The 230,686-nt window shown below is 60.2% G+C and carries 196 protein-coding genes, 2 tRNA genes and 3 pseudogenes; 109 read left to right on the forward strand and 92 right to left on the reverse strand.

Annotated features, from left to right (window positions below; genetic code table 11):
* Nucleotides 1-155 precede the first annotated feature (155 nt).
* A complete protein-coding gene (locus ACM6JM_RS06880) occupies nt 156-1,700 on the forward strand; it encodes a class I SAM-dependent methyltransferase (RefSeq protein WP_074690700.1) in 1,545 nt (514 codons plus the stop codon).
* Nucleotides 1,701-1,862: 162 nt separating this feature from the next.
* Nucleotides 1,863-3,395 (forward strand): diguanylate cyclase, encoded by a 1,533-nt coding sequence (locus ACM6JM_RS06885; protein WP_414881525.1) that lies wholly within the window; start codon nt 1,863-1,865, stop codon nt 3,393-3,395.
* Here the strand turns inward: ACM6JM_RS06885 and ACM6JM_RS06890 are convergent.
* Both ACM6JM_RS06890 and ACM6JM_RS06895 read right to left on the reverse strand, forming a co-directional pair.
* Nucleotides 3,374-4,498 carry an alkene reductase gene (locus tag ACM6JM_RS06890; RefSeq protein ID WP_414881526.1) on the reverse strand — a complete coding sequence of 375 codons (1,125 nt, stop codon included), beginning with the start codon at nt 4,496-4,498 and terminating at the stop codon, nt 3,374-3,376. The genes ACM6JM_RS06885 and ACM6JM_RS06890 overlap by 22 nt on opposite strands.
* A gap of 118 nt (nt 4,499-4,616) precedes the next feature.
* On the reverse strand, nt 4,617-5,294 hold the full coding sequence (locus tag ACM6JM_RS06895; protein ID WP_163974773.1) for a type 1 glutamine amidotransferase domain-containing protein: 678 nt from the start codon (nt 5,292-5,294) through the stop codon (nt 4,617-4,619).
* 210 nt (nt 5,295-5,504) lie between these two features.
* On the opposite strand from ACM6JM_RS06895, the gene ACM6JM_RS06900 reads away from it, so the two are divergent.
* Complete coding sequence (locus ACM6JM_RS06900) at nt 5,505-6,089, forward strand: TetR/AcrR family transcriptional regulator (RefSeq protein ID WP_414881527.1); 585 nt, start codon at nt 5,505-5,507, stop codon at nt 6,087-6,089.
* 145 nt (nt 6,090-6,234) lie between these two features.
* The gene (locus ACM6JM_RS06905; RefSeq protein WP_414881528.1) at nt 6,235-8,361 is read left to right on the forward strand and encodes a TonB-dependent siderophore receptor; all 2,127 of its coding nucleotides are present in this window, start codon (nt 6,235-6,237) and stop codon (nt 8,359-8,361) included.
* Between the two features lie 52 nt (nt 8,362-8,413).
* On the opposite strand, the gene ACM6JM_RS06910 is transcribed toward ACM6JM_RS06905, so the two are convergent.
* The 4 genes from ACM6JM_RS06910 to ACM6JM_RS06925 form a co-directional block, all read right to left on the reverse strand.
* On the reverse strand, nt 8,414-9,370 hold the full coding sequence (locus ACM6JM_RS06910) for a 2-hydroxyacid dehydrogenase (protein ID WP_011333660.1): 957 nt from the start codon (nt 9,368-9,370) through the stop codon (nt 8,414-8,416).
* Nucleotides 9,371-9,402: 32 nt separating this feature from the next.
* Complete coding sequence (locus ACM6JM_RS06915) at nt 9,403-10,167, reverse strand: SDR family oxidoreductase (protein WP_085610192.1); 765 nt, start codon at nt 10,165-10,167, stop codon at nt 9,403-9,405.
* Between the two features lie 39 nt (nt 10,168-10,206).
* A complete protein-coding gene (locus ACM6JM_RS06920) occupies nt 10,207-10,899 on the reverse strand; it encodes a fumarylacetoacetate hydrolase family protein (RefSeq protein WP_039771001.1) in 693 nt (230 codons plus the stop codon).
* Nucleotides 10,900-10,998: 99 nt separating this feature from the next.
* Nucleotides 10,999-12,348 (reverse strand): MFS transporter, encoded by a 1,350-nt coding sequence (locus ACM6JM_RS06925; RefSeq protein WP_064595597.1) that lies wholly within the window; start codon nt 12,346-12,348, stop codon nt 10,999-11,001.
* A 585-nt stretch (nt 12,349-12,933) separates the two neighbouring features.
* Here ACM6JM_RS06925 and ACM6JM_RS06930 point away from each other — a divergent pair.
* Nucleotides 12,934-13,866: a helix-turn-helix transcriptional regulator gene (locus ACM6JM_RS06930; protein WP_414881529.1), complete on the forward strand. Its 933-nt coding sequence runs from the start codon at nt 12,934-12,936 to the stop codon at nt 13,864-13,866.
* Nucleotides 13,867-13,870: 4 nt separating this feature from the next.
* Here the strand turns inward: ACM6JM_RS06930 and ACM6JM_RS06935 are convergent, their stop codons facing one another.
* Both ACM6JM_RS06935 and ACM6JM_RS06940 read right to left on the reverse strand, forming a co-directional pair.
* On the reverse strand, nt 13,871-14,809 hold the full coding sequence (locus ACM6JM_RS06935; RefSeq protein WP_323151376.1) for an AraC family transcriptional regulator: 939 nt from the start codon (nt 14,807-14,809) through the stop codon (nt 13,871-13,873).
* A gap of 21 nt (nt 14,810-14,830) precedes the next feature.
* Nucleotides 14,831-15,664: an oxidoreductase gene (locus ACM6JM_RS06940; RefSeq protein WP_039771007.1), complete on the reverse strand. Its 834-nt coding sequence runs from the start codon at nt 15,662-15,664 to the stop codon at nt 14,831-14,833.
* Between the two features lie 206 nt (nt 15,665-15,870).
* Between ACM6JM_RS06940 and ACM6JM_RS06945 the strand changes: the two genes are divergently transcribed.
* Nucleotides 15,871-16,839, forward strand: a complete 969-nt coding sequence (locus ACM6JM_RS06945) for an alpha/beta hydrolase (protein ID WP_103386300.1) — start codon at nt 15,871-15,873, stop codon at nt 16,837-16,839.
* Between the two features lie 11 nt (nt 16,840-16,850).
* Here the strand turns inward: ACM6JM_RS06945 and ACM6JM_RS06950 are convergent, their stop codons facing one another.
* On the reverse strand, nt 16,851-17,729 hold the full coding sequence (locus tag ACM6JM_RS06950) for a LysR substrate-binding domain-containing protein (RefSeq protein ID WP_039771013.1): 879 nt from the start codon (nt 17,727-17,729) through the stop codon (nt 16,851-16,853).
* A 104-nt stretch (nt 17,730-17,833) separates the two neighbouring features.
* On the opposite strand from ACM6JM_RS06950, the gene ACM6JM_RS06955 reads away from it, so the two are divergent.
* From ACM6JM_RS06955 to ACM6JM_RS06970, 4 genes are all read left to right on the forward strand, one after another.
* On the forward strand, nt 17,834-18,259 hold the full coding sequence (locus tag ACM6JM_RS06955; protein WP_039771195.1) for a VOC family protein: 426 nt from the start codon (nt 17,834-17,836) through the stop codon (nt 18,257-18,259).
* A 113-nt stretch (nt 18,260-18,372) separates the two neighbouring features.
* Nucleotides 18,373-19,632, forward strand: coding sequence for a cation:dicarboxylate symporter family transporter (locus tag ACM6JM_RS06960; RefSeq protein ID WP_039771015.1), 1,260 nt, complete (start codon nt 18,373-18,375; stop codon nt 19,630-19,632).
* Between the two features lie 110 nt (nt 19,633-19,742).
* Complete coding sequence (locus ACM6JM_RS06965; RefSeq protein WP_103386299.1) at nt 19,743-20,846, forward strand: alkene reductase; 1,104 nt, start codon at nt 19,743-19,745, stop codon at nt 20,844-20,846.
* Between the two features lie 73 nt (nt 20,847-20,919).
* Complete coding sequence (locus ACM6JM_RS06970) at nt 20,920-21,300, forward strand: nuclear transport factor 2 family protein (RefSeq protein ID WP_414881531.1); 381 nt, start codon at nt 20,920-20,922, stop codon at nt 21,298-21,300.
* Between the two features lie 40 nt (nt 21,301-21,340).
* On the opposite strand, the gene ACM6JM_RS06975 is transcribed toward ACM6JM_RS06970, so the two are convergent.
* Nucleotides 21,341-23,200: an ABC transporter ATP-binding protein gene (locus tag ACM6JM_RS06975; protein WP_414881532.1), complete on the reverse strand. Its 1,860-nt coding sequence runs from the start codon at nt 23,198-23,200 to the stop codon at nt 21,341-21,343.
* Between the two features lie 164 nt (nt 23,201-23,364).
* Between ACM6JM_RS06975 and hchA the strand changes: the two genes are divergently transcribed.
* The 3 genes from hchA to ACM6JM_RS06990 all read left to right on the forward strand — a co-directional run bounded on the left by hchA (nt 23,365) and on the right by ACM6JM_RS06990 (nt 27,963).
* On the forward strand, nt 23,365-24,243 hold the full coding sequence (gene hchA, locus ACM6JM_RS06980) for a glyoxalase III HchA (RefSeq protein ID WP_074690713.1): 879 nt from the start codon (nt 23,365-23,367) through the stop codon (nt 24,241-24,243).
* Entirely contained in the window at nt 24,240-24,959 is a 720-nt protein-coding gene (locus ACM6JM_RS06985) for a PA1136 family autoinducer-binding transcriptional regulator (RefSeq protein WP_103386297.1), read from the forward strand. Before hchA ends, ACM6JM_RS06985 begins: the two co-directional genes overlap by 4 nt.
* 121 nt (nt 24,960-25,080) lie before the next feature.
* Nucleotides 25,081-27,963 carry an ATP-binding protein gene (locus ACM6JM_RS06990; RefSeq protein WP_414881533.1) on the forward strand — a complete coding sequence of 961 codons (2,883 nt, stop codon included), beginning with the start codon at nt 25,081-25,083 and terminating at the stop codon, nt 27,961-27,963.
* Here ACM6JM_RS06990 and ACM6JM_RS06995 read toward each other — a convergent pair.
* From ACM6JM_RS06995 to ACM6JM_RS07005, 3 genes are all read right to left on the reverse strand, one after another.
* Entirely contained in the window at nt 27,950-28,564 is a 615-nt protein-coding gene (locus ACM6JM_RS06995) for a response regulator transcription factor (RefSeq protein ID WP_064595622.1), read from the reverse strand. The two genes, ACM6JM_RS06990 and ACM6JM_RS06995, sit on opposite strands and share 14 nt — an antisense overlap.
* Nucleotides 28,565-28,642: 78 nt before the next feature.
* Complete coding sequence (locus ACM6JM_RS07000) at nt 28,643-29,014, reverse strand: response regulator (protein WP_007958533.1); 372 nt, start codon at nt 29,012-29,014, stop codon at nt 28,643-28,645.
* Entirely contained in the window at nt 29,014-30,975 is a 1,962-nt protein-coding gene (locus ACM6JM_RS07005; protein ID WP_414881534.1) for a PAS domain-containing protein, read from the reverse strand. The genes ACM6JM_RS07000 and ACM6JM_RS07005 overlap by 1 nt, the downstream gene beginning before the upstream one ends.
* A 339-nt stretch (nt 30,976-31,314) precedes the next feature.
* Here ACM6JM_RS07005 and ACM6JM_RS07010 point away from each other — a divergent pair, with 339 nt between their 5' ends.
* Nucleotides 31,315-32,280, forward strand: coding sequence for a quinone oxidoreductase family protein (locus ACM6JM_RS07010; protein ID WP_414881535.1), 966 nt, complete (start codon nt 31,315-31,317; stop codon nt 32,278-32,280).
* Here ACM6JM_RS07010 and ACM6JM_RS07015 read toward each other — a convergent pair.
* Nucleotides 32,267-33,496, reverse strand: a complete 1,230-nt coding sequence (locus ACM6JM_RS07015; protein WP_414881536.1) for an MFS transporter — start codon at nt 33,494-33,496, stop codon at nt 32,267-32,269. The two genes, ACM6JM_RS07010 and ACM6JM_RS07015, sit on opposite strands and share 14 nt — an antisense overlap.
* A gap of 216 nt (nt 33,497-33,712) precedes the next feature.
* Here ACM6JM_RS07015 and ACM6JM_RS07020 point away from each other — a divergent pair, with 216 nt between their 5' ends.
* From ACM6JM_RS07020 to ACM6JM_RS07035, 4 genes are all read left to right on the forward strand, one after another.
* Nucleotides 33,713-35,047: an epoxide hydrolase family protein gene (locus tag ACM6JM_RS07020; RefSeq protein WP_414881537.1), complete on the forward strand. Its 1,335-nt coding sequence runs from the start codon at nt 33,713-33,715 to the stop codon at nt 35,045-35,047.
* 86 nt (nt 35,048-35,133) lie between these two features.
* Nucleotides 35,134-36,177 (forward strand): alpha/beta fold hydrolase, encoded by a 1,044-nt coding sequence (locus ACM6JM_RS07025; RefSeq protein ID WP_210709458.1) that lies wholly within the window; start codon nt 35,134-35,136, stop codon nt 36,175-36,177.
* A gap of 24 nt (nt 36,178-36,201) precedes the next feature.
* The gene (locus ACM6JM_RS07030) at nt 36,202-36,711 is read left to right on the forward strand and encodes a cytochrome P460 family protein (RefSeq protein ID WP_103386289.1); all 510 of its coding nucleotides are present in this window, start codon (nt 36,202-36,204) and stop codon (nt 36,709-36,711) included.
* A gap of 24 nt (nt 36,712-36,735) precedes the next feature.
* The gene (locus ACM6JM_RS07035) at nt 36,736-37,512 is read left to right on the forward strand and encodes an alpha/beta fold hydrolase (protein ID WP_414881538.1); all 777 of its coding nucleotides are present in this window, start codon (nt 36,736-36,738) and stop codon (nt 37,510-37,512) included.
* Nucleotides 37,513-37,558: 46 nt separating this feature from the next.
* On the opposite strand, the gene ACM6JM_RS07040 is transcribed toward ACM6JM_RS07035, so the two are convergent.
* Nucleotides 37,559-38,773 carry a CynX/NimT family MFS transporter gene (locus ACM6JM_RS07040; RefSeq protein WP_074690720.1) on the reverse strand — a complete coding sequence of 405 codons (1,215 nt, stop codon included), beginning with the start codon at nt 38,771-38,773 and terminating at the stop codon, nt 37,559-37,561.
* 133 nt (nt 38,774-38,906) lie between these two features.
* On the opposite strand from ACM6JM_RS07040, the gene ACM6JM_RS07045 reads away from it, so the two are divergent.
* From ACM6JM_RS07045 to ACM6JM_RS07055, 3 genes are all read left to right on the forward strand, one after another.
* Nucleotides 38,907-39,722: an AraC family transcriptional regulator gene (locus tag ACM6JM_RS07045; protein WP_039771046.1), complete on the forward strand. Its 816-nt coding sequence runs from the start codon at nt 38,907-38,909 to the stop codon at nt 39,720-39,722.
* A gap of 134 nt (nt 39,723-39,856) precedes the next feature.
* Nucleotides 39,857-40,606 (forward strand): creatininase family protein, encoded by a 750-nt coding sequence (locus ACM6JM_RS07050; protein ID WP_039771048.1) that lies wholly within the window; start codon nt 39,857-39,859, stop codon nt 40,604-40,606.
* A 65-nt stretch (nt 40,607-40,671) separates the two neighbouring features.
* Nucleotides 40,672-42,090, forward strand: coding sequence for an aldehyde dehydrogenase family protein (locus ACM6JM_RS07055; RefSeq protein WP_074690721.1), 1,419 nt, complete (start codon nt 40,672-40,674; stop codon nt 42,088-42,090).
* A 66-nt stretch (nt 42,091-42,156) separates the two neighbouring features.
* Here the strand turns inward: ACM6JM_RS07055 and ACM6JM_RS07060 are convergent, their stop codons facing one another.
* The 3 genes from ACM6JM_RS07060 to ACM6JM_RS07070 form a co-directional block, all read right to left on the reverse strand.
* Nucleotides 42,157-43,590: a catalase gene (locus ACM6JM_RS07060; protein WP_074690722.1), complete on the reverse strand. Its 1,434-nt coding sequence runs from the start codon at nt 43,588-43,590 to the stop codon at nt 42,157-42,159.
* 136 nt (nt 43,591-43,726) lie between these two features.
* Nucleotides 43,727-44,143, reverse strand: a complete 417-nt coding sequence (locus ACM6JM_RS07065; RefSeq protein WP_074690723.1) for an organic hydroperoxide resistance protein — start codon at nt 44,141-44,143, stop codon at nt 43,727-43,729.
* Nucleotides 44,144-44,183: 40 nt separating this feature from the next.
* The gene (locus tag ACM6JM_RS07070) at nt 44,184-44,588 is read right to left on the reverse strand and encodes a hypothetical protein (RefSeq protein ID WP_074690724.1); all 405 of its coding nucleotides are present in this window, start codon (nt 44,586-44,588) and stop codon (nt 44,184-44,186) included.
* Nucleotides 44,589-45,400: 812 nt separating this feature from the next.
* Here ACM6JM_RS07070 and ACM6JM_RS07075 point away from each other — a divergent pair.
* The 6 genes from ACM6JM_RS07075 to ACM6JM_RS07100 are packed head-to-tail and all read left to right on the forward strand — an operon-like array spanning nt 45,401 to nt 69,377.
* Entirely contained in the window at nt 45,401-54,409 is a 9,009-nt protein-coding gene (locus ACM6JM_RS07075) for a non-ribosomal peptide synthetase (protein ID WP_134333831.1), read from the forward strand.
* The gene (locus tag ACM6JM_RS07080) at nt 54,406-58,518 is read left to right on the forward strand and encodes a non-ribosomal peptide synthetase (protein ID WP_134333830.1); all 4,113 of its coding nucleotides are present in this window, start codon (nt 54,406-54,408) and stop codon (nt 58,516-58,518) included. The genes ACM6JM_RS07075 and ACM6JM_RS07080 overlap by 4 nt, the downstream gene beginning before the upstream one ends.
* Nucleotides 58,518-67,613, forward strand: coding sequence for an amino acid adenylation domain-containing protein (locus ACM6JM_RS07085; RefSeq protein ID WP_372240805.1), 9,096 nt, complete (start codon nt 58,518-58,520; stop codon nt 67,611-67,613). Before ACM6JM_RS07080 ends, ACM6JM_RS07085 begins: the two co-directional genes overlap by 1 nt.
* Nucleotides 67,610-68,293 carry a hypothetical protein gene (locus ACM6JM_RS07090; protein ID WP_081353136.1) on the forward strand — a complete coding sequence of 228 codons (684 nt, stop codon included), beginning with the start codon at nt 67,610-67,612 and terminating at the stop codon, nt 68,291-68,293. Before ACM6JM_RS07085 ends, ACM6JM_RS07090 begins: the two co-directional genes overlap by 4 nt.
* Nucleotides 68,286-68,492 carry an MbtH family protein gene (locus ACM6JM_RS07095; RefSeq protein WP_074690728.1) on the forward strand — a complete coding sequence of 69 codons (207 nt, stop codon included), beginning with the start codon at nt 68,286-68,288 and terminating at the stop codon, nt 68,490-68,492. Before ACM6JM_RS07090 ends, ACM6JM_RS07095 begins: the two co-directional genes overlap by 8 nt.
* Before the next feature lie 15 nt (nt 68,493-68,507).
* Nucleotides 68,508-69,377 carry a TauD/TfdA dioxygenase family protein gene (locus ACM6JM_RS07100; RefSeq protein ID WP_039771066.1) on the forward strand — a complete coding sequence of 290 codons (870 nt, stop codon included), beginning with the start codon at nt 68,508-68,510 and terminating at the stop codon, nt 69,375-69,377.
* A 43-nt stretch (nt 69,378-69,420) separates the two neighbouring features.
* On the opposite strand, the gene ACM6JM_RS07105 is transcribed toward ACM6JM_RS07100, so the two are convergent.
* From ACM6JM_RS07105 to ACM6JM_RS07125, 5 genes are all read right to left on the reverse strand, one after another.
* Complete coding sequence (locus tag ACM6JM_RS07105; RefSeq protein WP_074690729.1) at nt 69,421-70,110, reverse strand: hypothetical protein; 690 nt, start codon at nt 70,108-70,110, stop codon at nt 69,421-69,423.
* A complete protein-coding gene (locus ACM6JM_RS07110; protein WP_074690730.1) occupies nt 70,079-71,119 on the reverse strand; it encodes a GSCFA domain-containing protein in 1,041 nt (346 codons plus the stop codon). Before ACM6JM_RS07110 ends, ACM6JM_RS07105 begins: the two co-directional genes overlap by 32 nt.
* A 37-nt stretch (nt 71,120-71,156) precedes the next feature.
* Nucleotides 71,157-71,672, reverse strand: a complete 516-nt coding sequence (locus ACM6JM_RS07115; RefSeq protein ID WP_039771072.1) for a GNAT family N-acetyltransferase — start codon at nt 71,670-71,672, stop codon at nt 71,157-71,159.
* Between the two features lie 166 nt (nt 71,673-71,838).
* On the reverse strand, nt 71,839-72,252 hold the full coding sequence (locus ACM6JM_RS07120; protein WP_074690731.1) for a cupin domain-containing protein: 414 nt from the start codon (nt 72,250-72,252) through the stop codon (nt 71,839-71,841).
* 30 nt (nt 72,253-72,282) lie between these two features.
* Nucleotides 72,283-73,038 carry an SDR family oxidoreductase gene (locus ACM6JM_RS07125; RefSeq protein ID WP_074690732.1) on the reverse strand — a complete coding sequence of 252 codons (756 nt, stop codon included), beginning with the start codon at nt 73,036-73,038 and terminating at the stop codon, nt 72,283-72,285.
* Between the two features lie 251 nt (nt 73,039-73,289).
* Here ACM6JM_RS07125 and ACM6JM_RS07130 point away from each other — a divergent pair, with 251 nt between their 5' ends.
* On the forward strand, nt 73,290-74,858 hold the full coding sequence (locus ACM6JM_RS07130) for a winged helix-turn-helix domain-containing tetratricopeptide repeat protein (protein ID WP_414881539.1): 1,569 nt from the start codon (nt 73,290-73,292) through the stop codon (nt 74,856-74,858).
* A gap of 16 nt (nt 74,859-74,874) precedes the next feature.
* Here ACM6JM_RS07130 and ACM6JM_RS07135 read toward each other — a convergent pair whose 3' ends face one another.
* The 4 genes from ACM6JM_RS07135 to ACM6JM_RS07150 all read right to left on the reverse strand — a co-directional run bounded on the left by ACM6JM_RS07135 (nt 74,875) and on the right by ACM6JM_RS07150 (nt 78,712).
* Nucleotides 74,875-75,399 (reverse strand): hypothetical protein, encoded by a 525-nt coding sequence (locus ACM6JM_RS07135; protein ID WP_414881540.1) that lies wholly within the window; start codon nt 75,397-75,399, stop codon nt 74,875-74,877.
* Nucleotides 75,400-75,472: 73 nt separating this feature from the next.
* Nucleotides 75,473-75,727 carry a hypothetical protein gene (locus tag ACM6JM_RS07140; RefSeq protein ID WP_039771078.1) on the reverse strand — a complete coding sequence of 85 codons (255 nt, stop codon included), beginning with the start codon at nt 75,725-75,727 and terminating at the stop codon, nt 75,473-75,475.
* 225 nt (nt 75,728-75,952) lie between these two features.
* On the reverse strand, nt 75,953-76,591 hold the full coding sequence (locus ACM6JM_RS07145) for a response regulator transcription factor (RefSeq protein ID WP_074690961.1): 639 nt from the start codon (nt 76,589-76,591) through the stop codon (nt 75,953-75,955).
* A gap of 153 nt (nt 76,592-76,744) precedes the next feature.
* Nucleotides 76,745-78,712 carry an alkyl/aryl-sulfatase gene (locus ACM6JM_RS07150; RefSeq protein WP_414881541.1) on the reverse strand — a complete coding sequence of 656 codons (1,968 nt, stop codon included), beginning with the start codon at nt 78,710-78,712 and terminating at the stop codon, nt 76,745-76,747.
* A 105-nt stretch (nt 78,713-78,817) separates the two neighbouring features.
* Between ACM6JM_RS07150 and ACM6JM_RS07155 the strand changes: the two genes are divergently transcribed.
* The 4 genes from ACM6JM_RS07155 to ACM6JM_RS07170 all read left to right on the forward strand — a co-directional run bounded on the left by ACM6JM_RS07155 (nt 78,818) and on the right by ACM6JM_RS07170 (nt 81,564).
* Entirely contained in the window at nt 78,818-79,741 is a 924-nt protein-coding gene (locus tag ACM6JM_RS07155; protein ID WP_414881542.1) for a LysR family transcriptional regulator, read from the forward strand.
* 91 nt (nt 79,742-79,832) lie between these two features.
* The gene (locus tag ACM6JM_RS07160; protein WP_414881543.1) at nt 79,833-81,059 is read left to right on the forward strand and encodes an S-type pyocin domain-containing protein; all 1,227 of its coding nucleotides are present in this window, start codon (nt 79,833-79,835) and stop codon (nt 81,057-81,059) included.
* Between the two features lie 8 nt (nt 81,060-81,067).
* A complete protein-coding gene (locus ACM6JM_RS07165) occupies nt 81,068-81,322 on the forward strand; it encodes a colicin E3-like toxin immunity protein (RefSeq protein ID WP_064384113.1) in 255 nt (84 codons plus the stop codon).
* Nucleotides 81,323-81,330: 8 nt separating this feature from the next.
* Nucleotides 81,331-81,564 carry a hypothetical protein gene (locus ACM6JM_RS07170; protein WP_289205126.1) on the forward strand — a complete coding sequence of 78 codons (234 nt, stop codon included), beginning with the start codon at nt 81,331-81,333 and terminating at the stop codon, nt 81,562-81,564.
* A 36-nt stretch (nt 81,565-81,600) separates the two neighbouring features.
* Here ACM6JM_RS07170 and ACM6JM_RS07175 read toward each other — a convergent pair whose 3' ends face one another.
* A complete protein-coding gene (locus tag ACM6JM_RS07175) occupies nt 81,601-82,932 on the reverse strand; it encodes an amidohydrolase (RefSeq protein WP_414881544.1) in 1,332 nt (443 codons plus the stop codon).
* A gap of 193 nt (nt 82,933-83,125) precedes the next feature.
* Between ACM6JM_RS07175 and solA the strand changes: the two genes are divergently transcribed.
* The 6 genes and pseudogenes from solA to ACM6JM_RS07205 all read left to right on the forward strand — a co-directional run bounded on the left by solA (nt 83,126) and on the right by ACM6JM_RS07205 (nt 90,357).
* Nucleotides 83,126-84,289 (forward strand): N-methyl-L-tryptophan oxidase, encoded by a 1,164-nt coding sequence (solA, locus tag ACM6JM_RS07180; protein ID WP_414881545.1) that lies wholly within the window; start codon nt 83,126-83,128, stop codon nt 84,287-84,289.
* 249 nt (nt 84,290-84,538) lie between these two features.
* Nucleotides 84,539-85,912: an AAA family ATPase gene (locus ACM6JM_RS07185; RefSeq protein WP_414881546.1), complete on the forward strand. Its 1,374-nt coding sequence runs from the start codon at nt 84,539-84,541 to the stop codon at nt 85,910-85,912.
* Nucleotides 85,899-86,534, forward strand: a complete 636-nt coding sequence (locus ACM6JM_RS07190) for an HNH endonuclease (protein ID WP_414881547.1) — start codon at nt 85,899-85,901, stop codon at nt 86,532-86,534. Before ACM6JM_RS07185 ends, ACM6JM_RS07190 begins: the two co-directional genes overlap by 14 nt.
* Nucleotides 86,535-86,696: 162 nt before the next feature.
* Complete coding sequence (locus tag ACM6JM_RS07195; RefSeq protein ID WP_414881549.1) at nt 86,697-88,976, forward strand: diguanylate cyclase domain-containing protein; 2,280 nt, start codon at nt 86,697-86,699, stop codon at nt 88,974-88,976.
* A 116-nt stretch (nt 88,977-89,092) separates the two neighbouring features.
* Nucleotides 89,093-89,269: pseudogene (locus tag ACM6JM_RS07200) on the forward strand (N-methyl-L-tryptophan oxidase); the annotation flags it as partial.
* Between the two features lie 227 nt (nt 89,270-89,496).
* Complete coding sequence (locus ACM6JM_RS07205) at nt 89,497-90,357, forward strand: TIR domain-containing protein (protein WP_414881550.1); 861 nt, start codon at nt 89,497-89,499, stop codon at nt 90,355-90,357.
* 187 nt (nt 90,358-90,544) lie between these two features.
* Here ACM6JM_RS07205 and ACM6JM_RS07210 read toward each other — a convergent pair whose 3' ends face one another.
* Complete coding sequence (locus ACM6JM_RS07210; protein WP_414881551.1) at nt 90,545-90,997, reverse strand: hypothetical protein; 453 nt, start codon at nt 90,995-90,997, stop codon at nt 90,545-90,547.
* A 223-nt stretch (nt 90,998-91,220) separates the two neighbouring features.
* Between ACM6JM_RS07210 and ACM6JM_RS07215 the strand changes: the two genes are divergently transcribed.
* Entirely contained in the window at nt 91,221-93,053 is a 1,833-nt protein-coding gene (locus ACM6JM_RS07215; RefSeq protein ID WP_414881552.1) for a hypothetical protein, read from the forward strand.
* Between the two features lie 351 nt (nt 93,054-93,404).
* Here ACM6JM_RS07215 and ACM6JM_RS07220 read toward each other — a convergent pair whose 3' ends face one another.
* On the reverse strand, nt 93,405-93,767 hold the full coding sequence (locus tag ACM6JM_RS07220; protein WP_074690741.1) for a DUF6124 family protein: 363 nt from the start codon (nt 93,765-93,767) through the stop codon (nt 93,405-93,407).
* Between the two features lie 571 nt (nt 93,768-94,338).
* Here ACM6JM_RS07220 and ACM6JM_RS07225 point away from each other — a divergent pair.
* Nucleotides 94,339-95,553 carry an aldose 1-epimerase family protein gene (locus tag ACM6JM_RS07225; RefSeq protein ID WP_074690742.1) on the forward strand — a complete coding sequence of 405 codons (1,215 nt, stop codon included), beginning with the start codon at nt 94,339-94,341 and terminating at the stop codon, nt 95,551-95,553.
* A 388-nt stretch (nt 95,554-95,941) separates the two neighbouring features.
* A complete protein-coding gene (locus ACM6JM_RS07230) occupies nt 95,942-97,348 on the forward strand; it encodes an amino acid permease (RefSeq protein ID WP_414881553.1) in 1,407 nt (468 codons plus the stop codon).
* Between the two features lie 59 nt (nt 97,349-97,407).
* On the opposite strand, the gene ACM6JM_RS07235 is transcribed toward ACM6JM_RS07230, so the two are convergent.
* From ACM6JM_RS07235 to msrA, 3 genes are read right to left on the reverse strand one after another with little or no spacing between them, the layout of a single operon-like run.
* Nucleotides 97,408-98,034, reverse strand: a complete 627-nt coding sequence (locus ACM6JM_RS07235; RefSeq protein ID WP_414881554.1) for a DUF4157 domain-containing protein — start codon at nt 98,032-98,034, stop codon at nt 97,408-97,410.
* A 47-nt stretch (nt 98,035-98,081) separates the two neighbouring features.
* The gene (locus ACM6JM_RS07240; protein ID WP_414881555.1) at nt 98,082-98,486 is read right to left on the reverse strand and encodes a hypothetical protein; all 405 of its coding nucleotides are present in this window, start codon (nt 98,484-98,486) and stop codon (nt 98,082-98,084) included.
* Between the two features lie 15 nt (nt 98,487-98,501).
* Nucleotides 98,502-99,008: a peptide-methionine (S)-S-oxide reductase MsrA gene (msrA, locus tag ACM6JM_RS07245; protein WP_011333723.1), complete on the reverse strand. Its 507-nt coding sequence runs from the start codon at nt 99,006-99,008 to the stop codon at nt 98,502-98,504.
* Nucleotides 99,009-99,096: 88 nt separating this feature from the next.
* Between msrA and ACM6JM_RS07250 the strand changes: the two genes are divergently transcribed.
* Nucleotides 99,097-99,423 carry a hypothetical protein gene (locus tag ACM6JM_RS07250; protein ID WP_158248858.1) on the forward strand — a complete coding sequence of 109 codons (327 nt, stop codon included), beginning with the start codon at nt 99,097-99,099 and terminating at the stop codon, nt 99,421-99,423.
* A 7-nt stretch (nt 99,424-99,430) separates the two neighbouring features.
* Here the strand turns inward: ACM6JM_RS07250 and ACM6JM_RS07255 are convergent, their stop codons facing one another.
* The gene (locus ACM6JM_RS07255) at nt 99,431-99,967 is read right to left on the reverse strand and encodes an N-acetyltransferase (RefSeq protein ID WP_414881556.1); all 537 of its coding nucleotides are present in this window, start codon (nt 99,965-99,967) and stop codon (nt 99,431-99,433) included.
* Nucleotides 99,968-100,105: 138 nt separating this feature from the next.
* On the reverse strand, nt 100,106-101,707 hold the full coding sequence (locus ACM6JM_RS07260; protein ID WP_074690964.1) for a sensor domain-containing diguanylate cyclase: 1,602 nt from the start codon (nt 101,705-101,707) through the stop codon (nt 100,106-100,108).
* 219 nt (nt 101,708-101,926) lie between these two features.
* Between ACM6JM_RS07260 and ycaC the strand changes: the two genes are divergently transcribed.
* On the forward strand, nt 101,927-102,559 hold the full coding sequence (ycaC, locus tag ACM6JM_RS07265; RefSeq protein ID WP_007958138.1) for an isochorismate family cysteine hydrolase YcaC: 633 nt from the start codon (nt 101,927-101,929) through the stop codon (nt 102,557-102,559).
* An 88-nt stretch (nt 102,560-102,647) separates the two neighbouring features.
* Here the strand turns inward: ycaC and ACM6JM_RS07270 are convergent, their stop codons facing one another.
* Nucleotides 102,648-103,637, reverse strand: a complete 990-nt coding sequence (locus ACM6JM_RS07270) for a zinc-dependent alcohol dehydrogenase family protein (RefSeq protein ID WP_414881557.1) — start codon at nt 103,635-103,637, stop codon at nt 102,648-102,650.
* Between the two features lie 126 nt (nt 103,638-103,763).
* Here ACM6JM_RS07270 and ACM6JM_RS07275 point away from each other — a divergent pair, with 126 nt between their 5' ends.
* From ACM6JM_RS07275 to ACM6JM_RS07285, 3 genes are all read left to right on the forward strand, one after another.
* Nucleotides 103,764-104,645, forward strand: coding sequence for a LysR family transcriptional regulator (locus ACM6JM_RS07275; protein WP_414881558.1), 882 nt, complete (start codon nt 103,764-103,766; stop codon nt 104,643-104,645).
* Between the two features lie 107 nt (nt 104,646-104,752).
* Nucleotides 104,753-104,827, forward strand: a tRNA-Arg gene (locus tag ACM6JM_RS07280).
* Nucleotides 104,828-104,851: 24 nt separating this feature from the next.
* Nucleotides 104,852-107,128 carry a hypothetical protein gene (locus ACM6JM_RS07285; protein WP_414881559.1) on the forward strand — a complete coding sequence of 759 codons (2,277 nt, stop codon included), beginning with the start codon at nt 104,852-104,854 and terminating at the stop codon, nt 107,126-107,128.
* 77 nt (nt 107,129-107,205) lie between these two features.
* On the opposite strand, the gene ACM6JM_RS07290 is transcribed toward ACM6JM_RS07285, so the two are convergent.
* From ACM6JM_RS07290 to xylA, 4 genes are all read right to left on the reverse strand, one after another.
* Nucleotides 107,206-108,342, reverse strand: coding sequence for a sugar ABC transporter permease (locus tag ACM6JM_RS07290; protein WP_414881560.1), 1,137 nt, complete (start codon nt 108,340-108,342; stop codon nt 107,206-107,208).
* Nucleotides 108,343-109,899 carry a D-xylose ABC transporter ATP-binding protein gene (gene xylG / locus ACM6JM_RS07295; RefSeq protein ID WP_163974857.1) on the reverse strand — a complete coding sequence of 519 codons (1,557 nt, stop codon included), beginning with the start codon at nt 109,897-109,899 and terminating at the stop codon, nt 108,343-108,345. It lies immediately after the preceding gene.
* A gap of 79 nt (nt 109,900-109,978) precedes the next feature.
* Nucleotides 109,979-110,980, reverse strand: a complete 1,002-nt coding sequence (gene xylF, locus ACM6JM_RS07300; protein WP_085667231.1) for a D-xylose ABC transporter substrate-binding protein — start codon at nt 110,978-110,980, stop codon at nt 109,979-109,981.
* Nucleotides 110,981-111,122: 142 nt separating this feature from the next.
* Nucleotides 111,123-112,439, reverse strand: coding sequence for a xylose isomerase (xylA, locus tag ACM6JM_RS07305; RefSeq protein WP_163974859.1), 1,317 nt, complete (start codon nt 112,437-112,439; stop codon nt 111,123-111,125).
* A gap of 202 nt (nt 112,440-112,641) precedes the next feature.
* On the opposite strand from xylA, the gene ACM6JM_RS07310 reads away from it, so the two are divergent.
* Nucleotides 112,642-113,817 (forward strand): XylR family transcriptional regulator, encoded by a 1,176-nt coding sequence (locus ACM6JM_RS07310; protein ID WP_414881561.1) that lies wholly within the window; start codon nt 112,642-112,644, stop codon nt 113,815-113,817.
* An 8-nt stretch (nt 113,818-113,825) separates the two neighbouring features.
* On the opposite strand, the gene ACM6JM_RS07315 is transcribed toward ACM6JM_RS07310, so the two are convergent.
* The 5 genes from ACM6JM_RS07315 to ACM6JM_RS07335 all read right to left on the reverse strand — a co-directional run bounded on the left by ACM6JM_RS07315 (nt 113,826) and on the right by ACM6JM_RS07335 (nt 120,333).
* A complete protein-coding gene (locus ACM6JM_RS07315) occupies nt 113,826-115,088 on the reverse strand; it encodes an NAD(P)/FAD-dependent oxidoreductase (RefSeq protein WP_414881562.1) in 1,263 nt (420 codons plus the stop codon).
* Entirely contained in the window at nt 115,078-116,670 is a 1,593-nt protein-coding gene (locus ACM6JM_RS07320) for an aldehyde dehydrogenase (NADP(+)) (protein ID WP_414881563.1), read from the reverse strand. The genes ACM6JM_RS07315 and ACM6JM_RS07320 overlap by 11 nt, the downstream gene beginning before the upstream one ends.
* 80 nt (nt 116,671-116,750) lie before the next feature.
* Entirely contained in the window at nt 116,751-117,698 is a 948-nt protein-coding gene (locus ACM6JM_RS07325; protein WP_039771114.1) for a dihydrodipicolinate synthase family protein, read from the reverse strand.
* A gap of 54 nt (nt 117,699-117,752) precedes the next feature.
* Entirely contained in the window at nt 117,753-118,679 is a 927-nt protein-coding gene (locus ACM6JM_RS07330) for a 4-hydroxyproline epimerase (RefSeq protein ID WP_103386251.1), read from the reverse strand.
* Between the two features lie 22 nt (nt 118,680-118,701).
* Nucleotides 118,702-120,333, reverse strand: coding sequence for an APC family permease (locus ACM6JM_RS07335; protein WP_064595752.1), 1,632 nt, complete (start codon nt 120,331-120,333; stop codon nt 118,702-118,704).
* Nucleotides 120,334-120,556: 223 nt separating this feature from the next.
* Between ACM6JM_RS07335 and ACM6JM_RS07340 the strand changes: the two genes are divergently transcribed.
* Both ACM6JM_RS07340 and ACM6JM_RS07345 read left to right on the forward strand, forming a co-directional pair.
* Entirely contained in the window at nt 120,557-121,324 is a 768-nt protein-coding gene (locus ACM6JM_RS07340; RefSeq protein WP_414881564.1) for a helix-turn-helix domain-containing protein, read from the forward strand.
* Nucleotides 121,325-121,391: 67 nt separating this feature from the next.
* Entirely contained in the window at nt 121,392-121,664 is a 273-nt protein-coding gene (locus ACM6JM_RS07345) for a hypothetical protein (protein WP_103386249.1), read from the forward strand.
* 56 nt (nt 121,665-121,720) lie between these two features.
* Here the strand turns inward: ACM6JM_RS07345 and ACM6JM_RS07350 are convergent, their stop codons facing one another.
* Nucleotides 121,721-122,149: a hypothetical protein gene (locus ACM6JM_RS07350; protein ID WP_414881565.1), complete on the reverse strand. Its 429-nt coding sequence runs from the start codon at nt 122,147-122,149 to the stop codon at nt 121,721-121,723.
* A 143-nt stretch (nt 122,150-122,292) separates the two neighbouring features.
* Between ACM6JM_RS07350 and ACM6JM_RS07355 the strand changes: the two genes are divergently transcribed.
* Nucleotides 122,293-124,419, forward strand: coding sequence for a TonB-dependent receptor family protein (locus ACM6JM_RS07355; protein ID WP_414881566.1), 2,127 nt, complete (start codon nt 122,293-122,295; stop codon nt 124,417-124,419).
* A gap of 42 nt (nt 124,420-124,461) precedes the next feature.
* On the forward strand, nt 124,462-124,989 hold the full coding sequence (locus ACM6JM_RS07360) for a hypothetical protein (protein WP_039771126.1): 528 nt from the start codon (nt 124,462-124,464) through the stop codon (nt 124,987-124,989).
* A 40-nt stretch (nt 124,990-125,029) separates the two neighbouring features.
* Here the strand turns inward: ACM6JM_RS07360 and ACM6JM_RS07365 are convergent, their stop codons facing one another.
* The 12 genes from ACM6JM_RS07365 to ACM6JM_RS07420 form a co-directional block, all read right to left on the reverse strand.
* Nucleotides 125,030-125,785, reverse strand: a complete 756-nt coding sequence (locus tag ACM6JM_RS07365; RefSeq protein ID WP_414881567.1) for an ABC transporter ATP-binding protein — start codon at nt 125,783-125,785, stop codon at nt 125,030-125,032.
* Nucleotides 125,779-126,840, reverse strand: coding sequence for a FecCD family ABC transporter permease (locus ACM6JM_RS07370; RefSeq protein ID WP_074690759.1), 1,062 nt, complete (start codon nt 126,838-126,840; stop codon nt 125,779-125,781). The genes ACM6JM_RS07365 and ACM6JM_RS07370 overlap by 7 nt, the downstream gene beginning before the upstream one ends.
* Nucleotides 126,837-128,024 (reverse strand): ABC transporter substrate-binding protein, encoded by a 1,188-nt coding sequence (locus ACM6JM_RS07375; protein ID WP_414881568.1) that lies wholly within the window; start codon nt 128,022-128,024, stop codon nt 126,837-126,839. The genes ACM6JM_RS07370 and ACM6JM_RS07375 overlap by 4 nt, the downstream gene beginning before the upstream one ends.
* A 64-nt stretch (nt 128,025-128,088) precedes the next feature.
* Entirely contained in the window at nt 128,089-130,503 is a 2,415-nt protein-coding gene (locus ACM6JM_RS07380) for a TonB-dependent siderophore receptor (RefSeq protein WP_414881569.1), read from the reverse strand.
* Nucleotides 130,504-130,596: 93 nt separating this feature from the next.
* Nucleotides 130,597-131,574 (reverse strand): FecR domain-containing protein, encoded by a 978-nt coding sequence (locus tag ACM6JM_RS07385; protein WP_039771136.1) that lies wholly within the window; start codon nt 131,572-131,574, stop codon nt 130,597-130,599.
* Nucleotides 131,575-132,090, reverse strand: coding sequence for a sigma-70 family RNA polymerase sigma factor (locus tag ACM6JM_RS07390; RefSeq protein ID WP_039771138.1), 516 nt, complete (start codon nt 132,088-132,090; stop codon nt 131,575-131,577).
* An 84-nt stretch (nt 132,091-132,174) separates the two neighbouring features.
* Nucleotides 132,175-133,359 carry an aminotransferase class V-fold PLP-dependent enzyme gene (locus ACM6JM_RS07395; RefSeq protein WP_414881570.1) on the reverse strand — a complete coding sequence of 395 codons (1,185 nt, stop codon included), beginning with the start codon at nt 133,357-133,359 and terminating at the stop codon, nt 132,175-132,177.
* 14 nt (nt 133,360-133,373) lie between these two features.
* Nucleotides 133,374-134,618, reverse strand: a complete 1,245-nt coding sequence (locus tag ACM6JM_RS07400) for an MFS transporter (protein ID WP_414881571.1) — start codon at nt 134,616-134,618, stop codon at nt 133,374-133,376.
* A 13-nt stretch (nt 134,619-134,631) separates the two neighbouring features.
* Nucleotides 134,632-136,485 (reverse strand): IucA/IucC family protein, encoded by a 1,854-nt coding sequence (locus tag ACM6JM_RS07405; RefSeq protein WP_414881572.1) that lies wholly within the window; start codon nt 136,483-136,485, stop codon nt 134,632-134,634.
* 45 nt (nt 136,486-136,530) lie between these two features.
* A complete protein-coding gene (locus ACM6JM_RS07410) occupies nt 136,531-137,679 on the reverse strand; it encodes an NAD/NADP-dependent octopine/nopaline dehydrogenase family protein (RefSeq protein WP_085667215.1) in 1,149 nt (382 codons plus the stop codon).
* A gap of 28 nt (nt 137,680-137,707) precedes the next feature.
* Nucleotides 137,708-138,751: a PLP-dependent cysteine synthase family protein gene (locus ACM6JM_RS07415; protein WP_039771145.1), complete on the reverse strand. Its 1,044-nt coding sequence runs from the start codon at nt 138,749-138,751 to the stop codon at nt 137,708-137,710.
* 14 nt (nt 138,752-138,765) lie between these two features.
* Complete coding sequence (locus ACM6JM_RS07420; RefSeq protein ID WP_414881573.1) at nt 138,766-140,160, reverse strand: Y4yA family PLP-dependent enzyme; 1,395 nt, start codon at nt 140,158-140,160, stop codon at nt 138,766-138,768.
* 588 nt (nt 140,161-140,748) lie between these two features.
* Between ACM6JM_RS07420 and ACM6JM_RS07425 the strand changes: the two genes are divergently transcribed.
* From ACM6JM_RS07425 to ACM6JM_RS07555, 27 genes are all read left to right on the forward strand, one after another.
* On the forward strand, nt 140,749-141,636 hold the full coding sequence (locus ACM6JM_RS07425; protein WP_052266598.1) for an HpcH/HpaI aldolase/citrate lyase family protein: 888 nt from the start codon (nt 140,749-140,751) through the stop codon (nt 141,634-141,636).
* Between the two features lie 15 nt (nt 141,637-141,651).
* Nucleotides 141,652-142,053, forward strand: coding sequence for a ParB N-terminal domain-containing protein (locus ACM6JM_RS07430; protein ID WP_414881574.1), 402 nt, complete (start codon nt 141,652-141,654; stop codon nt 142,051-142,053).
* Nucleotides 142,054-142,213: 160 nt separating this feature from the next.
* Complete coding sequence (locus tag ACM6JM_RS07435) at nt 142,214-144,418, forward strand: TonB-dependent receptor (RefSeq protein WP_414881575.1); 2,205 nt, start codon at nt 142,214-142,216, stop codon at nt 144,416-144,418.
* A gap of 90 nt (nt 144,419-144,508) precedes the next feature.
* Entirely contained in the window at nt 144,509-144,880 is a 372-nt protein-coding gene (locus tag ACM6JM_RS07440; protein ID WP_074690768.1) for a fe2+ zn2+ uptake regulation protein, read from the forward strand.
* 206 nt (nt 144,881-145,086) lie between these two features.
* Entirely contained in the window at nt 145,087-146,043 is a 957-nt protein-coding gene (locus ACM6JM_RS07445) for an AraC family transcriptional regulator (protein WP_414881576.1), read from the forward strand.
* A gap of 141 nt (nt 146,044-146,184) precedes the next feature.
* Nucleotides 146,185-147,540 carry a benzoate 1,2-dioxygenase large subunit gene (gene benA / locus ACM6JM_RS07450; RefSeq protein WP_414881577.1) on the forward strand — a complete coding sequence of 452 codons (1,356 nt, stop codon included), beginning with the start codon at nt 146,185-146,187 and terminating at the stop codon, nt 147,538-147,540.
* A complete protein-coding gene (gene benB / locus ACM6JM_RS07455; protein ID WP_414881578.1) occupies nt 147,540-148,028 on the forward strand; it encodes a benzoate 1,2-dioxygenase small subunit in 489 nt (162 codons plus the stop codon). Before benA ends, benB begins: the two co-directional genes overlap by 1 nt.
* Nucleotides 148,029-148,074: 46 nt before the next feature.
* Nucleotides 148,075-149,082 (forward strand): benzoate 1,2-dioxygenase electron transfer component BenC, encoded by a 1,008-nt coding sequence (gene benC, locus ACM6JM_RS07460; RefSeq protein ID WP_414881579.1) that lies wholly within the window; start codon nt 148,075-148,077, stop codon nt 149,080-149,082.
* Between the two features lie 27 nt (nt 149,083-149,109).
* Nucleotides 149,110-149,871 carry a 1,6-dihydroxycyclohexa-2,4-diene-1-carboxylate dehydrogenase gene (locus ACM6JM_RS07465; protein ID WP_414881580.1) on the forward strand — a complete coding sequence of 254 codons (762 nt, stop codon included), beginning with the start codon at nt 149,110-149,112 and terminating at the stop codon, nt 149,869-149,871.
* A gap of 22 nt (nt 149,872-149,893) precedes the next feature.
* On the forward strand, nt 149,894-151,015 hold the full coding sequence (locus tag ACM6JM_RS07470; RefSeq protein WP_414881581.1) for a muconate cycloisomerase family protein: 1,122 nt from the start codon (nt 149,894-149,896) through the stop codon (nt 151,013-151,015).
* Between the two features lie 18 nt (nt 151,016-151,033).
* Complete coding sequence (gene catC, locus ACM6JM_RS07475) at nt 151,034-151,324, forward strand: muconolactone Delta-isomerase (protein WP_039771165.1); 291 nt, start codon at nt 151,034-151,036, stop codon at nt 151,322-151,324.
* Nucleotides 151,325-151,365: 41 nt separating this feature from the next.
* Nucleotides 151,366-152,280 (forward strand): catechol 1,2-dioxygenase, encoded by a 915-nt coding sequence (gene catA / locus ACM6JM_RS07480; protein WP_103386238.1) that lies wholly within the window; start codon nt 151,366-151,368, stop codon nt 152,278-152,280.
* Between the two features lie 321 nt (nt 152,281-152,601).
* Nucleotides 152,602-153,117, forward strand: a complete 516-nt coding sequence (locus tag ACM6JM_RS07485; protein WP_064381961.1) for an Hcp family type VI secretion system effector — start codon at nt 152,602-152,604, stop codon at nt 153,115-153,117.
* 127 nt (nt 153,118-153,244) lie between these two features.
* Nucleotides 153,245-156,151, forward strand: a complete 2,907-nt coding sequence (locus tag ACM6JM_RS07490) for a type VI secretion system tip protein VgrG (protein WP_414881582.1) — start codon at nt 153,245-153,247, stop codon at nt 156,149-156,151.
* A complete protein-coding gene (locus ACM6JM_RS07495) occupies nt 156,148-160,869 on the forward strand; it encodes an RHS repeat-associated core domain-containing protein (RefSeq protein ID WP_085667206.1) in 4,722 nt (1,573 codons plus the stop codon). The genes ACM6JM_RS07490 and ACM6JM_RS07495 overlap by 4 nt, the downstream gene beginning before the upstream one ends.
* Before the next feature lie 8 nt (nt 160,870-160,877).
* Nucleotides 160,878-161,318: a hypothetical protein gene (locus ACM6JM_RS07500; RefSeq protein WP_074690776.1), complete on the forward strand. Its 441-nt coding sequence runs from the start codon at nt 160,878-160,880 to the stop codon at nt 161,316-161,318.
* An 86-nt stretch (nt 161,319-161,404) separates the two neighbouring features.
* Complete coding sequence (locus tag ACM6JM_RS07505; RefSeq protein WP_039771176.1) at nt 161,405-161,668, forward strand: PAAR domain-containing protein; 264 nt, start codon at nt 161,405-161,407, stop codon at nt 161,666-161,668.
* Between the two features lie 183 nt (nt 161,669-161,851).
* On the forward strand, nt 161,852-162,904 hold the full coding sequence (locus ACM6JM_RS07510) for an isopenicillin N synthase family dioxygenase (RefSeq protein ID WP_414881583.1): 1,053 nt from the start codon (nt 161,852-161,854) through the stop codon (nt 162,902-162,904).
* A gap of 27 nt (nt 162,905-162,931) precedes the next feature.
* Nucleotides 162,932-163,741 carry a MetQ/NlpA family ABC transporter substrate-binding protein gene (locus tag ACM6JM_RS07515; RefSeq protein ID WP_074690779.1) on the forward strand — a complete coding sequence of 270 codons (810 nt, stop codon included), beginning with the start codon at nt 162,932-162,934 and terminating at the stop codon, nt 163,739-163,741.
* Nucleotides 163,738-164,538 (forward strand): methionine ABC transporter ATP-binding protein, encoded by an 801-nt coding sequence (locus tag ACM6JM_RS07520; RefSeq protein ID WP_074690780.1) that lies wholly within the window; start codon nt 163,738-163,740, stop codon nt 164,536-164,538. Before ACM6JM_RS07515 ends, ACM6JM_RS07520 begins: the two co-directional genes overlap by 4 nt.
* Entirely contained in the window at nt 164,535-165,206 is a 672-nt protein-coding gene (locus ACM6JM_RS07525; protein WP_414881584.1) for a methionine ABC transporter permease, read from the forward strand. The genes ACM6JM_RS07520 and ACM6JM_RS07525 overlap by 4 nt, the downstream gene beginning before the upstream one ends.
* Nucleotides 165,207-165,214: 8 nt before the next feature.
* Complete coding sequence (locus ACM6JM_RS07530; protein WP_414881585.1) at nt 165,215-166,771, forward strand: sugar ABC transporter ATP-binding protein; 1,557 nt, start codon at nt 165,215-165,217, stop codon at nt 166,769-166,771.
* The gene (locus tag ACM6JM_RS07535) at nt 166,764-167,789 is read left to right on the forward strand and encodes an ABC transporter permease (protein ID WP_074690783.1); all 1,026 of its coding nucleotides are present in this window, start codon (nt 166,764-166,766) and stop codon (nt 167,787-167,789) included. Before ACM6JM_RS07530 ends, ACM6JM_RS07535 begins: the two co-directional genes overlap by 8 nt.
* A gap of 31 nt (nt 167,790-167,820) precedes the next feature.
* Nucleotides 167,821-168,876 (forward strand): substrate-binding domain-containing protein, encoded by a 1,056-nt coding sequence (locus ACM6JM_RS07540; RefSeq protein WP_074690784.1) that lies wholly within the window; start codon nt 167,821-167,823, stop codon nt 168,874-168,876.
* A gap of 9 nt (nt 168,877-168,885) precedes the next feature.
* Nucleotides 168,886-169,551 carry a sulfite oxidase-like oxidoreductase gene (locus tag ACM6JM_RS07545; protein WP_103386228.1) on the forward strand — a complete coding sequence of 222 codons (666 nt, stop codon included), beginning with the start codon at nt 168,886-168,888 and terminating at the stop codon, nt 169,549-169,551.
* A 390-nt stretch (nt 169,552-169,941) separates the two neighbouring features.
* A complete protein-coding gene (locus ACM6JM_RS07550; protein ID WP_414881586.1) occupies nt 169,942-172,329 on the forward strand; it encodes a TonB-dependent receptor plug domain-containing protein in 2,388 nt (795 codons plus the stop codon).
* Nucleotides 172,330-172,371: 42 nt separating this feature from the next.
* Entirely contained in the window at nt 172,372-173,757 is a 1,386-nt protein-coding gene (locus tag ACM6JM_RS07555; RefSeq protein WP_414881587.1) for an APC family permease, read from the forward strand.
* Here ACM6JM_RS07555 and ACM6JM_RS07560 read toward each other — a convergent pair.
* Entirely contained in the window at nt 173,733-174,194 is a 462-nt protein-coding gene (locus tag ACM6JM_RS07560; RefSeq protein WP_414881588.1) for a DUF3574 domain-containing protein, read from the reverse strand. The two genes, ACM6JM_RS07555 and ACM6JM_RS07560, sit on opposite strands and share 25 nt — an antisense overlap.
* Before the next feature lie 390 nt (nt 174,195-174,584).
* Here ACM6JM_RS07560 and ACM6JM_RS07565 point away from each other — a divergent pair, with 390 nt between their 5' ends.
* A complete protein-coding gene (locus ACM6JM_RS07565; protein WP_074690788.1) occupies nt 174,585-175,094 on the forward strand; it encodes a hypothetical protein in 510 nt (169 codons plus the stop codon).
* 69 nt (nt 175,095-175,163) lie between these two features.
* On the opposite strand, the gene ACM6JM_RS07570 is transcribed toward ACM6JM_RS07565, so the two are convergent.
* From ACM6JM_RS07570 to ACM6JM_RS07585, 4 genes are all read right to left on the reverse strand, one after another.
* Nucleotides 175,164-175,754: a helix-turn-helix domain-containing protein gene (locus ACM6JM_RS07570; RefSeq protein WP_162130482.1), complete on the reverse strand. Its 591-nt coding sequence runs from the start codon at nt 175,752-175,754 to the stop codon at nt 175,164-175,166.
* Between the two features lie 53 nt (nt 175,755-175,807).
* Nucleotides 175,808-175,969, reverse strand: coding sequence for a hypothetical protein (locus ACM6JM_RS07575; protein ID WP_166673434.1), 162 nt, complete (start codon nt 175,967-175,969; stop codon nt 175,808-175,810).
* 145 nt (nt 175,970-176,114) lie between these two features.
* Nucleotides 176,115-177,146, reverse strand: coding sequence for an NADPH-dependent aldehyde reductase Ahr (ahr, locus tag ACM6JM_RS07580; protein ID WP_414881589.1), 1,032 nt, complete (start codon nt 177,144-177,146; stop codon nt 176,115-176,117).
* Between the two features lie 54 nt (nt 177,147-177,200).
* Nucleotides 177,201-177,443: a hypothetical protein gene (locus ACM6JM_RS07585; RefSeq protein ID WP_414881590.1), complete on the reverse strand. Its 243-nt coding sequence runs from the start codon at nt 177,441-177,443 to the stop codon at nt 177,201-177,203.
* Nucleotides 177,444-177,606: 163 nt separating this feature from the next.
* Here ACM6JM_RS07585 and ACM6JM_RS07590 point away from each other — a divergent pair, with 163 nt between their 5' ends.
* The 3 genes from ACM6JM_RS07590 (at nt 177,607) to ACM6JM_RS07600 (ending at nt 179,228) form a co-directional block, all read left to right on the forward strand.
* Nucleotides 177,607-178,254: an ATPase gene (locus ACM6JM_RS07590; RefSeq protein WP_236191262.1), complete on the forward strand. Its 648-nt coding sequence runs from the start codon at nt 177,607-177,609 to the stop codon at nt 178,252-178,254.
* Between the two features lie 86 nt (nt 178,255-178,340).
* Nucleotides 178,341-178,682 carry a hypothetical protein gene (locus ACM6JM_RS07595; protein WP_414881591.1) on the forward strand — a complete coding sequence of 114 codons (342 nt, stop codon included), beginning with the start codon at nt 178,341-178,343 and terminating at the stop codon, nt 178,680-178,682.
* A gap of 153 nt (nt 178,683-178,835) precedes the next feature.
* Nucleotides 178,836-179,228 (forward strand): DUF1801 domain-containing protein, encoded by a 393-nt coding sequence (locus ACM6JM_RS07600; RefSeq protein ID WP_103387378.1) that lies wholly within the window; start codon nt 178,836-178,838, stop codon nt 179,226-179,228.
* Nucleotides 179,229-179,279: 51 nt separating this feature from the next.
* Here the strand turns inward: ACM6JM_RS07600 and ACM6JM_RS07605 are convergent.
* The 3 genes from ACM6JM_RS07605 to ACM6JM_RS07615 form a co-directional block, all read right to left on the reverse strand.
* Nucleotides 179,280-179,354, reverse strand: a tRNA-Gln gene (locus ACM6JM_RS07605).
* Nucleotides 179,355-179,583: 229 nt separating this feature from the next.
* Nucleotides 179,584-179,790, reverse strand: coding sequence for a hypothetical protein (locus ACM6JM_RS07610; protein ID WP_039773079.1), 207 nt, complete (start codon nt 179,788-179,790; stop codon nt 179,584-179,586).
* 139 nt (nt 179,791-179,929) lie between these two features.
* Nucleotides 179,930-181,267 carry a 2-hydroxycarboxylate transporter family protein gene (locus ACM6JM_RS07615; protein ID WP_414881592.1) on the reverse strand — a complete coding sequence of 446 codons (1,338 nt, stop codon included), beginning with the start codon at nt 181,265-181,267 and terminating at the stop codon, nt 179,930-179,932.
* 131 nt (nt 181,268-181,398) lie between these two features.
* On the opposite strand from ACM6JM_RS07615, the gene ACM6JM_RS07620 reads away from it, so the two are divergent.
* Complete coding sequence (locus ACM6JM_RS07620; protein ID WP_414881593.1) at nt 181,399-182,316, forward strand: LysR substrate-binding domain-containing protein; 918 nt, start codon at nt 181,399-181,401, stop codon at nt 182,314-182,316.
* 39 nt (nt 182,317-182,355) lie between these two features.
* Here the strand turns inward: ACM6JM_RS07620 and leuD are convergent, their stop codons facing one another.
* The 3 genes from leuD to ACM6JM_RS07635 all read right to left on the reverse strand — a co-directional run bounded on the left by leuD (nt 182,356) and on the right by ACM6JM_RS07635 (nt 184,929).
* Entirely contained in the window at nt 182,356-182,964 is a 609-nt protein-coding gene (leuD, locus tag ACM6JM_RS07625; RefSeq protein ID WP_285414062.1) for a 3-isopropylmalate dehydratase small subunit, read from the reverse strand.
* A gap of 3 nt (nt 182,965-182,967) precedes the next feature.
* Nucleotides 182,968-184,389, reverse strand: coding sequence for a 3-isopropylmalate dehydratase large subunit (gene leuC / locus ACM6JM_RS07630; RefSeq protein WP_414881594.1), 1,422 nt, complete (start codon nt 184,387-184,389; stop codon nt 182,968-182,970).
* Nucleotides 184,390-184,512: 123 nt separating this feature from the next.
* Complete coding sequence (locus ACM6JM_RS07635) at nt 184,513-184,929, reverse strand: RidA family protein (RefSeq protein ID WP_103387375.1); 417 nt, start codon at nt 184,927-184,929, stop codon at nt 184,513-184,515.
* Between the two features lie 134 nt (nt 184,930-185,063).
* Here ACM6JM_RS07635 and ACM6JM_RS07640 point away from each other — a divergent pair, with 134 nt between their 5' ends.
* Nucleotides 185,064-186,011: a LysR family transcriptional regulator gene (locus ACM6JM_RS07640; protein WP_039773086.1), complete on the forward strand. Its 948-nt coding sequence runs from the start codon at nt 185,064-185,066 to the stop codon at nt 186,009-186,011.
* 69 nt (nt 186,012-186,080) lie between these two features.
* A complete protein-coding gene (locus ACM6JM_RS07645) occupies nt 186,081-187,241 on the forward strand; it encodes a radical SAM protein (RefSeq protein WP_074690795.1) in 1,161 nt (386 codons plus the stop codon).
* On the opposite strand, the gene ACM6JM_RS07650 is transcribed toward ACM6JM_RS07645, so the two are convergent.
* Nucleotides 187,223-188,110: a LysR substrate-binding domain-containing protein gene (locus ACM6JM_RS07650; RefSeq protein ID WP_039773090.1), complete on the reverse strand. Its 888-nt coding sequence runs from the start codon at nt 188,108-188,110 to the stop codon at nt 187,223-187,225. The genes ACM6JM_RS07645 and ACM6JM_RS07650 overlap by 19 nt on opposite strands.
* Nucleotides 188,111-188,247: 137 nt before the next feature.
* On the opposite strand from ACM6JM_RS07650, the gene ACM6JM_RS07655 reads away from it, so the two are divergent.
* The 4 genes from ACM6JM_RS07655 to ACM6JM_RS07670 are packed head-to-tail and all read left to right on the forward strand — an operon-like array spanning nt 188,248 to nt 192,483.
* On the forward strand, nt 188,248-189,300 hold the full coding sequence (locus ACM6JM_RS07655; RefSeq protein ID WP_414881595.1) for an agmatine deiminase family protein: 1,053 nt from the start codon (nt 188,248-188,250) through the stop codon (nt 189,298-189,300).
* 3 nt (nt 189,301-189,303) lie between these two features.
* Nucleotides 189,304-190,212 carry an N-carbamoylputrescine amidase gene (aguB, locus tag ACM6JM_RS07660; RefSeq protein ID WP_414881596.1) on the forward strand — a complete coding sequence of 303 codons (909 nt, stop codon included), beginning with the start codon at nt 189,304-189,306 and terminating at the stop codon, nt 190,210-190,212.
* Nucleotide 190,213: 1 nt separating this feature from the next.
* Nucleotides 190,214-191,317, forward strand: coding sequence for an extracellular solute-binding protein (locus tag ACM6JM_RS07665; RefSeq protein WP_414881597.1), 1,104 nt, complete (start codon nt 190,214-190,216; stop codon nt 191,315-191,317).
* 47 nt (nt 191,318-191,364) lie between these two features.
* On the forward strand, nt 191,365-192,483 hold the full coding sequence (locus ACM6JM_RS07670; protein ID WP_414881598.1) for an agmatine deiminase family protein: 1,119 nt from the start codon (nt 191,365-191,367) through the stop codon (nt 192,481-192,483).
* 3 nt (nt 192,484-192,486) lie between these two features.
* On the opposite strand, the gene ACM6JM_RS07675 is transcribed toward ACM6JM_RS07670, so the two are convergent.
* Genes ACM6JM_RS07675 through ACM6JM_RS07685 form a run of 3 tightly spaced genes read right to left on the reverse strand, consistent with a single transcriptional unit; the run spans nt 192,487 to nt 193,711 of the window.
* On the reverse strand, nt 192,487-192,882 hold the full coding sequence (locus ACM6JM_RS07675; RefSeq protein WP_414881599.1) for a RidA family protein: 396 nt from the start codon (nt 192,880-192,882) through the stop codon (nt 192,487-192,489).
* A gap of 24 nt (nt 192,883-192,906) precedes the next feature.
* Nucleotides 192,907-193,401 (reverse strand): PaaI family thioesterase, encoded by a 495-nt coding sequence (locus ACM6JM_RS07680; protein WP_074690801.1) that lies wholly within the window; start codon nt 193,399-193,401, stop codon nt 192,907-192,909.
* A 55-nt stretch (nt 193,402-193,456) separates the two neighbouring features.
* A complete protein-coding gene (locus ACM6JM_RS07685) occupies nt 193,457-193,711 on the reverse strand; it encodes a FecR/PupR family sigma factor regulator (RefSeq protein ID WP_074690802.1) in 255 nt (84 codons plus the stop codon).
* A 224-nt stretch (nt 193,712-193,935) separates the two neighbouring features.
* Between ACM6JM_RS07685 and ACM6JM_RS07690 the strand changes: the two are divergent.
* Nucleotides 193,936-195,846: pseudogene (locus tag ACM6JM_RS07690) on the forward strand (tyrosine-protein phosphatase).
* Between the two features lie 29 nt (nt 195,847-195,875).
* Here ACM6JM_RS07690 and ACM6JM_RS07695 read toward each other — a convergent pair.
* Both ACM6JM_RS07695 and ACM6JM_RS07700 read right to left on the reverse strand, forming a co-directional pair.
* Nucleotides 195,876-196,844, reverse strand: coding sequence for an AraC family transcriptional regulator (locus ACM6JM_RS07695; RefSeq protein ID WP_414881600.1), 969 nt, complete (start codon nt 196,842-196,844; stop codon nt 195,876-195,878).
* A 123-nt stretch (nt 196,845-196,967) separates the two neighbouring features.
* A complete protein-coding gene (locus ACM6JM_RS07700; RefSeq protein ID WP_041475232.1) occupies nt 196,968-198,644 on the reverse strand; it encodes an MFS transporter in 1,677 nt (558 codons plus the stop codon).
* Nucleotides 198,645-199,079: 435 nt separating this feature from the next.
* Between ACM6JM_RS07700 and ACM6JM_RS07705 the strand changes: the two genes are divergently transcribed.
* Nucleotides 199,080-199,322 carry a hypothetical protein gene (locus ACM6JM_RS07705; RefSeq protein ID WP_414881601.1) on the forward strand — a complete coding sequence of 81 codons (243 nt, stop codon included), beginning with the start codon at nt 199,080-199,082 and terminating at the stop codon, nt 199,320-199,322.
* Nucleotides 199,323-199,406: 84 nt separating this feature from the next.
* On the opposite strand, the pseudogene ACM6JM_RS07710 reads toward ACM6JM_RS07705, so the two are convergent.
* Nucleotides 199,407-199,538, reverse strand: a pseudogene (locus ACM6JM_RS07710) (transposase); the annotation flags it as partial.
* Between the two features lie 82 nt (nt 199,539-199,620).
* On the opposite strand from ACM6JM_RS07710, the gene ACM6JM_RS07715 reads away from it, so the two are divergent.
* Entirely contained in the window at nt 199,621-199,965 is a 345-nt protein-coding gene (locus tag ACM6JM_RS07715) for a hypothetical protein (protein ID WP_134333794.1), read from the forward strand.
* A gap of 158 nt (nt 199,966-200,123) precedes the next feature.
* Nucleotides 200,124-200,354, forward strand: a complete 231-nt coding sequence (locus ACM6JM_RS07720; protein WP_039773112.1) for a hypothetical protein — start codon at nt 200,124-200,126, stop codon at nt 200,352-200,354.
* 862 nt (nt 200,355-201,216) lie between these two features.
* On the opposite strand, the gene ACM6JM_RS07725 is transcribed toward ACM6JM_RS07720, so the two are convergent.
* A complete protein-coding gene (locus ACM6JM_RS07725) occupies nt 201,217-201,600 on the reverse strand; it encodes a DUF6124 family protein (RefSeq protein WP_414881602.1) in 384 nt (127 codons plus the stop codon).
* 452 nt (nt 201,601-202,052) lie between these two features.
* On the opposite strand from ACM6JM_RS07725, the gene ACM6JM_RS07730 reads away from it, so the two are divergent.
* The 4 genes from ACM6JM_RS07730 to ACM6JM_RS07745 all read left to right on the forward strand — a co-directional run bounded on the left by ACM6JM_RS07730 (nt 202,053) and on the right by ACM6JM_RS07745 (nt 206,057).
* Complete coding sequence (locus ACM6JM_RS07730; RefSeq protein WP_414881603.1) at nt 202,053-202,484, forward strand: DNA methylase; 432 nt, start codon at nt 202,053-202,055, stop codon at nt 202,482-202,484.
* Entirely contained in the window at nt 202,481-203,212 is a 732-nt protein-coding gene (locus ACM6JM_RS07735) for a DUF72 domain-containing protein (protein ID WP_414881604.1), read from the forward strand. Before ACM6JM_RS07730 ends, ACM6JM_RS07735 begins: the two co-directional genes overlap by 4 nt.
* A gap of 101 nt (nt 203,213-203,313) precedes the next feature.
* Nucleotides 203,314-203,694 (forward strand): RidA family protein, encoded by a 381-nt coding sequence (locus tag ACM6JM_RS07740; protein WP_085649081.1) that lies wholly within the window; start codon nt 203,314-203,316, stop codon nt 203,692-203,694.
* A gap of 374 nt (nt 203,695-204,068) precedes the next feature.
* Nucleotides 204,069-206,057 (forward strand): peptidase U32 family protein, encoded by a 1,989-nt coding sequence (locus tag ACM6JM_RS07745; RefSeq protein WP_007955412.1) that lies wholly within the window; start codon nt 204,069-204,071, stop codon nt 206,055-206,057.
* 60 nt (nt 206,058-206,117) lie between these two features.
* Here ACM6JM_RS07745 and ACM6JM_RS07750 read toward each other — a convergent pair whose 3' ends face one another.
* Nucleotides 206,118-207,428 (reverse strand): MFS transporter, encoded by a 1,311-nt coding sequence (locus ACM6JM_RS07750; RefSeq protein WP_085611848.1) that lies wholly within the window; start codon nt 207,426-207,428, stop codon nt 206,118-206,120.
* Nucleotides 207,429-207,924: 496 nt separating this feature from the next.
* Here ACM6JM_RS07750 and ACM6JM_RS07755 point away from each other — a divergent pair, with 496 nt between their 5' ends.
* Nucleotides 207,925-208,950: a GlxA family transcriptional regulator gene (locus ACM6JM_RS07755; protein ID WP_414881605.1), complete on the forward strand. Its 1,026-nt coding sequence runs from the start codon at nt 207,925-207,927 to the stop codon at nt 208,948-208,950.
* A 21-nt stretch (nt 208,951-208,971) separates the two neighbouring features.
* Here ACM6JM_RS07755 and ACM6JM_RS07760 read toward each other — a convergent pair whose 3' ends face one another.
* Nucleotides 208,972-210,036 carry an alpha/beta fold hydrolase gene (locus ACM6JM_RS07760; RefSeq protein ID WP_414881606.1) on the reverse strand — a complete coding sequence of 355 codons (1,065 nt, stop codon included), beginning with the start codon at nt 210,034-210,036 and terminating at the stop codon, nt 208,972-208,974.
* 211 nt (nt 210,037-210,247) lie between these two features.
* Complete coding sequence (locus ACM6JM_RS07765) at nt 210,248-210,442, reverse strand: PLDc N-terminal domain-containing protein (protein WP_039773123.1); 195 nt, start codon at nt 210,440-210,442, stop codon at nt 210,248-210,250.
* A gap of 167 nt (nt 210,443-210,609) precedes the next feature.
* Between ACM6JM_RS07765 and ACM6JM_RS07770 the strand changes: the two genes are divergently transcribed.
* The 4 genes from ACM6JM_RS07770 (at nt 210,610) to ACM6JM_RS07785 (ending at nt 213,115) form a co-directional block, all read left to right on the forward strand.
* Nucleotides 210,610-211,446 (forward strand): AraC family ligand binding domain-containing protein, encoded by an 837-nt coding sequence (locus tag ACM6JM_RS07770; RefSeq protein ID WP_414881607.1) that lies wholly within the window; start codon nt 210,610-210,612, stop codon nt 211,444-211,446.
* Between the two features lie 52 nt (nt 211,447-211,498).
* Nucleotides 211,499-212,095: a LysE family translocator gene (locus ACM6JM_RS07775; protein WP_414881608.1), complete on the forward strand. Its 597-nt coding sequence runs from the start codon at nt 211,499-211,501 to the stop codon at nt 212,093-212,095.
* A 105-nt stretch (nt 212,096-212,200) separates the two neighbouring features.
* Complete coding sequence (locus ACM6JM_RS07780) at nt 212,201-212,896, forward strand: tRNA (adenine(22)-N(1))-methyltransferase (RefSeq protein ID WP_414881609.1); 696 nt, start codon at nt 212,201-212,203, stop codon at nt 212,894-212,896.
* Between the two features lie 54 nt (nt 212,897-212,950).
* Nucleotides 212,951-213,115 (forward strand): DUF2986 domain-containing protein, encoded by a 165-nt coding sequence (locus ACM6JM_RS07785; protein WP_064595861.1) that lies wholly within the window; start codon nt 212,951-212,953, stop codon nt 213,113-213,115.
* A 27-nt stretch (nt 213,116-213,142) separates the two neighbouring features.
* Here the strand turns inward: ACM6JM_RS07785 and ACM6JM_RS07790 are convergent, their stop codons facing one another.
* The 6 genes from ACM6JM_RS07790 to ACM6JM_RS07815 form a co-directional block, all read right to left on the reverse strand.
* Complete coding sequence (locus ACM6JM_RS07790; protein WP_414881610.1) at nt 213,143-215,521, reverse strand: DUF3772 domain-containing protein; 2,379 nt, start codon at nt 215,519-215,521, stop codon at nt 213,143-213,145.
* Between the two features lie 117 nt (nt 215,522-215,638).
* On the reverse strand, nt 215,639-216,328 hold the full coding sequence (gene arsH, locus ACM6JM_RS07795; RefSeq protein WP_064595868.1) for an arsenical resistance protein ArsH: 690 nt from the start codon (nt 216,326-216,328) through the stop codon (nt 215,639-215,641).
* A gap of 11 nt (nt 216,329-216,339) precedes the next feature.
* The gene (locus tag ACM6JM_RS07800; RefSeq protein ID WP_414881611.1) at nt 216,340-216,810 is read right to left on the reverse strand and encodes an arsenate reductase ArsC; all 471 of its coding nucleotides are present in this window, start codon (nt 216,808-216,810) and stop codon (nt 216,340-216,342) included.
* Between the two features lie 9 nt (nt 216,811-216,819).
* Nucleotides 216,820-217,167 (reverse strand): metalloregulator ArsR/SmtB family transcription factor, encoded by a 348-nt coding sequence (locus ACM6JM_RS07805; RefSeq protein WP_064595873.1) that lies wholly within the window; start codon nt 217,165-217,167, stop codon nt 216,820-216,822.
* Between the two features lie 118 nt (nt 217,168-217,285).
* Complete coding sequence (locus ACM6JM_RS07810) at nt 217,286-217,906, reverse strand: LysE family translocator (RefSeq protein ID WP_064595875.1); 621 nt, start codon at nt 217,904-217,906, stop codon at nt 217,286-217,288.
* Between the two features lie 43 nt (nt 217,907-217,949).
* Nucleotides 217,950-218,417 (reverse strand): metallophosphoesterase family protein, encoded by a 468-nt coding sequence (locus tag ACM6JM_RS07815; protein WP_414881612.1) that lies wholly within the window; start codon nt 218,415-218,417, stop codon nt 217,950-217,952.
* Nucleotides 218,418-218,536: 119 nt separating this feature from the next.
* On the opposite strand from ACM6JM_RS07815, the gene ACM6JM_RS07820 reads away from it, so the two are divergent.
* The 4 genes from ACM6JM_RS07820 to ACM6JM_RS07835 all read left to right on the forward strand — a co-directional run bounded on the left by ACM6JM_RS07820 (nt 218,537) and on the right by ACM6JM_RS07835 (nt 223,457).
* On the forward strand, nt 218,537-219,370 hold the full coding sequence (locus ACM6JM_RS07820) for a VWA domain-containing protein (RefSeq protein ID WP_414881613.1): 834 nt from the start codon (nt 218,537-218,539) through the stop codon (nt 219,368-219,370).
* A gap of 2 nt (nt 219,371-219,372) precedes the next feature.
* Nucleotides 219,373-220,104 (forward strand): hypothetical protein, encoded by a 732-nt coding sequence (locus ACM6JM_RS07825; protein ID WP_414881614.1) that lies wholly within the window; start codon nt 219,373-219,375, stop codon nt 220,102-220,104.
* Nucleotides 220,105-220,112: 8 nt separating this feature from the next.
* Nucleotides 220,113-221,786, forward strand: coding sequence for a protein kinase family protein (locus ACM6JM_RS07830; RefSeq protein ID WP_414881615.1), 1,674 nt, complete (start codon nt 220,113-220,115; stop codon nt 221,784-221,786).
* A 231-nt stretch (nt 221,787-222,017) separates the two neighbouring features.
* On the forward strand, nt 222,018-223,457 hold the full coding sequence (locus ACM6JM_RS07835; protein WP_414881616.1) for a hypothetical protein: 1,440 nt from the start codon (nt 222,018-222,020) through the stop codon (nt 223,455-223,457).
* A 144-nt stretch (nt 223,458-223,601) separates the two neighbouring features.
* Here the strand turns inward: ACM6JM_RS07835 and ACM6JM_RS07840 are convergent, their stop codons facing one another.
* The 5 genes from ACM6JM_RS07840 to ACM6JM_RS07860 form a co-directional block, all read right to left on the reverse strand.
* A complete protein-coding gene (locus ACM6JM_RS07840) occupies nt 223,602-223,964 on the reverse strand; it encodes a DUF6124 family protein (protein ID WP_074690824.1) in 363 nt (120 codons plus the stop codon).
* A gap of 442 nt (nt 223,965-224,406) precedes the next feature.
* Nucleotides 224,407-225,324 carry an AraC family transcriptional regulator N-terminal domain-containing protein gene (locus ACM6JM_RS07845; RefSeq protein WP_414881907.1) on the reverse strand — a complete coding sequence of 306 codons (918 nt, stop codon included), beginning with the start codon at nt 225,322-225,324 and terminating at the stop codon, nt 224,407-224,409.
* Nucleotides 225,325-225,405: 81 nt separating this feature from the next.
* Complete coding sequence (locus tag ACM6JM_RS07850; protein WP_103387268.1) at nt 225,406-225,663, reverse strand: Atu4866 domain-containing protein; 258 nt, start codon at nt 225,661-225,663, stop codon at nt 225,406-225,408.
* Between the two features lie 19 nt (nt 225,664-225,682).
* On the reverse strand, nt 225,683-225,901 hold the full coding sequence (locus ACM6JM_RS07855) for a hypothetical protein (RefSeq protein ID WP_414881617.1): 219 nt from the start codon (nt 225,899-225,901) through the stop codon (nt 225,683-225,685).
* Between the two features lie 177 nt (nt 225,902-226,078).
* Entirely contained in the window at nt 226,079-226,843 is a 765-nt protein-coding gene (locus ACM6JM_RS07860; protein ID WP_011333890.1) for an SDR family NAD(P)-dependent oxidoreductase, read from the reverse strand.
* Nucleotides 226,844-227,128: 285 nt separating this feature from the next.
* On the opposite strand from ACM6JM_RS07860, the gene ACM6JM_RS07865 reads away from it, so the two are divergent.
* Complete coding sequence (locus ACM6JM_RS07865; protein ID WP_103387271.1) at nt 227,129-228,073, forward strand: helix-turn-helix domain-containing protein; 945 nt, start codon at nt 227,129-227,131, stop codon at nt 228,071-228,073.
* Nucleotides 228,074-228,253: 180 nt separating this feature from the next.
* A complete protein-coding gene (locus ACM6JM_RS07870; protein WP_064595909.1) occupies nt 228,254-228,988 on the forward strand; it encodes an SDR family oxidoreductase in 735 nt (244 codons plus the stop codon).
* A 69-nt stretch (nt 228,989-229,057) separates the two neighbouring features.
* On the opposite strand, the gene ACM6JM_RS07875 is transcribed toward ACM6JM_RS07870, so the two are convergent.
* A complete protein-coding gene (locus ACM6JM_RS07875; RefSeq protein WP_414881618.1) occupies nt 229,058-229,975 on the reverse strand; it encodes a bifunctional helix-turn-helix transcriptional regulator/GNAT family N-acetyltransferase in 918 nt (305 codons plus the stop codon).
* A 251-nt stretch (nt 229,976-230,226) separates the two neighbouring features.
* Here ACM6JM_RS07875 and ACM6JM_RS07880 point away from each other — a divergent pair, with 251 nt between their 5' ends.
* Nucleotides 230,227-230,673: an anti-virulence regulator CigR family protein gene (locus ACM6JM_RS07880; protein ID WP_011333836.1), complete on the forward strand. Its 447-nt coding sequence runs from the start codon at nt 230,227-230,229 to the stop codon at nt 230,671-230,673.
* The last annotated feature ends 13 nt before the right edge of the window (nt 230,674-230,686 follow it).

The raw sequence follows: 230,686 nt of genomic DNA on the forward strand, positions 1-230,686 counted from the left end.
GGCTCGGCCAATTCTCGATTTAGATTCTTGAGGAAGCGACGCTGCAGGTGTTTATCCAGTAGGGCGTTTGCCTGATCACTTTCCTCTTGTGATACGCCATGGCTACCCCGTATAAGAGCGACTTTCACTTCCGATATAAGAAAAAGGGTGCACGCATGAGCAATGCCTGGAACGAGGGATATTTCACGGACGAAGGCTACACCTACAGTTATAGCCGGGAAATCAATCCGGTTTTCCAGCGTTATTGTCTGCTGTTGCGCGGATTCGCCACGCTGGAGAGTAGCGACGGCTACCACTGTGAGCTTGGTTTTGGTCAGGGTGTTTCGATCAACATCCATGCGGCGGGTAATCCGGGCTCTTATGTCGGCACCGACTTTCACCCAGGTCAGGCGTCCCATGCCATTGCTCTGGCCAGCGACTGGGGCAGCGATGCGCGACTGTATGACGACAGCTTCGAGCAGTTGCTGGCCCGTCATGATTTGCCTCAGTTCGACAGTATCAGCCTGCATGGCATCTGGACCTGGGTCAGCCGCGATAACCACAAGTTGATCGTTGAATTCGCCCGTCGTCATCTCAATCCTGGTGGTCTGCTGTACGTCAGCTACAACTGCTTCCCGGGCTGGTCGCCCCAGGCACCCTTGCGCCAACTGTTCAGCCTGCACGACCGCTTCGCCAGTCAGGCCTCTGCACGTCCTGATCAACGTATCGACGCTGCGCTGCAGTTTTCAGAAGCGCTGCTGGCTGCAAATCCCAAATATGCCAACTCGGCGCCAGGGTTGGACGCCAAGCTGCAGAGCATCAAGGGCCAGGATCGCCAGTACGTCGCCCATGAGTATTTCAACCGCGATTGGAACTGCATGTATTTCACCGACGTGGTTGATGCCCTGGCGCCCGCCAAACTCGATTACGCCACGACAGCCGTGCCGCTGGACTCCGTCGATCCGCTCAACCTGACCGCCGAAGGCATGGACTTTCTGGAAGGCATTGAGCACCCGGTCATGCGTGAGCAGGCGCGCGACTATTTTGTGAACCAGAGTTTCCGCCGGGATCTTTATGTGCGCGGCGCCAACAGACTATCTGCTACCGAGCACCGCGAGCGTATGCTCAGCACGCGCTTCGTCCTGTTGCAGGCAGCCGACAGCGTGCCGGCCAACGTCACCGGTCCGGCAGGCGCAGCTACGCTGCAGGCAGAGATTTACGGCCCGGTACTCGCAGCACTGGCGGATGACGCCTATGTGCCGAAGACCTTGCGGCATTTGCTGGATCTTTTGCCCTCGCTGGCCTATGGCGATGTGGAACAGGCCCTCAACGTGTTGATCGGCATGGGGGCCGTGGCGCCCTGTCAGAGCGAAGCAGCCGAAAAACTGGTGCAGGCCCGCTGCAATACCCTCAACCTGCAGCTTTGCAAGCGTTCGTTGTATGGCCACAAGATACAGACCCTGGCGAGTCCGGTGACCGGAGGTGGGGTGACGGTCAGTCGCTTCCAGCAGTTGTTCCTGATATCGATCAAACAAGGCAAAAAACACCCGGCTGAATGGGCACAACTGGCATGGGGCATCATCGGCGGCCAGGGCGAAGGTCTCCTCAAGGACGGCAAGGCCCTGACCACCGCGGAAGAAAACCTTGCCGAATTGACCGCGCAGGCTCAAGCGTTTGCCGAGAGTACGCTGGTGATTCTCAAGGCTTTGAAAATCGTCTAGTCGAGAGAGGGACGGCAGGATGCCCTCGCGTCGCCTGCCGTCGACCAGACACTTCGGATTCTTGCGCAAAACCAGAACAGCACCGCGGCGGACGCGCGGTCGATGTAATGCCCCGATCAAATAATAGCGGTGACGGAAACCGGACTTTCCATAGGTACTGAAGTGAAGCGTGATACTCACCTTGTAATGCTCTTGCTGTTGGTAATCGGCTGTTCCCTGGCGTCGCTGACCATCTGGAAGATACTGGGCTCTCGGGATCGAGCACTGGATGAAGTCAATGTCCACGGGTTGAACCTGACGCAGGCACTTGCGACGTATTCCGAAGGCATTGTCCGGCAGAGCTCGCTGCTTCTGCTCGGACTCGTCGAACGTCTGGAAACCGAAGGCAGTGGCCCAGCGCAAATCGAACGGCTCAAGACTTTGATCAACCGGCAGCGACCGCTGATGCCGCAGCTCAGTGGCATCACTATCTACGACAACAAAGGTCACTGGTTGATGTCATCCAACCGACCGATTCCTGTCGGTGCCAACAGCAGTGACCGTGCCTACTTCATTCATCACCGTGACGATCCATCTCGCGAACCCTTCATCGGCCCGCCCATCCGCAGTCGCTCGAATCAGGAGTGGGTGATCACGATCAGCCGGCGTTTCAATGACGATCGCGGAGAGTTTGCCGGTGTGGTGTCGGTCACCCTGGGGGTGGAAAACTTTCTGCGTCTGTTCGGCCAGCTCGATATTGGGCAGGAGGGCGCCATTGGCTTGTCCTACACCGATGGCACGCTGCTGGTCCGTTACCCTTTCCGTGAACAGGACATGGGGCGCAACTTCTCCAATTCGCCGATCTATGCGAAGTACCTGGTGGACAAATCGGTTGGCACTGCATCCTTCACGTCCAGTCTCGACGGCGTGGAACGGCTCTATGCCTTTCGCAAGAGTGAAACGCTGCCGCTGATCACTACGGTTGCGCTCGGTAAGCGCGAAGCCCTGGCGGCGTGGCGGTTTGAAGCGTTGTTGTCGATCGGTGTGGTTACCACATTGCTGGGGCTCACCGGCGTCATTGGCTGGTTCCTGATCCTGGATATTCGTCGCCGGACGCAGGTAGAAGGAGAGTTGCGCGATACCCAACAACAGTTGCTCGGCACGAACCGGCAACTTGAACTGTTGGCAATGAAGGATGCGCTGACAGGCCTGGCCAATCGGCGATGTTTCGATCAGACCCTGGCGATGGAAGCGCGCCGGGCGAAGCGTGACGCAACTTCGTTGGCGTTGCTGATGATTGATCTCGACTATTTCAAACTGTTCAACGACGCCGAGGGGCACGTCGCCGGCGACGCCTGTCTGCAGCAGGTGGCCAAGGTGCTTGAGACCTGCGTGCGCAGGCCATCGGACCTGGTGGCGCGTTACGGAGGGGAAGAAATGGCGGTGATCATGCCCGATACCGACAGTGACGGCGCAGCGGTCGTGGCGCAAATGATTCTGAAACGATTGGCGCAAGAGCCTATCGCTCACCGGACCAGTCCATTCGGCCGAGTGAGTGTGAGTATCGGCATCGCGGCCGCCACCGGGTCGCAACTGGACACGGTACAAGGCCTGATCGCTGCGGCAGATCAGGCGCTGTATCAAGCCAAAGGGGCGGGCCGCAATCAGCTCGCCAAAAGTGTCGCCAGCGAAAGCTACTCTCCGTACACCGGGTAATCCACATAGCCTTCGGCATGGCCGCCATACACCGTGGCCGGGTTCAGCGAGTTCAGCGGCCAGCCATTGGCGATCCGCGCGGGCAGATCCGGGTTGGCCATGAACGGGCGACCGAAAGCCACGAGGTCCGCCTGTCCGGATTCAAGCAACCGCGCACCGCTTTCGGCGTTGTAGCGGCCCGCGTAGATGATCGCGCCGCTGAAGGTGTCGCGTACCGCTCGACGGAAGGTTTCCGGCATCACTGGCGCGTTGTCCCAGTCGGCTTCGGCGATGGACAGGTAGGCAATGCCGACGTCCTGCAGCACCTTGATCGCTTCGATGTAGGTGGTGTGCGGGTCATCCTCGACCATGCCCAGATAAGTCCGCGCTTCATCGGTGGTGGAGAACAGCGGCGCGAAGCGCACGCCGACCTTTTCCTTGCCGATGCATTCGGCGACGCCGCCCACCACTTCGCGCAGAAAGCGCAGACGGTTATGCAGCGAACCGCCGTATTGATCGGTGCGCAGATTGCTGTGGGCTGAGATGAACTGGTTCACCAGATAACCATTGGCACAATGCAGTTCGATACCGTCGAAACCGGCGTCCATGGCATTGCGCGCCGCCTGGATGTAGAGCTGAACCAGTTCCTGGACTTCCTCGGTGGTCAGTGCGCGCGGTGTGGATGGCGGAACCAGAGCGCCCACACCGGGCGCGGTTTCGATGAACACACTGACCCGGTCGGTGGCGATGGCGGAGGCCGACACCGGGGCGTCACCATTGGGTTGCAGGGCAGTATGGGAGACGCGACCGACATGCCATAGCTGCGCGAAAATCACGCCGTCACTGGCGTGGACAGCCTCGGTGACCTTGCGCCACCCGGCGATTTGTTCGGGAGTATGAATGCCTGGAGTCCAGGCGTAACCCTGGCCACGGGGTTCGATCTGGGTGCCTTCAGTCACCAGCAAACCGGCACCGGCACGTTGCTGGTAATACTCGGCCATCAATTCATTGGCGACATTGTCCGGTTGAGTGCTGCGCTGACGAGTCAGGGGTGGCAGGACGATGCGGTTTTTCAGGGTGTGGCGGCCCAAGGTGACGGGTGTAAAGAAACTGCTGTGGTTCATGGAAATACCTTGTTCATGGCCTAATTAGACCAGTCGACTATTCTAGTGACGAAAAAAGAACACCGTGCAACGCACACACGGTGTCCGGATCAGTTGTTCGAGGATGTAGCGGAAAGCTTCAGCCCAGCAGCTTCAGCAGTTTTTCGGCGACAGCTGCCGAGCTGGCAGGATTCTGGCCGGTCACCAGTTTTCCATCAGTCACTACATGAACCTGCCAGTCGGCAACTTTGGAATAGCGGCCGCCAAGACGCTGGAACTCGTCTTCGATCAGGAACGGCACTACGTCCGTCAAACCGACGGCTGCTTCTTCGGAATTGGTGAAACCGGTCACTTCGCGGTGCTGGATCAGCGGTTTACCGTCTGCGTCGACGACATGACGCAGCACCCCCGGCGCATGGCAGACGAAGCCATGGGGCTTGTTGCTGCGCGCGAAGGCTTCGATCAGGGCAATCGAATGCTTGTCTTCGGCCAGGTCCCAGAGCGGGCCATGGCCACCTGGATAAAACACCGCATCGAAATCTTCGGCGCGGACGTCGGCCAGGCGACCGGTGTTCGCCAGTGCCTGCTGCGCGGTGGGGTCCTGGCGGAAACGGTCGGTTTCAGCCGTCTGAGCATCGGGCTCGTCGCTCTTCGGATCAAGCGGCGGCTGGCCGCCAGCGGGAGAAACCAGGGTGATGTCGGCACCGGCGTCCTTGAAGGCGTAGTAGGGGGCGGCGAACTCTTCGAGCCAGAAGCCGGTTTTCTTGCCGGTGTTGCCGAGTTGATCGTGGGAAGTCAAAACCATCAAGATTTTCATAGAGCACCCTGGGTTGGTCTGGCAGCGTTCATGAGCAAGGGATTCGCACAGGATCGGCACCGGGAAAAAGTTTGTCGGGGCGCAGCATAGTTTCCAATTAGACCAGTCGTCTAGTAATTTTTTTCTCTGAAGCTTTTTCATGGGCAGGTGTGGCAAACTCGCGTTCCTTTGAGATAAACGACTGGTCTATTGCCTGGTAATTCGTGCCCCATGAAACCGACCTACGACGACACCCGCCAACATTTGCTCGACACCGGCCACCGGATGATGGCCGAGAAAGGCTTCACCAGTGTCGGCCTGAACGAGATCCTGCAGACCGCCGGCGTGCCCAAGGGTTCGTTCTATCACTACTTCAAATCCAAGGAACTGTACGGCCACGCCTTGCTCGAGGATTACTTCGTCGACTATCTGGCGGACATGGAGCGACGCCTGACGCTGCCCGGCCTGAGCGCCCACGAACGGCTGATGGATTACTGGCAGGGCTGGCAGGATCGCTGCACTCTGGAAGGCCATGGCGACGAATGCTTGGTGGTGAAACTCAGTGCCGAGGTGGCTGACCTTTCCGAAACCATGCGCCTGACCTTGCGTGATGGTGCAGAGCGAGTGGTGGCGCGCATCAGCGAGTGCATCGAACAGGGCCAGGTCGAAAAAAGCTTGCCTGAGGGCGATGCTCGGCAACTGGCTGAAACCCTGTATCAGCTTTGGCTGGGGGCCAGTCTGCTGAACAAACTGCAACGCACGGGGCAATCGTTGGGTACGTCGATGGCGACCACGAAGCGCCTTCTGAGCGTGTGAGAAAGCAGTAGACGCAAGCGGTCGAGAGTCAGCCGCACAAACGAATGGGAATGCCTATCAATTGCGCGGCGGGTGGTATACCATCCGCCGCGTTTTGCTGGCAGTTATCCCCTTCGTTCTGGCCTATCTGTAAGGTTCTCCCCCCATGCGTCGAACTCTGCTGTCCATCTGTGTGTTGCAAACGTTGTCTCCCTTTGCGTGGGCCGAGCCATCCGATTCAACGGCGTCAGTGCTGGAGCTGGAGGCAACCGATGTGGTCGGTACCGCGGATTACGAAAGGGCAGACAGCCCGGTACACGGATATCGCGCGACCCGTTCGGCCAGCGCCACCCGAACCGATACCTCGATCCATGAAACCCCGCAGTCGATCAGCGTCGTCACCAAAGATGCGGTCGAAGACATCGGCGCCACTCGGCTGCAGGATGCACTGGATTATGCGGGCGGAGTAGGGCGAGCCAACAATTTCGGCGGCCAGGGACTGACCACGTTCACCGTGCGCGGATTTACCACCGGCGAGTTCTACCGTAATGGTTTCCCGATCAACCGCGGCTATCCGAACATGCCGGATGCCAACACCATCGAGCGTCTGGAAGTCCTGCGCGGGCCGGCGACCATGCTCTACGGCCGTGGTGATCCGGGCGGTACTTTCAATGTCGTATCCAAACAACCGTTGCCCGAGCGCACGATCACACTCGGCAGCCAGTTGAATGACCAAGGCATGCGGCGGGGTACGCTGGATGCTTCCGGCCCGCTTGATGAAGAGGGGCGTCTGGCCTATCGCCTGAACGTGTTGGGCGAGGGCGGCGATACCTTCCGCGATCACGTCGAAACCGAACGCTACGGCGTGACCCCGGTACTGACCTGGCAAGCCAGCGATGACACCCGAGTGATCTTCGAGGGTGACTTCATGCGCAACAACCATCCGCTGGACCGGGGCGCGACGCGTTATCCCCGGCAGATCGGCACCGCCTCCCGCGACACCTTCTTCGGTGAACCGGACGCCGGCAAGTTGCACAACGACAACAACATGGCGCAATTGCGCTTCGAGCATGTGCTCAATGAAGACTGGACGCTTGGCGGTGGCTTCCAGTGGCTCGACGGAACCTTGCAGGGCAATGCCATTGAAGCCAACGGCATTGCCGCCGACGGCCGGACCCTGGGACGAAATTTCAACTACCGCAAGCTGGAGTGGACGGACAAGGACACCCAACTCAACCTGACCGGTCACTTCTCCACCGGCGGCCTGCAGCACACATTGCTGACCGGTATCGAATACGAAGATTACGACTACCAGTCGATCATCCAGCGCTCCAGCGGCGCGGTGAGTGCCTATCCGATCGATATCTTCAATCCGGTGTATGGGCAGCCCCGTCCGGCACTGACGCGCACCCCGACCCACGACAAGGAAAATCTCAAGACCTACGCCGCGTTCGTACAGGATCAGGTGGCCCTGACCGATCGGCTGAAAGTCCTGGCCGGCGCACGTTTCGAACGCTTCGAACACGACTACGAAACCTACGTGCCCGGCGGCAAAAACTGGCAGGCCAGCGACAATGCCGTCACGCCCCGCGTCGGTGTGACCTACGACCTGACCGACACCCTCGCGGTCTACGCGGACACCGCGCGTTCCTTCAAGCCCAATACCGGCGCGAGCCGACAGGGCGGGGGCTTTGAACCGGAGAAAGGCAAGTCCTGGGAGATGGGCGTCAAATGGGAAGCGCTGGATCATCAGTTGAGCGTTGACGCGGCGATCTATCAGATTGAAAAGCGCAATGTCCTGACCACTGACCCGGTGGACTCGACTTTCAGCGTGGCTGCCGGGGAAGTGCGCAGCCGAGGGTTTGACCTCAATGTCGCCGGCAACCTGACCCCCGAGTGGCGTGTCATCGGGGGGTACGCCTACGTCGATGCCGAGGTGACCAAGGACAACGTGATCCGCTCCGGCACGCGACTGATGAACATCCCGAAAAACAGCTTCAGCCTGCTCAATGTCTATGAGTTCCAGGACGGTGCCCTCAGTGGTCTGGGTCTGGGAACAGGCCTCAAATATGTCGATGAGCGCGCCGGTCAAACGGCGAACACCGCGTTCTCGATGGGGAGCTATACCGTTGTCGACCTGCTCAGCTACTACAAGGTCAATGACAAGGTACGCCTCAACCTCGACCTGAAGAACCTGTTTGACCGTGACTATGACGAGGGTGCATTCGGTAACGTCTACGCCTATCCGGGGGCACCGAGAACGGTGCAGGTCGGCATTTCTTACACGTTGTAGTCGGGGTCTGGAATCTGTCATCGGGGGCTGCGGCCCCCGATGACTGTAAGGCTCAGCCGGTCACGCACCCTTGCGGAGTCTTTCCGGCAAAACTGTCCACCAGGCTCGCCACAACCATCTCGCCCATGCGGGTGCGGGTCTGCAGGGTCGCGCTGGCGCGGTGTGGTTGCAGCACCACCTGTTCCTGGGCAAACAAGGCTTCAGGTACATTGGGCTCATCGACGAAAACATCCAGCGCCGCACCCGCGATCTCACCGGCCGTCAGGGCCGCCACCAGATCGGTTTCATTGACCAGTTTGCCGCGCGCCACGTTGATCAGGTAGCCGCCCTTGCCCAGGGCCTGCAGCACCGAGGCATCGATGATGGCCTCGGCCTTGTCGGCGGCCGCCGCTAGAATCAGCGCATCACTGTCGCGGGCCAGTTGCTTGAGGTCGGCGATGAAGGTGTGGCTGACATCGCTCATCGGTTGCAGGTCGGTGTAACTGATCGGACAGCCAAACGCGGCTGCCCGGGTGGCGACCGCTCGGCCGACCCGGCCCATGCCCACGATGCCGATCCGCATGCCGGACACTTGCCGCGCCAAAGGCAGCGGTGCCAGTGGCGTCGGGCTTTGCGGCCACTGGCCCGAACGAACGTAACGGTCACTGGTACACAGCCCGCGACACACGGCGATCAGCAAACCGATGGCCAGGTCGGCCACGTCTTCGGTCAGTGCGCCGATGGTCGCCGTCACGCGAATTCCGCGATCCCGGGCGTAGGCCAGATCAACCGCATCGGTGCCGACACCGTTGACCGCCACCACTTCCAGTTTGGGCAGTTGCGCCATCAGCGCCTGGCTGATGCCCGTGTGGCCACCGGTGATCACGCCGCGAATGTTGGCGCCGTGTTCCTGCAAATACGCCGCTTTGTCGGCCTGCTCGAAATAACGCCTGATCGTGAACAGTTCGCCGAGACGGGCATTGATTTGCGGAATCAGGATCGGGCTGAGCTGCAAGACTTCTGGCTTCATGTAAACCTCACTTACGCAATAAAAAAGCCGGCTCAACCACGGCCGGCAAACGGCATGGCAGTGGCCATGACGGTCATGTTCAGGACGTTGGCCGACAGGGGCAGACCGGCGATGTAGCGCACGGCGTCGGCGACATGCTTGACGTCGACCATCGGCTCCACGGCGATGCTGCCGTTGGCCTGGCGCACGCCTTTGGTCATGCGCACCGACATTTCGGTCAAGGCATTGCCGATGTCGATCTGGCTGCAGGCGATATTGAATTCCCGACCATCCAGCGCCAGTGACTTGGTCAGCCCCAGCACCGCGTGTTTGCTTGCGGTGTACGCGCTGCTGAAAGGACGCGGGGTGTGTGCCGAAATCGAACCGTTGTTGATGATGCGTCCGCCTTGGGGCTGTTGCCGGCGCATGAGCCCGAACGCGCCACGGGCGCAGAGAAAAACCCCGTTGAGGTTGGTGTCGATCACGTTTCGCCACTGCTCGAACGTCAGCTCATCCAGCGGTACGGCGGGGGCATTGACCCCGGCGTTGTTGAAGACCACGTCCAGGCGTCCGTAGACTTCGGCAATGGTTGCAAACAGCTGATCGACACTGGCGGGGTCGCGTACATCGGTAGGCACCGCCAGGGCTTCGCGGCCTTCGCTGGCCGCCAGATCGACCAACGCCTGCAAGGGTTCGGGCCGGCGCCCGGCCAGCACCAGGGTGTATCCGTCGGCCAGCAGGCCCAGTGCAACCGAACGGCCGATCCCGCTGCCGGCGCCGGTCACCAGGGCAACTTTCAAGGATTGAGTGTCAGACATCTTGTTGTTCTCCTTTTTTCCAATCACTTAAGGACAGACTCAAGGCCGTGGGCCGACGCGCATTTCGAGTTGGCCAATGCCGTCGATCCCGGCGCTGATGACGTCGCCGGGTTGCAAGACATCGACGCCGGCGGGGCTGCCGGTCATGATCAGGTCGCCGGCCTTGAGTGTTACGGATTGCGAGATACGGCTGATGACTTCACTCACCGACCAGATCTGGCTGTCGAGACGATCGCGCTGGCGTTCTTCACCGTTCACGCTCAACCATAATTCCCCTTCGAGCCGGCCGGTCCGAGTGACCGGCACAATGGCGGTCATCGGTGCGGCGCCGTCAAACACCTTGGCACCTTCCCATGGCAAACCGTCGCGCTTGGCCAGGCGCTGTACGTCACGACGGGTCAGATCCAGGCCGGCGGCGTAGCCCCAGACATAGGCCAGCGCCTGGCTCTCGGGGATCTGCGCGCCGCCTTCGCCGATGGCCACGACCAGCTCGATTTCATGGGCGAACTCTTCGGTCAGCGACGGGAAGATCACTTCGCCGGCAGCGTCGACGACACTGCTGGCCGGTTTCATGAAGAACACCGGTGGCTGGCGCGGCTGGCCCAGGGTGTCCGGCCACGGGTAGTTGCGGCCGACGCAAAAGACGCGTCCGACGGGAAAGCGTTGCTCGCTGCCGACAATTGGCAAGGTCACTGGCAGATCCGGGGTAAAGACGTATTCGGTCATGTTCATCCTGCTGGAAGTCCTGTGTGAGAGTGCAGCGTACGGCGGCAATCGCTGGCGAAGTTGGACGAAAGCCGCCTCCAATTGGAGAAAACAGTTGTTCTGGCTTCAGCGCGTTTTCAACTCGATGCGGTACAGGCGACCGAGCAGCAATGAGTAGGAGAGGGTGCCGATCAGCGCCACGGCACCGATGAACCAGAACGCCCAGGCGAACGAGCCGGTGGCGTGGACGATGGCGCCGATCACGATCGGGGTCACAATGCCGCCGATGTTGGCGGCCAGGCTGGTGATCCCGCCGGTCAGCCCGATCAGTTCCTTGGGCGCCACCTCCGACACCGCCGCCCACGAGGACGACGCGATGCCCTGAGCGAAAAAGGCAATGGTCAGCACGGCGATGCAGATGACGTTCGAGTCGGTGAAGTTCACCAGCACGATCGACATGCCCAGCATCGACCCGACTACCAGCGGCAATTTCCGGGCGAAAGACATTGAATAACCACGACGGATCAACAGGTCGGACACGATGCCGGCGAGCAGGATGCCGACCGTTGCGCCCACGAAGGGCATCACGGCAAAGATCCCGGCCTTGATCGTGGTCAGATGGCGTTCTTCAATCAGATAGGTCGGGAACCAGGTGAGGAAGAAGTACAGCGCCGAGGTGCTGGCGAACTTGCCGATGCAAATGGCCCAGACCTGACGGTAGCTGAACAGCTCGGCGATCTGCCGCCAGTTGAAACGAGTGCGTTCCTGGCTGCTCTTGACCAGTCCGCCACCGGCCTCGATGTATTTCAACTCCTCTTTGCTGACCTTCTTGCAGTTCAGCGGATCGCGATACAGATACAGCCACAGCACACCGAAGACGATGCCGAGCGCGCCGGTGCTGTAGAAGACATGGCGCCAGTCAAAGGTTGTGGCCAGCCACAGCAGGGCACCGGTAAACAGTGCCGTTCCCAGGTACTGCCCGCAGACGTAAATGCTGCTGGCAAGGCCCCGTTCCCGCGCCGGGAACCACACGGTCACCGCACGGCTGTTGGCCGGAAATGCCGGCGCTTCCATCGCCCCGACGGCCAGGCGCAGACCGAACAGCGAAGCGAATCCCGTGGCGAAGCCTTGAAACACCGTGACGGTCGACCAACTGATCAGTGAAACCCCGTAGGTGAAGCGCGAACCGAAACGGTCGGCGATAAATCCGGCCGGCACCAGAGCGAGTGCGTAGGTCCAGGCAAAGGCAGAGAAGATCAGCCCCATTTCGATCTTGTCCAGGCCCAGGTCCTTGGCCATGAACGGGGCGGCGATCGAGATGTTCACCCGGTCGATGTAATTGATGATCGTCGCAATCAGCAGCAGCGAGAGCATGAACCAGCGTCGCCGCGTCGGCAGTCGCCGGGATGACACGGCGTCCCTGTCGGCGGCAATCAAGGGGGGCGCGGTGGTTTGAGAGGTGTGCGAATTCGACATGAGTGGACCTCGTTATTGTTAGAAGTGTCGAGTTGTTTGCGGACAGCCGACGCCGTTGCCCGCTGTCCGCAGGCAAGGCAATCGAAGTTGAAACGATTGGCACAAACGGCCAGGGTCAGACGTTCAGGGACGTCTTCCGGCTGGCATCGTCGGTAAAGGATGGGGAGGGGCGGCGGGGAGCAATAGCGGATTCATGACGTGCGCACCTTCTGTTGTTTTTGAAAGAGGTTGGGCGTGGGAAATACAGTGGTCGTACAACCTCTCGAAATCAATCAGGGTGTTAGATCATTTTTTCCGGAGAAGGGCGCGTCGGATAAACCTGTCCAAAAAATCCACACAGTGAATTTTCCGGATGCTCTCTGGTTTGTTTTCTATCCGACTGTTTTTAAACGGAAAAAACAATGACTTTGCGGTCGCGTTTTTTGGACAGTGATCATTGGCAGTGGCGGTGTAGAAAAAACACTGAGTCTGGTGTCATCGTATGACTGCTTGAAGGGTCGGCGACGAACCTTCAAGATGAACCACGCCGATTACTCGGCAACGCCAGGAAAACCTGCCCAAGTACCTGTCGAGGATGCTCAACAAATGACGTCACAATGCCGTGTGCCCACCTACGTCATGCAGCAACGCAGCGAGATGATGGATTTCTATATTCGTGACAAAAAAGGTCGCCGCGCCGAGACCAGCCCGCATCGACACGAATACTTCCAGATCCAGATCAACCTCGGCGGCGACACGGTGCAGCACATTGGCAATGCGGTTCGACCATTTCCGCGTAACGCACTGGCATTCATCCTGCCGCACCGCGTGCACGTGATTCCGCATCCGGCGGACAGCAATTTCATGGTGATCAACTTTTCCCAGACCTTTCTGTTGCCGCATTTGCAGTGCGACCCGATGGATCTGGAGGAGGTATCGATTCTCCTGGCGCCCGAACTGTCGCCGTTCCGCTTTCAGGAACATCTGGATTTCATTCTGGGGAATGAGGATTTCAACGAGGTCTGTGGCCTGATCGAACAGATGCGCAGGCTGGACGAGAATCGTCAGTTCGGTACACGCGAAGTGCTCAAGGGATTGCTGCTGCAACTGGTGGGCAAGGTGTGCGTCCTGTATGCCGAACCGCTCAAGCGCCTGGCGGAAGAAAACGCAGCACAGGCCAGTCGACGGGATGCACTGAGCCGGATGTTCGAGTATCTGCGCAAGAACATTGCCGACCCCGATCTCAATCTGATCAAGGTCGCGGCGGCGACCTATCTGTCACCGACCTATCTCACGCACTGGCTGCGCAAGGAAATCGGCAAGACCTTCACCGAGCTGGTGCTGGAACGCAGAATGCACGCGGCGCGCAATTACCTGCTCAATGGAACCCGGCCAGTGGGCGAGGTGGCGAGGCTGTGTGGTTTTGCGGATGAAGCTTATTTCTCCCGACGTTTTCGCCAGATCCACGGCCAGCCACCTGGACAGTTCCGCCGTCGGCAACTGGACCCCGACACCCCGCAGTCACCTGTAGAGGCCTGATCGGCTAATGCGACGAAACATAATCCGAGGACGACGTCGGCGCAGGCAACGCGTACGTTGCCTTCATCCACTCAATCTCCGCTTGCGGCGTTCGGCCGAAAAAACGTTTGAACTCGCGGCTGAACTGCGAAGCGCTTTCATAGCCGACACTGAACGCCGCCGCTGACGCAGTCATGGCGTGGCGCAACATCAGCAGACGCGCCTGATGCAGACGTGTCGACTTCAGGTATTGCATGGGCGAGGCGTCCGTCACGCTGCGAAAATGCAGGTGAAAACTGGGCACGCTCATGCTCGCTTCGCGGGCCAGTTGCTCGACGTCCAGACGCTCCTGATAGCTGCTGTGGATCTTGCGGATCGCCCGCGTCACCTTGCCGAAGTGCCCTTGCCGATTGAGTGCGGCGCGCATCGAGCCGCCTTGTTCGCCGGTCAGGATGCGGTAGTAGATTTCCCGCAACAGCGACGGCCCCAATATCTGCGCCTCACCCGCAATACTCATGGCTTCGAGAAAGCGCAGTGTCGATGCGCGCAGGCGGTCGTCCATCGGCGAGGCGAACATGCCCTTGGGTGGCGCATCACTCGGGCCGTGAACCTCATCCACTTGCTGCATCAGCTCACTGGCCACCTGGAAATCGAGTTGCATGTAGATCGCGAGCATCGGTTCGGCTTCCGAGGCATCGGTCTCCATGGTGAAGGGAATCGGAACCGACACCACCAGGTAATGCTGGGCGTCATAGACGTAGATGTCATCGCCCAGATACCCGCGTTTCTGTCCCTGACAGAGAATCACGATGCCGGGGTCGTACAGCACCGGCGTGCGGGTCAGTGGTCGGTTCGAGCGCAGGAAGCGTACGCCCTCCAACGCACCGAGGTTATAGCCCTCGACCGGAGCCAGCGTTTCCATGAGCTGCACCATGCGCGAAGTGCTCGGGTCGGCCTGTTTCATCGGGTTCTCTCTGTGGGCCGTTCAATGGTCGGTGGAGCGGCTCAGCGTTTCCCATTGATCGATCTCGCTGGCGGCGCGTTTCAACTTGTCGCGCACCAGGTTCAATGCATCGCTGCCCAGCAACAGATGCGCTGGCGGAGCAGGGCTGGCGATGATCTGCAACATCGCCAGCGCCGCTTTGCGCGGATCACCGAGTTGCTTGCCGCTTTTGTCTTCGCGGGCCTTGCGCACCGGATCGAAACTGGCGTCATAGTCGGCGATGCTGCGCGGCGTGCGCTGCATCGAACGACCGGCCCAGTCGGTTCGAAATGAACCCGGTGCGACGGCGGTCACGAAGATATTGAACGGCGCCAGTTCCTTGCTCAGGGTATCGGAGATGCCTTCGAGCGCAAACTTGCTGCCGCAGTAGTACGCGATACCCGGCATGGTGATTGTGCCGCCCATCGACGTGATATTGAGAATATGGCCCGCCCGCCGCTGGCGAAAGAACGGCACAAACGCCTTGGTCACCGCGACCGCGCCGAACACATTCACGTCGAACTGGCGGCGCATGTCCTCCAGTGGCGATTCTTCGAAAATGCCTTCGTGGCCGTAGCCGGCGTTGTTGACCAGCACATCGACCGGACCGTGGGTCGCTTCGACGGTCGCCACGACGCCTTCGATGCGGTCGAAGTCCGTGACATCCAGCAGCACGCCGTACGCGTTGCCGCTGGACAGCGCCTGAAAGGCTTGCAGGTCGGCTTCGTTGCGGACGGTACCGATGACGCGGTGGCCGGCAGCCAGCGCTTCCTTGGCCAGCGCGTGGCCGAAGCCGCTGCTGACGCCGGTGATGAAGAGGGTTTTGGTGGTGGTCATGACGGGCTCCAGTGAATGCGGTTTCAGCTCATGGTATCCATCGAAGAAACACTCACCTATGTCGGTTTGTCTTTGATCATTGCCTATTCCTATCAACGGGGCGAGATGACGGCCGATGAACTTTTTGCGTAGCTCCAGGCATCCAGGCTGGAACAGACCGCAACCGCTGATATCCTGCGCAACAACCGCCGATGAGCCAGGACGAAATGAAGACATCAACCCGTTGGCCCGCAGACGATAACGAGTTGGCGCAATTGCGCGCGTTCAACCGCAAGCTTGCCCGGCTGCCGCGCTTTCGTATCCGCAATCGCATCACGCCACGGGCGATTCAGTTGCTGTTGCGGCTAAGCCAATTGGGCGGCGCAAGAAAGTTGCTCAAGCACGGGCTCGAGGCTGAACGAAAAGTGGTGGGTGTCGACGGCGCATCAGTGCCGGTGCGGATTATTCGGCCAAAGACAAAGGCCAAAGGCGTGGTGCTGGATTTTCATGGTGGCGGCTGGGTCATCGGCAACGCGCAGATGAACGACCCCCTCAACGTTGCCATGGTGAAAGCCTGCGACGTAGCAGTGATCTCGGTCGACTATCGGCTTGTGGTCTCGACTCCGATCGAGGGCACCATGCAGGACTGCCTCACGGCGGCCCGCTGGCTGCTGAGCGATGACTGCCGCGAGTTTGCGAACCTGCCCGTCATCGTCGTGGGCGAGTCGGCAGGCGGCCACCTCGCCGCCGCGACCCTGCTGCAACTCAAACAGTGGCCGGACCTGCTCGAACGGGTGAGCGGGGCGCTGCTGTATTACGGCGTCTACGACCTTACCGGAACCCCCAGCGTACGCAGCGCCGGGCCCGATACCTTGCTGCTGGACGGGCCGGGGATGGTTGAAGCGCTGCAAATGCTCACTCCGGGATTGAACGAGGAAGAACGCCGGCAGGCGCCGTTGTCACCGCTGTACGGTGACTTCACCGGTTTTCCGCCAGCGTTGATGTTCGCTGCGGAACTGGATCCGCTCAGGGATGACACGCTTGAGTTGGCTGAACGTTGGGGCAGAGCGGCGGAAGTGGAGGTGCACCTGTTGCCGGAAACCGCACATGGTGTGATTCATTTTCCGCTGGGGTTGGCGGGGAGGGTGCTCGGGTATAGTCGTGCGTGGGTTGCGGGGCGGCTTGTTGAGGGGTGAGCCATCGACCCTCACTCAGCCGCCACCTTGAATTGCTCGAGAATAAGTTCAGCCAACGTCCTGACAGGCTCGGTGAAACTTCGCCGAGGCCTGTGCACCAGTCCGATATCACGATGGAAAGTATGCTGGCCCAGATCGAGCGCCCGCACCCCTGACGGCCATTGCTGATGGGTGGCCGTCTGCGGCACGAGCGCGACCCCTACGCCATTCTCCACCAGCCTGATGATGGCCTCCAGCTCATCCAGCTCAGAGACTTCACGCAAAGTGAAATGCATCTGTCGCAGGAAACGATCGACCTGCCTGCCGCCGAATGAAGAGCGGTCATAGCGAATGAACGGCAGGCTTGAGAGCAGTTCGATCCAGTCTTCTCCCGGTACGTCCTTGGGCACGATCAGACGGTAGGGTTCAAGCGCCAGTGTGGTCCAGCGCAGATCGCTTTGAAGCGAGAAGGGCGGCCGAATGATCGCCGCCATGTCGATTTCGCCAGTATCCACCAGGTTCACCAGCTCCATGGAAAGACCGGGCACGACACGCGTTCGGCATTCCGGGCACTGCTGGTGAAACCTGGCGAGTGCGTCCGGGAGAAACGATCGCTGGACTGAGGCGATTGCGCCGACGTTGACCAGAATGCGGGTGGAAAGACCAACGGTGGTCGATCCCAGGTTGTCGTAAAGACGAAGCAGCTCCTGCGCCTGAAGCAGGACTTGCTGGCCCATCCTGTTGAGGTGGGCCGAGCGTCCTTTTCTGTCGAATATTTCAAAGCCAAGTTCGGCTTCCAGACGTTGAATCTGGGCGCTCACCGCTGCCTGGGTGAGGCCGATCCGGTTGCCGGCCGCAGCGAAAGTGCCTTCCCGGGCGACGGCAATAAGGGTCTTGAGTTCTTTGATCATTCACAAATATTAGTTGTGTTTCTGAGAAATATATATTGATTTTTTTGCTGTCAGTGTCGCCCTACGATGTGCTCATCAACCACAAAAAACGTATCGGAGTCCTGATGAGCCTTTCACCCTTTCACCTCGCCATCCCCGTTTACAACCTGGCCGCAGCCCGCACTTTTTACGGTGAGGTCTTCGGCCTGGAAGAGGGGCGTTCCAGCAACCAGTGGGTCGACTTCAACTTTTACGGGCACCAACTGGTGATTCACGAGCACCCGAAAACCGCGTCTCAGGAAAGCGTTCACAGCAACCCGGTCGACGGGCACGACGTTCCTGTTCCTCACTTCGGCATCATCCTGGGATGGGAAGAGTGGGAAGCGCTGGCAGAGCGCCTCAAGTCTTTCGGTACCGAATTTGTGATCAAACCTTACATTCGATTCAAAGGACAGGTTGGCGAGCAAGCCACCATGTTCCTGTTCGACCCTTGCGGCAATGCCCTCGAATTCAAGGCCTTCAAGGATATGAGTCAGCTCTTCGCCAAGTAAGAAACGCAATGGCACAACGGCGTTGTGCCATTTGATCTCAAGTGAGCTGGAAGCTCATGACTCTAGCAACTGCCGATTGATGCAGTCCTTTCATTCCAACAAGAAGGCTAGACATGAAACGTATTCCCCTGGTGTGGCAAATCGTTGCCGGGCTGTTGCTTGGCGTGCTCGTTGGTTGGTACTTCAATACCCATCCGCAGTATCAGTCGTGGGTCAGCACGGAGATCCTGAAACCGCTTGGCGATATCTTCATCAAGATGATGAAGATGGTGGTCGTGCCTATCGTGTTCTGTTGCATGATCCTGGGTATCGCCGGAGGCGGGGATAACAAGTCGTTCGGCCGGATGGGCATCAAGTCGCTGGGCTATTTCTTTGCGATCACCGGTCTGGCCATCGTGATCGGCCTGTGTTTCGCGAACCTTTTCGAACCCGGTACGGGCACCGATATTTCGGGCATCGCACACGGTGCTGCCGCCATCACGATGGAGCCTTCGAAGGGCGCGCTCGTGATTGTGCAAAACATCGTTCCGGATAACGTTCTGGTGGCGATGTCCGAGGCGAAGTTGCTTTCTGTGCTGTTCTTCGCGGTGTTGTTCGGTGTCGCGCTCAACGCATTGCCCAGGGAGAAAAGTGCACCTGTGGTTGCGCTGGTCCAAGGCATTTCGGATGCGATGTTCAGGATCGTCTCGATCGTCATGGCCTATGCCCCGATAGGGGTGTTCGGCATGATCGGTGCGACCGTCGCTACCTTCGGTTTTGCCTCGTTGTTGCCCCTGCTCAAGTTGATTGGTGTGGTTTATCTGGCGCTGATCGTCTTCGCATTGGTAGTGCTCGGAGGAATCAGTTACCTGATCGGCGAGAACATCTTCAAGTTGATCAGGTATTTCCGCGACGAGTTGATTCTTGCGTTCTCCAGTGCTGCCTCTGCAGCGGTCATGCCGCAGTTGATGAGCAAGCTGGAGAACTACGGCGTACCACGGCGCATTGTCAGTTTTGTGGTGCCAGTGGGGTACGCGTTCAACCTCGATGGAGCGTCGATCTTCCTCGGCGTGGCGACAATTTTCATCGCCCAGCTTTATGGAATCGATCTGTCGCTTTCTCAGGAAATCCTGCTGGTGGTGACCATGGTGCTGACCTCCAAAGGTGCTGCCGGGGTGCCTGGATTCGCCATCGTCATCCTGTCGGCCACGTTGGCGTCTGCCGGTCTCCCGCTGGAGGGCGTGGCACTGATCGCCGGCATCTTCAGGATTATCGACAGCGGCACCACCACCCTGAATGTGTTGGGCAATGCGATCGCGCCCCTGGTGATCGCCAAATGGGAGAGGGTGACTCTTGAGCCTTCGCGCACCCGCCCGGACGTACAAAAGGCCTGACGATCACAAGGAGCACTGACGGCGCTGCACGAGTAAACGCCTGCTGATGTACAGGCGATTTTTTTTCATCAAGTTACTAGACGACCGGTCTGATATTGAGGGTATGCAACATGATTGATAACAGTCGCAACACGGATCTTTTTTCTCCCATGCAAATGGGCGCCCTGCAATTGACCAACCGGATTGTCATGGCGCCCGTGACCCGCAGCCGGATGGCTGAAGACGGCGTTCCGAACGAGTTGCACGCTACATACTACGCACAGCGCGCGAGTGCCGGCTTGATCATTGCCGAAGCGACAAACATTTCGGCGCAGGGACGTGGCTACGCCATGACGCCGGGGATCTGGTCGGACGCGCAGGTGGCGGGCTGGAGAAAAGTCACGGACGCCGTCCATGCCGCAGGTGGCAGGATTGTCAGCCAGTTGTGGCACGTGGGGCGTTTTTCCAGCGTCGAGTTACAGCCCGACGGTGCCGCTCCCGTTGCGCCCTCGGCGATCAAGGCAGAAGGCAGCACCTACACCGAGAACGGCTTTGTCGAAGTGTCGACGCCCCGGGCGCTGGAGACGTCGGAGATTCCCGGCATCATTGAGCAATACAAGCGCGCCGCTGAAAATGCCAGGCGTGCCGGTTTCGATGGCGTGGAGGTTCATTCGGCGAACAGCTATCTGCTCGACCAGTTTCTGCGTGACTCGACCAATCAGCGTACTGACCGGTACGGCGGCACCATTGAGAACCGCGCCCGATTGACGCTTGAAGTCACTGAAGTGGTGATTTCGATCTGGGGCAGTGACCGCGTCGGCATTCGTCTTTCGCCGGTCACGCCCGATGCCGGAAACACACCTCCCGACAGCAATGTCATGGCGACCTACGGATATCTGATTCAGCAGCTCAACCGGCTCAATCTGGCCTATCTGCACTTCGTCGAAGGCGCCACCGCGACCTCGCGCACGGTTCCTGATGGCGTTGATCTGGATGCATTGAGCGCGCAGTTCGAAGGCCCCTTCATCGGCAATAACAACTACGACCTCGAGATGGCACTGGAGCGCCGGGCGCAGGGCCGGATTGACGCGGTGGCGTTCGGGCGCCTGTTCATTTCCAACCCCGACCTCGTGGAGCGCCTGCGTCGGGGCACCGAACTGACCATCGCACCACGCGAGAGCTACTACGGCGGCGGCGCCAAGGGCTACACCGACTGGCCAACGGCTGACCATTGATGTGTGCGCCCTGAACCGGATCGGCGCAGGGCGGCTTGATTGAAAAAACATTCACAGCAAACAGGAGTTCATCATGAGCCATCCAACTTACGTGCAGGAATACAACGCAATCGTCGAAGTGCTCAGCCAGTACAACGAAGGGGGAGCGAAGGCTGACAGCGCCTTAATGAAGCCCGCATTCAATGCTCAGGCGACCATGTTCGGGGTTGACGACGGCAAGCTCGTCGGCGGCGCGATCCAGAATCTGTATGACGTCATCGACAGCGCGTTCCGTCCATCCCCCGAAGCCGAAGCCGCCATCGTTCGCATCGACATCGTCGGCACGGTTGCGAGTGCCCGGGTCGATACCGACAATGTGTCAGGGTTTCGTTTCACCGACTTCTTCAACCTGCTGAAGGTGGACGGCAAGTGGACGATCATCAGCAAGATCTACCACACCCACCCGAGCGTCTGAGCCCTCGTCGTCTGCCCCGACAACACCGGGGCAGCACGGATTACGCCTGATCCATCGCCTCAGTCAGCCCCTGATCCTCACCCAGAAACCCGCCACTCTGATGCTGCCAAAGCCGCGCATAGGTGCCGTTCTTGGCCAGCAGTTCGGTGTGGGTGCCTTGCTCGATGATGCGCCCCTCATCCATGACAATCAGTCGGTCCATCGCGGCAATCGTCGACAGTCGATGGGCAATGGCGATCACGGTCTTGCCCTGCATCATTTCATCGAGGCTTTCCTGGATCGCGACTTCGACTTCGGAATCCAGGGCGCTGGTGGCCTCGTCGAGCAACAGGATCGGAGCGTTCTTGAGCATCACCCGGGCGATGGCGATGCGTTGGCGCTGGCCACCGGAAAGCTTGATGCCGCGTTCGCCCACCAGCGTGTCATAGCCGGTGTGGCCCTGGCGGTCGCTGAGCTGGTTGATGAAGCCGTCGGCTTGGGCATTGGCCGCCGCGCGCTGGATCTGTTCGTCGGTGGCGTCCGGTCGGCCGTAGGCGATGTTGTCGCGAATCGAGCGGTGCAGCAGGGAGGTGTCCTGAGTGACCATGCCGATCGCGCTGCGCAGGCTGTCCTGCGTCACCTTTGCGATGTTTTGACCGTCGATGCGAATCTCGCCGCGATCGACGTCATAGAAGCGCAGCAGCAGGTTGATCAGCGTGGATTTACCGGCACCGGAACGTCCCACCAGACCGATCTTCTCGCCCGGCTGGATACTCAGGCTCAAGCCGTCGAGCACCTGGCGTTCGCCGTTGTAGTTGAAGCTGACGTTGTCGAATTCCACGGCGCCGCCGGAAGGCACCAATACGCCGGCGTCCGGCTCATCCTGCACCTTGGGGCCGCGGGTCAGGGTGTCCATGCCGTCCTGCACCGTGCCAATGTTCTCGAACAGCGACGTCATCTGCCACATGATCCAGTGCGACATGCCGTTGATGCGCAGCGCCATGGCCGTGATCGCCGCCACGGCCCCGGTGCCGACTTCGCCCTGATGCCACAGCCACAAGGCGTAGCCGCCGGCGCCCATGATCAGCCCGACCACCAGCGCCTGATTGACGATCTCGAACTGGCTGACCAGACGCATCTGACGGAAGCCGGTCTGTTTGAAATCCTCCATCGCCGCCCGTGCAAAGTGCGCTTCACGTTTGGAGTGGGAGAACAGTTTGACGGTGGTGATGTTGGTGTAGGCGTCCGACACCCGCCCCGTCATTGATGATCGCGCGTGGGCCTGTTCCTGGCCGACCTGGCCCAGACGGGGCACGAAGTACAGCATCGCCAGCCCGAACAGCGCGACCCAGGCAATGAACGGCAGCATGAGTTTCAGGGCGAAACCGCCGGCCAGGGCGATGATCGCAATGAAATAGACGCCAATGCCCGGTGCGATCTCGATGACGGTGAACAGCACTTCGCGCACGGCCAGTGCGGTCTGCATCACCTTGGTCGTGACCCGGCCGGAAAACTCGTCGGAAAAGAATGAAAGGCTCTGCCGCAGCATCAGCCGATGAAAATCCCAGCGCAGACGCAACGGCAAATTGATCGCCAAGACCTGATGCTGAACCATGGTGCGCAGCGCCACCAGCCCGACACTGGTCAGCAGCACGAGGCCGATGCCCCACAGCACGCGGCTCTCCTGGCCGTTCACATCGCCGCCAGCCTGCCAGGCCGAAAGCAGGTCCACGACCTGACCCAGAAAGGAAAACAACCAGGCCTCGTAGATCGACACACCGGCACTGAGCAACGCCAGCGCGAGGATATAACCGCGAGCGCCACGGGTGCAGGCCCACAGGAACCGCGCCAGACCGACCGGCGGTGGCGGCGCTTCGTCGGGCGGGAAGGGGTCGAGCCGTTGTTCAAACAGGCGAAGCATTGGGGGTCTCCGAATTCATCAGTTGCGGGGATTCTGCCACTTATCGATCACATTGAGGGGCTGCAGGTTCAGTGCATGATCTTTTGAGGGAAAACCCTCATTGTTGTAACGCTGACGCCTTACTAGCATGAACTCCGACGTTGACCCACTCGATGGAGAGCACCATGGCTACCACGCAGACTGACGACAAGCGCCCAACCCCCGATCCGGCTGAGGACAACGCGTTTTTCCCCTCGCCGTATTCCCTCAGCCAGTTCACTTCGCCCAAATCCGATCTCAGTGATGCCGAGTACCCCAACCGTTACAAGGGCGGGCGCTGGAAGGTCCTGATGATCGGCGCGGACGAGCGCTATCTATTGACCGACAACGGCACCATGTTTTCCACGGGCAATCACCCGGTTGAAACCCTGCTGCCGATGTATCACCTGGACAAGGCCGGTTTCGGCTTCGACGTCGCGACGCTGTCGGGCAATCCGGTCAAGTTCGAATTCTGGGCCATGCCCTCCGAAGACGCCGAAGTGAAGGGCTTCTATGAGCAATATCGTGATCAGTTCAAGCGTCCGCTCAAGCTGTCCCAAGTGATCGAAGAAGCGCTGGGCGAGGACTCGGATTACATCGGCGTGTTCATTCCCGGCGGCCACGGTGCGCTGATCGGCCTGCCGGAAAGCGAGGACGTGAAGAAAGTCCTGCAATGGGCCGTCGCCAAGGACAAATTCGTCATTACTCTGTGCCACGGCCCGGCGGCGCTGCTGGCGGCCGGCCTCGGTGAAACAAAAGATTCATGCATCTTCAATGGCTACCGGATTTGCGCCTTTCCCGATGTCCTGGACGCGACAACCCCCGACATCGGTTACATGCCCGGCCACCTGACCTGGAAGTTCGGCGAGCAGTTGCAGGCGCTCGGTGTGGAAATCACTAACCAGGACATTTCCGGGGCCACGCTTCAGGATCGCAAACTGCTGACCGGTGACAGTCCGCTGGCGGGCAACGCGCTGGGCAAACTGGCGGCGGCCGCGCTCCTCAAAGAGGTCACGTCGGGGTGAGCTCCGGACCTGCCGAGGCACTCTTGCGCGCCGCCCTCGACATCGAGGCGGCGCCCACGCTAGTGGCGATCCAGAAGGCCGTTCGCGGTTTTGCCGGGGCCTATGGTTACAATCGGTTCGTCCTGTTCTCCGCCACCTCGGCGTCGGAGGACGTGGTCGAGCGCATTTACTGGGTGGAGGGCGACTGGTTTTGTGATGGCACTGGCGTCGACGCCGAAACCTACGTTCAGCGCTGCCCAGTAACTCGCCACCTGTTGGACGCCCGCGAATCGTTCTTCTGGAGCAAGGTGCAGGAGGAGAGCGGCGAACTTTATCGGCTGGTTCGCGTGCCCAGTGGCCCGGGCGTGCATGGATTGCAGATTCCGGTCTTCGGCCCGCAAGGGCTTGAAGGCGCCATGAGCCTGGGAGGCGAACAGATCGATGCCTCGGCGCGGGTTCGTCTGGCGTTGGGCATGCTCGCCACGGTGGCGTTTCACTCGGCACGACGCTTGCTCGAAGCGCCGCTGGACGAGACAGCCGGGAAACTCTCGACCCGTGAGCGCGAAGTGCTGGCGTGGGTCGCCGCCGGTCGGCGACAGGCCGACATTGCTGCCACGCTCGGCTTGTCCGGCCGTACAGTGGAAAATCACCTGCGTTCGGCCCGTCGGCATCTCGGCGTGGCCACCACCGCTCAGGCCATCAAAATTGCCATTCGCAAAGGGGAAATAAAGGGGTGAGGTTCTCACTCTGCCGGTGCCGTGCTTGAACGACCATGCAAAACTCCTATCATGCAAAGGGCCTGCGCCGGCTGTCTGTAACCGGCGCCGCCCCCTACGTTTTTTAGAGAGATCGATCCTCGTGGAGTCTTTTCCGGACGCATTGCACGAATCCCTCACGACCCAATTCATTTTCGGTCCGTTCTGTGTCGTTCCAGGCAAACGGCTGCTGACCCGCAACGGGGTGGCGGTCGAGATCGGCGGGCGGGCACTGGATCTGTTGATCGCCTTGCTCGAGCAACCGGGACGGGTGCTGTCCAAGTACGACCTGATCGACAAGGTGTGGCCCGACAGCGTGGTGGCCGAAGGCAGCCTGCGTTTTCACATGACCGGCCTGCGGCGGATTCTCGGGGATGGCGAGGAACAGGCGCGTTACATCGCGACCCAGGTGGGCGTGGGTTATGCCTTCGTCGCGCCGCTGGAAAGAAAACAGGCCGCTGTGCAACCGGCGCCCATCGCGACCCGAACTGCCGAGGGCGTCTGCAGTCTGCCGCCCCGGGCGAAACTGATCGGCCGCGAGACCGACCTGCAACTGGTCATCGACCACATGCAGCAACCGAGGCTGTTTACCATCGTCGGCCCCGGCGGCGTCGGCAAGACCAGCCTGGCCATCGAAGTGGCGCACCGCATCGCCGCCCAGGGTTATGAGCGCGTCAGTTTCGTCGATTTGGCGCAAGTGGAAGACTGCGCGCTGGTGCCGTCGGCGCTGGCCCGATCGCTGGACATCCCGGTGCAGGCGGAAGACCCGATGTTTGTACTGCTCGCGCATTTGCGTGAGCAGCGGCTGATGCTGGTGATCGACAACTGCGAACACCTTATCGACGCGGTGTCGACGCTCCTGGAGCAGATCAGCGACACCGCGCCGCAGGTCGGGGTTCTGGCCACCAGTCGCGAGCCGCTGCGGGTGCGTGGCGAACACGTGCACTGGCTCAATCCGCTGGAATTTCCCCGTGAGCCGCAACACCTCTCGGTTGCGGAGTTGCTGGCATTTCCGGCCATCAAGCTGTTTGTCGAACGTGCATCGTCGAGCAACGCCGCGCTGTTGCTGGAAGCGGGCGGAGGGCAAATGATTGCGGACATTTGCCAGCGGCTGGAGGGCATGGCGCTGCCGATCGAACTGGCGGCGATGCGGGTCGCGAGCCACGGATTGAAGGCCACCCACGCGCTGCTCGGCGAGCGCTTCTCCCTGGGCTGGTCGGGGCGCAGAACTGCCGTGCCACGGCATCAGACCCTGCGTGCCATGCTCGACTGGAGTTATGACCTGCTGTCGCTGCAGGAGCGCCTGGCGCTGGAGCGGTTCTCGGTCTTCGTCGGGCCGTTTTCCCAGGAGGCTGCCGCTCAGGTGGTTGCCGAATCGCAACACGAAAGCGCCACGGCGGCGGCGATCCTTGACGATCTGGTGTGCAAGGGGCTGGTCACGGTCGATCACAGCGACTCGACGGATTCGTATCGCTTGCTGGAGATGACCCGTGCCTACGCCCGGGAAAAACTGGCGGCGCGGGGAGAGGCCGAGGTCAATGCGCTGGCGTTCCGGCACGCGGCGTTTTACATGGATCTGCTCGGCCATCTGGGGACTGCGCCCGACGAAATTTTCCGTCACTCGGCGCGTCTGGCCAGCCAGTTGGGCAACGTTCGCGGTGCGCTGGAATGGAGCTTCGGGCCCCACGGCGATCCGGGACTGGCGTTGCCGCTGGCGGCTGCGAGCGCGCCGTTGTTCCTGCATTTTTCCTTGCTGGTCGAGTGCCGCACCTGGTGCTCCCGGGCGGTGGAACTGCTGGAACTGGGGTACTACGGCACGCCCACCGAAATGGAACTGCAAGCCGCGCTCGGTCTGGTCCTGATGTTCACCCGAGGCAACAGTGAAGCCGCCGAAAAAGCCTTGCTCCGGGCGCAGGACATTGCCGTCGCGCTGAACGACTACGGCTCACAGCTGAGGTTGCTGGGCCGCTTGCAGATATTCTACGAGCGCATCGGTGATTTCCCGTCGTCGCTGGCCTGGGCGGAGCAGGCCGCGGTGGTCGGCAACATCCTCAACGAGCCCGCCGCCATCGCGATTGCCGCATCGCTGACCGGCATCTCCCATCATCTGCTCGGCAATCAGCGTCTGGCCCGCCAGGAACTGGAAAGCTCGCTGCGCAACAGCTTGCCGTCCCATCCCAGCAACACGATTTACTACGGCTTCGATCACCGCAATCGCACGGGCCTGGCGCTGGCGCGGTCACTCTGGCTGCAGGGTTATCCCGATCAGGCCCGGCGCTTGGCCGAGCAGATCGAGGCCGAAGCATTCGCGCTGCAGCATCCGGTCACTTACTGCATCGCCATGGTCTGGATCTTGTGCATCTATATCTGGACCGGTGATCTGGCGAAGGCCACCGCGAGCCTCGAGCGGTTCAGCGCCATCGCCGAAACCAACGCACTCGGCCCTTACATTGCCGCCTGCCACGGGTTGCGAGCGGCGATCGCCATCCGCGCCGAGGAGCCCGGCGAAGCAGTTGCCATGCTGGAGGAAAGTCTGGCGCGGTTGCGGGGCATGCGTTACGAACTGCTCACGACCTCATTCGAAATCGCACTGGCCGAAGGCCTGATTCTGGTGGGCCAACACCCAAAGGCACTGACCCTGGTCGACGGCACCATCGATCACTGCCGCCGAAGCGGTGATGCCTTTGCGCTGCCGGAATTACTGCGAATCAAGGTCGGTATTCTCAAGGTCATCCAGGCCGATGATGAGCAGGCCATGTTGGCGGTTCTTGAGGATTCCATTGCGCTGAGTCGCGAGCAGGGCGCGTGGGCGTGGGAGTTGCGATCATCGATGGATCTGGCCCGGTTCTGGCTTGAACAGGGTCAACCGGATCAGGCCCGGACGTTGCTCGGTGCCTGCCGCGAGCGGGCTTCGGAAGGCTTCGACAGTCTTGATCTGCGTCGGCTGGAAAGCTTCTGGCAGAGCCTGCACGCTACTCCGGCGTAATCAGGGCGGCCATTTTCACCAGGTCCGCCAGCGAACGGGCCTTCATCTTGCGCATCACCTTGCCGCGATGGGCCTTGACGGTGATTTCGCTGATGTTGAGATCGGCGGCAATCAGCTTGTTCAGCCGTCCGCTGACCACCGAGGCCATGATTTCCTGCTCGCGCGGCGTCAGGGTCTTGTAGGCCTCGAGCAGTGCGCGCAGATTCTTTTCCCCCTCAAGCGCCACGCGACTGCTTTGCAGCGCATCGGCCATGGCGCTGAGGATCACCTCGTCGTTGAACGGTTTGGTCAGAAACTCCACCGCGCCGGCCTTCAGGGCCCGCACCGTGCGCGGAATATCGCCGTAGCCGGTGATGAAGATGATCGGCATGTTGTGGCGCTCATCGGCCAGGGCGGTCTGCAGATCCAGGCCGTTCAGGTCGGGCAGGTTGATGTCCAGCACCAGACAACTGGGCACCAGCGCCCGGGGCGCGTCGAGAAAATCCTGGGCGGACTCGAACAGCCGTGGCTGCCAACCGGCGAAGCGGATCATCAGTTCGAGCGACTCGCGCACGGAAATGTCGTCATCAACAACGAATACGACGGGCGTGACATCACTCATCGGTAATGCTCCACGGGAAGGGGCGATTGCGTTGTTCGCGTTCAACATGTCGATTCCTTGTTCTGTTCGGCTTCACGCTCAGTCGAGGGGCAGGGCGGCGCTCAGGGCCTTGAGCAATTGGGCTTCGCTGAACGGTTTGAACAGGCACTCCACGGCGCCACTGTTCAGCAGCTTCGCCTGTTCGCTGGCGTCGCCGTGCGCGGTGATGAAAATCACCGGAATGCGATAGTCACGCCGCAGCAACTCCCGTTGCAGTTCCGGGCCCGACATCCCCGGCATGGCCACGTCGAGAATCAGGCAATGAGTCAGATCCAGATAGGGCGATGCCAGAAAGGCCTGCGCCGAGGCAAACGCCTGCACGGCAAAGCCGAACTCCTTGATCAGGTCAGGCAGTGATTCACGAACCGATTCGTCGTCATCGACCACCGATACGAGCAAATGCGTACCCATCAATCATTCTCCACGGTGCGATCGGCGAGGTCGCGGTTATCGGTTTGCGGCAAGTCCGTCGAATGCGGGATGGCAAAGGTAAACGTCGTACCCGGGCCGTCGTTGGCGCTGGCCCACAGCTTCCCATCGTGGCGCTCGATGATTGAGCGGCTGATGGACAGGCCGACGCCCATACCCGAGCTTTTGGTGGTGTAGAACGCATTGAAAATGCGCTCGATGTCCTGCGGATCGACGCCGTTGCCGCTGTCTTTCACCGCCAGGTAAACGCTCTCGTCCGAGCCCAGACCGGTGCTGACGATCAATTGCCGGGGCCGGCCATGGATTGCACTCATGGCCTCGGCGGCATTCATGATCAGGTTGAGGATCACCTGCTGCAGCTGGACCCGGTCGCCCCTGACCAGCGGCAGGGCTTCGGCAAATTGCGGATGAAGCACCACGCCGTTGCGTTGCAGTTCGCCCAGCAGCATGGCGATGACTTCCCGTGCCGCGTCATTCAGATTGACGTTTTCAAGGGTGATGCTTTTTTTCGAGAACAACGCCCGCAGTCGATTGATCACATCGGCCGCACGGTTGCCGTCGCGAATGGTGCGGCGCGCGGTTTCCCTGGCGCCGTCGACATTCGGCGGGTCGGCGCCGAGCATGCGCAGGCAGGTGCTGGCGTTAGTGATGATGCCGGCCAGCGGTTGATTGACCTCGTGGGCAATCGACGCCGTGACCGCGCCAAGGCTGGCGACCCTGGCCAGGTGCGTCAGTTCCGAGCGCGCCTTGCTCAAGACCTCTTCGGCGAGCCGGCGCTGGGTGATGTCCTGCAGGGCGGCGATGTATTCGAAGCCGTCCGGCGCATGGGCGATCGAGTGTGCCACCAGCCGCACGTATTTCACCGTGCCGTCGGGCATCAGCAGCCGGTGCTCGTGTTCGAAGTCGCGCCCCTTGCGGCGCTGGCGCTTGATCATCTCCCGATGGCTGGAGATGTCGTCCGGGTGCACGCGGCGATAGATCGCCTCGAAGCCGGGCGGGGTGTCCGGGTCCAGTTCAAGGATGCGGTAGACCTCGTCCGACCAGGTGATCTCGTCGGTGCTCACCCGCCAGGAAAACGTACCGGTGGCGCTCAGGCGTTGGGCCTTGGCCAGAAAGACTTCCGCCCGTTTGCGGTCTTCGATGTCGGTGTTTTCGCCATACCAGCGCACGACGCGCCCCGTGTCATCGCGCTGGGGTACGGCACGGATCAGGAACCAGCGGTAAACGCCGTCGAAGCGTCTCAGTCGGGCCTCGTATTCACCGGCGTTGCCCGATTGCAGAATCCCTTGCCAATAAACCGCCAGGCCCGGTGCGTCGTCGGGGTGGATGGACGCCGTCCAGCCGTCACCGCAGGCTTGTTCGACGGACATGCCGGTGTAGTCGCACCAGCGCTGATTGACGAAGCCGACGTTGCCTTCCGGCGAGGCGCTCCAGACAAAACCGGGAACGGCGTCGATGATCCCGCGCAGACGTTCTTCCGACGCGCTGACTTCGGCCAGGGCACTGGCGATCAAGGCCTTGTCCCGGCGGCGCTCATCGATATCGACCTGCAGCACGCACCAGCGGGTGATGGTGCCTGCACTGTCTCTGATCGGCAGGCCGCGCACATGGAACCAGCGATAGACACCGTCGGCGCGGCGAATCCGGTGCTCGTTCTCATAGGGCGTGCCGGTACTGACCGAGTGCATCCAGGCAGCGATGACCGAGGGCAGGTCGTCCGGGTGCACGGTCTCGCTGGCCTGCCAGTTTTTCAGTTCATGCAGCGGGGCGCCGATGTACTCCATGATTTGCCGGTTGACCTGTTCCAGCTCACCGGACGGCGTCATGAAGGCGACCATGGCCGGGATGCTGTCGATGATCGAGTCGATCCCCGGCGCCGGCATGACCGCGTCACCCGCGCGGCCTGGATCGTCCTCGATGACGCGCTCCTGCTCGTTCGTCATACCGATTCTCATTGTGTGCAGTCACCGTTGAACAAAGATGCGCCTTCGGATGGCACTCGCCCATCATACTTTGGTGTCGCCCGTGGCGAATATCGGCCGACATTGCACACTGCGATGGGCATCACAGGTGGCGCTTTTGTAAGCCACTGTATCTACGCCCCCCCAAGCCATACAAGGATGCAAACGGACCTGTCTGCGAAAACGCGTGGATACATCCGCCGCGCAGCCTTGGCCCTGGTTTCAACGTCCTTCGACGTTGAGTGAAAGCAACGTGACGTCCGCGCTCCTGCCACCCGAAAGGCAGCAGGACCGGTCGTCCCGATGACAGGGCAGAACATGATGAAAGCAGTGGTTATCCAGGCCTTTGGCGGGCCCGAAGTGTTGACGGTGCAGGACATTCAACTGGCAGAACCGGGGCCCGGACAAGTCCTGGTCAAGGTCATGGCGGCGGGTATCAATTTCATGGACACCGGTGCCCGACGCGGGCTCGGCGCTGCCTGGGAACTGCCGCTGACGCTGGGTGCAGAAGGCGCCGGCGTCGTCCTGGCCAGCGGCCCGCAGGTGACGGAGTTCGCTGTCGGTGACCGCGTGGCCTGGCATTACGTGCCGGGCAGCTACGCCGAACAGGTGATCGCCCCGGTCAGCCAGTTGGTGCCGTTGCCCGATGAGATCGACTTCGCCACCGCCGCCAGCCTGATGATGCAGGGCCTGACCGCCAGCAATCTGGTGGACAAGGTGCATGCGATCCAGCCGGGTGACGTAGCCTTGGTGCATGCGGCGGCGGGGGGCGTGGGGCTGATGCTGACCCAGTTGATCAAGCTGCTGGGCGGCAAGGTCATAGGCCGGGTTTCTCATGCCGACAAGGTCGAGGCGGTGCTCGCGGCGGGGGCGGACTATGTGGTGATCGGGCGAGCGCAAAACATTGCCGCCCAGGTCATGCGCCTGACCGACGGGCAGCGGGTGAATGTGGTGTACGACGGCACCGGCGCGGAGGGGTTTGCCGACTCGCTGGAGCTGCTGGATTACTTCGGCACCCTGGCCTTGTACGGGCCGTTCATGAACCCGACCCCGCCGATCGATATCTTCAGCGTGCCGCGCAGCATCAAGCTGACGTATCCCTCGGTCATGCACTACGTGCGCAACCGCGAGGTGCTGCTGGAAAAATCCCGGCAACTGTTCGCATGGGTCAGTGCCGGCAAACTGAAAGCCGTGATCGGCAAGCGTTATTCACTGGATGATGCGCAACAGGCCCATCGCGATATCGAGTCGCGCAACACGACGGGCAAGCTGATCATCGTCCCTTGACGCCACGCCAGATCAGCAGGGCCGCCAACACCTGACTACCGGCGAAAAACGTGAACAGGTGTTGTGCGGTCCATCCGGCATCCAGCAGAAACCCGGCGACCACCGGCGAAATGATCGCCCCCAGACGCCCCGTCGCCAGCACCACGCCGACGCCGGTCGTGCGGACCGACGTGCAGAACGCTTGAGGGGCCAGGACATACAGAGCCGCGACTGCACCATTGAGCATCAGCCCCAGCGTGACCGCCACTAGTGTCGCCAGACCGGGGACGCGAGTGGCCGGCAGCATCAATGGCAGCAGGGCGGCGTTGAGCAGCAGAAAACCCGACAGCAAACGTCGGCAACCGTAACGATTGGCCGCCAGACCCAGAAGCAGGGCGCCGAGCATGCCGCCAAACGCCAATAACACCCCGATCCGGGCGCCTTGCCGATCGGTAAAACCGTTGTGGACCAGCAGGCTCGGGGTCCAGCTCATGACGAAGTAAAAGCAGAACATCAGCAGAAAGAGTGCCAGCGCCAGCGATAGAGTCTGTTGCCATTGACCGGGCGAAAACGGCCGGCTGACGTCGTCAGGCGACAGTGGAGGAATAGGCGCGCGGTGTTCAAGTGCCAGAAATGACGGCGATTCTCGCAGCCAGAAGACACCGACCAATGCCGCCGCCAGCGTGATGCAACCCCCGGCCAGAAAGACATACCGCCAGCCCATCAAATCATTCAATACATGGGCCAGCACACCGCCCAGACTGGCGCCCATCGCAAAGGCGAGGGATTGCAGTGCGATCGCCAGATTGCGTCGCTGCGGACCGGCGTGTTCGAACGTCAGCACGTTCGCCCCCACCAGCACTGCCCCCGTGCCGATGCCGGTCAGCAAACGCAGGAACATCAACACGTGATGATCCGGGCTCCAGAACGACAGCAACATGCTCAGGCCGCTGAGCAGCAGGCCGGCGAGCAACAAAGGCCTGCGCCCGAAGCGGTCGGCCCTGGGCGCGGCCAGCAGCGAACCGAGCGCCATCCCGACCAGGCTTGCGCTCAACAACAGGCCCAGTTGCGCGCCGCTCAACGCCCATTCGGCCGCAACCCGGCTGGCGGTGAAGGCCATGGCCATCACGTCGAGTCCGTCGATCACGTTGAACAGCATGCACAGCCCGATCACCCACCACGGCGAAGTGGACGATGGTGTGCCGCTCAGGCGTTCGAGCGCTGTTTCCCCACGCATCCGCGATCCTTGTTCCGCTCTGTGATTCAAATGGGTCTTTTCCCCGCCGCATTCTGCCCGTTAACCGCTGCTGAGTTCGAGCGCGATTTTGCACGCCGGGCCAGCGCGTCATACCAAGGTATCGACCGACACCATCGTGTAATCGCCCCGGTGCCAGCGCAGTGGTCTGATCCGATTGGCGATGCCTTTCGAATAATGACTACAAGGAGATCCATCATGGTTGCGGTTTCGTCCGGTCTTACCTGGCGCCATTGCCTGGCGTCATCCATCAGGGGCGGCGCGCTCGGCCTTGCCGTACTCGCTGGCAGTAGCGGCGTCTGGGCCGCGGATCCGGCGCAAGCCATTCGCCCGTACACCATCCATGTGGACGAAGCGAAATTGAGCGACCTGCGCAAACGCATCGCCGACACTCGCTGGCCGGACAAGGAAACGGTCGGCGACGTGTCCCAGGGAGTGCAACTGGCGCAGGTCCAGGCGTTGGTGAAGTATTGGGGCGACGGCTATGACTGGCGCAAGGCTGAAGCGAAGCTCAACGCCTTGCCGGAGTTTGTGACCACCATCGACGGCGTCGACATCCAGTTCATCCATGTGCGTTCGCGCAATCCCAATGCGATGCCGCTGATCCTCACCCACGGCTGGCCGGGTTCGCAGTTCGAATTCCTCAAGACCATCGGCCCGCTGACCGATCCCGTGGCTTATGGCGGCAAGGTCGAGGACTCGTTCGATGTGGTGATCCCGTCGATTCCCGGCCATGGTTTTTCCGGCAAACCGACCGAGCTCGGCTGGGGCCCTGACCGGGTGGCGAAGGCCTGGGATGTGTTGATGAAACGTCTGGGCTACAGCCATTACGTGTCCCAGGGCGGCGATCACGGCTCGGTGATTTCCGATGCGCTGGGTCGCCTGGCGCCGCCCGGTTTGCTGGGTATCCACCTGAACATGCCGGCCACCGTGCCGCCGGAACTGGTCAAGCCGATCAACAGCGGCGATCCGGCCCCGGCAGGGCTGACCGCGCCGGAGGTGACGGCCTTCAATTCGCTCAGCCAGTTCTTCGGTCGCAACGCCGCCTACGGCGCAATGATGGTGACCCGACCGCAGACCATCGGTTATCTGCTGGCCGACTCGCCCGCCGGCACGGCCGCGTGGATGTATGAAAAATTCGCCGCGTGGACCGACAGCGACGGTCAGCCCGAGAAGGTCCTGAGCCGCGATGAAATGCTCGACGACATCAGCCTGTACTGGCTGACCGACAGCGGGGCGTCGTCCTCCCGTTTCTACTGGGAGAACAACAACAATAACTTCAGCGCCGCCGCGCAGAAGACTGCCGACATCAAGGTGCCGGTGGCGATCACCGTGTTCCCCCACGAAATCTACCGGGCGCCGAAAGTCTGGTCGCAGCGCGCCTATCCGTCGCTGGCCTACTTCAGTGAAGTCAGCAAGGGCGGTCACTTCGCGGCATGGGAGCAACCGCAACTGTTCAGCGAAGAACTGCGCGAAGCCTTCCGGCCACTGCGCGCGGCCGCGCAGAAGACCACTGCGCAGGCAGCCCGCTGACCCTGCAATCCGCAAGCACTTCAACCCTAAGCCCTTGACCACAAAGCCCGGAACCGCCGCCCGGCGGTTCACGAGGGAGACCCGGCATGACTGACTCTAACGCTGTAACCCCATCCCGGCGCGTGCTCGCCGGTTCGATCCTGGCGCTTGCGCTGGGCATCGCCTCGGCATTCGCCAGCGCCGCCGAAGTGCCCGCCGGCAAGATCGACGCCATTACCGCCGGCACCCACGTTTCGTTCGGCGCGCTGAAACACGTCAAGGCCGGATTGCTCGACGTGTCCTACGCCGAAGTCGGTCCCGCCGACGGTCCGGTGGTCATCCTGCTGCACGGCTGGCCCTACGATATTCACAGCTACACCGACGTGGCGCCGGCACTGGCGCAGAAAGGCTATCGGGTGCTGATCCCTTACGCGCGCGGCTATGGCGACACGCGTTTCCTGTCTGCCAAAACCGTGCGCAACGGCCAGCCGGCGGCGCTGGCCAAAGATCTGATCGACTTCATGGACGCCCTGAAGATCAAGCAGGCCGTGCTCGGTGGTTATGACTGGGGCGCGCGTACCGCCGACATCGTTGCAGCGCTCTGGCCCGAGCGGGTGAAGGCGCTGGTGGCGGTGAGCGGTTACCTGATCGGCAGCCAGGACGCCGGCAAGACGCCGCTGCCGCCGGCGGCGGAGTTGCAGTGGTGGTATCAGTTCTACTTTGCGACCGAGCGTGGCCGTCTGGGCTATGAAAAGAACACCCACGACTTCGCCAAACTGATCTGGCAGCTGGCCTCGCCGAAGTGGAACTTCGACGACGCGACTTACGAGCGCAGCGCCGCCGCGTTGCAGAATCCGGATCACGTCGCCGTGTCGATCTTCAACTACCGCTGGCGCCTGGGGCTGATCAAAGGGGAAGCGCAATACGATCCGCTGGAGAAAAAACTCGCGGCATTCCCCTCGATCAGCGTGCCGACCATCACCCTCGAAGGCGACGCCAATGGTGCGCCGCATCCACCGGCCGAGGCCTACGCCAAACGCTTTACCGGCAAGTACGAGTACCGGCTGATCAGCGGCGGTATCGGCCACAACCTGCCGCAGGAAGCGCCGCAGGCGTTCGCCCAGGCGGTGATCGATGCCGATCATCTCTGATTGCCGGCCGAAGGGGATCCGACCATGAAATTCAACCATTGGGCCGTGCTGCCAGCGGCCATTGCGCTCGCGGCACTGGCGGCCACCGGTGTCGCGTTGGGCGAGGCCGATGACGGCGATGCCTCGCCGATCTACGGCGTGAAGCTGCCGAAAAACTATCGGCAGTGGGCGCTGATTGCCCCGGCCCAGGAAGCCGCGCCGCTGGATGAACTGCGTGCGGTGCTGGGCAATGACCGGGCGATCAAGGCTTACCAGAGCGCGACGTTGCCGTTTCCCGACGGCACGGTGCTGGTGAAGCTGGCGTGGAAACACGTGCAGTCGCCGGAATTCGAACCGGCCTCGATTCCGGGGGCGGCCACCACCGTTCAGGTGATGGTCAAGGACTCGCGCAAATACGCCTCGACCGGTGGCTGGGGATTCGGCCGTTTCATCAACGGCAAACCCGCCGACGAAGCCCAGCACCAGACCTGCTTTGCCTGCCATCAGGCGCGGGTGCAGAACCACGATTTTGTCTTCACCCGATACGCCCCTTGAATCCGTCATACGAGGAAACTCCACATGAAAAAAACACTGACAGCGTTGAGCATTGCCGCTGGCCTGTGCCTGGGCGCCAATGCCTTCGCCCAAACCGCCAAACCCACGGTCGTGCTGGTGCACGGCGCATTTGCCGACGCGTCGAGCTGGAACGGCGTGGCGAAGATTCTCGAGAAGGACGGCTACACGGTGATCGCCGCCGCCAATCCGCTGCGCGGCGTCAAGAGCGATGGCGCAGCGGTATCGGCCTTGCTGAGCAGCATCCAGTCGCCGGTGGTGCTGGTCGGTCATTCCTATGGCGGCAACGTCATCAGTGATGCGGCCAACGATCATGCCAATATCAAAGCGCTGGTCTACGTCAGCGCGTTTGCCCCAGAGGCCGGTGAAACCGTCGCCGGGCTGGCCGGCAAGTTTCCCGGCAGCACCCTCGGGCCAACGCTGGCGCCACCCGTTGCGCTGGCCGATGGCGGCAAGGACTTGTACATCCAGCAGAGCAAGTTCCACGACCAGTTCGCCGCCGATGTCCCGGCTGCACAAGCGGCGCTGATGGCGGCTACTCAACGTCCGGTCACCGAAGCGGCGCTGAACGAGCAGGCCGGAACGCCGGCCTGGAAGCACATTCCGTCGTGGTACATCTACGGCGACAAGGACAAGAACATCCCGCCCCAGGCGATGGCGTTCATGGCCAAGCGTGCAGATGCCAAGGCCGTTGAGGTGGTGAAGGGCGCGTCGCACGTGGTGATGGTGTCGAATCCGGCACCGGTGGCGCGGCTGATTGAAAAAGCCGCGGCGGCCAACTGAAACCCTGCGACGTGCCGAGGCGCGTCGCAGGTCTGTCACCCCCCGCTCAGGCAACGGACACCTGCGGCGAAGTTGCCGGTGCCAGTCTGAGCAGGGGGGTGATGCCGAGCATCAACAGCAGTACCGCGAACAGCAAGGTGTACGCCGGGCCGTAGTGTCCGGCGTATTCGCGCAGGGCACCGAACAGCAGCGGCCCGAGCGCGGCGATCAGGTAACCGATGAACAACATGAACACCGTCCACAATCCGGCCTGTTCGCTGGTGCGGGCGTGATCCAGCGGCAAGGTCATGGCCACGGTGAAGCCCATGCCCAGGCCGATGGCCGCGAGCACCACATACAGCATCGGCCAGTACGCCGGCAGGAACGCCATCCCGCCCACCCCGAGCAGGGCCAGCAACGCCGACAGCCCAAGCAAACCGCGCCGGTCGTGGGCCTTGCCCGGAATCAGCCCCGCACCGACGCTGGCCACGGCGAACACCGCCGTAAAAATGCCCAGCAGGACGCCCGGGGAAACACTCGATGTGGCCGCTTCCACCGAGGCGGGCGCCATCCAGGCGAAGAGGGCGTAGACCACGAATTGCCCGGCACCGAAATTCAACGCGATCAGCCAGGCCTGCGGATTGCCCCAGGGCAGGCGTTTGCTCGGGCTCGATGGCGATTTCACGGTGGGCGCCGGTGTCGCAAAACGCCGTGCCATCCACACCCAACTGGCGATGGCGGTGAGGCACAGCACGCTCCAGACTCCGGCGCTGACTCGCCAGTCTTGCGCCAGCTCGGCAATCGGTGCGCTGAGCACCGCCGCGAGGGTCGCGCCCAGACTCAAGCCGCCGGCATAGATGCCCATGAACAGCGCCGGGCGTTGCGCAAAGTGAGTCTTGATCCACGCGCCGGTCATCGCGCCGGCAACCGCAATGCCGATGCTGGCGAAGAACGTACTGCCGAGCAGGAAGAATGCATTCGGCGAGATCGCCCGCAACAAGGTCGAGGCGCCCAACAACGTCAGGGCGACAACCACACTGCGATCGATCCCGAAGCGCCGGGCCAGGCTCGGAACCACCAGCGCGAACACGCCCATGCAGACGTCGGGAATCGAGGTCAGCAGCGCGGCCTGGGTGTAGCTCAACTGGAAGTGCTGCTGGATCAACAGCAGAATCGGCCCCACCGAAATGATCGGCGGCCGCAGGGCGATGGACAGGATCAGCAGGCCGATCACCGCCGTGACGCTCTGCTGGTGGCCGGAGAGATTGCGGGTGATTGCCATGGGAAAGGCCTCATTGATGAACAATGAGCGCAAGGCTAACAATGGACCGGCCATGGCAAATGCCAGGGTTTGTCGCCAAAGTGACAATCGCCGCTTTAACACGATCAAGGTCTGTTTTCAGGAGACTCCAGCGATGAAGCAGGAGGTGCGCAAGATCATCGCCCAGCGTGATTCCGCGCCGCGCAGCGAACGTTATCCCGATTATCAGGACGTGCCGCGAGTGATGACCGTGCTGGTGCGTGATCAGGCCACCGGCGAATACAACGAGCCGCACGTGCATCGGCACGGGCAGTTGCTGTATGCCTCGAACGGCGTGATGCGGGTGGCCACCGAGCGCGGCTTGTGGATCCTGCCGCCGAAACGGGCGCTGTGGATTCCGCCCGGAATGATCCACGACCAGTTGATGCTGAGCGCGGTCAAGATGCGCTCGATCTACATCGAGCCGCAAGCCTGCGCAGAGCTGGGCCATCACTGCAAAGTACTGGAGATCCCCGGACTGCTGCGCGAGTTGATTCTGGCCCTGGCCGAGCAACCGATCGAATACCCGCAGGAGGGCCGTAACGCACACATCGTGGCCCTGATACTCAGTGAGTTGCAGGCGGCGCGGACGTTGCCGATCGAAGTGCCGTGGCCGCTCGACCGGCGTCTGGTCACTGTGTGCGAGGCGATTCTGCAAGACCCCGGTCAAGACCATTCGATCGGTTACTGGGCTGACCGGGTCGGCGCCAGTTCGCGCACGCTGATACGCCTGTTCGTCAATGAAACCGGTCTGAATTTCCGCCACTGGCTGCAGCAGGTACGGCTGGCGACCGCTATCGATCGGCTCGACAAGGGGCAATCCGTCGGGGTGATTGCCCGGGATCTGGGCTACGCCAGCCAGAGTGCCTTCAGTGCGATGTTCAGGCGAGTGATGGGCGAATCGCCCCGTGAATTTCTCGTTCGCGATTAGCGCGTTTCGGCGATTCCGATACCTTCGTATTCTGTCGTCGAAGGGAGGCGGGTGGTATCAATGACACTGCTGTTGCAGGTGCACTGAACACCCAGCCTCGTTCCGCGAGGAACCTTCGAAGAGTGAGAATCCTGATGCTTTTATACCTATCGACCTGGTCCGAAATCGCCCAATTCCTCGAACGCAGCCGCACCATCGTCATCCCGATCGGTTCCAACGAACAGCACGGGCCGACCGGCCTGCTGGGCACCGACTGGATGTGCCCGGAAATCATCGCCCATGAAGCGCAGAAAAACGCCGATATCCTGATTGCCCCGACCTTCAACATCGGCATGGCGCAACATCACCTCGGCTTCCCCGGCACCATCTCGCTCAGGCCCTCGACGTTCATCGCCGCCATCGCCGACTGGACCCGTTCGCTGGCCGCCCACGGCTTTGAAAAGATCTTTTTCCTCAATGGCCACGGCGGCAACATCGCGTCAATCGAAGCGGCATTTTCGGAGCTGTACGCCGAAGCGAGTTTCGCCCGCCGCAAGGCCGGGTTCGCCCTGAAGCTGTGCAACTGGTGGGATCTGGAAGGGGTGAACGAGCTGGCCCGTGACCAGTTCCCGACCGGCCACGGCATTCATGCCACGCCTTCGGAAATCGCCGTGACCCAATGGGCCTACCCCGATTCCATCAAGTCGGCCGACTATTCGCCGCAGATCGCCAATTGGGGGCCGATCCGGGAAGCGGCGGATTTCCGTGCCCGTCACCCGGACGGCCGCATGGGCTCGGACCCGGCCCAGGCTTCGCCGGAAAAAGGCCGGCAACTGGTGGAAATGGCCGCTCGTGGTCTGGTCCAGGAGGTGCAAGCCTTCAGCCGCGAGTCATTACCCGACTGAACCGTCGCCCTGATCAACGCCCGGATGTTCCGGGCGTTGCTGTTTCAACCCTTGGGAAAATCGCCATGTGGACTATCAAGCACAGCTACATCGATGGTGCGTTCGTGCCCGTTCAGGGCCGCGAAACGATCGAATGCATCAACCCGGCGACGGAGTCCGTCATCGGAACGGTCACCCTGGCCAATCGCGAGGATGCCAGGCAAGCCATCGCCGCCGCCCAGCGTGCGCAAGTCACGATGGGCCGCACCTCGAAAGCCGAGCGCATCGACATGCTCAAGCGCCTGCAGGCGGCGGTGCTGGAGAGCACCGAAGAGATACGCGACACCGCTATCGAGGAATACGGCGCACCGTTGGCCCGTGCGCAATGGGTCAGCCAGTACGCCTCGCAATCCTTCGCCAACGCGGCGCAGATTCTCGAAAACTACGAGCTGGTGCGGCCTGTGGGTCGTGCAAGCGTCGTGATGGAACCGGTCGGGGTGTCCGCGTTGTTCGCCCCCTGGAACAGCACCGCCGGTACGGTGTGCAGCAAACTGGCGGCGGCGATTGCCGGCGGCTGCGCCTCGGTCATCAAGCCGAGCGAACTCAGCCCGTTGCAGACCCAGGTGCTCGCGCTCGCCTTGCACCGTGCGGAACTGCCAAACGGGGTGATCAATATTGTCTTGGGCCGTGGCGGCGAAGTGGGCGACGAGATCAGCACCAGCCCGCACATCGCGAAGATTTCGTTCACCGGTTCCACCGCCACCGGAAAACTCATTGCCCGCGCGGGTATCGAGACCATGAAGCGGGTGAGCCTGTCGCTCACCGGCAAGTCGGCGTCCATCGTGCTCGACGACGCGGATCTCGAGGCGGCCATCCCCATGGCCCTGAATGCCGCCTTCATGAACAACGGTCAGGCCTGTGTCGCCGGCACGCGGCTGTTGGTGCCGCGCGCGCTCCTGCCGCAGGTGATCGAACGGGTAAGAGGCTTGGTCGACGCCATAGTGGTCGGTAATCCCCATGATCCGGCGACGGTCATCGGCCCGTTGGTCAACCAGGCGCAGTTTGATCGCGTGCAGGGTTTTATCCGGCGCGGGCTGGAGCAGGGCGCGCGATTGATCGTCGGCGGGGAGGGCCGGCCTTCCGGGCTGAGCCAGGGCTATTTCGTCAAGCCCACGGTGTTTGCCGACGTCAGCAACGACATGGATATTGCCCGGGAAGAGATCTTCGGCCCGGTGCTGTCGATCATCGCTTATGACGATGAAGAACACGCCATCCGCATCGCCAATGCCAGTGTCTACGGATTGCAGGCGTATGTGTTCACCCGCGAGGCGGAACGGGGCCGACGCATCGCTGCGCGGCTGGAGGCCGGTTCGGTGTTGATCAACCGGATCGCACCGGAGCTGCTGGCGCCGTTTGGCGGGGTCAAACAGTCGGGGATCGGCAGGGAATTTGGCGTGTCCGGGCTGGAGGCGTTTCTTGAAGCGAAAAGCATCGTAGAGGACTGACCACGGCAGCAGGGCAAACAGGATCAATCCTGCTTGTCCTGCTTGCCTTGCTTACGCCATTGCGGATCAGCCCAGTGCTTCGATGGCCTGTGCAACACCCGCACCGTATGCCGGATCGGCCTGGGTGCAGTTATCGATGTGGCGTTGCCGGGTCTGGGCGCTGGCGCCATGGATCGAGCGCGCGGTGTTCTCGAACAAGACCTGTTGCTGGGCGGGGGACATGGCCCGGAACAGTGCGCCCGGTTGCGAGAAGTAGTCGTCGTCCTCGCGGTGATTCCAGTGCCCGGCGCTGCCTTTGAGGGCCAGCGGCGGTTCGCTGAAATCCGGTTGCTCGGCCCACTCGCCATAGCTGTTGGGCTCGTAGCCGATTGTGCTTCCCGCGTTCGCATCGGTGCGCATCTGGCCGTCCCGGTGATAGCTGTTGACCCGGCAGCGCGGCGCGTTCACCGGGATCTGATGATGGTTGACGCCGACGCGATAGCGCTGGGCATCGCCATAGGAGAACAGCCGGGCCTGAAGCATTTTGTCCGGTGAGAAGCTGATGCCGGGCACCACGTTGGCCGGGTTGAAGGCCGCCTGTTCGACGTCGGCGAAGTAGTTGTCCGGGTTGCGGTTGAGCTCGAGCACGCCGACTTCGATCAACGGGTAATCCGCGTGGGGCCAGACTTTGGTCAGGTCGAACGGGTTGATTGGGTAGGTCTCGGCGTCCAGCTCCGGCATCACTTGTACGTAGAGCTTCCATTGCGGGAAGTGGCCTTCCTCGATGGCGTTGTACAGGTCGCGCTGGGCGCTTTCGCGGTCATCGCCGATCAGTGTCGCGGCTTGTTGATCGGTCAGGTTCTCGATGCCTTGTTGAGTCTTCCAGGTGAACTTCACCCAGAAACGTTCGTTCGCCGGGCTGATGAAACTGAAGGTGTGGCTGCCGAAACCGTGCATGTGGCGGTAGGTGCGCGGCAGGCCACGATCGCTCATGACAATCGTGACCTGATGCAGCGCTTCCGGCAGTAAGGTCCAGAAATCCCAGTTGTTGCGCGCGCTGCGCATGTTGGTGCGCGGGTCGCGTTTGACCGCATGGTTGAGGTCGGGGAATTTCAACGGGTCGCGCAGAAAGAACACCGGCGTGTTGTTGCCCACCAGATCCCAGTTGCCTTGTTCGGTGTAGAACTTGATGGCGAATCCACGGATATCGCGCTCGGCATCCGCCGCGCCACGTTCACCGGCCACGGTCGAGAAACGGACGAACACATCGGTGGTCTTGCCCACGCTGGAAAACAGCCTGGCCTTGGTGAAGCGGCTGATGTCATGGGTGACGGTGAAGGTGCCGAACGCACCGGAACCCTTGGCGTGCATGCGCCGCTCCGGAATGACCTCCCGATCGAAGTGCGCCAGTTTTTCCAGCAACCATACGTCCTGCAACAGCATCGGGCCCCTGGGGCCGGCGGTCTGTACGTTGTTGTTATCAACCACGGGCGCGCCCGCGGCAGTCGTCAGCTTGTTCATGCGCAACTCCTGGCTTTTGTCGGTTTCCCGCCATCACATCAAAAGCCTTGGGCGCGATCTATTGCACCTTGGTGTCGCCGGATAGTACGAAGGTGTGGTTGGAAGATTGGGCGTTTTGCTGTCGGCAAAAGACGGATCAGGCGAGGGTGATGCTGACCTTGATGTTGTTGCGCGTGGCCTTGGAGTAGGGGCAGTTCTGGTGCGCTGCGTCGATCAGCTGGAGCGCCACTTGCGGTTCGATATCCGGCAGTGACACAGCCAGTTGAGCCTTAAGGAAAAAACCTTGTTCCCCGTGGACCAGGTCGATTTGAGCATCCACCCCGGCCATGGCCGGAAAAACGATCTTGCGCGCATTGCAGGCGTGGCGCAGTGAGCCGAGGAAACAGGCCGACCAGCACACGGCGAACAATTGCTCGGGGTTGGTTCCGGAGCCGGGCGCACCCGGGGGCGACAGCTTGAGATCCAGTCGGCCATCGTCACTGCGTCCTGTGCCCTCGCGGCCGCCTGTGGTGCAGGTATGTGCGGAGTAGAGGGTTTTTTCGATATCGATCATGGGCATTCCCTGAAAAGCATTTCACAGCGTGGAGGGCGGTTCATGTGGCCCGCGTGGGTTCATGACATTCCCGTGCAGATGCACCCGCCAGCGCGTCGGCCGTGGCCACGGCATCAGCGCCGCGATGGCCAAGATTGTCGAGCAGGGTCGAGCGGGCGATTTCGATCAGCCAGGCGCGAAACGGAAAGCTCGGGTCATGGGCGGCCTGTTCCTGGTAGAGCGCCCTGAAGGCTTGCTGGACGAGGCTGCCGGTGTCTTCGCGACGGATCCGCCCAGCCTGCACCTGACCTTCGTAGAAGGCGATGAGCAACGGTGTCACCGTCGCGAACAGCTGTTGCGCCTCACCCCGGCCATGCCGGACGGCGCCCGCGACCAAGGCATACAATTCGTCGTTGCCGAGCCGGTCTGACTCGCACAGGCAAGTGTTGCGATAACCTTCAGCCATGGTCGAATCCCTCGCAAAACCATCGTTCGACTGAGCGCGGCTGCCGGAAAGATTTGCAGGTGGCCCGGCGTTCAGCGGTGAGATTCAAGCCTGCCTTCACAGCCGAATGACTGCCAGTTATGCGTTGTTAGCGCTTGTTAGCGCCCGGCTATCGAGGTAGGTCGCGCGGTGACTTTTTCGCTGGCCACTCAAGACGCTGCAGCGGTTTTCGATGCCCTTGGCCTGCAGGAAACGGCGGTACGGTGTACGAGCATTTTTGACATCCCTGTCCCTTTGCCATCGTCACAACCATGTAGGAAACGTCCGATATTTATTTAGCAAATTTCCTACATTTTGTTTGCCTCCCTAACAAAAAACGTGGTTATTATCCGCCGGCGCTTCGGGTCACAAACCCGGCGCCAGAAGATTGCCGTGTGTCTACAGACCCGGCAGTCGCAGCCGATCGGGACCACCCTGGCGCTGTCATCCCCGCGCAGGTTGTTCCTCGTCGTTGACCCTCAAATGGAAGTCGAGGTTTCAATTGGTCACGCGGTTTGCAATCGTCGATGCAATGAACGGGGCGACGTCTGTCGCCAATGATCCGGCCCACTTTCCAGTTGCCTGCGCCGACCGCGCGGCGGCGTTTTTCTCCAGCCTGTCTCCCCCCGAATTTCTCCGTGTGCCCGCGTTCAACGCGAGTCTGCACGCGCGCGCCGCGCCATCCTCCTGAATTCGAATGACCGTGCCGGCATCTGATGCCGGGGCCTGACTGGCGGGGCATTTTTGTCCCGGCCTGATCACAAAAATAAAGTAGTCATGGACGGTAGCCTCCGATGCTCGATAACACTTCCTTGCGTGGGACGAATCCCGCGCAGCCCGACGTTTGCTCCTTGAAACCGTTCGATGCAGACCTGTGCGTGCACGGCCTGTTTGAAGCGCAGGTGCGGCGCAACCCCGAGGCCATCGCCGTACGCTGGCAGCAGGAGGCGCTCAGTTATCGTGAACTGAACACCCGCGCCAACCGGTTGGCCCATCACCTGCGCAAGCTCGGGGTCGGGCCGGACGTGCCGGTCGGACTGTGTCTGGAGCGTTCGCTGGAGATGTTGGTCGGCGTACTCGCGGTGCTCAAGGCCGGCGGCGCCTATGTGCCGCTGGACCCGGCGTATCCGCAGGCGCGGCTGGCGCACATGCTGGCCGACAGCGCACCGCCGGTGGTACTGACCCACGGCCACGCGCGCGATGTTTTGCGGGCGGCGCTCCAACAGTCGGCGACCACCCCGACGCTGCTGGATCTGGCCGACGCCAGTGATTGGGCTTCGCTCCCGGCAGACAACCCCGATCCTCACACGATCGGCCTGACACCCCGGCACCTGGCTTACGTGATCTACACCTCCGGCTCCACCGGCACCCCGAAAGGCGTGATGGTCGAGCACCGCGGACTGGTTGCGGTGAGCGCTGACTGGGCGCAACTCTATGAGTTGGGCGAGCCGATCAAACACCTGCAAATGGCCGGTTTTTCCTTCGACGTGTTCAGCGCCGACCTGATCCGTGCGCTGGGTTTTGGCGGCACGCTGGTGCTCTGCCCACGGGACACTCTGATGGATCCGCCGGCTCTGTATCGGCTGATGCGCGAGTCGCAGATTGGCTTTGCCGACTTCGTGCCGGCGCTGCTCAATCCACTGTTGGCGTGGGTCGAAGAGACCGGCCACGACCTGTCGTTCCTGCGCACCGTGGTCTGCGGCTCCGACATCTGGACCGCCCACAGCGCGCGGCAATTGCGCAGGCTGTGCGGTGATCGCGTGCAGATCGTCCAGGCCTACGGCGTGACTGAAGCGAGCATCGACAGCACCTGTTTCGAGCTCACCGAAAACAGCCAGATCGACCCAGTGCTGCCCATCGGCCGGGCACTGCCCAACACCCGGATTTACCTGCTCGACGTTGACGGCGCACCGGTTGCCGAGGGTGTCGCGGGCGAGCTGTACATCGGTGGCGTCGGCGTGGCGCGCGGTTATTTGAACCTGCCGCAACTGACCGCCGAGCGTTTCATCGACAGCCCGTTCGTGGCGGGCGAGCGTCTGTATCGCACCGGCGATCTGGCGCGTTACCGGGCCGACGGCCAACTGGAATTCCTCGGCCGCAACGATTCCCAGGCCAAATTGCGCGGCCTGCGTCTGGAACTGGGGGAAATCGAAACCCGGTTGGCGGACATTCCGGGCGTGCGCGAATGCGTGGTGTTGCTGCGCCAGGACAGTCCCGGTGAACCGCGATTGGTCGCCTACTACTGCGAAAAACCAGACTCAACGCTGAGCCCGCGCTCACTGCGCGAACAACTGCAAATCAGCCTGCCGGACTACATGGTGCCAACCGCCTTCGTGCGTCTCGATGCACTGCCGCTGACCGCCAACGGCAAGGTCGATCGGCCAAATCTGCCGGCGCCGGACGTTGAGGCGTTCGATCAGCAGGAGTACCAGGCACCACAAGGCCCGCTGGAAACCGCGCTCGCCGCAATCTGGGCCGACGTGCTCGGCGTCGAGCGGGTGGGGCGTCAGGATCAGTTCTTCGCCCTCGGTGGTCACTCGCTGCTGGTGATGCGCGTGCTGGCGCAGGTTCGTCATGCGCTGGGGCTGGAAGTGGCGCCTTCGACGCTGTTTGCCGCACCGGTTCTGGCGGCGTTCGCCGAACGGCTGCAAGCCAGTCAGGCCGCGGCTCGCCCGGCCATCACAGCCCTTGAACGCACGGGCGCGCAAACGTTGTCGTCTGCTCAGCAGCGCCTGTGGTTTCTGGCACAGATGGAGGGGGGCAATGCGGCGTATCACATGCCGCTGAACCTGCGTTTGCGCGGTTCGCTGAACGTGCCGGCACTGGAACGCAGCTTCAATCAACTGGTGGCGCGCCATGCGGCGTTACGCACGACGTTCATCGCCGTTGAAGGGGAAGGGCGGCAATGGGTTGCGCCGCCTGCGCACAGTGTCCGGCTGACGGTGACTGACGTGCAGGGGCTCGATGCGCAAGAACGCCTGAGCCGCTTGATCGACGAGGAAGGCGCCAGACCCTTCGACCTGAGCCGGGGCCCGCTGATGCGGGTCAGCCTGCTGCGGCTGGCGGCGGATGACCATGTCTTGCTGCTGACCCAGCATCACATCATTTCTGACGGCTGGTCGATGGGTGTGCTCACCCGCGAGCTCGGTCAGCTGTACGCAGCGGCGTTGCAGGATCGCGACGATCCGCTGCCGCCCATGCCGGTGCAGTACGTGGATTACGCGGTGTGGCAAAAGCAATGGCTGTCCGGCGACGTGCTGGAGCAGCAAAGCCGTTACTGGCGCGAAACCCTCACCGGCGCGCCGGTGCTGCTGGAGTTGCCGACCGATCACAAGCGCCCACCCGTGCAGGATTATCTCGGCGGCTTTGTCCCGCTGGTCTTCGATGCCGCCCTGACCGCACGCCTGAAAGCCTTGGGCATGCAGCAAGGCACCACGCTGTTCATGACTCTGCTGGCCGGTTTTTCGCTGTTGCTGTCGCGTCTTTCCGGGCAAGGCGACGTGGTGATCGGCGTGCCATCGGCCAACCGCCCGCAGCAGGAACTGGAAGGGCTGATCGGTTTCTTCGTCAACACCCTCGCGCTGCGCATGACTCAGTCCGGGACGCCGTCGGTGGGGCAATGGCTGCAACAGGCACGGCGAGTGGCGCTGGAGGCTCAGGAACATCAGGACCTGCCGTTCGAGCAAGTGGTGGAATTGCTCAACCCGCCGCGCAGCCTGGCCCACAGTCCGCTGTTCCAGGTGCTGTTTGCCTGGGAACAGGATCAGGATTCCGATCTGCTGCTGACCGGGCTCGACGTTACGCCGGTCGAGAGCAGCCATCACGTGGCCAAGTTCGATCTGCAACTGGCGCTCCATGAGCGCGACGGGCAGATCGTCGGCGGTCTTGAATATGCCTCGGGCCTGTTCGAGCGCGGCACCGTCGAGCAGTTCGGCGAGTACTTGCGCCGAGTGCTGACGCAGATGGTCGAGGACAGCGAGCAGTCGCTGGCCGCGATCAAGCTGCTGAACGCCGAGCAGCACCAGCAAATCGTTCATGACTGGAACCGCACCGCGTGGGATACCGTGTCGTTGCCCGGTTGCGTGGCGCGTTTTGAAACCCTTGCCCGGCAGGCGCCCGACGCCGTGGCGCTGCTCGCCGACCGTGAGCAAATGAGTTACGGCGAACTGAATCGCGCGGCCAACCGCCTAGCGCATTACCTGATCGAACAAGGTGTCGGCCCCGAACATCGCGTCGGCCTGTGCCTGGAACGCTCGCCGCACATGGTCATCGGCCTGCTGGCGATCCTCAAGGCCGGTGCGGCGTACGTGCCGTTTGACCCGGCTTACCCGAGCGAGCGTCTGGCATTCATGTTCAGCGATGCGGCGCCGACCCTGCTGCTGACCCAGTCGAGCCTGATGACCGGGCTGCCGGCCAACGAGGCGAAAGTCTGCTGCCTGGACACAGACGCAGCGCAATGGGCACAACACCCGACGGATGATCCGCAAGTCACGGTGAGCCCGGAAAACCTCGGCTACGTGCTCTACACCTCCGGCTCCACCGGACGCCCGAAAGGCGTGGCCCACAGCCGTCGTGCGCTGGACAACCTGATTGGCTGGCAGCTCGATCAAGCCACGGCACCGCAGCGCGTCCTGCAATTCGCCTCGCTGAACTTCGACGTCTCCTTCCAGGAAATCTGCAGCACGCTGTGTCAGGGCGGCAGCCTGTTGCTGATGACCGAAGACAGCCGCAAGGACCTCGCCGCGCTGCGCCCGACTCTGGTGGCCGAAGGCGTGCAGCGGGCGTTCCTGCCGTTCGCCGTGTTGCAGCAACTCGCCGGCCTGACCGAGGCCGATGCACCGATGCCGCTTGGTGGGTGCGAAATCATCACCGCCGGTGAAGCCCTGCAAATCAACGACGAGCTGCGCGGTTTTGTCCGTGGGCTCGGTGGCGCGCAGTTGCACAACCAGTACGGGCCGACCGAAACCCATGTGGTCAGCCAGTTCAGCCTTGACTGCAACGAGGCCGAGTTCTGGCCGGACGCGCCGCCCATTGGCCGTCCCATCGCCAACGCGCGGCTGTACGTGCTGGACGAGCACTTGAATCCGGTCCCGGTCGGTGTGGCGGGCGAGTTGTACATCGCTGGCGCCTGCCTGGCCCGAGGGTATCTGAACCGTCCGGACCTGACCGCCGAACGTTTCCTGCCGGATCCGTTCAGCGCCGAGCCGGGCGCACGGATGTACCGCAGCGGCGACCTCGCGAAATTCCAGGCCGATGGCAACGTGCAGTACCTGGGACGCATCGACCAACAGGTGAAATTGCGCGGCTTCCGCATCGAACTCGGCGAGATCGACAGCCTGTTGCATCAACAACCCGGTGTGCAGGAAGCCGCCGTGTTGCTGCGCGAAGACGTGGTCGGGGACAAGCGTCTGGTGGCCTATGTGGTCGGCACCGCGACCCCTGAATGCCTGCGTGCCGAACTGCAACGCCAGTTGCCCGAACACATGATCCCGAGTGCCTGGGTTCGCCTGTCGCAATTGCCGCTGACCCGCAACGGCAAGCTCGACCGCCAGGCGCTGCCGGCACCGGAACGCAGCGCCGGGGCGACCTACGAGGCGCCGCGCAATGACACCGAACGGCAAATGGCCGAGATCTGGGCCGAAGTGCTCAAGTGCGAGCGGGTCGGGATCCACGACAACTTCTTCGACCTCGGCGGCCACTCGCTGCTGGCGACGCGGATGATCTACGCGATCAACCAGCGCATGGGCGCGCAACTGTCCCTGAGCAGTCTGTTCCAGACCCCGGTGTTGCTGGATCTGGCGGCGCAGGTGTCGCGTGAAGAGCAAAGCGTTGAACCGGCATTCCTCCAGATCGAGCCGGATCGCAGTAATCGGCATGAACCATTCCCTCTGACCGATATCCAGCAAGCCTACTGGTTCGGTCGTGAGGCCACGGTCAGCCTCGGCGGCGTCAGTGCCCACGGTTACGAAGAACTGCGCATTCCCGAGTTCGACGCCGAGCGTTTCGAACAAGCCTTGAACCGCATGATCCTGCGCCACGACATGCTGCGCGTGGTGTTCCTCAGCGACGGCACGCAACAGGTGCTGGCGCAGGTGCCGACCTATCGCATGCCGCGCAGCGATCTGCGCGGGTTGCCCGCCGATGTGGCGCAGCGCACGCTGGAAGCGACCCGCGAACGTCAGTCCCATCAGGTGCTGGACGCCAGTCGCTGGCCGCTGTTCGAGTTCAGCCTGTCGTTACTCGATGACGGCATCACCCATTTGCACATCAGCCTCGACGCGCTGATCGTCGACGCCGCGAGCACGCAGATTCTCGCCCGCGAACTCATGGCGTTCTACGTCGATCCGAACCTGGAGCTGGCGGAACCGGGCCTGACCTTCCGCGACTATGTGCTGGCCGAACAGCAGCTGCGTAATGGCCGCCGCTACGAGCAGGCGCTGGGCTACTGGCGTGAGCGGGTGACCACGTTGGCCCCGGCGCCGGACCTGCCGCTGGTACGCCAGCCGGAAAGCATCGCCAACCCGCACTTCACCCGCCGCGACCGCGACATGTCGGCGGCGCAGTGGACGCAGCTCAAAGCCGTGGCCAAACAGTTTGCCGTGACGCCATCGGTGATGCTGCTGACCGCGTTCAGCGAAGTGCTGGCGCTGTGGAGCCGCACCCCACGTTTCACCCTGAGCCTGCCGCTGTTCAACCGCATGCCGCTGCACAGCGATGTCGACGAAATCATTGGCGACTTCACCTCGCTGGTGCTGCTGGAAGTCGGTATCGACGGTTCGCAGAGCTTCACCGACAAGGCCCGCGCGGTGCAGGCGCAACTGTGGCGCGACATCGACCATTCGGTGGTCAGCGGCGTGCGGGTACTGCGCGAATTGTCCCAGGCCCGGGGCGTGCAGCAGACGGCGATGCCGATCGTGTTCAACAGCACGCTCTCGGAAGCGGCGCCGGAACTGGCCGAATTCAACCTCGCCGACGCGTTGAACGCGCGGCACATGCACAGCATCACCCAGACCCCGCAAGTGTGGCTCGACCACACGTTGCTGGAGCTGGAAGGGCGGCTGCTGTTCAACTGGGACAGCATCGACGAACTGTTCCCGCAAGGCATGATCGAGCAGATGTTCGTCGCCTATAACACCCTGCTCGACAGCCTTTGCGAGCCGGCAGCCTGGGGCGCGAATACGCCACAACTGCTGCCGCAGGCACGCTTGCCGGCACCGGTCGACCGTCAGCAAACGCTGCCATTGATGCACGAACTGTTCGAACGTCAGGCCCGCGCCACACCGGATGCCCTGGCGGTGATCGGTACGCGGCAACTGACGTACGCCCAGCTTCGCTTTGAGGCCCGGCAACTCGGCGCCCGACTGCAAGCGCAGGGTGTCCTGCCGAACCGCTTGGTGGCGGTGGTGATGGAGCGCGGTTGGGAGCAAGTGGTCGCAACGCTGGCGATTCTGTATGCCGGCGGCGCTTACCTGCCGATCGAACCGACTCAGCCGGCGGAACGGCTGCGGCATATTCTGGAACGGGCGGAGGCGAGTCTGGCCCTGACCCAACCGGCGCTGCTCGACAAAATCGAATGGCCGGCGCAGGTGACGGCCATCGCGGTGGCCGATGAAATCTCGAACGATGAACTGCCACTGCAACCGGTGCAGGTGAACGAAAGCGACCTCGCCTACGTGATCTACACCTCCGGCTCCACCGGTCAGCCGAAAGGCGTGGTGATCGACCATCGCGGCGCGGTCAACACCTTGCTCGACATCAACCGGCGCTTTGCCGTCGGCCCGACTGACCGCGTATTGGCGATCTCGTCGCTGAGCTTCGACCTGTCGGTCTATGACTTCTTCGGCACCCTCGCCGTGGGCGCGGCGGTGGTCATCCTCGAACCGCAACTGTCACTCGATCCGGTGCACTGGCTGGCGTTGATCGAACGTCATCGGGTCAGCCTGTGGAACTCGGTGCCGGCGCTGCTCGGCATGCTGGTCGAGTACGTAGAGGGCGAGGGCGGCACGTTGCCCGCCAGCCTGCGGGTGGCGATGCTGTCCGGTGACTGGATTCCCCTTACCTTGCCCGCGCGGGCCTGGGCTTTGCAGCCGGAGTTGCAGTTGATCAGCCTGGGCGGCGCCACCGAAGCGTCGATCTGGTCGATCTATTATCCGGTGAAGCACGTCGACCCGACCTGGCGCAGCATCCCCTACGGCAAGGCCCTCGATCATCAGCGTTTCTACGTGCTGGACGAAGCATTGCAGGTTCGCCCAACTTGGGTCGCGGGTCAGCTGTACATCGGCGGCATCGGTCTGGCCAAAGGTTACTGGCGCGATGAAAAACTCAGCGCGGGCAGTTTCTTCGATCATCCACTGACCGGCGAACGGCTGTATCGCACGGGCGACCTGGGACGCTTGCTGCCGGACGGCAACATCGAATTCCTCGGTCGCGAAGACAATCAGGTCAAGGTCCAGGGCTATCGCATCGAGCTGGGCGAGATCGAAGCCGCGCTCAATCGCCATCCCGGCGTGCAGAGCGCGGTGGTGCGGATTCTCGGCAGCACGCTGGGCGAGAAGCGTCTGGCGGGTTACGTGCTCAAGGCCGATCCGGCGTTGCAGGCCAGCGATTTCAGCGCGTACCTGAGCGACAAGCTGCCGGCCTACATGATTCCGCCGTCGTTCACCTTTGTTGAAGCCTGGCCGTTGTCGTCCAACGGCAAGGTCGACAAGAAACGCCTGCCGGAACCGGAGCAGATCGAGGAACAAGGGCCGGCGCTCGAAGTCGAGGGCCCGCAGGAGCAACGGCTGGTGGAAATCGTGCAGGACGTGCTCAAGCGCGATTCCATTGCCGCCAACGCCAATCTGCTGAACCTCGGCGCAACGTCGATCGATATCGTCAGGATCAGCAACGCCTTGTCCGGCGCCTTGCAGTTCCGCCCGCACGTGGCGCAATTGCTGGCCCAACCGACGCTGCTGCATCTGCTTGGCATGTACCGCCAGAACCGGGCGCGGCAGGATCTGCTCGGCAACGTGCAGCAGGCCTCGGAGCCCGTGCAGGACATCATCGAAGATCCCCAGCAGCGGGCGCAGTTCAAGGCCGAACAGCGTGGACGCCGCGACTTCGCTCAAGCCTTGCCGGCAGTGGCACTGGATCTGCCGCAAGACCCGGCCTTCGCCCGGCGTTTGAGCGATTACCGCTCGGTGCGTCAATACGATCTTCAACCGATCGCCACCCAGGCCTTTGCCCATGTGTTGGCGGCACTGGCCCAGGGGCAACTCGACGGCGAGGTGAAATACCAGTTCCCGTCGGCGGGCGGGCTGTACCCGATTCAGGCGTACCTCTACGTCAAGCCGGATCGCGTGCTTGGCGTGCCCGGTGGCGCGTATTACTACGATCCCCGCCAGCATCGTCTGCTGGCGCTCCAGAGCGGAGCGCTCGACCCGGACACCTACGACTATTTCGTCAACCGTCCGGTGTATGAGAACGCCGCGTTCTCGCTGTTTTTCATCGCCGACATGGCGGCGATTCGCCCGCTGTATGGCGAGCGCAGCCGCGACTTCTGCCACATCGAAAGCGGCGCCATGGCCCAGTTGCTGAGCATGACTGCCGTCGAGCACGGTCTGGGCCTTTGCGGTATCGGCTCGGTCGAGGAGCAGCAACTGACGACGCTGTTCGATCTCGGGCCGAGCCATGAATTGATCTACTCGATGATCGGCGGCCTGCGCACGGCCGATGAACAACACCGCGCGCCAGTCGAGGTGTTTGCCAGCGAGCCTGTGACCGCCAGCCTGGACGATGAAGACATGGAGGAGTTCGAAGTATGAATGCCGATCAATTGCTGGCGTTGTTCGCTCGCCATGGTGTGGTGCTCGAAGTGGACGGTGACAGGCTGCGCTGCAAGGCGCCGCGCGGTTTTCTCACCGAAGAACTGACCCTGGCGCTCAAACGTCACAAACAGGAACTGATCGCCTTGCTCGGCGGGCACGATGACGCGGCGATTCCCCGCCGATCCGGCACGCACACGTCCTGGCCGTTGTCCTTCTCGCAGCGGCAACTGTGGTTTCTCGATCAACTGGAACCCGGCAACCCGTTCTACAACGTGCCGACGGCGGTAACGCTGAAAGGGCAGTTGGACGTCGCGCAGCTGGAGCGGGCGCTCAACCAACTGGTGGCCCGCCACGAAATCCTGCGCACGACGTTTCGCAGCGTCGACGGCGAACCGCGTCAGGTGGTGCATCCGTCGATGCCGCTGTCGTTGTCGGTGACGGATCTGCGCCAATTGCCTGCCGAAGAGCGCGAGCAGCACGTGCGATCCGCCGTCGAGCAGGACGCCCGGGCGCCATTCGATCTGGCCAGCGGGCCGTTGCTGCGGGCGTCGTTACTGCGCGTGGCCGACGATGAATACCTGTGGCTGTACAGCGTGCATCACATCATCGCCGACGGCTGGTCGATGGGCGTGATCCTGCACGAAGTCGCCACGCTGTACGGCGATTATCTGCGTGGTGAAACCCCGACGCTTGCGCCGTTGCCGGTGCAATACGCCGACTACGCCTGCTGGCAGCAACAGCGAGTGGGCGGCGCCGCGCTGGACGCACAGCTCGATTACTGGCGGCGCACCCTGGACGACGCGCCGCTGGTATCGACGTTGCCCGCCGACCGGCCGCGCCCGTTGGTGCAGCGCTATGTCGGGGCCACGTTCAGTTCCTCCGTCGATGGCGGCACCTTGCGCGAACTCACGGCGCTGGCCCGGCAGACTCAGGGCACGCTGTTCAACGTGCTGCTGGGCGCATTGGCGGTGCTGCTGTGGCGCCACAGCGGTCAGCAGGATCTGTGCATCGGCACACCGTTCGCCAACCGCAATCGCCCGGAAGTCGAGCCGCTGATCGGCCATTTCGTCAACACGCTGGTGCTGCGTCAGCGCCTGAATCCACAGCAGACCTTCGCCGAACTGCTGCGCGAGGTGCGTGGCCAGATGCTCGACGTCCACGCCCATCAGGACGTGCCGTTCGACCGCGTGGTCGAAGCCGTCAACCCGCCGCGCGATCCCGGTCATTCGCCGTTGTTCCAGGTGATGCTGGTGTTGCAGAACACACCGGGCAACGCGGTGCAGATGCCCGGCCTGGAACTCGCGCCGTACGGCACCAGCAGCGCCACGGCCAAGTTCGATCTGGCGTTCGAATGGGTCGAGCGGGCAGGGCGGCTGGACTTGCTGGTGGAATACAACACCGACCTCTACGACATCGCGACCATCCAACGCCTGAGCGGGCACTACCGACATCTGCTCGAACAGATCGCCGCCGACGCCAAGCAACCGATCAATGCCTTGCCATTGATGAACGAAGCGGAGCGTCAGCAGGTGCTGGTGGACTTCAACCGCGCCGCGCCACTCACGCAAACGGCGCCCTGCGTGCATCAACTGGTTGAAGCGCAGGCCGCGAGCAACCCTCAGGCCTGCGCAGTGGTCTTCGAGGGCGAATCCCTGAGCTACGCCGAACTCAATGCCCGGGCCAATCGGCTGGCGCGGCACTTGCGCACCTTGGGCGTCGGCCCTGATGTGCGCGTGGCGGTGTGCATCGAGCGTTCGCTGGAGTTGCCGGTGGCGCTGCTGGCGGTGCTCAAGGCCGGTGGCGCTTACGTGCCGCTGGATCCGGATTATCCGTTGGGTCGTCTGAGTCATATGCTCGGCGACAGCACGCCGGCGGTGCTGCTGACCCTTGGTTCGGCGCACGGGATTTTGCGCCAAGCCGTGCAAGGCTCGACCTGGGAAGCGCCGATCCTCGACCTCGAACAAGATGCCGCGAGCTGGGCGTCGTTGCCGGCGGACAATCTTGATCCGCGCCATGTCGGCGTCACCCCGGACCATCTCGCCTACGTGATCTACACCTCCGGCACCACCGGGTTGCCCAAGGGCGCGATGGTCGCCCACCGTGGCTTGAGCAATCTGCTGCTGTGGTGTTTGCAGGTCTGCGGCGAAGCAGGGGCGATGCTGCACAAGATCCCGTTCGGTTTCGATGCTTCGGCCTGGGAGACCTTCTGGCCGTTGGCAACCGGCGGGCGATTGGTTATTGCGCGACCCGGCGGGCATTACGAACCGGCGTATCTGACCCGCGAGGTGCGCGAACGGAAGGTCACGGCGCTGGTGTTCGTGCCGGCGATGTTGCAGCTGTTTCTGGAAGTCGACGAGGTCAGCCAGTGTGGGTCGCTGACCGATGTGTTCAGCGGCGGCGGTGAACTGCCGCCAGCCCTGGCGCGGCGCTTTCAGGAACGTCTGCCCCATGCGCGGCTGCACAACGTCTACGGCCCGACCGAAACCACGGTGATCAACAGCATCTGGACCCTGGAGCCCGGCGCCGAGGTGCCGGCCCGGCAACTGCCGATCGGTCGGCCGATTGCCAACAACCGTTTTTACGTGCTCGATGACCGCGACCAGCCGGTGCCGGTGGGCGTGACCGGGCATCTGCACATCGGCGGCGTTGGCGTCGCTCGGGGTTATCTGGGGCTGGCGCAGCTCAGTGCCGAGCGCTTTATCGACAACCCGTTTGTGGCAGGGGATCGGCTCTATCGCAGCGGCGATCTGGCGCGTTATCGCCCGGACGGTCAGCTGGAATTTCTCGGTCGCAACGATTTTCAGGTCAAGTTGCGCGGCGTGCGCCTGGAGCTGGGCGAGATCGAAGCCCGGCTCGAAGCGTTTCCTGGCATCCGCAGCGCCGTGGTGCTGATGGTCGGCGAAGCAGCGCAGGACCAGCGGCTGGTGGCCTGCTGTGTGGTGGCCGAACCCGTGGACGAAGCCGCAGTGCACGCCCATCTGGCGACGACACTGCCCAGAGCGGTGATCCCCGGCAGCTATCTGTGGCTCGACGCCTTACCGCTGACCGCCAACGGCAAAGTCGATCGCGCCGCGCTGACGGCAATGGCGGATGACGAGATGGTCAACCGTCAGGTCAACCTGAGCAGCCCGCGCGATCACATCGAACTGGCGCTGTACCAGATCTGGAAAAGCCTGTTGCTGGCACCGCAGATCGGCATTCGCGACAACTTCTTCAACGTCGGCGGCACCTCGATCGCCGCGATCAAGATGGCCCATGAAATCAGCCAGCAGTTCGCGGTCGAAGTGCCGGTGCGCGTGGTGCTCAGCTACCCGACCATTGAAGCGCTGGGGGGCTGGCTGCGGGTCGGGGCGAATCCGGCGCTGGCCCAGAGCAACCTGATCGAATTCCGTCGCGGCAGCGGCCAGCACAACGTGGTGTGCATTCACCCGGCGGGCGGCACGGCGTTCTGTTACCTGTCGCTGGCCAAGGTGCTGCCGGATGAAACCGGCGTGTACGGGGTGCAATCGCCGGGGCTGAATCCGGGGGAGAGCACCGAGCCGACGGTCGAAGCGATGGCCGAGGCTTACTTGCGCCAGATCGAACCGCTGACGCAGCAACCGCTGATCCTCACCGGGCTGTCGTTCGGCGGCCTGGTGGCCTATGAAATGGCGCGGCGGTTGACGGCGGCGGGGCATCGTCAGGTGACGGTGGTGCTGCTCGACACCCAGGGCAGCGACGATCCGGGTTTTCGCGAGCAGATTGGCACCGTGGACATGGCCGAATTCCGCGACAAACTGGTGCGTTTCAATGGCATGTACCCCGGCATCGAAGACGCGCAGGTCGAGCGCTACTTCAACATCTACAACCATAACCGCCTGGCCATGGCCGCCTATGAGTGCGCGCCGCGCGCCGGCCGCGTGGTGCTGATCCAGGCGCGGGAAGATTTCAGCCGCCATCAGTTGCATGAACTGCGCGGCTTCTGGCGTCGCCGCGCGAGCAGCGGTTATCTGGCGAAACTGGTCAGCGGCGGGCACTGGGACATGCTTGAAAGCGCGGAAATCCACCGGGTCTCGCAAATCATCCGTCAGGAGCTGCAACGCTTCGACGCGCAGGAGGCGAAATGATGAGTGCGTCCAAAGACATGCCGTTGCTAGTGCGTTTCGCCGAGCAAGTGCGGCGTAATCCGCAAGCGCCGGCGGTGATTGATCAGTCGGTCACGCTGACTTACGCGGAACTGGCCAGCGCGAGCGAACGTATCGCCCGAGGATTGCTGGCGCGCGGTGTCGAACCCGGCCAGTCGCTGGCGTTGTGCATGCCGCGTTGCTGGCAATGGTTGGCGGCGATTCTCGGCGCCCTGAAAGTCGGCGCGGTGGTGGTGCCGCTGGATCGCGCCAGCCCACGCAAACGCCGGGAACTGATGCTGGCGGATGCGGCGTGTGTCGGTCTGATTACCCTGGACGAAGAACCGCTGTGGTCGCCGTCACTGTGGCAAACCAGTGTCGAGGCCTTGCTCGATCAGCCGGACGCTCCGCCGCAAACACTGGCCGAAGACTTTGCCGAGGTGATGTTCCTGTTCTACACCTCGGGCACCACCGGCACGCCAAAAGCAGTCGAGGTGGGTGAGCGCGGCCTGCTGCGTCTGGCGCACACCGACGGCTATATCGAGATTCGCCCGACGGACCGGTTTGCCTGCCTGTCCAACCCGGCGTTCGATGCGTGCAGTTTCGAACTGTGGGCGCCGCTGCTCAACGGCGGCTGCTGCGTGATGATCGCCGACGAGGACGTGCTGGATGCGCGTCGACTGGCCGAGGTGCTGGAGCGCACCCAGGTCGACAATCTGTTCATGACCGTGTCGCTGTTCAATACGTTGATTGCCGAGTGGCCGTCGTGCTTTTCCAGCGTACGTCAGGTGCTGATCGGCGGTGAGCAGATCAGCGCTGCCGCCGTGCGCGGCTGGTATCGGGCCAACCCTGAGAGCCGCTGCCGGATCTTCAACGTCTACGGCCCCACCGAATGCACCACGTTTGCCCTGTGCTGGCCGATCAGCCGCGATTTTGCCGGTGACTCGGCGCCCATTGGCCGACCGTTGCCGGACACCGGCGTGCAGGTGCTGGATGAGCAGCAACGCCCGGTGCCGGCGGGCGAGGTCGGCGAGCTGTATTTGAGTGGCGGCGGTGTCGCCCGTGGCTACCGCAACCGGCGCGAAGAAACCGCTCGCCAGTTCGTCCGTTTGCCCGACCTCGACGGTGGCGCTCAGGTGCATTACCGCACCGGCGATCTGGTGCGACGCAATGCCGAAGGCTTGATCGAGTACCTGGGGCGGGTCGACCGGCAGGTGAAGATTCGTGGCTTCCGGATCGAGCCGGGGGAGGTGGAGCAACGGATCCTGGAGCATCCAGGCGTGGCGCAGGTGTACGTCTGCACCCGGCGTCAGGCGGCAGAAGATCATCAGTTGCTGGCGTTCATCGTGCCTCGCGGGGATCTGGACTATCAGGAATTCGAAAACCATCTGCGGGCACAACTGGCACCGTATATGCGGCCGCATCAGCTGTTCCTGCTGGAGCGCCTGCCGCTGACGGCCAATGGCAAGATCGATCGTGATGGCTTGCTGGCCCAAGGGTTGAGTCCGTGGCATCCAGTCCTGGCGGCTACGGATAACGAAAACGCTTCACCGGCGCTGGACTGGTTGCTGAGTCAGGCCCGCTCGCTGCTCGGCCAACCGGCCCTGAGCGCGCAGGACGACTGGCTGGGCAGTGGCGGCGATTCGCTCAAGGCCCTGCGCCTGCGTTCGGCAATTCGTGTCCACTGGCAGCGAGAGATCGCCATCGATACGTTGCTCAACGAGCCTTTCTCGTCATTGGCCGCACAACTGAGCGGTGAGACGAACGGCGAGTCGATTTACCCACCCGCGCCTCCGATCAGCAGCGCCAGACGCCTGCCGGCCACCGCCGAACAGCGCCGGCTGTGGCTGTTGCAACAACGCTCACCGACCTCGACTGCTTACAGCGTACCGCTGATTCTGCATCTGGCGGCAGGTGTCGAAGTTGCGGCACTGGCCGAGGCTTTGGGGCGTCTGGTGCAGCGTCATGCGGGGTTGCGCACGGCATTTGTGGCGGGTGCCGATGGACTGGATCAGGTAATCGCCGAGCAGGGGCCGACCTGCCGCACCTTCGCGGTCGGGCATTTCACCGAGGACAACTGGCAGGCCTTCGCCGAGCTGGTGTTCGCCGCGCCGTTCGACCTGACCACACCCAACCTGTTTCAGGCCTGGCTGTTGCCGTTCGCCGATGGCAGCTGCCGGCTGTTGCTGAACCTGCATCACATCATCGTCGATGGCTGGTCGGTGAACCTGTTGTTCGATGACCTGACGCAGCTTTACGCCGATGCCCTGCAAGGCCGCGACAGCCTGCAACCGGCCGCCCGATTGACGACGCTGGAGTTTGGCCAGTGGCAGCGCCAGTGGAGCGTCGATCCGCATTATCGCGCCCAGCGCCGCGCACTCGCCGAGTTGCATCGCCGTCAGGAAGAGCCGTCGCCTGCATTGATGCCAATGCGCGAAATCAGCCCCGACGCCCGGTTGCACCGCGAACCCTTGGGCACCCTGCGCAGTGCGGCTCTTGAGCGCTTTTGCACCCAACAACGGCTGACCCGTTTCGAAGTGCTGTTCAGCGTCTTCGCCTGGAGCCTGTACGCCCTGACCGGGTGCGAGCGGCCACGGATCGCCAGCCCGGTGGCCAACCGGCCACTGGCGGAGTTCGAAGACACGGTCGGCATGTTTGCCAACACCGTGCTGATCCCCACTGCCGTTGAAAATGCATTGCCCCTGAGCGAGCAGTTGCGCAAACAGAGTGCCACCGTGCGTGAAGTGCTGGCGTTGCAGGACGTGGCGCTGGCGGATCTAGTGGAAGACCTGCGGCTGTCGTCGAGCCCCTCGCTGTTCGACTTCATGTTCGTGCTGGAAAACACTGACTACGCCGCACTGGCCGACTCGAACCTGCACGCCACGCTGGCATTCAACGAGCAGTTACACGCCAAGTGCCCGTTGACGTTGTTGATGGTGGGCAGCGGTTCGCAGCTGGAATGCTGGTGGGAATATCAGTGCAGCTATTTCGATGCCGAACAGATGCGGGCGTTGAACGCGCTGTTCCGCCGGGGTCTGGATCTGTTGCTGGAAAACCCGGCGGCCAACCTCGAAGATTTGCTCGGTCCGTATCGACGTGGTTTGCCACCGGCCAGCGAGGGGCCCCGAACTGCGCTGCCGTTCAACACACTGGCGGACGGGTTCGAGCATCAAGTGCATTGCACGCCGGAGGCGGTCGCGCTGGTTCAAGGCCAGCACCGCCTCAGCTACAGCGAACTGAATGCGCTGGCCGATACTCTGGCGGCCACCCTGATCGAGCGTCATCCCTTGGCGACCGGGAACGCGCCGCTGCATGTCGTGCTGTTCCTCGATGCCTCGGTAGAACACATCGTCGCCTTGCTGGCGCTGGCCAAACTCAACCTGACCGCCGTGCCGCTCGACCCTGCTTATCCGGTGGCGATCCAGCGTCAGGTGCTGGAGCAGGCGCAGCCTCTGTGTGTGCTGTTCAGCGACGCGACCAAGGCTGCACTGGATGACCTGAACGCCGGACGATTCGCCACCCATCGGGTCGATCTGCGCGCCGATGCCGGAACGTTCGAGCGTCCACGCCACGCTGGCGAACGGCCGCTGTACACGCTGTTCACCTCCGGATCGACCGGCACACCGAAAGGCGTGCAGGTGTCGGAACGCACCCTGTGCAACCTGCTGCAATGGCAGCGCACCGGAGGGCAGTTGCCGGCGAAAGCGGTGACCCTGCAGTTCTCGATGCTGTCGTTCGATGTGTCGTTCCAGGAGATTTTCAGCACCCTGTGCGGCGGCGGCTGTTATCACCTGATCACGCCGCGCTGGCGTCAGGACGCCGAGGCGTTGCTGGATTACATGGTCGAGGCGCGAATCGAGCGCCTGTTTCTGCCGTACGTGGCCTTGCAGCATCTGGCGCAAACCGCCGTGAGTCGGGGCATTTACCCGTTGGCGTTGCGTGAGGTGATCACGGCCGGCGAGCAATTGCTCTGCACCGATGCGCTGCGCAACTGGTTCGACGGCATGCCGCACGCGTCGCTGTTCAACCACTATGGCCCGACCGAAACCCACGTGGTCAGCGCCTTGCGCCTGCCGCCCGTGGCGCGGGACTGGCCATTGCGCGCGCCGATCGGCCATGCCGTCGGCAATGCGCGGTTGCTGCTGGTGGATGAGCACGACCGCCCGGTGCCGATCGGCAGTCGCGGCTATCTGTTGGTGGCCGGGCCGATGGTTGCCCGCTGTTATCTGGCCGATCCTGCCCTGAACGCCGCACGGTTTGTCGAGCTGGCAGACGGCTGTTTGTACTACCGCACCGGCGATCTGGCGTGGGCCGATGCCCGGGGCTGCCTGCATTACCTGGGGCGTGACGATCAGCAGATCAAACTCAGCGGCCATCGTCTGGAACTGGGGCAGATCGAGGCGGCGCTGATGCAGATGCCGGAAGTGGTCAACGCGGTGGTCGCGGTGCAGGCCGATCCGCCACGGCTGATTGCCTGGCTGCAACTCGATGGTCAACCTGCGACATCCGGCGAGCTGGATCGTCAGGTTGCACGGTGGCTGCCGGCCCATGTGCGAATCGATGAATACCGGCGGATCGACCTCTGGCCACGCACCCCCAGCGGCAAGATCGACCGTAAGGCCTTGCCGAATCTGGGCGAGGCGATGGAGCGGCGCAGCACGCCACAACCGGTTGTTCAACTGAGTGCACTGGAACGGCAACTCAGCGAGTTGTTCCAGGCTGTGATCGGCCGTGACATCGAGCCGGAACAGACCTTCTTCGAGGCCGGCGCCACCAGCCTCGGCCTCATGCGTTTGCATGGCCGTTACGCCGAAGAACTGCCGCACAAGGTGACGATGGCCGATCTGTTCGAACACGTCACGGTGCGGCGTCTGGCTGCGCACCTGTCGACGGCGCCGGTGGCAGCGGCGGAGCGTATACGGCAGACCGATGCAGGCCATCAGCCGATGGCGATCATCGGCATGGCGGTCAATGTGGCCGGGGCGCAGAATCTGTCCGAATTCTGGGCCATGGTGCAAGGCAATGAGCTGGGCATCGAGCACTTTGCTGCCGAAGAAGGCCTGGTCGGTGCCCGCAGCCAACTGGCGGGCATGCTCGATTTCGATCCCGAGTACTTCGGCATCAGCCGTCAGGAAGCACGGCTGATGGACCCGCAACAGCGGCATCTGCTGATGGCCTGCGTGCAGGCCCTGCAACACGCGGCCATCGTCCCGTCGGCGGATGGTCCGCGCATCGGTCTGATCGCCAGTTGCGGCGAAACCACGTACTTCCAGCAGATGCTGCGCGAAACCGCCGACGACGATCTGCCGGACGGTTTTCAACTGGCGCTGCACCACGACAAGGATTTTCTGGCGACCAAAGCCGCGTATCACCTGGACCTCAACGGCCCGGCCCTGAGCGTGCAGGCTGCGTGTGGCAGTTCGCTGATCGCCGTGCACCTGGCCAGTTCGATGCTGCGCCAGGGCGACAGCGACGTGATGCTCGCGGCCGGGGTGCTGATCGATCCGACCCTGACCGAGGGCTATCGGCATCGCTCGCAGCACATCTTTTCCGCCGACGGTCTGTGCCGTCCATTCAGCGATGACGCCAGCGGCACCCTCGGCGCCAGTGGCTACGGCGTGGTGGTGCTCAAACCGCTGGCCAAGGCGCGGGCCGATGGTGACCGGATCTATGCGTTGGTCGAAGGCTCGGCGTTGAACAACGATGGCCGGGCCAAGATGAGTTACACCGCGCCGTCGGTGGCGGGGCAGAGCGCGGTCATCCGCGATGCCTTGAACCGGGCCGGATTGACCGGTGCCGACATCGGCTACATCGAGGCCCACGGCACCGGCACCTTGCTGGGCGATCCGATCGAAGTCGCGGCGTTGACCAAGGCTTTCGGCGATGCGCCGGTCGGTCATTGCGCGCTGGCCTCGGTGAAAAGCCAGATCGGTCATTTGGGCGCGGCGGCGGGGGTGGTCGGGCTGATTCGCGCCAGTCTCGCGGTGTTCCATGGCGTGCTGCCGCCGAACCTTGGTTTTGGCCGGATTAACCCGCAGATCGACCTGGAACATTCGCCGTTCTATGTGCCGACCACGTCTCGGCCATGGCCGCAAGGGCGGCGGCGACTGGCCGGTGTCAGCAGTTTCGGGATTGGCGGGACCAACGCGCATGTCATCGTTGGTGCTGCGCCCACGGCGCAGGAAGGGCGGGAGGAAACGTCACCGTTGCTGATGATTTCGGCTCACAGCCGGGCGGAGTTGCTGCGCGATATCGCGGTGATTCGTGAATACCTGCATGCGAACCCGGAACAGCAGACTGCGTTGCTGCGGCACTTGCAGTCAGGTCGCCGGCAGTTGCGCTGGCGCTTCGCAATGGTTTGTGGGACGGGTGAGGCCATTCCATTGCAGCCGACAGCGATCAAGGAAATCACGCTCTCAAGCGCGCAGGTGATCGCCCGTGATCAATCGCCGCAGGAGCTGCTGGACGCCTGGTACGAAGGCGCGAATATCCAGTGGCCGCAGCGCTCGGCACCGCCGCCCTGGGATTTGCCGCCGTCATCGTTCGATCTTCAGTCGTATCGTTTCCAGACGCCTGTAGCTGCTGAACCTGAAGCGCCAGCCCTGGCGCGGCAACCGCTGGCGGACTGGTTCCACCAGCGCCAGTGGGTGCGCACCCGGCGATTGAGCGCGACAGCCACGACCCGATCCCGTGAGGTGCTGATCCTGTGTAGCCATGACGCGCCCGAATCGACCTTGCTGGCGAGCCTGAACACTGTCTATCGGCGCGTGATTCAAGTGCGCACCGGCAATGGCTTCAAGCGCTTGAGCGCGGACCGTTTCGAGCTTGATCCGCTGGACATCGAAGCCCTGAACCGCGTGCTCGCCGAGGTCGCAGAACCTGAACTCGGCGAACTCGACTGGCTGCATGCCTTGCCGCTGGCGGTGTCGGGCGCGGTCAACGAGCAATCGCTGGATCTGGCGCAGTGGGCCTGTCTGGACACGGTCAGTGCGCTGATGCAGGTCTGGGGGCAAACACCGCGCACGACACGGCTGCGGTTGTGGTTGATGTCATGGCAGGCATGCCCGGTGGACGGCGAGGTTCAGCGCCCCGAACTGGCAGCGCTGGCCGGCATCACTGAAGTGGTGCCGCAGGAATACCCGGTGCGTTGCCACTGGCTGGACTGGCCTTCGTCACGCCTCGAAACGCAGGCCGGCGAGTTGGCAGCGTTGCTTGCCGATCCGGTTTCATTGCCTCGGCGAATGGCGGTGCGCGATGGTTACCTGTGGCAGCCACGCTTGCTGCCTCAGCCATTGACCGGCCCAGCAACGACATCAGGGCTTCTGCCGGAAGACGGCACGTTTCTCGTGCTGGGCGGCAGCGGCGGCATCGGCCGGACCTTGTGCGAACACCTGCTGCAGGCGCCTGCACGCCGAGTGGTGCTGCTCTCGCGTCAGGGGCAACTGCCTGCGTCTCTGACGGCTTACGCTTCGCGGATCGACTGCATCAAAGCGGACATCGCCGACCTGCCGCGCTGGCCGCAGGTACTCGATCAACTGGCCGTTCGTTACGGTCGTCTGAGCGGGGTGATTCATGCGGCGGGCGTCGGTGCGGGCAGTCTGATTCGCCTCCGCAATGCCCGACAAATGGCCGAGGCCATGGCCGCCAAGACTCGCGGCATGCTGGCGGTCGAGGCGTTGATCGAACACCTGACACCGGGTTTTGTCCTGTATTGCTCGTCAATGTCGGCACTGTTCGGCGGCGCGGGGCATCTGGACTACGCGGCGGCCAGCGGGGTACTTGACGGCTTCACTCACTATTGCCCGAACCCCGCCGACACTTGCTTGCGACTGGGGATCAACTGGGACATCTGGCGCGACATCGGCATGGCCACCACCAGCAACGGTGGAGACGCCGCGCATCTGGAGCATCTGACGGTTGGCCTGTCGGCGGAAGAGGGCTGTCGGGTGTTCGATCTGGCGATGGCGACGCAGTTGCCTCAGTTGCTGATCTCCACCACCGGCATCGACACGGCGCGGCGGTTTTATCCGGTTCGCCACGGTGCCGTGGCCGCAGCGGTCGAGGCGCCGAAGGGCGTGGATCTGTCGGCGCGCCTGCGTGAGTGCCTGTGCAAGTGGCTCGGTGTGGCCGAGCTGGAAGATGACGATTCGTTGTACGACCTGGGCGCGGATTCGCTGACGCTGCTCGACCTGATCGACGAGCTGCAAGCGGCCACGGGTGAGGTATTCCAGCTGTCGCAATTCAGCCACAAGGTCAGCCTGAGCGAGGTGCTGGGGCTGGTCTCGACCGCCACGGTTGAAGAGGCGCCCCCTGCTGCACCGCACGGCTGGCACGACGCGGTGCGGATCGATCAGTGGCATGCCGGTGCCGGCCGTGATTGGCTGTACCTGATCCACCCGGTGGGTGGCGATGTTCAGGCCTATCGGGAACTGGTCTCGGCGCTGCCGGCGGAGCTGGGCGTTTGCGTGATCGCCGACCCGGCGCTGCGCCTGCCGCAGTTGCCGAACATCAGCGTGGAGGAGCGTGCACGCTGGTATCTGGCGGCGATCAAGGTCCATCTTCCGCACGGCTGCACCTGGCGTCTGGCCGGTTGGTCGTTCGGCGCATGGGTGGCGCAGGCGCTGTGTCAACAGGCCCAGGTCGACGGCTTCAGGCAGCCATTGTTGTACCTGATCGACCCACCCGCGCCGGATGCCGGGGCGCAACTGGCCGGCATCGACGAGCAGACCATCGAGCAGGTGTTCCAGCGCGAGTTCGCCCAGCGCTGGCCGGAGGTCGAAGGGCAGGGCATGGCCGAGGAACGTCAGGCGTATCTGCAACGGCTGACCGTGTGCTGCCGCAATAACATGGCCAGCATGGTCGTCTTCCGACCGCCAGAGCTGGCGACCACAGCGGTGCGGTTGTTCATCGCCGGGCACGCCAATCCTTACGGGCTGGGCAATGCCTGGAATCCGGATGACCTGCAACGCAACTGGCAGGCCTTGCTGCCGCAGTTGCGCAGTTGGCAAACCCTCGACACCGATCACTACGGCATCGTCGCGGGCCGCTGGGCGCGGTTGATGGCCGAAGTCATCGGTACGGATGAGCCGGCGCCATGAATGAACCGATCTCGATGCCGCAATGGTGGCTGGCCTTGACCAAGGTGTTGTGCGAAGCCGAGCCGAACGCGGCCTTGCGCTTGAGGCAACTGCAGGGTCAGGTGCCGTTTCAGCTGTTTCATCGCTGGCAGGCCGACGTGGTCATGCCGATGCTCGGCGAAGCCTTGCCGGAACACCGGCAGGCGCTGCTCGCGTTGCAAAGCCTGCATCAGCGGGCGGCGCTCGGCGTGCTCGGGCGTCAGGGCGAATGGCGGGCCACGCTCAAACCGGTGTTGCTGGCGCTGTATCGCAAGGCCTACGCCTATAACGCGGCGTATGCCAAGGCTCACGCCAGTGCGCTGGCCTACGGCCTCGCACCGGCCAACATCGCCATGATTGCCGAGCACTTCGGCGATGCCGAGGCGTTCGCCGAGTACTACGCGCAACTCAATACCGAGGCGGCCGCCACCGCGTTTGCCCAGGCTCATGCCAGCGCCAATGCCGAGGTGTCGGCCCGGGCTTTCGCGGACGACGATGCAGACACCTGCGCTCAGGTCTGCGGGGCGTCCGTGCGGGTTTACGTCGGGGCCTGCGCTTCGAGCGACGAACAGCGGCAGGCCGCACTCAACCATCTCGCCGCCGGGCTCGACCGGAGTCTGGCCACGCTGCAATCCCGTTCAACAGGAGAACGACATGAATGACGCACACCTGCAATTCGATGTGGTGATCAACGCTCAGGGCCAGTATTCCCTGTGGCCGGCGGGCAAGCCGATGGCCAGCGGCTGGAGCGAGGCGGGGATGCGCGGCGAACGCCAAATCTGTCTGGATTACATCAACGAACACTGGATCGACATGCGCCCGCGTTCGCTGCGCGAGCAGTCATCAGCGTCGTTCCAATAAAAAGGGTGAGGGAACATGGATCAGTTGGCACTCAAGGCAATCGAGCGCATCGCCGCCGAACGGCGCGCGCCGTATCAACACATCACGGTCGAGCGGATCACGCCGATCATCGGCGCCGAGATCGGCGGCGTCGATCTTTCGCAGCCGCTGAGCGACGAGCAGCTCGCGGAAATCCGCCGGGCCTTTCTGGAGAATCACGTGGTGGTGTTCCGCGATCAGCACCTGACGGTGGACGAACACAAGGCGTTTGGCCGGCTGTTCGGTGAGCTGCGGGCGCTGCCGGTGGAGGACATCGACGGCGATGACCCGGAGCTGGTGGTGATCCGCGCCAATGCGCAATCGCGCTATGTGGCCGGCGAAACCTGGCACACCGACGGCACCGCCGATCTGGCGCCGTCCATGGGCTCGATGCTGTACGTCAAGGAAACCCCGGCCATCGGCACCGGCGGCGACACGCTGTTCGCCAACATGCACCTGGCGCTGGAAATGCTGTCGCCGACGATGCAGCAGTTTCTCGGCGAATTGACCGCGATCCATGACGGTGCGATTCCGTGGAAGGGCTATGAGGCGCCGGCCAACCTGCCGAAAACCGAGCACCCGGTGGTGGTTCGCCACCCGGAAACCGGGCGTAAAACACTGTTCGTCAATTCCGGGTTCACCTCGCACATCGTCCAGTTGTCTGGCGGCGAAAGTCAGGTGCTGTTGAACATGCTGTTCGATCTGGTGGCCCGTGAGCCGGTCCTCAGCTGCCGCGTGCGTTGGGCGCCGAACAGTCTGGTGTTCTGGGACAACCGCTGCACCCAACACCATGCGGTCTGGGATTATTTCCCGCACTCGCGGTATGGCGAGCGGGTGACGATTCTGGGGACGCAGCCAAAGGCTTGAGTCTAAAAAAACGGTGGGAGCGGGGGCCGTTCCCACCGCTCATTTACAGACCTTGTTTGAGCAGTTGCTCGACGATCAGCTCGCCAAACGCCAGATTCCCGTGCAACGGGTCATCCACTTCGCAGTACGCCGGAAGCTGAAAACCCTGCTCATCGTTCGCCGCCGCGCGCACGTCGATCAGCTCGATGCCGAGCCCTTGCAGGCGCTCGATCAGCAGCGCCTGCGCGGCCATGAACACCCGCGGATCGGACAACTCTGGCACCCGCTGCGGCGGCAGCACGGCGAACACCTTGAGGTTCATCGCCCGGGCCTGTTCATAGAACGCCAGCGCAGGTTTGGACAAGGTGTCGACGATGGATTCGAACAGGGGACCTGCGAGAAAACCTTCGTCGAATTCGCCGTCCGGTGTCTGGTAGCACGTCCAGTTCGGCGCGGTGGCGAGGTAGTGCAGGCTCAGGCCGAGGGTGCTGACCAGCGGCACCCCGACCTTCGCCAGCTGCGGCACTTCGAAAGGCGCCAGGGCCTGGCGATACAGACGTTCCATCTCGGCGTCCCGAAACAGCACGTCATGGCGGGTCAGGCTGAAAAAATCCACCGCGAAATCCCTGCCGGTGCCCAGCGGGCCGCCGCTGAACGGCAACTCGCGGGCCTGCGCGGCTTTGCCGATGACCCCGGCATGGGAGTCGCCCAGCAGCAGAAACCTAGGCGTAGTAATCGAGCACGGCGTCTTCACAGACAAGCTCCTCGCTGGACACGCAGGTGGAGGGCACGCTGACCGGCGTCTGCACCGGTTGAACCGCATCGAGCCCGGCAAAAAACTGCTGCATGACAAACGCCACGCCTTCGGGCGTGACCTCGCGCTGGTTGGGCTGGTAGAACGCGCCCTTGAACGGTGTGCCGGTGATGATTTCGTAAGAAGGGAAATAGTCGACGTCGTGCAGGTCTTCGCACAGCTGCCCGGCGACGGCGCGCAGCACCGATTTGGAATAGGTGGTGGCGCTCAGCACATGTTCGCCCGTGGCCGTCGCCGTCAGGGGCACCGGTGACACGGTGAGCAGCAGGCGCAGCTGCGGGTTGATCGAACGCATCAATTCCAGCGCCCGCACCATGTCGCCATAGGTGTCCATGAAGCCGAAATTGCAGAAACGGTGCAGCTGCGGATCGAAAGTGCCACGCACGGTGCCGGGGCACACGGGATACACCAGACCCGTCTGACGGTTCTGCCAGGCTTCAGTCAGACCGAGGGTGAACACGAACACTTTGGCTCGGCGCAGGGCGCTGCGAATGGCGTCGAGGGTGGCTTCGCGCGAGGTGAACAGCGCGTCCTCGCTGGCAAAGCCGTCGGGCTCCACGGCGGGGCGGAATGGGTCGAAGAAACGCCCGTCATGGGCCCAGGTTTCGTCGGGTGGCAGGCTCACGCCCAAGGCCCATTCGAGCCATTGGCACAGCATCGCCGGGGTGTACAGATTGCCGGTGCGGAACGAGAACACCCCGTAGTTGTGGGCCTTCCAGTCGGCTGCGGGCAGTTCGGCCGGGGCCGGTTCCGCATCCAGCCAGTTCATGCCGCGTTCGCCCAGCGCCCGGCCGATGTGCTGGGCGAAACACGAGCCGGCGGTGACGATGGCGTCCTTGTTGCCGATCTCGAACTGCGGCGTCCACAGTTGATCGATGTTCAGCGCGGGCTTGTCAGCCACGGCGGTGCGCCAGAAAGCGCGGGGTGGCAGGCATTGATAAGGATTCACGACGAGGGCCTCCTTGGCGGTCGCTGATAAAACGGGGTCAACTGATTTGATAGCGGTAGATCAGGTCGTCAAACCACCGATCTCCAATCTGATAGGCCTGCGGCACGCGGCGCTCGAATACAAAACCGCATTTCTCCAAAACCTTGCAGGACGCGATATTACCGTCGGTCACGGTCGACTCCAATGAGTCCAGGCCGATGGCGGCGGCATAGTCGATGATCGCCTGCCGCGACTCGGTGCCAAAGCCTTTGCCCTGATGCTCGGGCAACAGCAGGCAACCCACCTCGGCATGCCCTGGCGACAGGATACGAAAACCGGTCACGCCCAGTTCCTGCCCGCTGGCCCTGTCGGTCACCACCAGACACAACCAGTGATCCGACTGCGGCCCCCAGGCCGGAAGCCGATGCTCGAAGCCTTTGCGTACCTGTTCTTCGGCAATTTCACCGAACACGTACTGCATGGTCTGCGGCTCGGAATGCAGCCTGAGGAACAGCGGCCAGTCGGATTCGACCATCGTGCGCAGGTCCAGGCGTTGCGTGGCGAGTTCGAGCATCCGCTGCTCCTTGCAAGGGCGGAAAGGGAAGACGGTTTTTTACTGGGTGTGGGGCGAAAGATCAATGTTTTGATCGGCCATGTTTTGCAACGCCGACCTTGAACGCGCCCCTTAGCGGTGCTCTCCGGCAGCCGCGCTGCCGGAGGTGGTTTGGCGTATGGATCGGTTACGGCTTGACCGGTTTGACCAGGTCGGTCTCGTTGCTGTCGAGCACGAACACTGCCAGCAGACGTGACGGTTCGGTGGTGCTGGCATTGGCGCTCACCGCGTGGAAGTCGCCCGGTTGTTCGACGAAGTTTTCCCCGGCCTTGTAGACCTTCTCCGGCCCGTCGCCTACCTTGCTGCGCACGGCGCCCTCAAGCACCGTGGCGTAGATGAACGCGGACTTCGGATGAAAGTGCGCCGGCGAAGAACCACCGGGTGCGTATTCCACCAGCACGCCCTTCATGGATTTTCCCGGAACGTTCGGCAGGGCGCGGTCGAACACCACGGTGACCTTGCCTGCCTGCGGCTCGGCGGCCGAGACGGATGAGATTGAAAGGGCCGCAAACGTGGCGGCCAGCAGGATTCGGCTGAACATGGCAATACTCCTTGAAATAGGTGGGGTGTTTCAGTGCTGGGTCGATTTCGCCAGCCAGTCTTCAAAGCGCGTCGGGCCCAGGCGCGGGTTGCTGCTGCCGGGGGTGAGCGACTGGTCGTCGAGCTCGCCGCCAAAGTAGCGGGCGTGGACGTCCGGGATCACTTTGCGGGTGTCGTGGGTGGCGCGGAAAAAACGCCGGACCAACTCGTCGAGCGGCATGGCTTCGGGACCGGCGATTTCCTGTGTGCCGTTGATCGGCGCTGCCAGTGCCACATCCGTCAGCGCAGCAGCGACGTCGTCAGAAGCCATGGGCTGGATCAGCGCCGGCGACAGGCGCACTTCCTCGCCGACGGTGGCGGACTGGGCAATGCCGCCGACAAATTCGAAGAACTGCGTGGCCCGCAGCAGGGTGTACGGAATGCTCGAGGCCTTGATCAGGTTTTCCTGCGCGACCTTGGCACGGAAGTAGCCGTTGGCAGGCGAGCGCTCACTGGCGACGATCGACAGCGCCACGTGATGGCGAACCCCGGCGGCGGCTTCGGCGGCGAGCAGGTTACGGGTGGAGGTTTCGAAAAAGTCGAGTACGGCCTGGTCTTCCCACGAAGGGGCGTTGGACACATCGACCACCACCTGGGCGCCGTCCATCGCTTCGGCCAGGCCTTCGCGGGTGATGCTGTTGACGCCGGTATTAGGGGAGGCGGCGCGGGCATCGTGGCCGCGTTCGCGCAGATTGTTCACAAGTTTCGATCCGATGAGGCCGGTGCCTCCGATTACGACTATCTTCATGGCATCTCTCCACTTGCCGACCGCAACCGTTGCTGTCGATGTGGGTTGAGCATGCTTGCGGCGCTCGGGCAAATCCTTGTGATGACCTTGGATTTGCCTTGGTTTTTTGTCCAGACAGGCCAATCCGTCGGCAGATGCGTAGACCAATGCCCAGACCGGTGCGACGGCCCAGGGTCTGCCGTATCATTGGGCGCACGACAATCGCCCGCTCGGACACGGAGTCGGGGGCGCCAGACCAGAGAACAGCCACCGTGCAATTTGTGTTTGAAGACTACCTGCTCGACCAGCAGCGCCGGGAACTGACCTGGCGCGGGCAAGTCGTGACTGTCGGGCCGCAGGTCTTTGACTTGTTGCTGTTACTGGTCAGCAACCGTGAGCGGGTGGTGAGCAAGGACGAACTATTGAGCGTCGTGTGGAGTGGCCGAATCGTTTCCGAATCAACCATCACCAGCCACATCAACGCCGTGCGCAAGGCCATCGGCGACACCGGTGAGCAGCAGCGCATGGTGCGTACGGTGCCGCGCAAGGGCTATCGCTTTGTCGGTGAAATCAGCCCGTGCGACAGCCCCGTCAATACGCCTGAAGCGCCTGCGAAACCCGAGGTGGTCGCGACACTCGTCCTGCCGGAAAAACCTTCGATCACTGTCCTGCCATTCCAGAACCTCAGCGGCGACCCCGAGCAGGACTACTTCGCCGACGGCATCGTCGAAGACATCATCACCGCGCTGTCGCGCCTGCGTTGGCTGTTCGTCATCGCCCGCAACTCCAGCTTCACCTACAAGGGCAGGGCGGTCGACGCGCGGGGCGTCGGGCAGGAACTGGGCGTGCGTTACGTACTGGAAGGCAGCGTGCGCAAGTGCGGCAACAAGATCCGCATCACCGGCCAGTTGATTGATGCGTGCAGCGGCACGCATCTGTGGGCCGAGCGCTTCGAAGGCCTGCTCGACGATATTTTCGAACTCCAGGATCAGGTGGCCGAAAGCGTTGTGGGCGCCATCGCGCCGCAGCTCGAGCGCGCGGAAATCGAGCGGGCCAAACGCAAGCCCACCGACAGCCTCGATGCCTACGATTACTACCTGCGGGGCACGGCCAAGCTGCACATCGGCACTCAAGAGGCGATCGAGCAGTCACTGGCGCTGTTCTACCGGGCAATCGAACTGGATCCGGAATTTGCCTCGGCGTATGGCATGGCTGCGTGGTGCCACTTCTGGCGCAAGCTCAACGGCTGGATGACCGACCGGCCCCGGGAAATCGCCGAAGGTGCGCGGCTGGCGCGCATGGGTGTGGAACTGGGGCGCGATGACGCCGTGGCGCTGACCCGTTGCGGTCATGCCCTGGCCCATCTGACCGGGGATGTCGACTGCGGCATCGCCCTGCTTGATCGAGCTCGATTGCTCAACCCCAATCTGGCGCCGGCCTGGTATCTGGGTGGCATCCTGCGCGCCTTGGGTGGCGAAACCGAAGCCGCCATTGCCAACCTTGAACATGCCGTACGCCTGAGCCCGCTGGATCCGGAAATGTTCCGCATGCAGGTCGGGATGGCGCTGGCGCACTTCTTCGCCGGTCGCTTCGAATGTTCGGTTTCCTGGGCCGAGAAAGCGCAGGGAAACCTGCCCAGTCTGCTGGTAGCGGCGGCCTTGATCGCCGCCAGCCACGCGCTCAATGGACGAGCCGACAAAGCCGGGCAGGCCATGGAACGGGTGCGTCAGCTGGACCCGACGTTGCGGGTGTCCAGCCTGCGCGCGTGGTTGCCCATTCAACGACCTGAAGACATTGCCCGGTTTGCCGAAGGTTTGCGGTTGGCGGGGTTGCCGGAGTAAGGGCTCAGCCGGCCAATCAATCCATCGAAAAATGCATTTGCATGTTCATCGCGGCATCGTACTGATTGCTGGCTACCCGGCGTTCGATCAGGCGATCGGAGCCGCCTTCGGCAACACGGCGTTCGATCAGGCGATCAGAGCCTCCTTCGGCTACCCGGCGTTCGATCAGGCGATCTGAGCCTCCTTCGGCTACCCGGCGTTCGATCAGGCGATCTGAGCCTCCTTCGGCTACCCGGCGTTCGAGCAGGCGATCTGAGCCGCCTTCGGCCACCCGGCGTTCGATCAGGCGATCCGAACCGCCCTCGGCAACACGACGCTCCATCAGCCGATCCGCCCCCCCTTCAGCAATCTGGGTCGGCGCCTTTCTGGCCCGGTGCTGTTGCACTGATGAAGTTTCTGAATCCGGAGCACTGGTTTCCTGCCTGTTCGCCACCGGCATATCGGGCAGGCAACTTGCGCCGAATGCATGAGTGGCAACTATCCAGGTGGCTGAAACAATGGCGACGGGTAATACCAATCCAATAGTTTTCATCATGATCATCCTGAGTCGTAGTGGGATTTCGTTAATGACCTTCCGGTTGCAACCAGACAGGTCTGAACTCAATCGAATACTTCTAATGGGAAACTCCATGTTCCTGTGCTGCCAGGCGAATACGGTTGTACGCAATCAAGCGCATGACGTAGCCCAGCTTGATCGCGGTCGGCCCGAGGATCGTCATCCCGTGCGCGCCGACCAGCGTGGGCAAGTTCAAGTGAGCGTCAAACACATAAGCCAGGAAAATCCCCACCATCAACATGCCCAGGCCACCGACCAGCAACACGTGGGACAACTTCAGCACGCGGTACGAGTCTTCAAAAAAGTCATACATGTTGATCAGTCATCCCTGAGTCAATGAGTGGATCGACAAGTGTCGGCGCGCGAGGAAACCACGAAGTCAATAACTTTGCCGGCCGTCGCATTTGATGGAGGGATTTTACTGTTGGCGGTAGGGATCAACCATGTTGCATAAGTTTGGTTTTATCCTGCCAGCGTATGGAGAAGTCATACCAACGTATATAAACAACTCTATGCGCGCCGCATAAGGGCGATACATCTAATGGTTAATGCCCAGACTTTCGGCCATTCGAACCAGATCGGCAAACGACTGCGCGCGCATCTTGCGCATGGCCTGGCTGCGGTGAATCTTCACGGTGATCTCGCTCAGGCCGATGGCACTGGCGATCTGCTTGTTTATCAGACCCGAGACGGCCAGCGCCATCACCGCTTGCTCTCTGACCGTGAGTGTCCCATGGCGTGTGCGCAATTCATTTTGGCGGCGTTCGCACTCGCGGCGTGACCTGTCCCGCGTATGCGCGGCGACCACGGCGTCGATCATTGCCTGCTCGCGAAACGGTTTTTCCAGGAAATCGACGGCACCGGCTTTCATGGCGCGAACGGTCATGGCGATGTCGCCGTACCCGGTCATGAAAATGATTGGCAAATGGATGTTGGCGTCGGCGAGCGCCTGCTGAAAGACCAGCCCGCTGGTGCCTTGCAATCGCACATCCAGCACCAGGCAACTGGGCAGGTCAGGTCGCTGGTATTGCATGAAGTCGGCGACCGATCCGAACAGCTCGACGCGCAGGCCGATGGAGCGCAGCAGGCTGCCAAGCGCCTCACGTAGAGGAGCGTCATCATCAATGATGAAAACGATGGATTCGGGGTTTCGCTCGGGTGCAAGTTCTACGTCCATACGCTGGATGGCTTCGCGGCGATCGGGTTGCGCAGGATGCTGAACAATCCAATGGAAAGCTTTGACCGAGCCTCCGGTTTTCATTGGATTTTGCTTGGGTAAGCGTCCAGAGGCCATCGACCGGGAGTTTGATCAATCGATGGCCTCGGTGGGTCAGTTTCCTGCCCGGGCGACTATCGCAAAATTCCCCGGCGCCTTTTCCAGCAACCCCAGGAATCTCACGAGATCGACCTTGCTGCCATCCACTTTCAGATCATCGGAAGTTAGCGTTTCCTTGAGTCCGGCAGCGCCGCCCAGCAGTTGGACGAACAGGTCCTTGGTGACAGTCAGCGTTGCGTTGGCGTTCGCCGCCGTCGGGCCTTTTCGATAGTGCAGCACGGCGTTCTCGATCCACAGCACGAACGATTCATTCGTATCGGTCAGCACCAGATTGAACGTCCAGTTTTTGCCATCCGCCGCCGGGCCGTCGAGGCTCGCGGCCATGGCTTCGAGGAAGCGTTCGGTGGGCGTCTGCTTCATCAGCTCGATCAGGTCGGAGCGTTTGACGCCCTTGGCCGGCGGGCCGTTGCGCAGCTCCATGGCCGCCGTCAGGTAACTGTTGCGCCAGGTTGCCGATTCCGCCTGATAGCCCATCTGTTCGTACGCGCGGGCCAGCAGTTCCTTGGCGGCGGTGTCGTCGGGTTTGGCGAGCACGGCCTGATCCAGCAGCTCAGCGACCCAGCGGTATTCGCCCTTGTCATAGGCCACGCGCGCGGCCTCAACCACCTTGGCGTTACCTCCCATCAATTCGACGTAGCGCTTTGCCGATTCCTTTGGCACCAGCGGATTCAAGTGGGCGGGGTTGCCATCGTAGGCGCCCAGGTACAGCTGGTAGATCGCCTTGACGTTGTGGCGCAGGTCGCCGTAATAGCCACGGGTGCCGAAGTACGATGCCAGCGAATCCGGCAGCTGGATCTTGTCGGCGATCTCGTTGGGGATGTAGCCGGCGTTCATCAGGCGCACGGTCTGGTCGTGCAGGTATTTGTAGACGTCGCGGTGCTTGGTGATGAATTCGCGGATCCGCTCGTTGCCCCGGATCGGCCAGTTGTGCTGACCGAAATAGACCTCGGTGTCGCCCAGCTCATCCAGGGCGATTTGCATGTAGTCGGACCAGCGCAGCGCATCGCGCACCTTGGCGCCACGGATCGGCAGCAGGTTGTGCATGGTCTGCGTCAGCAGCTCCGCACCGCCGTATGCCTTGAGCGCGGGGATCGAAAAGGTCAGCTCGGCCGGGGCTTCCGCGCCGGGCATGTTGTGGAATACGAAGCTGACGCCGTCGAGTTCCAGCGGCTGGATCGGCTGGTCGATGATCTGCGTTGGCGGCAGGATGCCCATGCTGCCGTAGGCGACGTTTTTGCCCAGCCCGGTGTCGACGATGCCGGTGGCGCCCGGCGTCAGGTTCTTGCCGAACTGATACATCGAACGCCGCGCCATCGCCGGGCCCGCCAGGATGTTTTCACTGGTGGCTTCCTCCATGAAGCCGGCGGGCGCGACGATGGGAATGTTGCGCTGGGCCACTTCACTGCTCGAGGTGATGCCCAGCACACCGCCGAAATGATCGGCATGGTCGTGGGTGAAAATGATCGCGGTGACAGGCTTGTTGCCCAGATGCTCGCGGGCGAAGGCCAGCGCCGCTGCGGCGGATTCCCGGGAGGTCAGCGGGTCGACCACGATCCAGCCGGTCTGCCCGTCGATCAGCGTCATGTTGGCGATGTCGAAACCGCGCAACTGGTAAATCCCGTCGCGGACCTTGAACAGACCGATCTGTGCGTTGAGCATCGCGTGCCGCCACAGGCTCGGGTTGACGGTGGCCGGCGCCTGGCCTTCGACGAAGCGGTACGCGTCGAAATCGATCAGGACATTGCCGTCGGAGCCGAGGATCTTGCCGGTGGGGCGCGCGATGAAGCCGCGTTGGGCATCTTCCATGTCGCGGTTGTCGCTGAGATCCAGGCCCTTGATCGACGCCTGGATCAGCGCGGCCGTGGCGGGCGTGGCGTCGCCGGCTGCGATGCTGGGCTTGTTGTCGCAGCCGGCGAGGGACACCAGCGTCAGGGCGATGATCGTGTAAAGGGTCGGTTTCATTCTTGTTGTTCTCCGAGGGTCGAATGCGCTCCAGCCTAGGGGCAGGGCAGCGATGTATCAAATGCATTGTTTACATCCAGATAATGCGTCGCTAGCATCGCTGGAATGGACCTCAAACGACTGTCACACCTTCTCGCGCTGGCCGATGAACGCCATTTCGGCCGCGCGGCCGAGCGCGTGCACCTCAGCCAGCCGGCCCTGAGCCGCAGCATTCAGGCGCTGGAGAGCGAAACCGGGCAGCGCCTGTTCGATCGCGACACCGGCGACGTCCGCCCGACGCCGGCGGGGGCCTTTCTGATCGAGCGGGCGCGGCGGCTGTTGTTCGATGCCCGGTCGCTGGAGCGGGACATGGCGCTCTACAGCGATCGCCAACTGGGCAGCCTGGCGTTCGGCGTCGGCCCGTTCCCGGCGGCGATGTTGATGCATCAGGTGGTGCCGCGACTGCGCCTGGATCACCCGGCAGTCACCCTGCGCGTTGAAGTGAACAACTGGCAGATTCTCGAAGCGCGGTTGCGTGCTGAAGCGATCGAATTCTTTGTTGCTGATATCCGTAACTTCACCGCGGAATCCGATCTGCTGATCCGTTCGCTGGGCCAGGTCTCGGCAGGCTTTTTCGTACGACCGGAGCACCCGCTGGCCGGACGCCAGGTGTCGATGGGCGAACTGGAAGGCTACGGCATCGCCACAACGCGCCTGCCGGAAGTGGTGAAACTCGAGACCGCCCGAACCCTCGGCATCTCCACCCGCCAGGCGCTGCCCATCGTGTTGGAGTGCGATGATGTGGCGTTGCTCAAGACCGTGGCCGGCTCGACTGACACCATCCTCGGCGTTATCCATGGCGCCGTAGCTGAAGACATTCGGGTGGGGCGTTTGATCGAGCTTCATGTTGTCGACAGGCCGGGGTTTCATTCTGAAATCGGGGTGGTGAGTTTGCAGGGCAGGAGCCTGTCGCCGACGGCTTTGTGTGTGATCGAGGCGGTTGTTGCCGAGATGCAATCCGTTCACGTCGAACAATCCCCACGTTTTTAGAGACGCGTCCTACAGCCCCGATTTTCCTGCTTCGTTAACGTCGTGCAGCCCCTTGCGAGGGGCTGTCGATGCATGAACGAAAGGACAATCAGTGGCTGGTCAAAAGGACATTCCTCGGGTTCCCAACCCACCGGCGGGCGACGGGCATCACGTTACCTACCGCTACATGACGGCCACCGAACTGGCCGATCAGCAAGAACGACAAGACAAGTACGACGCCATGCTGACGAGGCAGGACGCCTTCGAGCGCAGCCGTGAGGTGGCGGCGAACAAGCCTGAGCCGGTGCGCGCGGGCTGCGTGTTTGCCAAGTCGTGCAAGCTGCCGGACGCGATCATCGATTACTCGAATCCGTCGGGGATGGTGCCGACAGACAGCCTGAAGGATTACGGCGAGCTGATTTTGCTCGGTGGCCGTGAGGCCGATGACAGCGGTGGGGTTGAGCTCAAGAAAATCAGCGGCACGGCAATTCCTGCGGGGCTGGGCACTTTTGCCCTTGCCGGTGAGGCGTTCAAGGCATTGCCTGCGATGGCCTCTGCTGCCGTCATCAGCCCGTTGCTCGGGCTGGTGGCGATGTTCATGCCCTCCAACCTGGGCGATAGCGCGCTCTATACCGAAGACCAGTTGCTCGCCCTCAAACAGGCCCGAACCCGCGTGCGCCTGCGCGTTGAACAGCAGGCCGATGGCAGCCTTAAGGGTTACGGCTTCTACACCGGCAAGAATCGCGATTGGGAGATGGTTGATGTCGTGCAGTTTGCTGCACGCGGTAGCCGGTTTATTGCAGACCTTGGCGAAGGCGTTGAGCTGGTCTGGACGCCTGCCGTGGACGGCTCCGACATCCTTGGTATTCCGGCATTGGAGGCTGCTCCGCAGGCGCCGCATATCTGGGTGTATCCGCCGACGAAAGCGGCGGGCGGGATTCTGGTGAATCCGGTTTATCCGCCGGAGTATCGGGATTTCATATTGGTGTTTCCGGCGAACTCCGGGGTTCGGCCGCTGTACATCGTGGTCAACACCTCACGTAAAGGCTTACCGTCAGAGGGGCATAACTATCATAAACCTCCAGAAACAGAAGAAATTACCGCTTTTCCCGGTTTGAAAAAAGCACAGAAAATGAACCCTATACAGGGAGGCGGCGGACTTCGGGAACGGTGGAAGGATGCAAAAGGCAGGAGAATTTATGAGTGGGACTCAAGGCACGGAGAGTTGGAAGTTTATCGTGCAAGTGACGGAACTCACCTAGGCGCGTTTGACCCTTTTACAGGAGAACGACGCGGGGATCCGAAAGATGAAAGAAGCATCAGAAAAAAATACTTGTGAGGTTGATGATGGGACTAAAGCTGAGACTGGAGTGGTACGACAAGCACACTCAACTATGCGAGGGCGAAGAGTACTCCAAGGATTTAGGCGACGATGAAACCGTTTTGAATGCCTTGGGCATCCCAGTGGAAAACAACATAAATAATGGCGGCTTCAATGTAGTCGAAAATTGGACGCCTATTATCCAACCTTACTTTCAACACAATATTTTCCTTACGGCTTACAACTATCAAATCTCGTTTGACTACAGCGACGTCTGGTAACTGACCTTATGATCTACAGAATCGAAGCCTTCGATCAAAAAACGGAGCTCCTAGCGTTCGAGGCGCAGCTTCCCGGAGGATGCGACGACCAGATAGCCGCCGTTATGGGATGGACAACAGAACAGCAAGGTTGGGAAGGCTACGATCTGACGAGTGATCAGATCGCCGCCTTGGAGAAGCTATTGGGAAGGACGGTCTTCGATCCGGCTTATCTCTTCCAACTGAGCTGCAACGTTAATTAAACGGGCCTTTGCCAATCGATCCTTAACTGGAACGAGTCAGCCCCGCTGACCGCGCCCCGGATAATTGAGCACAAACTGCACATGCGCCTTTACCCCGGTGGCCAGTGTCGCGTCATCGGCGGTGAAGTAGGGGCTGTGGTTGTTCGGCGCCTTGCTCATGTCCTGGCCTTCTGGCGTCGCGCCGAGGAACACGAACAACCCCGGCACCTTGCGCGCGTAGTACGAGAAGTCTTCGCTCGGCGACAGCGAGGCGGGCAGGCGCTCGACCTTGCCCGGCGCTGCCACCTCGAGGGCCGGGATCATGGCTTCGGTCAGGGCCGGATCGTTGGTGGTCACCGGCGCATTGTTCACCAGCAGCAGATTGGCCTGGGTCTCGTAGGCGCTGGCGATGCTGTTCACCAGCGGCGGCATCTTTTTCAGGATCGTGTCGCGGATGTCGGCGTTGTTGGTGCGGATGGTCCCGGTCATTTCCACGGTCTCGGGAATGATGTTGGCCGCCGAACCGCCGTTGATCGTGCCGACGCTGATCACGCCCATGCCCTGGGTCAGGTCGACGCGCCGACTGACCAACGTCTGCAATCCGCTGATGATGCCCTGACTGGCGACAATCGGATCGACACCGCTCCAGGGCGCCGAACCGTGAGTCTGCTGGCCCTTGACCGTGATGCGGAACGAGTCGCTGCTGTTGAGCACGGTTCCGGATTTGTAGAACAGGTGCCCGGTCGGATAACCCGCCATCACATGCACCCCGAACACCGCCTCGACCTTGGGCGAATCGAGCGCGCCATCGCGGATCATTGCTTGCGCACCGATCAGGGTATCGGTCTGGAATTCATCGACATCGGCCGCGCCTTCTTCAGCCGGCTGAAACAGAAACACCACCGTCCCGCGCACCTGATCCCGATGCTCGGCCAGCACCTTCGCGGCCCCCAGCAACATCGCGGTGTGGGTGTCGTGCCCGCAGGCGTGCATCACCGGCACGCTTTTGCCGAGTCGCGTGCTGGTGGCCTGACTGGCGAACGGCAGGTTCGTCATCTCCTTGACCGGCAGTGCGTCCATGTCGGCGCGCAACGCCACCACCGGCCCCGGCAATCCGCCTTTCAGCACCCCCACAACGCCCGTCTTGCCGACCCCAGTGCGTACTTCAATGTTCGACGCCTTCAGCCGCTCGGCCACCAGCGCGGCAGTCTTGAACTCAAGATTGCCCAGCTCAGGATGGTGATGAATCGTGTAGCGCAGATCGACGACTTCCTGATTGACCGCGCTCACGGCGCCATCGACCCAAGGCGCATCGGCGGCATGGCTGGCAGTGGCAACGAACGAGGATAGAACGGCGAGGCAGAGTGTGGTTTTGCAGAAACGGATCAAGGCGGGACTCTCTCTTATGGTTTTTATTGGCGTCAGAGGGTATGCCGCGATGCAAGGCGGGACAAACGAGTCTGGCCGGTAATCGCACGGCTTTTGGTTTTTCGCGTTTTTGCCCGAGCACGGCTTTCAGCGGATTGTTTTCCATCGCTTGATCCGCTTCACTGTGGCTCTTTTGCCTGAGCGGAAATCAATCATGGAACGATGCGAAGCACTGGTCATCGGCCTCGGCGCCATGGGCGCGGCCACGGTGTATCAACTGGCGAAAGCCGGGGTCAACGTGGTCGGCATCGACCGCCATCATCCGCCGCACACATTCGGCTCCAGCCATGGCGACACCCGCATCACCCGGCTGTCCGTGGGCGAGGGCGCGCAATACGTGCCCATCGTGCGCAACTCCCACCGCATCTGGCGCGAACTGGAAGCGCTGTCGGGCGAGGCCCTGTTCGAACAGACCGGCCTGCTGGTGCTGACCTCCAGCCCCGACTTCGATCCCGCCGACGAAACCGACTTCACCCTGCGCACCATCGCCCTGGCACAGACCTACGGCATCGAACACGAAGTCCTCGACGCTGCCCAGATCCGCCAGCGCTTTCCGCAGTTTGCCCAGGTGCGCGACGACGCCATTGGCTACTTCGAGCCCGAAGGCGGTTTTGTACGGCCCGAACGCTGCATCGACGTGCAACTCAGATTGGCCGAACAACACGGCGCCACGCTGTACAAGGGCGAGACCGTGACCCACATCAGCTCGGACGAACAGGGCGTCACCGTCACCACCGACCAGCGCACCGTGCGGGCGGACAAACTGGTGGTCACTGCCGGCAACTGGGCGGGCGGCTTGCTCGGCGCACCGTTCGACAGACTGCTCAGCGTCTATCGGCAAAAACTGTTCTGGTTCGAAACCGAGCCTGACGCGGGACTGGTCGGCCACTCGCCCACGTTCATCTTCACTCACGGCCCGGACGACGATTTCTATGGCTTTCCCGCATTGCCGGGGGAGGGCAGTTTGAAGGTGGCGACGGCGCAGTATCACAGCACATCCACGCCTGAAACTCTGGATCGCACAGTCTCGGCCGAGGAAGAACGCGAGATGTACGAGCAGCAGGTGCAGGGGCGGATTGCCGGGCTGACGGATCGGGTAGTGAAGTCAGCGGTTTGCGCCTACACCGTCACGCCGGATCGGCACTTCATCATTGATGAGCATCCACGGTTGCAGCACACGTTGGTGGTGTCGGCGTGCTCCGGGCACGGGTTCAAACACTCGGCGGCGCTGGGGGAGGCGTTTGCGCAGTGGTGTTTGCGGGGGGAGAGTGAGCTGGATCTTTCGTTGTTTTCGGTGGGGCGGTTTGAGTGGGAGTGATGGTGCTTGGGAGTGACTGCTATCGGCCAAAAGCGGCCAGTTCACATGATTATAAAGCTCAGGACAACTCACACGTTAGAACTGTCGCGCGTACATCGCTTGCTGCGCCTCCCCACTGATGGCTAAATGCCAGGATATTGCATGACCTTTGAGCGCTTGTGTCGTAGATTACGGGCAAGCAAGGGCGGAACCAAGCGCACTCCGCTAAGGAAGGTGTTGCATAGCGTAGGCAGACCCCAAGGAGCGTAAATGGAAAGGTTGTTTTATTGTAATTCTGAGCATGGAGTGATCGACCTGGCGATCGAAGGTGATGTGCCAGAATCTCAAAATATCTTCACAGTAATTGTAGGTAAAAACGGTGTAGGAAAAAGCCGTTTGCTATCTGAAATTGCAAAGGCCTGTACTCATGACTATACCGATTTTTCAGATTCTTTGCGGCATCGAACTTCAGACAGTACACCAAAGTTAATTGCTGTATCCACCAGCCCGTTTGATAAATTTCCATCAAACAGAAGATCAACTAGCACGCACGATGTCAACACAAATTATAGATATGTAGGCATGCGCGGCGAAGGACCATTTGGTATATCAAGCGCGGTATCATTATTATCATCCGCTGCCAAGGGATGGCTTGAAAAATTAGCCAGTCTGGACAACACGGCAAATCTACTTGATGTATTCAATTCGCTAAATTTTGAGCCATACGCTGAGTTCGTTTTCAAGCCAGGTTACATCGGAAAGCCATCAGTCGGCCAAGAGCAAAGAGACTTCTTCGGGAACGATATTTTGCGCGAGATTGATGGTCTATTTCTTATGCATGACATTAGCTTGGACGAAAGATACTTTAATCAGCTATCTAACTACAACGAACTTCAACGCAATGACATCTACGATGCCATGATTGAAGTCCATCGTTTCGAAGTTTCTCGTAAAGCTGTCACGTTAGCTGTCGACTTCACCAGCGGAGAATTTTATGCAGGATCTCATTATGCTAGCGGAGGTCTTGCCAAAGCCATCCTAGTACTACTAAGCGCAGGGCTTATGCGGTTGATGGACGTCCGTTTAACGAAGAAAAATTACGGAGCAATGTCTCTCAAGCGTGCAAGCTCCGGTGAGCAGTGTTTGCTTGTAATTATGTTGGGAATCGCCGGTCATATAACTGATAACTCGATCATATTAATTGATGAGCCTGAAATTAGCCTGCATCCAAGATGGCAGGAAGAATTCATTATTATGCTAACAAGCACATTCTCATCATATAGGGGTTGCCAGTTCTTGATTGCCACACATTCACCTCAAATAATTTCGAGGCTGAATGCGGAAGGTTGTTACATAACATCACTTTCGGATCATAGAATTTATAAAGCGTCATACTTTAGTAATCGCTCAGCGGACTACCAACTGGCAGAGTTATTTGATGCGCCGGGCATTATGAATGAGTATATTGCAAGACTTGCTTTTAGTCTGCTTTCAAAAGTGAAAGCTGCCAAGCGCGTAACAAGTGAAAATTCACGCGAACTAAAACAGCTACAACACCTTGCAGAAAATGTTGACCAAAATGATCCAACAAAAGAGTTGGTGGCATCTGTAGTCCAGGTGTGTGAAATCTATGCCGATAATTAATGAGTCGATCGTATACGACGAAGAATGCTTGGCCATTATAGCCGCAAAAAAATCTGACCCTCATTTTACGCATGTCAACTGGGGGGATGATGACTTACAAGACTTGCGATCTAAAGTAAGAAATTACTACAGAAACGCCCAAAGATTAACATGCGTTTATTGTCAAGAGCGGATTGGTGTTAGAGCAGCCCACGCCGCGCCCATTGAACACATTGTACCAAAATCACAATATTTAGCATTTATATTTGAACCAAAAAATCTTTGTGTAATATGCCCCGACTGCAACGAATACAAAGGTAAGAATGAAGTGATGTATGAGCCAGTTATAAAGGGTCCGAGGAGGGTTAGATATCCGACTGTGTCTTCTGCATTTCAAATAGTGCATCCACATTATGATGACTATGCAGCTCATATAATGAAGGCTAATCGTGTTTATATCGACAGGACTCCAAAAGGTCATTATACAATAGGGGTCTGCAAGCTAAATCGTTTTTTCCACTATTTCGGTGCCTGCGACGAATTCATCAATGATGCTGAGCTTGCAGAAGCTAATGACTTGTTTTTCTCAACAGGGACGGTGGACACGCATGCACTTATTCACGACGCTGCGGAAACCCAATGAGTTTAATGGCTCTCTACAGTATTATAAATTGCTAGTTGAAATCTCGGAGGCGCCAAGTATGAGCCGATGCACAATGGCTCATGTTGCCAGCTGCAATCTCAATTGTGGTGGATTCAGCTCGCAGCTCCTTGTTACTTACCAAACAATAATTAAAGTATCCATATGAAAATTGACAAGCTCAGAGCTTTTTACAACGAATTGATGCTGGAGTTTCTTGGCGATTGCGAGTGTGAGCTACACTTTAGCTCGAATAATACCTGGACTAACATACTCACATTTAGAAGCGCAGAAGCAAATGAAGTTCTTTCCTTGGAGAAATCTAGGTTAGAGTCAATTTCTTATCATGCGCCTAACAGCCTGACTGCTTGGTTTTTCATAGCTGACACAAACGTAACCGTATCTTTAACATTTGCAAAATCGCCGCAAATAGAAAAAAGACGAAAGTATCGGGCACGAATTGAAAAAATACTTGAGAGCGCTTCTAATGCGTATAAGGTATCACACCACCCTCTGACTCATCTTCTAGCAAAGGATGAATTTAGGAAAACTTTGATAGCTGAGATGTTGAAGATTTCAGAGCAACCTTCATCTTTTGTAGAAGCACAAGAAAGCAAGCATCCAAGAAAGCTTGCGGTAATGGCGCTAGATATCGACTATTTCAAACAGGTTAATGATACTTGGGGGCATTTGTATGGAGATCAAGTATTAAAAACATTTGGAAAAAGACTTGAGGAGGTTGCGCTAAAAATTGAGAGTGAAGGTCCGTATGAACCGACAATTTACGTAGGTCATCCATCTGGAGAGGAGTTTTTAGTTTTAATTAGTGCCAACACAACTAAAGAGAAATTTCAAATTTGGGCAGATGATTTTAGAACAGCCATTTCTGAAGAGATTCTTCCGACACAAAAAGAGTGGGAATGGCTATCCGAAAGTAGCGATACGTCAGCCCTCAACCTTCCCCAAACTCAAGATAGAACTGTTACAACGAGCATTGGGGTAGCACTCCACAATCATGTTCCGTCATCAGACTCTACACTAGATCCCTCTGCTGCCCTTCTTGATCGGGCTGATACTGCATTGTATCGGGCTAAAGCGGCAGGACGAAACCAAGCAATTTTTTACGATGAGATACTTTCTTCTTGCGGGCGAGTAATAGAGCAAGACTTAAACACTGGCGTTATAGCTATTGATATAGGATCTAACGTTGGCGTTACAACAGGACAAGAATTTAAAGTTTTTAATCCAAAATTTTCTGGATATAAAAAGTTTTCAGTAAACGATGGTAGGACCACTCGAACCTTAGGGACTTACCCCCGAGTAGAAAGCGCAAGAATTGTTGTTTTTGATTGTCAGCCAGAAATATCGTTCGCTTCTATCGATTCGATTGACAATGTCAGTATTAATATCGAGGTAGGATCTATTCTAGAGGCGATTCCCGCAGGTAGTATAGGTCATTTACTTCCAAACTCTTCCAGATACTTTCCCTCTATTAATGACAATCTACGCGCGGGAGGTGCAGAGGCAGTTCAAGATTTTTTGAAAAACAACCCAAAAACTAATAAGCCATATGCTCTTGTTGTTCGCTTTATCCGGGAGCCAGAGTACCTAAGGAAATACGGTACGGCTGCCCTTAACAATGCTCTGGCACGGCTCTATCGATCTGCACAGTCTGAATTTCAAAGCTCGCGCAGCATTGAAGTTTTAGATAGGTCATCGATATGCGTAGTAGGGACAGATAAAAGCTATAACGAGAACTCAATAAATAATTTTGTGGACCGCCTTGCTGACGAACTTCCAGAGCTAGGCGTTTTAGGAGGTGTTTTTTGTAATGATGATCTAAATCTTTTTGCAAAAAAAGATGTGATTTTAGATCCTGTACATGCTATAGAGCTAGCTCGTTTTGCTTCATCCGAGCTGGGCAGGGATCCGCAAGTTAAAGTTAGGCATTTCAATCCAAGTACACCTAATCAAGTTTTCAATGCATTAAGAGAAACACGATCATACGAAATAGCTTACGCTGACTTTGAAAGGCTTATAAGTCTCGGGGTGAAACTCCCTGATATTTATAATCATGGGGGGCTAATTTCGAGCGGTTTAGGGGATCGTCAAAAAGCGCTTAAGCACTATTTAACTGCTACGAAAATGTCTCCTCGAGATTATATTTATAAAACAAACGCCGGAACAGCTGCATACTCTTTGAATGAAGTTGAAATCGGCCTCGAAGTACTCAACACCCTTACTGATGAAGAAGTGGAAAAGGCTAGAATATCTCATCCTTATGGCTATATGTCCTATGCATCACTATTAGCAACGGCAAAATTGAACGGCCTTCAATCATTTAACCATGACCGATTTGTTGCTATGGCACCCGTCGCTCTCGATATGCCAGACATCCTTGAATATGCATCGAAGAATATAAACAAGGCGCTCTCAATGTTTTAATTTTTAATTGCTAGGTCTTCGGTAAGGTACCTTCCGCGAGGGAGGGGCTGGTCTAGAAAAAAGGGGACTAATTTATTTTTCCTTTTTTTTGAAAATAAATCAGTCCCCTTTTTTGGCATTTCATCATTGATGAGCATCCACGGTTGCAACACACGTTGGTGGTCTCGGCGTGCTCCGGGCACGGGTTCAAACACTCGGCGGCGCTGGGGGAGGCGTTTGCGCAGTGGTGTTTGCGGGGGGAGAGTGAGCTGGATCTTTCGTTGTTTTCGGTGGGGCGGTATGAGCGGGAGTGACAACATTCGTGAGGGACTGCTATCGGCCAGAAGCAGGCGCAAGATCGCTCCGATAATGGATTAGTCATAGTTTCCTTAGGCCACGCCTAGTAACGCTGCTAGCTTTAAACGTCTAGCCATGTACCTTTTTTGTACCACCCACCCCAGCTTGCCCACCTCCTCATCGTGACAAGCCAGATTTACGTGGGTAATGTACGAACAACTCTACACAGCCTCATGGGACGAAAATGAAGGTTTTTATTAGCTGGTCTGGCGAAATGAGCAAACGTGTGGGTGAGGCCTTCAAAAATTGGATACCCCACGTCCTCCAAACCGTTGAACCGTATTACACCCCCACCGACATCGAAAAAGGCACTCGCTGGTCACACGACATTGCCGCCGAGCTTGAATCATCGTCTGCCGGAATTTTTTTCGTTACACGAGAAAACTTAAAAAGCCCTTGGTTAGCGTTCGAGGCAGGAGCCATATCAAAGCAGGTTGATGATTCTTTGGTATGCCCTGTATTGATCGATTTAGGCACCAGTGATCTAAACGGCCCCCTCACGCAGTTCCAGGTCACTCCATTTCAGAAGGCCGAGATCAAAAAATTAATTCAAGCCCTCAACAAAGCCAACCCTGACAATGTTCTTAACGAGTCAATTTTGAACCAGGCTTTTGAGAAAAACTGGTCCGATCTAGAAGAGCACGTTTCCGAAATAATCCGCTCGACGAACCCCGACAGTGACGAGCAAGCCAAACGGGACGACCGAGAAGTTCTCAATGAGATTCTAGACCTAACGAGGTCACTAGCAATCCAGAAGACGGGAGGCTTCAAAGCCCACAATGAACTCAATACACTCATTTCCAACTTCTTACTGAGCTTTGATGCCGTATTTAATGCCGACTGGGACCACACTATGATGTGCATTCAAGAAAGCAAGTTCTTTTTCAGCCGAAATGGAACCTTTGTGGAGCCAAAGGTTGCAGATGAGGAGAATAACTGGTCGAACAGAGCAGTACTTCTGAAAAATTACAGAAAACTTCTAGAGTATATTGAGGCACACCAAGTAGATATCGTGACAACGTACCGATCATCAGTCACTACTTAGTACATAGCTGAGCTTACGTTGGAACACTAGTCAAAAAAAGCCCTACAGCCCCCACAAATGTAAGGCTTTAGGACTTTTTTGCATATCGAGATTATAGCTAATTTAGCACTAAGGGGCGTTGTTGGCGTACGATTAGCCACATTCTTGCCCCTTGAAATTTTCGGAAGTACCTTAGCCTTTCGAGCTACTAGAGAGGCATGTGCCCTTGCGTAGTAGTGATGCGGAGTTTTGGCTTGCCACTTTCATTGATATAGGGCTCAAACTCAATCTCTGTACCATCCGCAAACAGAATGCTGTAATCATTGTGCCCCTCTTCATTTACCGTTCCTGACCCTCCCATACTTTTGAAAAGGTCTTGGAGGTAATCGTTCATATGATGGTGGAACTCATCTATCGAGATTTTTGTTCTTGAGGCCTTTAACGCACGAAAAGCAGCTACTGTAGAACGCTGTATATAATATTCCGTATCTGGGCCATTTAAAAGCAGCAACATAATTGCTTCATGTTCATCATCGCTAAACTGATCAAAAAGACTTTTTATCAAAGGGCTCGCAGTTTCTTGATTGATCTCAGACTTTGAATCTCTTAGCTCGTCCCTTACTTTTTCAGCGCATTCGACAAAGAAGCTTTTATAATGCATTTTTTACGTCATCCTTAAATATTAAAGTCATCCATCCAGCATCCTGGATCAGGTCTAGCAGCTCGAATTTCGCAGCTTGCCACGGCTGACAATAGCACGATCAGACCACATGCCAACAGCGATCTACTTCGCCGATTCGAAAAATTCAATCGACTCCGCATACCCTCTTGTATGTCCCAAACAAATTTCACTAGCCTAGTGGACGACATGATGGCGGTAGGCTATGGTGGTTTTCAAGATTTTTAACAAACATACGCACCTGAAAATCTACAAATCTTTAGAAAATAAAACACCAGTCAACTTGGACAAGCTTAAAAAAAACCTTACCAGCTCAAAAATTATAACTAGTATCAATCTAAACATTATTCAATATCAGCACCATAAAACTACCAGCTATGGAATCGCCAACCAAGTCCGGAGAGAGCACAAAATGGCAAATTACACGGAAACTGTAAAGAATATAGCAAGGCACTCAGTTATCAGCGGCGCAGTTGAAGCATTGACAAAAAACCGAACAAATTCAACATTGGCGCGGCGCTCATACGTTCGAGACGTAAAGCAGCATATCCTTAATAAGGATAATTCTTTTGACTCCATTGTGGCCGCGAAACTATCGACATCGACGATCGAAAGATGGGAGTCATTTTATGATTCAATAACACAATCTAGAAAGCCAGAAAATCTCAAGGTTGCATATTTATCAGGACCTAACCCAGAGAACGATTTGCGGGTATTTTGTAGTCTCGGACTTCTTCCAGAAAACATCTGGGCATTTGAGTCCGAAAATTCCACATACAGCGAGGCTGTTATTTCTGCACTAAACTCAGAATTCCCATTTATTAAAATAATTAATGGAGGGCTTGACGCTTTTGTCGAAGCCTCACCCCAGCGTTTTGATATAATATACTTGGATTTCTGTGGCCCTTTACCAAGTAGGGGGAAAAAACAAAAAACACTGACAGCCTTAACAAGAGTGCTCGCAAAGCACTCACTAAATTCGCCCGGTGTTTTGATTACGAATTTTTCGCTGCCAACTGAGGCTCAGGATCCAGTTGGTAGAGCCTTGCTCGCCAAGTTAGTTGCATGCTACTTGTATCCAAAAAGCTTTATAGAAAGCGAAGACAGCGAAAATGATTTCACTGAAGGCCCTATCGCTCAGAGCCTCGATCCTAATGAATGGCATCAAGTTGTATCGGAAAAACTTGACTATTACTATGGGCAGTTTGTTACGCGCCTGCTAATAGATCACGCCAGCTTGATCTCGCCTTATAATAGGTTTCCCCAGCACAACTCTTTGTTTAGTAAATTTTTTGATATCCGAGATATAGCTCCTCTCAAAAAATCCCTCGAAAGTCTTTTTCATTTCGACAAGGACGATGGCGGTGGTGATGTAATCATCGATCCTGACATGTATCCACTTCTTTGGACGCTCGCTGCGCTTGATAAAAGCTTGAATAATAAGGATTTAAATTACCCGCAGTTTATCTTCCAAGATGAAGAGTTCTCAAACTATTCTGATCAGTTTCTCGCCCAACTCGACATTAAAGGAAGCAAAAAAGAGCTGGTTGATAGCATTAAGCTCCTTTCATACTTGTTGTCCGAAGGTCAAGAACAAAGTGAATATTTATCCGAGCAGTTCAAAATTATGTACGACTCACACAAGATTTTCGACTACCATCAATTTTGCGATCTTGTACTTTTTCATCAATCAATAGAGGCTCTTTTTAGGCAGGTTGCAACGCCCTATCATGTAAATATTGAGAAGACGCTTAGGTGGTCATACAAATCAAAAGACACCCCTATGTTTATGGACATGCTGGTGCTAGATGAATGCCGATATCTATACGATTGGATGCCTACTGTGGATATGTTTTCTAAAGCCACAAAGGAAATTGAACGTCAGCTAGCATATCGTTTTGCGCTTGATGCAGTCGCAAAACATCGTCGCTGGTACAACCCAGAGTATTTTTTTGGTACCGCTGTCGTTGATCAGTTTACGGATGGCTTTAAAGCTAAGACGTTGTCCCCACGTGAGTTCATAGAAGGTTGTGATTAACTTGTTGCTGTGCACTTCAGCCAATCTATAAAAAGCTCAAAAAAACCTACCCTTGTTAGCAGCTTCCCAAGCTGATAATGAGGGTACGACTCCCTACATCCGCTCCACTGATTTCAAGGCCTCCGGCCTACCCCGCGTAAGCTAGGTGTCTGTTAATCACATTCGTCATGCGGCGCCTTGTACTTCTGTTTTCGCGTATTTATATCTATCGTGACTATCTTACTTGGAATAACTGCGGTCGCGCGCAAGCGGCAGCTTCTGGCCGATAGCTGCCATTTACCATGGCAGCTACGGCCAACGCTCATTCCCTCTATCGCTGCGTACTATCCGGGCACCACAGAGGGCAAAGGTTTAGCTCTTAACCTCAACATGGTCCAACGCCTGATTCACCGCCAACTCACTCAACATCACCAACTGCGCAATCCCGATCGCAGTCTTGCGATGGGCCGGCTCCAGCGTCGCAGCGAAGTTGTTGAGCATCTCGCTGGCCGATCCCAATGATTCGCTGGCGTTGGCCAGGAGTGATTCGGTGTTGTAGGCCGGGTTGGCCATGTACATGGGGTCGTGTTTGTGATGGCTGCCCATGATCCGTTGCTGCGGTGTGAGGTAGTGATCGAGCGCGCGTTCGGCCGCTTCATTAAGGGTTCGGGAGTCGGGAAATTTGTACGGGGAAACCGGATCGGTTTCCGGTGGGTTCGGTGTTGGTTTGAACATAGATGAATCTCCAGCACTTATTAAATGGGAGTCATCCACTCTCGCTACCAAACGAGGGGTGGCGACCATACGCAGGTTGGTAGACCGGAGCACTGGAACCGGCGCTTCCGAAGAAGCCCTGAGCATGGCCACCATAAATCCAGTCGCATGAATGCAACTGCATGAGGTGACGCAATGCGTCAGCGCTGCGGGCTACCAAACCCGATCACTGTTTTTCAGTGACCCGGAAACGATAAAACCCGCACCCCAGACGCACAAGCCGGCGGATTCTGGCGTAGTCGTAGGCAATGACGCAAGACGCTGTAGCCGTGGGGAAGTAATGCCGGGCGTTTCTAAACACCATTCAAAAAACGCTTAAACACGTTGCCCTCGCCATGTCGAAATCAGACCCCATGCCGCTCCTGAATAAAAGCGGATTCCAGTCTGCGGGATAACGCAATCACATCGATTTCAATTTTCCAGTCCGTACCCATTCTTTCTCGGCACCTACCAGCGCGCATCACTTTTTAAGCTTGATGAATCGTTTCAGCAGGTTTATAAAAACGACACAACTCCAAGAAAGGCTGCTCCCATGACCCCGCTCAAACTCGTTGTTGCCCTCAGCGCACTGTCCGCTGCCTCCCATGCCATGGCCTGGGATTACGTTCTGCTCGACACCGATAAAGCTGCTCAAAACTGGCAGATCACCAGCCAGCAACTCGGCGTGAAAACCGACAAACCCTTCAGCGTCAGCCTGCGCACCTTGCATGGTGGTCGGCAGGAGGGCGTCAGCATTGTCGACATCGATAACGGCACGATGAAACTCTCGGTGGTGCCGACGCGGGGAATGAATGTCTTGCAGGCCTCGGTCGGCGACGTGCGCATGGGCTGGGATTCGCCGGTCAAGGAAGTGGTCAATCCGTCCTTCATCGAACTCAATGGTCGCGGTGGTCTGGGCTGGCTCGAAGGTTTCAATGAGCTGGTGACCCGCTGCGGATACGAATGGGTCGGTCACCCCGGCGTCGACAACGGCGAGCTGCTGACCCTGCACGGCCGGGCCGCCAACATTCCTGCGAACAAAGTCACTCTGCACATCGATGAAACGCCACCGTACGCCATTACCCTGCGCGGTGAGCTGAAAGAGCAGGCGTTCAAGAAAGTCGACTTCTCCGTCGCCACCGAACTGGTCACCGAACCCGGCAGCGTAGTGTTCGCGCTTAACGACACCCTGACCAACAACGGTGACTATCCGAAGGAATACCAGGCGCTGTACCACAGCAACTTCAGCACCCCGTTTCTGGAGCAGGGCGCTCGTTTCGCCGCGCCTGTGAAACAAGTGTCGCCGTTCAACGACAAAGCCAAGGGCGATTTGCCCGAATGGCAAACCTACCGCGCACCGACCAAGGACTACGACGAAACTGTTTACAACGTCGTGCCGTATGCCGATGCCAAGGGCGATACGTTGACCGTGTTGCATAACAAGGCCGGCAGCCTGGGCGTTTCGGTTGGCTTCAATACGCAGACGTTGCCGGTGTTTTCCCTGTGGAAGAACACCGATACCCAACGCCAGGGTTATGTCACCGGGCTGGAGCCGGGGACGAGTTTTTCCTACAACCGCCGTTATCAGCGGCCACTGAACCTGGTACCGACAATCGGGCCGAAGGAACACAAAAACTTCCGCATCAGCTACAGCTTGTTGGCGGATAAGGCGGCCGTGGACAAGGCCTTGAAGCAGGTGAGCGACATTCAGGCCGGGCGGGAGACCGAGGTGCGGCAGACACCGTTGGTTGATCTGACCAAGAGCTGAAGCCGGCGGTCGCTCAACTGTTCAGCGACATCGGCTTGTGAAAAAGGGGACTGATCTATTTTTCCTAAATAAATCAGTCCCCTTTTTTACCACCTTTTTTACCCTTTTTTACCTTTTTTAATTTTGTGAAGGCGCTCTCGAACGGGCCCGAACGCTATTCACCATGTCGAAATCAGACACCGTCGTGCCGCTCCCAGGCTATTTGCGATCAACGCCGGGCACGTAAGGTGACGCATCATTTCATCGCCCTGCGTCGTCGTCCGACCGATTTGTAACGCTGCAGCGCTTGAGGTGCGCCGCTCTGGAGCAGGGCAAGAGGAAGAAATGATGATCGCCTGACACGTCGTCAGTACGCCCAAACGTCGATCACCAGAGAACAACAAAAACAATGAATAGCTTGAACTCGAAGGACTCGAACGGTCAGTTGGCGCAGGGCTTCAAGCCGCGTCATGTCACCATGCTTTCCATTGCCGGCATCATCGGTGCGGGGCTGTTTGTCGGCTCCGGCCACGCCATTGCCGCCGCCGGCCCGGCCGTCTTGCTCGCTTATCTCTTCTCCGGTCTGCTGGTCGTGCTGGTCATGCGCATGCTCGGTGAAATGGCCGTGGCCCACCCGGACACGGGATCGTTTTCCACCTATGCCGATCAGGCCATCGGCCGCTGGGCGGGGTTCACCATTGGTTGGTTGTATTGGTGGTTCTGGGTGCTGGTCATTCCGATCGAAGCGCTGGCCGCCGGGCATGTCTTGAATCAGTGTTTTCCTCAGGTCGATGCGTGGTTGTTTGCGTTGCTGTCGATCATTTTGCTGGTGGTGACCAACCTGTTCAGCGTGTCCAAGTACGGTGAGTTCGAGTTCTGGTTTGCGATGGCCAAAGTGGTGGCGATCATCGGGTTCATCGGGCTGGGTTTCGCGGTGTTGATGGGCTGGATTCCGGAGCGTGAGGCCAGCGGTTTGAGCCGGTTGATGGAAGAGCATGGCGGGTTTGCGCCCAATGGCTTGTCGGCGGTGGTCGGGGCGTTCATCACCATCATGTTCAGTTTTATCGGAACCGAAGCGGTGACCATCGCGGCAGCCGAATCGAGCAACCCGGCGCAGAACATCGCCAAGGCCACGCGCTCGGTGATCTGGCGCATCGGCGTGTTTTATCTGCTGTCGATTTTCGTGGTGATTTCCGTGGTGCCGTGGAACGATCCGCTGCTGGCGTCCGTCGGCTCTTACCAGCGCGCGCTGGAGCTGATGAACGTTCCCAACGCCAAATTCCTGGTCGATGTGGTGGTGCTGATCGCGGTGGCCAGTTGCATGAATTCCTCGATCTACATTTCTTCACGAATGCTGTTCTCGCTGGGTCGACGCGGCGATGCTCCGCAACCGCTGAAAGTGACCTCCGCTGCGGGCGTGCCGAGGGCGGCGGTGATCGCCAGCACCGTGATCGGCGCCGGGGTGACGCTGTTCAGCTATTTCATGCCGGCCGGGTTGTTCCAGTTTCTACTCGCCAGCTCCGGCGCGATTGCGTTGCTGGTGTATCTGGTGATCGCGATCTCGCAATTGCGCATGCGCCGGATGTTGCGTCGGCAGAACGTCGAGCTGACGTTTCGCATGTGGCTGTTTCCGTGGCTGACGTGGCTGGTGATCGCATTCATCTGCGCCGCGCTCGCGGTGATGATGGTGACGCCCGAGCATCGTCTGGAAGTGACGTCGACCATTGGGCTGGCGCTGGCGATTTCGTTTATCGGGCTGGTGACCACGCGGCAGCATGGGCAGGTGAGGGCGGCGGTTACGGCGGGTAAGGCCTAGGTTTTTTCTGGTGCTTGAACGGTGGGGCTGGCCCCGGCATGGACGCAGGGGATGTCCGATCACCGGGCTTCGGCTCGCAGCCAACGTCTGACCTCGCCCTGTATCGCATACGCCGGAGCCTCGACCGCATTGAAATCCTGCGTGTAGCGCTGCGCAAACCCGTCGACTCCCCATTCCTGAAACTGCTGCACGTGCTTCAGTTCGTGCGCCCAGAGCGTGACGTTGTGTTCTGCGGTTTCAGCGTCGCGGAACAGGATGATGTCGATCAGCGTAACCGCTCCGACATCCGGGTTTTGCAGGATGGCCTTGGCGGCGTTGTATTGGCCGTCATTGGTGACTTTGTAGTGCACGGCATCGAGGACGCCGGGGTCATACCAACGCAGCAGTTGCTCCCGGATGTGCGGGGGAATCGGTTTGATCTCGGTGCTGGCGGCTTCGGCGCGGGCCTGGGTCAACGCCAGCGCCAGAGCGGGAGCCGCGATCAGGAACAGGTCTTCAGACAGACGCCCCGGGTCCGGCAGGCAAATGCAGCTGTCGAGGCATACTTGTTTTTCGCCGGCGGGGCAGGTGTCAGCCTGGGCTGGTGCTGCAAGCGTCAAGCAAAGGACCAAGCACAAAAAGGGGGACGCGCCGAAGGCCCCTCGGTGTACGACCCTTTCATTTTGCGTCGCCCCATACATAGGCATTCCATCTACGGGTGGTCAGGTGGCAGATCCGGAGTACTGGTGTTTCTTTACGGTTTTGGCACTCGTGTCATTGCTTCCAAAAGCTGCCCATCAAAATATTCGGTGTCATCACGCTCATCAGCGTCCATGCGCCGTTTCGCCTCAATGAGCATCTGCTCGAAAGCAATATCCTGATTCAGAAAAGTCGCGACCATCAGGTCACTCAACTGCTCGATGGGTGTGTCCCAGGCCTCTCTGCAGCGCTGCGTGAGCCCTGTCGGGGCATCTCCTGACCAAGGGCCTAAAAGTTTTGCGACGGTCAGCTTCGAGGTCATCGGGTCTTGCTCATAAAGAGATATGAAGGGGGGGGGCATTTCCAAGGCTAGATCAAGCTGAGGGGTTGTTGTTGCTCGCACCTCAGGTCCGACGAAGAAAGGGATCAGGCACAACGCGACGAACACCGCGTTGCGCACTGATTACGCTGCACCTCAACCGCGTTTCGGCAGCTTCCAGTTCGGGCGAATGAAGTGGCAGGTGTAGCCATTCGGAATGCGCTCGAGGTAATCCTGATGCTCCGGTTCCGCTTCCCAGAACGGGCCCGCCGGTTCGATTTCGGTGACCACCCGGCCTGGCCACAGGCCTGATGCGTCGACGTCGGCAGCGGTGTCTTCGGCGATATCGCGTTGCTGCTCGTTCAGGTAGTAGATCGCCGAACGATAGCTCGGACCGAGGTCGTTGCCCTGACGGTTGGGTGTGCTGGGGTCGTGGATCTGGAAGAAGAACTCGAGGATCTGCCGATAGCTGATCACGGCGGGGTCGAAGACGATTTCGATGGCTTCGGCGTGGTTGCCATGATTGCGGTAAGTGGCGTTCGGCACATCGCCGCCGGTGTAACCGACCCGCGTCTGCAGCACGCCGGGGTAGCGGCGCAACAGATCCTGCATGCCCCAGAAGCAGCCGCCGGCGAGAATCGCAGTTTCGGTTTGAGTGGTCATGGCATGTCCTTCCTCTCGAATGGGTCGCAGATGTTCCTTGATATGAGGGAGTGTGGGCCGATTCCAAGGTTGAGCCGGTAAATAAATCATGAAGCGCGGGCTTTCGGAATTCTCCTGCTTTTGCTTCACGTCACTGTCTTTGGAGCGCCCGGCGCGGGGCGCGCCAATATTGAAGCGAAAAAAAACCGCCAATCAGGCGGTTTTTTCAAAGCGGGATTCAGGTTCTGCCACCGGCGAGCCAACCATCAGGCTCCATTTCTTTGCCACACGTTGCGGCTACTTTCAAAAAGTGCCGCTGACTAGCGGAAACCCTGATGGGCAAACCGGGCTCTTCGGCACGAAGTCTGGAAGCAAGCGCTGGTTGAGCTTTTGGCTTCTTGTGTTTCATGGACACCTCTCGTGTCTGGTTGCTTGAGTCGATCTTATGGGGGGGCCAGTGGAAAGACAAGGCGGTCAGTCGTGTCAAAATAAAATCCAAGCGTTTGGTAGTAGGAGATAGCACCTGAGTCAGGTTCTTGAACTTCAATTTCGGTACATCCCAGCTTTCGGGCATAGAACTCTGTTGTCAGTAGTGCCATTGGTGCGATCCAGCCTCGCAGGGTATGGGCCTTGCAGGTGTGACCCTGCAAAAGAACGATTTTTATGCAGATTGTGCTTTTTCGTGGCGTTGCATAGCACAAACCGCACAGCTCATCTTCGTACCAGAAAGCCAAGTCCAGACCTTTTGCATCTTTTGTTTTCCACGCAAGTACATCATCCCATGGGTACCCAATGGGCCCGCTCCACTGATGATATGCGTTGATTGCCAAGGGCGTGATCGGGTCGATCCTGAGCAACTGAGCATTAATCCCGGCTGCCAGAGCTCCTGGATCCATGGAAAGTGTTTCATGCGCAAGTTTGCGGGCTTCTGATTTGAGCGTTTGGTTTCGGAGTTCGGTACCTTTGCCTTTTCTTCGCATCGTCTGTGTTCTGTCCGGATCAGGCAGCAGACGGTATCGAAGGCGAGGGCGCCCACGTAATCAGGCGTGAGGGACGGCTGATGTAGGACGCTGCTTATGTACTTGAAGGACGCTGGAATTGGCGGGTGGTAGTTGCTCTCAGCGATCGGTACGCGGCATCGCCGCAATCGGCTGGATTTGCCGGGATGCCTGCGCCGAACACCAGCGATTCCGCCCTTGCTGCTTGGCCTGATAGAGGCAAGTGTCCGCCGACTTGAGCAAAGTAGCCGGGGTCACCGCATCGTCAACCGGATAGCGCGTGGTGATCCCCGCACTCGCGGTGACGTATCCCAGTGGATGCCCGGCATGTTCAAGCTCCAGTGAACGAATGGTCTGCAGAATGTCTTCGGCCACCTGAATCGCCCCGGCGTTGTCGGTGTTGGGCAACAGCACGGTGAATTCCTCGCCGCCGTAGCGCACGGCCAGATCCGAGGGGCGTTTGACCGCTTTGCGGATGCCGTCGCCGACCGCGATCAGGCAGTCATCGCCGGCGGCATGACCGTACTGGTCGTTGTAGCGCTTGAAGTAGTCGACATCGAGCATGATCAATGACAGCGGCGAACCCTGACGCCGGGCCAGGCGAATCTCGTCCGTCAGCGCCGCGTCCAGGCGTCGGCGATTGCCGAGGCCTGTGAGGCTGTCGGTCAGCGCCATGTCGCGCATGGTCTTGTGCGCGGAACGGATCTCCCGTTCCATCGCCATCCGCTGACGCAACTGGCTCAGAACGATGAGCCCGAAACAGGCCAGGACCAGAATCAGGAACACCAGCACGAAGCCGTTTTTCAGCAGGTCCTGGCGCCACGGCGCGATGATGGAGTCACGGGACAAACCGGCCTCGACCACCAGCGGATAGGTGGTCAGCGCGCGATAGCCATAAAGGCGTTCGGTGTCGTCGACCACCGCCCTGATCTGGACAATGCCCTGATTGGCGTTGGGCAGGTAGGTCTTGAAGATCTCGCTGTTCGCCAGGCTTTTGCCGACCACGGAAGCAATGAACGGCCGGCGCACGAGGATCGTGCCGTCGCGCATCGCCAGCACCAGCGCGCCTTTGTCATCGATGCGGAAGTCACCGTAATAGTCGACGAAATAACTGACCTTGACCGTCCCCAGCAGCACACCGGCGAACGAGCCGTCGGGGTTGTTCAAACGCCGCGAGATCGGAATGATCAGGTCATGGGTGGAACGGCTTTCCACCACCTGACCGATGCGCACGTGCCGGTCTTCATGGGTGCGGTGGTACTGGAAATAATCGCGGTCGGCGTTGTTGGCGGTTTCGGGCGTGACCTCCTTGTCGGTCACGATCCACTGGCCGTCCGGGCCGTAGATGAACAGGCCATGCAGCTGCGGCATGATTTTCGACTGCTGGATGAGCAGCTTGTGAATCCGTGCCACATCCAGGTTCTGCAGCCCATCGCCTTCAACCCGCTCGGCCAGCCCCGCAGTCAGCACATCGACCTGGCGGATGGTGTCCTCGGCGTGTTGCGCCGTGGCGCGGGCGAGGTTGGTCACCGAATCGCGCGCGGAGGCAAACACCGAACGGTAATCGCGCCACGTCCTCCAGCTCTCGACGGTCAGAAAAGCCACGACCACCATCAGCATGAAACTGACGGTCAGGCGAAAGGTCGAGCCGGCCTTCACGCCTTGGCGAGGCGCGCGCGGTGTTTCATCTGGGGTGGGCGCTTGCGTGTTGCGTCCGGGCATCAACATTCCCTGGCTGTCGTTGTGAGCGAGTGAACAGTATGACAAGGATCGGGGGGAAGGTCGGGCTGGCTGTGTGATCTGCTCGGCAGTTTGAGCGAATTGTCCGTTTTGAGTTGACGGTTAAACGCTTTTCAGACGATTTATCGCTTTCAGGCGAGTCAGTAATCTGTGCCCATCTTGAACGCAAACGAACTTCCACAACTAAAAAGGGATTCACACATGAGCACTCCAACCTACAACCGCCTGAACAAAGACGACGCCGTAGTACTGCTGGTTGACCACCAGACCGGCCTGATTTCTCTGGTTCAGGACTTCTCGCCAAACGAGTTCAAGAACAACGTATTGGCGCTGGCCGATCTGGCCAAATTCTTCGAGTTGCCGACCATCCTCACCACCAGTTTCGAACAAGGCCCGAACGGCCCGCTGGTGCCGGAACTCAAGGAAATGTTCCCGGACGCGCCATACATCGCCCGTCCAGGCCAGATCAACGCATGGGACAACGAAGACTTCGTCAAGGCGATCAAGGCCACCGGCCGCAAGCAGATCATCATTGCCGGTGTCGTGACCGATGTGTGCGTAGCGTTCCCGACCCTGTCGGCGCTGGCGGAAGGATTTGACGTGTTCGTGGTGACCGACGCCTCCGGCACCTTCAACACCACCGTGCAGCAAGCGGCGTGGAACCGCATGACCCAGGCCGGTGCACAGATGATGAACTGGTTCTCGGTAGCCTGCGAACTGCACCGCGACTGGCGCAACGACATCGAAGGCCTGGGCAACCTGCTGTCCCAGCGCATTCCGAACTACCGCAACTTGATGAACGGCTATGCCGCACTGACGGCGCATCAGAAATAACCGGACGCCGGATAGACGAAAGCCTGCTTTTTTCAAAGCAGGCTTTCGTCGTTTCTACCGCAAACAGTAGAGCAGGGGAATCGTCACCTCAAACTGTGACGACAATCTTCCCGACCTGTTGATTGGCCTCAAGAAAGCGATGCGCTTCCTGAATGTCATCCAGACCAAATGTCCTGGCAATGATCGGTTTCAGCGCACCTGACGCCAGCCCGTCGCCGATGAAAGTCTTGGCGCGTGCCAGGGTGGCCGGGTCGGAGACAATCTCCGAGTAGAGGTAACCCTTGAGGGTCAGGCATTTGCCCAGCACGGTGAACAGCGGGAACGGCGTCGGCTCAGGGCTCAATGCGCCGTACTCCAGCAGGATGCCGCCGCGCGCCATGCTTTGGGTCAGCGGTTCGAACGACGGGCCGCCCACCGGATCGAACACCACTCGCGCGCCTTTGCCGTCGGTCAGCGCCATGACCGCTGCAACCATGTCTTCTTCGTCGCTGACGATCACGTGCGCGGCGCCGGCGTCGAGCAAAGCCTGTTTCTTGGCGCGGGTGCGGGTGACGGCAATCGAGGTGGCGCCGACCATTTTCGCGATCTGGAAGGCTGCCAGGCCGACGCTGCTGGAGGCGGCGGTGACGATCACGAAATCGTCCTTTCGCAATTTGGCCTGTTCGACCAGCGCACCCCACGCGGTGACGTATTGCATCCAGGACGCCGCCGCTTGTTCAAACGACAGGTTTTGCGGGTGTTTGACGGTGAGGTGGGCGGGCACGTTGGCCAGTTCGCCGTAAGTACCCCAGCGCGCGATGTCCAGCGGCGGAATCACGCTGACGGCATCACCGATGTTGAATTCACTGACGTTGGCGCCAACCGCGACCACCACGCCTGCAGCTTCGTAGCCAAGACGGCTGGGAAACTCCGCTTCCTGCAGATAGGCGTGATTGCGGAACATCACTTCGGCGCGATTCAGACCAAAGGCTTTGACTTCGATCTGCACTTCGTCCGCAGCGGGCGCCGGGACGTCGACGTTTTCCAGTTTCAGGACGCTCGCGTCACCGTATTCATGAATCCTGACAATGCGTGCCATCTGTACTTCCTCGGTTATCGATGAAATTGCACCGACTTGATCCGGTGCCATGGACGCCAATTTAGGCTTTGGCCCGCTCCGGATAAAGGCCTAGGATGGCGCAACACTAGAAACAACGAGTTTCCAATGGATCGCCTCACACTCATGGCCACCTTCGTCAAAGCGGTGGAGCTGGGTTCCTTCAGCGCGGTGGCGGACGAACTCAACCTGTCTCCGCAAATGGTCGGCAAGCAAGTGAAGATGCTCGAGCAACATCTGGGCGTTTCGCTGCTCAACCGCACCACCCGAAAGCAAAGCCTGACTGATTTCGGCCGCACCTTCTATCAGCGGGCGAAGCTGATTCTGGCCGACATGGACGCCGCCGAAGAAATGGCCGCCGTGACTCGAGGTGTGCCCAGCGGCCGGTTGCGGATCAATGCGCCCGTCACCTTCGGCGTCAGCACACTGTCGCCGAAGCTGCTGGAGTACATGGTTCGTTATCCGCAAGTGTCGGTGGACCTGACGCTGTCGAACGAACTGGTCGACCTGGTGGACGGCGGATACGACGCTGTATTTCGCATCGGCGAACTCGCCGACAGCGGCCTGAAGGCACTGCCGCTGATGCCCTATCAGATGGTGCTGTGCGCGGCACCGTCCTACCTCGCACGCCGCCCAACCATCACCACGCCTTGGGACCTTCAGGAACATGAATGTCTGGCGTTCGCCTATTCGGACGGCCGCTCGCACCTGCGATTCGAAGGCCCGGAAGGCTGTATCGATGTACCGATTAAAAGCCGATTGACGATTAATCAGGGCGATCCGTTGCTGTCCGGGGCAATGGCGGGGCTGGGGGTGGTGATGTTGCCGCTGGAGCTGGTCAAGGATGCGCTGAGGAGCGGGACGCTGGTGAGTCTGCTGCCGCAGTACAAGGTGCCGGTGTCGCCGATGACTCTGTTGTATGCGCCGGATCCGAGGCTGACGCCGAAGTTGAGGAGTTTTATTGATTTTGTGCGTGCAACGTTTGGATAAGAGCTGCATTGAGTGATGAAGGCTTAACGATCAGAGATTTGTCGCAACAAAATCCCTGAATCCGAGCTTCACATACTTTCGCGACTCATCGACAATGCGCGCTCTGTTCCGGGGTAGTTCAGCGGTAGAACACTCGGCTCCTAACCGGGTGGGCGCTGGTTCGAATCCAGCCCCCGGACCCACTACATAGTAGGTCACAAGGAAGTATGTCCAGGCCTGAGGATGAATCGGGTGCGCTCGGCGGAATAAACGCCGGTTATGCGCACTTTCAACTGTCTCGCGCGCTCACTGCACGCGACAACGACGCCAGTCCGAAAGCACTTGCCCGGATCGAACGCTGGCAAAAGGTTCTCGAAAACCTGATGCATGGCCGTGCACTGTATGGCTCGCGAACACCGTTTGCCGACCTGCCAGAGTGGATCACGCTGGAAGTGGCCACTGGCGGCTTTGCAACGGGTAACCTTCTGGCCGGTGGCGAGCTGACCGCTGATGAGCGCCTGTTGGCGTCATCGATTCCCGGCATTCGAGCGGGTTACGAACGGCTCGATTTGAATAGGTGGCATCTTTCAGACGAAGGCATCAGAACGCTGCAAGAGCGATTGACGAACGAAGACTATCGGATCGATGTACCGGAAGAGGCCGCGTTGCTGACAGTGGCCTGGTTTCTGGGGCAGCAACGCGTCGAAGAAGCCAGGACGTTGATCGAGCAGATCGCGCCTTTCTTCGAACGAGTGCGTTTCTTTCCCGCGGCAGCCAACGAGCGCCCGCTCTCGATGGCTGAAGTTGAAGTTTTCAATGCTGGCCAAATCAGCCTGCGCCTGTCCGTTCTCTCACCCCAGCCTCGCCTTGCCGTTCAAAAGCATGTTGTCGAACGCAGGTTGCCTCTGTACGACGCTGCGGTCTCGCTATTCCTGCTGACGTACAACGATGGTTGGCCTTGCCGGCATTACCCTGAAGGGTGGTTCGAGCGTGCTTCGGTGCTTGGTAAAGAGTTTGACAACGCCACTGAGGCTGATCCCCGTCGTACGGATAATTCCAGTGATCGAGTGACGGAGTTGCTGGCATTGCTCAAGCAATGCTCTATCGATCCTGCATCGCTAACGGGGCGCCAGGTTGGGCGAATTCGCAGAATCGTCGATGACTTTGTAGCCAAGCATGGACACCCTGAGTCCGAAGATCATTCCAGCAAGCGCGCACAGCAGCGTCATCACGTATCAGCTTCGGCACACCATCTGATTGCCAAGGCTGCTTCCGTGCGACTGGCGAGATATCCAGTCTCGGAAGGCATCTCTGATTTCGCGCCATTATTGACGCCGATCACCGACGAAGAGGCTAAGGCTTACTCATTGAAGGTGGGAGAGACCATTCCTCCTTCGATTCGTCGACGCCTCGAACGTTGCCGAAAGGGAACGGTTGCAGAGTTGATTGAACATAGGGTCATTACATCCGCAGATACAGTGGCGAAAGTGCTCCCGGCGATGACGGCGCAAATCTGTAGCGCCGGATATCGAGACGTAGCATTGCGGGCATTGTCTGTCGCTACCTATCGTGCGTTCAGGCGTCGACGCTCTCTATTGTTGCTGAACATGCAGCGTCAGGTGAGAGTCGATGATTTGCCTTGGGTGAAAGCCCTGGAAACCGAATACGAGGCGGGTGCTCTTGCGGTTGAAGGTGCCAGGCAGGCTTTGGTCGAAGCGTCCGCGTTGACCCTTACCGCATTTCCTCAGGCCATTCTGCCCAACAAGTTGCTTCAGGAATTTTCTTCGCTTGCCGAATCGGCCAAGCTGGATCTTCCCTTCGTAGAGGAAATCGCGGCTGATATTTTCATGGGCGCTTTCTCCGGCAAGTTCGTAAAGGCTGCCAAGCGTTCAGTCCGGTTGATGGACGGGTCTCTTTACGCACGCTATTACGATATCGATATGGATGAGTTGGCTGCACTACCCAAGCAGCGGGATTCACGAAACAACAGTGGTGTGCTGGCTGGTTTGTGCGCGCGGCGGGCGAATGCCGACATCGGTAGATGGAGTCCAGCGAACAACGGCACGATCATCGAACAGCAACAAATATTGACCACGCAAAATCTGGCAATCCTGTTTGATGATCTGGACCTGAAGACGCTGTTACATGATCGTTTGGGCTCAATGGCCGAAGCATGTTTCAAATGGATATGCAGTCGGCAGCAGATGCAGATCAAGCTCTACCACGCACGTCTGGTCATGTTGAAGAACACAGCGTATGCGTGGCGCCAGATGATGTTTTACCTGTCGATGCTGGATCAGTCTCGATTGGAGAGTGTGCTTGGAAACATTGAAGTGCACTTTGCCGCTCAACCCAGTGCATTTCAGGGGCGATTTCTTCCCGCCATGATCGGGTTGCGCATGGCGGTATGTGGATGTCGGTTGACTTTGGCTCACCAAGAGCGGGAGGGTTGTAAGGTTTTTCTCGGGTGGGCCACTGAACGGCACTGGCTGATGCCTTCCTAGATATCAGAAAGCTCCAGGCGTAACGAAAAGCCTGCCTTCAGAAGCAGGCTTTTTGCATTCTCAGAGATGCCTTCATTTCAACGCCGCCCAGTCCGCGTACTCACATCCACCCAGACAGCCAACACCAGAATGCTGCCCTTGACGATCATCTGCCAGTAGCTGTCGACGTCGAGCATGGACATGCCGTTGTCCAGGCTGGTGATGACCAGGGCGCCGAGGAGGGCGCCGTAGACTGTGCCGGAACCGCCGCGCATCGAGGTGCCGCCGATGAAGCAGGCGGCGATGGCGTCGAGTTCGCCCATGCTGCCGGCCGAGGGTGAGCCGGCGGCCAGGCGCGCGGTGTTGACCACGCCGGCGAGGGCGCACATCACGCCCATGATCCCGAAGATCCACAGCTTCACGGCCTGCACATTGATACCGGACAGGCGCGTCGCTTCCATGTTGCTGCCCACGGAATAGACGCGTCGGCCGAACACGGTCTGGCTGGTCACGTAGCTGAAGCCGCCCAGCAGGATCAGCAGAAGCAGGACCGGCACGGGAATGCCGTCATAGCTGTTGAGGGTCTGGACGAAACCGGCCAGCACCGCGCCGATCAGCAACACGCGTGCCACGTCTCGCGCCAGTGAATGTGCCGCGAGGCCATGAAGGGCGCGATTGCGTCGCTGTTTCCAGGTCAGGAACAACGTCAGTGCGAACAGCAGGACGCCCAGACCTGCGCCAACCGCATGTGGAAGATAACCCTGGCCGATGTAGACGAGTTCCGGCGACACCGGCGCAATGGTCGTGCCGCCGGTGATCCCCAGCAAAATCCCCCGAAAAGCCAGCATGCCCCCCAGCCCCACGATGAACGACGGAATGCGCAGGTAGGCCGCCATGTAGCCGTTGGCGAGGCCGATCAGCAGTCCGCACACCACCACAAGGCTGAGATTCGCCAGCAGCGGTATGTGATAGACAACATCGAGAATGGCTGCCACGCCTCCGAGCAGGCCCAGCAATGAGCCGACGGACAGATCGATCTCGCCGCTGATGATCACCAGCACCATGCCGCAGGCGAGGATCCCGGTAATCGACATCTGGCGCAGCAGGTTGGAGAGGTTGCGCGGCGTCAGAAATCCGCCCTCGGTCTGCCAGCTGAAGAACAGCCAGATCAACGCCACGGCAAACACCAGTGCGAGCATCTTGTAGCGGGTGAAAAGTTGTTTGACCTGATTCATTTACGCGGATTTCCGATCTTTATTGTTATGGCTGTCAGGCTGGCTGAGTGCGGCGGCGAGCACCTGTTCCTGGGTGAGTTCATGGTTGATGAAGTCACCCCGCAGTTGGCCTTCGCCGATGACCAGGACGCGGTCGGAAACGCCGAGCACTTCGGCCAGTTCCGAAGACACCATGATGATCGACACGCCTTCGGCGGCCAGCATCCCCATCAACTTGTAGATCTCATACTTGGCGCCGACGTCCACCCCTCGGGTCGGCTCGTCGAGAATCAGCACCCGGGGCCGTGTCAGCAGCATCTTCGCCAACACGGCTTTCTGTTGATTGCCCCCGGACAGGCTGGTGATCGGCAGGAACGGGCTCGCGGTCTTGAGGTGCAGGCGCGAAATTTCCCGATCGATGCTGCCCAGTTCGGCTTCGGCGTCGATGCGGGTCAGTTTCGAGAAACTGTCCAGCACGGCCAGGGTGATGTTCTGGCCGACACCCAGGTCGGGAATGATGCCCTGACGCTTGCGGTCCTCGGGCACCAGGCACACGCCGGCGCGGATCGATTTGAGCGGCGTGCGGGTGTCTATGGGTTTGCCGTCCAGCCAGACTTCACCTTCGTGGCGACCGGGGTAGGCGCCGAACAGCGCGGTCACAAGCTCCGTGCGACCTGCACCGACCAGCCCGGCGATGCCGAGGATTTCCCCGCGTTTGAGGCTGAAGGAAACGTCGTCGACCCGTTTGCGTTTGGGGTTGTCGACGTCGTAGCAGGTGATGTGGCGCGCCTCGAAAATCACCTCGCCGATGTCGTGGGGGTCGGTGGGGTAGAGGTTGCTCATTTCCCGGCCGACCATCTGGGTGATGATCTGTGGAATATCCATGTTTTCCATGGCGGTCGTGGCGATGTGTTGACCGTCGCGGATCACCGAAATGGTGTCACACACGGCGGCCACTTCATCGAGCTTGTGGGAGATGTAGACGCAGGCGACGCCCTTGGCTTTGAGGTCGCGGATGATGTCCAGCAACACCTCGATTTCCGAACGGGTCAGGGCCGACGAAGGTTCATCGAGGATCAGCAGGCGCGCCTGTTTGTTCAGGGCCTTGGCGATTTCCACCAGTTGCTGATAACCGCCACCGTACTGCGAAACCGGCAGCGAAACGTTCATGTCCGGCACTTTCAGTTCACGCATCAGAGCTTCGGCGCGGTGGATCATCGCCGGGTAATTCATCCGCCCACCCGGCAGCGTCAGCTCATGGCCCATGAAAATGTTTTCGGCCACCGAGAGGTCGGGAACCAGCGTCAGCTCCTGGTGAATGATGACGATACCAGCGGCTTCCGTTTCGCTGATCGACTGCGCCTTGAGCGGCTGACCGTCCCAGAGGATTTCACCGTCCCAGGTGCCATGGGGATAAACCGCAGACAGGATTTTCATCAGCGTGGACTTGCCGGCGCCATTCTCGCCGCACAGCCCGACGCATTCCCCCGGCCGGACCTTGAGGTCGATGCCATTGAGCGCTTTGACACCGCCGAAGGTTTTGACGATGCCGTTCATTTGCAGCAGGTAGTCGGACATGGCAGAGGCTCATAAGCGGCAGATACGGGACTGAACCCGCAGGAGCAGAACGCCTGCGGGGGGCATCACTCAGTGAGTGTCACTGTCCGGCGATCTGCGCCTTGGTGTAGAAGCCGTCCTGTTCCAGCAGGTCGATGTTGTCCTTGGTCAACGGGGTCGGGGTTAGCAGGATGGTGTCGACTTTTTTGCTGCCGTTGTCGTACTGCGAGCCGTAGGCGGGTTTCTCATTGCGCGCCAGTTGCACCGAGAGTTTGGCGGCTTCGGAGGCAATCAGTTTCAGCGGCTTGTACACCGTCATGGTTTGCGTGCCGGCAATCACCCGCTTGACTGCTGCCAGGTCCGCGTCCTGTCCGGAGATCGGTACTTTGCCGGCCAGTTGCTGAGCGGCCAGGGCCTGAATGGCGCCGCCGGCCGTGGCGTCGTTGGAGGCGACGATGCCGTCGATTTTGTTGTCGTTGCGAGTCAAGGCGTTCTCAACAATGCTCAGCGCCTCGGTAGGGTTCCATTCCTTCACCCACTGCTGGCCGACGATCTTGATATCGCCCTTGTCGATGGCCGGTTGCAGCACCTTCATCTGACCTTCGCGCAACACTTTCGCGTTGTTGTCGGTGGGCGCGCCACCCAGCAGGAAGTAATTGCCCTTGGGCGCTGCGTGCAGCACGCCGCTGGCCTGCATCTCGCCGACCTTTTCGTTATCGAAGGAAATGTAGGCGTCGATATCGGCGTTGAGGATCAGACGGTCATAGGACACGACCTTGATTCCGGCTTTCTTGGCCTCGGCCACGGCATTGGTCAGCACGGTGGCGTTGAACGGCACGATGACGATGACATCGACACCACGGGAAATCAGGTTTTCGATTTGCGAAATCTGCTTCTGCTCGTTGGCATCGGCCGACTGCACGAAGACCTTGGCATCCATTTTTTCCGCCGCTGCGACGAAGTAATCCCGGTCACGGGACCAGCGTTCCAGCCGCAGGTCGTCGATGGAGAAGCCGATTTTCGGATGGGCCGCGTCGGCCATCACCGGTAACGACAACAGCGCCAGGGCGCTGGCCAGCAGTGTGCGTTTTACGTTCTTCATGGTGGTGCGTCCTTTTATTTTTGTTTGAAAGACACGGCCTGACGATGAATATCGGGCTGGTGGAACTGTAGAGAATCAGCAGGCGAAACGGACTACAGATTTGTCGCGCAAATGTCACAGCGTCCGCAGTCCTCATTGGCGATCAGCGATAGATAAACCGGTTGACGACGTTTTCGAGCATTTCCTGCCGACCGCTGACGGCCTGCGGGTTCAGTTCGTTGGCGAAGGCGTGCTCGGCCAGGGATTGGAGATTGAACTCACCCGCCAGCACCGACTGGCCGAAGGGCTGCTGCCAGCCGGCATAGCGTTGGTCCTTGAGCCGTTGCAGCTGGTCGTTCTGGACCATGGCGGCGGCCCGCTCGAGCGATAGGGCGAGGACGTCCATGGCCCCGACGTGACCGTGAAACAGATCGACCTCGTCGAGGCTCTGGCGGCGCACCTTGGAGTCGAAGTTGAACCCGCCATTGCCGAAGCCGCCGGCCTTGAGGATTTCATAAGTGACGAGGGTCATTTCCTCGACGCTGTTGGGGAACTGATCGGTGTCCCAACCGTTTTGCGGATCGCCGCGGTTGGCATCAATGCTGCCGAAAATCCCCAGCGAGACGGCCGTCGCCACCTCGTGATGAAAACTGTGACCGGCCAGGGTCGCGTGGTTGGCCTCGATGTTGACCTTGATTTCCTTTTCCAGACCGAACTGCTGGAGAAAACCGAACACCGTGGCGCTGTCGTAATCGTATTGGTGCTTGGTCGGCTCCTGCGGTTTGGGTTCGATCAGCAGGTCGCCTTTGAAGCCGATCTTGTATTTGTGCTCGACCACCATGCGCATGAAGCGGCCCAGTTGTTCGCGCTCGCGTTTCAAGTCGGTATTGAGCAGGGTTTCGTAGCCTTCGCGACCGCCCCACAACACATAGTTGGAGCCCTTTAGTCGTTGAGTCGCGTTCATGGCGCTGAAAACCTGGGCCGCGGCGCAGGCGAACACTTCAGGATCCGGGTTGCTGGCGGCGCCGGCGGCAAAGCGCGGATTGCTGAAGCAGTTGGCGGTGCCCCACAGCAGCTTGATTCCGCTTTCTTCCTGATGGCGTTCCAGGTGATCGACCATTTGGGCGAAGTGGTTGCGGTACTCCTTCAGCGAATTGCCTTCGGGGGCGACATCCGTGTCGTGAAAGCAGTAGTAGTCGATACCCAGCTTGGAGAAAAATTCGAACGCGGCCTGCGCCTTGCCAATGGCCAGTTCCATCGGGTCACCGGCGTGTTGCCACGGGCGCTTGAACGTCCCGGCGCCGAACACGTCGGAGCCCGGCCAGACAAAGGTGTGCCAATAACAGGCGGCCATGCGCAGGTGTTCGCGCATGGGCTTGCCGAGGATGATTTTGTCGGCGTCGTAATGACGGAAGGCAAGGGGAGAATCGCTGGCAGGACCTTCGTAGCGGATCCGCTCGACATCGGGGAAGTACGGCATTGGCAATGTCCTTGTTGTTCTTGGTTGTTGTTCTCGGTTGTTGTTCTTGGGGCGTGTCCCGATACTAGCAACGGCCCCGTGCCTGCCGATTGCGAAAATCACCAACACGCAGTGCGATTTTGCGTATTGAGATTCGCCCTCTGCGCGCCTAGTCTGTGCAGACCGCCTCTACGGCAAGGGGCCCGGAACAAGCCTGAAAACAATGAAAACCGTACCGCCTGTTCACCGCATCGCCCTGTTGTTCAACGGGAGCAAGATCTATGACCGCGGCATCATCAGCGGCATCGGCAACTACCTGAGCAGCACGCGCGCGTCCTGGGATCTGTTTCTGGAAGAGGATTTTCTCTGCCGCTTGAAGGGCATCGAGCGCTGGCAGGGCGACGGCATCATTGCCGACTTCGACGATCCGCTGATTGGCGAGGCACTGGCCGACATCAAGTTGCCGGTGGTGGCGGTGGGTGGTTCTTATCAGGATGAACGGGCCTATCCCAAAGGCATCCCGTACGTCGCGACCGACAATAACGCGCTGATCACCATGGCTTACGAGCACCTGATCGAGGCCGGTTTGCAACGGTTCGCCTGCTTCAGCCTGCCCGAAGCGCAGGCCAATCGTTGGGCTCAGGAGCGCGAAAAGGCTTTTCTTCGATTGATGCAGCGTGACGGCTTGCACGCCGAGGTCTATCGCGGCATGGGCACCAGTGCACCGCTGTGGGACAGCGCCGTCGAACAGTTGATCGCCTGGCTGCAAAGCCTGCCCAAGCCGATTGGCATCATCGCGGTCAGTGACGCCCGCGCCCGGCAGTTGCTGCAAGCCTGCCTGACCGCCGGCATCGCCGTGCCGGAGCAGGTGGCGCTGATCGGCATCGACAACGACCCGCTGACCCGCAGCCTGACCCGGGTCCCCCTGAGTTCGGTGATCCAGGGCACTGAAACCATGGGCCGCACCGCCGCGCAACTGCTGCACCAGATGCTGCACGGCAAACCGTCAACGGGTGCGCATGTCCTGATCCCGCCTGAAGCGATCAACGTCCAGGTGTCGAGCTTGCATCAACCTTTGGGCAACCCCTACGTGATGCAGGCGCTGCTGTTCATCCGCCAATATGCCTGCCAGGGCATCAAGACCGCGCAAGTGGCGGCTTATGTCGGCGTGTCGCGTTCCTCGCTGGAGTCGCATTTTCGCGCGGTGCGGGGCTGCAGCGTGCATGACGAGATTCTGCGTTTCAAACTGGCGGCGGCCACCCGCGGGCTGGAAAAAACCGACACGGCGATTGCGGACGTTGCCCGCGCGTGCGGTTTCAAATCCGCGCAGTACCTGCACACGGTGTTCCGCCGAGAGTTCGGGTGTACGCCCCGTGAATATCAGCAGGGCGCCAGATAGACGGTCACTCAAAAGCGATCCAGCCGATAGGGCTCGCGCACCGGCAGAATACGAGCCGTGTCCTGCGCCGATGGTGAAACCATCTCTTCCACCATCTCCGCCGTCACCGCCGCCTGCGTCAGCCCCAGATGCTGATGCCCGAACGCAAGCAATACCTTGCCGTCACACACCCGATCGATCACGGGCAGCGAATCCGGCAGCGACGGCCGAAACCCCATCCACGGCGTGGCTGCCTCGACACTCAAATCATCACGAAACAACCCCTTGCTCAATCGATGCAACTGCCAGGCGCGGGCCATGGTCGGAGGGGCGTCGAGGCCGGCGAATTCGACGGTGCCGGCCAGGCGCAGCCCTTCGGACATCGGGGTCATGATGAATTTGCGTTCCAGCGAGGTGACGGGGAAGGGCAGCCGGTTGTGTTCGTGAGGCAGCATCAGGTGGTAGCCGCGCTCGGTGTCCAGCGGGACTTTTTTGCCGGTCAGTGCAGCGGTGAGTTTTGCCGAGTGGGCGCCGCAGGCGATCAGTACCTGGCGAGCGGACAGGGTGCCGCTTCCGGTCATCAGATTGACGCCGTGCTCGTGCAGTTGTCCGCCCTGAACCGCCTGTTTCACAAACTGCACGCCGCTGGCTTTCGCCGCTTCCACCAACTCACGCACGACGCGGTAGGGGTCGATGAAATGCCCGGTGTTCGGGAAAAACAGTCCGCCCTGAATCCGTTCGCTGAGTTGCGGCGCGGTCTCGCGTACCGCTCCGGCCTGCCACCAATCGACTGGCACTTGTTGCTGTTGCATGCGTCGCTGCAGTGCTTCGAGTGCCGGGCGTGAGTCGGGTCGTTCGAACACCAGCAGCGAGCCTTCCATCTTCAGCAGCTCGGGACGCTGGATGTCATTCAACAAGCGGTGCCAGGCACCCAGCGAGCTTTCATTCAGCGCGCGCAACCCGGCAACGGTGCGCTGGAACGGCGCCGAGCGCAGGTTCAGCAACAGCCGCGTAAACCAGGGCAGGGCGCGGGGCAGGTATTTCCAGTCCAGGCGCAGCGGCCCCATCGGGTCCATGAGCATGGCCGGCAGGCGTTTGAGGATCGAGCTGTCGGCAATCGGAAACACCTGCTCGGTCGCCAGATGCCCGGCGTTGCCGAACGAGGCGCCGTGGCCCGGTTCCTGCGGATCGATCACCACCACCCGCAAACCCTGACGGGCCAGGCGCATGGCGCTCGCGACGCCGATGATACCGGCGCCGACCACGGCGATGTCGTGCGGGTTATTCGGCATTTTTCGCGGTTTCCCTTTGGCCATCGAGCAAGCGACGCAGCGACAGTGGATTGGCGTGTTTGAGCGCGATGGGCAACAGGCTGTCGGGAAAATCCTGATAGCAGACCGGGCGCAGAAAACGCAGGATCGCCGCCGTGCCCACTGAGGTGGTGCGCGAATCGGAGGTCGCCGGGAACGGCCCGCCATGCACCATCGCATCGCAGACTTCAACGCCGGTCGGCCAGCCGTTGACCAGCAGGCGTCCGGCCTTGCGCTCCAGGGTCGGCAGCAAGGCGCGGGCCTGTTGCAGATCCTCGTCATCCAAGTGCAGCGTGGCGGTCAACTGGCCTTCCAGCTGTTCGAGCACCTGACGGATTTCAGCGTCGCTGGCGCATTGCACGATCAAGGACGCGGCGCCGAAGGCTTCGGCCTGCAACGAATGATCGGCGAGGAAGTCGGCGGCGTCGGTGATGAACACATGAGCCTGGCCCTGATTCGGTTCCGTCGCTCGCTGGCCGACGGCGGCAATACGCGTTCGGTGGTTTTCCGCGAGGGCATTCACGCTGGATTCGTAGGCGTTGAAGATCCCCGGCGTCAGCATGGTCTGCGCGGGGCTGCGCTGGATCAGTTCGGTGGTGGCGCCAATGAAGGCGTCCAACGCCGGCCCCTTGTGGGCGATGACCAGACCGGGATTGGTGCAGAACTGACCGGCGCCCAGCGTCAGCGAAGCCACAAACCCTTGGGCCAACGCCTCGGCGCGATTCTGCAGCGCTGCCGGAAACAGCAACACCGGGTTGATCGAACTCATTTCCGCGTACACCGGAATCGGCTCGGGCCGGGCTTGAGCCGCTTTGATCAGCGCGAGCCCGCCACTGCGCGAACCGGTGAAGCCGACAGCCTTGATCCGTGGATCGCTGACCAGCGCAATGCCGACTTCGCGGCCGGAGCCGTACAACAACGAGAACACACCTTCCGGCAAATCACAGGCCTTCACCGCGCGCGCCACTGCACGTCCGACCAACTCGCTAGTGCCGGGATGCGCGCCGTGGGCCTTGACGATCACCGGGCAGCCAGCGGCCAGTGCCGAAGCGGTATCGCCGCCCGCCACCGAGAACGCCAGTGGAAAGTTGCTCGCACCAAACACGGCCACCGGGCCCAGTGGGATCTGCCGCTGACGCAGATCCGAACGCGGCATCGGCTGGCGCTGTGGTTGCGCGGTGTCGACTCGCACGTCCAGCCATTCACCGGCCCGTACGGTGCGGGCAAACAAGCGCAGTTGCTGGCAGGTACGGCCCCGTTCACCCAGCAGGCGCGGGCGCGGCAGGCCGGTTTCGGCCAGGGCGCGGTCGATCAGTTCGTCGCCCAGCGCTTCGATTTCGCAGGCGATGGTTTCAATGAATTCGGCCCGTGCCTCGAGCGATGTCTCGCGATAGCGGTCGAGCGCCGCCCAGGCCAGTGCGCAGGCCTGCTCGACATGTTCGGCAGAGCCGCCGGCGTAGGCCGGTTGCAAAGGCGAGTTTGTAGCGGGGTTGATTCCGTGGATGACGTCGCGGTCGCCGGTGAGGGTTTGCTGACCGATCAGCAGTTGGCCCGTCAGAGTCATGGCGCATTCCTTATCAATAAAACAGGTCACGAATAAGGCCCGCCGCCGTGGGTGGCGGCGGGCTTGAGCGCAGCGGCAGGTCAGGCGAAGTTCTGTTCCGCCGACCAGTTTTCGTACCAGTGACGGAACAGCGCGTACTGGGCTTCTGCGTAACGACGCTGTGAGTCGCTAAGGGCATCGGTTTCGTTGAAATGCAGGGTGTATTCCTTGTCGCCGTTGAGCACCATCAGGTGTTTGTAATACAGCACCAGATCCGTGCCTTCGTCGAAGGACGACAGCACCGCCAGCGCCGATTCCAGCTCCCGGGCCTGACGTCGGGCCTTGGCGTCACCCTTGGCGGCCTGCTTGCTCAGGGCCACCAGTTGCAGCACTTCGCGGGGCAGGGCGTTGCCGATGCCGGTGATGGCGCCGGTGGCGTTGCAGTTGACGAAACCGTGCACGACCTGGGTGTCGACACCGACCATCAAGGTCACGTCATCGTCCTTGGAGGTGATGTTTTCAGCGGCGTAGCGCAGATCGGCGCCACCGCCGAATTCCTTGAAACCGATCAGGTTCGGGTATTCACGGCGCAGCTCGAAGAACAGATCGGCGCGGGTGGCGAAGCCGTAGTAAGGGCTGTTGTAGATCACCGCCGGCAGGTTCGGCGCGGCTTGCAGAATCGCCGCGAAGTGGGCTTTTTGCGCCGCCGCCGAAGCGCCACGGGACAGCACCCGAGGAATCACCATCAAGCCCCGCGCGCCGACTTTCGCCGCATGGGCAGCGTGGGACACCGCTTCACGGGTGTTGACCGCGCCGGTGCCGACGATGGTCGGAATCCCGGCCGCCACCAGCCGCGCCACGCCTTCCTGACGCTCGGCTTCGGTGAGCAGCGGCCAGTCGCCCATGGAGCCGCAATACACGACCGCGCTCATGCCGATGTCGATCAGTTCGCGACCCTTGGCCACCAGCGCATCGAAGTCCGGTTTGCGCGCGGCGGTGCACGGGGTCATCAGGGCGGGCATGCAGCCGGTGAAGATGTTGTCGCTCATTATTGTTCTCCTTGGAACGGTCATTCAGAGGGGTTTGAAGTGCAGCGCAGCGGCTCAGATGCCCCACGCGAACGGATCGGTTTCGTCGATCAGCAGCGTGCTGTCGGCGGTCATGTGGGCGCGGCCGGTGATGTAGGGGCGGATGCGATCGCCTTCCCATTCAAAGCGGCCTTCGAACTGGCTGCCGGTGATGCTCGCCTGCACCCAGCGCTCGCCCGGCGCGAGTTTTTCGTCGGCGGCCAGGCACGCCAGTTTGGCGCTGGTGCCGGTGCCGCAAGGGGAGCGGTCGTAGGCTTTGCCGGGGCACATGACGAAGTTGCGGCTGTCGGCCTCGGCGTCATCGGCGAACAGTTCGATGTGGTCGATGACCGCGCCGTCCTCGCCATGGATCCCTTGGTCCTCGAGGGCCTTGAGCATTTTCCAGGTGAGGTCGGTCAGGGTTTCGACGTAGTCCATCGTCAGGGTCTGGCCGTGTTCGGAGACCAGGAAAAACCAGTTGCCGCCGTAGGCGACGTCACCGAGGAAGCGGCCGTACCCCGGCACTTCCACCGCCACCTGTTTGCGTGAGCGATAGGCGGGCACGTTGCCGAGCGTCACGGCACCGTCTTCATGCAACGTTGCGCTGACCGGGCCGACCGGTGTGTCGATCTTGTGCACCCCCGGTGCGATCAGCCCCAGGTGCTGCAGCGATGCGACCAGGCCGATGGTGCCGTGGCCGCACATGCCGAGGTAACCGGCGTTGTTGAAGAAAATCACCCCGCAGGTGGCGTCCGGCGAAACCGGCTCGCAATACAGCGCGCCCACCAGCACATCGTTGCCACGCGGTTCCAGCAGGCAGGCGCGGCGCCATTGGTCATGCTGGTTGCAGAGGGCATCGCGCTTCTCGGCCATGGTGCGGCCCGGCAGGTCGGGAAAACCTTTCATCACCAGACGCGTGGGTTCGCCGCCGGTGTGGGAATCAATGACGTGTATTCGTTTCATGGACAGGTCCCGTTGAGTGATTTCAGTAAGCGCCGGCAGCGCGAGGATTGGCGGCGGAGGCGGGGGACGGCGAAGCGACTTCGCTTTCATCCTCTTCCGATTCCAGACGCAGCAGGTGTGCCGGTACGCCGGTGGCGGCGCCCCAGTAATAGATGCCCATCGCACAGGCTGCGACGACCAGGGTGTCGAACGGATGGGTGAGGATGCCCAGACCACCAAAGGTGCCGAGTTTCGACAGGACGATGGTCACCGCGTAGAAGGCGATCAGCCACGCCGACGAGCGCACTTGGCGGGACAGGCTGAGGTGGGCGGTCGGCACGAAGCGGCCGCAGAGCAGGTAGACGACGAACATCAGGATTTGCAGGCCGAGCAGCCAGGACACGGTGTTCCAGCCCGACCAGTAAACGATCAGCGCAGCGATGATGAACGACACCGGCCCCAGCACGCCCATGCACTTGACCCGGAACGGGCGCGGCATGTCGGGGGCATTGCGACGCAGCGCGGCGACGGTCACCGGAGCCACTGCGTAACTCAGCACCAGCGCGGCGGACACCACGTTGATCAGTGCTTCCCACGATGGGAACGGCAGAGTCCAGAACACCGACAGGGCGAAGGTCAGCCACAACGCCGGACGCGGGATGCCGGACTTCGCGTCGATGTGAGTGAAGACCTTGAAGAAGGTGCCGGTCTGCGCCCAGCCGTAGATCACCCGAGGGGTGGCGTTCATGTAGATGTTGCCGCAGCCGCTGGGGGAGATCACCGCGTCCGCGACGACCAGATACGCCAGCCAGCCCACGCCCAGTGCCAGGGCGATGTCGCGGTACGGCAGGGCGAATTCCTTTGATACCCCGGCCCAGCCATTGGCGAGCAGTTCGGTCGGGATGCCGCCGAGGAAGGCCGTTTGCAGCAATACGTAGATCGCGGTGGAAAGCAGCACCGACAGGATCAGCGCAATCGGGATGGTGCGTTGCGGGTTCTTCACTTCGCTGGCCACCGAAATGATTGGGGTCAGGCCCAGATAGGCGAAGATCACACCGCCGGCGGAGACGGCCATCTCGATACCCGAGAGTCCGAATGGGGCGAAGCCCTGAACCTGAAAGTTTTCCGGTTTGAAGAAGGTGAACAGCACGCCGATCACCAGCAGCGGCACGATGAACTTGAACACGCTGACCAGATTGTTGGCCTTGGCGAAGGTCTTCACGCTGCGGTAGTTGAGCAGGAAGAACACGCACAGCAGGCCGAACTGCACCAGCCAGCCGAGCAGGGTCGGGTCACCGCTGCCGGCCTTGGTCAGGCTCGGAAACCAGGCTGCCGCGTATTGGCGCGAAGCGACCACCTCGATCGCCACCAGACTGGAAAACGCGATCAGCGTAATAAAACCCATCAGGTAACCGAGCAGCGGCCCGTGGCTGTAAACCGGGTAGCGCACCACACCGCCAGCGCGGGGCAATGCCGCGCCCAGTTCGCAGTAGACGATGCCCAGCAGCAACACGGCGAACCCGCCCAGCAACCAGGAAAAAATTCCCGCCGGCCCGGCAATCGCCGACACGTGACTGGCCGCGAACAACCAGCCGGAACCGAAGATCGCCCCCAGCCCGATAAAGGTGAGGTCGATCAATGAAAGTTGTTTTTTGAACTTGCCTTGGCCTGACATGGCATCGCCTTCTTGTGAGTTATTGGATAGGCAGGTGTGAGTCACTGGAACGGCTAAACAGTGAACTCATCGGGCGTCGGGCGATTGATGTTTTGCGCAGCTCCGGATGACGAATTCGGCACAGTTGCGAAGAAAGCCAGCGGCGCTCGACACGCTTCGAACGTTGCTGCAATCTGCACGCGAACGCCTCAGCCCGATCCACTCACCGGGGAAAACCGTCACCATGCAGAACGCATTTGCGATCCTGTGCCAGGGCGATGAGCACAATCGTCCCCACACCCTCGAGGCGCTGTTGGCGGGGGTGGCGCCGCTGTTGCCGATGCTCGACGTGATTCCGAACGCGGCGATCTTCATCAAGGACATGCAGGCGCGTTACGTCCTTGCCAATCGCACGCTGGTGCAGCGCTGTGGGCTGAAAGACCTGAAACCGCTGCTCGGCAAAACCAGTGCGCAGGTATTTCCGGCGCAACTGGGGCCGGGTTATACCGAGCAGGATCGGCGGGTGCTGGAAGAAGGCTTCGTGCTGGAGGATCAGCTGGAACTGCACCTGTACGGCAGTCGCGAACCGGGCTGGTGCCTGACGCACAAGCGTCCGCTGTACAACCGCGACGGCGAGATCATCGGCCTCGCGGGGATTTCGGTGGACCTGCAATCGGCCAGCGAAACCCACCCGGCGTTTCAGCGCCTGGCGGCGGTCGACGAACACATCCGCGCGCATTTCAATCGTCGGGTGACGCTGGGTGAGCTGACCCGGATCGCCGGCATTTCGGTGGCGCAACTGGAGCGCTACTGCAAACGGGTCTTTCACCTTACGCCGAGGCAGATGATTCAGAAAGTGCGGCTGGAACATGCCCATCGCCTGTTGCACACCGAGCTGCCGATCACCGAGGTGGCGCTGCAATGCGGCTACACCGATCACAGCGCCTTCACCCGGCAGTTCAAGGCCTCGACCGGGTTCACCCCGCGTCAGTACCGGCAGGCGACAGAGTAATGAGCGGTTTGCGAGTCATCGCGGCTAGACTGAACAGGTCAGCCCCACTTGCTGCAGGTGAAACGAGATGAGCGAATTCTGGGTACGCCGATGCTCGTATGGCCTGTGCGCGATCCTGCTGACGCTGACGGCGTCCTGTTCGAGCAATGCTCACTATGCGACCACCGGTGATCGCTGCTATGCCAAAGCGGTGCCGACATCAGGGGAGGGTGGTCTCGCGTGGGGAGCGACCCTGGGTATCGCGCAAAAAAAATCCATGAATAACTGCGTGCGCTATGCCGGACGTTCGGGCGGAACGCCCGATACCTGTCAGGTGGTGTTGGCCAAGTGCAAGAATTGACGGGGGACCCAGTCGCCACCTCAAAGGCCGGTGGCGCTGTTGTCTTCAGACCAGCACTACCGCGCGCGTTTCAACGACTGCGAAAGGGCCAGTCTGGCGATCAGTGAGGCAACGTCCTTGGCACCGTAGCAGCGGAATTTGACACTGTAGGCGTCTGTGTCGAGACGGACGATCTTTGTCACGAAACCGCCTTCGACGGTGACCTTGCGGATCGCCGGCATTGGTATCTCGACATCCAGTGTCCCGTCCTGAACCATGCGGTTCATGGCATTGGCATTCAAGTAAACGGCGTTTTCGGTGACGGTGACTCTGCCGCCCACCCACAATCCGCCATAGTGATTTCTGAATCCCTCGAGCACCCCGGCCAGTATGCCGACATTGCCGCTCCCCACGACCTCGTAGAATTCGCCCACATCGTCGTAGTTCAGTTCAGCATCGGTCACCAGAAAGTTGACCATCTTCGACTTCAGAACTTCTTCGGCCATCCCTGCATCTCCTTGTTCAAATCACAGCCCGGCATTTCAGCCGCCTGTTTACCTGACAAAAAACAAAATCGCCATGTGTTCCCTTCGTTCTTTCATACGTCGCAGTTGTCACTGTCCGTTCCCGCCTGTCTGGAGTTCACCCGATGCCTTCGCTGAAAACCCTGCCCGCTGCCTTGCTGGGGCTGGCCCTTGTCTGTCCGGCCAAGGCGCAATCCCAGGGGCTGGAACTGGGGCAAGTGCTGATCGGGGCCGAGGATCAGAGCGGTGACGATCTGTCGGTGGAAGAGGCGAAGGCTCGTCTGGCCCAGGTGCCGGGTGGCAGCAATGTGGTCGATATGCGCCAGCCATTGCAGGGCCGGGTCGCGAGCAATCAGGACGTGCTGGCGTATCAGCCCGGTGTCTATGCCCAGTCGGCGGGCAACGAAGGAACGAAAATCTCGATCCGTGGCTCTGGCATCAACCGTGCCCCCGGCGCCCACGCCTCGGGGCTGTACACGATGCTCGACGGTCTGCCGCTGACCGGCCCCGGCGGCACGCCTTATGAACTGCTGGAGCCGCTGTGGCTGGATCATGTGGAAGTGCTGCGCGGCGCCAACGGTTTTGATCGCGGTGCGCTGGCCCTCGGTGGCGCCGTCGATTACGTCAGCCACACGGGCTATAACGCGCCACTGCTGAATGTGCGCTATGTCATGGGCAGCCACGGTTATTCCCAGCGGCAAGTCAGCTCGGGCCAGGTGCTGGGTGACTTCGATTACTACCTGTCGATGACCGACGCGCATTCCGACGGTTATCAGGATCACACCGCCAGCAAGAGCCAGGGCGTGATCGCCAACTTCGGTTATCGCTTCAATCCGAATCTGGAAACCCGCTTCTACATCCGTCACCGCGAGACCGACAACGACCTCGCCGGGCGGGTGACCAAGCACTCCATCGAACACGATCCACGCGCGGCCAATCCGGCCTACGTAACGCGCAACGACAGCCGCGATCAGCCCGGCAGCACCTTCATCGGCAACAAGACCACGTACTACATCGATGACGATTCGAGCATCCAGACCGGTCTGGTCTATCACGATTACCCGATGGACCTGCGCGAAGGCCCCAATCGCCTGAAAGTGGCGTACACCGATGTCAGCGGCACGTTTGACTACAAGCGCCGCGACACGCTCTGGGGGATGGAGAGCAACAGCACCGTGGGCCTGCGAGTGACCAAACACCTGCCCAACGACGGGGCCAGCGAGCTGGTGCGGATTCCTGTCGGCAACACCGCCGGCTATGCGCCGGGCACTCACATGCGCAACTTTACGTATCAGGGTTCGGATTCTGTCCTGCACGTGGGCAACGATCTGGAAATCGCCGATGACCTGTGGCTGACCACCGGCCTCGCCGCGATCTACACCCGTCGCGAAAGCGCCGTGACCTACCCTGAGGGTGGCGGCAAGACCAGCCTCGGTGACTGGGATTACGCGCCACGTCTGGGCCTGCGCTATCAGGTGACGCCGGACCTGCAACTGTTCGGCAACCTGAGCCGCTCGGTCGAAGCGCCGCATCCGTGGTCGCTGATCTACAGCTCCAACGTACGGTTCCCGGCCGGCAGCGGCGCCGCCACCGGCACCCAGCGCGACCCGGTCAAGCTGCAGAATCAGACCGCGACCACCCTGGAACTCGGCGGCCGTGGCGACAGTGCGCTCGGTGAATGGAGCCTGGCCTGGTACTACGCTCAGGTGCGCCACGAATTGCTCTCGGTATTGCCGGACGCCAACGCGACCACGCCTTACGAACTCAACGCCAGCCCGACCGTGCACCAAGGCGTGGAAGCCAGCCTGCTCAGCAACCTGTGGTCAGCGAACGATGGCGGCAAGTTGAGCCTGCGTCAGGCCTACACCTTCAGCGATTTCCACTACCGCGACGACGACCGCTTCGGTGATAACCGCTTGCCGGGCCTGCCGATGCATTACTACCAGGGCGAACTGCGCTACGACTTCCCGCAGGGTTTCTTCGCGGCGGTCAACACGCAACTGGTCTCGAAAACCGCAGTGGATTACGCCAACAGCTATTACGCCGATCCTTACGCCACCTTCGGTGCGACCCTCGGTTACAACGCACCGAAAGGCGACTGGCAGACCTGGCTGGACATGCGCAACCTGACCGACAAGCACTACGCCGCTACAGTTACGCCGGGCTATGACGATAAAGGTCTGGACGCCGCACGCTCCACGCCGGGTGAGGGCATGGCGATGTATGTCGGGGTGTCGTGGAGTTTGCTCTGAGGGGCAGGCAGTTCCCTATTCAAACGTCTCAAGGACTGGTTGATGGTCGGTAAATACAAGTTTGGTTGGTGTGCACTGTTGGCCGGGTCGTTTGCGCTCAGTGGTTGCACGTCACTGTTCATGGGCAAACAGTACGAGTTTCCCCGCCCGGATGAGCCTTCTGCGACCGTTCGCCTTAAATATGATCGTGGCACAACGCTGGACGCGATGACGTTCAACGAAAAAAGTTGTTATGCCGGCTTTACGCCGCTTTCCTATAACGGCGACTTCATCGAGTCCAAAGTCGCCGTCGGTAAAGAGCTGGTGCTGACTTACCGCGATGTAGTGGGCGGTACTCAGTGCCAGATACCTTTTTCCTTCACGCCTCAGGAAGGCGCTGTCTACACCATAAAGACCGGTTTCTGGAGCGAGACCAAGCCCGGCATCATTCCGGTGTTCAAGTACGACCAGTATCACTGCGGGATCGGTGTAGTGAAAAAGGTCGGCGATCAGGAAAGTGTCCAGCCCATCCAACAATTGCGTATCAAGACCGGTTTCGCCTGCCTGAAATTTCTACCCGTCACGAAATAGCTCTCGGCATCCCTGCGTTTGCGGTTTGACGGTGCAACCCTCAAACAATGTCATCGATCAGAATATGGTGCTGCCCGCGACTGCATTGCTCGATCCGCGCCTCGACCTTGTAGACCGCGCGCAGCATCGGCTCGGTGATGACTTCATGGCTGGGCCCGCTGCCATGGGCCGTGCCACCCGCGATGACCAGCACCTGATCGGCAAAACGCAGCGCCTGATTCAGGTCGTGAATGGCGATGAAGACGATCACTTCGCGACGGCGCGCGAGGGCTTTCATGAAGTTCAACACCTGAACCTGTCGGTGCATGTCGAGTGCGCTGGTGGGTTCGTCCATCAGCAGGATTTCCGGTTCGCGCACCAGCGTCTGGGCGATTGACACCAATTGCTGTTGGCCGCCGCTCAGTTCACCGAGGTTGCGAAACGACAGTTCGGTGATCCCGAGCGCTTCGAGAATCTCGTCCACCAGTTTCAGTTCATCATCGTGAACCGCCCAGTTGGGCGTCAGTTGCTTGCGCGCCAGCAGCACCGATTCGTACACCGTGAGCCGGGCGCTGGCGTTCACGCCCTGGGGCATGTAGCTGATGCCTTGAGTGCCTTTTTTCGAGCCTTCCAGAATCACTTCGCCCGGCCCGTCGATCAGCCCGGCCATGCGCTTGAACAGCGTCGATTTGCCTGCCGCGTTGGGGCCGACGACGGCCACGACCTGGCCGCCGGTAAACGTTGCGGTACTGACGCCGGAAATGATCTCGCGCTGCCCGTAGCGGGCGCCGAGGTTGTCGAGCCGGATCTTCACCATGAGTTTTTCTTACCGTTGAGAATCAGAGAAATGAAGAACGGCACGCCGATCAGTGACGTGACCACACCGATGGGGAATATCGCTCCCGGGATCAGGGTCTTGCTGACCACCGAACTGGCGGACAGGATCAGCGCACCGGTCAGCAACGAGGCCGGCAGGAAAAACCGCTGATCCTCGCCGATCAGCATCCGCGCGATGTGCGGCCCAACCAGCCCGATGAAGCCGATCGTGCCAACGAACGCCACCGGAAACGACGCGAGCAGACTGACCATGATCAGCGTCTGAAAGCGCAGGCTGCGCACGTTGATGCCGAAACTCGCAGCCTTGTCGTCGCCCAGGCGCAGGGCCGTCATCGCCCACGCACGTTTGGCGAAGATCGGCAGGGTGATGAGGATCACCACGCAGATCATCCCAAGTTTCGGCCACGTGGCCTTGGTCAGGCTGCCCATGGTCCAGAACACCACGGCTGCCACGGCTTGTTCGGTGGCGAAAAACTGCACCAGCGCCAATAACGCATTGAAGGTAAACACCAGCGCGATGCCGAGCAGCACGATGGTTTCGGCGGTCACGCCACGACGCATGCTCATGAAGTGAATCAACAGCGCCGAGAGCATCGCCATGATGAACGCGTTGAGCGGCACCATGTATTGCGCCGCCAGCGGAAACAGCGCCACGCCGAAGGCCAGCCCCAGCGCTGCGCCGAAACCGGCCGCCGCCGAAATACCGAGGGTGAACGGGCTGGCGAGCGGGTTGTTGAGGATGGTCTGCATCTGCGCCCCGGCGAGCGAAAGCGCCGCGCCGACAGCGACCGCCATCAACGCCACCGGCAGGCGGATGTCCCACATGACCACCCGCACTTGTGCCGATGCGGTTTCCGGCGAGATCAAAGCACCGAGCACTTCGCTGAGGCTGTAACGGGCCGGGCCCAGTGCCAGATCGAGCAACACGCTGAAGATCAGCAGCACGGCCAGCCCCAACAGAATCAGCCGTTTACGCAGCACCAGCCGCCGGTAGGTGACGCTCTGCACAATCGGTGCTTCGCCCAGCGAACTCATGGCTTGACCTCGGTTTTTTGCAGGCTGACGAAATAGCCCGGTTCATACGGCACCGGCAGGAAGCGCTCGTGCATCTCGCGAAATGCCGCATCGGGATCAAGATCGGCGAACAGTTCCGGGTGGAACCATTTGGCCAATTGCTGAATGGCCACGAATTGGTAAGGGCTGTTGTAAAACTGGTGCCAGATCGCATGAAACGCCTGAGTGTTCTGCGCCTTGATGCCGGCGTAGGCCGGGCGCTGGGTGTACCAGGCCAGTTTGCGCCGGGCTTCGGTCAGGTCTGCGCCCGGGCCGACGCCGACCCAATGGCCCCGCGGCGCAAAGGCTTCCCAGTCGGCGCTGGTAACCACCACATGGTCGGGATTGGCGACGATCACTTGCTCAGGGTTAAGTTGCCCGAAGGTGCTCGGAATGATCCGACGGGCGATGTTATTGCCACCGGCCATGTCGACGAACAGACCAAAGTTCTCGTTGCCGAAACTCAGGCAGCAATCATCGGTATAGCCACCGATGCGCTCGATGAACACGTTGGGACGGGCAGGATGGTATTTCTCGATCACGTCGGTGACGCGGTGGATCTGCTGGTTACGAAAATCGATGAACGCTTCGGCGCGCTCTTCCTTGCCGAACAACTTGCCGAACAGACGCATGGTCGGCTCGGTGTTCTGCATGGGGTTGTTGCGAAAGTCGACGTACACCACCGGGATGCCCAGGGCATCGAGTTTCTCGATGTAGCGGGCATCCTCGGTTGCGTGCTGCGCTTCGATGTTGAGGATGATCACGTCAGGCTTCTGCGAGATCGCCTGCTCGATGTCGAAGGTGCCGCTCTCGAAACCGCCGAAGGTCGGGATTTTCGCGATGTCGGGGAATTTGCGCAGGTAGGCGTTATAGGTGTCCGGGTCGGACTGGATCAAATCCTTGCGCCAGCCGACGATGCGTTCGATAGGGTTCTGCGTATCCAGCGCGGCCACCAGATACAGCTGGCGACCTTCACCCAGAATGACCCGGCGCACCGGCAGGTGAACCTTGACCGTGCGGCCCTGCAAGTCAGTCACGGTGCCCAGTGCCGGATCCGCTTCGCCAGCCTGTACGCGGCTTGGCATCAAGGAAGAAATCGACAAACCCAGCAGCCCGGCGATCAGCAGGGCGGCGAAGGTCTGGCGGCGGCGAAAAACATTAACCATGGTGTATGCCTTTGCAAAAGCCGGATCGGACCACGACGCCAGGCGCCGCTCCGGACCGGACGTTTCAGAAATCGACAGTGGCCGAGAGCAACAAGGTCCGAGGCGCGCCCTGGGAGAACGCGCCGTAGGAGGCGACGCCCGACCAGTATTCACGGTCAAACACGTTCTGCACGGTGGCCCGCAAAGTGGTCGGCCGTTCGGCGATGCGGGTGGCGTAGCGCGCGCCGACATCGAAGCGGGTCCAGGCGTCCAGTTGTTGGGTGTTGGCCTGATTGACGTACTGGGTGCCGGTGTAGATCGCGCCGCTGGTCAATGTCAGGCCTTCGACTTGCGGCACGTCCCATTCGGCCCAGAGGTTGGCTTGCACTTCGGGAACCCCGACCGGTTTGTTGCCACGGTTGGCAGCGACACCGGTTCGGGTCAGTTCGCCGTCGAGCAGCGTCACGCCCCCGATCAGGCGTGTGCCTGTTGCAATCTCGCCCGCCATGTTCAGTTCGACGCCCCGGTTGCGCTGTTCGCCATTGACCGAGAACACCCCGGATGCCAGTTCACCGCTGGGCTTTTCAAGCTGGAACAGGGCGATGGTGGACATGAAACGGCCGTAGTCGAGCTTGACCCCGACTTCCTGCTGGCGCGACACATAAGGGGAAAAGATCTCGCCCGCGTTGGCAGCGGCAGACGGCGCGATGTCACCCTTGCCCAGGCCTTCGACGTAGTTGTAGTAGAGCGAGACGTGGTCCCAGGGCTTGGCGACGATCCCGAACAGCGGCGTGGATTTGCTTTTGTCGTAGGACGTGGTGATTGAGCCTGCCGTGTTGTAGTTATCCGACTTGATGTTCTGCTGGCGCACGCCGAGCGTGACCTGGAGGTGTTCATCGAGCACCGACAGGGTGTCGGCGAGGGCCACGCCCGACAGCTCGCTTTCGGAAACCTTCGGGGTATCCGGCTTGGCGATCGCGGGTTTCGGGCGATCGAGCGGGTGATAGATGTTCGACAGGATCGCCGGGCCGGAAATAATCCCCCGGGACAAGTTATCGCGGTAGCGGGTGACTTGTAGCGCCGTGCTATGACTGATCGGCCCGGTGTCGAACCGCAGCCGCGCACCGGCATCGACGGTGTAGCGCTGGACTTCGAATTTGTAATAGCCGGGGATCGACGAGGTGTCGCCCGCTTCATTGATGATGGTCGGCGTCTGGTCGGACATGCGCGCGACATCCGATCGGCCACCGCCGGCGTGGGCGAACACTGTCAGGTTGTCGTTGAGGTCGTATTCGCCGCCGAGCAACGCCGATTTGTCGCGGGTTTCCGACCAGCCCCATTCCTGGCTGACGCTGGTGCGGCCGTTGGCTGCGGACGGAATCTCCACGCCGGAGGCAATCAGGAAGGGGCGGGATGCGGCGTCGAAACTCTCTTTCTGACTGATCAGGTCCAGGGTGGTGCGCAGGCGTTCGCCCTGGTAGTCGAGGGACATCGCGCCGATACCGACCTCTCGGGATTGCTTGTCGATAGCCGTATCGCCTTGCTGGACGCTGCCATTGATCCGCACGCCGAAGCGGCGTTCTTCACCGAAGCGTCGGCTGACATCGAGGTGGCCGCCGAGCTGGGTATTCAAGGCGTAACTGGTGGTGAAACGAGTCAGGTCTTCGTCCAGTGAACGCTTGGGTACCACGTTGATCACGCCGCCGACACCGCTGTTGGGCGACATGCCGTAGAGCAGGGCGCCGGGGCCTTTGACCAGTTCGATCCGTTCGGCGTACTCGGTGAACACCCGGTAGTTGGAGGCCACGCCGTACACGCCGTCGAACGCCAGTTCACCGAGGTTGCCTTCGCCGACCGGAAAACCACGGATGAAGAACGAGTCGACAATCCCGCCTGTCTGCCCTGTGGAACGCACCGATGAGTCGCGCTCCAGCAAGTCGCCGACGGTGACAGCCTGCTGGTCCTTGATCAGTGTCGAGGTGTAGCTGCTGACACTGAACGGAGCATCCATCGCATCGCGGTTGCCCAGAATGCCAAGGCGTCCGCCGCGGGCGACCTGACCGCCCGCAAGCACCGGCGGCAAGCTGTCGGTGCGCGTGTCGATGCCTTCGACCGTGGTGTCCGACAACGTGACCCGGCGTACTACCAGCGTCCAGGTCCCGTCGCTGCGAGCGACCATCTCCAGGCCACTGCCTTCGAGCAGTCGAGACACCGCTTCCTGCACCGAGTAGCTGCCGGACAATCCAGGGCTGCCGAGGCCTTCGGTGATCGACGGCTGAAACGACAAGGCGATACCGGCGTCCACGGCAAAGCTCGAGAGGGTCACGCCAAGCGGGCCGGGCCCGATGTTGTAGGCTCGCACAGTGACCGCGTCCAGCTGCACCGGCCTGGCTGCCTCGGCGAGCGCGCTGCTGGCCAGGCCCAGCACAACGCTGAGCAACACGCCGCGCATAACGGGCTTTAGCAGACGATCCGCAAGCAAGGGTCGTGCAACGAGCATGAAGGGATGACCCTATGGACGAGGTGGAATGGTTGTTCCTTTCATAGCCAGCCGAGATCAAAAAAAGTATCACCCGTGCGGTGATTTTTTTGCTCAGGCGGGTGAGAGCGTCACCCAGTAACCACTCAAGTGCCCGGAGACGCGCACGGGATAGGTCTGCGCCAGCATGTTCAGCGAGCGTTGGGTATCACTGATGGGAAAGGCCCCGGAAATGCGCAGGTCGGCAATGGCTGGATCGCACCGCACAATGCCTCGGCGATAGCGCGCCAGTTCGACAGCAAAATCCGCCAGCCGCATCTTGTCCGCCATCAGCATGCCCTCGGTCCAGGCGCCAACGTTGCGGTCGGTCGGGTTCAGCGAGCCAAAGGCCTGTGATGAAAAGTCGGTACGTTGCCCGGCGTTGACGATGATCGGCGCGCTCTGTGGGCTGTCGGCCAGCTCGACTTGCACAGCGCCTTCGAGCACTGCGAGTTGGGTGCGCGGCTGCCATTCACGAACGGTGAAGCGCGTGCCCAGCGCCTGCATCCGGCCCTGACGGGTGCTGACCAGAAAAGGTCGAGGCTGCGCGGCGTTGTCCGGCGCAGTCTGCACCAGGATTTCGCCTTCGCGTAAATGGATCAGCCGCTGCCGGGTGTCGAACAGAACGTCGATGGCCGTGTCGGTGTTCAGGGTGATTTGCGAGCCGTCGGCCAGGGTCAGTTCGCGACGCTGCCCGACGGCGGTGTGGTAATCGGCGGACCATTGCTGCGACTGCGCCAGTTTCCAGCTGCCCCAACCGGCGGGTATCGCCGCCAGCAGCAAGGCCAGTTTGCCCAGCGCTGCGCGGCGTTCCGGGTTACTCGGGCGATCCAGCGCCGACATCGCCAGCGACGGCGGCAGGCCGCCGAACTTGCTTTGCAGCAACTGCGCGCGGGCCCACGCCCGGTTGCGCTCGGGGCTGCTGACTTTCCAGTACTCCCACTCCGCACGCTCGGTTTCGCTGAGGTCGTTTTCGCTCAGACGCATCAGCCACTCGGCGGCTTCTTCGAGTATTTTCGGATCGAGCGGCGGTTCACTGCGGCGCGTAAGCATTCATTCCACCAGCATCAGGCACTGCACGAAAGCCTGTTTCATGTAGCGCTTGACGGTGATCAGCGAGACGTCCAGCTGCTCGGCGATGTCGGCGTATTTCAAGCCGCCGATCTGCGACAGCAGGAACGCGCGTTTGACCAGTGGCGGCAGGGTGTCGAGCATCGCGTCGATTTCGTGCAGGGTTTCCAGCACCACGAAGCGCAACTCGGGGGAGGGCACTTCCGGTGCGGGCAAATGCGCGAGGGCATCAAGGTAGGCGCGTTCCAGAGCCTTGCGCTGATACCAGTTGATGAGGATGCCCTTCGCCACGCAACTCAGGTAGGCCCGGGGTTGCTCGATGGTCGTGACTTGGGAGGCGAGGATCCGGGTGAAGGTATCCTGCGCCAGATCCGCCGCATCCATGGCGTTACCCAGTTTTTTCTTCAGCGTGGCGTACAGCCAGCCGTGATGGCCGCTGTACAGCGCTTCGATCACGCGCAGATGGTTGTCGTTGTTCGCGGGAAGGGTTTCGCTCATGGCTGCAGTGTTTTGCAATTGAGAAGTATTCCCAATGCTAGTTTACAAAGAGCCTGCGACGCAAGCGCGAATCAGCATCCGTTTTCAGGCGCGGGGCATTCTCAACAACGTGTTTACCATGGCATCGATTTCATCCTCGGTGTTGTAAGCGTGCAGCGATGCGCGGCTGACTTCCAGCAGGTCCCGTTGCTGCATGTCGAGCATCGTCGAGCGGAAGGTCGAGGTGGTGACGTTGATGCGTTTTTCCTGCACCGCGAGCCATGCCTGGACTTGTGCTGCGCTGGCGTCCTTACAGGTGAAGGTGACGATGCCTGACTTGACCGCGCCCCGATCCTGCGACGTAACACCCGGCACATCAGCCAGACGATTGCGCAGATGCGCTGACAATCGTTGAATGCGCTGCCACATCGGTTCGATGCCTTGCGCCAGGGCGTAACGGGCCGCCGCCCCCATGCCCAGTTTCGCGGCAACGTTGCATTCCCAGTTTTCAAATCGTCGGGCATCGCCTCGGATCTTGAAGGTGTCCGGGGTCAGCAATGAGGCCGCGTGCAGGTCGAGAAACGTCGGTTCGAGGTTTTCGCACAAGGTTTTTTCGACGTAGAGAAACCCCATGCCCCGAGGGCCACGAAGGTATTTGCGGCTGGTGGCCGCCAGCATATGACAGCCGATTTTCTGCACATCGATCGGCATCTGCCCGACGCCCTGGCAGGCATCCAGCAGAAACAGAACCCCGGCCGAGCGGGCGAGGGCGCCGATCTGTTCGATAGGCTGCACCGGGCCGCCGTTGGTGGCGATCACCGGCAGCGACACCAGGGCGACCCGATCATCGCCGAGCATGTCCCGCAGCGCCGGCAATGACACCTGTCCCTGTTCATCGTTGGGAATCACCCTGATCTCGATGCCGCGCTGCTGCTTGAGTTGCAGATAGGGAATGTAGTTGCCGGCGTATTCGGTAGTCGACGTCAGCACCACATCACCAGGCCGCAGCGGCAATGAATAGAAGGCCATGTCCCAGGCGCGGGTGGCGTTTTCGATCACCGCGATTTCATCGGGACGCGCGTTGATCAGTTGGCCGATGGCGTCGTAAACGTCTTCCACTTCCCGGGCCTGTTGCCCGGCGGCTTCGTAACCGCCGATCCGGGTTTCAAGTTGCAAGTGACGGGTTACCGCTTCGATGACTGGATTGGGCATCAGCGCCGCGCCCGCATTGTTGAAGTGAATCAGTTGCTCGACACCAGGGGTGTCGGCGCGCAGTTGTTCAATGTTCAACGAAAACTCCTTGGTCAGTCGCCCGGCGGGATCTGGCTCGGTTGCATGACTATCGGCCGGTAGCGCAACGCAACGATGGGAATCAGCGCGAGGATGTAGGCGAGGCAGACAAACAGGTAGGTGTACTGCAAACCATAGACCTGGCTGAGCAGACCACCGGCCGAGATCCCGGCAATGGACGCGAATTGCGCAGTGCTTTGGGCAATCCCCAGCACATAGCCCTGGCGCGAGCTGTCGGCGGTCTTGGAGATCAGCGCCATCAGCACCGGCGTCGTGGCGCCGAGCAATACGCCCCAGATGAAGTAGGTGCCGACGAATACGATCGGATTACGCGTGACGCCGGCGAGTGCCGTCAGCGCGATGCAGCCGATCACGACATAAGTAATGCGTTGCAAGGTGTCCTGCCGGGAACGGTGCTCGAAGTAACGCGACCACGCGGTTGCCGACAGAATGAAACCCAGCGCCAGCAAGCCATAGCACAGCCCGACCACCGAGTTGCTGACCTCGAACACCGAGCTGACGTACAGCGAGAACGACGTCTGCGGCAGCATCCGCGCCAGCAGCAGGATGCCCATGACACCCAGCAGCGACAGCAGGGGCGTGCCTTGCCAGACGCTGGTGTTATGGCTGGCAGGAGCCGCTTTATCAGCGACCGGCGCTTTCTTCACTGGCGGTACATCCGGCAACGTCACGGCTGCGACCACGGTGCAGATGGCGCATAGCACAGCGGCGATCATGTTGATCCAGAAGAATGTCGCGTAATCGAGGATCAGTCCGCCGACCACTGCGCCGAGCAACGAGCCGACGTTGGTGGAGATCTGCAGGATCGCGAACAGCCGTGCCCGCCGCGAAGGTGCTTCAATGCTCACGCCGTACGCCTGGGCCGGGGCGATGTAGCCGGCGAAGGCGCCTTGCAGGAAGCGCAGGATCAGGATCACCCAGATGTCACTGCACAGGGCCAGCCCAAGCTGGGTCAATGACAGGCCGGCGAGGGCGCGGATCATCATCAACTTGTGGCCGTAGCGGTCGCCGATACGGCCCCAGAATGCACTGGTCAGAATAATGCCCAGCATCGGCCCGACGTACACGGCGATGCTGGCGAAGCTGAAAAGCGAGTCTGAGGAGGTCAGCCCGCGCAGGTGGACAGGCCAGAACGGCCCGCTCATTTCCATCGCGCCCATCGAAATGAGCTGGATCGCGAACAGAAGATAAATCAGGACTCTTACGCGCGAACCCGCGATGGCACCTGCTTGGGTCATGAGTCAGCCTCGGTTATTGAACGACATTGAGCGGGTTGGTCAGCGTGTGCTGAATCCGGTAGTTGGAATACTGCATCATGTGCATGCGCAGCAACGAACGGGTCGGCCATGGATCATTGAGGAAGGCCTTGCGTTCGACTTCCCATAGATCCGGCGCAACACGCTCGCGCACCGCTGCGAACGCCTGCTCGGTTTCTTCACGCAGAATGCCCCACATCCGGTTGTTGTCCAGCGCGTACTCCTTGGTCAGCCACAGGGCCATTTCATGCAGGTGCGTGAGGAAGGCTGCGTCGAGCACGAACATGCGCACCGGCTCGATATCGCCCTCGAACACCGTTGGCAGAATGCCCGGCTGCACATGCGGTTGCAGGGTGTAGCCGCGTCCCTCCAATAATGGCGCGTAGGTCCTGCCATCGCCGAAATCGCGGATCAGCAGACTACGTGCTTTGCCATCCGGGGAAAACAGCACCATCGTGTTCTGCTGGTGCGCTTCGAGCCCGATCCCGTACATCAGGTAGATCGCCACTACCGGATGAGTGACCACTTTGGCGTACTGACGGAACCAGTCTTCCACCTGAGCGGCATTGGCCCGAACGCCGTCGCGCTCGATCAGCTCGGTGAACAGTGGTCGACCGTTGCCCGGCAAGCGAGTGAACAGAGAAGCCACGGTGATCGGCAGACAATCGTCGTTACGCTCGAACGCTTGCTGGCTGGCACGGAACACCACCGACAGATGCCGGCCGGGATGGTCGTCCTGAGTGATCGCGTGCTTGTAACGCAAGCCGATCTCCTCCGGGAAGATTTCCAGGCGTTGCTCGAAACCGTTTTCGACCTCGAGGATCTTCGTGATGACGGTGCTGATGCGTGGCCCCATGTGAATCGACTTGGCTTGCAGGCTGCGCAGCTCGCTGGTCATCCACACGGCAATCGGCAACTTGATCAGCGGCGCGCTCTCATTGAGCACCGGCATCATCGTGCGGTAGGACATGGTCGGCAGGGTCTGGATGTCCGGACCGTCGGTGATGAGAATGCCTTCTGCAATTTCCGCCGCAAAGTTTTTCAGCACGTAAGCCTGCAAATGCCATGAGTGAATCGGTAGCGGCAACCACTGGGATTCGTCCAGGCCCTTGTCGTTGAGCGACGCCTTCCATTGCGCCCATTGCGTTGGGAAGTTACTGGCGAACCAGCTGTGGTAATCGCTGACGTGAGGCATGCTTTCGCTTTTCGCCATGTCGGCCCGCAGCGCGGCAATGCGCAGCGGCACCTGGGCGTTGAACTCCGGTGACAGTTGCTCGACTTCCTCATCGCTGAGGCCCGGTCGCGCTTTCCAGGTCGGATAGTAGGGGTGACCTTCCAGCGAGCCCCACTGGTCGAGAAGGATCGCGGCGTCCTTGGTGCTTGCGTGCTGGCGCAGGTAATCGGTCAGGCTGTCGAGGCCCTGTTCCCGGGCGGCGGCGGCCAGTCGAGCGTTCCATTGCTGGCGATGCTGACGCGCGTGGGCGTCGTTCATCAGGCTGTTTTCCATGTCCGACTTGAGCCCGGCGATGCCTTCATCAGTGGGTTCGAAATCGAAGCTGTCGCGCAGCACATCCAGCAGGTCATGATGGGTGTAGATCACCTGGCGTACGCCTTCATCGGTCATCAGGATCACGTCGCCGTCATTGACCACGGTGTCGGCCGGGCCCTTGGCGATGTTGGAAAAGAACACCTGGGAACGGCCGTCTTTCAGCGCGTACGAGGCCTCGTTGCCGGCCTCGGAGAAGCGCAGACCCGAGCGATCCAGAATGTTTTCGGCAAACAGGCAACGGATCATCCGTCGCAGGGCGTTCTTGCGGGAGTAGGCGATGAGTGTCTTGAAGTCATCCATATCAGCTATCTGCTCGTCGAGAAATTAATGAAAAGTTGAACCCGCTCACGCCGTGCGCGGCCATTGGCTGGGGAAGTAGTCGAGCGCCGAGTCGCGCAGGCCCTGCATGTAGGAAACGCTCCATTGCAGGACTTCTTCGATGTAGGGGACTTTCAGTTCGAAGCGCCGGGCCATTTCCACCAGCAGCACGAGGCCGTAGGCAACGTCTTCGTTGAAGGCGCGGCTTTCGCGCTCGATCACGTAGCCGGCGCGGTTGTCGTCGGCCGGAATCATTGGCGCGAGGATGTCGTTGTAGGCCTGGTTGGTGCGCAGGATCGACAGCATGCTGCTCTGATCGCGGATCTGCTCGCCATAGGCCTCGATGATTTCCTGCTTGAGGGATTTGACCGATGACAGGTCGATGCCCATGCGCTGGCTGATCGCGCTGCACAGTTCCTGACTTTCCTGATCCATGCGCTCCAGAAAATAGGCGCCCAGCTCGGGGCATTCGGTCCACCAGCACATTCGTTGCGGGAAGATCTTGCGATGCCATTGGCCGTAAGGACCGATCAAACCGTAGATCACCGAGCTGTGCATGATCGGGTTGCCTGGTGTCAGGGTGATTTCCAGGTAGTGGTCGAGCATCGTCACACAGGGGCCATAAAGCGTGGTGAGGATTTTTTCCAGGTGCTGCCGTGATTGCGCTGATTCGCGGTCGTGCAGCGCGACATACAACTGGCTCTTGCCGCCGCCCATCTTGACCGACACCCCAGGCTTCAGATCGAACGCGGTGTGCGGCACATCCTTCATTCCCCAGATCACCACATTGGAGCGTTCGCCCAGCGAAGCTTCCGCCAGCCAGTCAAAACCGCAGAAACCCGGGATCGCGCCGACATAAACCGGTTTGCTCGAACTCAAATGCGGCGCGATGGCTTGCAAGGCTTGCGGCCGTGCGTGAGCCGGCACCGTGATGATCACGATGTCGGCGTCGGCAACCACGACGCCGGCGTCGGTGCTGACCCGGTCCGGTCGCGCGCTCAGCGTCGAGCCGTCCGGCATCAGCGCCTGCATCGGCTGGTTGGCGAGGTGCCGGTCGACCACCTCTTGATTATTGGTGAGTATCGAAACCTGAACATTGGGCAACTGTTTAAACAGGATGGCATTCAGATGCCCGGTCCTGCCTGCGCCGCATATGGCGACTTTCAGCGGTTTCATACAGAGACTTTCCTGTGTGGGAGACGCGTCAGGCGACGCTCAATTGCAGGGGAGTGGCGTCGGATTCCAGCCAGCGGGTCTTGCCCAGCCAGCGGTCCAGTTGCGGGGCGACGTCCGGGTCCAGCAGGTCGCGTTCTTCCAGCCATTTGTCGTCGAATACGGTGTGCAGGTACTTCTCGCCACCGTCGGCAATCGGCACCACAACGTTGCCGGTCAGCGTGCCTTTGTGAATCAGCTCCAGCGCCTTGAAGATCGCTCCGCCGGTCGAACCGCCGACCAGCAGGGCCAGATTGCGTGCGATGTAGCGGGCGGTTTCGAACGCCTGAGAATCGGTCACCTGCAAGCCCAGGTCGATGCAGCTGTAGTCGAGCACCAGGCCAACGGTGTCGCCGGCCGGGGTGCCGGTCCCCGACTGGTAGTACGGATAGCCGGGATGGCCGAAGACGATGGAACCGGCCGGTTCGACGGCGACGGTAACGATGTCCGGGTTGTGCAGTTTCAGGCCGCGGGCGATGCCGGTCATCGAACCGCCAGTGCCGACGCAGCCAACGTACGCGCCGATGTGGCCACCGGCCTGGGCGATGGTTTCACGGACGAAGTCGCTGTAGCCGCCGGCATTGGCCGCGTTGTCGGACTGGTTCATGAACACCGCGCCGGGGATCTGCGAGGCGAGTTCGGCGGCCAACCGTTGACGCTCGACCACGGCCACTTCGTCTTCCCGGTACGTGCCGGCGACGAAGCGGATCTCGGCGCCCAGTGCCTTCATCACCGCGATCTTGTCCTGCGCCGCATGGTGATCGACCACCGCAATGAAATGCAGGTCGAACTCCACGGCTGCCATCGCCAGGCCGATGCCGGTGTTACCGGAGGACGACTCCACGACCACACCACCGGGTTTCAACTTTCCGGACTTGAGCGCCGCCAATACCATGTTGCGCGCCATACGGTCTTTAATGCTGCCGCCGGGGTTGTTCTTCTCTATCTTGAGCAAAAGTCGAGCGTTGGTATCCGGAACATCAATGCCCAACATTGGTGTATTGCCAATAAGATCCGAAACTTTATTCAGTATCATCTGGACGTCTTCCCTTAATAGTCAGGTGTGAATGCGTAGTTACCTTCCGTACAACAAGTCGCCGTCAGTCGCCGTGGCAACGGGTGGCGATGAAATTCGTTTTCCAGCAAGTCCATCTGATAACCGGCGGTATTGGCGTAGATCAATAAATCGCCGGTTTGCGGTGTTGTTTCGAAGTTGATCAATCGATGAGTAATCACGTCATCATCCAGGCAACTATGTCCGGCGATGTAGGCTTGCATCGGAACTTGTCTCGATTCTTTCGAAGTGATCAGGATTGGATCGACAAGGTATTCAGATGAAAACCAGGTTTCGCACGCGCTGAAACTGCTGCCTTCGGCGAATATCACAACTTTGTTGTCGGCCAATTGTTTGGTGCGCGTTACGCGAAAGACGGTGATCGCCGCTTGATCCACCAGACTTCGGCCGGGCTCCAGTGCCAGTTTTATATTCTGACTCTTCAAGTAACTGGCAATGGTTTTTTCCGGGGAATGCTCCGACGTCAGGAATAAGTCCAACCACTGGCAAGCCGTCAGACTGCTGCCATAAGGGTAATAAGAGTGGGGTACTCGACGGTTCTGATAATGACCAGGGTTGTTGTCGTTCTGCAAAAAACTGTCGTACTGCCGTGGGTCGACATAGCGCATCGGCAGGCCACCACCGATGTCAATCATGACCGGGTCGAGGCCCATTTCCCTGGCGGCATCGAAGAACCCGGTCACTTCACGGAAGGCCTGTGCCCGGGTTTCGTAGCCGTATCCGCCGAGGTGGAAATGGAAACCTTCGAAGTGCAACGACTCCCGATGTTCCGTCAGCCATTGCAAGCACTGAAACACGTCATCGGCGCCCATTCCGAAGCGGCTCGACGAGCAATTTGTTGGCCTGTAACGCAGCAGGACTCGGGCTTTTGCCGGTGGCGGCGAGGTGTCGAGCAACGCTGTTAGCTCGCTGAATTCCTCTCGGGAATCCACACAAATCAGCGAACCGCCTTGCACCAGCGCTTGATGAAACGCGTTGGTTTTGGCCGGCCCGGTTGCGCACAAATGTTCCGCTTTGGTCCCGGCGCGCAGTGCAGCTTGCAACTCAAACAGGCTCGATACGTCAGTGCCGATGCCCGAAGACGCAGCCGCAGCCAGCAGGCACTGGGACTTGTTGGCTTTGGCGCCGTAGAAAATCGCGCAGTCGACGTCATGCTTTTTCAGCACCGATTGCAGCGCCTGGGCGTTGGCCTCAAAGGCATGTGGCCACACCAGATTCAGCGGCGATCCGTGTTGTTTAACAAGCTCAACAAGTTTTCCTGGTGAATGTTGAAGAAAGTTTTCGATAACAGGATCAAGTAACGGTTTCAGCACTTTTGTGTAATGAGCTTCAGTTGTGTGTTTAACGGGCGGCGCAATTAATTCAGGCATAGAAAACCTCTGGCGTAAATAATCGCCATATGTATGTTGCGTGTTCTTGCTGCTCGTCAGATACGAATGTTTAAAAAGGTGGAGGCGGATAACAGATCCGCTCTGGAATTAAACAAGGGGCATGTTCTTTCATAAAATTTTCACAAATCTGTTTCATGAGAACCCCACTCCTTAAGGCTCAGACAGGCAAGGAGAAGGCCAATAAAATATGGCCTTGTCGCTTTTGAAGTGCCATTGCCTGACATGTAAATGACATCATTGCGCCGAACTTTCGGTGAACAAAATCGCAGGTCTTGATTTGAGTCTCGACCCTGTCAGCGGCTCGAACAATATTGCGAACGGGAACGATTATCAAGTAAGGTTTTCAAATATTTTTGAATGAACACACACAACAGGGGAGTGCGAAGCCGTTTGTTCGCCTGCTCAAGTAAGCGCTCGCGTATTGATTAAAAATTCTCTTAACGCCTTGTTATTCAAGGTGTTGACGATTGATTCAATGCGCCTGAAATCAACCCGGTTTTTCCCCTGTAACAGGTGTTCGAATTTTTTTTGAAAACCCACGACTGAAGCACGCTCAGGAGAGTCCCGATGACTGTTCGTCACAGCACCAACGCTACGCTTCCCATCAGCTACCTGTTCGTTCCCGGCAACCGCCCGGAGCGTTTTTCCAAAGCGGTCGACGCCGGGCCGGACGCGATCATTCTCGACCTCGAAGATGCCGTTCATCCGAACAGCAAAGCCGTGGCCCGGGCGTCGATCTGGGCCTGGCAACAGAGCACGCCTGAAACCGCCTGCCGGCGTTACATCCGGCTGAACAGCGTCGGCAGTTCGCTGTTTCGCCAGGACATGACGTGGCTGGGTGATATGCGCTACCCCGAGCGCTGCGCGGGGATTTTCCTGCCCAAGGCCGAATGCCCGGAGAGCCTGTCCCATGTCGTCGGGCGACTGCTGGAATGGAACCCCGAGCTGCAGATCGTCGCCATCATCGAGACCGCCAAGGGCTTGCATCAGGTTGAGGCGATTGCGGCGATTCCCGGGTTGGCGCGGCTGGCATTCGGTTCGCTGGATTTTTCCCTGGACATCGATTGCAGCCAGATTCCCGAAGCGTTTCTGTTCGCCCGCAATCGCATCGTGCTGGCTTCGCGGGTGGCCGGGTTACCGGCGCCGATCGATGGCGTGACCCCGGCCATCAGCGACATGGCGGTGGTCGAGCGCGACTCGCGTTACGCCCGGTCACTGGGGTTCGGCGCCAAGCTGTGTATCCATCCTTCGCAAATCACTACGGTGCAGAAAGCCTTCCTGCCCAACGCCCGCCAACTGGCGTGGGCGGATCGGGTCCTGAACGCGGTGGCCGGGGGCAGTCACGCGGTGCAGGTCGACGGCGAAATGGTCGATCTGCCGCTCATCGAACAGGCCCAGCGCCTGCGGGACATGGCCAGCCAGTACGCGCTGGTCGCCAACGCGGATGCCTGCTGAAACCGGGGGTGAAGCATGGGACATGGTTACCAGATTGCCTTGCGTGCGCTGTGCGACGTGCGGCAATCCGAGCAGGTCGATCCGCTCAACGTGCAACGTCTGCGCGAGGCGATCATCCAGGCCGGGCATTGGCTGGAACCGATCATCGTCGAGCGTTCCCGGGGCATCGTGATGGACGGCAACCACCGGTTCAACGCAGCGCGGGCACTGGGGTTGAAACGCGTGCCGTGCATCCAGCTCGACTACGCCGACCCACGTGTCTGCGTACGCCACTGGCAAACCGGACAAGTGTTCGAAGTGGCGCAGATTTTCACCACCATCGAGCGTGGCGAATTGTTCCCGTACAAGACCACCCGCCACGCGTTCGACCCCGCACTGCCGGTGGTCTCCATCCCGCTGCACTGCCTGTATGACTGATCGGCGTCGGAGGGTGGGTTTCACTGCCCCATCCTCCGGCGTGTTCCCCTGCGGGCGATCCGCGCAAAAAAATATTCGGCCACGCTGATACTTTTTCGATTGTCGACTGGCAAATAGGAGTCATTACCATTTTCAGCCATTCGAGAAGGACCCAATCGTCATGTCTGTTGCACGCCGACCCTGCAGTGAACGCGCCCTCACACTGGCCATTCGCACCGCGATGCTGAGTTCTATCCTGGCCGCAGGAAGCGCCACTGCCTGGGCAGCCGACCCCAAGCAACCCGAGCAACAGGACGCCGCCGCCACGGAAGGGCTGACGCTGGACACCACCAACGTCAACGCCCGTTACAACGGCGCAACCGCATTGCCGGAAGTTCTCGCCGGAGGGCAGGTCGCCCGAGGCGCAAGGCTGGGGATGATGGGCAACAAAGACGTGATGGACACACCGTTCAGCGTGACCAGCTACACCGCCAAAACCCTCGCGGATCTGCAAACGGTCACCGTGGCTGATGCGCTGGAGCGCGACCCATCGGTGCGCTCCACCGGGCAAACCGGCGGGATTGTCGATTCGTTTTTCATCCGGGGATTTGCGATAGGCGAGGGCAACCTCGGCGAGCTGGCCTATGACGGTGTGTACGGCGTTGCGCCCAACTATCGCGTGTTCACCGAATACGCCGAGCGCGTCGAAGTGCTCAAGGGGCCGGGCGCGCTGATGTACGGGATTTCGCCCAACAGTGGTGTTGGCGGCGTGATCAACATCGTACCCAAACGACCGCTGGCCGAAGACCTGACCCGCTTCACCGGCAGTTACGCGTCGGACTCGCAAGTGGGCGGGCACCTGGACATCAGTCGGCGTTTCGGTGACGAAAACCAGTTCGGCGTACGTTTCAATGGCAGCCTCCAGGGCGGCGACACTGCGGTGGATGATCAGGAGAGGGACCTCAACATCGGTGCAATCGCCCTCGACTACCAGGGCGAGCGCTTGCGTCTGAACCTGGATTTCATCAGCCAGAAAGAGAGCTTCGAGGCGGCGTCGCGCCCGTTCACCATCGCACCGGGCGTCGAGATTCCATCGGCGCCGAACGGCCGCACCAACCTGCCGCAGGACTGGGGCTGGTCGGACACCAAGGAGCAGTCGGCCTTGCTCGGCGGCGAGTACGACCTCAACGATAATCTGACGGTATTCGCCCACGCCGGCGGTGGCCGCTCCGACGTCAAGCGCATGTCCGACCAGGTGCCGCGAATCCTCAACGACGCCGGCGACACCAGCAACATCCCCGGCTATTACAAATTCAACGTCGACCGTTCGACGGCCGACGTGGGCATGCGTGCGCTGTTCGCCACCGGACCGGTCACCCACACGACCACGGTCATGGCGACCCGTTATCAGGATGAGTTGTCCCGGGGCATCAACAACGGCACGGAAATCCGCTCGAACATCTACCACCCGGTGGACGTGCCCAAGCAGTACATCAACTCGCCGAAAGTGCTGCGCATTTCCGAATCGGAACTGTCCGGCATCGCGTTGACCGACACCCTGGGCTTTCTCGATGACCGGATCCAGTTGACCCTCGGCGTGCGCCGTCAGGACATCGAATCGCGTAACTACAATGCTTCGGGTGCGGTCAGCTCCCGTTACGACGACAACGCGACGACGCCGTTGGCAGGCGTGGTGGTCAAACCGTGGGAAGACGTTTCGCTGTACTACAACTACGTCGAAGGCCTGAGCAAAGGTGATATCGCTCCGGGCACGGCGGCGAACTCCGGTGAAACCTTCGCACCCTACAAATCCAGGCAGCACGAAATCGGCGTCAAGTACGAACACGGCACGTTCATGACCACTCTGGCGCTGTTCCAGATCGAGAAGCCGAGCGGCGAAATCGGCGCCAGCAACGTGTTCTCGGTGCAGGCCGAACAACGCAACCGTGGTGTCGAGCTGAGCATGTTCGGTGAAGTGGCGCCGGGCACCCGCCTGATGGGCGGCGTGACCTTGCTCGATGGCGAACTGACGGATTCGGCCACCGCCGCCAACCGTGGCAACAAACCGGTGGGCGTGCCGGATGTCCAGGCCAACCTCTGGGCCGAGTGGGACACACCGTGGGTCGAAGGTTTCACTCTGACCGGCGGCGCGATCTACACCGACAGCCAATACGTCAATCAGGCCAACACCCAGGAACTGCCTTCCTGGACCCGCATCGACGCCGGCGCTCGCTACGCCACCAAGATCGAAGGTCGGCCAACGACATTCCGCGCCACGGTGCAGAACGTGTTTGATCGCGAGTACTGGTCGGGTGTGGCGTCCTATGGCGCTTTCTCCCCGGGCTATCCACGCACGTTGCAGTTGTCGGCGACCGTCGACTTCTGATCCGGGGGCGCACTGTTGGGTGCGCCTTCTTATATATAGAGCTACGCACAGCGGTTGATCACAGAGCCTTCAAGGAAAAGGAGTATTCGAATGTTAACCAGCCCGGCATCGACTTCCTCTGGTACGCCATTGCCGATCCCGAAAGTCCAGCGAGCCTTCGATTTCGAGCGCAGTACCAACGAACATATCCGTGAGCTGCTGCATTATTACGGGCTGCGCACCAGCCTGATCCGGATCAAGGTGATCGATGCCTTGCTGGTTGCCACACGGGAAGGACGCGCCGTTGGCGGGCGCGGGGTGCATGGGTATCTGCAGGCATTTGTCAGCGGCATTCAGTTCATCAGCGTCAGGGAAGTGCTCAAGCGTTTGTGCGAGGAGGGCGTCATCGTGTTTCAGCCCGACAAAAGCTACCGTTTCACCGGCGAGGCCTATGCGATGCTGGAACAGCATGCCGATCGCTGAGTGATCGGGTGTGCCGGCCAGATCAAACCACCTGTTCGCAGGTGGTTTTTTCGTTGGGGGCCGTCAATTCTGATTCGCTGAAAGCGTTCGATCAGCGGACAGCCAAACCTTCGTCCAATTGCCCGATCCGGCACGCCGGCGTACTGTGACCGGTGATGGCGTAAACCGTGACCATCACCATAACGACAAGATCGAGTACCTTGCCCATGGACAGCCGCCTGCTGAGCGACCGCAGCAGCGTGTTTCGCCACGCTGACCCGTATGCCGTCTCCGACTATGTGAACCAGCACGTCGGCCAGCATTTCATCGGCCTGTCCAAAACCACGCATCCGCAAGCCAGCCTCAACCACCGCAAACTCGCCGACCTCGATCTGTGCCGCATCAGCTATGGCGGCAGCGTTCGCGTCACTTCACTTGCACTGGAAACGGTCTATCACCTGCAAGTCCTGCTGCAAGGCAACTGCCTGTGGCGCGGGCACAAGCGCGAGCATCATCTGGTGCCGGGCGAATTGCTGCTGATCAACCCGGACGATCCGGTGGACCTGACTTATTCCGACGATTGCGAGAAGTTCATCCTCAAGGTGCCGGTCAGCGTGCTGGAGTCAGTGTGCGACGAGCAGCGCTGGCTGCATCCTGCCGGCGGCATCCGGTTTCTGCGCAATCATTACCGGCTCGACGAACTGGAAGGCTTTACCAATCTGCTGGGCATGATCTGCCAGGAAGCTGAAGCCAGCGACCCGTTGCTGCGGGTGCAGGAGCATTATGCGCAGATCGTCGGCGGCAAACTGATCTCGCTGATGAACACCAACGTCAGCCGTGAATGCCTGAGTTCGCCGAGCGTCAGTTTCGAGCGGATCCTCGACTATATAGAGCGCAACCTGAAGCTGGATCTGCCCGCCGAACACCTGGCGGCCCAGGCGAACATGAGCCCGCGTTCACTGTACGCCCTGTTCGGGCGCCAGCTCGGCGTGACCCCGATGCAATACATCCGCCAGCGCAAGCTGGAACGCATTCATGCCTGTCTCAGCGACCCGAGCTGCCCGGTGCGCAACCTCACCGAACTGGCGCTCGACTACGGCTTCCTGCACCTCGGGCGTTTCTCCGAAAGCTACCGCCAGCAGTTCGGCGAATTGCCGTCCGTGACCTTCAAGCGCCGCCACTGAAGTCCCGCCTCGAAACAATCTGAAGCACCTGCTGCGCCGTCCTGCACAAAACGGATAGCGCTCTGCAGGATTCGGATATTGCCGCCCGCGTTGCCTCCCTAATCTGACCTGGCCTGAACAATAACAATGGAGGCCCCGGCCATGTCCCTGGGAATCGACTACCTCAATGCCATGCTTGAAGAGGACCCCGAAAAGGGGGCCTACCGCTGCAAGCGGGAGATGTTCACCGATCCGCGGCTGTTCGAACTGGAGATGGCGCACATCTTCGAAGGCAACTGGATCTACCTCGCCCACGAAAGCCAGATCCCCAACGCCAACGATTTTCTGACTACCACCATGGGTCGCCAGCCCGTGTTCATCGCCCGCAACAAGGCCGGTGAACTCAATGCCTTTCTCAATGCGTGCAGCCATCGCGGCGCGATGCTTTGCCGGCACAAGTCCGGCAACCGTTCCAGCTATACCTGCCCGTTCCACGGCTGGACGTTCAACAACAGCGGCAAACTGCTCAAGGTCAAGGACCCGGGCGAAGCCGGCTATCCCGAAGGCTTCAACTGCGAAGGCTCCCACGACCTCACCAAAGTCGCGCGTTTCGAGTCCTATCGCGGCTTTCTGTTCGGCAGCCTGAATGCCGATGTGAAGTCGCTTGCCGAGCATCTGGGCGAGTCGGCCAAGATCATCGACATGATCGTCGATCAGTCCCCTGAAGGTCTGGAAGTGCTGCGCGGTTCCAGCTCCTACATCTATGAAGGCAACTGGAAACTCACCGCCGAAAATGGCGCCGACGGCTATCACGTCAGCTCCGTGCACTGGAACTACGCCGCCACCCAGAACCAGCGTCAGCAGCGCGACGCCGGCGAAGAGATCAAGACCATGAGCGCCGGCAGCTGGGCGAAGAAGGGCGGCGGTTTCTACTCGTTCGACCACGGCCATCTGCTGCTCTGGACCCGCTGGGCCAACCCCGAGGATCGCCCGGCCTACGAGCGTCGTGATGAACTGGCCCGGGACTTCGGCCAGGCCCGCGCCGACTGGATGATCGAGAACTCGCGCAACCTGTGCCTGTACCCCAACGTGTACCTGATGGATCAGTTCAGCTCGCAGATCCGCATCGCCCGGCCGATCTCCGTCGACAAGACCGAGATCACCATCTATTGCATCGCGCCCAAGGGCGAGAGCGCGGAGGCCCGGGCCAAGCGTATCCGCCAGTACGAAGACTTCTTCAACGTCAGCGGCATGGCCACCCCGGATGATCTCGAAGAATTCCGCTCGTGCCAGACCGGTTACGGCGCCGGACGCGGCTGGAACGACATGTCCCGTGGCGCGACCCATTGGGTCGAAGGCGCGGACGCGGCGGCCGAGGAAATCGACCTCAAGCCCTTGCTGTCCGGCATGCGCACCGAGGACGAAGGCCTGTTCGTGCTGCAACACAAGTACTGGCAGGAAACCATGCTCAAGGCCGCCGCCAGCGATAAAAACCTGATCCCTGTGGAGGCTGTGTGATGAGCAACCTCTACGACACCGTGCGCGATTTCCTCTACCGCGAAGCGCGTTATCTGGACGACGGCCAGTGGGATCAGTGGCTGGAACTCTACGCCGCCGACGCCAGTTTCTGGATGCCGGCCTGGGACGACCACGACACCCTGACCGAAGACCCGCAAAGCGAAATCTCGTTGATCTGGTATGGCAACCGTGGCGGCCTCGAAGACCGGGTGTTCCGGATCAAGACCGAGCGCTCCAGCGCGACCATCCCCGACACTCGCACCTCGCACAACCTCAGCAACATCGAGATCGTCGAGCAGGGCGAAGGGCAATGTCAGGTGCGCTTTAACTGGCACACCCTGAGCTTTCGCTTTCAGGTCACCGACAGTTATTTCGGCACCAGCTTCTACACCCTCGACTTGCGCGGCGAACAGCCGCTGATCAAGGCCAAGAAAGTCGTGCTGAAGAACGATTACGTCCGTCAGGTCATCGACATCTACCACATCTGATCGAGACGGCGGCGAGCCGGGCTCGACGCTGTGAGCGAGGTGCACCATGAGTTTCCAGATCGCACTGAATTTCGAAGACGGGGTCACCCGTTTCATCGAGACCTCGGGCCACGAAACCGTTGCCGACGCGGCGTATCGCCAAGGCATCAACATCCCGCTGGACTGCCGCGATGGCGCCTGCGGCACCTGCAAGTGTTTCGCCGAAGCCGGGCGTTACGCCATGGGCGACAACTTCATCGAAGACGCCCTGAGTGACGACGAACTGGCCCAGGGTTATGTGCTGACCTGCCAGATGCGCGCCGAAAGCGATTGCGTGGTGCGAGTGCCGGTCGGCTCGCAGGTGTGCAAGACCGAGCAGGCGAGTTATCAGGCGTCGATCAGCGATGTCCGGCAGCTTTCCGAAAGCACCATCGCGCTGTCGCTCAAGGGCGAATCCCTGAGCAAACTGGCGTTCCTGCCCGGTCAGTACGTCAACCTGCAAGTGCCGGGCAGCGAGCAATCCCGCGCCTATTCCTTCAGCTCGTTGCAGAAGAACGGCGAGGTCAGTTTCCTGATCCGCAATGTCCCCGGCGGCCTGATGAGCAGCTTCCTCACCGGGCTGGCCAAGGCCGGCGACAGCCTGAATCTGGCCGGGCCGCTGGGCAGTTTTTACCTGCGCGAGATCAAGCGGCCGTTGTTGCTGTTGGCGGGCGGCACCGGGCTGGCGCCGTTCAACGCGATGCTGGAGAAGATCGCCGAGCAGGGCAGCGAACATCCGGTTCACCTGATCTACGGTGTGACCAACGATTTCGATCTGGTGGAACTCGACCGCCTCGAAGCCTTCGCCGCGCGCATCCCGAATTTCAGCTTCGGCGCCTGCGTGGCCAATCCGCAGAGCCAGCATCCGCTCAAGGGCTACGTCACCCAGCACATCGAACCGCGCCACCTCAACGAAGGCGATGTCGACGTGTACCTGTGCGGTCCGCCGCCGATGGTCGAGGCCGTCAGCCAGTACATCCGCGAGCAGGGCATCACGCCGGCGAACTTCTACTACGAGAAATTCGCGGCGGCCTGAGTCTTCTTTCTGAATTGCGAGGTTGTCATGAACAACAGATTCGCCAACAAGGTCGCGCTGGTCACTGGCGCGGCGCAGGGCATCGGTCGCCGGGTGTGCGAGCGTTTGCTGGAGGAGGGCGCGCAGGTGATTGCTGTCGACCGCTCCGAACTGGTTCACGAACTGCAAGGCGAGGGCGTGCTGTCGCTGACCGCCGACCTCGAGCAATACGCCGATTGTGCGCGGGTGATGAGGGCATCCGTCGATGCGTTCGGGCGCCTGGATGTGCTGGTCAACAACGTCGGCGGCACCATCTGGGCCAAGCCGTTCGAGCACTACGAAGTCGAGCAGATCGAGGCCGAAGTGCGCCGCTCGCTGTTCCCGACGCTGTGGTGCTGCCACGCCGCATTGCCGCACATGCTCAAGCAGGGGCGTGGCGCGATCGTCAATGTGTCGTCGATTGCGACCCGCAGCCTGAACCGCGTTCCGTATGGCGCGGCGAAGGGCGGAATCAACGCACTGACCGCCTGCCTGGCCTTCGAAAATGCCGAGCGCGGGATCCGGGTCAACGCCACCGCGCCCGGAGGCACCGAAGCGCCGCCCCGGCGCATCCCGCGCAACGCCGCCGAACAATCTGAGCAGGAGCAGGCCTGGTATCAGGAAATCGTCGCGCAAACCCTTGATAGCAGCCTGATGAAACGCTACGGAACCATTGACGAACAGGTCGGCGCGATCCTGTTTCTCGCCTCGGACGACGCCTCCTACATCACCGGGGTAACCCTGCCGGTCGGTGGCGGTGACCTCGGTTGATCACGCTTGAATGGACACTGACATGAACCGGATCCTGATTGAAAACCTGTCGGCGGTCATCGTCGACCTGCCGACCATCCGCCCGCACAAACTGGCGATGCACACGATGCAGAACCAGACGCTGGTGATCCTGCGCCTGCGTTGCAGTGACGGTATCGAAGGCATCGGCGAAGCCACCACCATTGGCGGTCTGGCCTACGGCTACGAAAGCCCGGAAAGCATCAAGGCCAACATCGACGCGCACCTGGCGCCGGCGCTGATCGGCGTGGACGCGGACAACATCAACGCCGCGATGCAGAAACTCGACAAGATCGCCAAGGGCAACACCTTCGCCAAGTCCGGCATCGAGAGCGCCTTGCTCGATGCCCAAGGCAAACGTCTCGGTCTGCCCGTGAGCGAACTGCTCGGTGGCCGGGTCCGCGACAGCCTCGAAGTCGCCTGGACTCTGGCCAGCGGCGACACCGCCCGCGACATCGCCGAGGCCGAACAAATGCTGGAAGCGCGGCGGCACCGGATCTTCAAATTGAAGATCGGCGCCAACCCGTTGGAGCAGGATCTGAAACACGTGGTGGCGATCAAAAAAGCCCTGGGTGAGCGCGCCAGCGTACGGGTCGACGTCAACCAGTATTGGGACGAATCCCAGGCGATTCGTGGCTGCCAGGTGCTCGGCGACAACGGTATCGATCTGATCGAGCAGCCGATCTCGCGGGTCAATCGTTCGGGGCAGATTCGCCTGAACCAGCGCAGCCCGGCGCCGATCATGGCCGACGAATCCATTGAAAGCGTCGAGGATGCGTTCAGCCTCGCCGCCGACGGAGCCGCCAGCGTCTTCGCCCTGAAGATCGCCAAGAACGGCGGCCCGCGCGCCGTGTTGCGCACCGCGCAAATCGCCGAAGCCGCCGGCATCGCTTTGTACGGCGGCACCATGCTCGAAGGCTCCGTCGGCACGCTGGCTTCGGCCCATGCGTTCCTCACGCTCAGGCAGTTGACCTGGGACACCGAGCTGTTCGGCCCGCTGTTGCTGACCGAAGACATCGTCACCGAGCGCCTGCAGTACCGCGACTTTCACTTGCACATTCCACGCACGCCGGGCCTGGGCCTGACGCTGGATGAAGAGCGTCTGGCGCGTTTTCGCCGGCACTGATTCCCTAAGGAGAACGCCATGCTGTTCCACGTAAAAATGACCGTGAAATTGCCCGCCGACATGGACCCGGCCGTTGCCACAAAGCTCAAGGCCGACGAAAAGGAACTCGCCCAGCGCCTGCAACGCGAAGGCCAGTGGCGCCATCTCTGGCGCATCGCCGGGCACTACGCCAATTACAGCGTGTTCGACGTGCCCAGCGTCGAAGCGCTGCACGACACCCTGATGCTGTTGCCGCTGTTTCCCTACATGGACATCGAGATCGACGGCCTCTGCCGCCATCCCTCATCGATCCACACCGACGACCGCTGAGCCCGGACCCGACCCCACAACAACAAGATGAGGTGAACACCATGACCGTGAAGATTGCCCACACTGCCGAGCTGCAAGCGTTCTTCGAACAAGCCGCCGGTTTCGCCAACGACGGCGGCAGCTCGCGTCTGAAAACCATCGTCCTGCGGGTGTTGCAGGACACCGCCCGGATCATCGAAGACCTGGACATCAGCGAAGACGAATTCTGGAAAGCCGTCGATTACCTCAACCGCCTGGGCGGCCGCTCGGAAGCCGGGCTGCTGGTGGCCGGTCTCGGCCTCGAACATTTCCTCGACCTGCTGCAGGACGCCAAGGATGCGCAGATCGGCTTGACCGGCGGCACGCCGCGCACCATCGAAGGCCCGTTGTACGTGGCCGGCGCGCCGCTGTACGAAGGTGAATGCCGCATGGACGACGGCAGCGAGGAGGGCGTCGCCACGCTGATGTTGCTCGAAGGCCAGGTGTTCGACCCGCAGGGCCAGCCGCTGGCCGGCGCCACGGTCGACCTGTGGCACGCTAACACCAAAGGCACTTACTCGTTCTTCGATCAGAGCCAATCCGAATACAACCTGCGCCGCCGGATCATCACCGACGCCGAAGGCCGCTACCGCGCCCGCAGCATCGTGCCCTCCGGTTATGGCTGCGACCCGAAAGGCCCGACCCAGGAATGCCTCGACCTGCTCGGCCGCCACGGCCAGCGCCCGGCTCATATTCACTTCTTCATTTCCGCACCGGGGCACCGGCACCTGACGACGCAGATCAATCTGTCGGGTGACAAATACCTGTGGGATGACTTTGCGTATGCGACCCGTGAAGGGTTGGTCGGGGAGGTCGAATTTCTGGAGGATGCAGCGGGACGTCGAGCCGAATTGAAGTTCGACTTTCAGTTGCAGCAGGCGCCGGATGCGGCGGCGCAGCAGCGCAGTCAACGACCACGGGCGTTGCAGGAGTACTGATTCCGCAGTTCTGTTCGCATTGGCGGAACTGCGCAAAAAGTTGCGCAGTAATCCGTAATAAAATCACGGTAAAAATAGCTGGAGGCCTCGCAGATCAAGGCCTCCAGCCAAGTGCGCAAGAAGTTGCACAGCACTGCGCAACTTCTTGCGCACTTTTTCCCTGTTTCCTACAGCCAAAATCGAACGAATCTCACGTAAACGTCGTAAGTCTTTGATGGGTAACAGCCCTGATACGGCTGGCACGACTTTTGATATCTCCTTGGCCACCAGGACAGGCAATCACGCCGTCCGGTCCTGTCTTTTGAGCAAGGAGCACACCCCATGGCAACACCAGCGTACATGTCGGTTACCGGCGAAAAACAAGGCCTGATCACTGCCGGCGCCTTCACCGCCGACTCCGTTGGCAACACCTATCAGGAAGGCCACGAAGACCAGGTCATGGTTCAGGCTTTCAGCCACGACGTGATCATCCCGCGTGACCCGCAATCCGGTCAGCCAACCGGTCAGCGCGTGCACAAGCCAGTCGTGATCACCAAGGTCTACGACAAGGCTTCGCCTCTGCTGCAAGCGGCTCTGACTTCCGGCGAGCGCATGAGCGAAATCGTTATCCAGTGGTATCGCACTTCGGCGCAAGGCACTCAAGAGCACTACTACACCACCAAACTGGAGGACGCGATCATCGTCGCCATCAACAACAAGATGCACAACTGCCAGGACCCGGCAAACGCCCACTTCACTCATCTGGAAGAGGTGCATTTCACCTACCGCAAGATCACCTGGACCCACGAAGTCTCCGGTACTTCGGGCTCCGATGACTGGCGTGCTCCGGTCGTTTAAACGCGGCTGATGGTTGTACCGTTCCGGCCAGCGTTACTGGCCGGAACCTCTGAGTTCTTAAAGGATTACTGCCGCCAGATGCTTATCCATCTGGCGTGGGTTGCAGCACAGCACGAGGGACAAGGGAATGTTCTCACCGGCCAACCAGCCTCACTTCAATCTGACTATCGATGGCGCGGACAGCGACTTTCAGGTGCTGTCGTTCACCGGTCGGGAAGCCCTCAACACTCCCTTCGAATTCGAGCTGGAACTGGTCAGCGAAAAGGCCTCGATCAACCTCGAAAACCTGCTGCACAAACTGGCGTTTCTTCAGCTGTCGCCGAGCGGCACCGGTATTCACGGGCTGATCTACAGCATCGCCCAGGGCGAGGCGGGCAAGCGCCTGACCCGCTACAAGATCTCCCTGCGACCGCAGCTTTCGTACCTGGCGCACCGCTTCAACCAGCGCATCTTTCAGCAGATGACCGTGCAGCAGATCATCAGTCAGGTGCTGGAAGAGCACGGCATTCTGGCCAGCGATTACCACTTCCAGTTGAGTGCGGTGTATCCCGAGCGCGTCTACTGCACGCAGTACGACGAATCGGACCTGCATTTCGTCCAGCGCCTGTGCGAAGAAGAGGGGATTCACTACCACTTCCAGCACACGTCCAGCGGCCACAAACTGACCTTCGGCGATGACCAGACGGTGTTCCCGAAACTGGCGCCGGTGGCCTATCAGCAGGACTCCGGGCTGGTGGCGGACCAACCGGTGGTCAAGCGTTTCGGCCTGCGCCTGGCCACCCGCACCAGCCGTACCACGCGCCGCGATTACGACTTCGTCAAACCGAAGATCGAGCTGGAAAGCGACGCCAAGAGCAGCGCCCAGCCGGACCTGGAAGACTACGATTACCCGGGCCGTTTCGTGGATCGCGAGCGTGGCAAGCACCTGGCCAACCGCAACCTCGAACGCCATCGCAGCGACTATCGCCTGGCCGAGGGCAACAGCGATCAGCCGATCCTGGTCACCGGGCATTTTCTGGCGCTGACCGACCACGCCAACCCGACGTGGAACGATCTGTGGCTGCTCACCGAAATCTTCCACGAAGGCAAGCAGCCGCAAGTGCTGGAAGAGTCGGTGACCAGCGACACCACCGACAACAAAGACGATTTCCATCAGGGCTATCGCAACCGCTTCAGCGCGATCCCGTGGGACGTGCCGTACCGTCCGCCGCTGGACCACCCGAAACCCAAAGTCCTCGGTTCGCAAAGCGCCGTGGTCACCGGTCCCGAAGGCGAAGAAATTTTCTGCGACCAGTACGGCCGGGTGAAGGTGCAGTTCTTCTGGGACCGCGAAGGCCAGCACGACGACAAGACCACCTGCTGGATGCGCGTGGCCTCCAGTTGGGCGGCGGAAACCTTTGGCTCGATCAACATTCCGCGGGTCGGCATGGAAGTGCTGATCACCTTCCTCGAAGGCGATCCCGATCAGCCGCTGATCACCGGTTGCCTGTACCACGGCGCCAATCTGCCGCCGTACAAGCTGCCGGACTTCAAGACCCTGGCCACGGTCAAGAGCAAGGAATACAAGGGCAGCCGCGCCAACGAACTGCGCATCGACGACACCACCAGCGAGATCAGCATCGCGCTGCGCAGCGATCACGGCGCGAGCGCGATCAACCTTGGTTACCTGACCCACCCGCGCCCAAGCGGCGGTCAGCCTCGGGGTGAAGGTTTTGAGTTAAGAACCGACCGCCACGGCGCCGTGCGTGCCGGAGCCGGTCTGCTGATCACCACCGAACCGCGTCCGAACGAATCGAAACACCACAAGGACCTGCCGGAAACCGCCGAGCGCCTGGCCACCGCCAGCGACCAACAGGACGGTTTCGCCACACAAGCCAAAGAGCTTCAGGCCCAGGAAGCGGGCGATCAGGACGACGTGGCCAAGGCCTTGCACGCGCAGCATCAAGGCGTACTCGGCAGTGGCCCGGCGAACCTCACCGCCAACGAATTTCCCGAGTTCACCGAGCCGCATCTGGTACTCGCCAGTCCCGCCGGCATCGCCCTGACCACCCCGCGCTCCAGCCACATAGCCACCGGCGAACACCTGGCGCTGAGCAGTACCGGGCACACCAGTTTTTCCATCGGCAAACGCCTGCTGGCCAGCGCCAGCCGTGGCATGCGTCTGTTCGTGCAAAGCATGGGTTGGCGTCTGGTCGCAGCGTCCGGCGACATCGACGTCAAGGCGCTGAAGGACAGCATCAACCTGCTGGCCAAACTCAACATCACCGCCAACGCCGACCGCATCACCATCACCGCCAAGACCGAACTGGTGATCCAGGGTGGCGGCAGCGCCACGACCTACAACGCCGGCGGCATCACCCACGCCACCAGCGGCCCGTACACCGCCCACGCGGCGAACTTCGCCTACACCGGGGCGAAATCCCTGGCCGGTGTGTTCCCGGAACCACCGAAACCGGGCAAGGGCAATCTGGAGCTGTTCAACCAGTACGCCGGGCGTCAGGGCATCAAGGACGGCGACTACGAAGTCATCGATGCGCTGGGCAAAAGCATCAAGGGCAAGCTCGACGCGAAGGGGTTCGCCAGCGTTGCCGGCGCCGCACCAGGCCCGGCGCGGGTGCTGTTCGGCCAGGATCCGGCGGACACCTGGAGCGAAGGCAGTTACATCGGCAAACCGGAATGGCCGTTGAATCCGCCGGGGGCCGAAGACATTCCGAGCCAGGTGCAGGCCATGGTGGCGCAGGTGCTGCCAAGCAAGAACTGGGACATGTTGGAGAAGGGCAAGGACATGGCGAAAACAGGGATGGGCGCCGTGCAGACCGCGCAACGTGCGATGCAAACGGCGCAGCAGGTGAAAGGCGTGATGCAGGGCGGAGGGGCCGGGCTGCCGAAACTGGCGAGTGCGGCAATGCCGAGTGCGTCGGGGATTCTCGGGGCGGCGAGCAAGGCGGGCAAGTTGCCGAGTCTGCCAACGCCGACACTTCCAAAACCTTCTTTGAAAACTCCGGAATTGCTGGCGGGTGAGGTGCTGTCATGACAACTGGGGGCGGTGGTGCGAAACAGCGTGAGCCGCAAGTCGCGGTGGTGCCACTCAACACGATCGATATTCAGGATGTTGGACGCGGCGCTGCCAAATTCGATGCCTGGTTGCAGTCTATCAGCGGCGGTGTCGTCACACTCGATCGGGTCAAGAACGTCGCGGGTGCTCTTCCTGTCGTGGGCAACATCATGGCGTTGGTTGATGCCCTTGGAGACATCGTCACCCTGGCCAAAAGCAAACAGCGTCAGGTGCTGGATTGGGTCAGCCTGGGTATCAACCTGATTGGTGTATTGCCTGCGCCACCGACCATGGCTTCTGCGCGCATGACACTACGCCCGACCCTGGGGTTGGTGCGTCAGGAGCTGCGTAACAGCGCCAAGATGCTGCTGGGGGACTCTCTGATTGAAGTGTTGATCGGGCATCTGAACGCGACCATCGTCGGCACCATCGATGACTTCGTCAAACAGGCACAACCCAAACTGGCGGGCATTCTCGACGACGCTGGAAAACTGGGTCAAAGCGTGGTGAACGAGATCGCCAAGGGCCTGGAAAAGGTGGTCAACGGCAAGCTCGATGCGAAGGGAGACCTCAATGCGGCCGGTTCGAAAATCACGGCGGCGCGCGGTCAGTTGTTGCATGACCCCAAGGCGGCTATCAGCAACATTTTCGGTGCCGCTTTCAGTGCCTACAAAGCTGCAGGCAAAGGCGTTGCCAACAGTGCCGCCAAGAACTTGCTGCCGGAGAAAGCCAAGGCTCTGGTACTGAGCAACACATCGATGCTTCGCACGCTGGGGGTGGAGCTGCAATCCCAGATGAAAAAGCTTGGTGACCCAGGCGTTCAGCATTCCATCGGCTGGCTGTTGCAGATGTTGGCGGGCTCTGTAGTAACTTGGCGCAAACGTCGCTCTCATGGTCAGGCCGCCAGTGTCAAACCGGGGGCCACGAGCAAGGCAGAACAACGCGCCGGCAAAGGCCAACTGGAGTTGCAGCAAAGCCAGGCTCGAGCCCGTTCTGATGCCAGTGATTGCAAGAATCGCGTCCCGACAGGCACGAAAAGAAACATCAGCTTTGCACGCGGCACGGAAACCATCACCCACACGGATTTCCGTTTGCCGGGCCCGTTTCCCGTGGTCTGGAACCGTACTTATTACTCGAATCTGGAGGCCTACGACAAAGGCAGCCTGGGTGCTCGCTGGATCAACGAGTTCACCACTCGTTTCGATTATGTGGATGACGGGTTGGTCTTTCATGCGGCCGATGGCCGAAGTCATGAGTTTGCGTTGCCCAAAGTCGGCGAAGCCCATCATGACCCGATTGAAAACCTGACTCTGATTCGCTCAGGTGAAAATCAATTGCTGCTGTGCCGCGGCGTCGAGCGAAAGGAGACCTACGTGCGTCGTGGGGCACGCTTTCTGCTCGCCGGCATCGAGCTGCGCAGCGGTGCCGGAATCATGCTGCACTATGAGCACATGCATGGTGATGAGCCGGTGCTCTCTGACCTGCTCACCTATCAGGGGGACGTTACAAAGGTTCATCTACAACTCGGAACACTGATCGATGACCACGGACGTCTGACAGGTTTGTGGGAGATCGCCGATGGCATTCCTCAGCGCCAACTGTGTGCCTATCACTATGATGCGTTGGGCGATCTGGTTCAGGCACGGGATGAAAACGGTTATGCCTGGAATTATGAATTCCGCAGCCATCTGATCACGCGATACACCGACCGGACCGGGCGGGGCATGAATTTGCAATGGCAGGGGGACGGCTCCGATGCCAAAGCGATTCGTGAATGGGCGGATGATGGAAGCTTCGATACTCGACTTGAGTGGGACGAAAACATTCGTCTGACCTACGTCACTGACGCTCACGGCAATGAGACCTGGCACTACTACGACATTCTTGGCTACACGTACCGTATCCGTCATCCGGATGAGCGTTCGGAATGGTTGTTCCGCGATGAGGCCAAAAATGTCGTGCGACATGTCCACACCGATGGAAGCGTTGATCGGTTCAGCTACGACGAGCGTGGCAATCTTCTCGAACACATCCGTGCCGATAACACCGTAGTGCATTACGCATACGATGATCTGGACCAACTGATCAAGGTTAGTGATGCAGAGGGCGGACAGTGGACCAGAGCTTATGACGACAGCGGCAATCTTGTGGAAGCTGTCGATCCTCTGGGTAACAAGACGGAGTACACCTACACATCTGCCGGCTATCCGGAGACCGTCAAGGATGCTAACGGAGCAGAGAAGAAATTCGAATACAACGATGCCGGTCAGTTGACCGGGTACACCGATTGTTCCGGCAAAACCAGTACCTGGGAGTACAACGGCCTGGGTCAGTTGATTTGCTTTACCGATGCGGCAGGGCAAAGCACCGAGTATGAGTATGTGGCAGGTCAACTGGTGTTGATCAGGCATCCGGACAAGTCTGAGGAGCGTTTCAGTCGCGATGCCGAAGGGCGACTGTTGGCCCATGTCGACGGCCTGAACCGCTGCACCACCTGGAACTACAGCGCCGCCGGCCTTATCGCCGAGCGAGTGGATGCGGCTGAGCAAACGTTGCGCTATCGCTGGGACCGTCTCGGTCGTTTGACCGCTTTGGAGAACGAAAATGAGCGTAGCGCCCATTTTCACTACGATCCGATGGGGCGGTTATTGGAGGAAACAGGTTTCGACGGCCATATTACGCGCTACCAGTACGACACTGAATCAGGTCGTTTGAGCAGCAAGCTTGATGGCGAGCGGCGAGTGGCTTTCCAATTCGACCTGATGGGCCGTCTGATAGAGCGCCGTGCGAGTCTGGGCGAACAGGTACAAAGTGAAACATTTGCCTACGATGGCAACGGCAATATGACACTGGCTGAAAATGATCACAGTCGCTTGCAGTGGTTCCACGATCCAGCGGGCAACCTGCTGCGTGAACATCAGCATTATCTGAGTCTGGAGCAGCCTCGGATCGCAGTCTGGCAACATGAATACGATGCCCTGAATCAGCGAGTAGCGACTGTGCGTCCGGATGGCCAAAGAGTCAGTTGGATGACCTACGGCAGCGGGCACTTGCTGGGATTGAAAGTGGATGACCACGAGTTGCTGGCCTGGGAGCGTGATGATCTGCATCGCGAAATCGCCCGTCATCAGGGCAACCATTTATTGCAGACGCAGAAGTGGGACCCGGCTGGGCAGTTGCAGGAGCAATTGTTGGGTCGCAGCGATGACAAGCGCACGTTGCTCAAGCGTGAATATCAATATGATCCTGCGGGCCAACTGATCCTTCTCAACGACACGCGACGCGGGCCGCTGACGTATCAGTACGATCCGGTGGGGCGCCTGATCAAGGCGGCGAGTCGACAGGGTGTGGAAACTTTCGCCTTTGATCCTGCCGGTAACTTGCTTGATGAGCCGGTTGAACAGATGCGCCGACCTCTGGATCAGGATCCGATGCGTAGCAAGCGGGTGGACAACCTGCTTCGCGAGTACTCGGGTACCCACTATGAATACGATGATCGAGGCAATCTGATACAGCGCTGGCACAACGGCAGTATCGCCAGAATGCGCTGGGATTTGTTCGACCGTTTGGTTCACTTTGATGATGCCCGACTGGAAGTCGAGTATGCCTACGATGTATTGGGACGCCGCCTTTACAAGAACTCGACTGCGCATTTCAAGCGGCGGCCTGAAGCCGGATCACAGTGGAACGACAATGAGTTTGTCCGCAAGCAGCGAGAGTCGGGTTGTGGTTTCACATTGTATGGCTGGGACGGCGATACGCTGGCCTGGGAGAGCAGTCCGGCTCTGCTGGATGGTGATCCCGGACGCACGGTGCATTACATCTATGAGCCGGGTACTTACATTCCGGTTGCGCAAGCTTTGCGACACCAGCCAATCATTCTGATGGGGCAGCCTGACTTCAGCGGCGAGTATCAATTGGAGGACGACCCGCTGTGGAATCACGTACCTGTGGCACTGCCAATCGACGTGTTGAGTTGGTATCAATGCGACCGAATGGGGACGCCTCTGGAGTTGACCGACCAGAATGGCGAAATAGCCTGGAGCGCTCAGTACAAGGCATGGGGGAGCGTGTCTGAGCAGCGTTCGCCATTGGCGCAGCAACAGGGTATTGGCAACCCGATTCGCTTCCAGGGGCAATATCACGATCATGAAACGGGGCTGCATTACAATCGTTATCGTTATTACGATCCGTTGATTGGACGCTTCATCAGCAAAGATCCCATCGGTTATGACGGTGGGTTGAACCTCTTTGTATATGCGCCGAGTCCACTGGGCTGGATTGACCCGCTAGGCTTGGCAAGATGTCCGTGTGCCGATCTGAAGAAAGGCAACCCTGAAGGAACCGGGCCATTCAGAGGTGGATCTTACGGAGGCACCACGGCCTCGGGGATCGAGTCGCATCACATGCCGGCAGACAGCACCAGTCCGATTAAGAGAAGCCAGGGGCCAGCAATACAAATGGAGCCCTATGACCATAGCCAAACAATGAGTCACGGCCACCAGGGTAATCCCGGAAAAGCCTATCGAGCTCAGGTTCAGTCAAAAATCGAAGTGGGAGACATGAGAGGTGCAATGGCGATGGAGATCAGAGATGTGCGCCGTGTAGCCACTCAGGTCGGACAACCCAGAAAGTACAATGAAGCAATGCAAGAAATGCTGGCGTATGCCAAGTGCCGTAAATTTCTGGATAAGTGAGAGAAACCATGAATGATCAAGCGTTCAAAGTGTGGCGAGATAAACTGGTTTCATTGGATCGCTACGAGAACCCGGAAGATGCTCGTGAGTTCTCGGCGCTCGTGAGCAGTGTCCGCGACGAACTCGATGCAAAAACCATTGATGTACTACTGTCGACCTTTTGCGATGAAGACGACTACGGTGTGCAAGAGCGCGTGGTGGGTGTTCTTGATCATGCTGAAGCGGGCGTTTTTGCTGAAAGGCTTGCGGTGAACTTCTCAACGTTGCAAAGACAGGCAAGTGGCAAGGAATGGCCTCTTATTCTGATCGGTCGTGTCGTGAACTCGGACAACGCAGAGAAGATCAAGGCGATTGTCGCGGCTGCGAAGAAGTCCCCGGATCTTGACGCCTTTATTCGAAGTGATGAGTTCCTGGATGAGTATCCCGAGATCGAAAGCTACTTCCCCTGATACGACTCAAGGCCCGCCGTTTTCACGTTTGATGGATTCCACGGCCCCATTTGGCATGCCAGAAGTCAGGTCAAAGGAGTGACAACATGAAAGACGCAATCCGCCTCGGCGACTCCACCACCCACGGTGGCAAGGTCCTCGAAGCCTTCTCCCGGACTGACCTTAACGGCAAGCCGATTGCCGGGCTCGGTCACAAGGTCAGTTGCCCATTGTGCAAGGGGATTTTCCCGATTGCCGAGGGCAGCAGCACCTACACCGTCGATGGGGTGCCCATTGCGCTCGACGGCATGAAAACTGCGTGTGGCGCGGCGCTTATTGCCAGCGGCCCGAAGGGCGCGGTGGTCAGCTGAGTCCTGTAGTCAGACAGACCTAAGCTAATGCAAAAAAGATATTTGTTCGGTGTTTTTAATATCGTTTAGTTTTGTTTCATAGACGAATCAAAAGCATCAAACCGATAGACCTCCCGATTGCCATGACGGCACACGCTGAATCGATCACGGACTCTTCAGGTTTGATTCACACGGGAGTGAATCATGCCGCACACCTCAGACATCACCGCATTACCCATCCTCGACCTGTCCCTGCTCGACGGCACGCCGTCGCAACGCCAGGCCTTTCTTGATGACTTGCGCCATGCCGCCCGCGATGTGGGTTTTTTCTACCTGACCGGCCATGGCATCGACGCCAGCCTGCTCGAGCAAGTGCAGGACTACGCGCGCCAGTTCTTCGCCTTGCCTGACAGCGAGAAAACCGCCGTCGGCATGATCAATTCGCCGCACTTTCGCGGCTACAACCGCGCCGCTTCCGAGATCACCCGTGGCCAGCCCGATCAGCGTGAGCAATTCGATCTGGGCGCCGAGCGTGAGGTCTTGCCGTTGAACGCCGACAGTCCGTTGTGGGCGCGGCTGCAAGGGCCGAATCAATGGCCCGAAGCGTTGCCGCAACTCAAGCCGCTGTTGCTCGACTGGCAGCAGGCGATGACCCAAATGTCGCTGCGCCTGCTGCGTGCATTCGCCCAGTCACTGTCGTTGCCGGAAGACGCCTTCGACCGGTTGTACGGCGACAAACCCAACGAACACATCAAGCTGATGCGCTATCCGGGGCAAGCCTCGACGGCGAGCAATCAGGGCGTCGGTGCGCACAAGGATTCGGGTTTTCTCAGCTTTCTGCTGCAAGACCAGCAGGCCGGGCTGCAAGTGGAGATTGAAGAGGGGCGCTGGATCGATGCGCTGCCTCGGGACAACACCTTGGTGGTGAACATCGGCGAGCTGCTGGAGCTGGCCACCAACGGTTACCTGCGTGCCACGGTGCATCGGGTGGTGTCGCCGCCGGTGGGCAGCGAGCGCTTGTCCATCGCGTTTTTCCTCGGTGCGCAACTGGATGCGGTGGTGCCGCTGTATCCGTTGCCGACGGCGCTGTTGCGTGAGGCGCGCGGCCCGGCGAGTGATCCGCTCAATCCGCTGTTCCGCGATGTCGGCTGGAATTATCTGAAGGGTCGACTGCGCTCCCATCCCGATGTCGCGCAGCGCTTCTACGCCGATGCGTCGAATACCCAGACACCGCTTCGCAGGACCGCCAACGCCTGATCCATCACTCGCTTAAGGACTCTTCCCATGTTGAAAAAAGCAGGCTTGACCCTGGCCGTCCTCGGCGCGCTGGTGACTTCGTTCAGCGCTCGAGCGCTGGAGCCATTGCGGGTTGCCGCCGACCCGGTGCCCCACGCGCAGATTCTGGCGTACATCCAGAAACTCGATCCGCAGCTCAACCTCAAGGTGATCGAAATCCCGCAGGGCGTGAACTCCAACGAGTTGCTGGTGCACGGCGATGTGGACGCCAACTACTTCCAGCATCTGCCGTACCTGCAATCCCAGGAAAAGGCTCTCGGCGAAAAACTCGCGGTGGCCGCCACGGTGCACATCGAACCGCTGGGCATCTATTCCCATCGCCACAAAACCTTCGCCCAGGTGCCGGACAAAGGTACGGTCGCCGTGCCCAACAATGTCACCAACCTGAGCCGCGCGCTGTATCTGTTGCAGGACAATGGCCTGATCAAACTCAAGCCCGGTTTCAATGACCCGGCGGCCGATCAGGCGACACCGAAGGACATCGCCGAAAATCCGAAACAGCTGAAGATCCTCGAAATCGAATCGCCGCAACTGCCCCGCGCACTGGACGACGTCGACCTGGCGGTGATCAACGGCAACTACGCGCTGGAAGCCGGGCTGGTGCCGGCCAGGGATGCTCTGGGGCTGGAGAAGGCCGAGCACAACCCGTACGCCAATATTCTGGTGACCACGCCGAAACTGGAAAACGATCCGCGCATTCAGCAACTGGCCAAGGACCTGACCTCGCCGCAAGTCGCCAAGTACATCGCCGAGAACTTCAAGGGCTCGGTGATCCCGGTGGCGGATGCCAAGCCATGATCGTCGTCGAGCAGTTGAGCAAGACCTATCCGTCAGCGTCGAGCCCGGCGCTGGATCAGGTGTCGCTGAGCATTCCCGATGGCGCGATCTACGGGATTCTCGGGCGCAGCGGCGCGGGTAAATCAACGTTGCTGCGTTGCCTCAATCTGCTCGAACGCCCGGATGCCGGGCGGATTCTGCTGGACGGCGAAGACCTCACGGCGCTGTCCGACCGTGAGTTGCGCCGCCAGCGTCAGCGCATCGGCATGATCTTTCAGGGCTTCAACCTGCTGCATTCGCGCAACGTGTTCGACAACGTCGCGGTGCCGCTGGAAATCGCCAAGGTTGCCAAGCCACAGCGTTATGAACGGGTTCGGGAACTGCTGGATCTGGTGGGCCTGGGCGACAAGGCTGAAGCCTTTCCGTCGCAACTGTCCGGCGGGCAGAAGCAGCGGGTCGGGATCGCCCGGGCCTTGGCGGCGCGGCCGGCGTATCTGCTGTCGGACGAAGCCACCAGCGCCCTCGACCCGGAAACCACCGCGTCGATTCTGGAGCTGTTGCGCGACATCAACCGCCAGCTCGGTTTGACCATCGTCCTGATCACCCACGAGCTGGATGTGGTCAAGTCGATCTGCGATCACGCCGCGTCCATGGCCAACGGGAAACTGGTGGAGGCGGGGCCAGTCGCTCGATTGCTGGCCGATCCGCAGTCCGCCCTCGGCGCCTCACTGCGGCCCAGTTGCGGCTTGCCGCTGGGGCATGACGCGCCCGGTTTGAGCTTTCTGCGGCAATACGGCGTACGGGCGGCCCACTCATGAACCGCGTGATCGACTGGAATGAAATCCTGCAACTGGTGCTCAACGCTACCGGCGAAACCCTGTACATGGTGCTGCTCGCCGGGATGTTCACCTTGCTGATCGGCTTGCCGCTGGGGGTGTTGCTGTTCATCAGTCGCCGTCAGGGTCTTTATCCGTTGCCAAGGCTCAATCAGGCCTTGGGCGCGGTGATCAACCTCGGTCGTTCGCTGCCGTTCGTGGTGATGCTGATTGCCCTGATCCCGCTGACCCGGCTGGTGGTCGGCACTACGTTGGGCAGCACTGCCGCCGTGGTGCCGATCACCATCGGTGCCTTTCCGTTTTTCGCGCGGATCGTCGAGAACGCTTTGGACGAAGTCGAAAAGGGCCGGATCGAAGCGATCCTCGCCATGGGCGGTGACATCCGCCACGTGATTTTCAAAGTGCTGTTGCCCGAAGCGCTGCCGGCCTTGCTGGCGGGCATCACCCTGACGCTGGTGATGCTGATCGGTTTTTCTTCCATGGCCGGGGTGATTGGGGGCGGTGGACTTGGCGATCTGGCGATCCGCTACGGCTATCAACGATTCAACAATGAAGTGATGGTCGCCACCGTCGTGGTGTTGGTCATCCTCGTCCAGGGTGTGCAAAGCCTGGGCGATCGACTGGTGCGTTCACTGGCTCATCGACGTTAAGGAATTTTATGAGTGCGCCTGTCGCCGTGGTCTCCGAGCCACTGATTCGTGTACGTGAACTGAGCAAGACCTTTGGCTCGAACCGGGCGCTGGACCGGGTCAGCCTGGATATTTTTCCCGCTGAAGTGGTGGCGCTGCTCGGTGCCAACGGTGCGGGCAAGTCGACGCTGGTAAAGATCCTCGCCGGCAGTCAGGCCCACGATGGCGGCGAGATCCGGATCGATGGCCAACCCCGGCATTTCAGTTCGCCGCTGTCGGCGCGCCGCTTCGGCATCGTCGCGGTTCATCAGCAGATCAACGAGGGCATCGCGCCCGGATTGAGCGTGGCGGAAAACCTGCTGCTCGATGAACTGTGCCGCCCCGACGCTGACTTCTGGCTCAACCGCAAACGCCTGCTGGAACGCGCCGCGAGTATCGCTGCGGGGCTCGGTCTGGTGCTGCCGCTGGAGCAACCGATCGAACACCTCGGCCAGGCCGAGCGGCAACTGGTGGTGCTGGCCCGCGCCTTTGCCCTGCAACCGCGCCTGCTGATTCTCGACGAGCCGACAGCGGCCCTGTCGGATGCCGAAGCGCAGCGCCTGTTCGGGCTGATCGACACCTTGCGCAGTCGTGGTGTGGCGATTCTGTACATCTCCCATCGGCTGTCCGATCTGCAACGAGTGGCCGATCGCGCCGTGGTGTTGCGCGACGGGCAACTGGCCGGTGAGTTCAGTGCCCGGCAATTGCCAGAGGCACTGGAAGCGATGCTCGGGCAGGCGCTGGAGGCTCACGTCTACACACCGCGAGCGGCGGGGCGCGAAGTGCTGAAACTGCGCGACGTGAAAGTCCTGCCGCGCACCCGTGCCTTTGATTTGTCCTTGCACGGAAACGAAGTGGTGGTGCTGACCGGATTGCTCGGCGCCGGCAAAAGCGAGATCGCCGAAGTGCTGTTCGGGCTGCGCAAAACATTGTCCGGCTCTCTGCAACTGGACGGCATCGAGTGGCAACCGGGCTCGCCCCGCCAGGCGATCCAGAGTGGCGTGTTCTTCGCCGCCGAGGATCGCGCGAGCCAATCGCTGGTGGCGGACTTTTCATTGCGCCGAACCCTGACCTTGCCGTTCCTCGAACGCTTCACCCGTGGCGGTTTCATCCGCAACCGTGCCGAAGCGGCGGCGGTGGAGGCGCAAGTCGCAGCGCTGGGAATCAAGACCGCCGGCATCGATGTGCCGATGAGTGCGTTGTCCGGCGGCAATCAGCAAAAAGTCGTGCTCGGCCGCTGGTTGCTTGGCGAGGGCAGAGTGTTGATTCTCGACGAGCCGTTTCAGGGCGTCGATGTGCGTGCCCGGCGCGAGATCGGCCAGTTGTTGCGCGACAGCGCCGCTGGCCGCGCCACGCTGGTGATCTGCTCGGACGTCGATGAAGCGCTGGAGATCGCCGACCGGATTCTGCTGGTGCGCGATCACGCGGTGGAGGCCGAGTACCCGCGTGCCGGGCTGGATCGCGCCACCCTGGTCGCCGCGCTGGCCGGCAACGATCCGCAAAATTCTATTGTTCACGCCGCGCCAAGGAGTAGAGCGAGTGCCTGATTCGAGTTCCCTGTTGTCATCCGCCCCAGCGGCGTCCGAGCGCTTCGTGCAAGCGCTGATCCGCTACGGCCTGCTGTGGGTGCTGGCGTTGATCGTGGTGTTTTTCAGTGTGGCGGAACCGGCGTTCCTGCGCGTTGGCAACCTGTTCAGCATTCTGCAGTCGGTGTCGATTGTCGCGCTGCTGGCCTTGGGCGTGACGCTGACCATGGCCGTGGGCGGGCTGGATCTGTCGATCGGCGCGGTGGCGGCCATGAGCCTGATGATCGCCAGTTACGTGATGGTGGTGCTCGGCTGGGGTGCGGTGCCGGCGGTGCTGATCAGCCTGGCCGGTGGCGCACTGGTCGGGCTGCTCAACGGCTGGCTGATCGTGAAGATGCGCGTGCCGGACATTCTCGCCACGCTCGGCAGCATGTTCCTGGTGATCGGCGTGCAACTGATTCCCACGGGTGGTCGTTCGATTGCGGTGGGCATGACCCTGCCCAATGGCGACGAAGCCGAGGGTTCGTTCAGTGCGGTGTTTCTGGCGCTGGGTCGCGGACGGCTGTGGGACATCGTGCCGATTCCGGTGTTGATCACGGCGGTGGTCGCGGTGGCGGTGTGGCTGTTTCTCGAACGCACGCGCATCGGCCGGTTGTTCTATGCGATTGGCGGCAACGAGCAGGCGGCGCGTCTGGCCGGTGCGCCGGTGCAGCGCTTCAAGTTGCTGGCTTATGTGCTCTCGGCGTTGTTGGCATCGCTGGGCGGATTGTTGTTGGCGGCGCGGTTGGGGCGCGGTGATGTCAGCTCCGGCAACGGTCTGGTGCTCGATGCACTGGGCGCTGCGCTGATCGGTTTTGCCGTGCTCGGGGCGAAGAAGCCCAACGCGTTCGGCACCCTGGTGGGCGCGTTGCTGGTGGCTTCGTTGCTCAACGGCCTGACCATGCTCAACGCGCCGTATTACGCGCAGGATTTCGTCAAGGGACTGGTGCTGGTGCTGGCCCTGATGTTCACCTTCGGCCTCGCGCATCGGGCGCGCTGAGCCGGTTCATTGATGCTTCAAGGAAAGATCCATGCACGGTTCAATCAAGCAGTTCGCACGTCATTGCCTCGCCGGGGCGTTGCTCTCGGCACTGGCCTTCAATGCGCAGGCCAAGGCCTTGCCCGGCGCACCGGCGCCGTTCGATAAAGGTCAGGTACAGATCGCGCTGGTGGGCTATCTGTTCTCCGGGGATTTCCCTGAAGCCTATCTGCGCGGGGTGGAGAAACAGACCGAAGCGCTGGGCGCCAACCTGCGGGTGTTCGACGCGCGGCAGCAGGCAGCCAGTCAGGGCGAGATGATCGATCAGGCCGCCGATCTCGGTGTCGACGGGATCATCGTGCAACTGGGGCTGGCGGAAACCCTCAAAGGGCCGATTGAGCGGGCGCTGGCCAAAGGCATCAAGGTCGTCGCATTCGACGTCGACCTGAACACGCCGCAAGTGACTCAGGTCGAGCAGGATCACCACGCACTGGCGCGGCTGGCACTCGATCAAGCGCTCAAGGACAACGGCACCCGCTTCGACGCCGGGTATGTCTACATCAGCGGCTTCACGCCGATGGAGCGCCGCGACGAAATCTGGAGCCAGGTCAAGGCGAGCAATCCGGGGATCATCGAGAAGGCGCGCTTCGGCACGCTCAATCCGCCGATTGCCAACTCGGTGGCGGATCAGGCCAGCGCCGTGTTGCGAGCCAATCCGGGGATCAGCGTGATTTTTGCGCCGTTCGATGAGTTTGCCAAAGGCGCGAAGATCGCCGTCGATGAGGCCGGTCTGAGCCGCAAGGTGAAGATCTACAGCGCCGATATTTCCACTGCCGACATCCAGATCATGAAAGAACCGGACAGCGCCTGGGCCGCCACCGCTGCGGTCAATCCGCAAGTGGCCGGGGCGATCAGCGTGCGCAGTCTGGCGATGCTGATTGCCGGGGAAAATCCGGGGCACAAGGTGCTGGTGCCGCCGACTCTCATTACCCGTCAGCAACTGCTGGATCTGGACGTGAAAAATGTGCGCGACCTTGGGCAGAAACTGCCGGCCTTCGGTGACACCGCCAACGTCGCGCGGTCGCCGTGGATTCCCGTGGCGAACTGAGGAGCCGACATGCACGACAAGGCTGCGCGTCTGCGCAAGAGCCGTTCGCCGAAAGCCGATGTGGCGTTGGGCGAACGGCTGCCACCGGGGCAGGTGCTGACGGAGCGTTTCCCGATCCTGCACGAAGGCGAGGTGCCGGCGTATGACCTGGCGAAGTGGTCGCTGCGCCTGTTCGGCACTTTGGCCAACCCGGTCGAGCTGACCTACGCCGATCTGCAAGCGCTGCCGCAACGCTCGTTGCAATGCGACATTCATTGCGTGACACGCTGGTCGAAGTTCGACACCCGCTGGAGCGGCGTGCACCTGCAAGACCTGTTGCAGGCCCTGGACATTCGGCCGACATCGTCCTTCGTCATGGCCCACGCCGATCACGGTTACCAGACCAACCTGCATCTCGAAGACCTGCTGCATCCGCACAGCCTGCTGGCCACCCATTACGACGGTCAGCCGCTGACCGCGCAACACGGTTGGCCACTGCGTCTGGTGGTGGCGGGGCGGTACTTCTGGAAGAGCGCGAAATGGCTGCGCGGGCTCGAATTCACCGATCAGGAACAACCGGGCTTCTGGGAGCGCAACGGCTTTCACTTGCATGCCGATCCGTTCATTGAACAGCGTTTCAGTGGTGATGCGCTGGACATTGCCGAAGATGCCTGGCGGGAAAAGGACTTCGACTGACGGCCTCTAACTTCGCTCCGAAAAAAACACACAGATTAATAACGCTCTCTACAACAACGTGGAGTGCGTTTTTGTGCGTGATTAGTTGTTCGTTAGTTGGGTGTTCATGTTGTTGCGCAAACACAAGTGTTGCTCAGGCAACACTCCGTTCGTCGGGCATAACCTAAGCGTTATTGGTTCTTTTGCGGCGTGCGACCGCTCGTCTAGGATCGGTAAACAGGGGGTTCTACTAACTTTGGGGTTCTTGCGCTCTAACAGCCGATAGTTGTTCAACACACTTGGCTGCCTTTCTGAATATCAAAACTACAGCAGAAATTGCCGTGCGCTGATTGCCGACACTTCATGATTCGGCAGCGGCCGGTTATTAACTGCGATTCAAGGAGCTGTCGCATGATTCACCGTTCGCGTTCATTACTCGCCATCGCTGTTGTCAGTGCAATCTGGCAACTTCCTGCACAAGCTGAAGATACTTCTGCGAGCGTCGACGATGACACCCGGCTGGGCACCGTGCTGGTCACCGGGACCCGGGGCACCGCTCGCACGGTGCTGGATTCGCCGGTGCCGGTGGATGTGCTGACCGCCGAGGACCTGAAGACCGCCGGCGCCAGTGGCGGCGAGCTGGGCCAGGCGTTGCAGACGCTGTTGCCGTCGTTCAGTTTTCCGCGCCAGTCCAACTCCGGCGGCGCCGACCATGTGCGTGCCGCGCAGCTGCGTGGGATGAGCCCGGATCAGGTGCTGGTGCTGGTCAACGGCAAGCGCCGGCACACCTCGGCGGTGGTCAACGACTCGTCGAAAATCGGTCGCGGCACGGCGCCGGTGGACTTCAACTCGATCCCGATCAGCGCGATCAAACGCATCGAAGTGCTGCGCGACGGCGCCGGTGCGCAGTACGGCTCCGATGCGATTGCCGGGGTGATCAACATCATCCTCGACGACGCCCCCGAAGGCGGCGAAGTCTCCACCAGCTACGGCGCCTACCACACCCATCAGGACGCGATCGGCAAAACCACCACCGACGGCCAGAACAGCGTGACCACCGCCAAGATCGGCACACGGCTGGGCGAGGAGGGCGGCTTCATTCGCGGCGGCACCGAGTACAAGGATCGCAACCCGACCAACCGCGCCGGCTACGACGGCTTCGCCGACACCCCGGGCCAGCGCAACTATGTGATGGGCGACGGTGTGGCGCGGGACGTCAACGCCTGGTTCAACGGCGAATTGCCGTTGGCCGGCGGCAAGGCCTACAGCTTCGGCACCTACAACGAACGCCACACCACCGGCGCTGAGTTCTATCGCTATCCGTCCGAGCAGCCGCAGTTCTACCCCAACGGCTACTTGCCGCAATCGTTGGGTGACAACACCGACATCTCCGCCACCGCCGGTTACAAGGGCCTGATCGGCGACGACTGGGATTTCGACAGCAGCGTCACCCACGGGCGCAACCGCTTCGAATCGGCAACCCGTCGCACCCTCAACGTCAGCCTCGGCGCGGACTCGCCGACCCGCTTCGACACTGGTGACTATGAGTTGCGCCAGACCACCACCAACCTGGATTTCAGCCGCGAATTGCGCCTCGGCGGCCGCTCGTTCGTGCTGGCGGTGGGCGGTGAATATCGCTACGAAAACTACCTGACCTTTGCTGGAGATGAAGCCTCTTACATCGGTTCCGGGGCCGATGGCGCCAACGGCCTGCGCCCGAGTGAAGAGTCGGATCTTGACCGCAACGTGTTCGGCACCTACGCCGAATTGTCCGGTGATCTCACCGACCGCTTCTTTGTTGATGCCGCCACGCGCTGGGAACATTACGACGACGCCGGCAGCAAACTCACCGGCAAGCTCAGCGGTCGCTACAAGCTGACCGATCAATGGGCGTTGCGCGGTGCGGTGTCGAATAACTTCCGCGCGCCGTCGCTGGCCCAGAGCGGCTTCCAGAACACCACCAGCAACTTCGGCGACGGCGGCACGCTCACCGATATCCGCGTGCTGTCGGTCAACGATCCGATTGCCCGTGCCCTGGGCGCGGAAAAACTCGATCCGGAAACCTCGAAGAACTTCAGCCTCGGCCTGACGTTCCAGTTGAACGAACGCTTCGATGCGTCGCTCGACGTGTTCCGTATCGACGTCAAGGACCGCATCACCCTGTCCCAGCGAATCGGCAGCGACGCGCTGGAAAGCTACATCAATGACAACTTCGGCGTGGCAGGCGTGCACGACGTCAACTTCTTCACCAACGCCGCTGACACCAGCACCGACGGCGCCGAACTGGTGCTCAACTACCATCAGCCGTTCTACGACGGGCAACTGGGCCTGACCACCGCGTACACCTACAACCACACCAAGGTCACCAGCACCAAGGGCACGCCGTCGCAACTGACCGCCTTAGGGATCGGCAACGACGCGCTGGTCGGGGTCGAAGAACGCAACACCCTGACCGACGCCGCGCCCAAGGATCGCTTCGTGTTTTCCGCCAACTGGACCAGCGAACACTGGGGCCTGCTCGGGCGTCTGACCCGTCAGGGCGAAACCACTCGGGTGTTCGATTTCGGCGACTCGCAGCCTGAGCAAACCTACGGCGCGGTATGGCAACTGGACGCCGAGGTGACCTACAAATTCACCCCGAAATTCAGCATCGCCCTGGGTGGCAACAACCTGACCGACAACTACCCGGAACGCTCCGGCTCGGCCATCAACTACGGCGGCAACCTGCCGTACGACGTGCTGTCGCCGATCGGCACCAACGGCGCTTATTACTACGCCACCGCGACTTACGGCTTCTGAGTCTTTTCCGCCATGGATGGCGGATCATCAGCGGGAACCTTCATGACTCAAACCAATGGCCCCAAGCGGCACCTGCCGGTGTTCCAGGCATTGCTGATCACGCTGGGCATGGTCATCACCACCGATATTCTCAAAACCGCGCCGACCGTTGCCTTGAACGTCGGGCCGGAACATTTCTATTGGGTCTGGGTGCTCGGCGCACTGGCGTCGATGGCCGGGGCCTTGTGCTTTGCCGAGATGGCCACCGCGTTTCCGCATCCGGGCGGTGACTATCATTTCCTGCGCACCGCTTACGGCGAGCGCATGGGTTTCCTGTTTGCCTGGTCGCGATTCTCGGTGATGCACACCGGGTGGATCGCGTTGTCGGCGTTCATGTTTGCCGACTACTTCAATGCGGTCGTGCCGTTGGGGCATTACGGATCGGGAGTGTTTGCCGGTGCGATCATTGCCGCGTTGGTGCTGTTGAATCTGACGGGCAAGCACATTGGTTTCATGACTCAGACTGTGTTGGTCGGGCTGCTTGCTCTCGGGTTCCTGAGCATTGCCAGCGCCGGGGTCTGGCTGGCGTGGCAAGGGATCGAACCCGCGCTGCCCAGCGATCCGGTGGTGCCCGAACACACTGGCGCGGCAGGGTTTTCTGCGGCGATGATCTTCGTGTTTCTGGCCTTCGGCGGCTGGAGTGATGCGGCGACGTTGTCGGCCGAAGTGCGCGACGGTCGACGCGGCATTTTCATTGCCATGCTCGGTGCGCTGACGGTGCTGATGGCGATCTATCTGGCGCTGAACTGGGCGTTTGTCCAAGGGCTGGGATTCGAAGGTCTGGCCGCGAGCAACGCGCCGGCGGTGGAACTGTTGAACCGCGCCTTCGGTGCTCCGGGCGTATTGCTGATTCTGTTGATGGTCGGCATCGCGGCCATCGCCACCATCAACTCGACCTTGATGGTCGGCGCCCGCACCACCTACGCCGCCGCCCGTGATGTGCCGCAACTGCGCCGTTTCGGCGAATGGGACGAACGCGACGGCGTGCCGCGCAAGGCGTTGCTGGCGGAGGGGGCGGTGGCGTTGTTGCTGGTGCTGTTTGGCAGTTTTACCCAGAGCGGTTTCAACACCATGGTTGAGTATCTGACGCCGGTGTATTGGTTGTTTCTGAGTCTGAGCAGTCTGGCGTTGATCATTCTGCGGCGGCGTTTCCCCGAGATCCCCCGGCCGGTCAGGGTGCCGTTTTATCCGGTTTTGCCGCTGCTGTTTTCTGGCTTGTGCGTTTACATGTTGTATTCCAGCGTGACAGTGGTGGGGTTGGGGGCGTTACTGGGGATTGGGGTTTTGGTGGTTGGCGGGTTGTTGCTGGCCGGGTTGAGCCGCCTGGTGTCGACACCTCGGCAGACTCTGCAACGGAGCGTAGATCAGAAGGACACCGCCGCCGGCTGAGATAACCGCAGCACCGACAAATCCCCGGTAATCCGCTTGTAAGCCAAACGAATCGCCTCAATGTCACTCTCACGTTTCGCGCTGCTTTCGTGCAGGATCACAATCACCTTGGTCGCCAGCCGCTCGGGTACTTTCGCGTCATGGTCTTTCCACTGCCCATACGCATCGAACACGCTGAACCCGTCCGGGAACCGCGTCGTCACTTCCTGATCGAGAAACTCGCGCCAGCGCGCCGGGCTCACCACACCTTCCTTGCCTTCCAACGGCCCCACCGAGAAATACAACTCGGTGCGCACCCACTGCGCCTGCGCCGGCCGCGTGGCATCGCCCTGCAGGGTCGAACTGGCGGGATCTTTGGTATGCACGGAAACCGGAGGAGGGCTGGCACACCCGGCGACCGCCAGGAACAGTGCTGCCAGTACTAAACGTTGCGGCATGGAACTTCCTTATTGTTAAGAACTGTCCCGAATTATAGAGGGGACGGTTAATAGCAATAAAAGATTAAAAAATGGATCGCTACTGAACTAATGGAATAAGCAAACACAGTGAAAATAATGCCCGCTGGTTAGAACGATTATTTCTTTAAGTTATTTGCTTGGCGTTGGATCGCATATCTATTGCATTCAAAAACCTGCTCCCGCATTTGCCGGATCTGTCATGGCGTCTACTCTGCTGCTGCAACGGTTCAAGTCGCACGGAACGCTGCACTTGAAGCGTTTGAACAGCAGTTTTTGCTGCTCGATGGACAGCTTGTTGCGGATTTTTCAATCCTTAGAATCGGCTCCATCAACTTCTCATCCAGTTCTTAATCCTCAGGGAGCTACACCATGATGAACGCCATGCAGATGCAAATGCCGATGAACGCCAACATGCCGATGATGCCGATGACGGGCATGCCGATGATGATGGCGACCATGAGCTGCGACATGATGGACGACGGCATGATGTGCAAGATGATGCCGGCCGCTGGCATGGACATGGCCATGTTCAAGAACAGCGCGCAAATGATGCAGATGATGATGGACTGCGGCATGCCGATGATGATGCATTGCGGCAACATGAGCATGATGTGCATGTCCCCGGCGGCCATGGCCATGCCGATGATGAACATGATGATGCCGATGCCGATGATGGGCATGCCGATGCCATCGATGAAGTGCGTGATGGAATGCACCATGATGGCCGACTGCATGATGTGCAAAATCATGCCGATGCCGGGCATGAACATGGACATGATGAAAAACTGCTGCGCCCTGATGATGAAAATGATGAACGACTGCAGCATGCCGATGATGATGAGCTGCAACGGCATGCCGATGATGTGCTGCACCTGCTGATTTCCGCCAGTGCATGAAAAAGCCCGACCGGGGAATTCCCGGTCGGGCTTTTTCATGTCTGTCTGTTTGTCAGTCCAGGCGTTCGGGGTAGGTCACCACCAGATACGCCACCGCTTCACTGTCGGCGGGGTTGCGGTAGCGGTGGGGCTGGTCGGCGTAAAACAGGATCGAGTCGCCTGTCGACAGCAGATAACGCTCGTCGTTGACGCTGATCTCCAGCACGCCCTGAGCCACCACCAGGTTTTCCTGCACGCCCGGGCCGTGGCCCTCGGATTGATCCTCGCCCAGCGGGCTCAGGCGCAGTTCGTAGAATTCCGACTGGCGCGCCACATCAAAGGGAAATAGCGCGCGGCTGACAAAGGCACCGCTGGCGCTGACCAGCCGCTTGCTCTGGCTCGCCGACAACACGGCCACGCCTTCGAACGCGCGATGTTCGAGAAACGCCGCCACCGACACCTTCAAACCCTTGGCGATTTTGCACAGCACCTTGATCGACGGCACGCTGCGCCCGGATTCGATCTGCGCCAGCATCGCCCGACTCACGCCGCACTGGCGGGCGAGGGCATCGAGCGACAGGTGCCGCTTGCCGCGCAGACGTTGCAGGTTCTGCGCGACACGTTCACAGATCGGGTCTTCTTCCAGGGAATCAAGGTTGTTCAGGTCCAGCACAGGTTCATCGGCGCTCGCCAGAAAGCGCGAGGGTTCACGCGCGTTCACGCTTGACGCGTCTCGCCGGAACGAGCGGCCTGCACCCACTGGTAAGCCTGATAACCGGCATTGCGCGCATACATTTCCCACATCAGCCGGGCCTGTTGCTGGGCGTGGCGGCGTTTGCGGTAGACGGCGAAGTCGATCAGGTTGTCAGTCGGTTTCATGGCGCACTTCACTGTGTTCAATGACGGGATGAGGTGAGAGTACGCCGAGATTTTTATAACGATAAATACTGATTGTTTATTTATTAATTCAATTGGGTTCTATATGAAATGATTGGCGCGCCGATGCAACCGGCGCGCCAATCCTTCATTTGCTGGCGTTCAACACAATCCGGTACCGCGCCTTGCCGCTGCGCAGATGATCAACAGCCTCATTGACCTTGCTCATCGGAAATTCCTCTACCTGCGGCAGGATCTGATGCCGCGCGCAGAATTCCAGCATGGTCGTTGCCGTGGCGGGCGAGCCGACCGGGGAGGCTGACAGGGATTTCTGTTGAGGAATGAGGTTGAACACGTGTACCGGAATCGCGTCGGGCACGATGCCGACGAAGTGCAGCCGGCCCTTGCCGCGCAGGGTGGCGAGCATGGCCGTCCAGTCGAGGTTGGCGTTGGCGGTGATCAGCAGAAAGTCGAGGGTGCCGGCCATCGCTTTCAGCGCTTCGCTGTCGGTGGAGGCGACGACCTTGTGGGCGCCGAGGCGCTTGGCTTCGTCCTGTTTGCTCAGGGAAGAGGTGAACGCGGTAACGTCGCATCCCCAGGCATTGAGAAAACGCAGCGCCAAATGGCCGAGGCCACCGATACCCACCACGCCGACCCGGTCGGTCGGCTTGATGTCGAATTCCACCAGCGGATTGAAGACCGTGGAGCCGGCGCAGAACAGCGGGCCGGCGAGGGCCGGGTCGAGGTTGTCCGGAAGCTTCAGCGCCCAGGCCCAGTGAGTGCGCAGTCGATCGGCGAAACCGCCATGGCTGCCGATGATCGTCGGTTTGGCGGTGGCACAAAGGTGATGGGAACCGCCGATGCAGGACGAGCAATGCATGCAACTGCCCTTGTACCAGCCGATCCCCACGCGCTGACCGACCTCCAGACCACGTACCTGCGGGCCTGTGCGCACGATGCGGCCGACCACTTCATGGCCGGGAATGAACGGGTATTGGCTGATGCCCCAGTCGTTGTCGATCAGTGACTGGTCGGAGTGGCAGACGCCGCAATATTCCACGGCGACTTCGACTTCCTCATCCCCCAGCGGGCCAGGGTCGTAACTGAAGCGCTCCAGCGGCGCGCCGGCCGAGGTGGCGGCCCAGCCGGTGAATGTCGTGGGTTCGGTGTTATTGCTCATGGGACACCTCCAGGTCTGGCGCTGCGGGCGCAGCCTGAAGAGTCTAGCGTGTCATCAAGCGGGCGCTAGCCAGGTGTTCAGCACGCGTCGATCCAGTTCTTCCCAATCTGCCATGCCCAAAACGCGCGTGGTGTTCAGGCCGCGTAAATAGCCGCGCAGCTGATAGGCGACGGCCCGCACTGATTCGGAATCGGCAACGTTCTGGCCCAGGACCGTTTCGTATTCGACAAGGTATTCCGCCACGCGGTCGCGGAATTCGGGCACGACGGCATCGCGGATCAGATCAAAGGTTCGCACGGGTAATCCTCATCTGTTTTCGTTGTGATTGAGTGTGCCGCAGTCTGCACGCCGCGCAACTATCGGTTCAAGTAATAGTGACCATCAAGAAACGCAAGTTCTGCTTTGGTGCCGATGGGCGGAAAATCGCCTCCATCGAACACGCCGCTGAAGGAATTGCGCGATGAAGACTTTGAACCGACTGGCTGTAGTCGCCCTGCTGATGGGCGGGGTGGCCGCTACCGTAGCCCCGGCTTACGCAGACGACGCCAAGTCGTGCCATTTTCTGCCCGTCGCCGCCAGCAGCGCCGCGCTGCAGCACTCGCAAACCGTCGGTGTGCTGTACAGCGAAAACACACTGGACAACCTGCAATACCTCGAGCGTTACCACGATGTGGCGGTGAACGGTGCCAAGGATGCGCTCGATGCGCGGATCCGTGACGCCTTCGTCGACAGCTCCGACCCGGAACTGGCCATCGACTGGCTGATGAGTTCGCTGCAACAACAGTTTCTCTCGGTGACCGTCTACGAAAACCTTGATGCGCTGGTACAGGCCCATCCGGACGTGGTGGTGATGCTCGACACCCACAACCGTCTGCTGACCCAACGCAACAGCCAGGTCGAAGCGCGGTTCGCCGCACGCTTCTACGACGCCAACCTGCAATACATCGGCAAGGCCGAGGGCGCGGTGGAGAAGCAACTGCCGTCGGTGTGGGTACACAACAAGGCGGCGCCCGAAATCGCTGCAGGGATCGAACAGCAACGCGATCTGCAACTGAGTGCCTTGAAGCAGTTCGATGACTCGCTCAAAGCCCTGGTGAGTGCAGGCTGAACACCCAAATCAAAAACGGCAACGGCAGTGCCCGTGACACTGAACGTTGCCGAAGAACCGAACCGTTTATTTTCAGGATTTTATCCATGCGTACCTTTTTTATCCCTGCCATGGCTTCTGCCATTTTGCTGCTGACCGCTTGCGCCTCTGCGCCGAACGATCCGACGCTGACCTTGCAGACGCACAAGACGCCCGCCCAGTACGCCGAATGCGTGGTGCCGAAACTGCAGGGCAGTGCGCTGAATCCGACCGTGTCGCAGACCCAGCGCAGCTACCGGATCGTGGTGCCAAGCAAGGTGGCGGCGGACAACGTTCTGGAAGCCTACAAGGCGCAGGACGGCGGCAAGGTGTTTTTGTATGAGCGCCACTTGCTGGCGTCGAGTTTCATGCCGTCGAGTTTTGAACGGGCTGCCCAGGAGTGCCTGTAACGCCTGACGGTTAACGCTTTTGACGATGCTCCTTTGGTTGGCCGCAACCAACCAATTCCTTTGCCCCGCACCTTGCGGGGCTTTTTTTGCCCGGCGTTTGGCGCAGTCGGCGCTACGCTGGATAGCGGAAAAGGTTTTCGGGAGTACAAGGATATGAAGAAGGGCAGCAGCGGCGCGGCGACCGAGAATCCCTCTGTGCTGATCGACGCAAGAATCAAGGAACTGAACGACTGGCGCGGCCAGAAGCTGGCCGAGATCCGCGCGATCATTCATGAAGCGGACCCGGAGGTCGTCGAAGAGTGGAAGTGGCGCGGCGTTCCGGTCTGGTCACACAACGGCATCATCTGCACCGGGGAAACCTACAAGGCCGTGGTGAAAATGACCTTCGCCAAAGGCGCGGCGCTGGAGGATCCGTCAGGACTGTTCAACGCCAGCCTGGAGGGCAATACCCGGCGGGCGATTGATATTCACGAAGACGACAAGATCGATGCAAAAGCTCTGAAAACGCTGGTGCGTTCGGCGATTACGTTGAATTCAAAGAAGTGATTTGCCGTTGAGGCAGAGATAAAACGGAGGAGGGTGAAACGAGGAAGAAAATGGCAGGGGCGGCTGGATTCGAACCAACGCATGGCAGGATCAAAACCTGCTGCCTTACCGCTTGGCGACGCCCCTGAAGCTATTGGTTTCAGTCCCGGGAGGACCTCTGCAACAGTGGGCGGCACTTTACCAGCGCTCTTGCGATCTGTGAACCCCTGAAACCAATAAATTTCAGGGAAAACAGCTACTTATTTCCCGGACGGTATTGTCGCCCAGGTTTTTCGGGCTTTTCAGCGATTGCCAAGAAAACCGGCGCGACCGCTGTAGCCCGAAAACCTGGCAAAGACCTGCCTCGATGAACCGATCAGTTGCCGTCTGCAACCTTGCGTTCGATTTCGTCGACCTTGCGTTGCAACTCCTCAGCGTCCTGCTCCTTGGTGCGGGTCGACGAGGGCGTGATGACCTCATCCACGCCGCGGGTCTTGTCGTCCGGGTCCTCAAGATCGCGTTTCACCACATCGACCGGTTTGCCGGACGTATCCGTGGCTGGGGCTTTGCTGTCGTTGTTCATGGCACTGACCTCCGTTGGCTTAAACGTTGGATGCAGCGCTCTGGCGCGAGTTCGAGTTTTTTAGCGGCAACCGTGCGGAAAACTGCGGAGCCGGGTTGATGAACCGCCGGTAGCTCACCGGCAACAAGCCGATATTTGTTCAGGCGACAAAACCCAGCAACAGCGTCGCCAGAATCACCGTCGAAGCGCCGCCGATCCGGGTGGAGATCTGGGCAAAGGGCATCAGTGACATCCGGTTCGACGCCGACAGGATCGCGACGTCGCCGGTGCCGCCCAGACCGCTGTGGCAGCAGGTCACGATGGCCGATTCGATGGGGTACATCTTCATCAGGTTGCCAATGAAAAAACCGGCGACGGTCATCGACACCACCACGCTGAGGCACACCAGCACATAGCCGATCGAAAACACCTTCACCACGCTGTCGAGCGGCACATACAGCATGCCCAGGCCAATCATCACCGGCCAGATGAAGGCGGCGGAAACCAGTTTGTAGAAAGACTGCGCGCCTTTTTCCAGCTTCTCCGGCAGCACGCGCACGTATTTGAACAGCACCGCCGCGAGGATCATTATCACCGGACCCGGAATCCCGACGACCTTTTCCAGCAAGCCGCCGAGGACGAAGAAAGTGCAGATCACCAGCACCCCGGCGCCCATGACCCGCAGGTCGATGGCGGTGGCGGACTCATCCTTGACCTTGAATTTATCGTTTTCGGCTTTCGCCCGGATCAGCGCCCCTTCACCGTTGATGGCCGGGCGTTTCAGTGCCAGTCGTGCCAGGTAACCGGCGCAGATGATCGCTGCAATGTTGCCGACCACGGCCGCCGGGACCAGTTGCGCGACGTAGATGTCCGGCGTGCCGCCGAGGATCGCCGAATAGGCCATGGACAGCGGCAGGATGCCTTCGCCGATGCCGCCGCCAATGATCGGCACGATGATGAAAAAGAACGTGTGGTAGACGCTGTAGCCGGCAAGCTTGCCGACAATCAGCCCGCTCGCGACGGCGGCCAGGGTGCCGGCCAGCAAGGGGATGAACATGCGGATCATGCCCTGGACCAGAATGAACCGGCTCATGCCCAGGATGCTGCCGACCACCAGGCTGGCGATCACGAAGTACAGGAAGTTGGCTTCCTTCATCAGCATTTTGGTGGCGTCGATCGTCGGTGCGCCGAAGAAGCCGTAGAACACCAGCACCGATGGCAACATCAGGCACAGGATGGCGCCGCCACCGATTTCCCGCAGGATCGGCAGACGCGAGCCCATCTGGCCGAAGAACACGCCCATGGTCATGATCACGGCCAGTCCACCGATCATGTTCTTCGGCAGAAAGCCGAGGTGGGCTGACAGAAACACGATCACGGCGATGCCGAGGAAGATCGGCAGCGGGATCACGCCGATCTCATAGGTGCGCAGGCGCTGGATGAAGCCGCCGGCGCGCGGGCCGTCGACGTTCAGGGATTGCTCAAGGGAGTCGCTCATGACGCATGTCCTCATGTTTGTTTTTATCGAGGATTGACGGGAAACCACGGTGCACCGGGCTCGGGTGGCGAGGCGGTGATTCGATGGTATCCTTCGCAAAATGCGTGATAAACAGCGGAAGCATGCGGCCTATGAACACGAATCGTGACCAATTTCCCTTGCCCGAAGACCTCAAGGTGTTCCTCACCGTCATCCGCAAGAACAGCTTTGCCAGCGCCGCCGACGAGTTGGGCTTCTCACCGGCCTACGTCAGCAAGCGCATCTCGGTGCTGGAAACCACGCTGACGACCAAGCTGTTGCACCGCACCACCCGGCGCATCGCGCTGACCGACGATGGCGAGCGGGTGCGGATCTGGGCGGAGAAACTGCTGGGGGATTTCGATCAGTTTCTCGGCGAGATTTCCCAGGCCCGGCACCAGCCGGCGGGGTCGCTGCACATTTGCAGCAGCTTCGGTTTCGGCCGCAATCATGTGGCGCCGGCGATCAGCCAGTTGTCCCGGGCATGCCCGAAACTCGACATCCGGCTAGACGTGTTCGACCGGGTGGTCGATCTGGTGGGCGAGGGCTTCGACCTGGAAATCCTCGTCGGCGATGATCTGCCGGGCCAGCATCTGGCGCGCAAACTGGTGAGCAACCGGCGCGTGCTGTGCGCCACGCCGGAATACCTCGAACGCCGGGGCACGCCGCAATCCCTTGAAGACCTGAAAGACCACGATTGTCTGGTGCTCAAGGAGCGTAACAATGCGTTCGGCATCTGGACCCTGAGCAAGGACGGCCAGGAAGAAACGGTGCGAGTGAATGGCCCGTTGTCCTCCAACAGCGGCGAGATTGTGCTGGAGTGGGCCTTGAGCGGCGGCGGGATTCTGTTGCGCTCGATGTGGGACGTCAAACCGATGCTCGAGCAGGGCAGGCTGGTGCAGGTGCTGGACGGCTACACCCAGAGCGCCAACGTCTGGGCGGTCTATCCGACCCGGCTCAGCGAGTCGGCGAAATTGCGGGTGTGCGTGGAGTTTCTGGAGGAGTACTTCCGCGATTTGTCCGTGGAATGAAAACGGGCGGTTCAATGAACCGCCCGTTTTTTTTTGCCATCAACCCAGCCAGGGATTGTCCGCCAGATGCCGTGTCTCGAAGGCGCGGATCTGCTCGGTGCGTTGCAGCGTGGTGCCGATGGCGTCCAGTCCCAGCAGCAGCGATTGTTTGCGCAACTGATCGATCTCGAAGCCGATCAGCGTGCCGTCCGCCAGCTCGATGGTTTGCTGTGCCAGGTTCACGCTGATTCGCGCGGTTTCCGGGACGCTGATCGCCTCGGCCACGCGCTTGAACTGCGCGTCGCCCAGCTGAATCGCCAGCACGCCATTGCGCTGGCAGTTGTCGTAGAAAATCCCGGCGAACGTGGTGCCGATCAAGGCCCGGATGCCGACTTGCTTCAAGCCCCACACCGCATGCTCGCGGCTGGAGCCGCAGCCGAAGTTGGGGCCGGTCACCAGAAACGCCGCGTCCTGCCAGGCCGGCTGGTTGAGCACGAATTCCGGGTTGGGTTCGCCGGAGGCGAGAAAGCGCAGATCGAAGAACAGCCCGCGATCCAGCCCCTGACGATCGATGCCCTTGAGAAACTGCTTGGGCATGATCACGTCGGTGTCGATGTTGGACGCAAGAAACGGCGCGGCACTGCCGCTGACGGTGTCGAAAGGTTGCATGGTTCAAGCCTCCAGCGCGACGGTGCGCACGTCAGTCAAATGGCCGCTGATGGCGGCGGCGGCGACCATCGCCGGGCTCATCAGGTGGGTGCGCGCACCGGCGCCCTGACGGCCTTCGAAGTTGCGATTGGTGCTCGACGCACAGCGATCACCCGGCGCCAGCACGTCGTCGTTCATCGCCAGGCACATCGAGCAACCCGATTGCCGCCACTCGAAACCGGCGTCGAGAAAAATCTGCGCCAGGCCTTCGTCCTCGGCTTGATTGCGCACCAGGGTTGAGCCGGGAACGATCATCGCCCGCACATGGGCCGCCACACGCTTGCCGCGCACCACGCGGGCAACGTCGCGCAAATCTTCGATCCGCGCATTGGTGCAGGAACCGATGAAGGCATGGCTGATCGTCACTTCGTTCAATGGCATGCCGGGTGTCAGGCCCATGTAGTCGAGGGCGCGCTGCAGGCCCTGGCGCAGGATCGGATCGGGCTGGGTGGCCGGGTCCGGCACGTGCCCTTTGATCGGCGCGGCCTGATCAGGGCTGGTGCCCCAGGTCACCATCGGCTCCAGCGCGGCGACGTCGAGGATGACTTCGCGATCAAACACCGCGCCCTCGTCGCTGTGCAGGGTTTTCCAGCGCTCGACGGCCTGCTCCCAGACCTTGCCCTTGGGCGCACGCGGCTTGTGTTGCAGGTAGGCGAACACCTTGTCGTCCGGTGCCATGAACGCACCCCGGGCGCCGGCCTCGACGGCCATGTTGCAGATAGTCATGCGCGCCTCGACGCTGAGGGCGCTGATGGCCGGGCCGGTGAATTCGATGGCGTAACCGGTGGCACCAGACGCACCGATCTTCTCGATCAGCGCCATGATGATGTCCTTGGACGTAACACCTGCGCCCAGCTCACCGTTGACCGTCACCCGCAGGGTTTTCAGGCGTTTGTAGACCAAAGTCTGCGTCGCCAGCAGGTGTTCGATTTCCGAAGTGCCGATGCCGAAACCGAAGGCGCCCAGTGCGCCGTAAGTGGTGGTGTGGCTGTCACCGGCCGCGACCACCATGCCCGGCAAAATGAAGCCTTGTTCCGGCGCCACGACGTGCTCGATGCCCTGGCGCTTGTCCAGCACATCGAACAGCTCGATGCCGAAATCGCGGCAGTTTTCTTCGAAGTACGACACCTGCCGCGCGCCCCCGGCGTCGGGCATGGTCGCGATGCGTTTCGGTGCGGTGGGGTTCACATGATCGACCACCGCCAGCGTCGCCGCAGGCCGCCACACCGTGCGCCCGGCCTCGCGCAGGCCGCTGAAGGCTTGCGGGCTGGTGTATTCGTTGGCGACCTGGCGGTCGATGTAAAGCAGCACGTGGCCCTGATCGTCGAGGGTGCAGACGGTGTGACTGTCGATGTGCTTCTGGTACAGCGTTCTCGGGCTGGGCATGGCTTGCGCTCTTTTCTGTCCGGGGCAAAAAACAACATGAGGACAGAATATTGATCGCGGAAACGGCATCAAGAGCGCTTCAGTGAAGCCGTTGAACACGGATTGTGAGCAATTGCCGCAAGCCTACGCCCGTGTCTCCTCCGGCAACCTGGCAATCACCTTGATCTCGAACTGAAACCCATACAGCCACGTCACGCCGACCGCCGTAATGGTCGGATGCGGCGCCTCGCCCCAGAACTCGGGCACCACTTCCCAGATGGTTTCAAAGGTCGATTGCGGATCGACCATGAATACCGTCACGTCCACCACGTCGTCGAAGCTGCCACCGGCCGCGCCGAGAATGGCGTTGAGGTTGGTGAAGGCCAGTCGCACCTGTTGTTTCAGATCGGGTTCCGCTGAGCCGTCCTCAAGGCTGCCGACCTGGCCTGAGACAAACAGAAAACCGTTGGAACGAACCGCCGGGGAATAACGGTTGCGCTCGTAAAGCGCATGGCGTCCGGGCGGGAAAACCACATCGCGTTTTGGCTGGGCGTTAGTCATGGGGAGTCTCCTTCAATGAGTTGAAAACCTGCGATGGAGAAACTTTAGGGACTTGCCTCGGCGTGATAAACGCGCAACCTTGGCGTTCACTGTTTGCAAATCCCAAACAATCGAGCCGCTAACAGAGGTGGTGTATGGACCGTTTTGACGCGATGCAAGCCTTCGCCCGGGTGGTGGAGGCGGGGAGTTTCACCAAAGCCGCCGAGACGTTGCACATGAGCAAGACCACCGTGACCCAGCTCGTCCAGCAACTGGAGGCGCGGCTGCGAGTGAAGTTGCTCAATCGCACCACGCGCAAGGTCAACGCCACGGCGGACGGCGCGGCCTATTACGAGCGGGTGATCAAGTTGCTGGCGGACATGGACGACGCCGAGACCAGCCTTCCCGGCGCTGCGGCCCAGCCCAAGGGGCGCTTGCGGGTCGACGTACCCAGCCCCCTGGCCAATCTGATTCTGGTGCCGGCGCTGCCCGAGTTTTACGCGCGCTACCCGGAGATCCAGATCGACATGGGCGTCAGCGACCGGATCGTCGACATCATCGATGAAAACGTCGATTGCGTTATCCGTGGCGGCGAGCTGCGGGATCAGTCGCTGATGGCCCGGAAGGTGGCGGATCTTCAACTTGGCGTGTACGCCGCGCCGAGTTACCTGGCCCGCGCCGGCACCCCGATGCATCCCCGGGAGCTGGAAGACAGCCATCATCGGGTGGTCGGTTTCCTTTGGGCGCGCACTGGCAGGCCAGTGCCTTATACCTTGCGCAATGCCACGGAGAACCTGCTGATCAAGGGCCGGCATGTTCTGGCAGTCGATGATGGCAACGCCTATCTGGCCGCAGGCCTTGCCGGTCTGGGTGTGCTCTGGCTGCCGCGCTACATGTCGGCGGTGCACGAGGCCCGCGGTGAGTTGGTGGCGCTGTTCGAGGGTTGGGCGCTTGAACCGATGCCGCTGTACGTTGCGTACCCGCCGAACCGGCATATCAGCCAAAAGCTGCGGGTATTTATCGATTGGATCGTGGAATTGATGGCCACGCATGCCAATGGCGCGGAACTTGCTGGCGGCGCTCTCGGACTGTCAAAAAAATAGCGAATAATGGCAATCACAAAAGTCGACAGTCTGGATGCACCGCTATTCACCCCAGGAGCGTCACTCGCAATGAATATGTACATCGATATTGTCGGCGCGTGCAATTTGAGCTGCCCTTCGTGTCCGATGGGTAACTCGGAAAACGTCAACTTCAAGAAAGCCATGCAAGTTGACATGTTCAGGAAGATCGTCGAGAAGGCCCGCAGCGAAGGGGTCGAGGCGATTTTTCTGTATAACTGGACCGAGCCGTTGATCCACCCGCGAATCGGCGAGTTTGTCGAAATCATCAACGCGGCCGGTCTGCGCAGCGGTATCAGTTCCAACCTGAATCTGGCGAAAAACATGGAGACGGCGATGCTCGCCAATCCATGGTTCTTCCGTATCTCGCTGTCCGGGTTTTATCAGCAGACGTACGAACAGGGACACGTGGGCGGCGATATTGAAGTCGTCAAGGCCAACATGATCAAACTGCATGAGCTCAAGCAGCAACATGGCTTGAACACGCGGATCGAGGTCTATTACCACCGCTACCTGGACAACATGGAAGAAGAAGGGCTGATGCGCGAATTCAGCCAGAGCCTGGGCTTCCAGTTCTCGACCGGCTATTCAGTGATGATGCCGCTGGAGAAGACGCTGGCGCTGATCGAGCGCGACCCGTCGGTGACCGATACTGATCGCGAGACCCTGCAGCGACTCGCGCTGCCACCCTACGACGATCTGGTCAATCTGGTCCGCCAGTACCCTCAGCAGGCCTGCACGCTCAAGGATGACTGGCTGGTGCTCGACTGCAATGGCAACACCATCCTGTGTTGTTCGATTTTCAATCAGACCGAATATCAGGTCGGCAAATACCTGGACATGCCGCTGGCGCAACTGACCGAACGCAAGTCCACCCAGTCGAACTGCATCGACATGTGCAATCGCTGCGCGAACAACGGATTGCACATCTACTCGGCACACTCCAATCGGGGACCGCTGGAAAGTCACGCCGTCAACCGGATCATCGATTTCCAGCGGCGCACTATCATGGGGGCGCCGGTCGAGAGCGACAAGCTTGGGCGCAATGGCGAAGTCAGTGCCGAGAACTTCGACGAAGCGCAATACCTGCATATGAATCAGGACGTCAGGAATGCGATTTCCACGGGTGCGTTCACCAGCGGTTATCAGCATTACGTACTGTTCGGTCGACTGGAAGGCCGGCTCGGCGCAGGTCATTTCACGGCGGTCTGAACCTGCGGATCGGGTTCTGCCAGCTGAGTTGTCAGCCATTGACTGAAGCATCGCGCCATCGGGTCGTTCTCGCTGTCGCGGTGCGTCAGCATCGCCCAGTTCGGGCCGCGAATGGTTTGCTCCACCAGTGGCTGCAACAGCCCGTTTTGTTGCGCCTGCCGGCTGAGCAGCTGACTGACCAGCGCAATCCCCAGACCTGAACACGCCGCATCCAGCAGCAAGCCGGGATCAGAGAAATTCAAACCTTGATCCTGCTGGCCGACATCGATTCCCGACTCCACCGCCCAATGGCTCCAGTCCATTTCCCGCTCGCCGTGCAGCGTGGTCCGCTGCGCGCTCGGCACGCTTAACAAGCTCGGATGACACGCGGGGTAGAGGCGGTCGGCATGCAGCACCTTGAAGCTGCATTCAGCCTGCGAACTGATGTCGTCGCGCACCGCTAGATCGATGGTCTGGGTCGCCATGTCCGGCACTTCATCGGTGCTGAAAATCCACAGATCCACCTTCGGATGCTGACGGCGGAAATCCCCCAGCCGTGGCAGCAACCAGTGCCGGGCAAACGCCGGCGTGGTGTTGAGCACCAGTTGATTGGGTTTCTGGTACTGCCCCAGCCGCCGGATGCCCACCGACAGTTGCTGCAGCATGGCCTGGGTGGTGCTGAGCAGATCGTGGCCGGCGTCGGTCAGGCTGACACTGCGCCCGCTGCGGAAAAACAGCGGCTGTTCCAGGTACGCCTCAAGGCTGCGGATCTGCTGGCTGATGGCCGATTGCGTGAGGCTCAGTTCCTCGGCGGCCTTGTGAAAACTGCCCAGCCTTGCGGCGGCTTCGAAGCCGCGCAACGAGCTGAGGGGTGGCCAGTGTTTCAGCATGATCGATAAGTTCCTCTAATCAGTTTTCCGCAAAATCCATCGTTTGTTTGCCCTTCAGGCCGCCATTAGCATGCATGTCAACGCCGCCAAGGCTGTTTTCATTGAACACAATGGCTTAACTCAAAGGGCTTTTTACCATGCAGCAGAACAAAAACAACAACAGCGGTTGGATGATGCCGGCAGAGTGGGTGACGCATGCGGCGACCTGGATGGTCTGGCCCCACAATCAGGCCCTGTGGGAGTCGGGCTGGGGCGTGACCTTGCCGTTGGTGCAGGAAGATTTCGCCCGCGTCGCCAACGCCATCGCCCGGTTCGAACCGGTGAAAATGGTCGTCGATCCCTCGGCCATCGCCCGTGCCAAAGCCTTGTGCGGGCCGAACATCGAACTGATTCCGCTGGCGGTCAACGACAGCTGGTGCCGCGACTCCGGCCCGAGCTTCGTGGTTCACTCGGAACAAGGTCTGGCCGGGGTGAGCTGGCGTTTCAACGCGTGGGGCGGCAAGTCGGCCCATGATCTGGACGAAAGCCTGGCCCGCCGCGTGCTCAATCACTTGGGCGGCGAGTGCTTCGGCACCGCGCTGAGTAACGAGGGCGGCGCGATTCACGTGGACGGCGAGGGCACGTTGATCACCACCGAATCGGTGCTGCTCAACCCCAACCGCAATCCCGGCGTGAGCAAGGCCGAGATGGAGGAGATCTTCAGCCGCCTGCTCGGCGTGAAGAAAACCATCTGGCTGCCGGGCGATCCGGATTACGTCACCGGCGACATGACCGACGGCCACGTCGATGGCGTCTGCGCCTTCGCCCGTCCCGGCGTGTTGCTGGTGGACGCGACTCACGATCGCAGCTCGGTGTACGCCGAAGTGGTGCGGGAAAACCGTCGCGCATTGGAGCTGGCCACCGACGCTCAGGGCCGCAAATTCGAGCTGATCGAGTTGTATGAAGCCACCGATGCCGTGGACACCGAAGCCGAAGTGTTCTGCGCCTCGTACACCAACTTCTACATCGCCAACGGCGCGATCATCATGCCGGCGTACGGCATCGAGGCCGACCATGTCGCGGCAGAAACCTTGGCCAAGGCATTCCCGGGGCGCGAAGTGGTGCCGGTGCAGATCAATCACCTGGCCCATGGCGGCGGCGGTGTGCACTGCATCACCCAGCAACAGCCAGCCTGGCCGGTGGAGGGTTGATCGATGACGTTGCTGAAAGTCGCCACTACCCAGATGCCGTGCACCTGGGACCTGAAAAGCAACCTCGATCGCGCCGAGCAGTTGGTGCGTGAAGCGGCCGCGCAGGGCGCCCAGGTGATCCTGTTGCAGGAGCTGTTCGCCACGCCGTATTTCTGCATCGAGCAGAGCCATCAGCACATGGCGCTGGCCGAGGAGCACCGCGACAGTCAGGTGCTGTCGCGCTTCGCCGCGCTGGCCCGTGAACTCGGCGTGGTGCTGCCGCTGAGCTGGTACGAGAAGGCCGGCAACGCCTACTTCAACTCCCTGAGCGTGGCCGATGCCGACGGACGCCTGTTGGGCGTGTACCGCAAGACCCACATCCCCAACGCCATCGGCTATCAGGAGAAAGAATATTTCAGTCCCGGCGACACCGGTTTCAAAGTCTGGGACACCGCGTTCGGCCGCCTCGGCGTGGGCATCTGCTGGGATCAGTGGTTCCCGGAAACCGCGCGCTGCCTGGCCTTGATGGGCGCTGAAGTGCTGTTGTTCCCGACCGCCATCGGTTCGGAACCGGGCTGCGCGGATCTGGATTCGCGGGACCACTGGCAGATGACCATGCGTGGCCACGCCGCTGCCAACCTGCTGCCGGTGATCGCTTCCAACCGGGTTGGCCGCGAAGTGGCGGGCACTGATGCGGCGCTGCAAATGAATTTCTACGGCTCGTCGTTCATCTGCAACCACAAGGGAAAAATGCTCGCCGAAGCCGATCGCGCCAGCACCGGCGTATTGGTGCAAAGCCTGGATCTGGCAGCCATGCGTGAAGATCGCCTGAGCTGGGGCATCTACCGCGACCGTCGTCCGGAAATGTATGGCGCTTTGCTCAGCCAGGACGGCCGTCACCTTAACGCCCGCTGGAATCCCCAAGGAGTCTGATATGCCTACTTCACACAAGTGGTTGCTGGGCGCTCTGGGCCTGGCGCTGGCCGGTCTGATGCCGGCCGTGCACGCCGAAGACAAGACCCTGCGGCTGTACAACTGGGCTGACTATTTCGCTGAAGACACACTGAGCAAATTCACCGCCGAAACCGGGATCAAGGTGATCTACGACGTGATGGACGGCAGCGAAACCCTGGAAGCCAAGATGCTCTCCGGCGGCAGCGGCTACGACCTGATCTTCCCCGGCGACACCGTGGCCGAACGCCTGATGCGCGCCGGCAGCCTGTTGCCGCTGGATCCTTCGAAAATCACGGCGATGAACGACATCGAGCCGGGCCTGCAAAAGCTGCGCAGCCATTACGAGCATTCGAACAAGGCCACGGTGCCGTACACCTGGGGCACCATCGGTCTGACCTACAACGCCGAGCAGATCAAGCAGCGCATGGCCGACGCCCCGGTCAACAGCCTCGACATGCTGTTCAAACCGGAGCTGGCGGCCAAATTCGCCGATTGCGGGATTTCGATGATCGACTCGCCGGACGAAGTGCTGGCCGTGGTGCTCAACTATCTGGGCCGCGACCCGCGCAGCGCCAAGCCTGCGGATCTGGCGGCGGCCAGTGGTCTGCTGATGAAGCTGCGGCCGTACATCCGCAAGTTCCAGTCGCAACCGGTGACCGATCTGGTCAACGGCAACCTGTGCCTGTCCCTCGGCTACAGCGGCGACATGACCCAAGCCCAGCGCACCTCGGACAGCGCCGGCAAGCAGACGCGCTTCCAGTACCGCGTGCCGCGCGAGGGCACCACGGTGTGGATGGACACCATGGCCATTCCGGTGGATGCCAAACACCCGGAATACGCCTACGCCTTCATCAACTTCGTGATGCGCCCGGAGAACATGGCCGCGATCAGCAATTTCACCGGTTACCCGACCTCCAACGCCAAGGCCCGGCCCAACGTGGACGAGGCGATGCGCAACAACCCGGACATCTACCTCGACGAAGCGACCTATGCTCGTCTGATACCGGGCAAGGACATTCCCCAGGCTGACATGCGCGCCCGCATGCGCACCTGGACCAAATTCAAGACCGCCACTGCACAGTGATTTTTCCGGGCTGCCTTGGTGGCCCCTTACCCATCAGGAACGTACACATGCCGACTCGTCGCGAGTTCATCAAACAGGTTTCAGTCGCCGCCGGCGCAGGCGCTGCCGTCATGGGCCTTGGCCTGTCACCGGCGCGTTTGCTGGCGGCCAGCGAAGGTCGCTGGTTCATGCCCGACGAGGGCGACAAACACGAACGCACCTACATGGCCTTCGGCGCGCAGGACGCGATCTGGGAAGACTTCACCGAAGACGTCCAGGAAGCCCTCGGCCGGATCGCCCGCGCCATCGCCCGCTACGAACCGCTGACCATCTATTGCCGCAGCGGCGAACGCAGCCTCGCCGAAGAGATTTGCGGCACCTCCAACATCACCTACCAGATCGCCAACCTCGACGACATCTGGATGCGCGACATCAGCGCCAACTTCGTCATCGACGACAAGAATGGCCTGGGCGCGGTGGACTTCAACTTCAGCGGCTGGGGCAACAAGCAACAGCATTCGAAAGACGCGAAGATCGCCAAGCGCGTGGCGGCCGATGCGCAGGCGACCTACCAGCGCAGCGAACTGGTGGGCGAGGGCGGCGGCATCGAAGTCGACGGCGAAGGCACCGCGATCATGACCGAAAGCTGCTGGGTCAACGAAAACCGCAACCCCGGCTGGAGCAAGGCTGACGTCGAGGCGGAACTGAAAGCACGCCTCGGTCTGCGCAAGATCATCTGGCTGCCGGGCATCAAGGGCAAGGACATCACCGACGCCCACGTCGATTTCTACGCGCGCTTCGTCACGCCCGGCGTGGTGATCGCCAACCTCGACACCGACCCGCGCTCCTACGACAACAAGGTCACCCTGGCGCACCTGGAAATCCTGAAAAAGGCCACCGACGCCGACGGTCGCCCGTTACAGATCCACACCGTGTCGCCACCGCTGAAACCGCGCAAGACCAAGTTCAACAACGACAACGACGATTTCGCGGCCGGTTACATCAACTATTTCGTGATCAACGGCGCGGTGATCGCACCGGAGTTTGGCGACAAGGACGCGGACAAGAAGGCCTTCGACCTGCTGAAAAAACTCTACCCGAACCGCGACGTGGTGCAGATCAACATCGATGCCATTGCGGCCGGCGGTGGCGGGATTCACTGCGTGACCAGTCACCAGCCGGCGTAAGGCTCAGCTTCTGCGCACCGCCACGCATTTGATTTCCACCAGCAACCCCGGATGGGCCAGTTCGCTGACGCCGATGCAGGTCCAGGCGCAGAAGCCTTTGGGGAATACGCGGTTTTTCACATCGCGAAACACCGGCATGTGTTGGCTCATGTCGACGTGATAGGTGGTCATCTCCACCACATCGTTGAAGGTGCAGCCACCGGCCTTCAGCACTTCGTCGAGGTTTTCCCAGGCGCGGATGAATTGCTGCTCGGGGTCTTCGATGACTTGCAAATCAGCGGTGCGGCCCACCTGACCAGCGCAATAAAGCGTGTCGCCGACCAGAACCGCCGGGGCGTATCCGGCGCGTTCGACGATGGTTTTCATGGATTCGGGGATGATGATTTTGCGGTCGGACATCGTGTTTTCCTTCAATGACGGATTTCAGCGACCGTGCGCGGCCGCTGCCAACTGCTCGGTATCCACCCGCACGAATACCGAATCACCCACCGCCGTCAGCACTTCCCCGGCGTAGACCTCGCAGATCACCCGGGTCTTGCGCCCGACTTCACCTTCGACTTTTGCCTTCAATGTCAGCGGCAAGCCCATTGGCGTTGGTTTGATGAACTTGATGCCGAGGTTGCCGGTGACGCAGTTGATGCGCGGCAGGCTTTCGGGTTCGCGTTGCTCGGTCCGATAGTGGTAGGCCATCGCGGTCCAGTTGGAATGGCAGTCCACCAGCATCGCGATCAAACCTCCGTAGACCAGTTCCGGCCAGCCGCAGTATTTGGCCTCGGGCACATGCTCGGCCATGACGTGCACGCCGTCTTCGTGCCAGAAGCTCTTGATGTGCAAACCGTGTGGGTTGCTGCTGCCGCAGCCAAAGCAGACGCCCTCGGGGGCGGCGGTGTCTTGCAGGGAAATGTCGGGGGTGGCCATGCCGGGATCATCCTTAAACTGTAAGCCGAACCCCGCGGATTCTAACCCCGAATGCTCACCGTGAGGATTGCTCCTTTGCGGCGGGCCGGGGAGGATCGGTCAGCAGTTTTTTGCGAGTCGTCGAGTGGTTCGGCAATTGCTCACTGATGTCCCAGATTTCCAGCATTTTCGCGTATTCGAAGGCGTGGCCCGGGCTGAGTTGAATCCACTGCTCAAACGCCTGGCGTTCGTCGGGCGTGCAATCGTCCTCTTGCAGGCGCAGGCACCAGTGTGCTGCCTGGTTCAGGATTTCTTCATCTGCGTCGTTCATTGACGGTTTCCACGATGGCCGGAGAGGGCATTCTACGTTCGCCCTTGCAAAAAAAACGTCAAAACGTGTCGAAGATTTACACGGTCAGGGCAGGTAAAACGGACAGAAAGCGCAGCAAACGGACTGATCGCGCCGCTATTTACGGCCTTCTCGCAATTGTCATATTCCGTCACATTTCAATGCAGATAGTGGGCAGCCCAACCTGTTTCCAGTGAGGCTGCCCCGTGTTTCAACGTCTTGTGTGTTCGCTGTCCGTGCTGAGTCTGTCCATTGCTGCCGCCCAGGCCGCCGATCTCGATACCTCGCGTCTGGCGGGCATCGACAATTTTCGGGATATCGCAGGCACCACCACCGCCTATTCCACGGCCCATGACGGCACAATGCGCGCCGGTGTGTTCTACCGCTCCAATGCCCTGACGCCGACGGCGGCGGACCTGGCGACCCTCAACGGTCTGGGGATCAAGTCGGTGTACGACCTGCGCACGCCCAGCGAAATTGCCAGCACGCCGGACACGATGCCAAGCGGTGCGACCTACCAGAACATCGACATCATCGGCAGCACCACCTCCGGCGCGAACATCACCACCGTGTCGTTCAAAAGCGCAGCCGATGCGATTGCGATGATGCAGGAGACCAACCGCGCGTTCGTCAGCGATGCCGGCATGCGTGGTCAGTTCGGTGCGCTGTTCAATGAACTGGCCGGTGTCGACGGCGCCGCGTTGTTCCATTGCACCGCCGGCAAGGACCGCACCGGCTGGACCGCTGCCGTTCTGTTGAGCATCGCCGGCGTGGATAACGCCACGATCATGAGCAATTACCTGGCGACCAACGACTACACCGCCTAACGGGTCGCCAAGACCCTGGCGATGATGCCGCCGAGCATGGCCGCGATCTACGCGCCGCTGCTGGGTGTCGAGGCGAGTTATCTGCAAGCGGGCCTGGATCAGGTCACCGCGCAGTACGGCAGCATGGACAACTACCTTAAACAGGGGCTGGGTCTGTCCCAGGAAACCATCTATGTGCTGCGCGGCAAAATGGTCGAGTACAACAGCCTGCCCGGTCAGGCATTGCTGATCGGCAACGCCGCCGCTGGTGCGCAACTGCTGCAGGAATTGCAGAACAGCAAACTCTCGGGCACTTACAGCGCCTACAACTACTACCTGCAATCGGCCATCGACGCCGGCACCCTCGGCGGTGTCGAGTCCACGGTCGGCGGTCAGGTACACGCCGATACGGCCAGTTACCTGCTGCGTCAGAACGCAATGATCGAGCAGGCCGCCGCGCCGTTCGCCAGCGGCACCGACCTCAAGGTCGGCCAGTACCGGTTGTGGAGCACCGCGCTCGCCGGTTACCTGGGCACCGACGGTTCGGCCCATGCGCAAAGCAGCAACGAACACAGTCAGGGCCTGATGGTTGGCGTCACTCAGCGCTTCTCCGAACAATTCAGCGCGCGCGGCGGCATCGGTTACAGCAAAGGCTCGGTGGGCGGCGCAGGTGGCGAGGTCGATACCGATTTCACGTTCTTCAACCTGGGCGCCCGTTATGGTTTCACCAGCCTGGAACGTGGCCTGTTTGTCGATGCCAACATCAGCGCCGGTTACGTCGAATACGACAGCAAACGCGACCTCGGCGGCGGCCTCGGCTCGGCGAAGGGCGACACCCACGGTAATCTCAGCGGCGCGACGCTGGCGCTGGGTTATCGCATGCCGCTGAACACTGTGATTCTGGAGCCGAGCCTCGGCGTGCGGGTCAGCCGTCTGGACCTGTCGGGCTTTCAGGAGAAGGGCAGCGAATTGGCCCTTAATGTCGATGACATTCAGGAAACCCGCCGCAGCGCCGTGGCCAATCTCGACGTCTCGTTCGCCCCGATGTCGATGGGCGCGTGGCAACTGGTGCCGGGCGTGCGGGTCGGTTACGAGCATGTGCTGGGCGATCATCAGGTCGACAGCGAAGGGCACCTGCTGGGGCTGGATATCGAGCAGCGCGCGGCGTTCGACAATCGCGATCAGTTCAGCGGCGGCGTCAACCTGATGGCCAACCTCGGTGCTCTGAGCCTTGGCGCCGAAGTCGGTGCCAGCGGTGGGGGCGACAGCCACGGTTTCAGTGGCGGGCTCAAGGCCAGTTATCAGTTCTGATCAACTGAAGGAGAAGAAAAAGGATTGCCTCAGCACAATCCTTTTCGCACCTCGGCCGGGCTCACGCCGTAGGCATTCTGGAAATACTGGCTGAACCGGCCGACATTGCTGAAGCCCAATCGCAGCGCCACCTCAGTCACCGACGGCGAAACGCCCTGACGCAACGTTTCGTAAGCGCGCTCCAGCCGCACCTGCCGCTGATACCCGACAATCGACATCCCGGCAAACCGTCGAAACCCTTCCTGCAATGCGCGCAGGCTGACGTTGGCCAGCCGCGCCAGATCCGTGCCACTGACCTGAATCTCGGGATGCGCCTGAATGTAATCGATCGCCTGCCGCACATGCCTGGGCGCAATCAATGCCTCTGGACGGCGCAAGGCCTGGCTGAAATTGTGCGGCCAGGCTTCCAATACCGCGTCCACCAGCATCTCCCGCAGCCGTGACGGCATCAGCGAGCCAGCGTTCAACAGCAGATCGAATTCCGCACCGGTGGCCAGATCGATCAGCGCGCGAATGCCCTGAAACGCCGGGCTGTTCAGATCCACCCTCGGCTCGAAATGCAGCTTGTGCACGATCGGTTTGCCCAGCAGGGTCGACAGCCGTTCGGTGAGCGCCGCACGGCTGATCGACACGCCGTGCTGGGCATGATTGTCGATAAAACGCATCGAACGCAGGTCAGCCTTGTCGATGGCCAGCCCCACATCGCACAGCCCCACGGATTCATGGTTGAACACGATTTTGCCGGCGGTGGGAATGACGAAGGTGATTTCATCGAACGGCTCGGGGAAGGCGACGGTGAAATCGCCCCGGTAATGCATGCGCCGGAAACTCACGTCTTCGTACCGCCCGTAAACGCCGCCAATGATGATGTCTTTGGGCGGTGGTGGTGTGTCGCCATAACGGTTGCCGAACATTCGCGAGAACAGGGCGCCGAAGTCGTCACTGGCCATGTTGTCGGATCGCAGGATGAGGGTCTGGCGCGTCGGGCTTGAGTACACCGGGAGGGTCACCTTGGTGGTCGGGGCATCGGGGCGCGACGACGTTACCAAGGGAGAATGACGCCGATGTGACAACGCTCGATGCTGTGCGCGAACGTCACGCACAGCATCGAGCGAAGCGGGTCAGGTGTGATGGATGTCGCGATCCTTGGTTTCCGGCATGAAGAAGATCCCGAGAATCGCCGTCATCACCGCAATCACGATCGGGTACCACAAGCCGTAGTAGATATCCCCGGTGGCCGCGACCATCGCGAACGCCACGGTCGGCAGGAACCCGCCGAACCAGCCGTTGCCGATGTGGTACGGCAGCGACATCGACGTGTACCGGATGCGCGCCGGGAACAGCTCCACCAGCCATGCCGCAATCGGACCGTAAACCATAGTCACGTAGATCACCAGAACGGTCAGCAGGAGCAGCACCATCGGGTAATTGGTCTTGGCCGGATCGGCTTTTTCCGGGTAACCGGCTTCTTTCAGCGCCGCGCCGAGGCTGGCGGTGAACGCGTCGTTACGGGTCTTGAAGTCGGCGGCCGGCAGGGTCGTGCCTTCGAAGCTTTCGATGACCTTGTCGCCGATGCGCACCTGAGCCACGGTGCCCGGTTCCGCCACCACGTTTTCGTACGGGATCGCCCGTTTGGCCAGGATGGTTTTCGCCAGATCGCACGAGCTGGTGAATTTGGCCTTGCCCACCGGATCGAACTGGAACGAGCACTGGTCGGGGTTGGCGATCACTTTGACCGGGTTCTTCTCCTGGGCGACGAACACGTCGGGGTTACCGTACTGGGTCAGCGCATGGAAGATCGGGAAGTAGGTCACCGCCGCCAGAATGCACCCGGCCATGATGATGCCCTTGCGCCCGATGCGGTCGGACAGGCTGCCGAAAATCACGAAGAACGGCGTACCGATCAGCAGTGAACCGGCGATCAGCAGGTTGGCGGTCTGCGGGTCGATCTTCAGGGTTTGCAGCAGGAAAAACAGCGCGTAGAACTGCCCGGTGTACCAGACCACCGCTTGGCCGGCGGTGCCGCCGAGCAGGGCCATGATCACGATTTTCAGGTTGTCCCAACGGGCGAAGGACTCGGTCAGCGGGGCTTTCGACGACTTGCCTTCTTCCTTCATTTTCTTGAACACTGGCGACTCGTTCAGTTGCAGCCGGATGTACACCGAGACCGCCAGCAGCAGGATCGACAGCAGAAACGGAATCCGCCAGCCCCAGGCCTCGAACGCTTCGGTGCCCAGCGCGGTACGGCAGGCGAGGATCACCAGCAACGACATAAACAGGCCCAGGGTTGCGGTGGTCTGAATCCAGGAAGTGAAATAACCGCGCTTGCCCTTGGGCGCATGCTCGGCCACATAGGTTGCCGCGCCGCCGTACTCGCCGCCCAACGCCAGACCTTGCAGCAAGCGCAGGGTAATCAGAATGATCGGCGCCGCCACCCCGATGGTCGCGTAACCGGGCAGGAACCCCACAATCGCCGTCGACACACCCATGATCACAATGGTGATCAGAAACGTGTGCTTGCGCCCGATCATGTCGCCCAGTCGCCCAAACACAATCGCCCCGAACGGCCGCACCGCAAAGCCTGCGGCGAAGGCGAGCAGGGCGAAGATGAACGCCGTGGTCTCGTTCACCCCGGCAAAGAAGTGCTTGGCGATGATCGCCGCCAGAGAGCCGTAGAGGTAAAAGTCGTACCACTCGAACACCGTGCCAAGGGACGACGCAAAAATGACCTTGCGCTCCTCCCGGCTGACGCTGTGGTGCGGGGCACTGCCTGTGGACATGCTGTCGAGTACTGCCATGGGTGTTCTCCGTCGTGCTTGTTTTTGTAGGCCGGAGCACTTCATCAACGTCGCGTACCCAAGGCCTGTGGCGGATGCCGGTTCAGGTATTTCGTGGAGCGTGCACAGAATCACCGCCCCGCGCGGGAGGGCGGGGTTTCATTGAGCATAATTGGGATTGGGGGGATATCCAGTTGGGGGCGACGGGTGTGGGTCGAAATGGAGATGGATTGGTTGGTTCGGGGAGGGAATGCGTTAAATGAGTCTGCGTCCGTAGTTTTTATAGTTATTCAGAATTTGGATTGTTCTGAATAAGTATTAAAAACTGTCATTTCTATCAGGTGTCGTTGCTGCTGTTTGTGTTGATACTTCGTCTAATGGGCCGGAAAATAAATCTGTCCCTTTTTATTGTTCTTTTTATTCTTTGAATTCATTGGAAGGAAAGAGGTTTTTGATATGTGTACGGAATCTGCGGAAATTCTGGTTAAAAACTTAATTAACTTGTTGGAGAAGGTTCAATTTGATGATTCTGCTAGACGGAAAGAGCTTGGTAAACCTCCGCGAGGGATAGTAACAAATTGGGATGAATTTGAAGGTGGATTTGTTGATTATGCAATAGTTGAGAAGCTGCAAGATATGGGTATGGAGAGGCTGTGTTATGTGGCGTTGGATTTCGAGCAGGACATGGGCTACAGCTGAGGAGTCTCCCTCATTTGAAAAACCAAGAATCAAAAGGGGACAAATCAAAAGGGGACAGATTTATTTAATCGTCCCCTTTTGACGTTAAGCACTTTTCTCTGGCCGTCCTCTATCTCTTAATTCAATGCGTCTTCCGGTGATTTGTTCGATTTCATCGACGAATCTCATGTTGCCAGTCAGTTGGCCGCGCTGCAGCGCACCCCTGATGAGTTGCAAATGGCTAAGGATTGGCAGGGGAGCGAGTGAGTGTTTCTCCTTTGGTCATTGGATGTTGACTTTGTTTTTCAAGGACAAGGATATGAAAAATTCTAAGCTGCTTGGCTGCACGGCGCTTCTCTCGTTGGTTTTAACTGGTCAAAGTGTTTTTGCTGAAGATTCCGGCTGTGAGGAAGCATGGGGTAAAAGTAAAGCCAATAACACTTGTAAATTCGAGTCCAAGGACATTACGCGGAGTGGTGAGTCCTGCATATTCGAAGGTTACTGTGTTAAATCAAGTGGTACTCAGAGCATTGTTTACAATACTCGTTTGCACAACTCTCCCGGTGGTGGTGGGCCAAGTAATCCTCCCGCTGCAGTAATTCCACTTAATAGTGTGCGTGATTTGAATAATTGCAATGGTGTTCTGAAGGCGGGCTCATGCTAGAAAGTCAAAAATTGAGAGGGTCGTGGACTCAAAAAGGGACGGGTTTATTTGATTGCCCCTGTTGATGTTGATTTGTAGAGATTGAAAATAAATCTGTCCCCTTTGAAATTCCCTTTGAAATTCCTTTGAAATTAAATTAGCTAGTTGGAGTGTGCCTAATGACTGATATCGAATCCGGCGTGGAGATGATAGGCGATATGCCAGAGCAATTTGAAGCTTTGGAGGATAACGTGCACTATAGAGTTGAATTGAAAGGCGGATTGATTTGCGAAGGTGTGATTACTGCTTATTGGGATGGACAGGTTTGGTCGGCGACTATTCAATCGATTAAAGAAGGGCATCGCACTTTTCGACCTGAGGATGTTGTATCAATAACAAGTCTTGAGTGAACGACCAAAAGAATCTGAGGGGCAGATTTATTTAATCGTCCCCTTTTGACGTTAAGCACTTGTCTCTGGCTGTCCTCTCTCTCTGAATTCAATGCGTCTTCCGGTGATCTTTTCGATCTCGTCGACGAATTTCATGTTGCCAGTGAGCTGGCCGCGCTGCAGCGCACCCCTGATGAGTTGCAATTCATTGGTGGGTGTAGCCATTCCAACAAACGACTTATAGCGCTCACGCCGGGTGGCATCGTCAGGTCCTAACGCCAGGATGCAAGGATCTTTAACCAGCCAGGTGCTTTCTGAAAGTCGTTCAGTTTAGAGCGGGGCGACGCTGAAGCAGGCAGGATGTTCCAGAGGATGTATCCGGCTGAACTGAGGAGATGAACTAATGAGTTGGCGTCTAGTGTTTTTATAGCTGTTCAGAATTTAGGTTGTTCTAAATAAATATTAAAGACTGTCATTTCTATCAGGTGCGGTGGCGGATGTTTGTGTTGATACTTTTGGTGGGTTGGGTCGGGAAGTAATCTATCCCCTTTTTATTTATTTGTTGAATGGAGTTTTTAATATGGCTGAAGTGCTTAGTTTTAAATATTTAAATGTTCCTTTGGGCGTTTCGACGGAGCAGGTCGTCGAGAGGGCTCGGCGACGTTTTGGCGTGTCTACATTAGACGTAGTTAGGAACGGCGGAGAAGGAGAAGTTGAGGTTCGCTATATTCCTGCGACAAGCAGGATGCAGAAGGACGTTTCGCTTCTCACTCCTTTATCTACACTTGAGTGGGAGAATAATTAATAAGTCAAAAGGGGCAGATTTATTTAATCGTCCCCTTTTGATTTGTGTGGTAGCGAAGATAAGTTTCGGCGGTGCGGTTTACTCCGTCGGCACGACATTATCCAACACCTGATTCACCGCCAATTCCGCCAGCATCACGATCTGTGCGATGCCTTGTGCGGTTTTGCGGTGGGGGCCTTCGAGGGCGTCGACGAGGTTGTTGAGCATGACGTTGGCCGAGCCCAGGGTTTCGCAGGCGTCGGCGAGCAGGGATTCGGTGTTGCTGGCCGGGTTGGCCTGGTAGAGGCGGTTGGGAACGTAGGGCGTGGCCATGATGTAGGGGGCGGGCGGGCCGAGGTAGTAGTTGAGGGCGCGTTCGGCGGCTTCGTTGAATTTTTTGGAGTCAGGGCATTCGTAGGGGGATGTTGGATTGGTGATGCTGGCCGGTGCGGTAACCGGGGGATTTGGAGAAGGTTTGATCATTTTCAGGTTCCGAAATGATGCTGAAACCGCTTCTCTGCTAAAAGAAGGGTGGCAGCTGGACGCAGGTTAGCAGACCGGGGAACCTAAGGAAGCCGGCGCGCCGAAGCGCCCTGCGTACAGCCGCCATCAAATGCAGGCATGGAACCTGATTGATAGTGCGCGTACGACCTTAGGTTGACCACGGGCTGCTAAACCCGATCACTGCAAATCAGTGACCCGATCCAAGTTACCGGCCGACCCCAAGGCGCACAAGCCGGCGGATTCTGGCGTAGCGGTAGGCTCTGGCGCAAGGATTTGTAGGCATTCGGAAGCATTCCGACATGTCTTTAAACGGCGTGATTCAAACCTGTTTATCAATCATCGCCCGACGAGGAGAAACCTGACGCGTTAAGCCTCAAAACCATTCGTCGCCAGCCCCGCACTCATCACGCCGCCCCTCGCTCAAAAACTGCATGACCAAAACCATCAACGCCGAAGACTTGCACATCGACCTGCATCCGCTGAACGAATCAGCGCTGTTCAAATGGCTGCTCGCCAGTTTCCTGATGGGCAAACGAATCCAGGCCGAGATTGCCGCCGAAGCCTATCGAGTGATCGTTGAACAGCACCAGCGCGACACCCCGCGCAAACTCGCCCACTGCACTCACCGCGAACTGGTGCGGATGCTCGGCCAGGCGCATTACGTGCGCTACGACGAAACCACCGCCGAGCGGCTGCTCGCGCTGGCTGCCAAACTGAATGAAGAATATGCCGGGCGGGTAATGAACATGGTCGAGGCAAGCGCCGACCGCCAGGACTTCGAAAAGCGTTTGCAAGCCTTCGAAGGGATCGGCCCGAAAACCGTGGAAATCTTCATGCGTGAAGCAGGCAAGGTGCTGTTTTGAGTGTGCCGTCGATCTTCATCGGTTGCGCCGGCTGGAGTCTGCCCCGGCAGCACTGGCCGGCCTTTCCGGAGCAGGGCACTCATCTGCAACGTTATGCCGCGCTGCTCAATGGCGTGGAAATCAACAGCTCCTTCTACCGTCCGCACAAACTGCAAACCTATGCCCGTTGGGCCGAGTCGGTGGCGGACGGATTTCGCTTCTGCGTGAAGATACCGAAATCGATCAGCCATGAGCGGCGTCTGTGGGACTGCGAACATGAGCTCGACGCCTTTCTCGAGCAGTGCTCGGGACTGGGTGATCGCCTGGGTTGCCTGCTGCTGCAGTTGCCACCGTCGCTGGTGTTTGACGAAGCGGTTGCCGAGGCGTTTTTTATCGGCTTGCGCCAGCGCTATTCCGGGGCCGTGGTGCTGGAGCCGCGCCACGAATCCTGGGCCGCCGCCGAACTGCTGTTGATGGCGTATCGCATCGCGCAAGCGGTGGTCGATCCCTCGCGAATCAGCACCGACACGGCTCCGTGCGGCTGGCCGGGCGTGCGCTACTGGCGGCTGCACGGTTCGCCACGGATTTATCACAGCGCCTATGATTCGGCGTATCTGGAAAGGCTCGCCGGCGATTTGCAGGTGGCGGCTGTCGACGGCGTCGACACCTGGTGCATTTTCGACAACACCGCCAGCGGCGCGGCACTCGGCAATGCGCTGGAACTGCGGCGGATACTGGCGCAGGGCTGACACACCGCGTCGGGACTTCCAACCGCCGACCGGGTCTGTAAACTGGCCGCCCGAAACGGCGCGCGATGGCGCCGTCCTCACTGCCAGCGAAGGACTTTCCCATGGCCAACCAAGACATCACCTACACCCCGGACCCGGATGCAGACTCGATCTCTTCGGACGTGACCGAATTCAACGGCATCCTGATGTCGACCCAGATTCCGACCCGTGCCGACGGCAGCCTGGAACTGGGCGACATCATCGCGCAAAGCGAATGCACGTTGCAGGCGCTGAAAGTGGCGCTGGAAAAGGCCGGCAGCTCCATGGATCGCGTGCTGCACCTGACTATCTACCTGACCGACATGGCTGATCGCGCTGCGTTCAACGAGGTGTACAAGCGCTACTTCGCCAAGCCATGGCCGGTGCGTGCGGCGGTTGGCGTGGCGGCGCTGGCGGTTGAGGGGATGAAGGTGGAAGTGACTGCGATGGCTGCCAAGGCTTGACCCCGTAATGATCGTTCCCACGTCGAGGCGTCGAACCGTCCGCGTGGGAATGCCTCAAGGGACGCTCCGCGTTCCAGCTCTGGAAGGGACGCGGAGCGTCCCGGGCTGCATTCCCACGCAGAGCGTGGGAACGATCTGTGACGCCGGGCGTGGGAATGCCTCAACGGACGCTCCGCGTTCGGCTCTGGAAGGGACGCGGAGCGTCCCGGGACTGCATTCCCACGCAGAGCGTGGGAACGATCAGTGACGGACCGCGTGGGAGCGATCTGATCGTGACGGGTTGAAAACAGCCACCCGGCAGCACAGGCGTGCCGCCCACGCGTTTCGCGGCTACAATGCGCGCCTCGACCGTGACAGCCTGACTAAAAAAACATATGTCCTTGCCCAAACATCACCTGGAACTGCTCAGCCCCGCCCGTGACGTGGCCATCGCCCGCGAGGCCATCCTGCATGGCGCCGACGCGGTGTACATCGGCGGCCCGAGCTTCGGGGCGCGCCACAACGCGTGCAACGAGGTGAGCGAAATCGCCGAACTGGTGGAATTTGCCCGTCGCTATCACGCGCGCATCTTCACCACCATCAACACCATCCTGCACGACAACGAACTGGAGCCGGCGCGCAAGCTGATCCATCAGTTGTACGACGCCGGCGTCGATGCGCTGATCGTCCAGGACCTGGGCGTGATGGAGCTGGACATTCCACCCATCGAGCTGCACGCCAGCACCCAGACCGACATCCGCACCCTTGAGCGGGCCAAGTTCCTCGATCAGGCCGGTTTCTCGCAACTGGTACTGGCCCGTGAACTGAACCTCAAGGAAATTCGCGCAATCGCCGATGAAACCGATGCCGCCATCGAGTTCTTCATTCACGGCGCGTTGTGCGTGGCGTTTTCCGGTCAGTGCAACATTTCCCACGCGCAGACCGGGCGCAGTGCCAACCGGGGCGACTGCTCCCAGGCCTGCCGTCTGCCGTACACCCTCAAAGACGAAAAGGGCGGCGTGATCGCCTACGAAAAACACCTGCTGTCGATGAAGGACAACAACCAGAGCGCCAACATCCGCGCGCTGGTCGAGGCCGGTGTGCGTTCGTTCAAGATCGAAGGTCGCTACAAGGACATGGGCTATGTGAAGAACATCACCGCCTATTACCGCCAGCGCCTCGACGACGTGCTCAACGATCGTCCGGACCTGGCCCGCGCCTCCAGCGGCCGCACCGCGCATTTCTTCATGCCGGACCCGGAAAAGACCTTCCACCGTGGCAGCACCGACTACTTCGTCAGCGAACGCAAGATCGACATCGGCGCGTTCGATTCGCCGACCTTCACCGGTCTGGCGGTGGGCACGGTCGAGAAAGTCGGCAAGCGTGACATGCAGGTCATCACCCACGAGCCGCTGTCCAACGGCGACGGTCTCAACGTGCTGGTCAAGCGCGAAGTGGTGGGTTTCCGCGCCAACATCGCCGAAGCCAAGGGCGAGTTCGAGGAAGAAGGCGAGAAGCGCTACCGCTACCGCGTCGAGCCGAACGAAATGCCGGAAGGCCTGTACAAGCTGCGCCCGAACCACCCGCTGAACCGCAACCTCGACCACAACTGGCAGCAGGCCTTGCTCAAGACTTCTGCCGAGCGTCGGATCGGCGTGAGCTGGCTGGCGAAGCTGCGTGAAGAGCGTCTGGAACTGACCGTGACCAGCGAAGAGGGCATCAGCGCCAGCGTCGCGCTGGAAGGCCCGTTCGGCGTCGCCAACAAACCGGAACAGGCGCTGGACACCTTGCATGACCTGCTCGGCCAGCTCGGCACCACCGAGTACCACGCGACCTCGATCAAACTGGATGCGCCGCAAGCGTTCTTCATCCCGAACTCGCAGCTCAAGTCGTTGCGCCGTGAAGTGATCGAAGCGCTGACCGCCGCCCGCGTTGCCGCCCACCCGCGCGGTTCGCGCAAGGCCGAGACCACGCCACCGCCGGTGTATCCGGAGGCGCATCTGTCGTTCCTGGCCAACGTCTACAACCAGAAGGCTCGCGACTTCTACCACCGTCACGGCGTGAAGCTGATCGACGCCGCGTACGAGGCTCACGAAGAGGCGGGCGAAGTGCCGGTGATGATCACCAAGCACTGCCTGCGGTTCTCCTTCAACCTGTGCCCGAAACAGGCCAAAGGCGTGACCGGTGTGAAAACCAAGGTCGCGCCGATGCAGCTGATTCACGGCGATGAAGTGCTGACCCTGAAGTTCGACTGCAAACCGTGCGAGATGCATGTGATCGGCAAGATGAAGGGCCACATCCTGAATCTGCCGCAGCCGGGCAGTGTGGTGGGGCATATCAGCCCTGAGGATCTGATGAAAACGATCCCGCGCGCGCCGCACTGATGAGCAGGCAATAAAAAACCGGTGACGAAAGTCACCGGTTTTTTTATGCCCGCCAGAAACTCAACTGGCTTCGTAGCGCGATCCTGTCTGCGGCGCCGCTTCGCCACTCAACGCATCGACCATCGGCGGATGCTCCTGCGCCGCCTGACGCAGATCCTCGGTCACTCGCAGCTCGGCGCCAGTTGGCGAGAAGGTCGCTGCCGCCGCAAACGGCGCCGGGTTGGCCGGCACCGGACGTTTGCCACGACGCCAGAAGAAGAACGTCACCATGCTCAGATTGACCAGCGCAAAGGCCCAGAACAGGCCGGTTTCGCCATGGGCATTCATCGCCGGGGAGATCAGTAGCGGGCTCATCGCCGAGCCCAGCGAATTGATCAGCAGCATGCCTTGAATCATCGGCACCAACGTTTCGACCGGTGCACGGTCGGCAGCGTGGCTGACGGCCACCGGGTACAGCGCGAACACGCCGCCGCCCAGCAGGAACAGCATCGCCGCGAGCATGGCCGAGGACAGCGGCACCAGCACGATCACCAGCGACAGCACGGTGCACGCGGCGCACAGTACGGTGAGCACTTGCAGGCGATCCTTGCGGTCGGACCAGCGTCCGACCGGGTATTGCAGCAGCATTGCGCCGAGGATCGTCCAGGCCATCATGCTGCCGACTTCGCCGACATTCAGGCCGATGCGTTGCAGGTACAGCGGCAGCAGGGTGTAGATCGCCGCGATGGTCACGCCGGAGCCGAAGCAGCCGACCAGCCCGGTGGGCGACACGCCGAGCAGCGCCCGAGGCTTGAGCGGTTCGACCTGTTCCAGCAGCGGCGAAACCCGCGGCAGGATCACGATCGGCAGCACCGACAAGGTCGCGAGCATGCCGGCGACCATGAACGGCGCCGTGTCGCCCAGCCCGGTGATTTTCCCCAAAAACGCCTGACCCAGCACGCCGGCGCCGTAGAGAACGATCATGTACAACGCGAGCAGACGGCCGCGAATCTTCGCGTCACCGGCCAGCAGCAGCCAGCTCTCGATCACCAGAAACACACCGACCGTGGCCCAGCCGTTGATCAGTCGCAGCACGACCCAGCCCCAGGTGTCATAAAACAGCCCTTGCAGCAGGATGGTCGCGGCGATCAGCGAGGCGAAGCTGCTGTAGGCGCGGATGTGGCCGATGCGCAGGATCAACCGGTCGTTGAAGATCGCGCCCAGCGTCAGGCCGATGAAATAGGCCGAGGACACGATGCCGATCATCGTCGCCGATTCGCCGGCCGCGCCCAGACGCAGGGTGGTCAAAGAAGACAGAAAGCCGTTGCCCAGGGCAACAATGAATAGCCCGAGCAGGGGCGCCAGCGCCATGGCCAGCAAACGCGGTGTCATAAAAACCTCAAGTGATCGAACAGCGGAACGTGCGCCTCTGCGCATGCGAGTGCCAAGCCGAAGTGTGTTGAAGACAAACGACCGCCGAACGGGCAGGACGATTGAGCCTGGCGCACTTCGTGAAAGTGGCCGGCTGTTCAAACCTGAGGGTTGTCATGGCTGCGGGCAGGCGCCGGTCGGGCGACTGCGAGAGGAGGCGCGATTTTAAGCCTTGTGTGGCGTTTGCCAAGGTGCCGGGCCTGCGACGTTGGGACGCAGGCTCGCTCGTTTCAGCACTGATCGCGCTGATCGTTCCCACGCTCTGCGTGGGAATGCAGCCCGGGACGCTCCGCGTCCCTCCCAACGCCGGACGCAGAGCGTCCATGGAGGCATTCCTACGCAGAGCGTGGGAACGATCAAGGTCAATGGTGTGGGAACGATCTCTGGATGGGTGCTTGCGTCGTTCGCGAGTAATTTGCTGCGACGCCGGTTAGCATGGCGCCATAACAACGAAACGATGGACCCCACCTTGATCGAACGACGCCAATTCAGCGGTGGCATGAAGGGCAAGAACCTTCGCTACCTGAACGAGCCCGCCAGCGGGCCGGGACGCATGACCCGCACCGGGTTTGTGCTGCTGGAGCATTTTTCCCTGCCGGCCTTCACCCAGGCGCTGGACACCCTGGTCACCGCCAATCTGCTGCGCCCCGGTCTGTTTTCCACGCGCACCTTTGGCTTGAGCGACGGTGAAGTGATCAGCGACCTGGGGCTGGTGATCCGCCCGGACGCGCGCCTGGAAACCAGCGTGTTGCAGGAGCTGGATCTGCTGGTGATCTGCGGCGGTTACCGCACGGAATTGAAGGCTAGCGACGAGTTTATCAACCTGCTGAAAATGGCCGCCGAGGCCGGCGTGATCCTGGCCGGGTTGTGGAACGGCGCGTGGTTCCTGGGTCGGGCAGGGGTGCTGGAAGGTTATCGCTGTGCGATTCACCCGGAGCATCGGCCGGCGCTGGCGGAAATTTCCAAGGCGACTCAGGTCAGCAGCGAACCCTATGTGATCGACCGCGACCGGTTGACCGCGTCCAGTCCCTCCGGCGCGTTCCACATGGCGCTGGACTGGATCAAGGGCCTGCACGACAAGGCGCTGGTCGAAGGCATCGAAGACATTCTGGCGTTCGAGGAATCGCGTTACCGGCGGATCAAACCGACCGAGAACATCTGCGTCAGCGCGCCGTTGCGTGAGGTGGTGAAGCTGATGGACGCCAACCTCGAAGAACCGTTGGAGCTGGAGCAACTGGCGGTGTATGCCGGTCGCTCCCGACGTCAGCTGGAACGGCTGTTCAAGGAACAACTGGGCACCACACCGCAGCGTTATTACATGGAACTGCGCATCACTGAGGCTCGGCGCCTGTTGCAACACACCGAGCTGTCCCAAGTGGACGTGCTGGTGGCCTGCGGATTCGTTTCGCCGAGTCATTTCAGCAAGTGCTACAGCGCCTATTTCGGTTATCGGCCGTCCAAAGAAAAACGGCTCGTCAAATGACGAGCCGTTTGGCGTGCGGCTTCAGAGGTGATCGGCGTCAATGATCGCCTGAGCGAAGGCTTTCGGGTCTTCCTGCGGCAGGTTGTGACCGATGCCACCGTTGATCAGGCGGAACTGGTATTTGCCGGTGAAGCGTTTGGCGTAGTCCTCGGGCGCCGGGTGCGGGGCGCCGTTGGCATCGCCTTCCAGGGTGATGGTCGGCACGCTGATCGACGGTGCGGTGGCGAGTTTCTGTTCCAGCGCATCGTACTGGCTTTCACCCTGCACCAGGCCCAGACGCCAGCGGTAGTTGAATACGGTGATCGCGACGTGATCCGGGTTCTGCAACGCCTTGGCGCTGCGGTCGAAGGTGGCATCGTCGAACGCCCACTTCGGTGACGCCAGTTGCCAGATCAGCTTGGCGAAATCATGGGTGTTCTTGGTGTAACCCGCCTCACCACGGTCTGTGGCGAAGTAGAACTGATACCACCATTGCAGCTCGGCCTTGGGCGGCAGCGGATTCTTGCCGGCGGCCTGATTGCCGATCAGGTAACCGCTGACCGACACCAGTGCCTTGACCCGCTCCGGCCACAGCGCCGAAACGATGTCCGCCGAACGCGCGCCCCAGTCGTAGCCGCCGAGCACGGCTTGCTTGATCTTCAGGGCGTCCATGAAATCGATCACGTCACTGGCCAGCGCCGCCGGTTGACCGTTGCGCACGGTCTTGTCGGACAGGAAGTGCGTGTCGCCATAACCCCGCGCATACGGCATCAACACCCGATAACCCTTGGCCGCCAGCAGCGGCGCGACGTCGTCGTAGCTGTGAATGTCATACGGCCAGCCGTGCAGCAGAATCACCACCGGGCCATTGGCCGGGCCGGTTTCGGCGTAGGCCACGTCCAGCAGGCCAGCCTTCACGTGTTTCAGCGGGCCGAAGGGCAGATCGGCCTTGACGCTGGCGGCTGCGGTCTTGACCGGCTCCGGTGCTGAAGTTTGCGCTTGAGCGAAGGCGCCGAACTGCAACAGCGCTGTGGCGAGCATCGACAAGCCCAACAGGCGACGACGGTTTTTCCCGGTAGTGACGGTGGCGTGTGGTGCGTGCTTCATGGCAAGTCTCCTTATGATCGGCGAGGGCCGGGTTCTGGCTGAACCCTTCGAATCTGGAGCCCATTAAAGACTGGCCACGTATCTGCGCTGTTTCCGTTTTCATCAGCTGATGCGCGGGCATGTATCCGGGAGGCGTTCGTACACACTGCGATACAAACCAGCGGCCAACAAAAAGCCCCGAATGTTCGGGGCTCCTGCTTGCCTTGAGTTTTCAGGCCTGAGTAACCTGCTTTGGCCCGGCCAGCGCCCAGGCGATCAGCCCGAACAGCGGCACAAACACGATCAATACGATCCAGACGCCTTTGTTGCTGGCTTTCCCCTCACTCTTGCGCACCCGGTTGATCGCCCACAATTCGATGAGCAAAAGCACGACGGCCAGTACGATCCACGTGGTTTCAATTTGCATGAGCTACCTCCTGATGGTCTTTGACTTAGGCGGGCCGTGACACTCAGGGTTCATTAAATTTGCTGAATGGCCTGCCTGGCTCGCGTGCACAAATGTTCTAAACCCATCGGCAAAGTCGCGGTAACGTAGACGTCCTTGACGAACAACCACTGCCTTCGGAGCCTTGCGTGGACAAACGCAACTGGATCGACTTGTCTCAGGATGCCGACACCGGGATCGAGTCGATTCGTGCCCATTTCCAGGGCCATGCCTACGATCCGCACTGGCATGACAGCTTTCTGGTGGGCGTCACCGAGCAGGGCGTGCAGCAGTTTCATTGCCGGCGCGTGCGCCATCTGAGTACGCCGGGCAAGATTTTCATGCTGGAACCGGGTGAGATCCACGACGGGCATGCGCCGACGGAGGAGGGTTTCACCTATTCCATGCTTTACCTCGACCCGCACTGGCTGGAGCGTGAATTGCGCGTGCTGTTCGAGCATGCGCCGGACAACAGCCAGCTCGGGTTCACCGATACCCTGAGCCAGGATTCGCGCCTGTCCACGGCCATCAATCAGGCCTTCAACGCCTTGCATCAAGGCGACTTGCGCATCGTGCGCCAGACCGCCATCGACACCTTGCTCGGTTCGCTGACGTCCCACCTCGACTGGCGCAAGCGCCAGCCGTTCGATCCGCGCCTGCCACGGGTGGCCCAGGTGGCGCGGGACTATCTGCATGCGCATGCCTTCGAAGACATCGGGCTGGACGACCTGGCCCAGGCCTGCGGGGTCGATCGCTTTCGTCTGACCCGTGCGTTCAAGGCCGCTTTCGGGCTGGCGCCCCATGCCTATCTGATCCAACTGCGCCTGGCCCGCGCCCGACAGTTGCTGGCGCGCGGCGAAACACCCGCCACCGTCGCCAGCGCCCTCGGTTTCGCCGATCAAAGCCATCTCGGGCGCTGGTTTCGCCGTGCCTATCACCTGACGCCGGCGGACTACCGCAAGCGCTGCTCAAACCTTCCAGACTGACCCCCCGCGCAACCGCGACCATGGCCTCCTGTTCTGATTCGGGAGTCCTGTCATGGAATCGTTGCTGCCCTTTCTGCTGTTTTCCTTCGTCGCCTCGATCACCCCGGGGCCGACCAATATTCTGGTGATGAGCCACAGCTCGCGACGCGGCATGACGGCCACGCTGCCAATCATCTTCGGCGCATGTGTGTCGGCGGCGCTGGTGGTGTTGGTGGTCGGACTCGGCGTGGGGGAAACCTTGCTGCGCTATCCCCGTGTCCAGCAGGCGATGGCCTGGGCTGGGGTGTTGTGGCTGAGCTGGCTGGCGTGGCAGATCTTTCGCAGCACGCCGCCGTCGCTGGACTCGGCGACAGCGGCTGATGACGGCTTCAACGTGTTCGGCGCCGCCGGCCTGCAATTGATCAATCCCAAGGTATGGATGATGGCCGTGGCGGTGGTGAGCGTGTTTGGCGGCAACGGCGAAGAGAGTGCGCGGATGGTGCTGTTGTCGGCGGTTTTTCTAATGGTCTGCCTGCCGTGCATGACGGCGTGGGCGCTGCTGGGCGTGGGCAGCGCGCGGTTCTTTGGCTCGCCACGAGCGTTTCGGCGAATGAATGCCGGGCTGGCGGTTTTGTTGTTGCTGTCGGCTTGGTTGGCGGTGTTGGTCTAGGCATCGCGGTTGGTCACATAAATTTGAAATGCCCGCCGTTGCCCCCCAGAATCGCGCCCCGATCCGGCCACTGGTGCCGGGCGTTCAGAGTGAAAGGGGTTGCGGTTGAACGAACAGACATTGTCCCTGCGCCTGGAGCGTGTGGCGGCGCATGTGCCCGCCGGTGCGCGGCTGGCCGATATCGGCTCGGATCACGGCTACCTGCCGGTGGCCCTGATGCGCCGTGGCGCGATCACGGCGGCGGTGGCGGGTGAGATGGCCGAGACGCCGTTCCGTTCGGCGCAACGCACCGTGCGCGAAAACGATCTTGAGCAGCAGATCACCGTACGTCTGGCCAATGGTTTGATGGCCGTCGAACCGGAAGACGGGATCACGGCAATTACCGTGTGCGGCATGGGCGGTGAAACCATCCGCGACATCCTCGAAGCCGGCAAGACGCGCCTGAGCGGCCGCGAACGCCTGATCCTGCAACCCAACGGCGGCGAGCAACCGCTGCGCCAATGGCTGATGGACAACGACTATCGAATCCTCTGTGAGGAAATCCTTCGGGAGAACCGCTTCGACTACGAAATCATCGTGGCCGAGCGGGGCGGGCTGGTTTCCTATACCGCCGAGGAACTGTACTTCGGGCCGCTGCAGTTGCAGGCGCGCAGTCCGGCGTTTGTCACCAAGTGGCAGCACCGGCTGCGGCACAAGCAGCAGACGCTGGCTCACTTTGGACGGGCTCGGCATGCCGTTTGTGAACACAAGGTGCAGGAGCTGACGCAGCAGGTGCGCTGGATTACTGACGTGCTGGGGTGAAGCAGGCCCAACGCTGATATCATCCAACAACTTTCAAGCAGGCCAAAAAACACCATGAACCGTCAGAAAAAACTGCAACAGCTCTTCAAGGAAAAATCCAGAAAGGCCAACGCCAAACTGGCGCCCAAGAGCAACAAGCCGAAGTACATCAGCAAGGCGGATCGCCTGAAGCTCGAGGCGCAAGCGGCTCCAGAGTCGATTGAAACCCCTGAGGCCTGATCAGGCAGGCGCGCAGCAGGTTTTACCTCAGGTACTCGGCGGCTTCGCCAGCTCAATCCCCGCCGCCCCCAGCCGCTTGAGAATCTCGAACAGCAGATCACTCTTGGTCGTCCCGACAATCCTCGGGCTCGCCACATACCCGGTCACCGTCAACGTAATCCCGTCCGGCGTCAGCTTGCTGAAGCGCACGAACGGCGCCGGTTTTTCGAGGATGGTTTCGTGTTCCTTGTAGGTGTCGAAGAGCAGGTTCTGCACCTGTTCGGGGTCGATATCCAGCGGGAACATCAGCTCCAGCGTCGCCACGCCCTGGGCGCTGCCGCCGAGGGTGACGTTGCGCAGGTTCTGCGAGATCAGTTGCGAGTTGGGCACGATCACGATCGAGCGATCGCTGAGCTGGATCTCGGTGGCGCGCACGTTGATCCGGCGGATGTCGCCCTCGACGCCGCTGATGCTGATCAGGTCGCCGACCTTGACCGGGCGTTCGGTGAGCAGGATCAGTCCGGAGACGAAGTTCTTCACAATCTCCTGCAAGCCGAAGCCGATGCCCACCGACAGGGCGCTGACGATCCACGCCAGATTGGTCCATTGCACGCCCAGCGATGACAGGGTCAGCAGGATCACCACCGCATAACCGATGTTGGAAAACAGCGTGCTGAGCGAGGCGCACATGCCCGGGTCCATGTCGGTCTTGGGCAGGAACTCGTTGTCGAGCCAGCGGCGCAGTGCGCGGATCAGGTAGATGCCGATCAGCAGCGCCAGCATTGCGTTGAGCAAATGGCCGGGGACGATGTTCAGCTTGCGCAGGCCGGCGCCGCCGAGGATCGTGCCGATGTTGGTCGCCAGTTGGCCGAGTGTGGTGCCGATCCCGCCGACGAACAGGGTGATGACCGCCAGCAGCAACAGCGCGGCTCGACCGAAACCGGCCAGCAGCGTTGAGGCCTGCTCAAGGCGTCGGTCACCGACCCCCAGCAGCTGTTTCAGCGCCTTGCCGCTGGAATGGCGGGGGGAGAAGAAGTATTCGCAGCTGTCGCTGAGCAATTGCATCAGCAGGTAAAACCCGGAAAACACGATAAACGCCCACACCAGTTCATAGGTGATGAACCGCGCCAGCGATACGTAACCCGTGAGCAGGGCGCCGAGCGACAGCACCATCGCCAGCGTGGCAATGGTGTAAACCACGCCGGCGAAGGTGTTGCCCGCCACTTGGGTGTCACCGGCTGCGGCCAGTGTTTTACGCACCCTGCCGACGCGCATCAGCAGCGTGGTGACGATACCGAGCACCGCCAGCGCAATGATGCCTCTGCCTGCGAGCACGATCTGACTGCTCATGCCGGCGGCATTGCTGACTTGCACCGCCGTCACCAGCACCAGCAGCGTCGCGGCGAGGATCCGTGCGTAGGGATGCAGCGCGAGCGCCACCGGGTCAGCCACCGCCGGCAGTCGCCAGGACGGGTGCTCGGTCGAGAGCAACGCGCGGCTGAGCCCTGTGATCAGCACGCAGGCATAAACCACTTTCCCGAACTCATCGGAAAATGTCGCCAGCATCGGCGGCAACGGCACGTGACGGGTGCAGGCGTAATAGAGCAGTTGCAGGGCGATGGCGGTGGTCGCGAGAGTCGCCAGCGCCGAGGCGAACGCCAGCGAACTGCGGCGCAGTCGACCCTCCGGCATGCGGTGAATGCACACCCACGCCAGCCAGCGGTCGGCCAGTCGCCGCCCTAGCGTCCAGACGACGAAGGCCAGCACCACCAGCAGGGCGGTGTAAAGTCGCTGACCCGGTTGCCAGGCTTCGGCGCCGGTCTGTTGCACCTGTTCGAAGAAAGTGCGCAGACGCTGGCGATCATCCGCCGACGGATTGACAAGGGGAGCCCAGAAGCCAGGATTCAGAATGCTGTGGGTGCTGAGCGTCAGTTCGCTTTCGAGCAACGTGCGGCGGATACCGGCGATCTGGGTGATCAGCTCCGTGGCGTTTTGCTTGAGGGTGGCGAGGTTCTTCAACGCCGTATCGACTTTGGTTTTCTGCTCGATCAACGTCGCCCGTTGCGCGGCGATATCGGCTTGCTCGGCGGCGACCGCTTCGGCCGGCGCAGCCCCGAGTACGCCCAGTTGCACGGTCAGTTGCGCCTGCTGCGGTAACAGCGATGCCGACAGCCGATCGATGTCCAGAATGAACGTCTGCACCCGGTCCTGCGGGCCTTCGAGTTGGTTGTAATTGTTGGCAGACGAAATCTGCTGCTTGAGGCCGTCGAGGCGCAGTTGCAAGGCTTGCAGATCGCTTTGCGTGACGCCGGGGAGCGGGGCGCCGACATCGGGCGTGCCGGGCAGGTCGGCGGCCGACACCATCGAGACACCCGGACAGAGCAGCGTCAGGGTGATGAACATCAATGACTTCAATGCATTACGCATGGGACTGGACGGTTCCGGTTGATCACACAAACATTGAGGTTAGGTGATGGGGCCGGAGGGCGCGGAAAAGTTTCGGTGACCCGGGCGACGGGCCACCGTTCGCGGCGTTGCGGTTATTCAGATCGACCGCTGATTGACCCGCTGCATCAATTCCTCCGCCGATTCCTTGCGCTCGGAATAACGATCCACCAGATCCGGGCGATCACGCAGCAACAGCGTGAATTTCACCAACTCTTCCATCACGTCCACCACCCGGTCGTACAGCGCCGAGGGTTTCATGCGGTTGCCTTCGTCGAATTCCAGATAAGCCTTGGGCACCGATGACTGATTGGGGATGGTGAACATGCGCATCCAGCGGCCCAGTACGCGCAGTTGATTGACCACGTTGAACGACTGCGAACCGCCGCAGACCTGCATCACCGCGAGGGTCTTGCCCTGGGTCGGACGCACCGCGCCGAGGGCCAGCGGCACCCAGTCGATCTGCGCCTTGAACACTGCCGACATTGCGCCGTGGCGTTCCGGCGAACACCAGACCTGACCTTCGGACCATTGCATCAGCTCGAGCAGTTCCTGGACTTTCGGGTGATCGCCCGGCGCATCGTCCGGCAGCGGCAGACCCGAAGGGTTGAAGATTCGTGTCTCGGCACCGAAGTGCTCCAGCAGGCGGGCGGCTTCTTCCACCAGCAAACGGCTGAAGGAGCGCGGTCGGGTCGAGCCGTAAAGCAGCAGGATGCGCGGCTTGTGCGCGCCTTCGTCGCGCGTGGTTGTTTGAACCAGTGAAGGATCGAGGTTGGGCAAATCGGTCATGTCGGCTCCGGTTACAGCGTGCTGATGCGGTCGAGCTCGTGCTTGAGGGCATCACGGTCAAGTTGGGCGAAGGGCAGGGCGAGGAAGGCCCTGCAGCGGGTTTCGATGCGGGCGAGGGTGGCGCGGAAGGCGGCGTCGATGGTGTCTTCATCACCGCGCACATCCGACGGATCCTCCAGCCCCCAATGGGCTTTAAGGGCCGGGCCGAAGTACACCGGACAGGCTTCACCGGCGGCCTTGTCGCACACGGTGATGACGATGTCCGGCGGGTTGTCTTCGAAGGCCTCGTTGCCCTTGCTGGTCAATCCATCAATGGAAATGCCGGCTGCCTGCAACGTGGTCAGGCTGCGCGGCAGTACCTGGCCCTTGGGGAAGCTGCCGGCGCTGACTGCTTCGAAACCGGCCGGCGCCAGATGGTTGAACATCGCCTCCGAGAGAATGCTGCGGCAGCTGTTGGCGGTGCACATGAATAGAACTCGCATGGTTGATCCTCAGCAGCAGGCAGACGTATTGAGCGGGCGATCGCCCATGGCCGCCAGCCGCGCGCTGTTTTCTTCCAGCCAGGCGGTGTTGGCGGCCAATGTGGTTTCAAGCAGCGTGCGAATCCATGTCGGCAAATCAGGGTTGAGCCGGTAATAAACCCACTGGCCTTGACGGCGATCCAGCAATAGACCGCAGGTGCGCAATTGCGCGAGATGGCGGGAGATTTTCGGCTGACTGTCGTCCAGCGCACAGACCAGCTCGCAGACACACAACTCACCCTCACGGGTGATCAGCAGCGTGGCGCGGGCGCGGGTTTCGTCGGCGAGGCATTTGAAAACGGAGGCGGGGGTGAGCATGACGATGCCTTCAGTACATATGGTTGTCCGAATATACGGATATCCATATGTATTGGGCAAGCCTCGAGTTTGATGAAGGCGGCAGCTCTCGACCGAAGATTTGTTTAGCGCAGGCGCTTCAACGCTTGCTGAACGCCAACCGCGCAGCAAACAACACGAAAATCATCCCGGTGGTGCGATCCATCCAGCGAATCACTTTCTCCCGGCGCAGAAACCCGGACAGCGGCTGCGTCGCGCCAATCAACACCAGCGACCAGATCAGCCCGAGCACCACATGAATGCTCACCAGCCCGAACGTCCACGGCACCAGCGGCTGCCCCTGCGGAATGAACTGCGGCAGAAACGACACGTAGAAAATCCCGATCTTCGGATTCAGCACGTTCCCCAGCATGCCCTTGAAAAACCAGTTCGCCCCCGGCTTGCCGTCGGCTTCGGCCGGTGCCAGCGAGCGGCGAGGGCGCAGCAGCATGTTCAACCCCAGCCACGCCAGATACGCCGCGCCGCAATACTTCAACAGGTTGTAGGCCAGCTCCGACACCGCAATCAACGCCCCCAACCCAAACGCCACCGCCGCACCCCACAACAGACAACCGGCATTGATCCCCAACGCCGCACGCAACGCCTGCTGCTTGCCTTCGACGGTGGCGGTGCGCAGCACCAGCGCGGTGTCGAGACCGGGCGTCAGGGTCAACAGGGTGGCGGCGAGGGTGAAGGCGAGGAGGTTGTCGGCGATGGACATGGAGCGTGGGTTCCCTGTTCTGGATGCGGGAACGGTAGCGGTTTCAGGCGGGAGGATCCAGCAGGGAAATCAGGCGCGGTTCGATGCAGTCGGGTTGTATCTCGAGGATCGCCAGCGTGACCGGCAACTTGAAACGCCGAGGGCCGGCGCTGCCGGGGTTGACGTAGAGACGGTCACCGCGCCATTCGATGCGGGGTTTGTGGGAATGGCCGGTGATGATGAGCTTGATGCCCGGATCGAGATCGGCGGGGACGTCGGCGATGTCGTGGACGAGGAGTGCTGGCCAGCCGTTGAGGGTGAAGGTCAGGAGGTCGGGGAGGTTTTCGGCCCACGGGCTGTTGAGATCGTTGTTGCCGCGCACGGCGTGGACGGGAGCGATTTTTGCCAGCTGGGCGAGGATGTCCGGGTTGCCGATGTCGCCGGCGTGGATGATCTGGTCACAGCCCTGGAGCGCGGCGAGGGCTTCGGGGCGGAGGAGGTTGTGGGTGTCGGAGATCAGGGCGGTTTTCATCCAAGTGGCCAAATGAGTTGTTCCGTGGGTGTTTATGACTCGGCAAATTCATGGTGCCAAAATGATTTCAAAGTGCTATATCTTCACGTACTGGAGTACAGATAACCAATGAGGGTTCTATGAGCTATACCGCTGAAATCAGCCGCACGAGTCCCACTGCATTCCTGTTCTTGGTGGACCAGTCCGGGTCTATGCAAGACATCATGGCAAACGGGAAGTCAAAAGCCCAATTTGTGGCTGATGTTCTAAATCGCACTTTCGCTACGTTAATTACCCGCTGCACAAAGTCCGAAGGTACTCGTGATTATTTCGAGGTCGGCGTATTGGGCTATTCCGGCGCCACCGCTCAAAACGGCTTGTCTGGTGAGCTTGCTGCGAGGGTTCTGAATCCGATCTCTGTGATTGAAGCTCATCCCTTGCGCATTGAAGACCGTGTCAAGCGAGTTGACGACGGAGCTGGCGGCTTGGTGGATCAGTCCATCAAGTTCCCAATTTGGTTTGAGCCCAAAGCCGGCGGTGGCACCCCTATGTGTAATGCGATTACAACAGCCGCTGAACAGTTGGTTGCATGGTGCGATGCTCACCCGGATAGCTACCCTCCAACCGTGTTGCATGTTACCGACGGTGAGTCCACCGACGGAGATCCTGAGGGTCTGGCTCAGCAACTACAGCAAATCACTACCAGCGACGGAAATGTTTTGCTGTTCAATCTTCATGTAAGTACGAGTGGGGGGGATCCGGTGAAGTTTCCCGCCTCTGACGCAGGGCTGAGTGATAGCTACGCAAAGCTGTTGTTCCGCATGTCCAGCCCCCTACCTTTGCATCTTCATAAAGTCGCACAAGACAAGGGTATTAACGCAAACATGGAGTCTCGGGGTTTCGTTTTTAATGGAGATATCGCCGAAATTGTAGACTTTTTCGACATTGGTACACGAGCAGCCCAGTTGCGATAACCATGGCATTCCGAATCCTTTTTGACGGAACGGTAGCCAAGCACCTCGATACGCCAGGGGAAAATGAAGATGCCTATCGCATTGCCCCAGCTAGGGGGCGTGTGGTGCTATCAGATGGTGCCTCCGAGTCTTTTGATGCTAAAAGCTGGGCTAACCTGGTGGTGGATTATTTTCTAGAATCTGATCCATCAGACGAAGAGTTAGGCTCGTGTATCCGATCATATGAAGGGCTCTACGACCCTCACGTTTTATCTTGGTCTAAAGCTGCTGCATATGAACGTGGCAGCTTCGCTACGTTGTTGATTGCGCAGGATGATCACGATCGTAGTACGGTCACCGTCACGACATTGGGCGACAGCTTTGCTGTTTGGTGCATCGGCAATGATGTAATTGAAACCACACCCTATGTAAGTGCGGATCAATTCACTCAAAAGCCAACTCTTTTGGCAACTCGCCCTGAGTTGAACTCTGAGATGATTATCAATGAGCTGGGAACTTGGAGTCGCATAGAGTGGTGTTACGAGCAGCACGACACATGCCTACTGCTTTGCATGACTGATGCGCTGGGGGCATGGCTTCTGAATAGTCGAGAGCAAGGTAGTTTGGATGCATTCGAGAGACTTAGTCGAATAACGGATCAGAAAGAGTTGCTTGAGCTGGTGGAGGTTGAGCGTGCCTCAGGTGCAATGCGAAGAGATGACGTCACGCTGATTATCGCCACTCTGACTTGTTAGATTAAACCATGGCATATCCAACCCTAGAACAGTACAACGAGGCCTTGCACTCCCCGCATTTAGTGCTGCAAGACGCTGAGTTGAAACATGGCCGATTGAAAACCTCCGGACTGGGCTCGCCCTTGGCATTGTGCGGGGGATTTGCTTTAACCTATATCGTAGACGTTCCTGGAAAGCGGTTTGCGCTACGTTGTTTCCACAAAAGCTCAAGGGAGCTAGAACAGCGATATAAGGCAATTTCCTCGCGAATCCGGCAATTGGCTAGCCCGTACTTCTTGCCTTTTGAGTTCATTACCAATGGAATTCGGATACAAGGATCGACATATCCCATCGTCAAGATGGCATGGGCGCAGGGTCGAACTTTGGCAGAGTTTCTGGAAGGCGAGCATCAAAATACCCAAGCACTCCAACGGTTACGACAAGCTCTTGCTAAGTTAGCCGCGTTTCTTGAACAGAATCAGATCGCTCATGGTGACATCCAGCCCGAAAATGTCATGGTGAGCGCTGACGGTGGCACGGTGCAATTGATTGACTATGATGGAATGTTCGTAGAAGGGTTTAGGGGGCGCTTCGCTACCGAACTAGGACAAATCAATTTTCAGCATCCAAGACGAACTGATAAAGATTTCAATGAGAGGCTTGATCGTTTCTCGTTCCTCACTTTGGATGTTGCTCTTCAAGCCCTGATAGCCTCTCCCTCTCTTTGGGGTGTTTCTCGTTCAGAGCCTAGTGCCGTGGTGTTTAGGCGAAACGATTTTCTTGACCCTGGCTCTTCAATTATTTTCGGTGAAGTTCTAAAACTGCCTGGCGTGGCAAATCACGCTAAAAATCTCGCAAGAGTGGTTGTGGGAGAATTTCAAAGCGTTCCAGCCCTTAGTGATTTTCTTCAGGACAAAGGAGTAGTAGGCGGGGCGATCACGTTTAAGCAAAAGGGCACTCCTTCCACGGTTGGATATCAAGGGGCCTATCCAGTCTGCGATGCAACAAAGTACGCACAGGTTCTTGCTCAGGTGGGCAGCCGTATCGAGCTAATCGGACAGATTCACTCCGTTCGACCTGGGTTTGGGGCGAATAAAAAGCCGTATGTATTTGTGAATTTTTCTGACTGGCTTGGGCAGGCTGTCAAGCTATCAATCTGGTCTGATGGGATGAAGGCAATCGGATCAAATCTGCCCGATGAGTCGTGGGTGGGACGTTGGCTTTCAGTAACGGGTCTAGTTGACCCTCCTTACAAGGGGAAGGCGAAAGCTGGTAGTTACACTCACCTTTCATTAACTATTACAGCCACTGGCCAGATACAACAATTACCGGAGCAGGAAGCAAAATTTCGACTTCGTGGCTTGGGTTATGCGCCTGCTGTTCATTCCGCGCCGAGTCGAAACGCAGGTGTACTTTCGAATATGGCAAAGGGACGGCCTACGACAGTTACTCCAAGTCAGAGTTCGCCTGTGAATGCGGTCCCTCCGAAAAGCTCGAATCAGCAACTGCTTGAAAAGATGCGAGCTCAGTCGCCTCAAATTGTTCGACAGACAGTCAGCGCACCTCAGGTGCTAACGCAATCGCAAAACGCTCCTGCATCGCGACCGGTAAGTGCTCCGAAGCGATCCTCTGGAGCAGATTGGCTTGGCTGGCTATTTATAGTAATTGTGGGGCTTGGCTTGCTCCGATCTTGCATAAAGTAGGCGCCTTACTGAGTTAGTAATGAATTTTTAGAAGGCGAACGAGGAAAACGCGAGGAGAGAGTATGAAAATGGTAGCATACGCTATGCTACCGCTTTAGTTGGTAAAAATAACTTTCACAAGTTGCCTGTTTTGTAGGTGGAGACGGGGGCGATGCTAGTTTGGTGCGATTTTAAAATTAAAGTCTTTGGCGCGCAAGCAAGTTTGTAATTCTAAATTTTAAAGGGCTGGGAATGTATAAGTATCATGAAAGGGAAGTTTTGAATGCTGGGGCGCTTGGAACTTATCGCGTTCACTCGCTATTCACCCGTATTACCAGTGAAGGGGACTTGAGTCCGGAGATTGGCGAACCGTTGCAAGGTGCGGTTGCGCTGCACGCGCACGAGTACACGCATTACCTCCATAATCTCTCAACTTTGGCGGGTCTTGACGCGTTGCTTGCTTGCTTCTGGCTAGTCGCTCCATTTGTGAGAGGCACGGATGACCGTGGTTGGTTTACAGCCTACGAGGGCCTTGAGTACGACGATCAGCTGACGGCAGCTTTCGCAGTAATGAACTCATCTCGGGGTTCAGTTACCGGTATTCCTAAGGATAAAAATTTTCAATGGCCTGAAATAACAGAGTGGTGTTTCGGTGAAGTATCTACCGAGTCGGTAACGCTGACCTACGGCACCGAAGGTGAGATTGGAAAAATCCAAATGCAATCGATACCTATCACTGCGAAGCACAATAAAGGAGAGCCACTAGAGTTGGTCCTAACCCCCGGTCTTGATTTTATTAGTGAAGGTATTGCTTACGAAATTGAACGGGAGCAGCGCCGCGCTCCACATTTGTCGGATAAAATCCTCGACTCTCAAACACCGTGCTATCCGTACTTGGCTTACCGACCGCTTGTTGAACACCTAATTGGACACGGTACGACTCCCCAGGAACGGATTTTAATTGGTAATTTGGCTCTTTTGAGCAGCGCTCCAGCTAAAACTTTCTTTGAATTATGCGCGGCCATCAAACGGGATAAGGACCGAGGTGATGGTAAAAAGGTTGAACAAGATCGAATTGGAGACGATATCTATCGCGCATTTGTAAGGCACGTATCCAATCCGGATTTTTCATATACTGATCAATTGAAAGAAATTCTCTCTGGCTCTGGTGATCATATAGAAGGGCTCGAAATTTATTGCAAGCTAATCGATAAAGGCCTTAAGCAACGAACGAAAACCTTTATGCTAGAGCAGATGATGATTCAGAAAAAGTTTACTGCGTATGAGTTTCGTGACTTTACATTAAATATATTAGAGCGTCTTGTCTGCCAAGAAAAAGTCGATGATGATAGCGTTATTGAATGGATAGCGCCGCTCAATGGTGTAATTGCAAAGCTTCCGGAAGAGATCCTACAGAAGCTAAGTGTTTTGCAAACCAGTATTCACTATCTACAACAGCACTTCACCGTGGATGGGCGATTGGGTAGTACGGCTCAATTGCAGGAGTCAGCATGTCCGTTCACCGATGCTTGTGAGACTCAGAAACAGTATGGTTATCCAGCAGACTGTGGAAGCAAACCGTGGAATGTTTCTGTCGACGGCGGTAAAAAAGTATGCTGGTACGAAGCTGGGCGGCTGTCACTGAGAATGGCTAAGAACGGGCAAGTAATGCTCGATGCGCCACCGGGTTAATCCCAAGTAGCGCCAGATAGCTATCGCGGATGAGGAGTCTGGTTGACCGCTTTTGGCCGATAGCTGCCATTCCCCTGGCAGCTTCGGCCAACGCTCATTCCCTCTGTCGTTCCGAACTAGTCGGTCACCAAAGAGGGCTAGCGTTTAGCTCTTCACCTCAACATGATCCAACGCCTGATTCACCGCCAACTCACTCAGCATCACCAACTGCGCAATCCCGATCGCAGTCTTGCGATGGGCGGGCTCCAGCGTGGCCGCAAAGTTGTTGAGCATCTCGCTGGCCGATCCCAATGATTCGCTGGCGTTGGCCAGCAGGGATTCGGTGTCGTACGCCGGGTTGGCCAGGTACATGGGGTCGTGTTTGTGGTGGCTGCCCATGACTCGTTGCTGCGGGGTCAGGTAGTGATCAAGGGCGCGTTCGGCGGCTTCGTTGAGCGTTCGAGAGTCGGGGAATTTGTAGGGGGAGACTGGATCGGTTTCCGGGGGATTCGGTGTTGGTTTGATCATGGTGAAACTCCTAATTATTGAAAAGGAGCCTTCACCCTCGCTACCAAACGAAGGGTGGCGGCCAATACGCGGGTTGGTAGACCGGTAACTAGGAACCCGGCGCACTCGAAAGTGCCCTGCGCATGGCCACCATCAAGTGCAGACCAGGGGAGGTCTGCGAATGGCGCGCTATGCGACTAGTTAACTCGGGCTACCAAACCCGATCACTGTTTTTCAGTGACCCGGAAACGATAAAACCCGCGTCCCAGACGCACAAGCCGGCGGATTCTGGCGTAGTCGTAGGTAATGACGCAAGGCGTTGTAGCCTTGAGGAAGTAACGCTGAGTATCTTTAAACAGCAATGGCCGAAACCCTTAAACAATCTCCAATGGTTCCTTCAATAACCGGTGTATTGGATCTTTCCCCGGCGCTCTGCTGCCCTGAACTGGCTCCGGCCAGGCCATCACGCAGGATTCCGAACCCGGCTGGCATCTCTGGAGGGCGGGCACCCGAACTGGCGACTGTATTCCCGGCTGAATTGCGACGGGCTTTCGTAGCCCACTCGATAACAGGCGCTCGCCACATCCAGCCCTTCGCCGAGCAACAGGCGGCGGGCTTCCTGCAGGCGCAGTTGTTTCTGATACTGCAGCGGACTCATGGCCGTCACTGCCTTGAAACGATGATGCAATGTGGAGTTGCCCAAGTTGGCGACCCGGGCGAGCTCTTCGATGCGCAAGGGTTGGGTGTAGTGGTTGTTCAACCAGTCGATTGCCCGTGTTACTCGCCGTGTTTGCGAGTCGCCGAGGGCAAGCTCATACAGACGACGGCCATGCACACCCCGCAGGAGGCGGTAATACAACTCGCGAAGGGCGAGCGGTGCCAGCATGCCGATGTCTTTCGGTGTTTCCAGCAGCCGGACCAGCCGCAGCATTGTTTCCAGCAGGGGCACATCGACTTTCTCAAGAAAAAGGCCAAGCTCCGGCTCGTCCGGGACGCCCGCCGGCGGAGCATCGGCGATGACCTGAGCGATTTCCGTGGCCTCGAAATCAAACCGGATACACAGGTAAGGCGCCTCCGGGCTGGCCATCAGCACGCGACCGGACACCGGAAGGGTGACCGAAACCACCAGGTAGCTGAGGGGGTCGTACAGGTAGTGGTCGTCACCCAGGCCGATTTCCTTTTGTCCTTGCACGATCAGGCAAAGTGCCGGTTTGTGCACGGTATGGATCAGCTCCGAAGGTGCATCGAAACGGATGACATGCAGGGGAGCTATGGCGGTCTCATAGATCCCGGGTGTGGTAAAGCGTTGCGTCAGCAGGCGAACCAGTTCGTCACGGTAGACGGCTGTGTTTTGAAGGATGAAAGCATCGCTCTGTTCCATTTCAAGGCTCTCACAAGTGTTCATGAGCGTCTGCCTGAAGCTTTTCAGGCAGACGATATTCACCCGACATCATCAAAGTACTCATTGCCGATAGAGGATCATTCCGGCGTGATACAGCACGTCGTCATGAAAGTGGCCATCAGCGGTGAAGCCGGTGTCGTCCCAGTACTGGATGTAATCACCGACCAGTTCGTAGCGGCCCTGATAGGCGCTCTTGTTTTTACCACGGGCCTCGTCGTAACGACCAGTCGTCAGAAGCTCATGACGGATGAATCCATCCGCGGTGACCCACATGCCTGCGTAAGGATGGTCCTGAGTGGTTTTTTTGGCATCTTTCATCACTTTTCTCCTCGGATTTTCAGACTGAGCCGATACGGCCCAAAGCCGTGCGATCAGAGCCGTTTTCGGCAACGCGAAAACCCGGAGTGCGATCACTGCCGCCTTCAGTGACGCGCATGCCTGGAGTTCGATCAGCACCGTCAGCGGCCAGGTACAGGCTGGTCGAGGAAAGGTTGATTGCGCAGGCCACCATCGCGCCGATCACCAGTGAAAGGGAAAGCCGTTTTGCATTTTTCATTGTTCAGTCCTCATTGACGTTGTTCATCTGAGCGGCCTGCCGTGGACTGTGTCTGCATCCGTTGCGTGCTTTCAGATTACGTAGCCGAGCGCAGCGGTGTTAGGACGAAACTGCCGCAGATTTGCCTGATCCTCTCGGGTTGGTCGGGCATGTCCTGCGGCGCGTTTGTGCTGCAGCTCAGCCGGCCGTGACAGTCATGCCGCCGTCGGCCATGACCACCGAACCGACCATGAAGCTGGCCCGATCCGAGGCGATGAACGCGACCACTTCGGCGATTTCTTCCGGTTGGGCGGCGCGGCCGATCGGTGCCGCTTCGCCATGTTGGGCGAGAAAGGCAGGGCCATCGTCGACCACATTGTTGAGGATATTGGTCACCACATCGCCGACACCGACAGCATTGACGCGGATGCCATGGCCAATGACTTCAAGCGCCAGGGTGCGCGTCAGTTGGGCCAGCGCGCCCTTGGAGGCGGTGTAGGCGGCAATGGTGGGGAAGGCGAAATAGGAGGCGTAGGACGCGATGTTGACGATCGATCCGGACTTGTTGGGCATCATCGCTTTGACCGCCTCCCGGCTATGCAAAAAGGCCGCCGTGGCGTTGACCGCCTGAATGCGTTCCCAGTCTTCGCGGGTCATGTCGATCACCAATTTGTTGATGATGATGCCGGCGTTGTTGACCAGAATGTCCAGCCGTCCGAATTGCTCGACGGCCAGGGCGACCGCGCGTTCGGCTGCCCCGTCCTGAGTGATGTCGGCCACCAGGGGGACCAGGCCGGGGCGGGCCAGTGCTTCCACCTCAGGGTTTATATCTTCAGCAATGACCTGGGCGCCGCGGGCATGCAGCAGTAGTGCGATGGCCTTGCCGATGCCACTGGCCGCGCCAGTGACCAGTGCGACTTTACCGGCTACTTCGTTTGGGGTGCTGTTCTTGAAGTCGGTCATGATGTTCTCCAGCGTTTTTGATCGAGTAGGGATAAGCCGTGTTGGCGCCGGCGAGGCGCTGTCATCGGCGACGGGCCTACTGTCTCGCAGCGAGGCAAAGTCGGCTTTCGTGAGATTGCCCACGCTGTCGGGGTTTTGCGCTGAATGTCAGTGAGGGAGGTTCGGTGCTCGATTCAACCCACGGCAAAAGCCCGATATCATCGAGCCGGTCTGCTGACGCGGCGTGCGGGCAAGCATCGGAGACCTGTCTGGCTTCGCACAGCCGAATCTGAAAAGGACGAGTTCATGGCAAATACCGGGCGTACCTCCCAGGACGCGTTGTCGACATCCTCTCGAGACTTGCGCATCAACGGCGAGTCGATGGGTGAGTTCCTGCCAGGTGAACCCCAGGCGTTACCCTCGCGTCCGGAAATCACGGACGTGGTGATTCAGCTGTTTACCCATCGCAGCGTTACTGAGCCGATTCTCGTGCCTGCAGTGGTGGAACCGCTGCTCGTTCTGGTTCTGGCCGGGGCGGCGACGGTAGAGGAGCGCGCATTGGGGGGCGAGTGGGAAGCTGCCGAGGTCAGTGCCGGCGATTTTTTCCTCACCAGTTCCGATGAGCCGTATGAAATGCGCTGGCAGACGCACGGAGGCGATACCTTCGAAGTCATGCATCTTTATCTGGGGCTGCCCTTGATCGAGCAAGCGTCTCGAGAGCTGTCGGGCCAGCACGCCGGGCCTGTGCGTTTGCGCGATGTTTCAGGGGCACGGGACGGGCGCGTCGCGTTTGTCATGGAGCAGTTGCGCACGGAACTGCTCCTGGAACGCTCGCCCAGCGCGCTTTTCGCCCGCTCTCTGGCGCAGGCGCTGGCCGTGCATCTGGTGCGTAGCTATCTTGCTGAAAGCCAGCCCGGGCGTCGGGTCAACGCCTTGCAAGCCTACAAGTTGCGCAAAGTCACCGACGCCATGCGCGCGCATCTGAGCGCTGAATTCAGCCTGGCCAAACTGGCCAGCCTTGCCGAGCTGAGCGAATACCACTTCAGCCGCCTGTTCAAGCGTGCGACGGGGCTGTCGCCATCGCAGTACTTCATTCGCTTGCGCATGGTTCGTGCGCGGCACCTGCTACTGGAAACCCGCCTTAGCATCATCGACGTCGGGCTGGAGATCGGCTACTCGAGCCCCAGTCACTTCTCGCAGGTCTTTCGGCGTGAAGTGGGCGTAACGCCCAGCGAGTTCCGTGGGGCGTGAGCGCAGCTTCATCACAAATTTGCAAGCGATGCACACAGACACGAATAGGCAAAGGTTGCGCAGGTTTCGGCACGCGTCGACCAGGCCCGTGCCCTTAATCTTTTCGACGTACCCCGCAGTAACGAACGCGTCTTCAGCGGTCGGTGCTGAACCTCAATGCAGACAGCAGGAGCTACGGATATGTCGAACATTCAAAACAAAGTCGTCCTGATTACCGGTGCAAGCAGTGGTATCGGCGAAGCGGCCGCCAGGTTGATCGCCGCCAAAGGCGCGCATGTGGTCCTCGGTGCCCGCCGTACCGAGCGTCTGGACAAACTAGTCAGCGAGATCCAGGCCGAAGGTGGCTCGGCAAGTGCCTGCGCACTGGACGTTACGGATCTGCAATCGATGCACGCCTTCGTGGCGTTCGCCAAGACGCAACATGGCAAGGTCGATGTGATCATCAATAACGCTGGGGTGATGCCTTTGTCTCCGCTGGCCTCGTTGAAGGTCAACGAATGGAATCAGATGCTCGATGTCAACGTTCGCGGCGTACTGCACGGTATTGCCGCCGTCCTGCCGGACATGCAGGCGCAGGGTTTCGGTCAGGTCATCAATATCTCGTCGATCGGTGGGCTCGCGGTTTCTCCGACAGCTGCGGTGTACTGCGCGACCAAATTCGCGGTCAGGGCTATCTCGGATGGTCTGCGTCAGGAAACGGACAAGATCCGCGTCACCGTGGTGTGCCCGGGTGTGGTCGAGTCCGAACTGGCGGATACGATTTCGGATGATGTGGCCCGCGAGGAAATGAAAGCGTTTCGCCGTGTGGCGCTGAATGCAGACGCCATTGCGCGAGCGCTCGCCTATGCCATCGAACAGCCCGACGATGTCGATGTGAGTGAGATCGTGGTTCGTCCGACCGCCAGTCCGCACTGAGCCGTTCCGGGCGCAATCACCCGTGGTTTGTGCCCCGTTCTGCCTGGCTACAACGAATGGGCATAAACCTCACAACTCAATCGCCCACGTCTGACTGACCAAATCCTTGCCGAAGCTGTGAATCGGCTCTTCCTCGACAAGCTCAAATCCTGCCCGCTGGTATAACCGGCGGGCATCCACCAGATTGCTGGTGGTCCACAGGATCATCTTTTTGTAGCCGACATCCCGGGCAAAACGCAGGCATTCCTCGACCAGCCGATTGCCGATCCCCAGGCCCCGCGCACTGGCATCCACGTAGAGCATGCGCAGTTTCGCGGTGGTTTCGTCGTGACGGATCACGAACACCGAACCCACCACCTTGCCGTCCTTCTCCGCGATCCAGCAGCGCTCGCCGGTGGGGTCGAATTCGCGCAGGTATTTGGCGACGACCTCTGCCACCAGCGCTTCGAACTCTGAATTCCAGCCGTATTCACGGCTGTAGATCGCAGTCTGCTGATGCACCACCAGACCCATGTCGCCGGGCTGCGGATCGCGCAGCAGATAGGTCGTTGGCTGACCACCCTCGAGCAGCGTCTGGATCTGCTTCATCGATGCGATCAGTTGCAGTTGCTGCGGTTCGGACAGGCGTTCGAGCAGGGTGATGACTTCTTGCCGCGAGGCTTGCTCCAGCGGCGCGAGGATTTCGCGGCCGAGGTCGGTGATGTGCAGTTGACTGGCGCGGGCGTCGGTGGTGGAGGGGACTTTCTGGATCAGGCCTTTTTTGTCGAAACCGCTGATGAGGCGACTCATGTAACCCGCGTCGAGGCCCAGCATCTGGCGCAGGTCGGTGCTGGTCAGATCGCCCTGGGACGCGAGTTCGTAGAGGATGCGCAGCTCGGTAAGCGAGTAGTCGCTTTGCAGCAAGTGTTCCTGCAACACGCCGATCTGATGGGTGTAGAAACGGTTGAACTGCCGGACGCTGTCGGCGCGGTCGGTGATCGTGGACATGGCGTGATGCTCATATGTTTGCTTTAGGCAACTATATAGTTGCCTTAGGCAAGCAAGTCAAATGAATGATTTCACGATCCCGAACGCAAAGTCAGCCGGAACGAACGCTCAGTCGTGTCCATTCGTATGTTTCTGAGGCTCACGGTTTCCAGATGCGTCGCCGCGTGACCGCGATGACAGGGCCATCTCTCCATGCCTGTAAAAAAAACTGACTAGAATCCAAACACACCTATTCATTCAAGGAACGACCCATGTCCGGTTTACGCACGTTGATTGCGACCACGACCTGTATTGCGCTGTTGAGCACTTCGGTGTCAGCGCTGGCCGATCCTGGCAACGGAAAGGGGCAGGGCAAAGGTAACCCGCATAACAGCCAGGATCATGGCAATCAGGGGAAAAAAGGCGGGGGCGGTTATCAGGGGCACGGCCCGAGTATCGATCGCGGCGGGGTGATCGGGATTGTGGACGGCTATCGCGGCTACTGGACCCCGGGCCCGGCGTTGCCGCCGGGCATTCAGAAGAACCTGGCGCGGGGCAAACCGCTGCCGCCCGGGATAGCTAAGAAACTCGATGGTCGACTGGTCGGCAGACTGCCGCACTACGACGGCTATGAATGGCAGCAGGTCGGCACCGATCTGATCCTGGTCGCGCTGGCTACAGGGCTGATTTATGAAGTGCTGAATGGCGCCTTTGATTGAAAAATAGATCTGT

This window comes from Pseudomonas sp. IT-P2 (assembly GCF_949767575.1).
In the GTDB taxonomy this organism is placed as follows: Bacteria; Pseudomonadota; Gammaproteobacteria; order Pseudomonadales; family Pseudomonadaceae; genus Aquipseudomonas; species Aquipseudomonas pharyngis.

Coding starts and splice junctions, on each gene's coding strand:
- ACM6JM_RS07250 (WP_158248858.1), top strand. CDS start 99,097: ATGAAGCGCGGGCTTTCGGAATTCTCCTGCTTTTGCTTCACGTCACTG.
- ACM6JM_RS07485 (WP_064381961.1), top strand. CDS start 152,602: ATGGCAACACCAGCGTACATGTCGGTTACCGGCGAAAAACAAGGCCTG.
- ACM6JM_RS07865 (WP_103387271.1), top strand. CDS start 227,129: ATGGCAAATACCGGGCGTACCTCCCAGGACGCGTTGTCGACATCCTCT.
- ACM6JM_RS07510 (WP_414881583.1), top strand. CDS start 161,852: ATGCCGCACACCTCAGACATCACCGCATTACCCATCCTCGACCTGTCC.
- ACM6JM_RS07400 (WP_414881571.1), bottom strand. CDS start 134,618: ATGACCCAAGCAGGTGCCATCGCGGGTTCGCGCGTAAGAGTCCTGATT.
- ACM6JM_RS07560 (WP_414881588.1), bottom strand. CDS start 174,194: ATGCCGCAACGTTTAGTACTGGCAGCACTGTTCCTGGCGGTCGCCGGG.
- ACM6JM_RS07610 (WP_039773079.1), bottom strand. CDS start 179,790: ATGAACAACGACAGCAAAGCCCCAGCCACGGATACGTCCGGCAAACCG.
- ACM6JM_RS07500 (WP_074690776.1), top strand. CDS start 160,878: ATGAATGATCAAGCGTTCAAAGTGTGGCGAGATAAACTGGTTTCATTG.
- ACM6JM_RS07215 (WP_414881552.1), top strand. CDS start 91,221: ATGGTGGTTTTCAAGATTTTTAACAAACATACGCACCTGAAAATCTAC.
- ACM6JM_RS07065 (WP_074690723.1), bottom strand. CDS start 44,143: ATGATCGATATCGAAAAAACCCTCTACTCCGCACATACCTGCACCACA.
- ACM6JM_RS07145 (WP_074690961.1), bottom strand. CDS start 76,591: ATGGACGTAGAACTTGCACCCGAGCGAAACCCCGAATCCATCGTTTTC.
- ACM6JM_RS06900 (WP_414881527.1), top strand. CDS start 5,505: ATGAAACCGACCTACGACGACACCCGCCAACATTTGCTCGACACCGGC.
- ACM6JM_RS07285 (WP_414881559.1), top strand. CDS start 104,852: ATGTCCAGGCCTGAGGATGAATCGGGTGCGCTCGGCGGAATAAACGCC.
- ACM6JM_RS07540 (WP_074690784.1), top strand. CDS start 167,821: ATGCACGGTTCAATCAAGCAGTTCGCACGTCATTGCCTCGCCGGGGCG.
- ACM6JM_RS07835 (WP_414881616.1), top strand. CDS start 222,018: ATGTATAAGTATCATGAAAGGGAAGTTTTGAATGCTGGGGCGCTTGGA.
- ACM6JM_RS06880 (WP_074690700.1), top strand. CDS start 156: ATGAGCAATGCCTGGAACGAGGGATATTTCACGGACGAAGGCTACACC.
- ACM6JM_RS07120 (WP_074690731.1), bottom strand. CDS start 72,252: ATGTTCAGCCGAATCCTGCTGGCCGCCACGTTTGCGGCCCTTTCAATC.
- ACM6JM_RS07275 (WP_414881558.1), top strand. CDS start 103,764: ATGGATCGCCTCACACTCATGGCCACCTTCGTCAAAGCGGTGGAGCTG.
- ACM6JM_RS07090 (WP_081353136.1), top strand. CDS start 67,610: ATGAATGAACCGATCTCGATGCCGCAATGGTGGCTGGCCTTGACCAAG.
- ACM6JM_RS07490 (WP_414881582.1), top strand. CDS start 153,245: ATGTTCTCACCGGCCAACCAGCCTCACTTCAATCTGACTATCGATGGC.
- ACM6JM_RS07685 (WP_074690802.1), bottom strand. CDS start 193,711: ATGAACGACGCAGATGAAGAAATCCTGAACCAGGCAGCACACTGGTGC.
- ACM6JM_RS07045 (WP_039771046.1), top strand. CDS start 38,907: ATGAAGCAGGAGGTGCGCAAGATCATCGCCCAGCGTGATTCCGCGCCG.
- ACM6JM_RS07515 (WP_074690779.1), top strand. CDS start 162,932: ATGTTGAAAAAAGCAGGCTTGACCCTGGCCGTCCTCGGCGCGCTGGTG.
- ACM6JM_RS07855 (WP_414881617.1), bottom strand. CDS start 225,901: ATGAAAAATGCAAAACGGCTTTCCCTTTCACTGGTGATCGGCGCGATG.
- ACM6JM_RS06925 (WP_064595597.1), bottom strand. CDS start 12,348: ATGTCGAATTCGCACACCTCTCAAACCACCGCGCCCCCCTTGATTGCC.
- ACM6JM_RS07620 (WP_414881593.1), top strand. CDS start 181,399: ATGAACACGAATCGTGACCAATTTCCCTTGCCCGAAGACCTCAAGGTG.
- leuC (WP_414881594.1), bottom strand. CDS start 184,389: ATGCCCAGCCCGAGAACGCTGTACCAGAAGCACATCGACAGTCACACC.
- ACM6JM_RS07615 (WP_414881592.1), bottom strand. CDS start 181,267: ATGAGCGACTCCCTTGAGCAATCCCTGAACGTCGACGGCCCGCGCGCC.
- ACM6JM_RS07190 (WP_414881547.1), top strand. CDS start 85,899: ATGCCGATAATTAATGAGTCGATCGTATACGACGAAGAATGCTTGGCC.
- ACM6JM_RS07150 (WP_414881541.1), bottom strand. CDS start 78,712: ATGAAACCGACCCTTTACACGATCATCGCCCTGACGCTGGTGTCCCTC.
- ACM6JM_RS07380 (WP_414881569.1), bottom strand. CDS start 130,503: ATGCTCGTTGCACGACCCTTGCTTGCGGATCGTCTGCTAAAGCCCGTT.
- ACM6JM_RS06905 (WP_414881528.1), top strand. CDS start 6,235: ATGCGTCGAACTCTGCTGTCCATCTGTGTGTTGCAAACGTTGTCTCCC.
- catC (WP_039771165.1), top strand. CDS start 151,034: ATGCTGTTCCACGTAAAAATGACCGTGAAATTGCCCGCCGACATGGAC.
- ACM6JM_RS07155 (WP_414881542.1), top strand. CDS start 78,818: ATGGACCTCAAACGACTGTCACACCTTCTCGCGCTGGCCGATGAACGC.
- ACM6JM_RS07405 (WP_414881572.1), bottom strand. CDS start 136,485: ATGGATGACTTCAAGACACTCATCGCCTACTCCCGCAAGAACGCCCTG.
- ACM6JM_RS07075 (WP_134333831.1), top strand. CDS start 45,401: ATGCTCGATAACACTTCCTTGCGTGGGACGAATCCCGCGCAGCCCGAC.
- ycaC (WP_007958138.1), top strand. CDS start 101,927: ATGAGCACTCCAACCTACAACCGCCTGAACAAAGACGACGCCGTAGTA.
- ACM6JM_RS07880 (WP_011333836.1), top strand. CDS start 230,227: ATGTCCGGTTTACGCACGTTGATTGCGACCACGACCTGTATTGCGCTG.
- ACM6JM_RS06965 (WP_103386299.1), top strand. CDS start 19,743: ATGATTGATAACAGTCGCAACACGGATCTTTTTTCTCCCATGCAAATG.
- ACM6JM_RS07335 (WP_064595752.1), bottom strand. CDS start 120,333: ATGTCAGGCCAAGGCAAGTTCAAAAAACAACTTTCATTGATCGACCTC.
- ACM6JM_RS07650 (WP_039773090.1), bottom strand. CDS start 188,110: ATGCTGAAACACTGGCCACCCCTCAGCTCGTTGCGCGGCTTCGAAGCC.
- ACM6JM_RS07470 (WP_414881581.1), top strand. CDS start 149,894: ATGAACCGGATCCTGATTGAAAACCTGTCGGCGGTCATCGTCGACCTG.
- ACM6JM_RS07445 (WP_414881576.1), top strand. CDS start 145,087: ATGGACAGCCGCCTGCTGAGCGACCGCAGCAGCGTGTTTCGCCACGCT.
- ACM6JM_RS07720 (WP_039773112.1), top strand. CDS start 200,124: ATGACTGATATCGAATCCGGCGTGGAGATGATAGGCGATATGCCAGAG.
- ACM6JM_RS07415 (WP_039771145.1), bottom strand. CDS start 138,751: ATGATACTGAATAAAGTTTCGGATCTTATTGGCAATACACCAATGTTG.
- ACM6JM_RS07230 (WP_414881553.1), top strand. CDS start 95,942: ATGAATAGCTTGAACTCGAAGGACTCGAACGGTCAGTTGGCGCAGGGC.
- ACM6JM_RS07640 (WP_039773086.1), top strand. CDS start 185,064: ATGGACCGTTTTGACGCGATGCAAGCCTTCGCCCGGGTGGTGGAGGCG.
- ACM6JM_RS07750 (WP_085611848.1), bottom strand. CDS start 207,428: ATGACACCGCGTTTGCTGGCCATGGCGCTGGCGCCCCTGCTCGGGCTA.
- ACM6JM_RS07810 (WP_064595875.1), bottom strand. CDS start 217,906: ATGTCCATCGCCGACAACCTCCTCGCCTTCACCCTCGCCGCCACCCTG.
- ACM6JM_RS07530 (WP_414881585.1), top strand. CDS start 165,215: ATGAGTGCGCCTGTCGCCGTGGTCTCCGAGCCACTGATTCGTGTACGT.
- arsH (WP_064595868.1), bottom strand. CDS start 216,328: ATGACCGATTTGCCCAACCTCGATCCTTCACTGGTTCAAACAACCACG.
- ACM6JM_RS07225 (WP_074690742.1), top strand. CDS start 94,339: ATGACCCCGCTCAAACTCGTTGTTGCCCTCAGCGCACTGTCCGCTGCC.
- ACM6JM_RS07670 (WP_414881598.1), top strand. CDS start 191,365: ATGCCGACTCGTCGCGAGTTCATCAAACAGGTTTCAGTCGCCGCCGGC.
- ACM6JM_RS06890 (WP_414881526.1), bottom strand. CDS start 4,498: ATGAACCACAGCAGTTTCTTTACACCCGTCACCTTGGGCCGCCACACC.
- ACM6JM_RS07195 (WP_414881549.1), top strand. CDS start 86,697: ATGAAAATTGACAAGCTCAGAGCTTTTTACAACGAATTGATGCTGGAG.
- ACM6JM_RS07390 (WP_039771138.1), bottom strand. CDS start 132,090: ATGAGCGAAACCCTTCCCGCGAACAACGACAACCATCTGCGCGTGATC.
- ACM6JM_RS06995 (WP_064595622.1), bottom strand. CDS start 28,564: ATGAGTGATGTCACGCCCGTCGTATTCGTTGTTGATGACGACATTTCC.
- ACM6JM_RS06955 (WP_039771195.1), top strand. CDS start 17,834: ATGAGCCTTTCACCCTTTCACCTCGCCATCCCCGTTTACAACCTGGCC.
- ACM6JM_RS07060 (WP_074690722.1), bottom strand. CDS start 43,590: ATGAACAAGCTGACGACTGCCGCGGGCGCGCCCGTGGTTGATAACAAC.
- ACM6JM_RS07320 (WP_414881563.1), bottom strand. CDS start 116,670: ATGACTCTGACGGGCCAACTGCTGATCGGTCAGCAAACCCTCACCGGC.
- xylF (WP_085667231.1), bottom strand. CDS start 110,980: ATGAAGAACGTAAAACGCACACTGCTGGCCAGCGCCCTGGCGCTGTTG.
- ACM6JM_RS07825 (WP_414881614.1), top strand. CDS start 219,373: ATGGCATTCCGAATCCTTTTTGACGGAACGGTAGCCAAGCACCTCGAT.
- ACM6JM_RS07235 (WP_414881554.1), bottom strand. CDS start 98,034: ATGCCTATGTATGGGGCGACGCAAAATGAAAGGGTCGTACACCGAGGG.
- ACM6JM_RS07115 (WP_039771072.1), bottom strand. CDS start 71,672: ATGCTCGAACTCGCCACGCAACGCCTGGACCTGCGCACGATGGTCGAA.
- ACM6JM_RS07805 (WP_064595873.1), bottom strand. CDS start 217,167: ATGCTCACCCCCGCCTCCGTTTTCAAATGCCTCGCCGACGAAACCCGC.
- ACM6JM_RS07410 (WP_085667215.1), bottom strand. CDS start 137,679: ATGAAACCGCTGAAAGTCGCCATATGCGGCGCAGGCAGGACCGGGCAT.
- ACM6JM_RS07330 (WP_103386251.1), bottom strand. CDS start 118,679: ATGAAACGAATACACGTCATTGATTCCCACACCGGCGGCGAACCCACG.
- ACM6JM_RS07665 (WP_414881597.1), top strand. CDS start 190,214: ATGCCTACTTCACACAAGTGGTTGCTGGGCGCTCTGGGCCTGGCGCTG.
- ACM6JM_RS07000 (WP_007958533.1), bottom strand. CDS start 29,014: ATGGGTACGCATTTGCTCGTATCGGTGGTCGATGACGACGAATCGGTT.
- ACM6JM_RS07845 (WP_414881907.1), bottom strand. CDS start 225,324: ATGGAACAGAGCGATGCTTTCATCCTTCAAAACACAGCCGTCTACCGT.
- ACM6JM_RS07505 (WP_039771176.1), top strand. CDS start 161,405: ATGAAAGACGCAATCCGCCTCGGCGACTCCACCACCCACGGTGGCAAG.
- ACM6JM_RS07680 (WP_074690801.1), bottom strand. CDS start 193,401: ATGGCCACCCCCGACATTTCCCTGCAAGACACCGCCGCCCCCGAGGGC.
- ACM6JM_RS07830 (WP_414881615.1), top strand. CDS start 220,113: ATGGCATATCCAACCCTAGAACAGTACAACGAGGCCTTGCACTCCCCG.
- ACM6JM_RS06920 (WP_039771001.1), bottom strand. CDS start 10,899: ATGAACATGACCGAATACGTCTTTACCCCGGATCTGCCAGTGACCTTG.
- ACM6JM_RS07765 (WP_039773123.1), bottom strand. CDS start 210,442: ATGCAAATTGAAACCACGTGGATCGTACTGGCCGTCGTGCTTTTGCTC.
- hchA (WP_074690713.1), top strand. CDS start 23,365: ATGGCTACCACGCAGACTGACGACAAGCGCCCAACCCCCGATCCGGCT.
- ACM6JM_RS07600 (WP_103387378.1), top strand. CDS start 178,836: ATGAAGAAGGGCAGCAGCGGCGCGGCGACCGAGAATCCCTCTGTGCTG.
- ACM6JM_RS07520 (WP_074690780.1), top strand. CDS start 163,738: ATGATCGTCGTCGAGCAGTTGAGCAAGACCTATCCGTCAGCGTCGAGC.
- ACM6JM_RS06970 (WP_414881531.1), top strand. CDS start 20,920: ATGAGCCATCCAACTTACGTGCAGGAATACAACGCAATCGTCGAAGTG.
- ACM6JM_RS07425 (WP_052266598.1), top strand. CDS start 140,749: ATGACTGTTCGTCACAGCACCAACGCTACGCTTCCCATCAGCTACCTG.
- ACM6JM_RS07100 (WP_039771066.1), top strand. CDS start 68,508: ATGGATCAGTTGGCACTCAAGGCAATCGAGCGCATCGCCGCCGAACGG.
- ACM6JM_RS07020 (WP_414881537.1), top strand. CDS start 33,713: ATGGTTGCGGTTTCGTCCGGTCTTACCTGGCGCCATTGCCTGGCGTCA.
- ACM6JM_RS07790 (WP_414881610.1), bottom strand. CDS start 215,521: ATGCGTAATGCATTGAAGTCATTGATGTTCATCACCCTGACGCTGCTC.
- ACM6JM_RS07760 (WP_414881606.1), bottom strand. CDS start 210,036: ATGAAGCACGCACCACACGCCACCGTCACTACCGGGAAAAACCGTCGT.
- ACM6JM_RS07345 (WP_103386249.1), top strand. CDS start 121,392: ATGAGCGAATTCTGGGTACGCCGATGCTCGTATGGCCTGTGCGCGATC.
- ACM6JM_RS07085 (WP_372240805.1), top strand. CDS start 58,518: ATGAGTGCGTCCAAAGACATGCCGTTGCTAGTGCGTTTCGCCGAGCAA.
- ACM6JM_RS07030 (WP_103386289.1), top strand. CDS start 36,202: ATGAAATTCAACCATTGGGCCGTGCTGCCAGCGGCCATTGCGCTCGCG.
- ACM6JM_RS07340 (WP_414881564.1), top strand. CDS start 120,557: ATGCAGAACGCATTTGCGATCCTGTGCCAGGGCGATGAGCACAATCGT.
- ACM6JM_RS07095 (WP_074690728.1), top strand. CDS start 68,286: ATGAATGACGCACACCTGCAATTCGATGTGGTGATCAACGCTCAGGGC.
- ACM6JM_RS07700 (WP_041475232.1), bottom strand. CDS start 198,644: ATGGCAGTACTCGACAGCATGTCCACAGGCAGTGCCCCGCACCACAGC.
- ACM6JM_RS07135 (WP_414881540.1), bottom strand. CDS start 75,399: ATGATCATGATGAAAACTATTGGATTGGTATTACCCGTCGCCATTGTT.
- msrA (WP_011333723.1), bottom strand. CDS start 99,008: ATGACCACTCAAACCGAAACTGCGATTCTCGCCGGCGGCTGCTTCTGG.
- ACM6JM_RS07775 (WP_414881608.1), top strand. CDS start 211,499: ATGGAATCGTTGCTGCCCTTTCTGCTGTTTTCCTTCGTCGCCTCGATC.
- ACM6JM_RS07350 (WP_414881565.1), bottom strand. CDS start 122,149: ATGGCCGAAGAAGTTCTGAAGTCGAAGATGGTCAACTTTCTGGTGACC.
- ACM6JM_RS07420 (WP_414881573.1), bottom strand. CDS start 140,160: ATGCCTGAATTAATTGCGCCGCCCGTTAAACACACAACTGAAGCTCAT.
- ACM6JM_RS07035 (WP_414881538.1), top strand. CDS start 36,736: ATGAAAAAAACACTGACAGCGTTGAGCATTGCCGCTGGCCTGTGCCTG.
- ACM6JM_RS07310 (WP_414881561.1), top strand. CDS start 112,642: ATGAAAACCGTACCGCCTGTTCACCGCATCGCCCTGTTGTTCAACGGG.
- ACM6JM_RS07385 (WP_039771136.1), bottom strand. CDS start 131,574: ATGCTTACGCGCCGCAGTGAACCGCCGCTCGATCCGAAAATACTCGAA.
- ACM6JM_RS07205 (WP_414881550.1), top strand. CDS start 89,497: ATGAAGGTTTTTATTAGCTGGTCTGGCGAAATGAGCAAACGTGTGGGT.
- ACM6JM_RS07435 (WP_414881575.1), top strand. CDS start 142,214: ATGTCTGTTGCACGCCGACCCTGCAGTGAACGCGCCCTCACACTGGCC.
- ACM6JM_RS07645 (WP_074690795.1), top strand. CDS start 186,081: ATGAATATGTACATCGATATTGTCGGCGCGTGCAATTTGAGCTGCCCT.
- catA (WP_103386238.1), top strand. CDS start 151,366: ATGACCGTGAAGATTGCCCACACTGCCGAGCTGCAAGCGTTCTTCGAA.
- ACM6JM_RS07860 (WP_011333890.1), bottom strand. CDS start 226,843: ATGACCGACTTCAAGAACAGCACCCCAAACGAAGTAGCCGGTAAAGTC.
- benA (WP_414881577.1), top strand. CDS start 146,185: ATGTCCCTGGGAATCGACTACCTCAATGCCATGCTTGAAGAGGACCCC.
- ACM6JM_RS07325 (WP_039771114.1), bottom strand. CDS start 117,698: ATGAGCGACAACATCTTCACCGGCTGCATGCCCGCCCTGATGACCCCG.
- ACM6JM_RS07815 (WP_414881612.1), bottom strand. CDS start 218,417: ATGAAAACCGCCCTGATCTCCGACACCCACAACCTCCTCCGCCCCGAA.
- ACM6JM_RS07260 (WP_074690964.1), bottom strand. CDS start 101,707: ATGCCCGGACGCAACACGCAAGCGCCCACCCCAGATGAAACACCGCGC.
- ACM6JM_RS07575 (WP_166673434.1), bottom strand. CDS start 175,969: ATGAAACCGACTGACAACCTGATCGACTTCGCCGTCTACCGCAAACGC.
- ACM6JM_RS07655 (WP_414881595.1), top strand. CDS start 188,248: ATGCAGCAGAACAAAAACAACAACAGCGGTTGGATGATGCCGGCAGAG.
- ACM6JM_RS07465 (WP_414881580.1), top strand. CDS start 149,110: ATGAACAACAGATTCGCCAACAAGGTCGCGCTGGTCACTGGCGCGGCG.
- ACM6JM_RS07125 (WP_074690732.1), bottom strand. CDS start 73,038: ATGAAGATAGTCGTAATCGGAGGCACCGGCCTCATCGGATCGAAACTT.
- ACM6JM_RS07850 (WP_103387268.1), bottom strand. CDS start 225,663: ATGAAAGATGCCAAAAAAACCACTCAGGACCATCCTTACGCAGGCATG.
- ACM6JM_RS07055 (WP_074690721.1), top strand. CDS start 40,672: ATGTGGACTATCAAGCACAGCTACATCGATGGTGCGTTCGTGCCCGTT.
- ACM6JM_RS07255 (WP_414881556.1), bottom strand. CDS start 99,967: ATGCGAAGAAAAGGCAAAGGTACCGAACTCCGAAACCAAACGCTCAAA.
- ACM6JM_RS07525 (WP_414881584.1), top strand. CDS start 164,535: ATGAACCGCGTGATCGACTGGAATGAAATCCTGCAACTGGTGCTCAAC.
- ACM6JM_RS07565 (WP_074690788.1), top strand. CDS start 174,585: ATGATGAACGCCATGCAGATGCAAATGCCGATGAACGCCAACATGCCG.
- ACM6JM_RS07715 (WP_134333794.1), top strand. CDS start 199,621: ATGAAAAATTCTAAGCTGCTTGGCTGCACGGCGCTTCTCTCGTTGGTT.
- ACM6JM_RS07745 (WP_007955412.1), top strand. CDS start 204,069: ATGTCCTTGCCCAAACATCACCTGGAACTGCTCAGCCCCGCCCGTGAC.
- ACM6JM_RS07170 (WP_289205126.1), top strand. CDS start 81,331: ATGATCTACAGAATCGAAGCCTTCGATCAAAAAACGGAGCTCCTAGCG.
- solA (WP_414881545.1), top strand. CDS start 83,126: ATGGAACGATGCGAAGCACTGGTCATCGGCCTCGGCGCCATGGGCGCG.
- benB (WP_414881578.1), top strand. CDS start 147,540: ATGAGCAACCTCTACGACACCGTGCGCGATTTCCTCTACCGCGAAGCG.
- ACM6JM_RS07440 (WP_074690768.1), top strand. CDS start 144,509: ATGTTAACCAGCCCGGCATCGACTTCCTCTGGTACGCCATTGCCGATC.
- ACM6JM_RS06915 (WP_085610192.1), bottom strand. CDS start 10,167: ATGTCTGACACTCAATCCTTGAAAGTTGCCCTGGTGACCGGCGCCGGC.
- ACM6JM_RS07590 (WP_236191262.1), top strand. CDS start 177,607: ATGAAGACTTTGAACCGACTGGCTGTAGTCGCCCTGCTGATGGGCGGG.
- ACM6JM_RS07430 (WP_414881574.1), top strand. CDS start 141,652: ATGGGACATGGTTACCAGATTGCCTTGCGTGCGCTGTGCGACGTGCGG.
- ACM6JM_RS07840 (WP_074690824.1), bottom strand. CDS start 223,964: ATGATCAAACCAACACCGAATCCCCCGGAAACCGATCCAGTCTCCCCC.
- ACM6JM_RS07730 (WP_414881603.1), top strand. CDS start 202,053: ATGACCAAAACCATCAACGCCGAAGACTTGCACATCGACCTGCATCCG.
- ACM6JM_RS07740 (WP_085649081.1), top strand. CDS start 203,314: ATGGCCAACCAAGACATCACCTACACCCCGGACCCGGATGCAGACTCG.
- ACM6JM_RS07005 (WP_414881534.1), bottom strand. CDS start 30,975: ATGACGAACGAGCAGGAGCGCGTCATCGAGGACGATCCAGGCCGCGCG.
- ACM6JM_RS07870 (WP_064595909.1), top strand. CDS start 228,254: ATGTCGAACATTCAAAACAAAGTCGTCCTGATTACCGGTGCAAGCAGT.
- benC (WP_414881579.1), top strand. CDS start 148,075: ATGAGTTTCCAGATCGCACTGAATTTCGAAGACGGGGTCACCCGTTTC.
- ACM6JM_RS06895 (WP_163974773.1), bottom strand. CDS start 5,294: ATGAAAATCTTGATGGTTTTGACTTCCCACGATCAACTCGGCAACACC.
- ACM6JM_RS07050 (WP_039771048.1), top strand. CDS start 39,857: ATGCTTTTATACCTATCGACCTGGTCCGAAATCGCCCAATTCCTCGAA.
- ACM6JM_RS07040 (WP_074690720.1), bottom strand. CDS start 38,773: ATGGCAATCACCCGCAATCTCTCCGGCCACCAGCAGAGCGTCACGGCG.
- ACM6JM_RS07595 (WP_414881591.1), top strand. CDS start 178,341: ATGCGTACCTTTTTTATCCCTGCCATGGCTTCTGCCATTTTGCTGCTG.
- leuD (WP_285414062.1), bottom strand. CDS start 182,964: ATGCAACCTTTCGACACCGTCAGCGGCAGTGCCGCGCCGTTTCTTGCG.
- ACM6JM_RS06935 (WP_323151376.1), bottom strand. CDS start 14,809: ATGAAACAGGCCGACCCGAGCACTTCGCGCATGGTGCAGCTCATGGAA.
- ACM6JM_RS07355 (WP_414881566.1), top strand. CDS start 122,293: ATGCCTTCGCTGAAAACCCTGCCCGCTGCCTTGCTGGGGCTGGCCCTT.
- ACM6JM_RS07315 (WP_414881562.1), bottom strand. CDS start 115,088: ATGCCGAATAACCCGCACGACATCGCCGTGGTCGGCGCCGGTATCATC.
- ACM6JM_RS07220 (WP_074690741.1), bottom strand. CDS start 93,767: ATGTTCAAACCAACACCGAACCCACCGGAAACCGATCCGGTTTCCCCG.
- ACM6JM_RS07270 (WP_414881557.1), bottom strand. CDS start 103,637: ATGGCACGCATTGTCAGGATTCATGAATACGGTGACGCGAGCGTCCTG.
- aguB (WP_414881596.1), top strand. CDS start 189,304: ATGACGTTGCTGAAAGTCGCCACTACCCAGATGCCGTGCACCTGGGAC.
- xylG (WP_163974857.1), bottom strand. CDS start 109,899: ATGTCCGACTACCTGCTGCAAATGAACGGCATCGTCAAAACCTTCGGC.
- ACM6JM_RS06950 (WP_039771013.1), bottom strand. CDS start 17,729: ATGATCAAAGAACTCAAGACCCTTATTGCCGTCGCCCGGGAAGGCACT.
- ACM6JM_RS07210 (WP_414881551.1), bottom strand. CDS start 90,997: ATGCATTATAAAAGCTTCTTTGTCGAATGCGCTGAAAAAGTAAGGGAC.
- ACM6JM_RS07070 (WP_074690724.1), bottom strand. CDS start 44,588: ATGGCTGAAGGTTATCGCAACACTTGCCTGTGCGAGTCAGACCGGCTC.
- ACM6JM_RS06975 (WP_414881532.1), bottom strand. CDS start 23,200: ATGCTTCGCCTGTTTGAACAACGGCTCGACCCCTTCCCGCCCGACGAA.
- ACM6JM_RS06940 (WP_039771007.1), bottom strand. CDS start 15,664: ATGACCACCACCAAAACCCTCTTCATCACCGGCGTCAGCAGCGGCTTC.
- ACM6JM_RS07140 (WP_039771078.1), bottom strand. CDS start 75,727: ATGTATGACTTTTTTGAAGACTCGTACCGCGTGCTGAAGTTGTCCCAC.
- ACM6JM_RS07725 (WP_414881602.1), bottom strand. CDS start 201,600: ATGATCAAACCTTCTCCAAATCCCCCGGTTACCGCACCGGCCAGCATC.
- ACM6JM_RS06910 (WP_011333660.1), bottom strand. CDS start 9,370: ATGAAGCCAGAAGTCTTGCAGCTCAGCCCGATCCTGATTCCGCAAATC.
- ahr (WP_414881589.1), bottom strand. CDS start 177,146: ATGAGCAATAACACCGAACCCACGACATTCACCGGCTGGGCCGCCACC.
- ACM6JM_RS07165 (WP_064384113.1), top strand. CDS start 81,068: ATGGGACTAAAGCTGAGACTGGAGTGGTACGACAAGCACACTCAACTA.
- ACM6JM_RS07785 (WP_064595861.1), top strand. CDS start 212,951: ATGAACCGTCAGAAAAAACTGCAACAGCTCTTCAAGGAAAAATCCAGA.
- ACM6JM_RS07820 (WP_414881613.1), top strand. CDS start 218,537: ATGAGCTATACCGCTGAAATCAGCCGCACGAGTCCCACTGCATTCCTG.
- ACM6JM_RS07705 (WP_414881601.1), top strand. CDS start 199,080: ATGTGTACGGAATCTGCGGAAATTCTGGTTAAAAACTTAATTAACTTG.
- ACM6JM_RS07875 (WP_414881618.1), bottom strand. CDS start 229,975: ATGTCCACGATCACCGACCGCGCCGACAGCGTCCGGCAGTTCAACCGT.
- ACM6JM_RS07635 (WP_103387375.1), bottom strand. CDS start 184,929: ATGACTAACGCCCAGCCAAAACGCGATGTGGTTTTCCCGCCCGGACGC.
- ACM6JM_RS07360 (WP_039771126.1), top strand. CDS start 124,462: ATGGTCGGTAAATACAAGTTTGGTTGGTGTGCACTGTTGGCCGGGTCG.
- ACM6JM_RS07010 (WP_414881535.1), top strand. CDS start 31,315: ATGAAAGCAGTGGTTATCCAGGCCTTTGGCGGGCCCGAAGTGTTGACG.
- ACM6JM_RS06945 (WP_103386300.1), top strand. CDS start 15,871: ATGAAGACATCAACCCGTTGGCCCGCAGACGATAACGAGTTGGCGCAA.
- ACM6JM_RS07365 (WP_414881567.1), bottom strand. CDS start 125,785: ATGGTGAAGATCCGGCTCGACAACCTCGGCGCCCGCTACGGGCAGCGC.
- ACM6JM_RS07545 (WP_103386228.1), top strand. CDS start 168,886: ATGCACGACAAGGCTGCGCGTCTGCGCAAGAGCCGTTCGCCGAAAGCC.
- ACM6JM_RS07080 (WP_134333830.1), top strand. CDS start 54,406: ATGAATGCCGATCAATTGCTGGCGTTGTTCGCTCGCCATGGTGTGGTG.
- ACM6JM_RS06930 (WP_414881529.1), top strand. CDS start 12,934: ATGACGTCACAATGCCGTGTGCCCACCTACGTCATGCAGCAACGCAGC.
- ACM6JM_RS07495 (WP_085667206.1), top strand. CDS start 156,148: ATGACAACTGGGGGCGGTGGTGCGAAACAGCGTGAGCCGCAAGTCGCG.
- xylA (WP_163974859.1), bottom strand. CDS start 112,439: ATGCCGTACTTCCCCGATGTCGAGCGGATCCGCTACGAAGGTCCTGCC.
- ACM6JM_RS07800 (WP_414881611.1), bottom strand. CDS start 216,810: ATGCGAGTTCTATTCATGTGCACCGCCAACAGCTGCCGCAGCATTCTC.
- ACM6JM_RS07025 (WP_210709458.1), top strand. CDS start 35,134: ATGACTGACTCTAACGCTGTAACCCCATCCCGGCGCGTGCTCGCCGGT.
- ACM6JM_RS07675 (WP_414881599.1), bottom strand. CDS start 192,882: ATGTCCGACCGCAAAATCATCATCCCCGAATCCATGAAAACCATCGTC.
- ACM6JM_RS07015 (WP_414881536.1), bottom strand. CDS start 33,496: ATGCGTGGGGAAACAGCGCTCGAACGCCTGAGCGGCACACCATCGTCC.
- ACM6JM_RS07755 (WP_414881605.1), top strand. CDS start 207,925: ATGGACCCCACCTTGATCGAACGACGCCAATTCAGCGGTGGCATGAAG.
- ACM6JM_RS07185 (WP_414881546.1), top strand. CDS start 84,539: ATGGAAAGGTTGTTTTATTGTAATTCTGAGCATGGAGTGATCGACCTG.
- ACM6JM_RS07290 (WP_414881560.1), bottom strand. CDS start 108,342: ATGAATCAGGTCAAACAACTTTTCACCCGCTACAAGATGCTCGCACTG.
- ACM6JM_RS06960 (WP_039771015.1), top strand. CDS start 18,373: ATGAAACGTATTCCCCTGGTGTGGCAAATCGTTGCCGGGCTGTTGCTT.
- ACM6JM_RS07555 (WP_414881587.1), top strand. CDS start 172,372: ATGACTCAAACCAATGGCCCCAAGCGGCACCTGCCGGTGTTCCAGGCA.
- ACM6JM_RS07370 (WP_074690759.1), bottom strand. CDS start 126,840: ATGAGTTCGCTGGGCGAAGCACCGATTGTGCAGAGCGTCACCTACCGG.
- ACM6JM_RS07375 (WP_414881568.1), bottom strand. CDS start 128,024: ATGGTTAATGTTTTTCGCCGCCGCCAGACCTTCGCCGCCCTGCTGATC.
- ACM6JM_RS07550 (WP_414881586.1), top strand. CDS start 169,942: ATGATTCACCGTTCGCGTTCATTACTCGCCATCGCTGTTGTCAGTGCA.